This is a genomic window from Staphylococcus simiae, assembly GCF_017357005.1.
GTDB lineage: Bacteria > Bacillota > Bacilli > Staphylococcales > Staphylococcaceae > Staphylococcus > Staphylococcus simiae_A.
In genome coordinates, this window is the sequence record NZ_CP071589.1 from 807,402 (window position 1) to 1,038,087 (window position 230,686).

Annotated in this window: 208 protein-coding genes, 2 tRNA genes, 2 pseudogenes and 2 riboswitches (2 of these 214 only partly in view); of the genes and pseudogenes, 148 read left to right on the plus strand and 64 right to left on the minus strand. The window is 31.5% G+C overall.

All coding sequences use genetic code 11. The features are described from left to right. The 4 genes from J3R86_RS03670 to J3R86_RS03680 form a co-directional block, all read left to right on the plus strand. Positions 1–372, plus strand: partial view of an SDR family oxidoreductase gene (locus J3R86_RS03670; protein WP_207518099.1) — the end only. It extends 519 nt beyond the left edge of the window; 372 of the gene's 891 nt are visible here — the last part of the coding sequence; the start codon falls outside the window, past its left edge; the stop codon is at positions 370–372. Next, the gene (locus J3R86_RS03675; protein WP_207518100.1) at positions 347–736 is read left to right on the plus strand and encodes a MerR family transcriptional regulator; all 390 of its coding nucleotides are present in this window, start codon (positions 347–349) and stop codon (positions 734–736) included. Before J3R86_RS03670 ends, J3R86_RS03675 begins: the two co-directional genes overlap by 26 nt. A 277-nt stretch (positions 737–1,013) precedes the next feature. Then, complete coding sequence (locus tag J3R86_RS12220; protein WP_278249695.1) at positions 1,014–1,136, plus strand: hypothetical protein; 123 nt, start codon at positions 1,014–1,016, stop codon at positions 1,134–1,136. Between the two features lie 145 nt (positions 1,137–1,281). Next, complete coding sequence (locus tag J3R86_RS03680; RefSeq protein ID WP_002462412.1) at positions 1,282–1,476, plus strand: CsbD family protein; 195 nt, start codon at positions 1,282–1,284, stop codon at positions 1,474–1,476. Between the two features lie 7 nt (positions 1,477–1,483). On the opposite strand, the gene J3R86_RS03685 is transcribed toward J3R86_RS03680, so the two are convergent. Both J3R86_RS03685 and J3R86_RS03690 read right to left on the minus strand, forming a co-directional pair. Further along, positions 1,484–3,157 (minus strand): IS1182 family transposase, encoded by a 1,674-nt coding sequence (locus tag J3R86_RS03685; RefSeq protein ID WP_207518101.1) that lies wholly within the window; start codon positions 3,155–3,157, stop codon positions 1,484–1,486. 307 nt (positions 3,158–3,464) lie between these two features. Next, positions 3,465–4,319 carry a polyprenyl-phosphate transporter PopT gene (locus J3R86_RS03690; RefSeq protein WP_207518102.1) on the minus strand — a complete coding sequence of 285 codons (855 nt, stop codon included), beginning with the start codon at positions 4,317–4,319 and terminating at the stop codon, positions 3,465–3,467. Between the two features lie 324 nt (positions 4,320–4,643). Between J3R86_RS03690 and sufC the strand changes: the two genes are divergently transcribed. The 14 genes from sufC to J3R86_RS03760 all read left to right on the plus strand — a co-directional run bounded on the left by sufC (position 4,644) and on the right by J3R86_RS03760 (position 21,072). Continuing rightward, positions 4,644–5,405 (plus strand): Fe-S cluster assembly ATPase SufC, encoded by a 762-nt coding sequence (gene sufC / locus J3R86_RS03695; RefSeq protein ID WP_207518103.1) that lies wholly within the window; start codon positions 4,644–4,646, stop codon positions 5,403–5,405. A gap of 102 nt (positions 5,406–5,507) precedes the next feature. Further along, entirely contained in the window at positions 5,508–6,815 is a 1,308-nt protein-coding gene (gene sufD / locus J3R86_RS03700; RefSeq protein ID WP_207518104.1) for a Fe-S cluster assembly protein SufD, read from the plus strand. 106 nt (positions 6,816–6,921) lie between these two features. After that, positions 6,922–8,172, plus strand: a complete 1,251-nt coding sequence (locus J3R86_RS03705) for a cysteine desulfurase (protein ID WP_207518105.1) — start codon at positions 6,922–6,924, stop codon at positions 8,170–8,172. After that, complete coding sequence (sufU, locus tag J3R86_RS03710; protein ID WP_002462407.1) at positions 8,162–8,626, plus strand: Fe-S cluster assembly sulfur transfer protein SufU; 465 nt, start codon at positions 8,162–8,164, stop codon at positions 8,624–8,626. Before J3R86_RS03705 ends, sufU begins: the two co-directional genes overlap by 11 nt. 150 nt (positions 8,627–8,776) lie before the next feature. Continuing rightward, a complete protein-coding gene (gene sufB, locus J3R86_RS03715) occupies positions 8,777–10,174 on the plus strand; it encodes a Fe-S cluster assembly protein SufB (protein ID WP_002462405.1) in 1,398 nt (465 codons plus the stop codon). A gap of 583 nt (positions 10,175–10,757) precedes the next feature. Next, a complete protein-coding gene (gene ltrA, locus J3R86_RS03720) occupies positions 10,758–12,044 on the plus strand; it encodes a group II intron reverse transcriptase/maturase (protein WP_207518488.1) in 1,287 nt (428 codons plus the stop codon). Positions 12,045–12,406: 362 nt separating this feature from the next. Next, entirely contained in the window at positions 12,407–13,630 is a 1,224-nt protein-coding gene (locus tag J3R86_RS03725; RefSeq protein WP_207518106.1) for a Fic family protein, read from the plus strand. Positions 13,631–14,247: 617 nt separating this feature from the next. Beyond that, positions 14,248–15,273 carry a hemolysin family protein gene (locus J3R86_RS03730; RefSeq protein ID WP_207518107.1) on the plus strand — a complete coding sequence of 342 codons (1,026 nt, stop codon included), beginning with the start codon at positions 14,248–14,250 and terminating at the stop codon, positions 15,271–15,273. 28 nt (positions 15,274–15,301) lie between these two features. Continuing rightward, positions 15,302–16,375: an NAD(P)H-dependent flavin oxidoreductase gene (locus J3R86_RS03735; RefSeq protein WP_207518510.1), complete on the plus strand. Its 1,074-nt coding sequence runs from the start codon at positions 15,302–15,304 to the stop codon at positions 16,373–16,375. 163 nt (positions 16,376–16,538) lie between these two features. Continuing rightward, entirely contained in the window at positions 16,539–17,387 is an 849-nt protein-coding gene (locus tag J3R86_RS03740; protein ID WP_207518511.1) for a DUF72 domain-containing protein, read from the plus strand. A gap of 11 nt (positions 17,388–17,398) precedes the next feature. Then, positions 17,399–18,226: a sulfite exporter TauE/SafE family protein gene (locus tag J3R86_RS03745; protein WP_207518108.1), complete on the plus strand. Its 828-nt coding sequence runs from the start codon at positions 17,399–17,401 to the stop codon at positions 18,224–18,226. Positions 18,227–18,253: 27 nt separating this feature from the next. Then, the gene (locus tag J3R86_RS03750; RefSeq protein WP_207518109.1) at positions 18,254–19,573 is read left to right on the plus strand and encodes a bifunctional metallophosphatase/5'-nucleotidase; all 1,320 of its coding nucleotides are present in this window, start codon (positions 18,254–18,256) and stop codon (positions 19,571–19,573) included. 83 nt (positions 19,574–19,656) lie between these two features. Further along, complete coding sequence (gene lipA, locus J3R86_RS03755) at positions 19,657–20,574, plus strand: lipoyl synthase (RefSeq protein ID WP_002464388.1); 918 nt, start codon at positions 19,657–19,659, stop codon at positions 20,572–20,574. Positions 20,575–20,688: 114 nt separating this feature from the next. Next, the gene (locus J3R86_RS03760; protein ID WP_207518512.1) at positions 20,689–21,072 is read left to right on the plus strand and encodes a YutD family protein; all 384 of its coding nucleotides are present in this window, start codon (positions 20,689–20,691) and stop codon (positions 21,070–21,072) included. Between the two features lie 96 nt (positions 21,073–21,168). Here J3R86_RS03760 and J3R86_RS03765 read toward each other — a convergent pair whose 3' ends face one another. Then, entirely contained in the window at positions 21,169–21,435 is a 267-nt protein-coding gene (locus J3R86_RS03765) for a DUF3055 domain-containing protein (protein WP_207518110.1), read from the minus strand. A gap of 98 nt (positions 21,436–21,533) precedes the next feature. On the opposite strand from J3R86_RS03765, the gene J3R86_RS03770 reads away from it, so the two are divergent. From J3R86_RS03770 to dltD, 8 genes are all read left to right on the plus strand, one after another. Further along, positions 21,534–21,968: a DUF86 domain-containing protein gene (locus tag J3R86_RS03770; RefSeq protein ID WP_207518111.1), complete on the plus strand. Its 435-nt coding sequence runs from the start codon at positions 21,534–21,536 to the stop codon at positions 21,966–21,968. Beyond that, positions 21,968–22,750, plus strand: a complete 783-nt coding sequence (locus J3R86_RS03775) for a TIGR01457 family HAD-type hydrolase (RefSeq protein ID WP_207518112.1) — start codon at positions 21,968–21,970, stop codon at positions 22,748–22,750. Before J3R86_RS03770 ends, J3R86_RS03775 begins: the two co-directional genes overlap by 1 nt. Before the next feature lie 38 nt (positions 22,751–22,788). Beyond that, the gene (locus tag J3R86_RS03780; RefSeq protein WP_207518113.1) at positions 22,789–23,748 is read left to right on the plus strand and encodes a 2-hydroxyacid dehydrogenase; all 960 of its coding nucleotides are present in this window, start codon (positions 22,789–22,791) and stop codon (positions 23,746–23,748) included. A gap of 341 nt (positions 23,749–24,089) precedes the next feature. Continuing rightward, positions 24,090–24,242, plus strand: coding sequence for a teichoic acid D-Ala incorporation-associated protein DltX (locus J3R86_RS03785; RefSeq protein ID WP_000837751.1), 153 nt, complete (start codon positions 24,090–24,092; stop codon positions 24,240–24,242). 14 nt (positions 24,243–24,256) lie between these two features. Beyond that, positions 24,257–25,714, plus strand: a complete 1,458-nt coding sequence (gene dltA / locus J3R86_RS03790; RefSeq protein ID WP_207518114.1) for a D-alanine--poly(phosphoribitol) ligase subunit DltA — start codon at positions 24,257–24,259, stop codon at positions 25,712–25,714. Next, positions 25,711–26,925, plus strand: a complete 1,215-nt coding sequence (gene dltB / locus J3R86_RS03795; RefSeq protein ID WP_207518115.1) for a D-alanyl-lipoteichoic acid biosynthesis protein DltB — start codon at positions 25,711–25,713, stop codon at positions 26,923–26,925. Before dltA ends, dltB begins: the two co-directional genes overlap by 4 nt. Positions 26,926–26,942: 17 nt before the next feature. Next, complete coding sequence (gene dltC, locus J3R86_RS03800; RefSeq protein WP_000395692.1) at positions 26,943–27,179, plus strand: D-alanine--poly(phosphoribitol) ligase subunit 2; 237 nt, start codon at positions 26,943–26,945, stop codon at positions 27,177–27,179. Then, positions 27,176–28,345 carry a D-alanyl-lipoteichoic acid biosynthesis protein DltD gene (gene dltD / locus J3R86_RS03805; RefSeq protein ID WP_207518116.1) on the plus strand — a complete coding sequence of 390 codons (1,170 nt, stop codon included), beginning with the start codon at positions 27,176–27,178 and terminating at the stop codon, positions 28,343–28,345. The genes dltC and dltD overlap by 4 nt, the downstream gene beginning before the upstream one ends. Before the next feature lie 183 nt (positions 28,346–28,528). Here the strand turns inward: dltD and J3R86_RS03810 are convergent, their stop codons facing one another. After that, complete coding sequence (locus J3R86_RS03810; protein WP_002464399.1) at positions 28,529–28,771, minus strand: NifU family protein; 243 nt, start codon at positions 28,769–28,771, stop codon at positions 28,529–28,531. Positions 28,772–28,869: 98 nt separating this feature from the next. Here J3R86_RS03810 and J3R86_RS03815 point away from each other — a divergent pair, with 98 nt between their 5' ends. Beyond that, positions 28,870–29,187, plus strand: coding sequence for a YuzD family protein (locus J3R86_RS03815; RefSeq protein ID WP_207518117.1), 318 nt, complete (start codon positions 28,870–28,872; stop codon positions 29,185–29,187). Positions 29,188–29,257: 70 nt separating this feature from the next. On the opposite strand, the gene J3R86_RS03820 is transcribed toward J3R86_RS03815, so the two are convergent. After that, positions 29,258–30,322 carry an NAD(P)/FAD-dependent oxidoreductase gene (locus J3R86_RS03820; protein WP_207518118.1) on the minus strand — a complete coding sequence of 355 codons (1,065 nt, stop codon included), beginning with the start codon at positions 30,320–30,322 and terminating at the stop codon, positions 29,258–29,260. Positions 30,323–30,618: 296 nt separating this feature from the next. Here J3R86_RS03820 and J3R86_RS03825 point away from each other — a divergent pair, with 296 nt between their 5' ends. From J3R86_RS03825 to ltrA (J3R86_RS03855), 7 genes are all read left to right on the plus strand, one after another. Beyond that, positions 30,619–30,855 (plus strand): YuzB family protein, encoded by a 237-nt coding sequence (locus tag J3R86_RS03825; RefSeq protein ID WP_002463242.1) that lies wholly within the window; start codon positions 30,619–30,621, stop codon positions 30,853–30,855. A 12-nt stretch (positions 30,856–30,867) separates the two neighbouring features. Then, entirely contained in the window at positions 30,868–31,227 is a 360-nt protein-coding gene (locus J3R86_RS03830) for a HesB/IscA family protein (RefSeq protein ID WP_002463244.1), read from the plus strand. 398 nt (positions 31,228–31,625) lie between these two features. Beyond that, positions 31,626–32,834 (plus strand): NAD(P)/FAD-dependent oxidoreductase, encoded by a 1,209-nt coding sequence (locus J3R86_RS03835; RefSeq protein WP_207518119.1) that lies wholly within the window; start codon positions 31,626–31,628, stop codon positions 32,832–32,834. A 342-nt stretch (positions 32,835–33,176) separates the two neighbouring features. After that, positions 33,177–34,661: a leucyl aminopeptidase family protein gene (locus J3R86_RS03840; RefSeq protein ID WP_347563486.1), complete on the plus strand. Its 1,485-nt coding sequence runs from the start codon at positions 33,177–33,179 to the stop codon at positions 34,659–34,661. Positions 34,662–34,936: 275 nt separating this feature from the next. Further along, positions 34,937–36,253, plus strand: coding sequence for a Na+/H+ antiporter family protein (locus J3R86_RS03845; RefSeq protein ID WP_207518121.1), 1,317 nt, complete (start codon positions 34,937–34,939; stop codon positions 36,251–36,253). 21 nt (positions 36,254–36,274) lie between these two features. Continuing rightward, positions 36,275–36,649, plus strand: coding sequence for a PaaI family thioesterase (locus J3R86_RS03850; RefSeq protein ID WP_207518122.1), 375 nt, complete (start codon positions 36,275–36,277; stop codon positions 36,647–36,649). Positions 36,650–37,219: 570 nt separating this feature from the next. Further along, positions 37,220–38,506, plus strand: a complete 1,287-nt coding sequence (gene ltrA / locus J3R86_RS03855) for a group II intron reverse transcriptase/maturase (RefSeq protein WP_207518488.1) — start codon at positions 37,220–37,222, stop codon at positions 38,504–38,506. Between the two features lie 95 nt (positions 38,507–38,601). On the opposite strand, the pseudogene J3R86_RS03860 reads toward ltrA (J3R86_RS03855), so the two are convergent. The 9 genes and pseudogenes from J3R86_RS03860 to kapB all read right to left on the minus strand — a co-directional run bounded on the left by J3R86_RS03860 (position 38,602) and on the right by kapB (position 46,401). Then, positions 38,602–39,761, minus strand: a pseudogene (locus J3R86_RS03860) (FAD/NAD(P)-binding protein). 365 nt (positions 39,762–40,126) lie between these two features. Then, positions 40,127–40,483: a Na+/H+ antiporter subunit G1 gene (gene mnhG1, locus J3R86_RS03865; protein WP_207518123.1), complete on the minus strand. Its 357-nt coding sequence runs from the start codon at positions 40,481–40,483 to the stop codon at positions 40,127–40,129. Next, the gene (gene mnhF1, locus J3R86_RS03870; RefSeq protein ID WP_207518124.1) at positions 40,461–40,754 is read right to left on the minus strand and encodes a Na(+)/H(+) antiporter subunit F1; all 294 of its coding nucleotides are present in this window, start codon (positions 40,752–40,754) and stop codon (positions 40,461–40,463) included. Before mnhF1 ends, mnhG1 begins: the two co-directional genes overlap by 23 nt. Continuing rightward, a complete protein-coding gene (mnhE1, locus tag J3R86_RS03875) occupies positions 40,754–41,233 on the minus strand; it encodes a Na+/H+ antiporter subunit E (RefSeq protein WP_207518125.1) in 480 nt (159 codons plus the stop codon). The genes mnhF1 and mnhE1 overlap by 1 nt, the downstream gene beginning before the upstream one ends. A 1-nt stretch (position 41,234) precedes the next feature. Next, a complete protein-coding gene (gene mnhD1 / locus J3R86_RS03880; RefSeq protein ID WP_207518126.1) occupies positions 41,235–42,731 on the minus strand; it encodes a Na+/H+ antiporter subunit D in 1,497 nt (498 codons plus the stop codon). Then, on the minus strand, positions 42,724–43,065 hold the full coding sequence (gene mnhC1 / locus J3R86_RS03885) for a Na(+)/H(+) antiporter subunit C (protein ID WP_207518127.1): 342 nt from the start codon (positions 43,063–43,065) through the stop codon (positions 42,724–42,726). The genes mnhD1 and mnhC1 overlap by 8 nt, the downstream gene beginning before the upstream one ends. Next, positions 43,065–43,493: a Na(+)/H(+) antiporter subunit B gene (gene mnhB1 / locus J3R86_RS03890; protein WP_207518128.1), complete on the minus strand. Its 429-nt coding sequence runs from the start codon at positions 43,491–43,493 to the stop codon at positions 43,065–43,067. The genes mnhC1 and mnhB1 overlap by 1 nt, the downstream gene beginning before the upstream one ends. Beyond that, complete coding sequence (locus tag J3R86_RS03895; protein ID WP_207518129.1) at positions 43,486–45,888, minus strand: Na+/H+ antiporter subunit A; 2,403 nt, start codon at positions 45,886–45,888, stop codon at positions 43,486–43,488. The genes mnhB1 and J3R86_RS03895 overlap by 8 nt, the downstream gene beginning before the upstream one ends. A gap of 129 nt (positions 45,889–46,017) precedes the next feature. Beyond that, entirely contained in the window at positions 46,018–46,401 is a 384-nt protein-coding gene (gene kapB / locus J3R86_RS03900) for a sporulation phosphorelay system protein KapB (protein ID WP_207518130.1), read from the minus strand. Between the two features lie 63 nt (positions 46,402–46,464). Here kapB and J3R86_RS03905 point away from each other — a divergent pair, with 63 nt between their 5' ends. The 5 genes from J3R86_RS03905 (at position 46,465) to J3R86_RS03925 (ending at position 52,002) form a co-directional block, all read left to right on the plus strand. Continuing rightward, positions 46,465–47,058 (plus strand): peptidylprolyl isomerase, encoded by a 594-nt coding sequence (locus J3R86_RS03905; RefSeq protein ID WP_207518131.1) that lies wholly within the window; start codon positions 46,465–46,467, stop codon positions 47,056–47,058. 223 nt (positions 47,059–47,281) lie between these two features. After that, complete coding sequence (gene ygs, locus J3R86_RS03910; protein ID WP_207518132.1) at positions 47,282–47,659, plus strand: S1 domain-containing post-transcriptional regulator Ygs; 378 nt, start codon at positions 47,282–47,284, stop codon at positions 47,657–47,659. 367 nt (positions 47,660–48,026) lie between these two features. After that, on the plus strand, positions 48,027–49,154 hold the full coding sequence (locus J3R86_RS03915; RefSeq protein WP_207518133.1) for an NADH-dependent flavin oxidoreductase: 1,128 nt from the start codon (positions 48,027–48,029) through the stop codon (positions 49,152–49,154). Positions 49,155–49,458: 304 nt separating this feature from the next. After that, positions 49,459–50,649, plus strand: a complete 1,191-nt coding sequence (locus tag J3R86_RS03920; protein WP_207518134.1) for an ornithine--oxo-acid transaminase — start codon at positions 49,459–49,461, stop codon at positions 50,647–50,649. A 108-nt stretch (positions 50,650–50,757) separates the two neighbouring features. Continuing rightward, positions 50,758–52,002, plus strand: coding sequence for a Glu/Leu/Phe/Val family dehydrogenase (locus J3R86_RS03925; RefSeq protein WP_207518135.1), 1,245 nt, complete (start codon positions 50,758–50,760; stop codon positions 52,000–52,002). A 90-nt stretch (positions 52,003–52,092) separates the two neighbouring features. On the opposite strand, the gene argH is transcribed toward J3R86_RS03925, so the two are convergent. Next, a complete protein-coding gene (gene argH, locus J3R86_RS03930; RefSeq protein ID WP_207518136.1) occupies positions 52,093–53,472 on the minus strand; it encodes an argininosuccinate lyase in 1,380 nt (459 codons plus the stop codon). Then, on the minus strand, positions 53,462–54,667 hold the full coding sequence (locus J3R86_RS03935; protein ID WP_207518137.1) for an argininosuccinate synthase: 1,206 nt from the start codon (positions 54,665–54,667) through the stop codon (positions 53,462–53,464). The genes argH and J3R86_RS03935 overlap by 11 nt, the downstream gene beginning before the upstream one ends. 343 nt (positions 54,668–55,010) lie before the next feature. Here J3R86_RS03935 and J3R86_RS03940 point away from each other — a divergent pair, with 343 nt between their 5' ends. The 9 genes from J3R86_RS03940 to J3R86_RS03980 all read left to right on the plus strand — a co-directional run bounded on the left by J3R86_RS03940 (position 55,011) and on the right by J3R86_RS03980 (position 68,542). Continuing rightward, a complete protein-coding gene (locus J3R86_RS03940; protein WP_207518138.1) occupies positions 55,011–56,342 on the plus strand; it encodes a glucose-6-phosphate isomerase in 1,332 nt (443 codons plus the stop codon). Between the two features lie 294 nt (positions 56,343–56,636). After that, complete coding sequence (locus J3R86_RS03945) at positions 56,637–57,218, plus strand: TVP38/TMEM64 family protein (protein WP_207518139.1); 582 nt, start codon at positions 56,637–56,639, stop codon at positions 57,216–57,218. A 158-nt stretch (positions 57,219–57,376) separates the two neighbouring features. Next, complete coding sequence (locus J3R86_RS03950) at positions 57,377–57,952, plus strand: TVP38/TMEM64 family protein (protein WP_207518140.1); 576 nt, start codon at positions 57,377–57,379, stop codon at positions 57,950–57,952. 4 nt (positions 57,953–57,956) lie between these two features. Further along, on the plus strand, positions 57,957–58,475 hold the full coding sequence (lepB, locus tag J3R86_RS03955; RefSeq protein WP_207518141.1) for a signal peptidase I: 519 nt from the start codon (positions 57,957–57,959) through the stop codon (positions 58,473–58,475). 22 nt (positions 58,476–58,497) lie between these two features. After that, complete coding sequence (gene lepB, locus J3R86_RS03960) at positions 58,498–59,073, plus strand: signal peptidase I (protein WP_207518142.1); 576 nt, start codon at positions 58,498–58,500, stop codon at positions 59,071–59,073. A 718-nt stretch (positions 59,074–59,791) separates the two neighbouring features. Beyond that, positions 59,792–63,259, plus strand: coding sequence for a helicase-exonuclease AddAB subunit AddB (gene addB / locus J3R86_RS03965; RefSeq protein ID WP_207518143.1), 3,468 nt, complete (start codon positions 59,792–59,794; stop codon positions 63,257–63,259). Further along, positions 63,260–66,910 carry a helicase-exonuclease AddAB subunit AddA gene (addA, locus tag J3R86_RS03970; RefSeq protein WP_207518144.1) on the plus strand — a complete coding sequence of 1,217 codons (3,651 nt, stop codon included), beginning with the start codon at positions 63,260–63,262 and terminating at the stop codon, positions 66,908–66,910. 126 nt (positions 66,911–67,036) lie between these two features. Continuing rightward, positions 67,037–67,939: a fumarylacetoacetate hydrolase family protein gene (locus tag J3R86_RS03975; protein ID WP_207518145.1), complete on the plus strand. Its 903-nt coding sequence runs from the start codon at positions 67,037–67,039 to the stop codon at positions 67,937–67,939. A gap of 201 nt (positions 67,940–68,140) precedes the next feature. Further along, positions 68,141–68,542, plus strand: coding sequence for a YisL family protein (locus J3R86_RS03980; protein WP_207518146.1), 402 nt, complete (start codon positions 68,141–68,143; stop codon positions 68,540–68,542). 120 nt (positions 68,543–68,662) lie between these two features. On the opposite strand, the gene J3R86_RS03985 is transcribed toward J3R86_RS03980, so the two are convergent. Both J3R86_RS03985 and J3R86_RS03990 read right to left on the minus strand, forming a co-directional pair. Beyond that, positions 68,663–69,985, minus strand: a complete 1,323-nt coding sequence (locus J3R86_RS03985; protein WP_207518147.1) for a CoA-disulfide reductase — start codon at positions 69,983–69,985, stop codon at positions 68,663–68,665. A 40-nt stretch (positions 69,986–70,025) separates the two neighbouring features. After that, positions 70,026–70,850, minus strand: a complete 825-nt coding sequence (locus tag J3R86_RS03990; protein ID WP_207518148.1) for a Cof-type HAD-IIB family hydrolase — start codon at positions 70,848–70,850, stop codon at positions 70,026–70,028. Between the two features lie 111 nt (positions 70,851–70,961). On the opposite strand from J3R86_RS03990, the gene J3R86_RS03995 reads away from it, so the two are divergent. The 3 genes from J3R86_RS03995 (at position 70,962) to clpB (ending at position 76,537) form a co-directional block, all read left to right on the plus strand. Then, positions 70,962–71,270 carry a metal-sulfur cluster assembly factor gene (locus J3R86_RS03995; RefSeq protein ID WP_002465312.1) on the plus strand — a complete coding sequence of 103 codons (309 nt, stop codon included), beginning with the start codon at positions 70,962–70,964 and terminating at the stop codon, positions 71,268–71,270. A gap of 621 nt (positions 71,271–71,891) precedes the next feature. Further along, positions 71,892–73,718, plus strand: coding sequence for an acyltransferase family protein (locus J3R86_RS04000; protein ID WP_207518149.1), 1,827 nt, complete (start codon positions 71,892–71,894; stop codon positions 73,716–73,718). Positions 73,719–73,924: 206 nt separating this feature from the next. Continuing rightward, positions 73,925–76,537, plus strand: a complete 2,613-nt coding sequence (gene clpB / locus J3R86_RS04005; RefSeq protein ID WP_207518150.1) for an ATP-dependent chaperone ClpB — start codon at positions 73,925–73,927, stop codon at positions 76,535–76,537. Positions 76,538–76,904: 367 nt separating this feature from the next. On the opposite strand, the gene J3R86_RS04010 is transcribed toward clpB, so the two are convergent. Next, positions 76,905–77,090: a YjzD family protein gene (locus J3R86_RS04010; RefSeq protein ID WP_207518151.1), complete on the minus strand. Its 186-nt coding sequence runs from the start codon at positions 77,088–77,090 to the stop codon at positions 76,905–76,907. A 219-nt stretch (positions 77,091–77,309) separates the two neighbouring features. Here J3R86_RS04010 and J3R86_RS04015 point away from each other — a divergent pair, with 219 nt between their 5' ends. Together J3R86_RS04015 and fabF are read left to right on the plus strand one after the other, a co-directional pair. Next, the gene (locus tag J3R86_RS04015) at positions 77,310–78,251 is read left to right on the plus strand and encodes a beta-ketoacyl-ACP synthase III (protein WP_207518152.1); all 942 of its coding nucleotides are present in this window, start codon (positions 77,310–77,312) and stop codon (positions 78,249–78,251) included. A gap of 11 nt (positions 78,252–78,262) precedes the next feature. Beyond that, entirely contained in the window at positions 78,263–79,507 is a 1,245-nt protein-coding gene (gene fabF / locus J3R86_RS04020; RefSeq protein WP_207518153.1) for a beta-ketoacyl-ACP synthase II, read from the plus strand. Between the two features lie 50 nt (positions 79,508–79,557). Here the strand turns inward: fabF and J3R86_RS04025 are convergent, their stop codons facing one another. Then, positions 79,558–79,929, minus strand: coding sequence for a DUF3899 domain-containing protein (locus tag J3R86_RS04025; RefSeq protein WP_207518154.1), 372 nt, complete (start codon positions 79,927–79,929; stop codon positions 79,558–79,560). A gap of 241 nt (positions 79,930–80,170) precedes the next feature. On the opposite strand from J3R86_RS04025, the gene opp3b reads away from it, so the two are divergent. The 5 genes from opp3b to J3R86_RS04050 are packed head-to-tail and all read left to right on the plus strand — an operon-like array spanning position 80,171 to position 85,883. Beyond that, positions 80,171–81,097 (plus strand): oligopeptide ABC transporter permease, encoded by a 927-nt coding sequence (gene opp3b / locus J3R86_RS04030; protein ID WP_207518155.1) that lies wholly within the window; start codon positions 80,171–80,173, stop codon positions 81,095–81,097. Continuing rightward, on the plus strand, positions 81,097–82,167 hold the full coding sequence (gene opp3C, locus J3R86_RS04035; RefSeq protein ID WP_207518156.1) for an oligopeptide ABC transporter permease: 1,071 nt from the start codon (positions 81,097–81,099) through the stop codon (positions 82,165–82,167). Before opp3b ends, opp3C begins: the two co-directional genes overlap by 1 nt. A 16-nt stretch (positions 82,168–82,183) precedes the next feature. After that, positions 82,184–83,266: an ABC transporter ATP-binding protein gene (locus J3R86_RS04040; protein WP_207518157.1), complete on the plus strand. Its 1,083-nt coding sequence runs from the start codon at positions 82,184–82,186 to the stop codon at positions 83,264–83,266. Beyond that, positions 83,256–84,197, plus strand: coding sequence for an ABC transporter ATP-binding protein (locus J3R86_RS04045; protein WP_207518158.1), 942 nt, complete (start codon positions 83,256–83,258; stop codon positions 84,195–84,197). The genes J3R86_RS04040 and J3R86_RS04045 overlap by 11 nt, the downstream gene beginning before the upstream one ends. Positions 84,198–84,218: 21 nt before the next feature. Further along, a complete protein-coding gene (locus tag J3R86_RS04050; RefSeq protein ID WP_207518159.1) occupies positions 84,219–85,883 on the plus strand; it encodes a peptide ABC transporter substrate-binding protein in 1,665 nt (554 codons plus the stop codon). 212 nt (positions 85,884–86,095) lie between these two features. Here the strand turns inward: J3R86_RS04050 and trpS are convergent, their stop codons facing one another. Then, positions 86,096–87,088, minus strand: coding sequence for a tryptophan--tRNA ligase (trpS, locus tag J3R86_RS04055; protein ID WP_207518160.1), 993 nt, complete (start codon positions 87,086–87,088; stop codon positions 86,096–86,098). Between the two features lie 289 nt (positions 87,089–87,377). On the opposite strand from trpS, the gene spxA reads away from it, so the two are divergent. The 4 genes from spxA (at position 87,378) to pepF (ending at position 91,775) form a co-directional block, all read left to right on the plus strand. Continuing rightward, complete coding sequence (spxA, locus tag J3R86_RS04060; RefSeq protein WP_002464239.1) at positions 87,378–87,773, plus strand: transcriptional regulator SpxA; 396 nt, start codon at positions 87,378–87,380, stop codon at positions 87,771–87,773. A gap of 256 nt (positions 87,774–88,029) precedes the next feature. Continuing rightward, the gene (gene mecA / locus J3R86_RS04065) at positions 88,030–88,746 is read left to right on the plus strand and encodes an adaptor protein MecA (protein ID WP_207518161.1); all 717 of its coding nucleotides are present in this window, start codon (positions 88,030–88,032) and stop codon (positions 88,744–88,746) included. A 188-nt stretch (positions 88,747–88,934) separates the two neighbouring features. Next, positions 88,935–89,918 carry a competence protein CoiA gene (locus J3R86_RS04070; protein WP_207518162.1) on the plus strand — a complete coding sequence of 328 codons (984 nt, stop codon included), beginning with the start codon at positions 88,935–88,937 and terminating at the stop codon, positions 89,916–89,918. Positions 89,919–89,966: 48 nt separating this feature from the next. Beyond that, entirely contained in the window at positions 89,967–91,775 is a 1,809-nt protein-coding gene (pepF, locus tag J3R86_RS04075; RefSeq protein ID WP_207518163.1) for an oligoendopeptidase F, read from the plus strand. A 448-nt stretch (positions 91,776–92,223) separates the two neighbouring features. On the opposite strand, the gene yjbH is transcribed toward pepF, so the two are convergent. The 3 genes from yjbH to J3R86_RS04090 all read right to left on the minus strand — a co-directional run bounded on the left by yjbH (position 92,224) and on the right by J3R86_RS04090 (position 94,158). Beyond that, the gene (gene yjbH, locus J3R86_RS04080; RefSeq protein WP_207518164.1) at positions 92,224–93,036 is read right to left on the minus strand and encodes a DsbA family protein; all 813 of its coding nucleotides are present in this window, start codon (positions 93,034–93,036) and stop codon (positions 92,224–92,226) included. A 22-nt stretch (positions 93,037–93,058) separates the two neighbouring features. Further along, on the minus strand, positions 93,059–93,424 hold the full coding sequence (locus J3R86_RS04085) for a globin domain-containing protein (RefSeq protein ID WP_207518165.1): 366 nt from the start codon (positions 93,422–93,424) through the stop codon (positions 93,059–93,061). Between the two features lie 140 nt (positions 93,425–93,564). Beyond that, on the minus strand, positions 93,565–94,158 hold the full coding sequence (locus tag J3R86_RS04090; RefSeq protein ID WP_207518166.1) for a CYTH domain-containing protein: 594 nt from the start codon (positions 94,156–94,158) through the stop codon (positions 93,565–93,567). A gap of 179 nt (positions 94,159–94,337) precedes the next feature. Between J3R86_RS04090 and J3R86_RS04095 the strand changes: the two genes are divergently transcribed. From J3R86_RS04095 to fabI, 7 genes are all read left to right on the plus strand, one after another. Next, positions 94,338–94,685, plus strand: a complete 348-nt coding sequence (locus tag J3R86_RS04095) for a UPF0738 family protein (protein ID WP_207518167.1) — start codon at positions 94,338–94,340, stop codon at positions 94,683–94,685. 16 nt (positions 94,686–94,701) lie between these two features. After that, complete coding sequence (locus J3R86_RS04100; protein WP_002462505.1) at positions 94,702–95,337, plus strand: GTP diphosphokinase; 636 nt, start codon at positions 94,702–94,704, stop codon at positions 95,335–95,337. A 15-nt stretch (positions 95,338–95,352) separates the two neighbouring features. Next, positions 95,353–96,162 (plus strand): NAD kinase, encoded by an 810-nt coding sequence (locus tag J3R86_RS04105; protein ID WP_207518168.1) that lies wholly within the window; start codon positions 95,353–95,355, stop codon positions 96,160–96,162. Beyond that, positions 96,159–97,013 (plus strand): RluA family pseudouridine synthase, encoded by an 855-nt coding sequence (locus tag J3R86_RS04110; protein WP_207518169.1) that lies wholly within the window; start codon positions 96,159–96,161, stop codon positions 97,011–97,013. The genes J3R86_RS04105 and J3R86_RS04110 overlap by 4 nt, the downstream gene beginning before the upstream one ends. A gap of 19 nt (positions 97,014–97,032) precedes the next feature. After that, a complete protein-coding gene (mgtE, locus tag J3R86_RS04115; protein ID WP_207518170.1) occupies positions 97,033–98,418 on the plus strand; it encodes a magnesium transporter in 1,386 nt (461 codons plus the stop codon). 9 nt (positions 98,419–98,427) lie between these two features. After that, on the plus strand, positions 98,428–100,272 hold the full coding sequence (locus J3R86_RS04120) for a monovalent cation:proton antiporter family protein (protein WP_207518171.1): 1,845 nt from the start codon (positions 98,428–98,430) through the stop codon (positions 100,270–100,272). 786 nt (positions 100,273–101,058) lie between these two features. Continuing rightward, on the plus strand, positions 101,059–101,829 hold the full coding sequence (gene fabI, locus J3R86_RS04125; protein ID WP_207518172.1) for an enoyl-ACP reductase FabI: 771 nt from the start codon (positions 101,059–101,061) through the stop codon (positions 101,827–101,829). Between the two features lie 103 nt (positions 101,830–101,932). Here the strand turns inward: fabI and cozEa are convergent, their stop codons facing one another. After that, positions 101,933–103,018 (minus strand): lipoteichoic acid biosynthesis protein CozEa, encoded by a 1,086-nt coding sequence (cozEa, locus tag J3R86_RS04130; RefSeq protein WP_207518173.1) that lies wholly within the window; start codon positions 103,016–103,018, stop codon positions 101,933–101,935. Positions 103,019–103,230: 212 nt separating this feature from the next. Between cozEa and J3R86_RS04135 the strand changes: the two genes are divergently transcribed. From J3R86_RS04135 to J3R86_RS04145, 3 genes are all read left to right on the plus strand, one after another. After that, positions 103,231–104,811 (plus strand): alanine/glycine:cation symporter family protein, encoded by a 1,581-nt coding sequence (locus J3R86_RS04135; protein WP_207518174.1) that lies wholly within the window; start codon positions 103,231–103,233, stop codon positions 104,809–104,811. Between the two features lie 86 nt (positions 104,812–104,897). Continuing rightward, complete coding sequence (locus J3R86_RS04140) at positions 104,898–105,644, plus strand: esterase family protein (RefSeq protein ID WP_207518175.1); 747 nt, start codon at positions 104,898–104,900, stop codon at positions 105,642–105,644. A gap of 176 nt (positions 105,645–105,820) precedes the next feature. Next, positions 105,821–106,330 carry a YjcG family protein gene (locus J3R86_RS04145; protein ID WP_207518176.1) on the plus strand — a complete coding sequence of 170 codons (510 nt, stop codon included), beginning with the start codon at positions 105,821–105,823 and terminating at the stop codon, positions 106,328–106,330. A 200-nt stretch (positions 106,331–106,530) separates the two neighbouring features. On the opposite strand, the gene ltaA is transcribed toward J3R86_RS04145, so the two are convergent. Both ltaA and J3R86_RS04155 read right to left on the minus strand, forming a co-directional pair. Continuing rightward, the gene (gene ltaA, locus J3R86_RS04150) at positions 106,531–107,721 is read right to left on the minus strand and encodes a lipoteichoic acid biosynthesis MFS flippase LtaA (RefSeq protein ID WP_207518177.1); all 1,191 of its coding nucleotides are present in this window, start codon (positions 107,719–107,721) and stop codon (positions 106,531–106,533) included. Continuing rightward, positions 107,699–108,874, minus strand: coding sequence for a diglucosyl diacylglycerol synthase (locus J3R86_RS04155; RefSeq protein WP_207518178.1), 1,176 nt, complete (start codon positions 108,872–108,874; stop codon positions 107,699–107,701). The genes ltaA and J3R86_RS04155 overlap by 23 nt, the downstream gene beginning before the upstream one ends. Positions 108,875–109,511: 637 nt before the next feature. On the opposite strand from J3R86_RS04155, the gene J3R86_RS04160 reads away from it, so the two are divergent. From J3R86_RS04160 to J3R86_RS04190, 7 genes are all read left to right on the plus strand, one after another. Further along, entirely contained in the window at positions 109,512–110,996 is a 1,485-nt protein-coding gene (locus J3R86_RS04160) for a UDP-N-acetylmuramoyl-L-alanyl-D-glutamate--L-lysine ligase (protein ID WP_207518179.1), read from the plus strand. Further along, positions 110,986–111,240: a YueH family protein gene (locus J3R86_RS04165; RefSeq protein ID WP_207518180.1), complete on the plus strand. Its 255-nt coding sequence runs from the start codon at positions 110,986–110,988 to the stop codon at positions 111,238–111,240. The genes J3R86_RS04160 and J3R86_RS04165 overlap by 11 nt, the downstream gene beginning before the upstream one ends. Further along, entirely contained in the window at positions 111,237–112,799 is a 1,563-nt protein-coding gene (locus J3R86_RS04170) for a peptide chain release factor 3 (RefSeq protein WP_207518181.1), read from the plus strand. The genes J3R86_RS04165 and J3R86_RS04170 overlap by 4 nt, the downstream gene beginning before the upstream one ends. A 100-nt stretch (positions 112,800–112,899) precedes the next feature. Then, a riboswitch (yybP-ykoY riboswitch) is annotated at positions 112,900–113,007 on the plus strand. A gap of 165 nt (positions 113,008–113,172) precedes the next feature. Then, positions 113,173–113,973: a TerC family protein gene (locus J3R86_RS04175; RefSeq protein ID WP_207518182.1), complete on the plus strand. Its 801-nt coding sequence runs from the start codon at positions 113,173–113,175 to the stop codon at positions 113,971–113,973. Between the two features lie 213 nt (positions 113,974–114,186). Continuing rightward, a complete protein-coding gene (locus tag J3R86_RS04180; RefSeq protein WP_207518183.1) occupies positions 114,187–116,244 on the plus strand; it encodes a S1C family serine protease in 2,058 nt (685 codons plus the stop codon). 16 nt (positions 116,245–116,260) lie between these two features. Then, positions 116,261–117,619, plus strand: coding sequence for a TrkH family potassium uptake protein (locus J3R86_RS04185; RefSeq protein WP_207518184.1), 1,359 nt, complete (start codon positions 116,261–116,263; stop codon positions 117,617–117,619). Positions 117,620–117,816: 197 nt separating this feature from the next. Continuing rightward, a complete protein-coding gene (locus J3R86_RS04190) occupies positions 117,817–119,325 on the plus strand; it encodes a bifunctional metallophosphatase/5'-nucleotidase (RefSeq protein WP_207518185.1) in 1,509 nt (502 codons plus the stop codon). Positions 119,326–119,426: 101 nt separating this feature from the next. Here J3R86_RS04190 and J3R86_RS04195 read toward each other — a convergent pair whose 3' ends face one another. Beyond that, positions 119,427–120,029 carry a CPBP family glutamic-type intramembrane protease gene (locus J3R86_RS04195; protein ID WP_207518186.1) on the minus strand — a complete coding sequence of 201 codons (603 nt, stop codon included), beginning with the start codon at positions 120,027–120,029 and terminating at the stop codon, positions 119,427–119,429. 14 nt (positions 120,030–120,043) lie between these two features. Further along, a complete protein-coding gene (locus J3R86_RS04200; protein WP_002461909.1) occupies positions 120,044–120,220 on the minus strand; it encodes a YkvS family protein in 177 nt (58 codons plus the stop codon). A 198-nt stretch (positions 120,221–120,418) separates the two neighbouring features. On the opposite strand from J3R86_RS04200, the gene J3R86_RS04205 reads away from it, so the two are divergent. After that, positions 120,419–121,405 carry a lipoate--protein ligase gene (locus tag J3R86_RS04205; RefSeq protein ID WP_207518187.1) on the plus strand — a complete coding sequence of 329 codons (987 nt, stop codon included), beginning with the start codon at positions 120,419–120,421 and terminating at the stop codon, positions 121,403–121,405. Between the two features lie 80 nt (positions 121,406–121,485). Here the strand turns inward: J3R86_RS04205 and J3R86_RS04210 are convergent, their stop codons facing one another. Next, positions 121,486–121,704: an IDEAL domain-containing protein gene (locus tag J3R86_RS04210; protein ID WP_207518188.1), complete on the minus strand. Its 219-nt coding sequence runs from the start codon at positions 121,702–121,704 to the stop codon at positions 121,486–121,488. A gap of 207 nt (positions 121,705–121,911) precedes the next feature. Here J3R86_RS04210 and J3R86_RS04215 point away from each other — a divergent pair, with 207 nt between their 5' ends. The 3 genes from J3R86_RS04215 to J3R86_RS04225 all read left to right on the plus strand — a co-directional run bounded on the left by J3R86_RS04215 (position 121,912) and on the right by J3R86_RS04225 (position 122,790). Continuing rightward, positions 121,912–122,481, plus strand: a complete 570-nt coding sequence (locus tag J3R86_RS04215) for a competence protein ComK (protein WP_207518189.1) — start codon at positions 121,912–121,914, stop codon at positions 122,479–122,481. A gap of 143 nt (positions 122,482–122,624) precedes the next feature. Next, a tRNA-Asn gene (locus J3R86_RS04220) sits at positions 122,625–122,699 on the plus strand. 2 nt (positions 122,700–122,701) lie between these two features. Beyond that, positions 122,702–122,790, plus strand: a tRNA-Ser gene (locus tag J3R86_RS04225). 410 nt (positions 122,791–123,200) lie between these two features. Here J3R86_RS04225 and J3R86_RS12225 read toward each other — a convergent pair. Beyond that, entirely contained in the window at positions 123,201–123,296 is a 96-nt protein-coding gene (locus J3R86_RS12225; protein WP_278249700.1) for an SAR1012 family small protein, read from the minus strand. A gap of 64 nt (positions 123,297–123,360) precedes the next feature. Next, complete coding sequence (locus J3R86_RS04230; protein WP_002462662.1) at positions 123,361–123,588, minus strand: TM2 domain-containing protein; 228 nt, start codon at positions 123,586–123,588, stop codon at positions 123,361–123,363. Between the two features lie 142 nt (positions 123,589–123,730). On the opposite strand from J3R86_RS04230, the gene J3R86_RS04235 reads away from it, so the two are divergent. Next, positions 123,731–124,297, plus strand: a complete 567-nt coding sequence (locus tag J3R86_RS04235; RefSeq protein ID WP_207518190.1) for a GNAT family N-acetyltransferase — start codon at positions 123,731–123,733, stop codon at positions 124,295–124,297. Between the two features lie 62 nt (positions 124,298–124,359). Here J3R86_RS04235 and J3R86_RS04240 read toward each other — a convergent pair whose 3' ends face one another. Beyond that, complete coding sequence (locus tag J3R86_RS04240; RefSeq protein ID WP_207518513.1) at positions 124,360–125,298, minus strand: 1,4-dihydroxy-2-naphthoate polyprenyltransferase; 939 nt, start codon at positions 125,296–125,298, stop codon at positions 124,360–124,362. Positions 125,299–125,478: 180 nt separating this feature from the next. On the opposite strand from J3R86_RS04240, the gene J3R86_RS04245 reads away from it, so the two are divergent. The 4 genes from J3R86_RS04245 to menB are packed head-to-tail and all read left to right on the plus strand — an operon-like array spanning position 125,479 to position 130,104. After that, the gene (locus J3R86_RS04245; RefSeq protein ID WP_207518191.1) at positions 125,479–126,840 is read left to right on the plus strand and encodes an isochorismate synthase; all 1,362 of its coding nucleotides are present in this window, start codon (positions 125,479–125,481) and stop codon (positions 126,838–126,840) included. After that, positions 126,827–128,500: a 2-succinyl-5-enolpyruvyl-6-hydroxy-3-cyclohexene-1-carboxylic-acid synthase gene (gene menD / locus J3R86_RS04250; RefSeq protein ID WP_207518192.1), complete on the plus strand. Its 1,674-nt coding sequence runs from the start codon at positions 126,827–126,829 to the stop codon at positions 128,498–128,500. Before J3R86_RS04245 ends, menD begins: the two co-directional genes overlap by 14 nt. After that, entirely contained in the window at positions 128,487–129,293 is an 807-nt protein-coding gene (menH, locus tag J3R86_RS04255) for a 2-succinyl-6-hydroxy-2,4-cyclohexadiene-1-carboxylate synthase (RefSeq protein WP_207518193.1), read from the plus strand. The genes menD and menH overlap by 14 nt, the downstream gene beginning before the upstream one ends. Further along, positions 129,283–130,104 carry a 1,4-dihydroxy-2-naphthoyl-CoA synthase gene (menB, locus tag J3R86_RS04260; RefSeq protein ID WP_207518194.1) on the plus strand — a complete coding sequence of 274 codons (822 nt, stop codon included), beginning with the start codon at positions 129,283–129,285 and terminating at the stop codon, positions 130,102–130,104. Before menH ends, menB begins: the two co-directional genes overlap by 11 nt. Positions 130,105–130,190: 86 nt before the next feature. On the opposite strand, the gene J3R86_RS04265 is transcribed toward menB, so the two are convergent. After that, on the minus strand, positions 130,191–131,354 hold the full coding sequence (locus tag J3R86_RS04265; RefSeq protein ID WP_207518195.1) for an aminotransferase class I/II-fold pyridoxal phosphate-dependent enzyme: 1,164 nt from the start codon (positions 131,352–131,354) through the stop codon (positions 130,191–130,193). Between the two features lie 574 nt (positions 131,355–131,928). Continuing rightward, on the minus strand, positions 131,929–132,936 hold the full coding sequence (locus tag J3R86_RS04270; RefSeq protein WP_207518196.1) for an acyltransferase family protein: 1,008 nt from the start codon (positions 132,934–132,936) through the stop codon (positions 131,929–131,931). A gap of 151 nt (positions 132,937–133,087) precedes the next feature. Here J3R86_RS04270 and J3R86_RS04275 point away from each other — a divergent pair, with 151 nt between their 5' ends. Continuing rightward, on the plus strand, positions 133,088–133,507 hold the full coding sequence (locus J3R86_RS04275) for a MarR family transcriptional regulator (RefSeq protein WP_207518197.1): 420 nt from the start codon (positions 133,088–133,090) through the stop codon (positions 133,505–133,507). A 330-nt stretch (positions 133,508–133,837) separates the two neighbouring features. On the opposite strand, the gene J3R86_RS04280 is transcribed toward J3R86_RS04275, so the two are convergent. The 4 genes from J3R86_RS04280 to J3R86_RS04295 all read right to left on the minus strand — a co-directional run bounded on the left by J3R86_RS04280 (position 133,838) and on the right by J3R86_RS04295 (position 140,890). After that, positions 133,838–137,881: a glucosaminidase domain-containing protein gene (locus tag J3R86_RS04280; RefSeq protein WP_207518198.1), complete on the minus strand. Its 4,044-nt coding sequence runs from the start codon at positions 137,879–137,881 to the stop codon at positions 133,838–133,840. A gap of 237 nt (positions 137,882–138,118) precedes the next feature. Beyond that, positions 138,119–138,541: a GNAT family N-acetyltransferase gene (locus tag J3R86_RS04285; protein WP_207518199.1), complete on the minus strand. Its 423-nt coding sequence runs from the start codon at positions 138,539–138,541 to the stop codon at positions 138,119–138,121. A 635-nt stretch (positions 138,542–139,176) separates the two neighbouring features. Next, on the minus strand, positions 139,177–139,647 hold the full coding sequence (locus tag J3R86_RS04290) for a DUF2538 family protein (RefSeq protein WP_207518200.1): 471 nt from the start codon (positions 139,645–139,647) through the stop codon (positions 139,177–139,179). Positions 139,648–139,669: 22 nt separating this feature from the next. Then, positions 139,670–140,890: an LCP family protein gene (locus tag J3R86_RS04295; protein WP_207518201.1), complete on the minus strand. Its 1,221-nt coding sequence runs from the start codon at positions 140,888–140,890 to the stop codon at positions 139,670–139,672. Positions 140,891–141,407: 517 nt separating this feature from the next. On the opposite strand from J3R86_RS04295, the gene J3R86_RS04300 reads away from it, so the two are divergent. Beyond that, a complete protein-coding gene (locus J3R86_RS04300) occupies positions 141,408–142,601 on the plus strand; it encodes a serine hydrolase domain-containing protein (RefSeq protein WP_207518202.1) in 1,194 nt (397 codons plus the stop codon). 178 nt (positions 142,602–142,779) lie between these two features. Here the strand turns inward: J3R86_RS04300 and rihC are convergent, their stop codons facing one another. The 7 genes from rihC to folD form a co-directional block, all read right to left on the minus strand. Next, on the minus strand, positions 142,780–143,688 hold the full coding sequence (rihC, locus tag J3R86_RS04305) for a ribonucleoside hydrolase RihC (protein WP_207518203.1): 909 nt from the start codon (positions 143,686–143,688) through the stop codon (positions 142,780–142,782). Between the two features lie 138 nt (positions 143,689–143,826). Further along, entirely contained in the window at positions 143,827–144,105 is a 279-nt protein-coding gene (qoxD, locus tag J3R86_RS04310; RefSeq protein WP_197697109.1) for a cytochrome aa3 quinol oxidase subunit IV, read from the minus strand. A gap of 8 nt (positions 144,106–144,113) precedes the next feature. Beyond that, positions 144,114–144,719, minus strand: a complete 606-nt coding sequence (qoxC, locus tag J3R86_RS04315) for a cytochrome aa3 quinol oxidase subunit III (RefSeq protein ID WP_207518204.1) — start codon at positions 144,717–144,719, stop codon at positions 144,114–144,116. Beyond that, entirely contained in the window at positions 144,709–146,697 is a 1,989-nt protein-coding gene (qoxB, locus tag J3R86_RS04320; RefSeq protein WP_002462680.1) for a cytochrome aa3 quinol oxidase subunit I, read from the minus strand. Before qoxB ends, qoxC begins: the two co-directional genes overlap by 11 nt. After that, complete coding sequence (gene qoxA, locus J3R86_RS04325) at positions 146,697–147,797, minus strand: cytochrome aa3 quinol oxidase subunit II (RefSeq protein WP_207518205.1); 1,101 nt, start codon at positions 147,795–147,797, stop codon at positions 146,697–146,699. Before qoxA ends, qoxB begins: the two co-directional genes overlap by 1 nt. 284 nt (positions 147,798–148,081) lie before the next feature. Then, positions 148,082–148,399: a DUF5011 domain-containing protein gene (locus J3R86_RS04330; RefSeq protein ID WP_002462682.1), complete on the minus strand. Its 318-nt coding sequence runs from the start codon at positions 148,397–148,399 to the stop codon at positions 148,082–148,084. Positions 148,400–149,241: 842 nt separating this feature from the next. Continuing rightward, a complete protein-coding gene (gene folD, locus J3R86_RS04335; RefSeq protein WP_207518206.1) occupies positions 149,242–150,099 on the minus strand; it encodes a bifunctional methylenetetrahydrofolate dehydrogenase/methenyltetrahydrofolate cyclohydrolase FolD in 858 nt (285 codons plus the stop codon). A 201-nt stretch (positions 150,100–150,300) separates the two neighbouring features. Here folD and purE point away from each other — a divergent pair, with 201 nt between their 5' ends. Genes purE through purD form a run of 11 tightly spaced genes read left to right on the plus strand, consistent with a single transcriptional unit; the run spans position 150,301 to position 161,527 of the window. Next, a complete protein-coding gene (gene purE / locus J3R86_RS04340; RefSeq protein WP_207518207.1) occupies positions 150,301–150,783 on the plus strand; it encodes a 5-(carboxyamino)imidazole ribonucleotide mutase in 483 nt (160 codons plus the stop codon). Beyond that, positions 150,770–151,894, plus strand: coding sequence for a 5-(carboxyamino)imidazole ribonucleotide synthase (gene purK / locus J3R86_RS04345; RefSeq protein WP_207518208.1), 1,125 nt, complete (start codon positions 150,770–150,772; stop codon positions 151,892–151,894). Before purE ends, purK begins: the two co-directional genes overlap by 14 nt. Before the next feature lie 3 nt (positions 151,895–151,897). After that, positions 151,898–152,602: a phosphoribosylaminoimidazolesuccinocarboxamide synthase gene (gene purC / locus J3R86_RS04350; RefSeq protein ID WP_207518209.1), complete on the plus strand. Its 705-nt coding sequence runs from the start codon at positions 151,898–151,900 to the stop codon at positions 152,600–152,602. Next, positions 152,602–152,862 carry a phosphoribosylformylglycinamidine synthase subunit PurS gene (gene purS / locus J3R86_RS04355; protein ID WP_207518210.1) on the plus strand — a complete coding sequence of 87 codons (261 nt, stop codon included), beginning with the start codon at positions 152,602–152,604 and terminating at the stop codon, positions 152,860–152,862. The genes purC and purS overlap by 1 nt, the downstream gene beginning before the upstream one ends. A 1-nt stretch (position 152,863) precedes the next feature. Continuing rightward, positions 152,864–153,535 carry a phosphoribosylformylglycinamidine synthase subunit PurQ gene (gene purQ, locus J3R86_RS04360; RefSeq protein ID WP_207518211.1) on the plus strand — a complete coding sequence of 224 codons (672 nt, stop codon included), beginning with the start codon at positions 152,864–152,866 and terminating at the stop codon, positions 153,533–153,535. Beyond that, positions 153,528–155,717: a phosphoribosylformylglycinamidine synthase subunit PurL gene (gene purL, locus J3R86_RS04365; protein WP_207518212.1), complete on the plus strand. Its 2,190-nt coding sequence runs from the start codon at positions 153,528–153,530 to the stop codon at positions 155,715–155,717. The genes purQ and purL overlap by 8 nt, the downstream gene beginning before the upstream one ends. Continuing rightward, complete coding sequence (gene purF, locus J3R86_RS04370) at positions 155,696–157,180, plus strand: amidophosphoribosyltransferase (protein ID WP_207518213.1); 1,485 nt, start codon at positions 155,696–155,698, stop codon at positions 157,178–157,180. The genes purL and purF overlap by 22 nt, the downstream gene beginning before the upstream one ends. After that, entirely contained in the window at positions 157,173–158,201 is a 1,029-nt protein-coding gene (gene purM / locus J3R86_RS04375) for a phosphoribosylformylglycinamidine cyclo-ligase (protein WP_207518214.1), read from the plus strand. Before purF ends, purM begins: the two co-directional genes overlap by 8 nt. A gap of 2 nt (positions 158,202–158,203) precedes the next feature. Continuing rightward, complete coding sequence (gene purN / locus J3R86_RS04380; protein ID WP_207518215.1) at positions 158,204–158,770, plus strand: phosphoribosylglycinamide formyltransferase; 567 nt, start codon at positions 158,204–158,206, stop codon at positions 158,768–158,770. Between the two features lie 15 nt (positions 158,771–158,785). Next, positions 158,786–160,264: a bifunctional phosphoribosylaminoimidazolecarboxamide formyltransferase/IMP cyclohydrolase gene (gene purH / locus J3R86_RS04385; protein ID WP_207518216.1), complete on the plus strand. Its 1,479-nt coding sequence runs from the start codon at positions 158,786–158,788 to the stop codon at positions 160,262–160,264. Positions 160,265–160,285: 21 nt separating this feature from the next. Beyond that, positions 160,286–161,527, plus strand: coding sequence for a phosphoribosylamine--glycine ligase (purD, locus tag J3R86_RS04390; protein ID WP_207518514.1), 1,242 nt, complete (start codon positions 160,286–160,288; stop codon positions 161,525–161,527). Positions 161,528–161,691: 164 nt separating this feature from the next. On the opposite strand, the gene J3R86_RS04395 is transcribed toward purD, so the two are convergent. The 4 genes from J3R86_RS04395 to graF form a co-directional block, all read right to left on the minus strand. Next, the gene (locus J3R86_RS04395) at positions 161,692–162,498 is read right to left on the minus strand and encodes an energy-coupling factor transporter transmembrane component T family protein (protein WP_207518217.1); all 807 of its coding nucleotides are present in this window, start codon (positions 162,496–162,498) and stop codon (positions 161,692–161,694) included. Continuing rightward, positions 162,491–163,894, minus strand: coding sequence for an ABC transporter ATP-binding protein (locus J3R86_RS04400; protein ID WP_207518218.1), 1,404 nt, complete (start codon positions 163,892–163,894; stop codon positions 162,491–162,493). The genes J3R86_RS04395 and J3R86_RS04400 overlap by 8 nt, the downstream gene beginning before the upstream one ends. Positions 163,895–163,908: 14 nt before the next feature. After that, complete coding sequence (locus tag J3R86_RS04405) at positions 163,909–164,484, minus strand: ECF transporter S component (RefSeq protein ID WP_207518219.1); 576 nt, start codon at positions 164,482–164,484, stop codon at positions 163,909–163,911. 69 nt (positions 164,485–164,553) lie between these two features. After that, a riboswitch (TPP riboswitch) is annotated at positions 164,554–164,654 on the minus strand. 82 nt (positions 164,655–164,736) lie between these two features. Continuing rightward, a complete protein-coding gene (graF, locus tag J3R86_RS04410; protein ID WP_207518220.1) occupies positions 164,737–164,871 on the minus strand; it encodes a glycopeptide resistance-associated protein GraF in 135 nt (44 codons plus the stop codon). A 299-nt stretch (positions 164,872–165,170) separates the two neighbouring features. Here graF and auxA point away from each other — a divergent pair, with 299 nt between their 5' ends. The 5 genes from auxA (at position 165,171) to ptsP (ending at position 170,649) form a co-directional block, all read left to right on the plus strand. Next, positions 165,171–166,481, plus strand: a complete 1,311-nt coding sequence (gene auxA, locus J3R86_RS04415; RefSeq protein WP_207518221.1) for a lipoteichoic acid stability factor AuxA — start codon at positions 165,171–165,173, stop codon at positions 166,479–166,481. Positions 166,482–166,740: 259 nt separating this feature from the next. Then, positions 166,741–167,913: a class I SAM-dependent rRNA methyltransferase gene (locus J3R86_RS04420; RefSeq protein WP_207518222.1), complete on the plus strand. Its 1,173-nt coding sequence runs from the start codon at positions 166,741–166,743 to the stop codon at positions 167,911–167,913. 53 nt (positions 167,914–167,966) lie between these two features. Continuing rightward, the gene (locus J3R86_RS04425; protein WP_207518223.1) at positions 167,967–168,509 is read left to right on the plus strand and encodes a DUF697 domain-containing protein; all 543 of its coding nucleotides are present in this window, start codon (positions 167,967–167,969) and stop codon (positions 168,507–168,509) included. Between the two features lie 152 nt (positions 168,510–168,661). Beyond that, positions 168,662–168,928: a phosphocarrier protein HPr gene (locus J3R86_RS04430; protein ID WP_002465252.1), complete on the plus strand. Its 267-nt coding sequence runs from the start codon at positions 168,662–168,664 to the stop codon at positions 168,926–168,928. A gap of 2 nt (positions 168,929–168,930) precedes the next feature. Then, positions 168,931–170,649, plus strand: a complete 1,719-nt coding sequence (ptsP, locus tag J3R86_RS04435) for a phosphoenolpyruvate--protein phosphotransferase (RefSeq protein WP_207518224.1) — start codon at positions 168,931–168,933, stop codon at positions 170,647–170,649. A 196-nt stretch (positions 170,650–170,845) separates the two neighbouring features. Here ptsP and J3R86_RS04440 read toward each other — a convergent pair whose 3' ends face one another. Next, on the minus strand, positions 170,846–171,079 hold the full coding sequence (locus tag J3R86_RS04440; protein WP_207518225.1) for a glutaredoxin family protein: 234 nt from the start codon (positions 171,077–171,079) through the stop codon (positions 170,846–170,848). A gap of 198 nt (positions 171,080–171,277) precedes the next feature. Between J3R86_RS04440 and J3R86_RS04445 the strand changes: the two genes are divergently transcribed. The 4 genes from J3R86_RS04445 (at position 171,278) to J3R86_RS04460 (ending at position 176,435) form a co-directional block, all read left to right on the plus strand. Beyond that, complete coding sequence (locus J3R86_RS04445; RefSeq protein WP_207518226.1) at positions 171,278–172,633, plus strand: cytochrome ubiquinol oxidase subunit I; 1,356 nt, start codon at positions 171,278–171,280, stop codon at positions 172,631–172,633. Continuing rightward, a complete protein-coding gene (locus J3R86_RS04450) occupies positions 172,630–173,646 on the plus strand; it encodes a cytochrome d ubiquinol oxidase subunit II (RefSeq protein ID WP_207518227.1) in 1,017 nt (338 codons plus the stop codon). The genes J3R86_RS04445 and J3R86_RS04450 overlap by 4 nt, the downstream gene beginning before the upstream one ends. 115 nt (positions 173,647–173,761) lie before the next feature. After that, on the plus strand, positions 173,762–174,424 hold the full coding sequence (locus J3R86_RS04455; protein ID WP_095092643.1) for a potassium channel family protein: 663 nt from the start codon (positions 173,762–173,764) through the stop codon (positions 174,422–174,424). Positions 174,425–174,737: 313 nt separating this feature from the next. Beyond that, positions 174,738–176,435, plus strand: coding sequence for an IS1182 family transposase (locus tag J3R86_RS04460; RefSeq protein ID WP_207518228.1), 1,698 nt, complete (start codon positions 174,738–174,740; stop codon positions 176,433–176,435). On the opposite strand, the gene rnjA is transcribed toward J3R86_RS04460, so the two are convergent. From rnjA to def, 3 genes are all read right to left on the minus strand, one after another. Next, entirely contained in the window at positions 176,410–178,092 is a 1,683-nt protein-coding gene (gene rnjA / locus J3R86_RS04465) for a ribonuclease J1 (RefSeq protein ID WP_207518229.1), read from the minus strand. The two genes, J3R86_RS04460 and rnjA, sit on opposite strands and share 26 nt — an antisense overlap. Next, on the minus strand, positions 178,092–178,310 hold the full coding sequence (locus tag J3R86_RS04470) for a DNA-dependent RNA polymerase subunit epsilon (RefSeq protein ID WP_207518230.1): 219 nt from the start codon (positions 178,308–178,310) through the stop codon (positions 178,092–178,094). Before J3R86_RS04470 ends, rnjA begins: the two co-directional genes overlap by 1 nt. 748 nt (positions 178,311–179,058) lie before the next feature. Then, positions 179,059–179,610 (minus strand): peptide deformylase, encoded by a 552-nt coding sequence (def, locus tag J3R86_RS04475; protein WP_207518515.1) that lies wholly within the window; start codon positions 179,608–179,610, stop codon positions 179,059–179,061. A 355-nt stretch (positions 179,611–179,965) separates the two neighbouring features. Between def and J3R86_RS04480 the strand changes: the two genes are divergently transcribed. From J3R86_RS04480 to J3R86_RS04545, 14 genes are all read left to right on the plus strand, one after another. Further along, entirely contained in the window at positions 179,966–180,592 is a 627-nt protein-coding gene (locus J3R86_RS04480; protein ID WP_207518231.1) for a YkyA family protein, read from the plus strand. 173 nt (positions 180,593–180,765) lie between these two features. Next, a complete protein-coding gene (gene pdhA / locus J3R86_RS04485; RefSeq protein WP_207518232.1) occupies positions 180,766–181,878 on the plus strand; it encodes a pyruvate dehydrogenase (acetyl-transferring) E1 component subunit alpha in 1,113 nt (370 codons plus the stop codon). 3 nt (positions 181,879–181,881) lie between these two features. Continuing rightward, entirely contained in the window at positions 181,882–182,859 is a 978-nt protein-coding gene (locus J3R86_RS04490; RefSeq protein ID WP_002465241.1) for an alpha-ketoacid dehydrogenase subunit beta, read from the plus strand. 89 nt (positions 182,860–182,948) lie between these two features. Continuing rightward, complete coding sequence (locus tag J3R86_RS04495; RefSeq protein ID WP_207518233.1) at positions 182,949–184,238, plus strand: dihydrolipoamide acetyltransferase family protein; 1,290 nt, start codon at positions 182,949–182,951, stop codon at positions 184,236–184,238. 3 nt (positions 184,239–184,241) lie between these two features. Beyond that, the gene (lpdA, locus tag J3R86_RS04500) at positions 184,242–185,648 is read left to right on the plus strand and encodes a dihydrolipoyl dehydrogenase (protein ID WP_002465239.1); all 1,407 of its coding nucleotides are present in this window, start codon (positions 184,242–184,244) and stop codon (positions 185,646–185,648) included. A gap of 267 nt (positions 185,649–185,915) precedes the next feature. After that, positions 185,916–186,191 (plus strand): UPF0223 family protein, encoded by a 276-nt coding sequence (locus tag J3R86_RS04505; protein ID WP_207518234.1) that lies wholly within the window; start codon positions 185,916–185,918, stop codon positions 186,189–186,191. A 140-nt stretch (positions 186,192–186,331) separates the two neighbouring features. Beyond that, a complete protein-coding gene (locus J3R86_RS04510; RefSeq protein ID WP_207518235.1) occupies positions 186,332–186,871 on the plus strand; it encodes a helix-turn-helix domain-containing protein in 540 nt (179 codons plus the stop codon). 12 nt (positions 186,872–186,883) lie between these two features. Further along, the gene (locus J3R86_RS04515) at positions 186,884–187,978 is read left to right on the plus strand and encodes an ABC transporter ATP-binding protein (protein WP_207518236.1); all 1,095 of its coding nucleotides are present in this window, start codon (positions 186,884–186,886) and stop codon (positions 187,976–187,978) included. Then, positions 187,971–188,768, plus strand: coding sequence for an ABC transporter permease (locus tag J3R86_RS04520; RefSeq protein WP_207518237.1), 798 nt, complete (start codon positions 187,971–187,973; stop codon positions 188,766–188,768). Before J3R86_RS04515 ends, J3R86_RS04520 begins: the two co-directional genes overlap by 8 nt. 5 nt (positions 188,769–188,773) lie before the next feature. Continuing rightward, positions 188,774–189,583, plus strand: coding sequence for an ABC transporter permease (locus J3R86_RS04525; RefSeq protein ID WP_207518238.1), 810 nt, complete (start codon positions 188,774–188,776; stop codon positions 189,581–189,583). Continuing rightward, positions 189,583–190,656, plus strand: coding sequence for an ABC transporter substrate-binding protein (locus J3R86_RS04530; protein ID WP_207518239.1), 1,074 nt, complete (start codon positions 189,583–189,585; stop codon positions 190,654–190,656). Before J3R86_RS04525 ends, J3R86_RS04530 begins: the two co-directional genes overlap by 1 nt. 73 nt (positions 190,657–190,729) lie before the next feature. Next, positions 190,730–191,776: a lipoteichoic acid stability factor AuxB gene (gene auxB, locus J3R86_RS04535; RefSeq protein ID WP_207518240.1), complete on the plus strand. Its 1,047-nt coding sequence runs from the start codon at positions 190,730–190,732 to the stop codon at positions 191,774–191,776. A gap of 732 nt (positions 191,777–192,508) precedes the next feature. Beyond that, positions 192,509–193,795, plus strand: a complete 1,287-nt coding sequence (gene ltrA, locus J3R86_RS04540) for a group II intron reverse transcriptase/maturase (RefSeq protein ID WP_207518516.1) — start codon at positions 192,509–192,511, stop codon at positions 193,793–193,795. A 271-nt stretch (positions 193,796–194,066) separates the two neighbouring features. Next, complete coding sequence (locus tag J3R86_RS04545; RefSeq protein ID WP_207518241.1) at positions 194,067–194,489, plus strand: DUF4064 domain-containing protein; 423 nt, start codon at positions 194,067–194,069, stop codon at positions 194,487–194,489. A gap of 139 nt (positions 194,490–194,628) precedes the next feature. Here the strand turns inward: J3R86_RS04545 and J3R86_RS04550 are convergent, their stop codons facing one another. Further along, positions 194,629–195,978, minus strand: a complete 1,350-nt coding sequence (locus J3R86_RS04550; protein ID WP_207518242.1) for an Nramp family divalent metal transporter — start codon at positions 195,976–195,978, stop codon at positions 194,629–194,631. Between the two features lie 119 nt (positions 195,979–196,097). After that, positions 196,098–196,712, minus strand: a complete 615-nt coding sequence (locus J3R86_RS04555; protein WP_207518243.1) for a YktB family protein — start codon at positions 196,710–196,712, stop codon at positions 196,098–196,100. Positions 196,713–196,860: 148 nt separating this feature from the next. On the opposite strand from J3R86_RS04555, the gene J3R86_RS04560 reads away from it, so the two are divergent. After that, entirely contained in the window at positions 196,861–197,685 is an 825-nt protein-coding gene (locus J3R86_RS04560) for an inositol monophosphatase family protein (protein ID WP_207518244.1), read from the plus strand. 63 nt (positions 197,686–197,748) lie between these two features. Here the strand turns inward: J3R86_RS04560 and J3R86_RS04565 are convergent, their stop codons facing one another. Next, positions 197,749–197,940 carry a DUF5325 family protein gene (locus J3R86_RS04565; RefSeq protein ID WP_002462701.1) on the minus strand — a complete coding sequence of 64 codons (192 nt, stop codon included), beginning with the start codon at positions 197,938–197,940 and terminating at the stop codon, positions 197,749–197,751. A 101-nt stretch (positions 197,941–198,041) separates the two neighbouring features. Between J3R86_RS04565 and typA the strand changes: the two genes are divergently transcribed. After that, positions 198,042–199,889 (plus strand): translational GTPase TypA, encoded by a 1,848-nt coding sequence (typA, locus tag J3R86_RS04570; RefSeq protein ID WP_207518245.1) that lies wholly within the window; start codon positions 198,042–198,044, stop codon positions 199,887–199,889. Positions 199,890–199,938: 49 nt separating this feature from the next. Here typA and J3R86_RS04575 read toward each other — a convergent pair whose 3' ends face one another. Beyond that, entirely contained in the window at positions 199,939–200,106 is a 168-nt protein-coding gene (locus J3R86_RS04575) for a DUF2197 domain-containing protein (RefSeq protein ID WP_207518246.1), read from the minus strand. Position 200,107: 1 nt separating this feature from the next. Continuing rightward, on the minus strand, positions 200,108–200,590 hold the full coding sequence (locus J3R86_RS04580) for a hypothetical protein (protein ID WP_207518247.1): 483 nt from the start codon (positions 200,588–200,590) through the stop codon (positions 200,108–200,110). Between the two features lie 141 nt (positions 200,591–200,731). On the opposite strand from J3R86_RS04580, the gene J3R86_RS04585 reads away from it, so the two are divergent. The 3 genes from J3R86_RS04585 to J3R86_RS04595 all read left to right on the plus strand — a co-directional run bounded on the left by J3R86_RS04585 (position 200,732) and on the right by J3R86_RS04595 (position 206,485). Further along, the gene (locus tag J3R86_RS04585; RefSeq protein WP_207518248.1) at positions 200,732–201,007 is read left to right on the plus strand and encodes an Fpa/YlaN family protein; all 276 of its coding nucleotides are present in this window, start codon (positions 200,732–200,734) and stop codon (positions 201,005–201,007) included. A gap of 306 nt (positions 201,008–201,313) precedes the next feature. Continuing rightward, complete coding sequence (ftsW, locus tag J3R86_RS04590; RefSeq protein WP_207518249.1) at positions 201,314–202,540, plus strand: cell division peptidoglycan polymerase FtsW; 1,227 nt, start codon at positions 201,314–201,316, stop codon at positions 202,538–202,540. A gap of 498 nt (positions 202,541–203,038) precedes the next feature. Further along, entirely contained in the window at positions 203,039–206,485 is a 3,447-nt protein-coding gene (locus tag J3R86_RS04595) for a pyruvate carboxylase (RefSeq protein ID WP_207518250.1), read from the plus strand. A 174-nt stretch (positions 206,486–206,659) separates the two neighbouring features. Here J3R86_RS04595 and J3R86_RS04600 read toward each other — a convergent pair whose 3' ends face one another. Continuing rightward, complete coding sequence (locus J3R86_RS04600) at positions 206,660–207,577, minus strand: COX15/CtaA family protein (RefSeq protein WP_207518251.1); 918 nt, start codon at positions 207,575–207,577, stop codon at positions 206,660–206,662. 246 nt (positions 207,578–207,823) lie between these two features. Here J3R86_RS04600 and cyoE point away from each other — a divergent pair, with 246 nt between their 5' ends. From cyoE to J3R86_RS04620, 4 genes are all read left to right on the plus strand, one after another. Beyond that, on the plus strand, positions 207,824–208,735 hold the full coding sequence (gene cyoE / locus J3R86_RS04605) for a heme o synthase (RefSeq protein ID WP_207518252.1): 912 nt from the start codon (positions 207,824–207,826) through the stop codon (positions 208,733–208,735). A gap of 25 nt (positions 208,736–208,760) precedes the next feature. Continuing rightward, on the plus strand, positions 208,761–209,222 hold the full coding sequence (locus J3R86_RS04610) for a DUF420 domain-containing protein (protein ID WP_207518253.1): 462 nt from the start codon (positions 208,761–208,763) through the stop codon (positions 209,220–209,222). Positions 209,223–210,505: 1,283 nt separating this feature from the next. Then, positions 210,506–211,546, plus strand: coding sequence for a CAP-associated domain-containing protein (locus tag J3R86_RS04615; RefSeq protein WP_207518254.1), 1,041 nt, complete (start codon positions 210,506–210,508; stop codon positions 211,544–211,546). Positions 211,547–211,563: 17 nt separating this feature from the next. After that, on the plus strand, positions 211,564–211,998 hold the full coding sequence (locus J3R86_RS04620) for a YlbF/YmcA family competence regulator (protein ID WP_207518255.1): 435 nt from the start codon (positions 211,564–211,566) through the stop codon (positions 211,996–211,998). Positions 211,999–212,102: 104 nt separating this feature from the next. On the opposite strand, the gene J3R86_RS04625 is transcribed toward J3R86_RS04620, so the two are convergent. Further along, entirely contained in the window at positions 212,103–213,035 is a 933-nt protein-coding gene (locus J3R86_RS04625; RefSeq protein WP_207518256.1) for a lysophosphatidylglycerol phospholipase D, read from the minus strand. 224 nt (positions 213,036–213,259) lie between these two features. Here J3R86_RS04625 and J3R86_RS04630 point away from each other — a divergent pair, with 224 nt between their 5' ends. Further along, a complete protein-coding gene (locus J3R86_RS04630) occupies positions 213,260–213,511 on the plus strand; it encodes a YlbG family protein (RefSeq protein WP_207518257.1) in 252 nt (83 codons plus the stop codon). 4 nt (positions 213,512–213,515) lie between these two features. On the opposite strand, the gene J3R86_RS04635 is transcribed toward J3R86_RS04630, so the two are convergent. Then, the gene (locus J3R86_RS04635; RefSeq protein ID WP_207518258.1) at positions 213,516–213,905 is read right to left on the minus strand and encodes a DUF7147 family protein; all 390 of its coding nucleotides are present in this window, start codon (positions 213,903–213,905) and stop codon (positions 213,516–213,518) included. Between the two features lie 69 nt (positions 213,906–213,974). Here J3R86_RS04635 and rsmD point away from each other — a divergent pair, with 69 nt between their 5' ends. Together rsmD and coaD are read left to right on the plus strand one after the other, a co-directional pair. Next, entirely contained in the window at positions 213,975–214,517 is a 543-nt protein-coding gene (gene rsmD / locus J3R86_RS04640; RefSeq protein WP_207518259.1) for a 16S rRNA (guanine(966)-N(2))-methyltransferase RsmD, read from the plus strand. Position 214,518: 1 nt separating this feature from the next. Beyond that, the gene (gene coaD / locus J3R86_RS04645) at positions 214,519–215,001 is read left to right on the plus strand and encodes a pantetheine-phosphate adenylyltransferase (protein WP_002462477.1); all 483 of its coding nucleotides are present in this window, start codon (positions 214,519–214,521) and stop codon (positions 214,999–215,001) included. A gap of 64 nt (positions 215,002–215,065) precedes the next feature. On the opposite strand, the gene J3R86_RS04650 is transcribed toward coaD, so the two are convergent. Then, entirely contained in the window at positions 215,066–216,202 is a 1,137-nt protein-coding gene (locus J3R86_RS04650) for a nucleotidyltransferase (RefSeq protein WP_207518260.1), read from the minus strand. Between the two features lie 126 nt (positions 216,203–216,328). On the opposite strand from J3R86_RS04650, the gene J3R86_RS04655 reads away from it, so the two are divergent. The 6 genes from J3R86_RS04655 to J3R86_RS04680 all read left to right on the plus strand — a co-directional run bounded on the left by J3R86_RS04655 (position 216,329) and on the right by J3R86_RS04680 (position 223,671). Beyond that, on the plus strand, positions 216,329–216,880 hold the full coding sequence (locus J3R86_RS04655) for a YceD family protein (RefSeq protein WP_207518261.1): 552 nt from the start codon (positions 216,329–216,331) through the stop codon (positions 216,878–216,880). 79 nt (positions 216,881–216,959) lie between these two features. Next, entirely contained in the window at positions 216,960–217,133 is a 174-nt protein-coding gene (gene rpmF / locus J3R86_RS04660; RefSeq protein ID WP_002435373.1) for a 50S ribosomal protein L32, read from the plus strand. Between the two features lie 765 nt (positions 217,134–217,898). Next, the gene (locus J3R86_RS04665) at positions 217,899–218,639 is read left to right on the plus strand and encodes a TrmH family RNA methyltransferase (RefSeq protein ID WP_207518262.1); all 741 of its coding nucleotides are present in this window, start codon (positions 217,899–217,901) and stop codon (positions 218,637–218,639) included. A 369-nt stretch (positions 218,640–219,008) separates the two neighbouring features. Then, the gene (gene pheS, locus J3R86_RS04670) at positions 219,009–220,067 is read left to right on the plus strand and encodes a phenylalanine--tRNA ligase subunit alpha (protein WP_207518263.1); all 1,059 of its coding nucleotides are present in this window, start codon (positions 219,009–219,011) and stop codon (positions 220,065–220,067) included. After that, positions 220,067–222,469: a phenylalanine--tRNA ligase subunit beta gene (gene pheT / locus J3R86_RS04675; protein ID WP_207518264.1), complete on the plus strand. Its 2,403-nt coding sequence runs from the start codon at positions 220,067–220,069 to the stop codon at positions 222,467–222,469. The genes pheS and pheT overlap by 1 nt, the downstream gene beginning before the upstream one ends. Positions 222,470–222,771: 302 nt before the next feature. After that, entirely contained in the window at positions 222,772–223,671 is a 900-nt protein-coding gene (locus tag J3R86_RS04680; RefSeq protein ID WP_207518265.1) for a DUF5996 family protein, read from the plus strand. A 2-nt stretch (positions 223,672–223,673) separates the two neighbouring features. Here the strand turns inward: J3R86_RS04680 and rnhC are convergent, their stop codons facing one another. Beyond that, complete coding sequence (gene rnhC / locus J3R86_RS04685) at positions 223,674–224,612, minus strand: ribonuclease HIII (RefSeq protein WP_207518266.1); 939 nt, start codon at positions 224,610–224,612, stop codon at positions 223,674–223,676. Positions 224,613–224,879: 267 nt separating this feature from the next. On the opposite strand from rnhC, the pseudogene zapA reads away from it, so the two are divergent. From zapA to uvrC, 6 genes and pseudogenes are all read left to right on the plus strand, one after another. Beyond that, a pseudogene (zapA, locus tag J3R86_RS04690) lies at positions 224,880–225,139 on the plus strand (cell division protein ZapA). Between the two features lie 12 nt (positions 225,140–225,151). After that, positions 225,152–225,673: a CvpA family protein gene (locus J3R86_RS04695; RefSeq protein ID WP_207518267.1), complete on the plus strand. Its 522-nt coding sequence runs from the start codon at positions 225,152–225,154 to the stop codon at positions 225,671–225,673. A 74-nt stretch (positions 225,674–225,747) separates the two neighbouring features. Further along, a complete protein-coding gene (gene polX, locus J3R86_RS04700; RefSeq protein ID WP_207518268.1) occupies positions 225,748–227,460 on the plus strand; it encodes a DNA polymerase/3'-5' exonuclease PolX in 1,713 nt (570 codons plus the stop codon). Between the two features lie 9 nt (positions 227,461–227,469). Then, positions 227,470–229,818, plus strand: coding sequence for an endonuclease MutS2 (locus tag J3R86_RS04705; protein WP_207518269.1), 2,349 nt, complete (start codon positions 227,470–227,472; stop codon positions 229,816–229,818). A 284-nt stretch (positions 229,819–230,102) separates the two neighbouring features. Beyond that, entirely contained in the window at positions 230,103–230,417 is a 315-nt protein-coding gene (gene trxA, locus J3R86_RS04710) for a thioredoxin (RefSeq protein WP_002462022.1), read from the plus strand. Positions 230,418–230,497: 80 nt separating this feature from the next. Beyond that, positions 230,498–230,686, plus strand: the 5' end (the start) of a protein-coding gene (gene uvrC / locus J3R86_RS04715) for an excinuclease ABC subunit UvrC (RefSeq protein ID WP_207518270.1). 1,593 nt of this gene lie beyond the right edge of the window; only the first 189 of its 1,782 coding nucleotides appear in the window; its start codon is at positions 230,498–230,500; the stop codon falls past the right edge of the window.

Here is a 230,686-nt window from a genome sequence, read left to right on the forward strand (position 1 = left end):
GACATGCTTTCAAATATTGCGCTACAAACAAACGTTTCTGGATATTTAAATAATGGGCAAAATAAATGGTCTGCTGTTCATTATGAAGATGCTGCACAACTATTTAGATTGGTAGTTGAACAGCAACAGCCTGGCATTTATCATGCAGTTAAAGATGAAGGTATTGCATTAAAAGAAATCGCACAAATTATTGGTGATAAGTTAAATTTACCGGTATCACAAATTGCTGACAATGAAGCTGTAGAACACTTTGGTCCAACGATTCAAATGGTGTCATTAGATTGTCCAGCTAGTTGTCAATTGACACAACAACAAACAGGTTGGTTACCTAATAAACCATCATTAATTGAAGAACTATTGTCATCCAAGTAATAAAGGAGGGATTACTATTACTTACTATTCAACAAAAGAAGTTACTTCAAAAACTGGACTAACAAAAGATACGATTTTATATTATGAAAAAATGGGAATCATTGGTCCTATAATAAGAGACGATAATCAGTATCGCATGTATACTGATCAAGATGTTGAATGGCTTAATATCGCCAAAGTATTAAGAAGTATTGATATACTTATTAAAGAATTGATTAATATGCGAAGTACAACATTAGAAGAGAGAATAAGTCATTTGCAGCAGCATAAACATAAAATAGACACAAAAATTGCTGAGTTAGAAGAAATTGCCAACAAGATAAATACTAAGATTACATATATTAGTAAACAATTAGGTCAATAATATATAAGAATAAAGAATTTTATCAACATATAGTTCTTATTATTAGCCGTTTTCATATTGTTATAACAAACACTTGTATTAATTAGCTTGATGTGACACTTATATAAAGCAATGTGAAATATTTAAACAGTAAACAGTCGTTATATTTTAGAGTTATGATGTGAGTTACCAGATATAAAAATCCATAAAATATTAAAAATTTTATATTATTTATTGTTTTGCATCAATAGGTCATTTAAACTAAATTTGTAACTTACAATAAAATGAGGTGAAGTATATGACTCCGAAATTTAAAGTGGTAGTTATGATTAACATCATTATATTGTTAATCATGTTCATTGTATCGATGATTACTTCAAATTGGTTTTTTACAGGAATTGCAGCTGTTGTAGTATTTTAAATTTAGTGATAAATTATCAGCGTTTTCAAAAAGGTTCACAGTAAAAATAGCTAATTAAGAAAATAAAATTGTGTCATATCATGTTTAACTAATTTTCTTCTGGGTAAATATACATTACATCAAGTATAACAAGGAGGAATTTATTATGGCAGACGAAAGTAAATTTGAACAAGCAAAAGGTAATGTTAAAGAAACAGTAGGTAACGTTACTGATAATAAAAATTTAGAAAATGAAGGCAAAGAAGACAAAGCTTCAGGCAAAGCAAAAGAATTTGTTGAAAATGCCAAAGACAAAGCTAACGATTTAATCGACAAAGTTAAAGGCAATAAAGAAGATTAATAATAAATCAAAAGGAGCCTGGGACATTAAGTTCTTGGTGAAAGTAAAAAAAGACAATTTCTATTGAAAATTGATAGAAATTGTCTTTTTCATTATTAATTTTGAAATAAACAGCTCCTTGAGCTGCTAGCTTCCTTATGTTAACTGCCATTAATACAAATCCAAGTTCACGTTTAACCTTATCGAGTCCTCGAACTGACATTCGAGTGAATCCCAAAATAGCCTTCGTGAATCCAAAAACAGGTTCTACGTCAATTTTTCTTTGACTATAGATTTTTTTCGTTTCTGGCTCAGAAAGCTTTTGATTTACTTGAGATTTAAAATACTCCCAATTATAATTCTTCATTATTTTTTTATTTGTTTTTGACTTTGATTTCATACATTGATGTTTGAGTGGACAATCTGTACAATCATCACATTCATATAATTTAAAATCTCTTTTGAATCCATATTTATCATTACGATAAGCATATCGTTTAAATCCTAATCGTTTTTGATTTGGACAAATAAATTCATCGTTGATTTCATCATAATCCCAATTCTGAGTATTAAAAATGTCACTTTTAAATTTTTTAGTTTTATCTTTAATAAACATTCCATATGTAATCAATGGTGTTCTATTAAAATCATCGATAATAGCCATGTAATTTTGTTCACTACCATAACCAGCATCAGCGACAATATACTCAGGTAAATAACCGTAGGTTTCTTTAATTAAAGTTAAAAACGGTATTAAAGTTCTAGTATCTGTTGGATTTTGGTAAACATCATATGATAAAACAAATTGAGAATTTGTCGCTATTTGTAAATTGTATCCTGGTTTAAGTTGTCCATTTTTCATATGATCTTCTTTCATTCTCATAAAAGTAGCGTCATGGTCTGTTTTAGAATAACTATTACGGTCTTGAAGAATTGCTTTTTGTTCTTCGTACTTCGACTTTCGGTCAGAATAATCATCAAATTTCTTTTTAACTTTTTTTATTTTAGTTCTTTTTTGACGAATTTGCCTTCTTAGTTCTGGTTGTGTTTCATTATCAATTTGTTGATTTAAATCTTCGATTTCTTTATCCAAATGACTACCGATTAAATCAATATCTTCTTTTGATAAATCAGTATCTTTATCTTCTATAATCTCTGGTATAATTTTATCCTTTACTAATTCTTGATAGATTGTTTTTGAATTTTCGTTTATATCTGTTTCATAGTTTAAAATACTTTTCTTCCATACGAACGTATATCTATTGGCATCAGCTTCGACTTTGGTTCCATCGATAAAAATAGATTGGTCATCAATAAGATTTTGCTTTAGACACTGACTATGAAATTGGATAAATAAAGATTCAATTAAGGCATCTGTTTTAGGATTGACTCTGAATCGATTAATTGTTTTATATGAAGGTGTTTGATTTTGAGACAACCACATCATACGAAGACTATCATTGAGTAATCTTTCTATTTTTCTTCCAGAATATACAGATTGTGTGTAGGCATATAGAATAATTTTTAACATCATTTTTGGATGATATGAAGTCGCACCACGATAATGTTTGAATTCGTCGAATTCTCTATCTGGTATGCTTTCAACTATGTCATTAACGTATCTTGAAATATCATTTTGAGGAATTTTTACTGAAGTTTCCATTGGTAGTGTAAGTTGAGTCATGTTATAATCTTCATACATAAGACACCTCGTTAATTTGGTTTATTGGTATTTATTAAATTATACGAAAGTGTCTTATTTTTTTGAAGTATTTACATGTAAAATTACATAAAAAACGAAGTATTGTAGTGAAGACTCCTGAGGGAGCAGTGCTAGTCGAAGACTACAGGCTGAGACAGCACCCTAGGAACGCGAAACTACAATACGGAGTATTGAACATAAAGAAGCACAAAGACGATTTAACAATAAAATCATCTTTGTGCTATTATTTTTGGGATTTATGTCCCAGCCTCTTTTTTAGTCAGCAATTTTTATTTGCTTAATATAGTTACTCATTGTCATTATTACTCAATTTACCTAAAAGTAAACTAACGATTAAACCAATTAATAAAGTTAGTATTGATACTATCCAGCTTATTGTTGAAGCTGGTACACCAGGAAAAACGGCATATAATGAACCTACAACAAATCCGATAATAAGTGCTAAAGTCATGTACTTATGATGATGTAAAAAATATTGAATGACTTTGCTTGATAATAAAAATCCAGTTAATACTCCCAAACCTAATATAACTAAAATTGGTAAAGTATTAAAATTTAATTTTACAAGCTCTGAAATAGAGTACATTACTGTACCGTAAGCACCGAAAACAAGTAACATAAACGATCCTGAGATACCTGGCAATAACATTGCACTAGATGCACACATGCCAGCAAAAAAATATTTAATGATTAAACTCGTCGATAATGATAGCGTTGCATCTGCATGTTGATTACCATTATTTAAAAAAGCGATAATGATGAGTATAGTGACACCGAGACACATCATTGCATAGTGTCTGGCAGTAAAAGTTGTTTTAAAGTTTGATATTGCTAATAAGTAAGGAATAATACCTAAGATAAGACCAGTAAAAAAGAACATGGTCGGAATAGGGTGTTCGGATAATAAATAATTAAAAAGACTGCTTAAACTTCCAATGGCTAATAACATACCTAATACAATCGGTAATAAAAATTGAATACTAGTCCAAAAGCGTTTAGAAAATAGACCACTAATTGAAGAAATGAATTGATCATAAATACCAAGTAATAAAGCTATTGTACCTCCACTCACTCCAGGGACTAAATCACTAGTACCCATGGCAAATCCTTTTAAAATATTTTTCCATTTAAATCGCTGCATGTGATGCTCCTTTACAAATATTTATGGTAGTTAACGAGCATATTAACACAACTCAAAATATAAAGTGAAATAATAACATATTAATTTTAGGTAAAATTCATTGAGAAAGTTATCTCTGTCATTATCAGTTATAGTTAAAAGTTCTTCCAGATTAAAATTGGTACATTATAGTAATAAATCTAATAAAAAGGTTTAAGTAGTTTATATTAAGGAATAAGTAAGTTATAATTAAAGGAGTGAATAATTACAAAGGCTTTTTGACTACAAATTAAAATTATTATAAACTGGTCAGGAAATCTTTATATTTTACGGAGGGAATATAAAATGGCATCAACATTAGAAATCAAAGACTTACATGTGTCTATTGAGGATAAAGAAATTTTAAAAGGTGTTAATTTAACAATTAAGACTGATGAGATTCATGCAATTATGGGGCCAAATGGTACTGGTAAATCAACATTATCATCTGCAATTATGGGACACCCAAGTTATGAAGTAACACAAGGTGAAGTATTGTTAGATGGCGTTAATATCCTTGAACTAGAAGTGGATGAAAGAGCAAAAGCTGGACTGTTCTTAGCGATGCAATATCCATCTGAAATCACAGGTGTAACAAATGCTGATTTCATGCGTTCAGCAATTAATGCCAAACGTGAAGAAGGACAAGAGATTAACTTAATGCAATTTATTAAGAAATTAGATAAAAATATGGATTTCTTAGATATAGATAAAGACATGGCTCAACGTTATTTAAATGAAGGATTCTCAGGCGGAGAGAAAAAACGTAATGAAATCTTACAATTAATGATGCTAGAACCTAAATTTGCAATTTTGGATGAAATTGACTCTGGTTTAGATATCGATGCTTTAAAAGTAGTATCTAAAGGTATTAATCAAATGCGTGGAGAAAACTTTGGCGCATTAATGATTACTCACTACCAACGTCTCTTAAATTACATTACTCCAGATAAAGTACATGTAATGTATGGTGGTAAAGTAGTGAAATCTGGCGGTCCTGAATTAGCGAAACGTTTAGAAGAAGAAGGTTACGAATGGGTTAAAGAAGAATTCGGTGCGACTGAATAATCGGATTTAAATTATTCAAAATGACTGAGATGTTCATCTATATATGATGAAAATGAACATTAACTTTAACAATTTAATTTCATCAAGTAGGAGGAAGAAGTTATGACAACTGATATTTTGAACATTTCTGAAGAACAACTTGTTGATTATTCTAAAGCCCACAAAGAGCCTTCTTGGATGACAGAATTACGTAAAAAAGCTTTAAAATTAACAGAAACTTTAGAAATGCCAAAACCTGATAAAACAAAATTAAGAAAATGGGATTTTGATTCATTTAAGCAACATGAAGTAACAGGCAAAGCTTACGAATCACTTTCAGAGTTACCTGAATCAGTAAAAGAAATTATTGATATTGACAACTCAAAAAATTTAGTAATTCAACATAATAATTCATTAGCTTATACACAAGTATCTGAACAAGCATCTAGTAATGGTGTGATTGTAGAAGGTCTTGAAGAAGCTTTAATTAATCATAGCGATTTAGTACAAAAATACTATATGACAGAAGCGGTAACAGTAGATGAACACCGTTTGACTGCATTACACACTGCATTAGTTAATGGGGGATTATTTGTTTACGTTCCTAAAAATGTAGTTGTAGAAGATCCAATACAATATGTTGTCTTACATGATGATGAAGATGCGAGTATTTATAACCATGTCATTATTGTTACTGAAGAAAGTGCAGAAGTAACATATGTTGAGAACTATTTATCTAACGCTTCTGGTGAAGGCAATCAAATTAATATTGTGTCAGAAGTTATCGCTGGTGCTAACTCAAATGTGACGTATGGTTCAGTAGACTATTTAGATAAAGGATTTACTGGTCACATCATTCGTCGTGGTATGACTGAAAGAGATGCTTCAATTAATTGGGCACTTGGTTTAATGAATGAAGGTAGTCAAATTATTGATAATACTACAAACTTAATTGGAGACCGTTCAACAAGTTCATTAAAATCAGTAGTTGTCGGTACAGGCGACCAAAAAATTAATTTAACATCTAAAATTGTTCAATATGGTAAAGAAACAGATGGCTATATTCTAAAACATGGTGTTATGAAAGAACATGCATCATCTGTATTTAACGGTATTGGCTATATTAAACACGGTGGTACGAAATCAGAAGCAAATCAAGAATCACGTGTCTTAATGTTATCTGAACACGCACGTGGAGATGCTAACCCAATTTTATTAATTGATGAAGACGATGTTCAAGCTGGACATGCAGCTTCAGTAGGCCGAGTAGATCCACAACAACTGTATTATTTAATGAGCCGTGGTATTTCTCAACAAGAAGCTGAACGACTTGTTATTCATGGTTTCTTAGATCCAGTTGTACGTGAATTACCAATTGAAGATGTTAAACGTCAATTAAGACAAGTGATTGAGCGTAAAATCACTAAATAATATTTTGAAGATTATTTAAATATAATGAAGATGAAGTGATTAATGTGCAATTAACCATTAATTACTTCACTCTGTTTAAAGTATATATTTTAAATTAAGAAAGGTCGTGAACAACGTGACCGAACAATCATTTGATGTAAATGAAGTGATTAAAGACTTTCCGATATTGGACCAACAAGTCAATGGGAAACGTTTAGCTTATTTAGATTCAACTGCTACTAGTCAAACGCCTGTTCAGGTGTTAGATGTACTAGATGATTATTATAAACGCTATAATTCGAATGTACATCGTGGTGTTCATACGTTAGGTTCATTGGCAACAGATGCATATGAAGGTGCTCGCGAAACAGTGCGACGCTTCATCAATGCTAAATATTTTGAAGAAATCATTTTTACTAGAGGTACAACGGCTTCTATTAATATCGTGGCACGTAGTTATGGTGATGCTAATGTAAGTGAAGGTGACGAAATTGTAGTTACTGAAATGGAACATCATGCTAATATTGTTCCTTGGCAACAATTAGCAAAACGTAAAAATGCTACTTTGAAATTTATTCCAATGACTGCAGATGGTGAACTAAATATTGAAGATGTTAAAGCAACCATTAATGATAAAACAAAAATAGTTGCTATTGCTCATGTATCTAATGTTTTAGGAACAATAAATGATGTTAAAACTATTGCTGAAATTGCACATCAACATGGTGCTATTATCAGTGTCGATGGCGCACAAGCTGCTCCACATATGGCATTAGATATGCAAGATATTGATGCAGATTTTTATAGTTTTAGTGGTCATAAAATGTTAGGACCAACTGGTATTGGTGTTTTATTTGGGAAACGTCACTTATTGAAAGACATGGAACCAGTAGAATATGGTGGAGACATGATAGATTTTGTTAGTAAATATGACGCGACATGGGCAGATTTACCAACTAAATTTGAAGCAGGTACACCACTAATTGCTCAAGCAATTGGTCTAGGAGAAGCAATACGTTACCTTGATAAATTAGGTCTTGATGCGATTCATCAGCATGAACAACAATTGACAGAGTATGCGTACGAACAAATGTCAACTATTGAAGGTCTAGAAATTTATGGCCCTCCAAAAGATCGTCGTGCAGGTGTCATTACATTTAATTTACAAGATATTCATCCACATGATGTTGCAACAGCTGTTGATACTGAAGGTGTTGCTGTTCGTGCTGGACATCACTGTGCGCAACCATTAATGAAATGGTTAGACGTATCTTCTACAGCAAGAGCAAGCTTTTATATATACAACACAAAAGAAGACATTGATCAGTTAGTTAATGCCTTGAAACAAACGAAGGAGTTTTTCTCTTATGAATTTTAATAATTTAGATCAATTATATAGATCTGTAATTATGGATCATTACAAAAATCCTAGAAATAAAGGTATATTAGATAACGGATCTATGACAGTAGATATGAATAATCCAACTTGTGGTGACCGCATTCGACTTACATTTGATATTGAAGATGGAATCATTAAAGACGCTAAATTCGATGGTGAAGGTTGTTCAATATCAATGGCTAGTGCATCTATGATGACACAAGCTGTTAAAGGTCATTCACTAGGTGAAGCTATGCAAATGAGTCAAGAATTTACGAAGATGATGCTTGGAGATGACTATGTGATTACTGAAGACATGGGAGACATTGAAGCATTACAAGGTGTTTCTCAATTTCCTGCACGTATTAAATGTGCCACTTTAGCATGGAAAGCATTAGAAAAAGGTACAATTGAAAAAGAAGGTAAATCAGAAGGTACAACTGAAGAAGAATAATTAATGTTGTACCGTCATTATAATAAAATACGGCAATCTTATTCATTAAATGTAAATTTGAATGTCATAGTCAAATTGTTATAATGTGATTTACACCAAGAAATGAAAATTCACGTAAAACGTTGTAAATATATTTAAGGAGTGATTGAAATGGCTAAACAAGCACCTGATGTTGGGGATTATAAATATGGATTCCACGACGAAGATGTTTCCATTTTCAGATCAGAACGTGGTTTAACTGAAAATATCGTTAGAGAAATTTCAAATATGAAAAATGAGCCGGAATGGATGTTAAATTTCCGTCTTAAATCATTAAAATTATTTTATAAAATGCCTATGCCTCAATGGGGTGGCGATTTATCTGAATTAAACTTTGATGACATCACATATTATGTCAAACCTTCTGAACAAGCAGAACGTTCTTGGGATGAAGTACCTGAGGAAATCAAACGTACTTTTGATAAATTAGGTATTCCAGAAGCTGAACAAAAATACTTAGCTGGTGTATCAGCTCAATATGAATCAGAAGTTGTTTATCATAATATGGAAAAAGAACTTGAAGAAAAAGGTATTATTTTTAAAGATACTGATAGTGCTCTTCAAGAAAATGAAGATATATTCAAAGAATATTTTGCATCAGTTATTCCAGCAGCTGATAATAAATTTGCTGCTTTAAACTCAGCTGTATGGTCAGGTGGTTCATTCATCTATGTACCAAAAAATATTAAATTAGATACGCCATTACAAGCATATTTCAGAATCAACTCTGAAAATATGGGACAATTCGAGCGTACTTTAATTATCGCAGATGAAGGAGCGTCAGTACATTATGTAGAAGGTTGTACTGCTCCTGTGTACACTACTAGTTCACTTCACTCAGCAGTAGTTGAAATCATCGTGCATAAAGATGCTCACGTTCGATATACTACAATTCAAAACTGGGCAAATAATGTTTATAACTTAGTGACTAAACGAACATTTGTCCATGAAAATGGTAACATGGAATGGGTTGATGGTAATTTAGGTTCTAAGTTAACTATGAAATATCCAAACTGTGTGTTATTAGGTGAAGGTGCCAAAGGTAGTACATTATCTATTGCCTTTGCTGGTAAAGGACAAGTTCAAGATGCTGGTGCCAAAATGATTCATAAAGCACCAAATACATCTTCAACAATTGTTTCTAAATCTATCTCTAAAAATGGTGGTAAAGTAGTTTACCGTGGTATTGTTCATTTTGGACGTAATGCTAAAGGAGCACGTTCAAATATTGAATGTGATACGTTAATTTTAGATAATGAATCAACGTCAGATACAATTCCATATAATGAAGTATTTAATGATCAAATTTCATTAGAACACGAAGCGAAAGTTTCTAAAGTGTCAGAAGAACAATTATTCTATCTAATGAGTCGTGGTATTTCAGAAGAAGAAGCGACAGAAATGATCGTTATGGGATTCATTGAACCATTTACTAAAGAATTACCAATGGAATATGCTGTTGAAATGAACCGTTTAATCAAATTTGAAATGGAAGGATCTATCGGTTAGATCTAGACAATTTAAAAAATATGTATATCAAAATTACCGTTCAAAGTTTCTTACTAAAGTGACTTTGAACGGTTTTTATTGTGCGCCCGGCATGGGTAATTACTAGACGGTGAAAGTCCGTTACAGGCTTGGTAGTAGGAACTGTTAGCGAAAGACAAGGGTGTCCATTGTGAAATGGAATCTGAAGGAAGTCGGACGCAAACACTCGCACTGACGAACAGAAATATCATACAAGGCTATGTGGAATGGATGAATCTGCAATACAAGATAAAGTCCGATACTACCCGAGTTCTATATAGTAAATGATGCAGTGGAATGAGTGGAAAGTGGTTACTCTTACCCGGGGAGGTCTCATCAGCGATAAAAAAAATCGTAGTAATAACGAATGATGAGAAGTCAGCAGAGGTCATAGTAGGTAGAAATACTGAAGGACTGAACAATATTCATACAAAGTAAAGAATGGAGGTTAGAGATTTACAACGTACAGAATACAATTAATGATTGGCAACTCATAGAAAGATAAGTAGTGGAACGAAAAAGGATATATGAGTGCGTACAGTAAATCTTAGGTGAAATGAAAGAAATGTATCGTGAGTCTCCATCTATGATGGAGCTTGTTGTAAGAGAGAATAATATACAAAAAGCAATTAAGAAAGTGAAGAAAAACAACGGTGCACCTGGCATCGATGGCATGCGAGTAAGTGAATTAACATCACATTTCGCAAAATACTTTCCACAAATTAAACAAAAACTGCTTGATGGCACGTATAAGCCACAAGCAGTAAGAAAGGTTGAAATACCTAAATCAAATGGGAAAAAGCGCGTGCTTGGAATCCCTGTCGCAAGAGACAGAGTTATCCAACAAGCCATTAAACAAGTCATTGAACCTAGTATCGACCGTACTTTCTCAAAACACAGTCATGGCTTTAGACCGAATCGTAGTACAGGAACTGCACTTAAAGAATGTGCAACATACTATGAAGAAGGTTACTTAGTTGCAGTTGATTGTGATTTAAAACAGTGCTTTGATATGTTGAACCATGATAAATTAATGTATCTATTTGAACGACATGTTCAAGATAAAGCCATTTCTAAATTTATTCGTAGAAGCCTACAGGTTGGTGCAATCGACCTCAATGGTAATTATCGAAGTAGAGAAATAGGTGCACCGCAAGGTGGTGTTATTTCCCCGTTACTTTGTAATATTTATCTTCACGAATTAGATAATGAATTGGAGAAACGTGGTCATCGCTTTGTTCGTTATGCAGATGACTTCGTCATCTTTGTACGTACAAAACGAGCGGGTCAACGTGTCATGGAAAGTGTGACAAAGTTTATCGAAAAAGACCTTAAACTTATTGTAAATAGTGAAAAGAGCAAGGTAGGTTCTATCACACGTTTAAAGTTCTTGAGTTGTCTAATGACCAAAGTAAATGGCACTTATCGTTTCAGACCGACTATGGAAGCAAGAAGAAATTTAAAACGCACCTTAAGACGTCTAACGAAACGAAATAGACCAGGTACCTTTAAAGAGATTATATCAGAAATTAATCAAGTAACACGAGGGTGGATAAATTACTTTGGTAAAGGATTTATTACAGGTTTTGTAACGAAGTTACAATCATGGTTAAACCGACGCATTAGACAACTAATCCTCAAAAGATGGAAAAGAATAAAAACCAAATATAAGATGTTACGTAAGTATGGACTTGACCATAAGAGTGCAATGAAAATTGCCAATTCAAGAAAGAAATACTGGCGCTTATCATCAACGCATGAAGTTCATCGTGCACTTACAACAAAACGTCTCTACAAGTGGGGGTTAGAACCATTAACCCAACTCGCAGAGACGGCTTACGCAAGATATTGAACCGCCGAGTACGGAACCGTACGCTCGGTGGTGTGAGAGGACGGATAATCAAATAATGGTTATCCTCCTACTCGATTTGATATGGTTGTAACTAGGAATATTTAGGATACTTGCAAAATGAGTGGTAAAATATTTTAACTACTAAATGTGATCATAAATAATAAAGCAAACATTTTGGTTCAATAATATATATGTCAAAAACTTTAATAATTAATGACCAAATACAATAATGAATAATGAAGTCTTATCTTATTAATCTTCGGAGATTAACAGATTATATGTTATTAATTCAGTAATTTTGCTATAATTTTATCATAGTATAAACGTCATATATTGAAATATGATTAATAAGGAGTGGTTAAGTGGATTATAAATCTTTAAAAAAATTATTTCATATGTATGGTTCTGATTACGTAGAAACAGAATACAACTTAAGAAAAAATAGCCATTCTTCATACGTTACAAATTTAGTTATAAATCCTATTCAAGATGAAAAACAAAAGAGAGATATTAGTTATCCTTTATTTTTCGTATTAACAAAAGAACTTGTATTTAAATTAGAAAAGGTATTAAGTAATTCTGCGATAATAAGACATTTAGCTTCGCTACAACCTGGAATTGCCAATGAAGCTTACATTAAGCATTTACTTATTAATGAACTTCAAAGTACTAATGAAATTGAAAATATTAAAAGCACAAAAAAAGAGATAGCAGCTTCTATAAATAAAACTAAAGGCACAAATAAACGATTTGATGGTCTTGTTAACCAATACTTAATGATTCAACAAGGTAATGTTGAAATTAATAACCTTTTAGATATAAGAAAACTATTTGATATTATCGTTTCAGATGAAATTAGACAAAAAGATTTGCCAGATGGTAATTTATTTAGAAAACATGCTATAGGTGTTTTTGACAGTAGTAAAAATAAATGGGTACATAGAAATGAATTTGATGAAGCAGAAATTTATGAATTTTTAACTTTGATTATGGCGTTTCTAAAGGACTTCGAAGCACCTGAGTTATTTAAAATTATGGCAAGTCACTTTATGTTTGAATATTTACATCCCTTTTATGATGGTAATGGTAGGCTAGGGAGATATTTATTAGCCAAATTATTAAATGATAGTTTAGATTCATTTACTGCGTTAACTTTTTCATATGTAGTAAACAATAATAAAAGTAAATATTACAAAGCTTTTGAAAACACATCAGATTTTTTTAATAAAGGTGAATTAACCCTTTTTATAGGAGATATGTTACAAATATTAATAGAAGGTCAGGAAAGTATTATAGAGACGTTTGAAAATAACAATGAGGTAATCACTAAGTTAGAGTTAGCTTTAAAAAGCAGAAATCTCAATAAATATGAATTTAGTGTGTTATTTATATTATTACAAGATAAAGTTTTTGGAAGCAAATATTCAAGAATAAGTTTAAAAGAACTTAAAGAATTTGTGGGTTATTCTAGAAATAAAATTAATGAAGTGATTGGAATACATAAAGACAAATTAATAAAAATCAAAAGCAATCCAGTTATTTATGAAATAAAGGATGACTTTATTAAAGAATTATTAACAAATTAAAACTTTAAGGAATTAACACAAAACTAAAGGGTTACAATTGATATGAAAAAGGTTTAGGGAGTGGGACAGAAATAAATTTTATATAAAATTTATTTCGTAGATGCCCGTCTTGCACATTTAAAGCTACTTAGATTTTAATCTTTAGTAGCTCTTGCCCAACCTGCATTGTTTGTAGAAACTGTAAGTACAGTTTCTCTGTGTTGGGTCCCTATGCAATTGTTGCGTTAGCAACCAATTGTAATCCCTATATTTTTCTATGACGGGTCCCTTGCCCAACTTGCATTGTCTGAAAAAACTGACTAACCAGTTTTTTTGTGTTGGCTCCCTCCCACCCCGGCAAGACTGACTAGGTTTTCAAAATAGTGATTTATCAACGTTTTGAAAACCAGACAGTTACTGCCAAATGCTTAAATTTAAGTGTAAAATACATTTTGTCCCAGGCTCTATTAGATTTTCTAGCTATCAAGATAGCAGAAAATCTAACAATTATTGCTAGCTACTCCCTAATATTTGCTAAATATAAAAAGTGATTTTCAACTTTCTTTTTTGCGTTTATACATACATTTTGACGGGAATGAAATAGTAATATACAAGTCGAATTTTAAGGAGAAAAATTAGTGATTATTGCTATAATAATATTAATTTTTGTATCTTTTTTCTTTTCTGGAAGTGAAACAGCCTTAACAGCAGCGAATAAAACTAAATTTCAAACTGAAGCAGATAAAGGAGATAAAAAAGCACAACGTATTGTTAAATTATTAAGTAAACCGAGCGAATTTATTACAACAATTCTAATTGGTAATAATGTGGCTAATATACTATTACCTACACTTGTTACAATGTTAGCACTAAGATGGGGAATCAGTGTCGGCATAGCTTCTGGTGTCTTAACCATTGTTATTATTTTAATATCAGAAGTGATACCTAAATCAGTTGCTGCGTCATTTCCTGATAAAATAACTAGCATTGTCTATCCAATCATTAATATAGTCATTATTGTCTTAAAACCCATTACATTATTACTCAATAAATTGACAGATAGTATTAATAAAAAGTTATCAAAAGGTCATGATTTAGAACAACAAATGACAAAAGAAGAATTTAAAACAATGCTTGCTATCGCAGGAAATGATGGTGCGTTTAATGATATTGAAGCAAGTCGTTTGGAAGGTGTTTTAAACTTCGATAATTTAAAGGTGAAGGATATAGATACAACGCCAAGAGTTAAAGTTACTGCTTTTTCAACAACTGCAACGTATGAAGAAGCTTATGACACAGTAATGAACAACCCGTATACAAGATATCCTGTGTATGAAGGTGACATAGATAATGTTATAGGGATCTTTCATTCAAAATATTTATTATCATGGAGTAAAGACAAAGATAAAAATATTACTGATTTTAGTGCTCAGCCGTTATTTGTAAATGAGCATAATAAAGCTGAGTGGGTCTTACGTAAAATGACTATTAGCCGAAAACATTTAGCTATTGTCTTAGATGAATTTGGTGGTACGGATGCAATTGTTTCTCATGAAGATTTAATTGAAGAACTATTAGGTATGGAAATTGAAGATGAAATGGATAAACGGGAAAAAGAAAAATTATCACAACAACAACTGAAATATCCTAGACAACAATTGTAATATAAATAATGAAAGGATTTGTGAAATGATGTGGCATGACAATCAATTAACGCGAAAGTTAAATATACAATATCCAATCATTCAAGCTGGAATGGCGGGTAGCACAACGCCTCAACTGGTTGCTGCTGTTAGTGAAAGTGGTGGTTTAGGTTCAATTGGTGCTGGTTATTATACGTCACAGCAATTACTTGAAGACATCACTCAAGTGAGGCAATTAACAAAGAAGCCATTTGCAGTTAATATTTTTGTACCTAGTCAGCAGTCAGCTACAAACAATCAAATTGAACATATGAATGCTTGGTTAAAACCTTATAGAAGAGCATTTAAATTAGAAGAACCTGTCATTAATATAAACGAAAGTCAAACATTTGAACGTGCCATTGATATTATTATAGACCAACAAATTGATGTCTGTAGCTTTACATTTGGAATTCCTAATCCTAATACGATTAAACGTTTAAAAAGTGCTGGTATTACTGTAATAGGTACTGCAACATCTGTTGACGAAGCAATAGCTAATGAACGTGCTGGCATAGATATTATTATTGCTCAAGGAAGCGAAGCTGGAGGGCATCGTGGTTCGTTCTTAAAAATTGGACCTAAAGAACATGAAGCAATGGTCGGTACAATGTCATTAGTACCTCAAATTGTAGATGCTGTTACTGTACCAGTTATTGCAGCAGGTGGCATCATGGATGGACGAGGTGTATTGGCAAGTCTGGTTCTTGGTGCTTCAGGTGTTCAAATGGGCACCGCATTTTTAACTTCAAGCGATAGTAAAGCATCACCACTGTTAAGAGAATCGATTATCAATAGTAAAGAAACAGATACGGTTGTAACTAAAGCATTTAGTGGGAAATATGCTAGAGGCATAAATAATCAATTTATTGAAGATATGCAACAATATCAAGGTATTATTCCAGAATATCCAATTCAAAATCAATTAACTAATCTTATACGTAAAGAAGCGGCTAAACAAGGTAATAAAGAATTGACACATATGTGGAGTGGTCAAAGTCCTAGATTAGCTACTACATTAAACGCCTCAGCATTAATGTCTAAAATTGTTAATCAAATTAATACATTATTAAGTGGCGTATAAAGTTTAATATGATAATAATTAACGTAATATTTGTTATATCTAACGCTATTTGGATAAAGTAGTGAATATATAACTGATATTACGTTTTTATGATTTTAATCATAGAAGATTGCGTAAGTGAATATCATAAATAGTATATGGTATGATGATGATGGTGATTATAATGATAAATATTGGTTTAACAGGTTGGGGTGATCATGATTCACTTTATGAAGATTTGGCACGTCAATCAGATAAATTAACAACATACGCAAGTCATTTTCCAGTAGTTGAACTAGATGCATCATATTATGCCATTCAACCTGATAGAAATATACTAAAGTGGATTAAAGAAACACCTGATCGGTTTGAATTTGTAGTTAAAATACATCAAGCATTGACGTTACATGCTGATTATAAACAATTTGCAAATAGTCGACAGGAACTTTTTGATCAATTTAAAGTAATGCTTAAACCATTGCAAGAACATCGTAAGTTAGCAATGGTATTGGTTCAATTTCCACCTTGGTTCGATTGTAATGCTCAAAATATTAAATATATTTTGTATGTACGACAACAACTACAAGATTTTCCAATTTGTGTAGAGTTTAGACATCAATCTTGGTTTAACGATCATTTTAAAGAACAAACACTAGCATTTTTAACTGAAAATCAGATTATTCATGCTGTTGTAGATGAACCTCAAGTTAAAGAAGGCAGTATACCTTTGGTTAATAGAATTACCAATGAAACCGCATTTGTGAGATATCATGGTAGAAATCGACATGGTTGGACAAAAAAAGATATGACTGATCAAGAATGGCGAGACGTAAGATATTTGTATGATTACAATGAAGAAGAATTAACTGATTTAGCTCAAAAAGTAAAAATTTTAGAGCATAAAGCTAAAAAAATATATGTTATTTTCAATAATAATTCAGGTGGTCATGCAGCAAATAATGCTAAAAGTTATCAAAAATTATTAGATATTGATTATGAAGGTTTAGCACCGCAACAACTAAAATTATTTTAAGAGGCGACGATATGTTATTAACAATTACTTTATTAGTTTTAATAGGTGGATTATCGGCAATCATTGGATCAATTGTAGGTATTGGTGGAGGTATTATTATTGTGCCAACACTTGTATATTTAGGTGTTGAACATCACCTATTGCACGGTATTACGACTCAAATAGCAATAGGAACATCGTCATTAATTCTTATTGTTACAGGGCTATCCTCATCATTAGGTTATTTAAAAACAAAGCAAGTTGATATTAAAAACGGCGCAATCTTTTTATTTGGCTTGTTACCAGGTTCTCTATTTGGCTCATTTATTAGTCGATATTTAACGATTGAATCTTTCAATTTATATTTTGGTATTTTTCTAATATTTGTTGCAATATTACTCATGGTAAGACACAAAATTAAGCCATTTACTATTTTTGATAAACCTAAATACCAAAAAACTTATGTTGATGCTAGTGGGGACACATATCATTATAGTGTACCACCACTATTTGCATTTTTTGCTACTTTATTTATTGGTACATTAACAGGATTATTTGGTATTGGTGGCGGCGCATTAATGACACCATTAATGTTAATTGTTTTTAGATTTCCACCACATGTTGCTGTTGGTACAAGCATGATGATGATTTTCTTTTCAAGTGTGATGAGCTCAATTGGCCACGTAGCGCAAGGTCATGTTGCATGGGGATATTCTATTATTTTAATTATTTCAAGTTATATTGGTGCTAAAATAGGTGTAAAAGTTAACCAATCAATCAAGTCAGATACAGTAGTAACATTATTACGTACAGTGATGTTATTACTTGGCATATATTTAATTATTAAAGCGGTATTATAAATTAATAACATAGAAAGAGGGAGTATTATGCAATTAACGATTTATCATACGAATGACATACATAGTCATCTTCATGAATATGAACGTATCAAGGCATACATGGCGCAACAAAGACCACAACTTTCACATCCCTCACTATATGTAGATTTAGGTGATCATGTAGATTTATCGGCGCCAATAACACAAGCAACGTTAGGGCGCAAAAATATTGAACTATTAAATGAAGCACATTGTGACATTGCTACTATTGGTAATAATGAAGGAATGACTTTAGCACATGAGACACTTGAACACTTATATGACGAAGCTCAGTTCAAAGTGATTTGTGCTAATGTTATCGATGAAAAGGGCGAATTGCCTAATAATATTTTATCTTCGTATATACAAACTATAGAAGATACAAGAATTTTATTTGTAGCAGCGACTGCTCCATTTACTCCTTTTTATCGTGCATTAGATTGGATTGTAACAGATCCGCTAGAAGCGATTAAAGAGGAAATTGAGCGACATAAGGGAGATTACGATGTCCTTATTGTATTAAGTCATTGTGGTATCTTTTTTGATGAAAAATTATGCACAGAATTACCACAAATAGACGTTATATTTGGGAGCCACACGCATCATTATTTTGAACAAGGTGAAATGAAAAATGGCGTGTTAATGGTAGCTGCTGGAAAATATGGTCATTATCTTGGTGAAGTTAATTTAACAATAACGAACAGAACCGTAACTAACAAAACAGCTACTATTATACCTGTAGATAGTTTACCTCAAGTTTCAACTCATTTTGAACAGCAAGGAAAACATATGATGTCGACACCAGTAATTAATCATCCTGTGCGATTAACAAGACATTATAACGCAATAACAGAAACTGCATATATGTTAGCTGAAAGTGTTTGCGAATTTACACATGCCGATTGTGCTATTATAAATACTGGACTATTAGTTAATGATGTCATAAGCGATAAAGTGACTGCATATGATATTCATCGTCTACTACCACATCCAATTAATTTGGTTAGAGTAAAATTGACAGGTCAACAATTAAAAGATGTCATTATTAAAAGTCAAAAACAAGAATATATGTATGAACATGCTCAAGGTTTAGGTTTTAGAGGTGATATTTTTGGAGGCTATGTCTTATATAAACTAGGCTACATTGAATCTCAACAGCGTTATTTTATTGATGGTCAAGAAATTGATGATAATAAAATTTATATCCTAGGTACTGTAGATATGTATACTTTTGGTAGATATTTCCCTATGTTAAAAGAACTTCCTACCGAATACTTAATGCCAGAGTTTTTAAGAGATATTTTTAAAGAAAAGTTACTACAATATTAAAAATTAACATTATTGGATTTTCATTTTTAGGGAATTTCGATATAATGATGAAAGACATAAATTACAGGAGGGCATGTGTTGTTATGGCGACAAAAAATGAAGAAATATTACGTAAACCTGATTGGTTAAAGATAAAATTAAATACTAACGAGAACTACACAGGACTTAAAAAGATGATGAGAGAGAAGAATCTAAACACGGTATGTGAAGAAGCTAAATGTCCTAACATCCATGAGTGCTGGGGGGCTCGTCGTACAGCTACTTTTATGATTCTAGGTGCAGTATGTACAAGAGCTTGTCGTTTCTGTGCAGTTAAGACAGGTTTACCTAATGAACTTGATTTGAATGAACCAGAACGTGTTGCTGAATCTGTAGAATTAATGAATTTAAAACATGTAGTTATTACTGCTGTTGCGCGTGATGACTTGAGAGATGCTGGATCAAATGTTTATGCTGAAACAGTTCGTAAAGTAAGAGAAAGAAATCCATTTACAACTATAGAAATTTTACCATCAGACATGGGTGGAGATTACGAAGCGTTAGAAACATTGATGGCTTCAAGACCAGATATTTTAAATCATAATATTGAAACAGTTCGTCGCTTAACACCGAGGGTTCGTGCACGTGCAACATATGATAGAACATTAGAATTTTTACGCCGTTCAAAAGAACTACAACCAGATATCCCTACTAAATCAAGTATCATGGTTGGCTTAGGTGAGACAATAGAAGAATTATATGAAACTATGGATGATTTGCGTGCAAATGACGTAGATATTTTAACCATTGGTCAATATTTACAACCTTCTCGTAAACATTTAAAAGTTCAAAAATACTATACACCTTTAGAATTTGGTAAGTTAAGAAAAGTTGCAATGGATAAAGGATTTAAACATTGCCAAGCTGGACCATTAGTACGTAGTTCATATCATGCAGATGAGCAAGTAAATGAAGCTGCAAAAGAAAGACAACGTCAAGGTGAAGAACAGTTAAATAACTAATTAATCATATAAAGACTTATTTTATACAAATCAACATTTAAAGAGACATAGATACTTTTTAAATCTGTGAAGCGTATAAATTAAGTCTTTAAATTTAATAGATAGGTGAAGAACTTGATAAAAGTAGAGCAACATTACTTCGAGCTAATTGAAGATTATAGAGAATGTTTTGATGAAGAACATTTTATAGCAAGATATTCTGATATTTTGGATAAATACGATTATATTGTTGGGGATTTCGGTTACGATCAACTTAGATTAAAAGGATTTTATAAAGATACCAACAAAAAAGCTGAAATGAGTAAACGTTTTTCAAATATTCAAGATTACATTCTTGAGTACTGCAATTTTGGTTGTCCTTATTTTGTTGTGAGAAAGCTTTCTAAACAGGAAGTAAAAGAGTTAGTTGTAAAAGATGAAGACATAGATATTATTGATGAAGATAATAAATTACATGATGTTAAAATAAAACCGACGATTCAAGACATAGAACAATAAAGTGAATTGAAGATTTAATTTGATACTAATAATTAATAACCCTTAACTGAATGAGACATTACAAAATGTCCGTTGATGTTAAGGGTTTACTATTTGTTAAAAGATAACTTCTTTTAAGTATTCTATTATTTCATCGCCTTCCTCGGCAGAGACACCTAAAATATGTGCAATATAACCTTCTTCTTCAATATCATCTGTACCGATAATACCAAATTTATTCGTTTGCATATTGAGTACTAAAGTCTTACCGTAATGGCGATTTGTTTGAACAAGCATTAAGTCATAACGACTGTGTTCTCCAACGAAACCAACAAATTGAACTTGGCTATCTTCGCTATCATCATACAAATACATATCAATCATGATTCATGACTCCTTTTAAATAGTAATAACGATAGTATAACGACAAATGAATCACACTGCAAAATTATGATAATATAGTGATAAGAGGTGACAGAAAAATGTATTTTGTAGACAAAGATAAATTAACTCAAAAACTTATGTATTTACAAAAACTAACAGAGGATTACAATCCAAATAAAAATAATGTCTATGCATTTGAACGTATCGCACAAATGTTAATAGAATCATCAGTCGATATCGGTAATATGATTATTGATGCATTTATTTTAAGAGATCCAGGTAATTATAAAGATGTCATTGATATTTTAGAATTAGAAAATGTAATTTCAAAAGAAACACAACAATCTATAAATGAAACTGTAGATATTCGTAAGCAATTTGCACACGATTATATAGATTTAGATGTAACATCAGTGATGCCGTTATTTGATAGGGCGCTTCCTGCTTATCAAACATTCATTTCTGAAGTTACTCAATTTTTACAAAACGAAAATGTACCAATCACCGCTTTTGGCAAAGGAGAAAATCAATAATGAAGAATTACAAAGCATATTTAATAGACTTAGATGGCACGATGTACATGGGAACAGACGAAATTGATGGAGCTGCACAATTTATAGATTACTTAAATGAACAACAAATCCCACATTTATATGTGACAAATAACTCAACGAAAACACCTGAACAAGTAACTGAAAAATTACGTGAAATGAAAATTGATGCTAAACCTGAAGAGGTTGTTACATCTGCACTTGCCACTGCAGAATATATTGCGGATCAGCAAAGTCAAGCTTCGGTTTATATGCTTGGAGGTAATGGCTTAAAAACAGCGCTAACTGAGGCGGGTATAGAAATTAAAGATAATGAAGATGTTGATTATGTTGTTATTGGCTTGGATGAAGAAGTGACATATAACAAACTGGCTATAGCAACTTTAGGAGTTCGAAAAGGTGCCACTTTCCTATCAACCAATCCAGATGTTTCTATTCCAAAAGAAAGAGGATTGCTACCTGGAAACGGAGCTATTACCAGTGTTGTTAGTGTATCTACTGGCGTAAACCCTAAATTTATTGGTAAACCAGAACCAGTTATTATGATGAAAGCATTAGATATTTTAGGCTTGGATAAATCAGAAGTAGCAATGGTAGGTGATCTCTATGATACAGATATTATGTCAGGGATTAATGTAGGTATGGATACGATTCATGTTCAAACAGGAGTATCATCTTTAGAGGATGTTCAATCAAAAGAAATTCAACCAACATATTCATTTAAAGATTTGAACGAAGTTATAAGGGAATTGAAAAATTTATAATATAACTAATTAAGATATAAATGAAATGAGTGATCTTTATGGTGAAAATTTTAGTATCTAGAGCTATTCCAGAGCGTTTTTATCAACAACTTAACCAATTAGGTGAAGTTGAAATGTGGCCGGAAATACTTATTCCAATGTCTAGAGAACAATTTATCAAAGGTTTACAATCAGCAGATGCTTGTTTTATTACTTTAAGTGAACAAATTGATAAAAATGTCTTAGAGCAAGCACAGAATTTAAAAATCATTGCTAATATGGCAGTAGGTTACGATAATATCGATATTGAACAAGCAGCAAAATATGGTGTGATAGTAACAAATACACCTGATGTACTAACGGAAACAACAGCAGAATTAGGATTTACACTTATGTTAGCTGTTGCAAGAAGAATAGTAGAGTCAGAAAAATATATTGCAAATAATCAATGGCAAAGTTGGAGCCCCTATTTATTAGCAGGCAAAGATGTCTTTAATTCAACTGTAGGTATATTTGGAATGGGAGAAATTGGTCAGGCATTTGCAAGAAGGCTTCAAGGATTTAATACATCAATTATTTACCATAATCGTTCACGTAACATAGAAGCGGAACAACAATTAAATGCCACATACGTGTCATTTGAAGATTTATTAAAGCGAAGCGACTTTATTATATGTACGGCACCATTAACTAATGACACCAAGCATCGCTTCAATAGTCAAGCTTTTAAACAAATGAAGGATGATGCTATTTTTATAAATATTGGTAGAGGACCCATAGTAGATGAAGATGCACTTGTTTCTGCATTGCAAAATAATGAAATTTTAGGCTGTGGTCTAGATGTACTTACGCATGAACCAATTGATAACACACATCCATTAATGCATTTTGATAATGTTATTGTTACACCACATATTGGAAGTGCTTCACTTCAAACAAGGGACAACATGATTCAATTATGTATTGATAATATTAAAGCTGTCCTAGAGTTACAACCTGCAATTACACCAGTAAAATAATATTGTTAATTTAATATTCACTTATAAAATAAAGTTATCACATTAGTAACTTTTAAATGATTGTAAACCATCAATCGTATTTTATAAGTGAGTGTTTTGTTATATATAACAAAATTGTTATGTAGACTGTAATTGTCTTAATAATAATTAACCATTAGAATTAATATATGTCTTAATAGACAACCATATTTTATTTTAATAGATTGCAAGACAATGATAATGTAATTGAATTTTATTTGAGATATGGATATAATAAATTGTAAAAAACAAATTACAAAACGTATTTTATATTCAGTTAACTTTATAAAAACGTTTTTAATCAGAACGTTAAGAGGTGCAATATGAAGTCAAAAAGTAAACAACCGCCAAATAAATATGTTGAAGCATTCAAACCATATTTATTAACAATTTTATATTTAGCAATATTTATAACGCTATATTTAATATATGGTAGTGGCGATACACATAATAACTTCATTTATAATGAGTTTTAATGAGGGAGACGAATATGACAGACATAATTAATAAACTGCAAAATATCGCTCAAGTTAATCCGGAAAGCATAGCAGTAAGACATGCAACTGATGAAATAACTTATAAACAATTAATGGAAGAATCAAGCAAATTAGCACATCGTTTACAAGATAGTAAACAGCCAATGATTTTATTTGGTCATATGTCACCATATATGATTGTTGGTATGATAGGTGCTATTAAAGCTGGTTGTGGATATGTACCTATTGATACATCTATTCCTGAAGACCGTATTAAAATGATTATCGAAAAAGTGCAACCAGAATATATTTTTAATACGACTGACAATGAATTAAATAGTGAATATGGTCAAGAATTTAATATTGAAGAAATTAAACAATCACATTATCCAGTAATTTTTGATAGTCAAATTAAAGATAATGACATGGTATACACTATATTTACATCTGGTTCTACAGGTGAGCCAAAAGGTGTTCAAATTGAGTATGCAAGTTTAGTACAGTTTACTGAATGGATGGTTGATTTAAATCAATCTGGTAGTGAACAACAATGGCTTAACCAAGCACCATTCTCATTTGATTTATCTGTAATGGCAATTTATCCATGTTTAGCATCTGGTGGTACTTTAAATCTAGTAGATAAAAACATGATAAATAAACCTAAATTATTAAATGAAATGTTATCCAACACACCAATTAATGTATGGGTTTCTACTCCTTCATTTATGGAAATGTGTTTATTACTACCAAACTTAAATGAAGAACAATATAGTAGCTTAAATCAATTCTTCTTCTGTGGAGAAATATTACCGCATAGAACAGCACAAGCACTGGTTAGTCGCTTCCCGAATGCGACAATTTATAATACTTACGGTCCAACTGAAGCGACAGTTGCGGTAACAAGTATTCAAATAACTCAAGAAGTATTGGATCAATATCCAACTTTACCTGTTGGTGTTGAGCGACCAGGTGCTAGTTTATCAACAACAGACGAAGGTGAATTAGTTATTGAAGGACAAAGTGTGAGTATTGGTTATCTTAAGAATGATCAAAAAACATCTGAAGTATTTAATTTTGATGATGGTATTCGTACTTACCATACGGGTGACAAAGCTAAATTTGAAGATGGACAGTGGTTTATTCAAGGTAGAATTGATTTCCAAATCAAGTTAAATGGTTACCGCATGGAACTTGAAGAAATTGAAACGCAATTACGCCAGTCTGAATTTGTTAGAGAAGCAATTGTCGTACCTGTATATAAAAATGATAAAGTCATTCATTTAATCGGTGCAGTAGTACCAACAGCTGAAGTAACTAATGACTTAGAAATGACAAAAAATATTAAACATGATTTAAAATCTCTCTTACCAGAGTATATGATTCCACGTAAATTTGTTTGGATGGAACAATTACCATTAACGAATAATGGTAAATTAGATCGTAAAAAAATTGCAGAGGTAATTAACGGATGATTCCTTATGGTGATTTTACCTTCTTCTTAATTGCCTTTATTGCTTTAATACCAGTCATTATACTTGGATTTTTGGGTAAGCGAAGCTACATTTATAATGGCTTAGTAACGGCTTTCATGGTCGTATTAATATTCTCATCAAATAAACATAATTTATTTGATCAAAAATATTTAAGTGTTCAATTAATTAGCTTTTTAATATACATTGTTTGGCAAGTTGTATTAATTATGTATTACTTCCGTTCAAGAGCTAAAAAAAATACGTTTGCTAAATTTGCAATAGTAACATCATTATCTATATTACCTTTAGCAATTGTTAAAGTATTACAAAGTTCGTGGTTAGGTGGACATCAAATTCATTTCCACGAAAGTAAATTAATTGAATTTGTTGGATTTTTAGGAATTTCATATGTAACTTTCAAAAGTGTACAACTAATTATGGAAATCCGTGATGGTTCGATTAAAGAAATTAAAGTAGGTAAATTAATTCAATTTATCTCATTCTTTCCAACGATTTCATCAGGTCCAATCGATCGTTATAAACGTTTTGTTAAAGATGATAAAAAAGTACCAACGGGTAGTGAATATCGTGAATTAGTGTTAAAAGCAATTCATATGATTATGTTAGGCTTCTTATATAAATATATTATTGCCTACTTTATCAATGTATATGCTATTAACCCATTACAAATGAATCTGCATGGCTTCACACATATGTGGTTATATATGTATGCTTACAGTTTCTATTTATTCTTTGACTTTGCTGGTTACACTTTATTTGCAATTGCATTTAGTTATTTATTTGGTATTAAAACACCACCAAACTTTGATAAACCATTCCAGTCTAAGAATATTAAAGATTTCTGGAATAGATGGCATATGTCATTATCATTCTGGTTTAGAGATTGTATTTATATGAGATCGCTATTTTACATGTCTCGTAAAAAGTTATTGAAGAGTCAATTCGCAATGTCTAACATAGCATTCTTCTTAAACTTCTTCATCATGGGAGTTTGGCATGGATTAGAAATATTTTACATTGCGTATGGGTTATACCATGCGGCACTATTTATAGGTTATGGCTATTATGAGCGTTGGCGTAAGAAACACCCGCCACGTTTCCAAAATGGATTTACAACAGCTATTAGTATTTTAATAACTTTCCATTTTGTAGCATTTGGCTTTTTAATCTTCTCAGGTAAACTTATATAATAAAGGAGAATTTAATTATGGAATTTAGAGAACAAGTATTAAATTTATTAGCAGAAGTTGCAGAAAATGATATCGTAAAAGAAAATCCAGACGTAGAAATTTTTGAAGAAGGTATTATTGATTCATTCCAAACAGTTGGTTTGTTACTAGAAATTCAAAACAAACTTGATATTGAAGTATCTATCATGGACTTCGATAGAGATGAGTGGGCAACTCCAAATAAAATTGTTGAAGCTTTAGAAGAATTACGATGAAAATAAAACCTTTTTTACCAATTCTAATTAGTGGAGCTATATTTATTGTCTTTCTATTCATGCCTGCTAGATGGTTTACAGGACTAGTTACTGAACAAACTTTAGCAGATAATAGAATATCACTGACAGATCAAGTATTAAAAGGCACACTCATTCAAAATAAGTTATATCAATCTAACAAATATTATCCAATATATGGCTCTAGTGAATTAGGTAAAGATGATCCATTCAATCCAGCCATTGCTTTAAATAAGCATAATTCAAGTAAACAAACATTTTTACTTGGAACTGGAGGATCTACAGATTTAATTAATGCAGTGGAACTTGCGGCTCAATATGATCAACTGAAAGGTAAAAAATTAACTTTTATCATTTCACCACAGTGGTTTACGAACCACGGATTAACAAATGACAATTTTGATGCACGTATGTCTCAAATGCAAATCAACGAAATGTTTCAACAAAAGAAAATGCCTAATGATTTAAAACAACAATATGCAGAACGATTATTACAATTTCCACATGCTCATAATAAAGCGTACTTAAGAGAAATTGCTAAAGATCCACAACAATCATCATCTAAGAATTACATTTCTGCTTTTAGAGAAAATCAATTAATGAAAATTGAAGCAATTAAATCACTATTTTCTGTCACTAAACCTCCTTTATCTCATGTAAAGCCTGTAACTAGTGAAACGGCATCATGGTCAGAAATGAAAGATAAAGCAGTCGAAATTGGTAAGGATAACACAAAAACCAATAAATTTGATATTAGAGATCCGTATTGGAAACTAATCAAAGAAAATAAGCGTAAGATTAACCGTGATTATGAATTTAATGTCAATTCTCCAGAATTCCAAGATTTAGAATTACTCGTACAAACAATGAAAGAAGCAGGTGCTGATGTACAATATGTTAGTATTCCTTCTAACGGTGTATGGTATGATCATATTGGAATTAATAAAGAACGACGAAATGCAGTATACAAGAAAATCCATTCTACTGTAGTAGATAATGGCGGCAAAATTTATGATATGACTGATAAAGATTACGAAAAATATGTTATCAGTGACGCTGTTCATATAGGTTGGAAAGGTTGGGTTTATTTAGACCAACAAATAGCTAAACATATGGACGACAAACCACAACCAAAAGTGGATAAATAAAAATAATAAGTAACAAAAAAGAGCTGAGACTAATATTGTCTCGGCTCATTTTTGGGCTCTATAATAAATCGGACTGATAGAGGTTTATAGTTCTCAAATTTTAAGACAGATAAATAATAAAAATAAGCCAACAACAATTGAATTTAAATCAACTATTGTTAGCTTATGTTATATATTATTATATTAGAATACTTGTTCTACTTCGATAACTCCAGGAACTTCTTCGTGTAAAGCACGTTCAATTCCAGCTTTTAAAGTAATTGTAGAACTTGGGCATGTACCACATGCACCATGTAGTTGTAATTTAACAATACCATCTTCAACGTCTATTAGTGAACAGTCGCCACCATCACGTAATAAAAATGGACGAAGACGCTCAATCACTTCTGCTACTTGATCAAACATAGTTGCATTTTCAGTAGGCATCAGGCAAGTCTCCTTTCGACAGGTGTATTTAATAATCTTTATTAATATATTATAATGGATAGAACGATAAAAATCTATCAAACAAACGGGGGATTATTATGACAAATATCAGTGTCGTAGTTTATGGGGCAGATATTATATGCGCAAGTTGTGTCAATGCACCTACTTCAAAGGATATTTTTGAATGGATACAACCATTGTTAAAAAGAAAATATCCAGAATTTAATTTTAATTATACGTATATTGATATAAATAAAGATACAGAAAATTTAACAGACCATGACCAACAATTTATTGAAAGAATAGAACAAGATGAATTATTTTATCCTTTAATTACGATGAATGATGAGTATGTAGCTGATGGATATATTCAAACAAAGCAATTAACTAGATTTTTAGATAATCATTTTAGTTAATAATAAAGATGATGGACTATAGTAACACATTTTTATTGTGTACTATAGTCCATAACTTTTTGGTATTAAATTAACCGTTATGGTATTTATACATCCATAAGACTCCAGATTTCAATATAGAAGCTAGACGACCTGTTACTGTTCGATCCATAATATATGCAAAACCTTGTTTGTCTCCTAAAGAACCAACAACACCTTGAACTTTTAATTCAGGCATTTTCTCTGGCAAAGGTTCATTTTTCCATTGTCTCTTCAATACATCAGCTATTTGATCGCCTTGCACTTCAGCTAATTGAGCACTTGGTGCATGAGGCAAATCAGCACAATCACCGACGACATATACATTCGTATAAGTTGGAATTTGATGATATTGATTAATAATAACACGACCATTACTATTAATATCAATTGGTAAATTCCTAACAATCTCAACTGGTTGAATACCAGCAGTCCAAACAACTAAATCTAGATCAGTTGGTTCACCACAATTGTATATTCTACCAGGTTCGACTTTGTTAATATTAGAATTTGCTACGACAGTGACACGGTGTTTTTCAAACCATTTAGCAATATACTTACTTAATTTTTCAGGGAAAGTTCTTAAAATTCGTGGACCTCTATCATATAAAAATATGTCTAAGTCTGGGCGACTTTCACGTAATTCACTAGCAAGTTCAATGCCACTTAAACCGGCACCTACAATACCGACTTTAGCACCTTGATGTAACTCACTAATGCTATGAAATGTTTCTCTTGATTTAGAAAGTGTTTGAATACTATGTGTGTATTCCTCTGCACCAGGTACATTATGATATTTATCTTCACAACCTAAACCGATAATTAATTCATCATAGTCTATTTTAGAATTTCCAACTGTGACAATTTGTTCATCCAAATTAATATCGCTTATTTCTCCATATACAGTATTAATTTGAGGGTGTTCAGGAAAATGCATTCTAACATCTTTATCTGATTTAGTCCCAGCTGCTAAAGCATAAAATTCTGGTTTCAAACCATGAAATGGCATACGATCAATTAATGTCACATGATAGTTCTTTGGTAATGAATTAGGGAAAATACGTGACATGATACGCATATTTCCATAGCCCCCACCCAATAATACGATGTTCTTCATAATGAAATACCCCTTTATGTATTATTCGTTTACTTATTTGTCATTATAAAATAATTGCTAAGTTCTTAAAAATAAATAAAGTTATAACAATTATCTAATTATAATAAACCCCTTAATATTGTGAATTTTTAAATATATACTTATTATATATTTTTTTCAAATTGACTACAAATAAATATTGTGAAATCATTTTCTCGATTGTGAATATGCGATATAAAAAAATTTGAGCATGTTACATTAAATATGTAGTATTAAAATGCTATAATATTGAAACAAATGATATAAGAAGGTGAAGTATGAATCCGATTGTAGAATTTTGTATTTCAAACATGGCTAAAGGTGGCGACTACGTCTACGATCAACTAGAAAATGATCCCGATGTTGATGTGCTGGAATACGGTTGCTTAACAAATTGCGGTATTTGTTCAGCTGGGTTGTACGCTTTAGTAAATGGTGATATTGTTGAAGGAGATTCACCTGAAGAATTATTACAAAATATTTATTCACATATAAAAGAAACATGGATTTTTTAAGGAGGACATAATATGCCAACAGTAGTATTAACAGAAGCAGCAGCATATGAAGTGAAAGATATGCTTAAAGCTAACGACATGCCAGACGGTTATCTTAAAATTAAAGTTAATGGTGGAGGTTGTACAGGTTTAACATATGGTATGAGTGCTGAAGCTGAGCCAGGTGATAATGACGAAATATTGGAATTTTATGGTTTAAAAGTATTAGTAGATAAATATGATGCACCTGTACTTAACGGTACAACAGTAGATTTCAAACAATCATTAATGGGTGGTGGATTCCAAATAGATAATCCCAATGCTATTGCTTCATGTGGATGTGGAAGCTCATTTAGAACAGCAAAAGTAGCAGGAAACCCAGAAAATTGTTAATAAAATAAAGTTATTGTGATGATAGATTGAACAAATTGGTTATTTAGGTTGGGGTACTATTTTATAGCATCCCAACTTTTTTATTGCCTCTAAAAGTTAAATTATCAAATTAATTTGTATAAAAAAGTACAATTGTACTTTTAGACTAATAAAATAAATTAAATTTTTCACAAAGTAGCTTGAAGTAACTTGAAAATATCATTAAAAAGCTATAGAATTAGAACTGGATTGAAAGTTGTCTTTTTTGTGAACACCACGGGAATTTAAACATAAATTAAAAGACTTAAATTATGAAATGATGATAAACTTGTTGTCATTGTGGTATTACAAGTAATATCCATTTGATAATAACAATTATCACCATTTGGTAAAAAAATATGAAAGCTAAGGTGAATATAATGGCTCAAGATCGTAAAAAAGTACTTGTACTTGGTGCGGGGTATGCAGGTTTACAAGCAGTTACAAAAATGCAAAAATCAATTTCTGCAGAGGAAGCTGAGATTACATTAATTAACAAAAATGATTATCACTATGAAGCTACATGGTTACATGAAGCTTCTGCAGGTACAATTAATTATGAAGATTTATTATACCCTGTGGAAAGTGTCTTGAAGAAAGACAAAGTTAACTTCGTTAAAGCAGAAGTAACTAAAATTGATCGTAATGCTAAAAAAGTAGAAACTGATCAAGGAATCTATGATTTCGACATTTTAGTTGTAGCATTAGGTTTCGTAAGTGAAACATTTGGCATTGAAGGTATGAAAGATTATGCTTATCAAATCGAAAATGTTATCACTGCTCGTGAATTATCACGTCATATTGAAGATAAATTTGCTAACTATGCATCTTCAAAAGAAAAAGATGATAATGACTTATCTATCTTAGTTGGTGGAGCAGGATTTACTGGTGTTGAATTCTTAGGTGAATTAACAGACAGAATTCCAGAATTATGTAGCAAATATGGGGTAGACCAAAACAAAGTTAAAATTACTTGTGTTGAAGCTGCACCAAAAATGTTACCAATGTTCTCTGAAGAATTAGTTAACCACGCAGTTAGCTACTTAGAAGATCGTGGCGTAGAATTTAAAATTGCTACACCAATCGTAGCTTGTAACGAACAAGGTTTCGTTGTAGAAGTTAATGGTGAAAAACAACAATTACATGCTGGAACTTCAGTATGGGCAGCAGGTGTACGCGGAAGTCATTTAATGGAACAATCATTTGATGGTGTTAAACGTGGTCGTATTGTTACTGAGCAAGATTTAACTATTAAAGGTTATGATGATATCTTTGTTATTGGTGACGTTTCTGCATTTATTCCAGCTGGTGAAGAGCGCCCATTACCAACAACTGCACAAATTGCTATGCAACAAGGTGAACAAGTTGCTAAAAACATTAAACATATTTTAAATGGTGAACCAACAGAAGATTTCGAATACGTTGATCGTGGTACTGTATGTTCTTTAGGTTCTCATGATGGTGTAGGTTTAGTTTACGGTAAACCAATTACTGGTAAAAAAGCTGCATTTATGAAAAAAGTTATCGATACACGTGCTATATTCAAAATTGGCGGTATCGGCTTAGCATTCAAAAAAGGTAAATTCTAGGTTTATCAATAATTATCTAAATGATTGAATATGAAGTTAAGTTTTGAGAGGTTGAGACAATTGTCTTAGCCTCTTTTTTATGAGAAAGTCTAGGTTTGGAATTATAAGTGCTAATAAGGACATTTTAATATAAATTGGTTCTCATATTTTGGGGACTGTAAAATAAAAAGTAAATAATTGCGTATCAGTCAAACTTGAGACAGAACCTATACATTCCATTAAGTATTTAACTTTTAATAATAACTAAATGGTACTTTAATTTATGGATTTTATTGATAGTAGAATGAGATAATATATGTAACAATAAACATTAATCAAAGGTTAAAAGGAGTCTATATGGCAATAAATTTTAAAATAAATGAAACGAATACACATATTAACAATTTAGACACTGTTATTATTGGTGTGCCAGATCATTTTAATCAAATAGAGCCAATCATTTTTGAAAACGAAGATTTAACAGCAACATTAGAAATATTTAAACATCGACATATCATAGGAAGTACTTTAGGTAAAATATATTCAACAGCGCTAATGATTGATGGTAAATACAAACGATTAGTAACAATAGGCCTAGGTAATTTAAAAAATTTACAATATGCGGATATGCTAAATATTTGGGGCACCTTATTTCAATATATGAAAGACGAACATATTGTTAATAGTTTCTTAATATTAGATAGTCTGATTACTAAATATAATAAAAATAACGACATGTTATTTAGTTGTGGCTTACAAAGTGAGCGATCAATTTATCAATTTGATGATTATTCTTCAAATAAAAGAGCACCGTTTAATTTGGATATTTACTTACAAAGTAACAAAGATATTGATACTTCTATAATTCAACATGGACAAATAATTGGGCAAGCAATTAATTTAGTACGTTATATGAGTCAAGTTCCATCTAACATTTTAACGCCTCGAGATTTTACACATGATATTCAACAACGTTTTGAAAATTCTGCAGTTACTGTTGATGTTAAATCTGGAAATGATATTGTGACTGAAGGGTTTGGCTTAATTCAAGCAGTTGGACAAGGTAGTAGCAATCATTCAAGTTTAATTACGTTAACTTATAATGGTACTAATAAGACGAAACCTGTTATAGCATTTGTAGGTAAAGGTTTAACCTATCAAGTTAACAACGGATATAGTAGTAATAATCATTCAAAACAACTTATTAGTACAAATATGAATGAAGCAGCTACTATAGTAGCGATAGTTGAAGCTGTTAATAAATTAAAGTTGCCTATTAATATTGTTGCTATCATTGCTTGTGCAGATAATCGACAAAATGTGATAAAACTTAATGATATTTATACGGGAATCAGTGGTGAATCAATAGAAATTGCGAATAATGATGATATTGGCACCTTATTATTAGCAGATGCTGTTCAATATGCTAATCAGTTTCAACCTCAATTAATGATTGATATCGCTATTTTATCTCAAGAAATTATTGCAACATTAGGTAGTGATAAAGCGGCTGTTTTCCAACAACGGAGTGAGGATATGCTCCGACATATTCGAGAAGTTGCTGACTTATATGATGAAATGATTTATGAATTACCATTAACAAAAATTGAGCGACAATTAATTTTACAGAGTGACATTGCAGATTTAATTAACGATACAAATCAATGCCAACAAGGAAAAACACTATTTGATGCTAGTTTTATTTGTCATTTTGCTGGTAACACACCATACATTCATTTTGATATAACTGGTCCTGCAACCAATCATGTTGACACTTATAATGGACCAAAGGGAGCTAGTGGCTTCTTGATTACCACATTGATTCAATGGCTGTTAACATTAAAATAGCTAATATAGATGCTAAATATATGTTTTATAGATATTTTGTAATTTAGACAGTACTATCAAGTTCAACATAGTAAATACAGATAGTAGTTTGTACTAAACTACCCGAAATATAAGATTTAATGAACTGTTATAACTAATGGGGATATTTAATTTATAATTTGTATTTTTTAAAATTTCTAATAATTGACTATTTACTGTTGACAGGTGAATAAGCTACTGCTAAGATAAATTTTATAAACACTTTAGTTCGATAGAGTGATAAAGGATGATAAATTATGATAAATGCAGTGGTAATAGCAGTATTGTTAATGATTATATTGTGCTTATGCCGATTAAATGTAGTCATTAGCTTGTTTATAAGCGCACTTGTTGGGGGTACAATTTCTGGCATGAGCGTTGAAAAGGTGATTAATGTTTTTGGTAAGAACATTGTTGATGGTGCAGAGGTAGCACTAAGTTATGCTTTATTAGGTGGCTTTGCTGCACTAATTTCGTATAGTGGTATTACAGATTATTTGGTAGGTAAGATTATTGAGGCTATACATTCTGAAAATAGTCGTTGGTCTCGTATTAAAGTAAAAGTAGTGATACTAATTGCCTTATTAGCTATGAGTATTATGAGTCAAAACTTGATTCCCGTACATATTGCATTTATTCCTATTGTAATTCCACCATTATTAAGTTTATTCAATGATTTAAAAATTGATAGACGATTAATAGGGTTAGTTATTGGATTTGGACTTTGCTTCCCATATGTGTTATTACCATATGGATTCGGACAAATTTTCCAACAAATTATTCAAAGTGGTTTTGAAAAAGCAAACCATCCTATTGAATTTAATATGATTTGGAAAGCAATGTTAATTCCATCAATGGGTTATGTCGTAGGTTTAATTTTTGGTATGTTCGTTTATCGTAAACCGAGAGAATATGAAGATAGAAATATTTCAGAAGAAGAAATGATTCCACAATTAAAACCTTATATTCTAATAGTCACTGTAGTCGCTATATTGGCAACTTTCCTTGTTCAAACATTTACTAAATCAATGATTTTCGGTGCATTAGCAGGAGTCTTAGTATTTTTCTTATCTCGAGCATACAAATGGTATGAATTAGATGCTAAATTTGTTGAAGGTATAAAAATTATGGCTTATATTGGTGTAGTTATTTTAACAGCAAATGGCTTTGCAGGTGTTATGAACGCTACTGGAGATATTGGTGAATTAGTTAAAGTGTTAACACATGTCACTGGTGATAATAAATTAATTAGTATTATAGTCATGTATCTTATAGGTTTAATTGTCACATTAGGTATTGGTTCATCCTTTGCTACAATTCCTATTATTGCGTCACTGTTTATTCCATATGGTGTGTCTATAGGCTTAGATACTATGGCGTTAATTGCATTGATTGGTACTGCAAGTGCATTAGGTGATTCTGGTTCTCCGGCAAGTGATTCAACATTGGGTCCAACTGCTGGTTTAAATGTCGATGGCCAACATGACCACATTAGAGATACGTGTATACCTAACTTTCTATTCTATAATATACCGTTAATGATTTTTGGTATTATAGCTGCGATGGTATTATAAAGTAGAAGAGGTGATTAATAAATGACGAATTTATTAGAAACGTTTGAAATGACAGTCGACCATAAAGAAGATGGCTATATTGTGATGTCAATGCCCGTTACTGATAAGGTGAAGCAACCATTTGGCTACTTACATGGTGGTGCGACGATTGCTTTAGGAGAAACAGCATGCTCTTTAGGCTCAGCATACTTAGTTGATACTACCCAGTTTATCCCATTAGGTTTAGAAATGAATGCCAATCATATTCATTCTGCCCAAGATGGTCGTGTTACTGCTACTGCTAAAATAATTCATCAAGGTAATAGTACACATGTTTGGAATATAGAAATCACTAATGAACAAGGACAATTAATCAGTGTCATGAGAGGGACCATCGCTATCAAAGCATTAAAATAATAAATTTAAATAAGTATTATATATTATAAAAGAGCTTATCCATGTGAGGGAGAAGCTCTTTTTAATTGTGCGCCCGGCATGGGTAATTACTAGACGGTGAAAGTCCGTTACAGGCTTGGTAGTAGGAACTGTTAGCGAAAGACAAGGGTGTCCATTGTGAAATGGAATCTGAAGGAAGTCGGACGCAAACACTCGCACTGACGAACAGAAATATCATACAAGGCTATGTGGAATGGATGAATCTGCAATACAAGATAAAGTCCGATACTACCCGAGTTCTATATAGTAAATGATGCAGTGGAATGAGTGGAAAGTGGTTACTCTTACCCGGGGAGGTCTCATCAGCGATAAAAAAAATCGTAGTAATAACGAATGATGAGAAGTCAGCAGAGGTCATAGTAGGTAGAAATACTGAAGGACTGAACAATATTCATACAAAGTAAAGAATGGAGGTTAGAGATTTACAACGTACAGAATACAATTAATGATTGGCAACTCATAGAAAGATAAGTAGTGGAACGAAAAAGGATATATGAGTGCGTACAGTAAATCTTAGGTGAAATGAAAGAAATGTATCGTGAGTCTCCATCTATGATGGAGCTTGTTGTAAGAGAGAATAATATACAAAAAGCAATTAAGAAAGTGAAGAAAAACAACGGTGCACCTGGCATCGATGGCATGCGAGTAAGTGAATTAACATCACATTTCGCAAAATACTTTCCACAAATTAAACAAAAACTGCTTGATGGCACGTATAAGCCACAAGCAGTAAGAAAGGTTGAAATACCTAAATCAAATGGGAAAAAGCGCGTGCTTGGAATCCCTGTCGCAAGAGACAGAGTTATCCAACAAGCCATTAAACAAGTCATTGAACCTAGTATCGACCGTACTTTCTCAAAACACAGTCATGGCTTTAGACCGAATCGTAGTACAGGAACTGCACTTAAAGAATGTGCAACATACTATGAAGAAGGTTACTTAGTTGCAGTTGATTGTGATTTAAAACAGTGCTTTGATATGTTGAACCATGATAAATTAATGTATCTATTTGAACGACATGTTCAAGATAAAGCCATTTCTAAATTTATTCGTAGAAGCCTACAGGTTGGTGCAATCGACCTCAATGGTAATTATCGAAGTAGAGAAATAGGTGCACCGCAAGGTGGTGTTATTTCCCCGTTACTTTGTAATATTTATCTTCACGAATTAGATAATGAATTGGAGAAACGTGGTCATCGCTTTGTTCGTTATGCAGATGACTTCGTCATCTTTGTACGTACAAAACGAGCGGGTCAACGTGTCATGGAAAGTGTGACAAAGTTTATCGAAAAAGACCTTAAACTTATTGTAAATAGTGAAAAGAGCAAGGTAGGTTCTATCACACGTTTAAAGTTCTTGAGTTGTCTAATGACCAAAGTAAATGGCACTTATCGTTTCAGACCGACTATGGAAGCAAGAAGAAATTTAAAACGCACCTTAAGACGTCTAACGAAACGAAATAGACCAGGTACCTTTAAAGAGATTATATCAGAAATTAATCAAGTAACACGAGGGTGGATAAATTACTTTGGTAAAGGATTTATTACAGGTTTTGTAACGAAGTTACAATCATGGTTAAACCGACGCATTAGACAACTAATCCTCAAAAGATGGAAAAGAATAAAAACCAAATATAAGATGTTACGTAAGTATGGACTTGACCATAAGAGTGCAATGAAAATTGCCAATTCAAGAAAGAAATACTGGCGCTTATCATCAACGCATGAAGTTCATCGTGCACTTACAACAAAACGTCTCTACAAGTGGGGGTTAGAACCATTAACCCAACTCGCAGAGACGGCTTACGCAAGATATTGAACCGCCGAGTACGGAACCGTACGCTCGGTGGTGTGAGAGGACGGATAATCAAATAATGGTTATCCTCCTACTCGATTATGAAAATTCAGCTATTGTTAAGCACTATGTTGTTGCTTTTTATTAAATGCTTGTTCAAGGCGCTCAGCTGCTTTTCGACCACCCATAATATTTCTAGCAAAAGGACCTAATTCTAAATCTGCAAAACAGCCTGTTACGTATAAATTGGGTAACCATTCTAACTCGTGATTGAGACATGGATAATGGCAGTCATTTAAGGGAGCATGACAGTTGTTAACTAATTGCTTGATTAAAGGTTGAGTCATAAAATGACGATCAAAGCCTGTGGCAACAAGTATATGTTGATAATTAACTTTTTCATCGTCTGTTATAATCATTTGATTTATGGAATCAACACGTTTGATAGGTGCGCGATGAATGATAAGTGAACCATTATTAATATGTTTCTTAAGTCTTAAATATAATTCGTGAGGCATTGATCCTGGATGCTTTTCTTGCATTAAAATTTGATATCTATCTGCCATAGTTGTCATTTTTAAAAAGGGTGACATATTTTTGGGGCCTAACCAAGCAGGATCAGCATCAAAGTCATGAATTTCAAAATCTTTATTAAGCCACAAATGAATAGTTCTATTATGATGTTGCTGTAATAATTTTAAAGACAAGTGTGCTGCAGTAATGCCACTTCCAACTATTGATCGACACATGGATAAATATCATCATTTAGTTGATGATCAAAAATATGAGTAACATGTTTTTGGTTTAGGAGTACATCTGGAATATAGAGTGTATTAGTACTACCAATCGCTAATATCACACAATCTGTTATTAGTTGTTGCTGATTGCTTAATGTAAGATACCATTGATTTTGATGTTGAGATATCGCGTTGACAGTGGCCATGATATGACATTGTTTTAAATCAGCATTGCTAACAGATTGTTTAACATGATTGATGAACATATTTAATTCAGGTCGTTGATAAGGCCCATAAAAAGCATTAGTATAATGATTTATTTTCGCAAATTGTTTTAAATGAAAGGGTTGTGGATGTACGTGATGTACAATTGGTGATCTTAGATATGGCATTTCTATTCGATGAGCATAATCATCAAATCTTTGACAAAGTCTTTCGTGGGGATCAATGATAGATAATTTATGTATAGGTAAACCAAGAGATAATAATTTTAAAGCGATAGTAGTGCCTTGTATGCCACCGCCAATAATTGTCCAATGCATAATAGACCTTCTTTCTATGTTTTTTAAAACGTAATAATTACGATTTATAAAGTATCATAATATAAAGTGCCTAATTTCGCAAATAATTTTGTAAAATACTAGAAAAAGAAGGTGTGTATTTCTATTATATAGAAAGTTTTTTACAATTGATTTTTAACTAGGCTTGTACGGTTATAAACTTTTCAACCTTGTACACTAATCACTGTAATAATAAATATGTTGTGATCATTCAACTATAAAATATTTTTTCAAAATCATTAATAAATTGTAGTAGCTGTATATTACAAAGAGTCAACAAGAGAAAGATAAAAAAAACTGTCAATGAAGGGTAATTAACTTCATTGACAGTTAAGTAATAACTAATTTTATAATTTAGTATCTTTTAAGTCTTTTTCAATTTCATCTATTTTTGTCTTCTTTGTATAGGGTGTTTTAGTATTATATGCTGCTTTCATAATCATATGACTAGAAAGAGGTCCGGTAATTAAAACAAAGATAATCGCAATAATAATTTGCATATTTACTGTACCTTTAGTAGCTATGAAGTATAAAAATGCTCCGAAAAGTAGAGACATAGCACCAAGTGTAGCTGCTTTGCCAGCTGCATGGGCTCTTGAATAAATATCTTCTAAGCGTATTAAACCGATAGCTGCTACAACACTAATCAATGCACCTATAATAACAAAGATAAGTGAGATACTAATCATGATGTTGTTGATCATGTTCAATCACCTTACCTTTATCCATAAATTTAGAAAATACTGCAGTACCTAGGAATGCTAAGATTCCTATTAGCATAATAACAACAATCATATAGCTTATATCAAGAAGAATACTAAATAGAGCAATAACAGCCATTAATTGAAGACCAATAGCATCTAATGCAACGACTCGATCTGCAAGTGATGGGCCTAAGATAACCCTGATTAACATAAGTAACATTGATATTACTACAATGATTAAAGCAATGACTATAATTATTGTATGATCCATTATTCGTCGCCCACCTCTCTAACAATCTTCTCTAATGATGATTTAATACTAGCAATTTCTTCTTCAGTCGTTGAAAAGTCTATGGCATGTATATAAATTTTACTTCTATCATCACTAACTCCTAATACAACTGTTCCCGGTGTCAACGTTATTAAGTTAGACAATAGGACAATTTGCCAATCCGTTGTCAAATCGGTTGGATAGACAAAGAATCCAGGTTGATTATTAATTGTTGGTTTAATAATAATTTTTAAGACATCTAAATTAGCTTTAATTAATTCTATAAGAAACACTACAATTAATTTAATAATGCGATATAAAGTAATAATATAAAATCTACCTGGTAATACTCTGTGCAGGAGATAAACTAAAATTAAGCCGAAAATAAAGCCTAGTACAAAGTTGTTCATATTGTAACTATTTGTTACAAACAACCAAAAGATAGCAATGATTAAGTTAAGTACTAATTGAATTGCCATTTTATTTACCTCCTAAGACACTTTTGACATAAGTTGTTGGATTATAGAAAGTTTGTGCACCTTCTTTTATGATTGGATATAAATAATCTGCAGATAAGCCAAACAGCACAATAACAACAACAGAGATACAAGCGATAGACGTTAAATAAGTGACTTTAACTTTATTATTTACATCATAACCTTTAGCTTGACCGTAAAATCCTTGTAGGAAAATGCGGATAACTGAATATAAGACAACTAAACTAGAAAGTAAAACGATCATACCACTTAAATAAAATCCTTTTTCAAAAGTAGCTTGAACGATGTAAAATTTACCATAGAAACCGCTTAGTGGTGGGATGCCAGCTAAACTTAATGCTGCGATAAAGAAAGACCATCCAAGGACAGGATAACGTTTGATCAAACCTCCAAATTGTCTTAAATCAGCTGTGCCAGTAATTTTAATCATAACTCCAATTAATAAAAATAACGATAATTTCACTAACATATCATGTAAAGTATAGTAAATCGCACCAATCATACCAGCTTGTGTCATCATTGCAACACCAACAAGTATGACGCCGACAGCTATCATAATATTATAGAGAATGATTTTTTTAATATCATAGTATGCTATAGCGCCAACACAACCAAATATGATCGTCATTAAAGCTAAAAATAATATGACATAATGTGAAAAACTAACTGAATCACTAAAGAATAAACTTAAGGTTCTTGCTATAGCGTATACACCAACTTTTGTTAATAAAGCTCCGAAAAACGCGATGATAGGGATAGGTGGTGCATAGTAGGCGCTCGGTAGCCAGACAAACATTGGGAAGACCCCAGCTTTGGTAGCAAAAACAAAAATAAACATAATAAAAACAATGTTTACTAATCCACTGTCGTGAGAAGATAGATTTGTCAATTTATTACTAATATCAGCTAAATTTAATGTTCCAACAACAGAATATAGTATAGCTACACCCATAACAAAGAAGGATGAAGATACTACATTAACTAAGATATACTTAATCGTCTCTTGCAATTGGATTTTAGTCGAACCAATGACTAATAAGAAATAAGAAGACATTAAAAATACTTCAAAGAATACAAACATGTTAAAGATATCACCAGTAGTAAACGCACCAATAATACCAATTAACATAAACATCATTGAGAAATAGTAATAATACGTTTCACGTTCAATACCAATGGAACGGTATGAATATAAAATAATAAAAGTTGTAATGATAATACTAATTACAATGAGTAAAGCACTAAAAATATCTACTACAAAGACAATACTATATGGTGCTTTCCATGACCCTAATTCAACTTTTATTGGGCCTTGTTGTAAAACATAGCTTAAATTTACTATAGCTATAATTAATGTTAATAAGGTACCGCTTAAAGCAACATAACGTTTTACTAAAGGACGTTTGCCAATAAAGACGAGTAATATTGCTGTGATAAGTGGTATGACTAATGGTAAAACAAGCATATTACTTTCAATCATCTTGTGGCACTCCTTTCATATTTTCAACGTTATCTGTTCCTAATTTTTTATATGTTCTAAAAGCTAATACTAAGAAGAAGGCAGTTGTTGCAAATGCGATAACAATGGCAGTTAAAATTAAAGCTTGAGGTATAGGATCAACATAGCTTTGAATGCCTTTTTCATAAATAGGAACAGTACCATGTTTTAGTCCGCCCATTGTAATTAAAAATAAATTGGCTGCATGTGTTAGAAGGGTAGTACCCATAACAATTCGTATCAAACTTTTAGACAAAACGAGGTAGACACTAATTGCTGTGAGTATACCACTAACAAATATCATAATAATTTCCACTAGTCGTTCTCTCCAATCGAAATAATAATTGTCATGATAGTACCTACCACTGCGCATAAGACGCCAAAGTCAAAAAATACTGCTGTCGTCATATGCATAGGTTGTAATAAAGGTATTGGAATATCAAAAGTGACATGTGTAAAGAAATTTTTGTTCATAAACCAACTAGCAATTGGTGTGCCGACACAAAATGTTAAACCAATACCGATAAGTAATTTAAAATCTAACGGAAATACTTTACGCATTGTTTCTATATTGAATGCAATTGTGATAATAACCAACGCACTGGCAAATAATAAACCGCCAACAAAGCCTCCGCCAGGTGTATAATGCCCAGCTAAGAAAAGTGAAAAACCAAAAATCATAACCATGAAGAAGATAATAATTGCAGCAAATTGCAAGATAATATCATTTTGTTGTCTATTCATGATTTTTCACCTCACTTTGTTGTTTAGGCTTTTTTCTAAGTTTAATCATTGTATAAACTGCTAATCCTGCAATACCAAGTACGGAAGATTCAAATAAAGTATCCATACCACGGAAATCTACTAAAATGACGTTAACCATATTTTTACCGTGTGCTAAATCATATACATGATCTTGATAATATTTAGCTATTGAATCGTAATGTCTATTACCGTAAGCAATTAAACCAATGACGATGACGACCAAACCTACACCAGCAGATATAAGTGCATTAGTTATTTTGAAACTACGTTTTTCATTGTATCTATTTAAATTAGGTAAATGATAGAAACATAATAAGAATAATGCAGTTGAAATGGATTCGACTACAAATTGTGTTAAAGCTAAGTCAGGTGCTTTAAAGAATATAAAAAGTACTGAAACAGCATAGCCTACAGCGCTTAACATAATAATGCTAAATAATCTGGATTTAGCAAAGACAATTAAGAATGCTGCACTAAGTAATAAAACGACTATACCTAATTCAAAGAGTCTGATCGGACTTACATCTTTAAAGCTTACGTGAAATGGCACACTTAATAATGTTGTAACGGTTAGTAGTATTAATACACCAAAAATAATGACTAAATTATTACGTGAATAATCAGTAACATAGCTATCAGTCATGTTTTTAGAAATACTAGGCATATAGTCACCGCTACGGTTATACCAATAATTTAAAGTTAATTGAGTTGGTTGTTGTTGTAATAGGCGAATCCAATGGCTAAACGTTAATATGAGTATGATACCAGTAATATAAATAGCTAATGTTGAGATGAACGCTGGTGTAATACCATGGAATAAATGAAACTCAATATTATCAATTGTTGACTGATTAATTGCAACTGTTGCCGGTTGAATAATAGAGTTGGTTAATATTCCAGGGAATAAACCAAAGACAATAACTAATATTGCTAAAATAGCTGGTGAAATTAACATTAATAGCGAAACTTCATGTGCTTGTTTTGGTAGCTTTTCCGGTTGATAATGACCGAAGAAAATAGACATAATAAATTTAATAGAATAGACAAAGGTAAAGATACTACCAATAATAGCTACTATCGGGAATAATATACCTAACCCATTTAAGCTAAAGATATTAGCATGTGTAACATTAATCATAGCGTCTAAGAATGACTCTTTAGACAAGAAACCATTGAATGGTGGTATACCAGCCATACTTAAAGCTGTAATAACAGTGATAGTAAAGGAAATAGGCATGATTGTTAATAAACCGCCTAATTTTTTGATATCACGTGTACCAGTTGCATGGTCTACTGCACCAGTCACCATGAATAATGCACCTTTAAATGTTGCATGGTTAATTAAGTGAAATATTGCTGCTGTAAAAGCTGCTGCGTATATTTGACTATTAGCGCCTTGGAAATGATAACTCACCGCACCAATACCAAGCATTGACATAATCATACCTAATTGAGATACAGTAGAAAATGCAAGGATCCCTTTCAAATCTTGTTGCTTTGTAGCATTTAATGATGCCCAAAATAGAGTGATTAGTCCGACAACAGTAACAGTCCAAATCCAACCAGCAGATATAGCAAATATTGGTGTCATGCGAGCAATTAAATATAATCCAGCTTTAACCATTGTTGCTGAGTGCAGGTAAGCACTTACTGGTGTAGGTGCTTCCATTGCATCGGGTAACCAAATATAAAATGGAAATTGAGCTGATTTAGTAAATGCACCAAGCATGATTAAAATCATGGCAAAAATAAAGTATGGACTATTGTGAATGTCACTAATATGTTGAATCATATATTGAATGCTAAATGAATTAGTAGATAACGATAGTAAAATTAAGCCACCTAATAAAGATAATCCACCTAGTACTGTAATGATTAAGGATTTTTGCGCACCATAAATAGATGCTTGGCGTTCTCTCCAAAATGAAATTAATAAAAAGCTTGAAAAAGAAGTTAATTCCCAGAATAAATATAAAATAATGACATTATCTGATAGAACTACTCCTAACATAGCACCCATAAATAGTAATAAATAACAATAAAAATTACCAAGTTGTTCAGATTTACTTAAATAACCAATCGAATATAATACAACTAAACTTCCGATTCCTGTAATAAGCAAACTAAATAGTAAACTTAAGCCATCAAGATATAAATTAAAATTCATACCAAAATGAGGCATCCAATTTAAGGTTTTCATTACAGTATGACCTGACATCATCGTTTGAATTAAAGACAGTAAATAGATAAATATAACGATAGGTACAGGCAATACGAACCATCCTAAATGTATACGTTTAAAAAATCTATACAGGATAGGAATAATGAGTGCGAATATTAACGGTAAAATGACCGCAATATGTAACCAACTCATTAAGTTGTCCTCCTTTAAAAAATATTTATGCTACTCATTATACATGAATAGCATAGTTCTGAAAAACGTCTTAATTCCTTATAGATACTGAATTTCAGATATCTTTAAATAAGAAGAAACACGTCATTTTTAATTAAAATTTTCTTTATATTGGATTGAATAATCTTCTTTTAAACGTGCCAAACTTGCTAATGACATTTCAGCGTGGGTAGTTCCACTCTCTATAAGTTCATTCTCTAATTTAGTAATAGCTTGTTGTAGTGAATCTTCGTAACGCATCTCTTCAACATTAAAGTCTCTTAATTGTGAACGTTTTGCATAGCGCTTTTCAAAATGACTCAATGCTTTACGTTCATGAAAAAAGACACCTTCAGTATCATTTGGACTATGAAGATCTCCTTGTTTAGGGTGTTTAATCACTTGTTCAACTTGTACAAGTACTTCATCATCTTTATCTTCAACGATTGCTACGCCGTACACACCCGTTTTATGTGAAAATCTATATAGCTTCATGCTATTTTCCTCCCTTAAAAATATGTTAATATATATGTATCATAACATGAATGGAGAATAAAAATGGCTAACTATCCTCAGTTAAATAAAGAAGTTCAACAAGATGAAGTTAAAGTAGTAATGCATACTAATAAAGGTGACATGACTTTTAAATTGTTTCCAAAAATCGCACCAAAAACAGTAGAAAATTTCGTAACACATGCTAAAAATGGTTACTATGATGGAATTACTTTCCATCGTGTTATTAATGATTTCATGGTACAAAGTGGAGACCCAACTGCTACAGGTATGGGTGGAGAAAGTATCTACGGTGGCTCATTTGAAGATGAATTTTCTTTAGAAGCGTTTAACTTATATGGTGCTTTATCAATGGCAAATGCTGGTCCAAATACTAATGGTTCACAATTTTTCATTGTGCAAATGAAAGAAGTACCTCAAAATATGCTAAGTCAATTAGCAGATGGCGGATGGCCACAACCGATTGTTGAAGCATATGGCAAGAATGGTGGAACACCATGGTTAGATCAAAAACATACAGTATTTGGGCAATTAATTGAAGGTGAATCAACTTTAGAAGATATTGCTAATACTAAAGTCGGTCCACAAGATAAGCCTGTACATGATGTTGTTATTGAATCAATTGACGTAGAAGAATAAGTTATAATTTTTTTATATGTAAATATTATTAACACAAGGTGATTACACTTATCGTAATTATCTTGTGTTTTGTTGTATAAAATTTAAAGAACCAAATTAATACCACCTTGCTTACGTAAGTATTTTACAGAAAATTGTAATATTTTAATGTTTTAAATAGTCCCGAATTTCTATTTATGCTATGATAATAATGTTAAGTAAATCGAAATAAGGGGTTATTAAGTTGAATAACTACAAAATTGGCCAACATATCAAGGTACGTGTGACTGGTATTCAACCTTATGGTGCGTTTGTAGAAACCCCTAACCATACTGAAGGACTAATCCATATTTCTGAGATTATGGATGATTACGTGCATAATTTGAAAAAATTTTTATCAGAGGGTCAAATAGTTAAAGCTAAAATTTTGTCTATTGATGATGAAGGGAAACTAAATTTATCTTTAAAAGATAATGATTACTTTAAGAATTATGAACGTAAAAAAGAAAAACAATCAGTATTGGATGAAATAAAAGCAACAGAAAAATATGGGTTTCAAACACTTGAAGAACGTTTACCGGTCTGGATTAAGCAGTCAAAAAAAGCAATTAAAAATGACTGAATTGATAGATACGTGCCACAACATAACAGTACTATCCACAATAATTGGGTAGTACTGTTTTTTTGATTTGAATAAAAAGTATAAAATCATATACGCTAATCGCTGCAAAAAGATGACATGGACTTTAATATATTGATAGCTTGATGGAACAGTTCTTTATTTACCTTACAATGCCAGCAAAAGTAATTGTCGGATGATCATAACTCATGAATTATCAGGGAGTGGGAAAGAAATAATTGATTCAATATCAATTATTTATAAATTTTTTCTCAGACTTATCGTTTATAAATAGTATCAAACAGATTATTGGAGTTATAACAAGCTTGATGTTATAGTCATTACATTAATTTTAGGAGGCGTATGATCAATGAATAGTAAATATGAACCTTTATTTGAGTCGTTAACACTTCCCAATGGTGTTCAACTTAGAAATCGTTTTGTTTTAGCGCCCTTAACACATATATCATCTAATGATGATGGTACGATTTCAGAAGAGGAATTGCCTTATATTGAAAAACGTTCTAAAGATGTGGCGATTGCTATTAACGCAGCAAGTAATGTTAGTGATATTGGTCAAGCATTTCCAGGACAACCATCAGTTGCACATGATTCTGATATACCAGGTTTAAAAAGATTAGCAGCTGCAATGAAGAAAAATGGAGCTAAAGCACTTGTTCAAATACATCATGGTGGAGCTCAGGCACTTACAAATTTAACACCTGATGGTGATGCCGTCGCACCAAGTGCTATTTCATTAAAAAGTTTTGGACAACAACATGAGCATCATGCTAGAGAAATAACAGCTACAGAAATAGAACAAACAATTAAAGATTTTGGAGAAGCAACTCGACGTGTAGCTGAAGCAGGATTCGATGGTGTAGAAATCCATGGTGCAAATCATTACTTAATACATCAATTTGTGTCTCCGTATTATAATCGTCGAAATGATGTATGGGCAGATAATTATAAATTTGCATTAGCGGTAGTTGATGAAGTACTAAAAGCTAAAGAAAATTATGCCAACAATGATTTTATTGTAGGATATAGATTATCTCCGGAAGAAGCTGAATCTCCAGGCATTACAATGGATACTACAGAACAATTGGTTAATAAACTTTGCCATACCGCAATTGATTATATTCATGTCTCTATGATGGATACACATGCTAAAACACGAGAAGGTCAATACGAAGGGCAAGAACGTTTACCTTTAATCAAGCGTTTTGCGAATGGTCGCAAACCAATTATTGGAATAGGATCAGTATTTACAGCAGATGATGCCTTAGATGCAATTGAAAATGTTGGTGTCGACTTGGTAGCACTTGGTAGAGAAATATTATTAGATCCGCAATTCATTGACAAGATTAAACAAGGTCGTGAACAAGATATTGTGAATTATTTTGATCCACAAAGAGAAGATCTCCATCATTTAACACCAAAACTATGGGAACAATTTAATAAAGGTTTTTACCCTGTACCGCGAAAAGATAAATAATATAAAACCCTTGATACCACTGAATTTTGTAGCTATAAAAATTTAGTGGTTTTTTAGTTTTTTAAAAGAAAAAAATATAAAGAAATAATCAATTTGTTTTAGTGTAAAATTATCAAATATTTTACTTGTAAAAGAGACAAAGAGTATGTCATTATAAATGTAAGGGTTTTCAAAATAGACAAATTTATCTAGCTACCAATAATAAATATTTTATTGAGTGACATAACATCTGCTTTGAAAACTAATAATAAATTGAATAATATTTCATGTATAATAGTTATAAATGAAGTAAAGGGGAGATAAGATGACTAGATCAGAAGAAATTATTGAGTTAACAAATCATTATGGAGCGCACAACTACTTACCATTACCAATTGTCATTTCGGAAGCTGAAGGGGTATGGGTTAAAGATCCTGAAGGCAATAAGTATATGGATATGCTTTCTGCGTATTCAGCAGTTAACCAAGGTCATAGACATCCGAAAATTATTCAAGCATTAAAAGATCAAGCAGATAAAGTTACATTAGTTTCACGTGCATTTCACAGCGATAATTTAGGAGAATGGTACGAAAAAATTTGTAAATTATCTGGCAAAGAAAAAGCATTACCAATGAATACTGGCGCAGAAGCTGTAGAAACAGCACTAAAAGCTGCACGTCGTTGGGCATATGATGTTAAAGGGATTGAACCAAATAAAGCTGAAATCATTGCGTTAAATGGTAACTTCCATGGTCGTACAATGGCACCTGTGTCATTATCATCAGAAGCAGAGTATCAACGTGGCTATGGTCCATTATTAGATGGTTTTAGAAAAGTTGATTTTGGTAATATAGAGGCATTAAAAGAAGCGATTAATGATAATACAGCAGCTATACTTGTAGAACCTATTCAAGGTGAAGCAGGTATTAACATTCCACCTGAAGGCTACTTAAAAGCAATTAGAGAATTATGTGATGAACATAATGTTTTGTTTATTGCTGATGAAATTCAAGCAGGTTTAGGTCGTTCAGGTAAATTATTCGCAACAGATTGGGATAATGTCAAACCAGATATTTACATTTTAGGTAAAGCATTAGGTGGAGGTGTATTCCCAATTTCAGTTGTCTTAGCTGACAAAGAAATATTAGATGTCTTTACACCAGGTTCACATGGATCAACATTTGGTGGTAATCCATTAGCTTGTGCAGCTTCAATTGCTGCATTAGACATTATTGTGGATGAAGATTTACCAGGACGTTCATTAGAGTTAGGTAATTATTTCAAAGAACAATTACAACAAATTAAACATCCATCAATTAAAGAAGTACGTGGACGTGGATTGTTTATTGGTGTCGAACTTAATGAAAGTGCTAGTCCATACTGTGAAGCATTAAAAGAAGAAGGGCTATTATGTAAAGAGACACATGATACGGTCATTCGATTTGCTCCACCACTAGTCATCACTAAAGAAGAATTAGACTTGGCATTAGAAAAAATAAGACATGTATTTCAGTAAGATCAAAAAGTAGTAACAATCAATTTGTAAAGACTTTAAAAAGAAAAACGTTATGTTACAATATGTTTGAAAGCGAAATCATTAGTAAAAGAAGAGGCGAAAAGGATCATGACTGAGAACAATAATTTAGTAACTTCTACTCAAGAGATTATTAAAGAAGCATTGCATAAATTGGGATTCGATGAAGGTATGTATGATTTAATTAAAGAACCATTAAGAATGTTACAAGTACGTATACCAGTACGTATGGATGATGGTACTGTTAAAACATTTACAGGATATCGTGCACAACATAATGATGCTGTTGGACCTACTAAAGGTGGGGTACGATTCCATCCTGATGTTGATGAAGAAGAAGTTAAAGCATTATCAATGTGGATGACTTTAAAATGTGGCATTGTGAATTTACCATATGGCGGTGGTAAAGGTGGAATAGTTTGTGATCCACGTCAAATGAGTATACATGAAGTTGAGCGTTTATCTAGAGGGTATGTAAGAGCAATCTCTCAATTCGTTGGACCAAATAAAGATATTCCAGCGCCTGATGTGTTTACTAATTCACAAATCATGGCCTGGATGATGGATGAATATAGTGCACTTGATAAATTTAATTCACCTGGTTTTATTACAGGTAAACCGATTGTGTTAGGTGGTTCTCATGGCCGTGATAGATCTACTGCATTAGGTGTTGTTATTGCAATTGAACAAGCAGCGAAACGCCGTGGTATGAATATTGAAGGTGCTAAAGTTGTTATTCAAGGCTTTGGTAATGCCGGTAGCTTCTTAGCTAAGTTTTTATATGATTTAGGTGCTAAAATTGTTGGTATATCAGATGCTTATGGTGCATTACACGATCCAAATGGTTTAGATATTGATTATCTATTAGATCGTCGTGATAGCTTTGGAACTGTTACAAATTTATTTGAAGAAACAATTTCAAATAAAGAGTTATTTGAATTAGACTGTGATATCTTAGTTCCAGCAGCAATTTCTAACCAAATCACTGAAGATAATGCACATGATATTAAAGCTAGTATCGTAGTAGAAGCGGCTAACGGTCCGACTACTCCAGAAGCAACACGTATTTTAACTGAAAGAGACATTTTACTTGTACCAGATGTATTAGCTAGTGCAGGTGGAGTAACAGTTTCATACTTCGAATGGGTTCAAAATAATCAAGGCTATTATTGGACTGAAGAAGAAGTAAATGAAAAATTACGCGAAAAATTAGTGACTGCTTTTGATACGATCTACGAATTAGCTCAAAATAGAAAAATTGATATGCGTTTAGCGGCATATATCATTGGTATTAAACGTACTGCTGAAGCGGCAAGATACCGTGGTTGGGCTTAATATTTGAACAGTTGAGATAACAAACAGTAAAAGGCTATCTTATTTGATTGTAATCAAATAAGATAGCCTTTGTTGTTATTATTAAAACAATTATTGGTGTAATAATGTTTTGGCTACGTTTAATTGATGACGTACAGCATCTTGTCCAGTTGAACCGTAACTTTGTCTACGTTTTAAACAATTTTCAGGTTGTAAGTAATCATATACATCGTTTTCAATACTAGGATGATGCTTTTGGTAGTCATCTAAAGAAACATCTAATAAATAGTGTCCGTGTTGGATACAATCTAAGACGATTTTACCTACAATTTCGTGAGCAGTTCTAAATGGAATGTCTTTACCTACTAAATAATCAGCAAGTTCTGTCGCATTTGAAAAATCTTGTTTGACAGTTTGATTTAACCGCTCTGTATTAACCGTCATTGTATCAATCATACCTTCAAATATACGTAATGATCCTTTAATCGTATGAATAGCATCAAATAATCCTTCTTTATCTTCTTGCATATCTTTATTATATGCCAGTGGTAATCCTTTTAAAGTCATTAACATACTCATTAAATGACCCGTAGTTCTACCAACTTTACCACGAATAAGTTCTGCCATATCTGGATTTTTCTTTTGTGGCATGATAGATGAGCCAGTAGAAAATGCATCTGATAGTGTAATAAACTTTGCTTCATCCGTTGACCAAAAAATAATTTCTTCAGCAAATCTAGATAGGTGAACCATTGTCAAAGAAATATTATGCAATGTTTCTACTATATAATCTCTATCACTAACAGCATCCATACTATTTTCGTAGACAGCAGCAAAATCTAATAACTTTGTAGTTTCGTGCCTATCAATAGGGTAGGTTGTACCACTTAATGCTGCGGCACCTAATGGGTTAATATCAATACGTTTTAAACTATCATTGAAACGCTGACGATCACGTTGTAACATCCAAAAATAAGTCATGATGTGATGAGCAAATGATACAGGTTGTGCACGTTGTAAATGCGTATAACCAGGCATAATCGTATTAATATGTTTGGCAGCAATCGTATAGATAGATTGTTGTAAAGATTGTATTAAAGCAATGATGTCATTTACCTGTTCTTTAGTATAAAGATGCATATCAGTTGCAACTTGATCATTTCTACTTCGACCAGTATGCAATTTACCTCCTGCATCTCCAACACGTTTAATCAATTCATGTTCGATATTTAAATGAATATCTTCAAGTGAGGTACTGAACTGAATATGTCCATGATGATAATCTTGTTGTATTGATTTTAGACCAGTGATAATAGCATCTTTATCAACTTCACTGATAATATGTTGATTTGCGAGCATGGTAGCATGAGCGATACTGCCTTCAATATCTTGATCAATTAAAGTTTGATCAAAATGGATAGATGCATTAAAGTCATCTACCCATTCCTCAGGTTGTGCTTGAAATCTGCCTCCCCAAGCTTTATTGCTCATTACTATATCCTCCATGTAAAATTGCATTGACTTGAGTAGGTAAACCATAAATATCAATAAATCCAACAGCAGCATCTTGATTGAAGGCATCTTCTTTTGTATACGTTGCTAATTTTTCATCATAAAGTGTGTATGGTGATTTTCTACCATTAACTATTGTATTACCTTTAAATAGTTTTACTCTAACATCACCAGTTACATATTGCTGTGTACTATCGATAAATAATTTTAAACTGTCAGTTAAAGGTGAGAACCATAAACCATTATATAATTGTTCGGCAAATTGTTTTTCAATTACTGGTTTAAAATGTGCAACATCTTTCGTTAAAGTAATTGTTTCTAATGCTTTATGAGCGGTTAAAATTACTTCAGCAGCAGGTGTTTCATAAATTTCTCTTGATTTGATACCTACTAATCTATTTTCAACATGGTCAATTCTTCCAATACCATGTTTTCCAGCTAAAGTATTTAAAGTCAATATTAAATCATCTAAGTCATAATCTTTGCCATCAATTTGAACAGGAATACCTTTATCAAATGTCATAATAATTTCATCGGCTACATCAGGTGTTTCTTCTAAGGCATTTGTTAAATCAAAAGCATCTTCTGGTGGTTCAGCATATGGATCTTCTAAAATACCACACTCATTTGCTCTACCCCATAAATTTTGATCTATAGAATAAGGTGAATCGTGATTAATTGATACTGGAATATTATGTTTAATGGCATAATCGATTTCTTCTTCACGGCTCCATGCCCATTCACGAACAGGTGCAAAAGCTTTAAGATTTGGATTTAATGCTTTGATAGCAACTTCGAAACGTACTTGGTCATTACCTTTACCAGTACAACCATGAGCAATACCAACAGAGTTTGTTTTCTCAGCAATTTCTACTAACTTTTTAGCAATAAGTGGTCTTGATAAAGCGGACACTAAGGGATATGCATTTTCATACATCAAGTTTCCTTTAATTGCGTAACTGACATAATCTTCGCTGAATTCTTTCGTAGCATCGATAATATGGCATTCAACAGCACCCATATCTAATGCTTTTTGATAAACGATGTCTAAATCTTTACCTTCTCCAACATCTAAACAACATGCCACCACATCATAGCCTTTATCTATTAACCACTGAACTGCAACACTTGTGTCTAGTCCTCCTGAATATGCTAAAACAATTTTCTCTTTCATAAAATTCACCTCTTAATAATTATCAGAATATTTAGTATGAACACATCATAACAGACTTTTTATGAAAATAAAACCATTTTTATACATATTTATTCATAATATAAATATGAGAACAATGTAAAATTATCTATAAATACTGATATTAAAGGATTTGTTAAAATGAGAAAATTATGTAATTTGTATAAAGAAAATTATTATTAATGGTTTTTGAGGTGTTTTAAAGTGAAAAAATCAATTTTTGTCACATAAATATCAATTTTGTTGCTAATCTACAATCATGTGAATTGAATAGATAACACAAACTTAGTAGAATTAAAGTAATAAATTAACAGGAGGCTTTTTAATGACTCATATTCAATTGGACTTTAGTAAGACATTAGAATTTTTCGGTGAACATGAATTACAGCAACAACAAGATATTGTTAAGACAATTCATAACACAATTCATAAAGGTACTGGCGCAGGTAGTGACTTTTTAGGATGGGTTGATTTACCAGTTGATTACGATAAAAAAGAATTTTCTCGAATTGTTGAAGCTTCAAAACGAATTAAAGAAAATTCAGATGTCTTAGTTGTTATTGGTATCGGTGGATCTTATCTTGGAGCTCGTGCTGCTATCGAAATGTTAACGTCATCATTTAGAAACAGTGATGAATATCCTGAAATTGTATTTGTAGGTAATCATTTATCTTCAACTTATACTAAAGAATTAATTGATTATTTAGCAGATAAAGATTTCTCAGTAAATGTTATTTCTAAATCTGGTACAACAACTGAACCTGCAGTTGCATTTAGACTATTCAAGCAATTAGTAGAAGATAAATATGGTAAAGAAGAAGCGAAGAAACGTATTTTTGCTACTACTGATAAAGCTAAAGGTGCATTAAAAGAACTAGCTACTAATGAAGGTTACGAAACATTTGTTGTTCCTGACGATGTTGGGGGTAGATACTCAGTATTAACAGCTGTAGGTTTATTACCAATTGCAACAGCAGGAATTAACATTGAAGCTATGATGTTAGGTGCTGCAAAAGCTCGCAAAGAATTGTCATCAGATAAATTAGAAGATAATATTGCATATCAATATGCAACCATTCGTAATATTCTTTATGCTAAAGGATATACTACTGAAATGTTAATTAACTATGAACCTTCAATGCAATACTTTAATGAATGGTGGAAACAATTATTTGGTGAATCAGAAGGTAAAGATTATAAAGGTGTTTATCCATCAAGTGCTAATTACACAACTGATTTACATTCTTTAGGACAATATGTACAAGAAGGTCGTCGTTTCTTATTTGAAACAGTTGTTAAAGTAAATCATCCGAAGTATGATATTACAATTGAACAAGATCAAGATGATTTAGATGGCTTAAATTACCTTGCTGGTAAAACCATTGATGAAGTGAATACTAAAGCTTTTGAAGGTACTTTATTAGCGCATACTGATGGTGGCGTTCCAAATATGGTTGTTAATATTCCGCAATTAGATGAAGAAACATTTGGCTATTTAGTATATTTCTTCGAACTAGCTTGTGCAATGAGCGGCTATCAATTGGGTGTGAATCCATTTAACCAACCAGGTGTAGAAGCATATAAACAAAACATGTTTGCATTATTAGGTAAACCTGGATTTGAAGATATGAAAAAAGAATTAGAAGAACGTCTATAATTTTTATTAATGCTATTTTAAGAAGAGTTTCGTTAATATAAAATTAAAATAATCGTCCGTGTCTTTAAGCAAATATGTTTAAAGATGCGGGCTTTTTATATGTTTATATATCAATACATTATGCTGTAATATTAAGTGATATATCATTAACAACTGTATTGCAATCATTATGTTATGGCAAATTGTGCTGAATATAAAAAATTGCAATTTACAAAACAAAATTTTTGTGTTTATTTTCACATATAAAAAATATATAATAAAGAGACATTTCGAAATGTGAAAGGGGGATTAAATATGACATTACAGCATTTAGAACAATGGTTTGAAGTTCTTAAACATTTAGGCTATTTTGGAGGCTTTCTTTTATTATTTTTTAGAGCTGTTATTCCAGTATTCCCCTTAGTGTTATATATTATTGTTGTCATGCATGAATATGGTGATTTCGTCGGTGTTATAATAAGTTGGCTAGCTTTAGTTGCAGGTTCATTTACAGTTTATTTAATTTGTAAAACGCTAGTTAATTCTAAAGTGATGATAGAAATTAAAAGAAAGAAAGCTACTAAAAAAATTATAAATATCATTGATAATCAAGGATTAGTACCATTATTTGTATTATTATGTATTCCTTTTTCACCTACATCATTAATTAATATCGTTGCAAGTTTTTCTAATATTAATAGTAAACATTATTTTATTGTGTTATCCACGTCTACATTAATATTTACTGTAATTTTAGGATATATGGGAACAGATGTGACAACAATTTTGACAGATCCAAAGAAAAGTTTGACAATGATTATTGGTATTGTTGTGTTATGGATTGTTGGTAAAAAAATAGAAAAGCATTATATGAAACCAACAAAGAAATTGAAATAATTAAAGTTGATTTAGATAATATGGCGATTTGGATAGCTAAATAAAGTTGAATCATTGATACAACTTGAGACGGATTTATTAAATATTGTATTTCCATAACAGAATTTTAACTTTATAATGAAATGTAGTTATCTTCAACCAAGAAAGGGATTGATGATTTGTCGTTTCATCAAATTGAAGAATGGTTTGAAGTATTACGACAATTTGGTTATATACCTGGTTTTGTCTTGTTGTATTTACGAGCCATCGTTCCAGTTTTTCCTTTAGCGTTGTATATCTTAATTAATATACATACGTATGGGACAATTGTCGGTATTTTGATAAGTTGGCTAGGGCTTATTTCAGGAACTTTTACCGTATATTTAATATGTAAAAAATTAGTTAATACAACTAGAATGCAACGTATAAAACAAAGAACATCTGTACAAAGATTGATAAGTTTTATAGATAGACAAGGTTTAATACCATTGTTTATACTACTTTGTTTTCCGTTTACCCCAAATACAGTGATAAATTTTGTTGCTAGTTTATCACACATCAAAGCAAAATATTATTTCATTGTATTAGTGATATCTAAATTAATTTCGACAATTATTTTAGGATTACTGGGTAAAGAGGTCGCTACTATATTAAGCCATCCATTACGAGGTATTTTAATGCTTGTTGGTTTGGTTATTTTTTGGTTTATTGGCAGGAAAATTGAACAACATTTTATGGGGTCCCGCAAGGAGTGACAAAGTGAAAAAGGTAGTTAAATATTTGATTTCCTTGATTGTTGCCATTATCATTGTACTGTTCATTCAATCCTTTATCATTGTTGGTGCTGTTATGCATAACGATAGTATGAGCACTACATTGAATAAAGGTGATAGAGTCATAGTTAACAAAATTAAAGTAACATTTAATAAATTGTCAAATGGCGATGTTGTCCAATATAGACATGGTGGAAAAGTTTATACGAGTAGAATTATTGCTAAACCTGGCGAATCGATGGCTATTCGACATGGTCAAATATATCGAGATGATAGACCAGTGAGTGCACAATATGCAATAAATAGAAATATTAAAGATTTTAGTTTAAGAGATTTAAAAGGACTTGATGGCGATATTATTCCACCTAATCAATATATAGTCATCAATGACCAGGATCAAAATACTCAGGATTCAAGACAATTTGGATTAATTAATAAACAAGATATAATAGGTAATATAAGTTTACGCTATTATCCATTTGATAAATGGTCGATAGAGTTCTAACTATAAAAAGAGGTGTCAAACGTTGAAAAAAGAAGTAATTGAATGGATTGTAGCAATTGGTGTCGCATTATTAATTGTAGGTATAATTGGGAAGTTTATAGTTACACCTTATACGATTAAAGGTGAATCGATGGATCCAACTTTAAAAGACGGTGAACGTGTTGCTGTTAATATTATTGGATTTAAGACTGGCGGTTTGGAAAAAGGTAATGTCATTGTCTTCCATGCCAACCAAAATGATGATTATGTTAAACGTGTCATTGGTGTGCCAGGAGATAGCGTTGAATATAAAAATGATAAACTTTATATCAATGGTAAGAAACAAGATGAGCCATACTTAGGCTATAATACTAGACATAAACAAGGCGATTATATTACTGGAACATTCCAAGTTAAAAATTTAGCAAATGCTAATCCTGAGTCTAATGTCATACCTAAAGGTAAATATTTAGTGCTTGGTGATAATAGAGAAGTAAGTAAAGATAGTCGTTCATTTGGCTTAATTGATAAAGACCAAATCGTAGGTAAAGTTTCCTTTAGATTCTGGCCGTTTAGTGAATTTAAATCAAACTTTAATCCAGACAACACTAAAAACTAATCAGCAAGTAGTTAAATAGATAAAGAATAAAATGCGTGTTCTATTTATAGAGACCTAGAATTTTGATACACAAAGGAATTTATATTCAATATAATTAGCATTATCTGTTTGAATTTTAAAATGGGAGTGGGACAGAAATAAATTTTATTTCGTATATGCCCGTCTTGCACATTTAGAGCTAGTTATTTACTAGCTCTTATGCAGTTGCACTAATAGTGCCAACTGTAATCCTTTAAATTTTTCTATGACGGGTCCCTCCCACCCCGGCAAGACTGACTAGGTTTGCAAAACGTTGATACATCAACATTTTACAAACCAGACAGTTACTGCCAAATACTTGAATTTAACTGTGAAATGTTTTTGTTCCAGGCTCTTAGATAGTCTTACCTGGATGAGTCCCATCATTAAAGAATCTTGTGTGTATGTTATATTAGCATGCAAGGTGGATATCTATGAAATAATTTCGAAAAATTATTTCTATCCTGATTACAAAAAAGACATTTTAATATCTTGAACTCACATTCATTATTAAGTTGAATGTGAGTTTTTTAATTATTTTTAGTAGGAAATTTAAGTCAATAGTATTATTTACTAGTGAAATCATGATTAACAGTATGCCAAAGGACAATATATGACGCTTTGACATCATTCAAATAAAATTTGGTTTCTGTAGTAATCACTGTGTTAAAATATGAATCAAAGAAAGTGAGGGGTAAAGATGGCGATGAAAGCATATCTTGGTCGAGCCGGTACGGGCAAATCGACACAAATGTTAACTGAAATTAAAGAAAAAATGCAACAACAACCACTAGGTGATCCAATCATATTAATTGCACCTACACAAAGTACATTTCAATTAGAACAAGCCTTTGTTAATGATAAACAATTAAACGGAAGTTTAAGAACAGAAGTATTACACTTTGAACGTTTAAGCCATCGAATTTTTCAAGAAGTAGGAAGCTATACTGAACAAAAATTGTCTAAAGCAGCTACTGAAATGATGATTTACAATATTGTTCAGGAACAACAGCAACAGTTGAAATTATATCGCTCACAAGCTGGTTATTATGGATTTAGTGAAAAGTTAGCTGAACAAATTCAAGATTTTAAAAAATATGCTGTCACTCCCGATCATTTACAACAATTTTTAGATCATCATTCAGTGCAAACACGTACGAAACATAAAATTCAAGATATTGAATTAATTTATCGCAAATTTGAAGAGCAATTAGCTAACAACTATATTACTGGTGAAGATGCCTTACAATTATTTATTGCTAAAATAGCTGATTCACAGTGGATCACAAAAGCAGACATATATATAGATGGGTTTCATAACTTTTCAACGATTGAATATCAAATCATCAAAGAATTAGTAAAGCATGCACGTAATGTCACTGTTTTACTTACAACAGATGGAAATGAAGATCAATTTAGTTTATTTAGAAAACCGTCTGAAGTATTACGCCATTTAGAAGAAATTGCTAATGATTTACATATAACATTAGAAAAAAGATACTTTAATGAGGTGTATCGCTTTAACAATAATGATTTAAGACATCTTGAACAACAATTTGATGCCTTACAAATCAATCCTGCTAAACTACAGGGTCATATCCAAATTTTAGAATCATCTACTATGAGAGAAGAAATTAATGAAATTGCACGTCGCATTATCGCAGATGTAAGGGATAATCACATTAGATTTCAAGATATTGCAATTTTATATCGTGATAACAGTTATGCTTATTTATTTGAATCCATTTTACCGTTATATGATATTCCATTTAACATTGATACTAAACGATCAATGACACATCATCCTGTTATGGAAATGATTCGTTCATTGATTGAAGTGATAGAGTCTAAATGGCATATTAACCCAATGTTACGTTTATTTAAAACAGATGTATTAACGTCAAAAGTTAAAAATAGTAGCTATTTGATTGATTTACTCGAAAATTTTGTACTTGAACGAGGCATCTATGGTCAGCGTTGGCTTGATGAAGATCTATTTCATGTAGAGCAATTTAGAAAAATGGGACGCAAAGAACATCAATTAACTGATGAGGAGAGGCAACAATTTGAACAAGTCGTTAAATTAAAAAATGATGTTATCGATAAAATCATGTATTTTGAACAACAAATGTCTCAAGCAACAACAGTTCGTGATTTTGCAACTGCTTTTTATGAAAGTATGGAATATTTTGAACTACCCAATCAACTCATGACTGAACGAGATGAATTAGATGCGAGCGGTAAACATGAAGCAGCTGAAGAAATCGATCAAATTTGGAATGGACTTTTGGGAATATTAGATGATTTAGTTACTGTATTTGATACAGAGGAAATGACGTTACAAAGGTTTTTAGAGGTATTTGATATTGGTTTAGAACAATTGGAATTTGTAATGATTCCTCAAACGCTGGATCAAGTTAGTATTGGAACTATGGATTTAGCTAAAGTAGACAACAAACAGCATGTCTATTTAGTAGGTATGAATGATGGTATTATGCCACAACCTATATCTGCATCAAGTTTAATTACTGATGATGAAAAGAAAATGTTTGAACAACAAGCACAAGTTGAATTGAGTCCAACATCAGATATATTACAAATGGACGAAGCTTTTGTATGTTATATTGCGATGACTCGAGCAAGACAACAAGTGACATTTTCATATAGTTTAATGGGTAATAGCGGAGATGATAAGGAAATTAGTCCATTTTTAGAACAAATTAAATCATTATTTAGTGACTTTAAGATTATTAATATTCATCAATTGCATGAAGTTGCTCCGTTATCATTAATGCAACATACGAAACAAACGAAGATTACGTTATTTGAATCCTTAAGAGCGTGGCTCGACGAAGAAATAGTGGCAGATAGTTGGTTAGATGCTTATCAAGTTATACGTGATAACCACCATTTAAGCAGCGGTTTAAATTATTTAATGTCGGCACTAACCTTTGAAAATGAAACAGTACAATTAGGACAAAGACTATCTGAAGATTTATATGGTAAAACAATAAACGCCAGCGTATCACGCTTTGAAGGATATATGCAATGTCCATTTAAACATTATGCTTCACATGGTTTACGTCTTAATGAGCGTACAAAATATGAATTACAAAATTTTGATTTGGGGGATATTTTCCATTCAGTATTGAAGTATATTTCAGAACGTATTAATGGGGATTTTAAGCATTTGGATATGCGTAAGATTAGGCAATTAACAACTGAAGCACTTGAAGAAATTCTACCTAAAGTACAATTTAATTTATTAAACTCTTCAGCATATTATCGCTATTTGTCACGTAGAATAGGGGCAATTGTCGAAACAACACTTAGCGCGTTGAAGTATCAAGGAACTTATTCAAAATTTACGCCCCAATATTTCGAGACAAGCTTTAGACGTCAACCAAGATCGGATGAAGAATTAGTAGCACAAACTTTAACAACAACTCAAGGTATTCCTATCAATATAAGAGGCCAAATTGATCGTATTGATACGTATACTAAAAATGATAAAAGTTTTGTTAATATTATCGATTATAAATCATCTGCTGGAAGTGCAACATTAGACTTAACTAAAGTTTACTATGGTCTTCAAATGCAAATGATGACTTATATGGACATTGTGCTACAAAATCACAAACGTTTAGGTTTGACTGAAGAAGTGAAACCTGGGGGGTTACTATACTTCCATGTACACGAGCCTCGCATAAAATTTAAATCATGGGCAGACATTGATGAAGAAACACTTGAACAACAATTAATTAAAAACTTTAAGTTAAGTGGTTTAGTTAATAGTGATAGAGAAGTCATCGATGCTTTAGACACGAGATTAGAACCGAAATTCACTTCTGATATTGTTCCAGTAGGACTTACTAAAGATGGATCCATTACTAAAAAAGGTAGTCAAGTGGCTGATGAACAAACAATATATAAATTTATTCAGCATAACAAAGATAACTTTATAGACACAGCTTCTAATATTATGGATGGCCATACAGAAGTGGCACCTTTAAAATACAAACAAACATTACCATGTCAATTTTGTAGTTATCAATCAGTTTGTCATGTCGACGGTATGATTGATAGTAAACGCTACCGAACAGTTGATGAATCAATTAATCCAATAGAGGCTATACAAGATATTGAATTAGATGGAGGTGACAATTAAATGATTCCACAAAAACCGCAAGATGTAATATGGACAGATGCACAATGGCAAAGCATCTATGCCTCTGGTCAAGATATTTTAGTTGCAGCAGCAGCTGGATCAGGTAAGACAGCAGTTCTTGTAGAGCGTATTATTCAAAAGATATTGCGTGACGGTATTGATGTTGACCGCTTACTTGTCGTTACATTTACGAATTTAAGTGCAAGAGAAATGAAACATAGGGTAGATCAACGAATTAAAGAAGCATCGTTAGCAGATCCGCACAATGAACATTTAAAGAACCAACGTATTAAAATACATCAAGCACAAATATCAACTTTACATAGTTTTTGTTTAACATTAATTCAGCAACACTATGATGTCTTAGATATTGATCCGAATTTTAGAACAAGTAGTGAAGCAGAAAATATTTTATTGCTAGAACAAACTATAGATGAAGTTATTGAAAGTCATTATGATAGGTTAGATCCTGCATTTATTGATTTAACAGAACAGTTATCTTCAGATAGAAGTGATGAACAATTTAGAAATATTATTAAACAACTGTATTTCTTTAGTATTGCTAACCCAGATCCTGAAGCATGGTTAAATCAATTATCTCAACCTTATACTGATGATGATAAACAACAACAATTGTTGCAATTATTAATAGATTTATCACAAGTTTTCTTAACAGCTGCTAATGAATCTTTAAATAAAGCATATGATTTATTTAGTTTGGCAGAAGGTGTAGAGAAACATTTAGCGGTTATTGCAGATGAACGTCAATTAATAACTCATGTCTTAGAAGGTGGACTAGTCAACACTGACTTTTTAATTGGACATGAATTTGGACAACGTTTGCCTAATGTTACTGCAAAAATTAAAGAAGCAAATGATATGATGATAGAAGCTTTAGAGGATGCAAAGGAACATTATAAAAAATATAAGTCATTAATTGATAAAGTTAAAAATGACTATTTTTCACGAAGTACTGAAGATTTGCAAAATGATATGCATCTGTTAGCACCTAGAGTCGATTATTTAGCGACAATTGTAAAAGATGTGATGAATGAGTTTAATCTAAAAAAACGTAGCAAAAATATTTTGGATTTCTCAGATTATGAACATTTTGCTTTGCAAATTTTAACTAATAGTGACGGAACGCCTTCAGAAATTGCTGAATCATATCGCCAACAGTTTAATGAAATTTTAGTCGATGAATATCAAGATACCAACCGAGTACAAGAAAAAATATTATCATGTATTAAAACAGGTGAAGAAAATAATGGTAATTTGTTTATGGTTGGTGATGTTAAACAATCTATTTATAAATTTAGACAAGCTGACCCAAGTTTATTCATTGAAAAGTATAACCGCTTTACTTTAGACGGCGCTCATAGTGGTATGCGAATTGATTTATCACAAAATTTTAGATCACGTTCCGAAGTATTAACAACAACTAATTACTTATTTAAACATATGATGGATGAGCAAGTTGGAGAAGTTACTTATGATGAAGCGGCTCAACTTTATTATGGCGCACCATTTGATGATGTTTCAAACCCAGTTAATTTAAATGTGTTAGTTGAAGCAAGTGCAGAAGATAGTGAATTGACCGGAACTGAACAAGAAGCACAATATATTGTTGAACAAGTTAAAGATATTTTAAATCACTATAAAGTGTACGATATTAAAGCAGACAGTTATAGAAATGCAACGTACAAAGATATCGTTATTTTAGAACGCAGTTTCGGACAAGCTAGAAATTTACAACAAGCATTTAAAAATGAAGACATACCATTTCATGTAAATAGTAGAGAAGGTTATTTTGAGCAAACAGAAGTCCGTTTAGTATTGTCATTTTTAAGAACGATTGATAATCCGTTACAAGATATATATTTAGTTGGATTAATGCGTTCAGTCATTTATCAATTTACAGAAGATGAACTTGCTCAAATTAGAATTATTAGTACAAATGATGATTATTTCTATCAATCAATTATGAATTATATGACAAGTGAAGAAGCTAACACACAACTTGTAGATAAATTACAGCATTTTATTAAAGATATTCAATATTATCAACAATATAGTCAAGATCATCCCGTCTATCAACTCATTGATAAATTTTATAACGATCATTATGTTATTCAATATTTTAGTGGTTTATTCGGAGGAAGAGGTAGACGTGCTAATCTATATGGTCTATTTAATAAAGCAATAGAATTTGAAAATTCTAGTTTTAGAGGATTATATCAATTTATTCGTTTTATTGATGAATTAATAAGTAGAGGTAAAGATTTTGGTGAAGAGAACATAGTTGGTCCCAATGATAATGTTGTCAGAATGATGACAATTCATAGTAGTAAAGGACTAGAATTCCCATTCGTTATTTATTCTGGTTTGTCGAAGCAATTTAATAAACAAGATTTAAAAAGACCAGTTATTTTAAATCAACAATATGGTTTGGGAATGGATTATTTTGACGTAGAAAAAGATATGGCTTTCCCATCACTAGCTTCTGTAGCGTATAAAGCAATTACTGAAAAAGAAATGATTTCAGAAGAGATGCGACTCATATATGTAGCACTAACAAGAGCTAAAGAAAAACTCTTCCTTATTGGGCGTGTTAAAGATGACAAGGTTTTACAATCATTGGAACAACTTTCTGTATCTAAAGGCTTGATAGCAGTTAATGAACGCTTAACAGCAGCCAATCCATTTTCTTTAATTTATAGTATTTTAGCAAAACATCAATCAATGAATATTCCTGATGATTTAAAATTTGAAAAAGATATCGTCGACCTTGATGAAAGTATACAACCTAAAGTAAATATTAATATTGATTACTTTGAAGATGTTTCAACAGAAGTAACAGATAATGATGATGACTATAGAACTGTGAGTTATTTACAATCAATGACACAAGGTAATGAAGATGTTAAAGCGAAGATAGCATATCAACTTGATTTTCAATACCCATATGTTAAAGATACACTCAAACCATCAAAACAATCGGTCTCTGAATTAAAAAGACAATTAGAAACTGAAGAAAGTGGCACAAGCTATGAACGTGTCAGACAATATCGTATTGGTTATGCATCTTACGAACGTCCTAAATTTTTAAGTGAACAAGGCAAAAGAAAAGCGAATGAAATAGGTACATTGATGCATACAGTGATGCAACATTTGCCTTTTAGAGAACAACGATTAACTGATAAAGAACTAAATGATTATATTGATAGTTTAATTAGTAATAATATTATTGATGATAGTGCAAAACAAGATATTAGAATAACTGAAATACAAACGTTTATTAATAGTGATTTATATTTAAAAATTGCTCAAGCAGATCAAGTATTTCGAGAATTACCATTTGTAGTGAATCAAGCAATGGTCGATAATATGCCTGAAGAAGATGAAGATGTTTCAATCATTCAAGGGATGATTGATTTAATTTTCGTTAAAGACGGCCATTATTATTTTGTCGATTACAAAACAGATGCCTTTAACCGTCGTCGTGGTATGACAGATGAAGAATTAGGACAGCAGTTAAAAGAAAAGTATCGTATTCAAATGAATTATTATCGTAATACGTTACAAACTATTTTAAATACTACTGTTCATGGTTATTTATATTTCTTCAAATTCGGCACATTGGAATTATAATATTCTAAGTATGTACGAATGTAGATTTTTAGACTACTGTCAAAATTTTCTTACTTATTTATTTGTTATTTGATAACGAAAAAAGTTATAATGTGAATTAAGATATAGATGAGGAGTTGAGTATGAATGAAATTCTTATCATTCAAGTATAATGACAGAACTTCATATGGCGTTAAAGTTAAACGTGAAGATGCTGTTTGGGATTTAACATTAGTTTTTGCTGATTTTGCTGAAGGCAATTTCCATCCAAAAACATTGTTAGAAGGGTTACAACAAAATCAAACTTTAGATTTTCAAGAGCAAGTTCGTAAAGCAGTTGTTGCAGCAAAAGATAGTGGTAAAGCAGAAGACTACAAAATTTCTTTCAATGATATTGAATTTTTACCACCAGTGACACCACCAAATAATGTAATTGCTTTTGGTAGAAATTATAAAGACCATGCTAGTGAATTAAATCATGAAGTTGAACGTTTGTATGTCTTTACTAAAGCAGCATCATCATTAACAGGTGATAATGCAACAATTCCTAATCATAAAGATATTACAGATCAATTAGACTATGAAGGTGAGTTAGGAATCGTTATCGGTAAATCTGGTGAAAAGATTCCTAAAGCATTAGCTCTAGACTATGTTTATGGTTATACAATTATCAATGATATTACAGATAGAAAAGCACAATCTGAACAAGATCAAGCATTCTTATCTAAAAGTTTAACAGGTGGCTGCCCAATGGGACCATACATTGTAACTAAAGATGAACTACCTTTACCGGAAAATGTTAATATTGTTACAAAAGTAAATAATGATATTAGACAAGATGGTAATACTGGTGAAATGATCTTGAAAATTGATGAATTAATAGAAGAAATTTCTAAATATGTAGCATTACATCCTGGAGATATTATTGCTACTGGTACTCCAGCAGGCGTTGGTGCAGGATTACAACCTCCACAATTCCTACAACCAGGAGATGAAGTTAAAGTAACTATCGATAATATCGGTACATTAACTACTTATATTTCAAAATAATAGTAATTTAAAGGCACTCTGTTGAGATTAATTTCATGGAGTGCTTTTTCTTTTGAATAACTGTCATTTTATTAAATTACATAGTATGGTAAAATGTACATTCATGTATGTAAAATAAGTATATATTTTATAGTGAAATAGTTTTGTTATTGTTGCAATCTATTATCATAATGAAACAATATTAATAAGCGGGGGAATATTATGATACATTTACATATTTTAAGTTGGGTTTTAGCAATTATTTTATTTGTTGCTAGTTATCTCAATTATTCTAAAGCACAAGGTGCAACGCCTTATTTTAAACCATTACATATGGCTTTAAGATTGTTTATGCTACTAACATTAATTTCAGGTTTTTGGGCATTAATCGAGGAATTTATGGCTGCTAGTCATGGAGGCGGAGGTAACCACATGTTACTTACGTTAAAAATGTTATGTGGCATCGGAGTCATTGCATTAATGGAAATTACAATGGCGAAAAGAAAGAAACAACAGCCAAGTCATACTTTATTTTGGTCGACAATTGGCTTAATTATAGTGACGATGGCTATTGGCGTCATCTTGCCTTGGGGACCAATCTCTAAAATGTTCGGTTTAGGTTAAGAACAATTTAGCTAATGAAAAATAAGTAAAATAAAACACCACTTCTCATACAGCTGGGAAGTGGTGTTTAGTCGTTTAATATAACAATGATTAGTAAATTATGAAAACTACAGAATATCCTTAATTGGATTGTGATTTATAACCAATCATATTGATGAGATCTTTAGGATGACTATATGGAGGTGCATAAGCTACTTCAAATTCAGTTAAATCATCCACAGTTAAGTTATTCATCATTGCCATTGATAAGACATCAATACGTTTATCAGCACCTTCTTTTCCTACAGCTGCAGCACGAATAATTTGTCTTGATGCAGTATCAAAGTACACTCTTAAGTGTAAAGGGGAATTTCCTGGGTAATAATTCGCATGTGCACCTTGATTCACTTCAACCATTTGATAATCAAATTGCGATAATTCACTAGGTTTAATACCAACACTTGCAAAAGTATAATCAAAAAATTTCACAATATTACTACCAAGGAAACCTTTAAATTCAATTAATGAATCTCCAGCAATCTGTTCAGCAATAATACTTGCAGCTCTGTGAGCACCCCACGCTAAAGGCACATTTGTTGTTAAATCAACATGTTTATAATGTGATGTTATGACATCTCCTAAAGCATAAATATGCGGTATGTTAGTCTCAAACTTGTCATTCACAGGGATAAATCCTTTATTATCTAACGTAATATTGGAACTTTCAATAAACTTGGAGTTTGGATGCGTGCCAATACCTTCGATAACCATGTCATAGTTTTCTGTTTTACCAGATTTAAATGTAATTTCATTTCCATTAATATTAGTAATTTCTTCATTTAGGCGATAAGAAATTTGTCGACGTTCTAGTTCATCTATAATAGGCTGATTCATGTCGCTATCCATTAATTTATTAATTTGTTCAGATCGATGTATTAACGTTGGTTGTAATCCTCGCTCATAAAGGTTTTCTAAAACTTCAAGAGAAATATAGCCTGCACCTACAACTAACACACGTTGAACTTTATTATGTTTAATAAAGTGGTCAATTGCATCAGTGTCCTCAAGATTACGAAGTGTAAATGTTATATCGCTGTCGAAATTAAGTCTATTTGCACTGGCACCTGGACTTAAAATTAAATAATCAAAGTGTTCGTCGAATTGTTCATTTGTATGATGGTTTAAAACAGTAACTGTTTGTTTGTCATCATTAATCGAAATGACTTCATGATATGTTTTTACAGTGATTGCTTTTTTATCATAAAATTTTTCTGGATTATAAGGTAAAACTAAATCGCGATCATTAACTACATTGCCAATAACATAAGGTAATGCACAATTGGCAAAACTCATATCTCTATCTTTTTCAAAAATGATAATGTCACTATCTTTATCTAATCGTCTTATTTGACTAGCACAAGTAGCTCCTCCGGCAACTGCGCCAACTACAACTATTTTTGACATACTGAATGCCTCCTTTGGTTAAATGGTGAAGTGTCTAAGCTTAAGAATAATATCTCATATTTAAATTAAAGAAATCATTTAAATATCTCCCGATACCATCTTCATTATTGCTATAAGTGACATTATTCGCTACTTCTTTTAATTCTGTTAGGCCGTTATCCATGGCAACGCCATAACGAGCATATTCAATCATTTCTGTATCGTTATCTTCATCACCGAAAGCTATGATATTTTCAGTATCAACGTTTAAAAATTGTCTAGCTTGTTCAATGCCACGTGCTTTATTAATACCACGTTTGACTATTTCTATAACTGGGAAAGGTGCACCCCAACGTCGATGTTCTATATGATTAGCATAAATATGTGTAAGCATTTCTTTAATTTCAGGAATCTTGTCTTCTTCAGCTTCAATTAAAATTGAAGTCGGTGATTCATTAAGATGTGTAAGTAAATTACCTGTTTGAATACGAGGGTTCCCCATTGAAAAACCTTCAAATAATCTAGGATCATGATTATTAATAAAGACATAATCTTTAACCTCAGCGATAATATTTGAAACTTGGTATTGTTGTAACCCTTGTATAATATTACGTGCAACATTTAAATCTAATATTTCATGAACAGTGTTAAACGCTTTATCTTTTGGATGATGAACATAAGCACCATTGAAATTAACAATTGGTGTTGTTAAATTAAGTTCGTGATAATATATTTGACTGGCACGATAAGGACGACCAGTGGCAATCATTATATAATGACCACGTTGCTGTAGTTCATTAAGTACTTGTTTTGTATAATTTGAGATTTCTTTATTATCATTTAATAGTGTTCCGTCTAAGTCTAGACAAATCAAATGTGGTTGCATATATTTCTCCTTATAGTACTGATTTCATATAAATACATGATAGCATTTTATTGGCGTTTTGTCGGATATTTGATATATTAGGACTAAGATATAAATGAAGAGGTGATAAGTATGGAAGAGGCATTAAAAGATAGCATTTTAGGTGCACTTGAAATGGTAATTGACCCTGAATTAGGTATTGATATTGTTAATTTAGGATTAGTATACAAAGTTAATGTAGATGATGATGGCTTATGTACAGTCGAAATGACATTGACTTCAATGGGCTGCCCATTAGGACCGCAAATTGTTGAGCAAATTAAAAGTGTCTTAGCTGAAATTCCAGAGATACAAGATACAGAAGTCAATATCGTTTGGAATCCACCTTGGACTAAAGATATGATGTCTAGATACGCAAAAATTGCTCTAGGTGTTAGCTAATTATCTAGCTATCAATTTATTATTGAACGCTATTGAGAGATATTATTTTAATAAATATAAATAGCAGTGATGAATTAAAAACGGTGATGTTTTTAATTCATCTTTTTTTATACAAATAGATTTGAGACTGTTTAAACATACTTGAATTATATAAAAAAATAATATGATATGAATTGAAAATATATTACAGATATATTACAATACATAATACTTGTTATCATAGATAAGCTTATTTTTTTAGTATCAACAATAGAACTTATAACTATGAAAGCAACTAACATAGAAAGGCATAAGACTGATAAATTTTTTACAAGAAATATGTCGTAGCAGCCTATCTTGTATTTTAATGTAAAATAAATACGTAGATTTTTGATGACGGGTCCCACCATAATGACAAGATTAATTAGGATGATAAAACGTTGATTTATTAATATTTTACAATCTAAATAGTTATTGCCATTTATTTTAATACTAAGTAAAGAATGTTTGTTGTTTTAGTACCTTGTTAAATTAATCTAAAATAATGATGCATTTTATTATTGTTGGATACTTTTATAAGCCAAATAAGCAGCGACGACGAAGACATCTTAGAAGTTTAGCTTTTAAAAGGGAAGAATGTAAATGAATAAAAAATTAACAAAGGACGATATTAAACATTATCCATCACGATACATGCCAGGTCTTGATGGGTTAAGAGCAATTGCAGTCATTGCAATTATTATTTACCACCTTAACAAACAATGGTTAACTGGTGGCTTTCTAGGCGTAGACACATTTTTTGTCATATCGGGCTATTTAATTACAAGCTTATTACTGAAAGAATATGAAGAAACTGGCATTATACGTTTAAAACGCTTTTGGATTAGACGTATTAAACGTTTGTTACCAGCTTTAATGGTCGTATTAATGACGGTTGGAACTTTAACATTATGGTTAAGACCTAATGAAATTATTAGAGTTAAACATGATATTTATGCAGCGCTACTATACGTTTCTAACTGGTGGTATATTGCTAGAGATGTAGACTATTTTGAACAATTTTCATTTGTACCACTAAAGCATTTATGGTCTCTTGCAATTGAAGAACAATTTTATTTGTTCTTTCCATTTATATTAATCATGTTGTTATTACTTATTAAAAAAAAGTACATCGTTGGTATCATTTGCTTTGTAATTTCTTTATTATCACTTGGTTTGATGTTGTATTATAACGAGATTCACATTAGTCAGTCTCGTATATACTTTGGAACTGATACAAGATTACAAACATTATTATTAGGTGTGGTGTTAGCTTTTTTATGGCCACCATTTAAATTGAAACAGCATCCACCGACGATCATTAAGTATACTATTGATATATTTGGATTTATCGGTTTTTCATTCTTAGTGTTTCTGTTTTTTGTCATACATGATGATAGTCATCGCTTATATGATGGCGGTTTTTATATTGTGTCTGCTATGACACTGTTAGTCATTGCAAGCTCCGTACACCCTTCAACACTATTGGCCAAAATTTTGTCTAATCCAGTACTCGTATATATTGGACATCGTTCGTATAGTCTATACTTATGGCATTATCCAGTAATAAGTTTTGTCCATAGTTATTTTATAGATGGTCAAATGCCCAAATATGTCTATATTATTGATGTTATTGCAACGTTCATTTTAGCTGAAATATCATATCGATGTATAGAAACACCTTTTAGAACAAATGGCTTAAAAGCTGTTAGTTGGAGAAGCACTAACGTCATACCTTTTATTAGAGGTTTAGTGATAATCTTATTAGTCATTCCTTTTATATTCTTAATTTGTGGTTCCTTTGATAAATATGGTAAAGATGATATCAATACTAAAGCACATAGTTTTAATACAGATTTAGAAGATAAATATTTAGTAGAGTTATTACCTTTAAATAAAATTAGGATTGATGGTATAGAAGACAATACAACTGAAAAGACATCAAATGATCAATATAAAAATTTAGCACCATTATTAATTGGTGATTCAGTAATGGTAGATATCGGTGAATCATTCAAATCAACTGTACCTAAGGCTAAAATTGATGGTAAAGTAGGTAGACAGTTATATCAAACACTACCTTTAGTGAAAAGTAATTATGGTAACTATAAAAAAGCAAATCAACAAGTGATATTAGAATTAGGGACTAACGGTGATTTTACTGTACAACAATTAGACCAACTACTAAATCAATTTGGTAAAGCGCAAGTTTATCTAGTAAATACTAGAGTTCCTCGCTTTTATGAGGCACATGTTAATAAATTATTAGCTAATGCTGCTAAGAAACGTAAAAACGTTACGCTTATTGATTGGTACAAAAAATCAAGGGGACATAGTGAGTATTTTGCACCAGATGGTATTCATTTAGAACAAAAAGGTGTCAAAGCATTAAAAGATGAAATAATAACAGCGATTAAAAATAAAAATTAAAAAATTAAAAGAGGTTGAGACGTTTGTACAGTTTCAATCTCTTTTATCATTTAATAGTAAAAATAGAGCTAAAAAAATTTGAAAAATTGAGCTTTAATTGTTGATTAATTAAAAAAGAGGGTCTATAATATAATTAAGGTCAAAGAAAGTCAAAGTCAAATTAACGGAATTTGACCAACTCTAATTTAGTAGAGGTGAAGAATTTAATGGATATTAATCAAATGACTTATGCTGTTCAAGGTGCGTTACAACAAGCAGTTGAACAGAGTCAACAACATAAATTACAAAATATAGAAATCGAAGCAATATTAATTGCTGCATTAAATGAAAGTGACAGTTTATATAAAAGTGTCTTAGAAAGAGCGAATATTGATATAGATGCTTTAAATGAAGCATACAATAAAAAACTATCTTCATATGCATCAGTTGAAGGGGATAATATTCAGTATGGCCAATATATCAGTCAGCAAGCTAATCAATTATTAACTAAGGCTGAGACATACATGAATGACTATCAAGATGAATTTATATCAATGGAGCATTTATTATTAGCCGCAATTGATATTGATCAAACTACAAAGCAATTTGTAAATAACAAATCTCAAGTAATTCAAGAAATCATTAATAAAATTAGAGGGGGAAATCATGTGACATCACAAAATCCTGAAGCAAATTATGAAGCATTAGAAAAATATGGACGTGACTTAGTTGAAGAAGTACGTCAAGGTAAAATGGATCCAGTCATTGGTAGAGATGAAGAAATACGTAATACAATTAGAATTTTAAGTCGTAAAACAAAAAACAATCCAGTTTTAATTGGGGAACCTGGTGTAGGTAAAACTGCTATCGTGGAAGGTTTGGCACAACGTATTGTCAAAAAAGACGTACCAGAATCCTTATTAGATAAAACGATCTTCGAGTTGGATTTAAGTGCATTAGTTGCAGGTGCTAAATTCAGAGGTGAATTCGAAGAACGTTTGAAAGCTGTACTTAAAGAAGTAAAAGATTCTGACGGTAGAATTATTTTATTTATAGATGAAATTCATATGCTTGTTGGGGCTGGTAAAACTGATGGTGCTATGGACGCAGGTAACATGCTTAAACCAATGTTAGCACGTGGTGAACTGCATTGTATCGGTGCAACAACATTAAATGAATACCGTGAATATATCGAAAAAGATTCAGCATTAGAACGTCGTTTCCAAAAAGTTGCAGTTAGTGAACCTGATGTTGAAGATACAATTTCTATCTTACGTGGTTTGAAAGAACGTTATGAAGTATATCATGGTGTACGTATTCAAGATAGAGCATTAGTAGCAGCTGCAGAACTTTCAGATAGATATATTACTGATCGTTTCTTACCAGATAAAGCGATTGATTTAGTTGACCAAGCATGTGCAACAATTCGTACAGAAATGGGTTCAAATCCTACTGAACTTGATCAAGTGAACCGCCGAGTAATGCAATTGGAAATTGAAGAAAGTGCATTAAAAAATGAAGCAGATAATGCAAGTAAACAACGTTTAGAAGAATTACAACAAGAATTAGCTAATGAAAAAGAAAAACAATCTTCATTACAATCAAGAGTTGAACATGAGAAAGAAAAAATAGGTAAATTACAACAAAAACGTGCTCAATTAGACGAAAGTAGACAAGCGTTAGAAGATGCCCAAACTAATAATAATTTAGAAAAAGCAGCTGAGCTACAATATGGTACAATTCCTCAATTAGAAAAAGAATTAAGAGAATTAGAAGATCAGTTCCAAGATGAACAAGGTGAAGATTCTGAACGTATGATAAGAGAAATTGTCACTGATGAAGAAATTGGTGATATCGTTAGTCAATGGACAGGTATTCCTGTATCTAAATTAGTTGAAACTGAAAGAGATAAATTATTACACTTAAGTGACATCTTGCATAAACGCGTTGTTGGTCAAGATAAAGCAGTTGATCTAGTTTCAGACGCTGTAGTAAGAGCTAGAGCTGGAATTAAAGATCCAAATAGACCAATAGGAAGTTTCTTATTCCTTGGTCCAACTGGTGTCGGTAAAACTGAATTAGCTAAATCATTAGCATCCTCATTATTTGATTCTGAAAAACATATGATACGAATTGATATGAGTGAATATATGGAAAAACATGCAGTGTCTCGTTTAATTGGTGCGCCTCCAGGCTACGTAGGTCATGATGAAGGTGGACAATTAACAGAAGCTGTTCGTCGTAATCCGTATTCTGTCATATTATTAGATGAAGTTGAAAAAGCGCATAGTGATGTTTTCAACGTCTTGTTACAAATATTAGATGAAGGTCGTTTGACAGATTCTAAAGGACGTAGTGTTGACTTTAAAAATACAATTATCATTATGACTAGTAATATTGGTTCACAAATTTTATTAGAAAATGTCAAAGAAACTGGCGAAATTACCGAATCAACTGAAAAAGCGGTGATGAATAGTCTAAACGCTTATTTCAAACCAGAAATATTAAACCGTATGGATGATATTGTATTGTTCCGTCCATTATCAATTAATGATATGAGTATGATTGTTGATAAAATATTAACTCAATTAAATATTAGATTATTAGAACAACGTATTTCTATTGAAGTATCTGATCAAGCAAAAGAATGGTTAGGTAAAGAAGCATACGAACCACAATTTGGCGCAAGACCTTTAAAACGCTTTGTACAACGACAAATTGAAACACCGTTAGCACGTATGATGATTAAAGAAGGATTCCCTGAAGGAACTACAATAAAAGTTGATATCGATAATAATAATGAATTAACTTTTGACGTAGAAAAATCACAACTTGCATAAATATAAAAGCACGCATTGCTATCAATGATAGTAGTGTGTGCTTTTTCTTTAGTAAAATTCGCATCACATTATGACAACAGATATTTTGAGCCTGAGACAAAAAATATTTTACACTTAAAATTATGCATTTGACAGTAATTGTCTGATTTTCAAAATGCTGATAAATCAACACTTTGAAAACATAGTCAGAATTTCCGGGATGGGATTAAGAAATAAATATTATAGTAAGTTTATTACTGTTCCACTCAAATAAAAATATTATTAATGACATCAATAAGTTAAACAGAAAAGCCACTGAATATGGTGATTCAGTGGCCTGTTATCTGTATGTAGTTATTACTATGGAACATAATAATAAAACAAGAAATTAATAGTCTGTGTCTTTAGACGGTTTAATAACAGCTGCAAAGATAGCTGTTGTAATAGTAAAGATTACAGCCATAATAAGAGGAGTTACAACATTTAAACTTTCTCCACCATTAAGACTATTCAATACGAAGTTAACCATTTGGAACAGTAAAATTGCCCAAAATAATGTTACGAGGTGTTTCATTTCACTCTACCTCCACTTTAAATATCTATACTTTTATTTTAAGTGAAATAACTCATTTTGTATAGTAAGTTATCATAAATATTGTGATCATAAGACGAAAGACAGCTTTTAATCAATAGAAATTTAATTAATTAACATGATGTCTTACTTGTGTTCAAAAAGGCCTTTATGTTAAATTAATACCTGGTATTAAAAATTTTAGTAAGAAGGTGTACAACCATGAATGTGGGTATTAAAGGTTTCGGTGCGTACGCTCCGGAAAATATAATAGACAATGCCTATTTTGAACAATTTTTAGAAACATCAGATGAATGGATTTCTAAAATGACTGGAATTAAAGAAAGACATTGGGCAGACGAAGATCAAGATACTTCAGATTTAGCTTATAATGCTAGTGTTAAAGCAATTGAAGATGCAGGAATTAAACCTGAAGATATAGACATGATAATTGTAGCAACTGCAACAGGAGATATGCCATTCCCATCAGTTGCTAATATTTTACAAGAACGCCTTGGAACAGGCAAAGTAGCATCAATGGATCAACTTGCTGCATGTTCTGGATTCATGTATTCCATGATAACTGCTAAACAATATATTCAATCAGGTGATTATCATAATATTTTAGTAGTTGGTGCAGATAAACTTTCTAAAATTACTGACTTAACAGATCGTTCAACTGCAGTACTTTTTGGAGATGGTGCAGGAGCAGTAATCATTGGTGAAGTTTCTGAAGGACGAGGCATCATTAGCTATGAAATGGGTTCTGATGGAAGCGGTGGAAAATATTTATATCTCGATAAAGAAACAGGTAAATTAAAAATGAATGGTCGTGAAGTATTTAAATTTGCTGTTAGAATTATGGGTGATGCTTCAACACGTGTGGTTGAAAAAGCTAACTTAACTTCTGATGATATTGATTTATTTATACCACATCAAGCTAATATTCGTATTATGGAATCTGCAAGAGAACGTTTAGGTATCTCAAAAGATAAAATGAGTGTTTCTGTAGATAAATATGGTAATACTTCTGCAGCATCAATTCCTTTGAGTATTAATCAAGAGTTACAAAATGGTAAACTAAAAGATGATGATACCATTGTACTTGTTGGTTTCGGTGGCGGCCTAACTTGGAGCGCAATGACAATAAAATGGGGAAAATAGGAGGATAACGAATGAGTGAAAATAAAAGAGTAGTTATTACTGGTATGGGAGCCCTTTCTCCAATTGGTAATGATGTTAAAACAACATGGGAGAATGCCTTAAAAGGTGTCAATGGTATTGATAGTATTACAAGAGTCAATACAGATGACTACAATGTACACTTAGCAGGTGAACTTAAAGACTTTAATATTGAAGACTATATAGATAAAAAAGAAGCACGCCGTATGGATAGATTTACTCAGTATGCTGTTGTAGCTGCTAGAGAAGCTGTTAAAGATGCCAAATTAGACATTAATGATGATACAGCTGATCGCATTGGTGTATGGATTGGTTCTGGTATTGGTGGTATGGAAACATTCGAAATTGCACATACTCAATTAATGGAAAGAGGACCTAGACGTGTTAGTCCGTTTTTCGTGCCAATGTTAATCCCAGATATGGCTACAGGACAAGTGTCAATTGATCTAGGAGCTAAAGGACCTAATGGTGCAACAGTAACTGCCTGTGCCACAGGTACTAATTCTATTGGTGAAGCATTTAAAATTATTCAACGCGGCGATGCTGATGCGATGATTACAGGTGGAACAGAAGCACCTATCACACATATGGCAATTGCAGGATTTAGTGCAAGTCGTGCATTATCAACAAACGATGATAAAGAAACAGCATGTAGACCTTTCCAAGAAGGTCGTGACGGTTTTGTTATGGGTGAAGGCGCTGGTATATTAGTTATTGAATCTTTAGAATCAGCACAAGCCCGTGGCGCACAAATTTATGCTGAAATTGTTGGCTATGGCACTACTGGAGATGCATATCATATTACAGCTCCTGCACCTGAAGGCGAAGGTGGTTCAAGAGCGATGCAAGCAGCTATGGACGATGCTGGTATTAAACCACAAGAAGTCCAATATTTAAATGCTCATGGTACAAGTACACCAGTAGGTGACTTAAATGAGATTAAAGCCATTAAAAATACTTTTGGTGAAGCAGCTAAGCAATTAAAAGTTAGCTCAACAAAATCCATGACTGGACATTTATTAGGGGCAACTGGTGGTTTAGAAGCTATATTCTCTGCACTTTCAATCAGAGATAAAAAAATAGCACCAACAATTCATGCAGTTACACCAGATCCAGAATGCGATTTAGATATTGTACCTAATGAAGCGCAAGATTTAGACATTACTCATGCAATGAGCAATAGTTTAGGTTTTGGTGGACATAACGCAGTACTAGTATTCAAAAAATTCGAAGCATAAAATAATAACCTTCAGTGATCAACTACCAATCACTGAAGGTATTATTATTGTTATTTACTTAATACTACCGACACTAAAATAGAAATAACAAAATAACTAAAGTTAATAATGATTAGAGCATATATCCACGAAGAAACGATATAGTGCTCTTTTTTGATATGTCTTGGATTAAAAAAATCATCATCTGCTAGAGCTTTTTTCTTTTTTGTTGAAGACATTTGATATTTTAAGCGCCTAAAGCCATAACTTGTTGCATCGAATATGCCTTCTTGAACTATTAAAATAACGAAAGAGACAATGAACATAAGCAATGATACATAAAATAATATATTAATAAATGAGATTAATTCGTGTTGACCAAATAGCCAAATAATTACGCTAATAATTGGTGTGAACAAGATAAAAATTAAATTCTTAAACATTTAAGACACTCCACTTTGACAAAGATAATTATATTAAGTTTACAATAATAAATTTTTTTGACAATAGAATTAATAAAATAAAGACTAAATTAAGTGCTTGCAGCAAGTTAACTTCAGTCATTTAAAGCGAAAAACTGTTGTAAAATTGTGAATATTATAGATATAATAGGCATAAGATTTCAGAATATTGTGAAGGGAATATAAATTTAGAAATCTATGTACTAATAGAGGAGGGGATTGAATGGGTAAATATGTATTAAAGAGACTTGGATATATGGTAGTTTCTTTATTCATCATTATTACAATTACGTTTTTCTTAATGAAATTAATGCCTGGTTCTCCATTTAATGATGCAAAGTTAAGTGCTGAACAAAAGGAAATACTTAGCGAAAAATATGGTTTGAATGATCCAGTTGCAGTCCAGTATCTACATTATTTGAAAAATGTTGTTACTGGTGACTTTGGATATTCATTCCAATATCATAATCAACCAGTTTGGGATTTAATTAAACCAAGACTAATTCCATCAATGGAAATGGGATTAACTGCTATGGTCATTGGTGTTCTATTAGGTTTGATATTAGGAGTTGCAGCAGCGACGAAACAAAATACATGGGTCGATTATACGACAACTGTCATCTCAGTTATCGCAGTTTCAGTACCTTCATTTGTACTGGCTGTTTTATTACAATATGTCTTCGCAGTTAGATTAAGATGGTTCCCAGTTGCAGGTTGGGAAGGATTTTCAACTGCAGTATTACCATCATTAGCGTTATCAGCAGCAGTACTTGCGACTGTCGCCAGATACATAAGAGCAGAAATGATTGAAGTATTAAGTTCAGATTATATATTATTGGCAAGAGCAAAAGGGAATTCAACAATGAGAGTATTATTTGGACATGCATTAAGAAATGCTTTGATTCCTATTGTTACTATTATTGTTCCAATGTTAGCGGGGATATTAACTGGTACGTTAACAATCGAAAATATCTTTGGTGTACCTGGTTTAGGGGATCAATTTGTGCGTTCAATAACAACAAATGACTTCTCAGTAATTATGGCTATTACACTATTATTTAGTACATTATTTATTGTATCGATTTTCGTTGTGGACATTTTATATGGTGTGATTGATCCAAGAATACGTGTGACAGGAGGTAAGAAATAATGGCTGAAGACAAACGACAAACACCTTTAAATGGTGATCATTCAAATGCAATTATGACGCATACCTCTGAAGGTATCGCCTCAACAGATTTTGTCATGCGTGATTTAAATTTAGATCAAGAACCAGAGATTCAACGTGAAAGTAAAAGCTTCTGGCAAGATGCCTGGACACAATTAAGAAGAAATAAATTAGCAGTTATCGGTATGATTGGTTTAATTTTAATCGTTATTTTAGCTTTTGTAGGTCCTTTGATGAACAAACATGATTATGCAGAACAAAATGTTGAGCATCGTAACTTACCAGCTAAAATACCTGTTCTTGATAAAGTGCCATTTTTACCATTTGATGGTATGGGCTCTGATGGACAAGATGCTTACAAAAAAGCACATGCTCATGAAAATTATTGGTTTGGAACAGACCAACTCGGTCGTGATTTATGGACAAGAACATGGAAAGGTGCTCAAATTTCACTATTTATCGGTGTAGTAGCTGCTATTCTTGATATCTTTATTGGTGTAGTATATGGTGCTATTTCTGGATTCTTCGGTGGCACGATAGATAATATTATGCAACGTGTTTTAGAAATAATCGCTTCTATACCGAACTTAATCGTAGTTATCTTATTCGTCTTAATTTTTGAACCATCTATATGGACAATTATTTTAGCTATGTCAATCACTGGTTGGTTAGGTATGAGTAGGGTAGTACGTGGAGAATTTTTGAAATTAAAAACGCAGGAGTTTGTCTTAGCGTCTAAAACGTTAGGTGCTTCGAAATGGAAATTAATATTCAAACATATTTTACCAAATACTCTTGGAGCAATTGTTGTAACATCAATGTTTACAGTTCCAAGTGCCATATTCTTTGAAGCATTTTTAAGCTTTATCGGTATTGGTGTTCCAGCACCACAAACATCACTAGGTTCATTAGTGAATGATGGACGAGCAATGTTGTTAATACATCCACATGAACTATTTATACCAGCAACAGTATTAAGTTTATTAATTTTATTCTTCTACTTATTTAGTGATGGATTACGAGATGCATTTGATCCGAAAATGCGTAAATAAAAAGGAGGCATAGCATATGACTGAAAGAGTATTAGAAGTAAATGATTTGCATGTTTCCTTTGACATTACAGCAGGGGAAGTGCAAGCAGTTAGAGGTGTTGATTTTTACTTGAATAAAGGGGAGACATTAGCCATCGTTGGTGAGTCAGGTTCAGGTAAATCAGTAACGACTAAAGCCATTACGAAATTATTCCAAGGGGATTCTGGCAGAATTAAACAGGGAGAAATTTTATTTTTAGGTCAAGATTTAGCTAAAAAACCTGAAAGTGAATTAATTAAATTGCGTGGGAAAGAGATATCAATGATTTTCCAAGATCCTATGACATCGTTAAATCCAACAATGCAAATAGGTAAACAAGTTATGGAACCATTGATGAAACATAAAAATTATAATAAGGCTGATGCTAAACAGAGAGCATTAGAAATTTTAAATTTAGTAGGTTTACCTAATGCTGAAAAACGATTTAAAGCATACCCACATCAATTCTCAGGTGGTCAAAGACAAAGAATTGTTATTGCTACTGCACTAGCATGTGAACCTAAAGTTTTAATTGCTGATGAACCAACAACAGCATTAGATGTAACAATGCAAGCACAAATATTAGACTTAATGAAAGAGTTACAGCATAAAATTGATACATCAATTATATTTATTACACATGATTTAGGTGTTGTAGCTAATATTGCTGACAGAGTAGCTGTGATGTATGGCGGTCAAATGGTTGAAACTGGAGATGTAAATGAAATATTTTATGATCCTAAGCATCCATATACATGGGGACTACTGTCTTCAATGCCAGATTTATCAACAACGAATGACACAGAGTTGTTAGCTATTCCAGGAACACCACCTGATTTATTACATCCTCCAATAGGGGATGCATTTGCAAGACGTAGTAAGTATGCTTTGGATATTGACTTTAAACAAGATCCTCCTTGGTTTAAAGTGTCACCAACACATTTTGTGAAATCTTGGTTATTAGATGAACGTTCACCTAAAGTTGAGTTGCCAGAGATGGTTAAACAAAGAGTGAGACCGATGCCTAATAATTTCGATAAACCACAAAAAGTAGAAAGGGTGTCGTTCGATGAAGAGTGAAGAAGTACTACTAGAAATTAAAAATTTAAAGCAATATTTTAATGAAGGTAAAAAGAATGAAGTACGCGCTGTAGAAAATATTTCATTTGATATATACAAAGGGGAAACATTAGGTTTAGTTGGTGAATCAGGTTGTGGTAAATCTACTACTGGTAAATCCATTATTAAATTAAATGACATCACAAGTGGAGAAATTTTGTACGAAGGTGTAGATATACAAAAGATAAAGAAACGCAAAGATTTATTGAAATTTAATAAGAAGATTCAAATGATTTTCCAAGATCCATATGCTTCTTTAAATCCGAGATTAAAAGTCATGGATATTGTTGCTGAAGGTATTGATATTCATCATTTGGCGAGTGATAAACGTGATCGTAAAAAACGTGTCTACGATTTATTAGAAACGGTTGGTTTAAGTAAAGAACATGCTAACCGCTACCCTCATGAATTTTCAGGTGGACAAAGACAACGTATTGGCATTGCGCGTGCCTTAGCAGTGGAACCTGAGTTCATTATTGCTGATGAACCTATTTCAGCTTTAGACGTATCAATTCAAGCACAAGTAGTTAACTTATTATTGAAATTACAACGTGAAAGAGGTATTACATTCTTATTTATTGCTCATGATTTATCAATGGTTAAATACATTTCAGATCGTATTGCAGTGATGCATTTTGGTAAAATTGTTGAATTAGGACCGGCAGATGATTTATATAATCATCCATTACACGATTACACAAAATCTTTATTATCAGCGATTCCTCAACCAGATCCAGACACAGAACGTACACGTCAGAGATTATCTTATGAAGATGATGAAGCAAATAATCATTTAAGACAATTGCATGAAATTAGACCACAACATTATGTATTTGTCACAGATGAAGAAGCTGAAAAATTAAGACAATCTGAAATGACTGGATCATTATGATAAGGAAGGGGGATAAAAGATATGGCAAAGATTAAAATAATTACAATATTATTAACATTATCATTGTTATTAACTGCATGTGGTGGTGCTTCAGGAAAAAGTTTATATGATGATTCTGGACAAACTTATAGAGTAGCTACACCCGCTGATATGAATACACTTGACACTGCTTTAGCTACAGATAACGTTTCATTTACAATATATAATCAAGTATTTGAGGGACTATATACATTAGATAAAGATGATAAAGCCATTCCGGGTGTGGCTAAAGAAGCTCCTAAGAAAACTAATGGTGATAAAACTTGGACAATTAAATTGAGAAAAGATGCCAAATGGAGTAATGGAGATCCTGTTACGGCACATGATTTCGTTTATGCATGGCAAAAAGCTGTAGACCCATCTACAGCTTCAGAATATGCATATATTATGTATGATATAAAAAACGCACAAGATATCAATTTAAATAAAAAAGGTAAAAAACCTAAAGACTTAGGTGTTAAGGCATTAGATGACTATACACTTAGAATTGAATTAACTAAACCAATACCATATTTCCAAGAAATGTTAGCATTTGGAACGTTTATGCCACAAAATGAAAAAGTTGTTAAAAAGTATGGTAAATCATATGGTACTTCAGCTGAAAAAGTAGTATTTAATGGTCCATTTAAATTAGATGAATGGAAAGTAGAAGATAAAATTAAATTAGTAAAAAATAATGATTATTGGGATAAAAAGAAAGTTAGATTGGATAAAGTTAATTATAAAATTTTAAAAGATCAACAAGCAGGTGCTTCATTGTATGATACAGGATCTATTGATTCTGCAGGAATTACAGCAGAACAGGTGCAAAAATATAAAGATAGTCCAGCTATTTTTAAAAGATTACTGAGTTCTACATTTTTCTTAAAGTTAAATGAAAAAGAGCAACCAGAATTTAAAAATAAAGATATGAGATTAGCTGTTGCTAAATCTATTAATAAGAAAGCATATGTTGATAAAGTTTTAGATACGGGAGCGAAACCGTTTGATGGTTTTACAGCGAGAGGTGTAGCCGACACTCCTGACGGTAAGGATTTTGCAAGTACAATCGATTCACCTTTGAAATTTAATGTTAAAGATGCAAGAAAACATTTAGCTAAAGCTAAAAAAGAACTTGGTAAAAATAAATTTACTTTTACTCTTAATACAGAAGATACACCTGATTCTAAAATATCAGCGGAGTTCATTAAATCTCAAATTGAAAATAATTTACCTGGTGTTACTGTAAAAATTAAGCAACTTCCATTTAAACAAAGGGTAGAAGCAGAATTATCTATGAATTATTCTATGTCTTTATCCGGATGGGGGCCTGATTATCCAGATCCACTGACATTCTTAGATACAATGAGAAAAGGAGGATCTCAAAATGGTACCGGATGGGGTAATAAAGAATATGATCAATTATTAGATGATGCCAACGGTAAATTATTACGTAAACCTGAAGAAAGATTTGATGCTATGAGAAAAGCAGAGTATATCTTGTTAGACGATGCGGCTGTTGCTCCAATTTACCAAAAAGGTACAACATCATTGAAAAATCCTCAGGTTAAAAATATTGTTTATCATCAAATGGGTGGAGATTATTCTTTAAAAGAAGCATACATCGATAAATCAATTGATAGAGAAACAGGCAAGAAGAAAAAATAACATGGTAAGTATGCATTTGAAGGCTGGAGCAACAAGACTCCAGTCTTTTTGCTGTGAATTTAAATTTATAAGTTGTGAGGGTTATAGATAAATTCAAGACTCAAATTTGCCAATAAAAAAGTGTAGTTAAACTTATATTTGAAATAAACGCAAAAAAACTGGTAGCTAAAAGATTTGTTTAAATCATTTAGCTACCAGTTTCATATTATTAATTACTTTCTTACTCGACCTAGTCCCATTGCTTTTTCCATTTTTTTCAATGTTTTGAATGAAGCTTTTTGAGCTTTGTCGCGACCTTGATCTAATATCGTATCAAGGTCATCAGATTCGTAAAATTCATTATATTTATTTTGGAAATCAACTAAAAATGCTTTAACAATGTCTGCTAAATCACCTTTAAATTTACCATAACCTTCGTTAGTATATTTTGATTCAATGTCTTGAATTGTTTCACTAGTTAATCCAGCATAAATAGAAATTAAATTACTAATACCAGGTTTATTATCGCGATCAAATTTAATAATGCCATCTGAATCAGTGACAGCACTTTTAATTTTTTTAGCTGCAACATTTGGTTCATCAAGTAAAGAGATAAAATTTTTCGTATTATCATCACTTTTACTCATTTTACGAGTAGGGTCTTGTAAACTCATTACACGTCCACCAATTTTAGGCATACGGCCTTCTGGTTTAACTAATATATCATTATAACGACTATTAAAACGATCAACTAAATTTCTAGTCAATTCGATATGTTGTTTTTGATCTTCACCAACTGGAACAATATTGGTATTATAAAGTACAATATCTGCAGCCATTAATGGAGGATAAGTTAACAAACCAGCTGGAATGCCTTCCATAGCTTTTTGGGCTTTATCTTTGTATTGTGTCATTCGTTCTAACTCGCCAACTGAAGATATTGTTGTTAACATCCAACCAGCTTGTGCATGTGCTGGTACTTCAGATTGGATAAATAATGTTGCTTTTTCTGGATCAATACCTGAAGCTAAATAAATAGCAGCTAATTGTCTAATTTGCTTACGTAATTTTAAGCGATCTTGAGGCATCGTTATCGCATGTTGGTCTACAATACAAAAATAACAATCATAGTCGTTTTGAACATCGACAAATTGTTTTAAAGCTCCGATGTAGTTCCCAATGGTAGGGATGCCACTTGGTTGAATTCCTGAAAATAATGTCTCCATGTAAATTCCTACCTTCTAAATAATTTAATAATTATCATTATAACAGTATTTCTTAAAAATGTAAGATATGTTAAAATGTATCTATACCATGTAACTAATTAATAGTTTTATGAGAGCAAATAAATTTTAATATTTATTTGAAAAATTAGGATTTTCTCATTTAATTTTAATGTTAGACGGTTATAATAAATAGTAACGATTAAGAATTTTAGAAAAAAATGTTTTTTTCTTGATCTATAACTAAATTTTAATCAATGAATTTTATTCATTCAATAGGAGAGTGAGATGTATGGTAACATTATTTACTTCACCAAGTTGCACATCTTGCCGTAAAGCGAAAGCATGGTTACAAGAACATGACATTCCGTATACGGAGCGTAATATTTTTTCTGAACATTTAACAATTGACGAAATTAAACAAATATTAAAAATGACTGAAGATGGTACTGATGAAATTATTTCTACACGTTCTAAAACGTACCAAAAATTAAATGTAGATATTGATTCATTACCTTTACAAGATTTGTATTCAATCATTCAAGATAATCCTGGATTGTTACGTCGTCCAATTATTTTAGACGATAAACGTTTACAAGTTGGATATAACGAGGACGAAATTAGACGTTTCTTACCAAGAAAAGTTCGTACGTTCCAATTACAAGAAGCACAACGTATGGTTGACTAATAACCATATAACTATGTGTATTACTTTACTAAAAGATATGTTAAGCAACGCTATATAATACTATAGTGTTGCTTTTTTACAGTTTTTAAATAAAGTAATACTAGTAAGTAATCATTAAAATAGTTTAAGGTCCTGTTATGTGTTATGATGATTATCAAATATTTTAGTTAAATTTAATCAAACAAAAAAATTGTATTTTGCTGATGAGTTTAATACAATATGGTTACTATTCATCGACTGTAAGGAGTGAGATGATATGAGAATAGAACGTGTTGATGACACAACTGTAAAATTATTTATAACATATAGTGATATCGAAGCACGCGGATATAGTCGAGAAGATTTATGGACTAATCGTCAGCGTGGTGAAGAATTCTTTTGGTCAGTGATGGATGAAGTTAACGAAGAAGAAGATTTTGTTGTTGAAGGTCCATTATGGATACAAGTACATGCCTTTGAAAAAGGTGTCGAAGTTGTAATTTCTAAATCTAAAAATGATGATGTGATGAGTATGACTGATGATGGTAATGACCAATTCGATAACCAAGTTCAAGAGTTATTAGCCAAATCTTTAGAAGATGACGATCAAATAGAAGAGTTATTTGAGCAACGTCATAAAGATAAAAAAGAGCAAGCTTCTCAGCGTCAAAAAGCACGTAGACAAGCTAATGCTCGAACAGTGATTGTTAAATTTAATGACTTAGAAGACGTCATTGATTTTGCATACCATAGTAACCCAGTTACAGATGATTTCGAAGATTTACTATATATGATTGATTCAACTTATTATTATGCAGTACATTTTGATGATAGTGTAAATCAATTTGTTATTAATGATAGTTATAGTCAGTTGCTAGAATATGCATTCCCAACTGATAAAACTGAAGTTTACTTGAATGACTATGCAAAAATTATTATGAGTCATAATGTTGCATCACAAGTTAGACGTTATTTCCCTGATACCATAGAATAAAGATATCAAGTTAATTATAAAATATGGACAAGGCATACTTTAATTAAGTGTGTCTTGTTTTTGTATTGCCTAAGTTTAGTAAATCATCTTAGTTAATATCTTATTCAATGTAATCAAATGAGCATTTTATTTTATAAATATAAAGTAAAACGATGTCATACTTCGTGAAATAAAGTAGAGGTGACATAATGATAATAGCATTGAATAACGATAGACGACGTACACTAGCTATGCATGCTTCTAAACAAGAAAGATACATTTGTCCTGTTTGTCTTAAACCAGTCATTTTAAAAAAGGGGTTAAAGTATAGTGCGCATTTCGCACATCAAAGTAATCAATCTAAGCACTGTTATGCTAATGAATCAGTTAATCATTATTATGCGAAACTATTACTCGCACAATATTTTAGTCGCTTGGGATATGACGTAGAAATTGAGCCACATTTAAAGGTTATTAGACAAGTGCCTGATTTAATTATTAACAAAACAAATGTGATTGAATTGCAATTATCGACGATATCATTTACGGATATCATAACTAGAACTAGAGGATTAGAACGATTAGGTTATAAAGTAACATGGATAGTAAAAGATACGGATGTCATTAATGACAAGGTTAAATTAAGTCGATTTTTAACATCATTTATTCAACCACATGTAAGAGCGATGTTCACTTATAATAGTAATAAAAGAACATTTTATTTATTATCGAATTTGCAACATATAGGCGGGCAAGTTTTTTACTGTCAAAAGCAAAGTATACGACCTCATGCGATTCTACAAAATATGACAACTTCAACAGCAGTTCCTTATAAATTATCATCAAAATATATATTCAATTATCTTCGTCGTTGTCGACAACAAAATTCAGTATTGCAGCCAACATTAAGTGCTATGTATCAACTAAGGTTAAATGACAATGATATTGTTGAAAGATTTGGCTATATTTTCCCACAGCAACTTTATATTGAAACTCACCCTATAGAATGGCAATTAAATTGGCACTTACTAGCTAATAAGCAACTGCTTACTAATAAAGATGTATTGCCAATATTTAAATTTAGAAAATTTATTTATCATAATTATTGTAAAAATGACATTATAGATCAATGTCAGCAAAGTTACTTAGATATTATTAATCAAAGGTGTAAAAACGTGCAAATTCTGCACTAAAATGAGAAAATTGAAGCAATTAGATTATTATTAGGAGGTTTACTTTAAATGAGTCAACAATTAACTAGAGAAGAACAGGAACGTAAATATCCTGAATATACTTGGGACTTATCAACAATATTTGAAGATGATCAAGCGTATGAACAAGCGTTCAAGGAAGTTGAAAATGAATTAGGTAAAGAACAACAATTTAAAGGTCACTTGGGCGATGATGCTGAGACATTATATCAAGCATTAAAATTAGAAGATGAAATTGGTACTAAACTAGAGAAAGTTTATGTATACGCACATCTCAAACAAGATCAAGACACTACCAATGATAAATATATTGGCATGGAGTCAAATGCACATCAACTCATTATAAAATTTAGTTCAGCATGGAGCTTCTTAGTACCTGAAATATTACAAATAGATGAAGCTAAAATTCAAGAATTTATACAATCAAATGAACAGTTACAACAATATGCTTTTGATTTGAAATTAATTAATGAAAAAAGACCGCATATATTAGATGCTGATACTGAAAAGCTATTAACAGAGGCTCAAGATGCATTGTCTACACCTTCAAATGTATATGGCATGTTTAGTAATGCTGATTTAGAATTTGAAGATGCCATTGACAATGATGGTCATGCACATCCATTAACGCAGGGCACATTTATTAAATATTTAGAATCAGATGATAGAGTATTAAGAGAAAGTGCTTTTAGAAATGTATATAAAGCATACGGTGCGCACAATAATACGTTAGGTGCTACTTTAGCTGGTGAGGTTAAGAAAAATGTCTTTAATGCGCGTACACATAACTATAAAAGTGCTAGACAACGTGCTTTAAGTAATAATCATATTCCAGAAGAAGTTTATGATAATTTAGTGTCAACAGTTCATAAATATCTGCCATTACTACATCGTTACACTGAATTACGTAAAGAACTTTTAGGTATTGATGATTTAAAAATGTATGATCTCTATACACCATTAGTAAAAGACATTCAATTTAATATGCCGTATGAAGAAGCAAAAGAATGGATGTTAAAAGCTTTAGAACCAATGGGAGAAGAATATTTAGAAGTCGTCAAAGAAGGTTTGGATAATCGTTGGGTCGACGTTTATGAAAATAAAGGTAAACGTTCAGGTGGCTATTCTTCAGGTGCTCATTTAACTAATCCATTCATTCTACTGAATTGGTCTAATACAATTTCAGATTTATATACATTAGTTCATGAATTTGGACATTCAGCTCATAGTTACTTCAGCAGAAAGTTCCAACCGTCAAATCTAAGTGATTATACAATATTTGTTGCGGAAGTGGCTTCAACATGTAATGAAGCTTTGCTTAGTGATTATATGGATAAACATTTAGATGATGATAAACGATTATTACTATTAAATCAGGAATTAGAACGTTTTAGAGCTACATTATTCCGTCAAACGATGTTTGCAGAATTTGAACATAAAATTCATCAAATTGAAGAAAACGGCGAACCATTAACGCCAACTCGTATGAATGATGAATATGCAAAATTAAATAAACTATACTTTGGCGATGCAGTTGATACTGACGAGGAAATCAGCAAAGAATGGTCACGTATTCCACATTTTTATATGAATTATTATGTATATCAATACGCTACTGGTTATAGTGCTGCACAAAGCTTAAGTCATCAAATTTTGACAGAAGGTAAGCCAGCAGTTGAAAGATATATTAATGAATTCTTGAAAAAAGGTAGTTCAAATTATCCTATTGAAATACTAAAAAATGCTGGAGTAGATATGACAACACCAGAACCAATTGAACAAGCATGTGAAGTATTTGAGCAGAAATTAGATGCATTTGAAAAATTAATGAAAGCTTAACATAATTGAATTCGCTTACAATTTGAACAGTTTGTGACAATTTGTAATTATTATATTTAAAAGGTTGAAAAGGGGCTAATAGCGTGTTATATTATGAACATGAAATTAATCACATAACAAACATACCCCTTTGTTTGAAGTGAGAAAATTTCTCCCATCCCCTTTGTTTAGCGTCGTGTAATCAGACACGGCGTTTTTTTTGTACCCATTAGAATGAAGGTCTAGATTATACATTTTTTATACATTTTATTATTCAAAAACAATTGTGCTCCATTAATATAAAATAAACCACAAAAAGATTTATGAGCACTGATTGATTTCTTTATAAAACAATGAAATTAAATAATAAGAAGCCCACGATACTGAAGTGAACCCCAAAAGTTAGATTTTAGGTCTAACTTTTGGGGTTCACTTCATACAACTAAGTACCGTGGGCTTTATTCAATATTTAAAAACATTTTGTATTAATTTTAGGCATTTTTGATTTCCAAAAATCTCCATCTGGATATTTTAATTTTTCGATTTTTTGTTGCAATACTAATTTTTTAAGTTCTTTATTGAGTAATTTCTCCGGCCACTCATAAATAGTCAATAATTCTTCCATAGTAACTAATTGTTGTTGTTGAATATATGTTTCTAATTTTGGTGGCAATTTCTTTTCGATAGGAGAACCCATTAATTCATTAATAATATACGTATATATATGATAAGGGTACAAACCTTCAACTTTTAATCCTTCTTCATGAACATCCTCACTAAAAAATACTAAAGATGGTGCTTGTTCAATTTCCATTTCACGTGCAATATGCAAATCTATTTTGAGACTCTCAGTTAATTTACTCTTTTGTAAATCTTCATTAAAAACGTTTATATCGATACCAGCATTTTTAATACAGTCACATATCATATTTTCAGTTATTATGTCACGTTTAGGAATAATTTCATTTTGCATTAAATGAATGAAACGCTCAGCTTTTAAACGCCCTTGAAGTTCAGCTGCTTTATATGCTAGGGCAATATTATCAAAATCTGAAGTGCTTTGTGCTTGGCATTTTGTTAATACCTTTATTGAAGGATTCAATATATGTCTAATACGAATATATTGATTATATTCAATTCTTAGCTTTGATAAGATTGCAGATAATTTAAAACAGTCTGGGCTAAAAGGATCAAAAAATGAATAAATTTCAATTTTACTTACAGGTGATAGATCAACATCTTCACGACTCTTATTTTCCATTATTCTTAATTCTTCAGTCATGCCTTTTCACCTACAATTAATTTTAGGAATTTACCATATGATTTGCTGTTAATCTTAATCTTTCGAATAGATAATCTCCCACGCCTAAAGGGAAATTAGCTTCAGTTATTGCTTGATGCATATTTTCTAACCATGCATCACGTTCATATTCGGTAATTATAAATTCCATGTGTCTTTTTTTTAGCATCGGATGGCCGTGCTCTGCTGTATACAATTTTGGTCCACCTAAAAATTGGGTCAAAAATTGCTTTTGCTTGCGACTTGTTTCCGCAAAATCGCCTGGGAATAAATGATTTATTCTATCATCTTGTTCAACCAGTCTATAAAAATGGTCGATCATCTTATATAATGCATCTTTACCAATAATGTCATATGGTGTTTCTGTCATAAACTCACCTAATTTATCATTAATTCTTGTTAACGGAGACTAAACAATCTACCGTATATAGACTTACTTTTAAGTCATTAAATATATATCTAATATAACATGAATTTATACTTTTGAAAGAAATATGCATATTTGTCTATTTACAATATATTGTTTGAAAGTTTTTCTTTTTGCATAAAAAATCGTTGTACTTTATTTAATGGCGGTTGATGTTGAATATCAAATTGATGTAATAATTTTTGAAATTTAACTAGTCCAGTATCATAGTCACTAACTTCAAATTCAAGCTCATAGTCAGTCATTCCTAAATATTCACTTTTGTCTAAGACAAGTAAGTCACCATCATAAGCTACTTCCATTCGATAAGTTGTTAATGCACCTAAGATAATAAGTGAGTCATTATTAATACCAAATGTTTCGGTAATAATTTGGTAAATATCTGTTGGTAATTCGTTCAATTTAATTTCTTTATCAAGCTCTGGTTCGATAGTTACTTTATGATTATATTCGGTTAAACCAGTAGATGCGGGTACTTTTAAAGTCATTTCGTAACATTGATCTTTCACCCTTATACGTAATGCTGAGCGATGTGATTTCAGTTTAAAGTCAGGTGTATCAATATAATAATTAACTTGTTTGAATAAGTGAGCATTACTAAAAAAATGTTGTTTTATTTGTGAATAAAGTTGCTGAGTCAAAATTTGTTTGAATTCAATTTCGTGATTGATTGCCATATCGTACATACACCTCAAATATTAAATGAATAATTAACCATATTATGAATGACATTTGGAAAATTTAAAAGTAATAACAGTTAAAGAAAATACCTATTTTTCGATAATGAAAATAGGGTCTCAAAGTGTTTTGTAGAATTGAATTATGTTAAAATATTATGGAATAAGGAGGAACAAGCATGCGTATTTATATCAATGAAATTAAAGTAAAAGAAGATGGACTTTATTGTTATTCAGAAGACTCAATCACAGGTCTGAAAGAAGTAGGGCAAATGCTTGTTGATAGTGATAATTATGCTTTTGCATATACATTAGATGACGGCAAAGCATATTCATACCTAATTTTTGTTCAAGAAACCTGGACCATGCTTCATGAAAACATGACGAAGAAAATAATGATTAATGATGAATTGGAATTAACAGAATTTCATCATGAATTAAATTATATTTTAGATAATATTAAAGGTAATAATAATTACGGTAAAGAATTTGTTGCTACTGTTGAAGATATCTTCAACATTGAATGAAGTGGGGTGAATCACTATGAATCAATGGGATCAATTCCTAACACCGTATAAACAAGCGGTAAATGAATTGAAAATTAAACTTAAAGGTTTACGTAAACAATATGAAATAGGCGAATATGCATCTCCAATTGAGTTTGTCACAGGTCGTGTTAAACCTATTTCAAGTATTATCGATAAGGCGAATAAACGACAAATACCTTTTGATCGTTTACGTGAAGAAATGTATGACATAGCAGGTTTAAGAATTATGTGTCAATTTGTAGAAGATATTGATGTGGTTGTTAATATTTTGAAACAACGTAAAGATTTCAAAGTAGTGGAAGAACGTGACTATATTAGAAATACGAAACAAAGTGGTTATCGTTCATATCATGTCATCATTGAATATCCGATTGAAACTTTAAATGGTCAAAAAGTAATATTAGCAGAAATTCAAATTCGTACCCTAGCGATGAATTTTTGGGCTACGATTGAACATACACTACGTTATAAATATGATGGTGATTATCCTGATGAAATTCAGCATCGTTTGGAACGTGCAGCCGAAGCTGCATACTTATTAGATGAAGAAATGTCAGAAATCAAAGATGAAATTCAAGAAGCACAAAAATATTACAGTCAAAAACGTGCTAAAAAACACGAAAATGATTAATGAGGTGTAAAAATCATGCGCTATACAATTTTAACTAAAGGTGATTCTAAATCTAATGCCTTAAAGCATAAAATGATTAATTATATGAAAGACTTCCGCATGATTGAAGACAGTGAAAATCCAGAAATTGTCATTTCGGTTGGTGGAGATGGCACATTACTTCAAGCCTTTCATCAATATAGTCATATGTTATCAAGTGTAGCTTTTGTAGGTGTACATACTGGTCATTTAGGATTTTATGCTGATTGGCTGCCGCATGAAGTTGAAAAATTAATCATTGAAATTAATAATTCGGAATTTCAAGTGATTGAATATCCATTATTAGAAATAATAGTACGCTATAATGATAATGGCTATGAAACAAGATACTTGGCTCTAAATGAAGCTACAATGAAAACTGAAAATGGCTCTACATTAGTAGTTGATGTTAATTTAAGAGGTAAACATTTTGAACGCTTTAGAGGAGATGGTCTATGTATTTCTACACCATCTGGTTCAACTGCTTATAATAAAGCCTTGGGTGGTGCTTTAATTCATCCTTCGCTAGAGGCAATGCAAATTACTGAAATTGCCTCTATTAATAATCGTGTCTTTAGAACAGTTGGATCACCTTTAGTTTTACCTAAACATCATACATGTTTAATATCACCAGTCAATCACGATACTATTAGAATGACGATTGATCATGTAAGTATCAAACATAAAAATGTTAACTCAATACAATATCGTGTAGCTAATGAAAAAGTTAGATTTGCACGTTTTAAACCATTCCCATTCTGGAAAAGAGTACATGATTCATTCATTTCAAGTGATGATGATAGATGATTTTCACACATGAAATAACACACCCAGAACTGTTAAAAGAATGGTTAAAAAGACATCAATTTTCTAAAAAGACTGTGAGCGCCATCAAACAAAATGGCGCTTTAATTATTAATGGACAACCAGTTACTGTTAGAAAAATGCTTTGTCCTCAAGATATTTTACAAATTCATTTGCCTAAAGAACAGCCAAGTAGTAATTTACAACCTTATAATAAGCAATTAGATATCTGTTATGAAGATCCGTACGTATTAGTTGTTAGAAAATATCAACAACAAAACTGTACGCCCTCAAGAGAACACCCACATTATAGTTTGATAGAACAAGTACTGAGTTATTGTCGCAACAAAGGTGAAGATATTAATCCACATATTGTTACACGTTTAGATAGAGATACAGAAGGATTAGTCATATTTGCTAAATATGGTCATATTCATCACTTATTTTCTACAGTGACATTACAAAAGACTTATATTGCGTTAGTTAACGGTCAAACTGATAGTAGTGGCGTAATAGAAGCAAATATCAAACGCTCTCCAAATAGTATTATTACGAGAGAAGTAGCCCAAGAAGGTAAATACGCAAAGACATCTTATAAGACATTAGCACACAATCATCATTACAGTATTTGTCAAATTCACCTACATACTGGACGAACACATCAAATTAGAGTGCATTTTAAACATATAGGTCATCCAATTGTTGGAGATGATTTATATGGAGGTACGCATCCAACAATACAAGGACAGACGTTACAATGTTCTGGAATTTTATTTGATCATCCTATTGAAAAAAAACAAATTTCGATTACTATTGACTATAAGCAAATTTTAAAGTTGTTTAGAAATATATAATAATTATGGAGGTGTAAGCATGCCTATTGACACAGAAAATAGAGAAAGTAGTCAAGAGGAACTATATAACAAAACGTTATTAGACCAAGAGTTAGACAATAATAATATTGATGAATTTCGTGAAGAATTTTTATCTATGCATACTTATGAACAAAGTGAGTATTTTGAAGATACCACTGAGGAAAATAGACAAAAAATATTTCACTTCTTATCACCAGAAGAAGTAGCAGACTTTTTCGATCAATTAGATATCGATGATGAAGAATATGAGCAGTTATTTGATAAAATGAATGCTACATATGCTAGTCATATTTTAGAAGCAATGTCATACGATAATGCAGTAGATATTTTAAATGAGTTATCTAAATCTAAAGTAGCTAGTTTATTGACATTGATGAATAAAGATGACGCTAATGAAATTAAAGCATTATTACATTATGATGAAGATACTGCCGGCGGTATTATGACTACCGAATATTTATCTTTAAAAGCACATACACCTGTCAAAGAAGCTTTGATACATGTTAAAGAACAGGCGCCTGATGCTGAAACGATTTATGTTATTTATGTTATTAATGATGAAGATAAATTAGTAGGCGTATTATCATTAAGAGATTTAATTGTTGCTGAAAATGATGCTTATATTGAAGATATCATGAGTGAAAGAGTTATCAGTGTTAATGTTGCTGAAGACCAAGAAAATGTTGCTCAAACAATTAGAGATTATGATTTTATGGCCGTACCAGTTGTTGATTATCAAGATCATTTATTAGGTATTATTACAATTGATGACATTTTAGATGTTATGGATGAAGAGGCTAGTGAAGACTACTCTCGTTTAGCCGGTGTATCAGATATCGACTCTACGAATGATTCAGTAGTTAAAACAGCAGCCAAACGTTTACCTTGGTTAATTATTTTAACGTTCTTAGGTATGATAACTGCTACTATTTTAGGTAGTTTTGAAGCAACTTTAGAAAAAGTAGCATTATTAGCGGCATTTATACCAATTATCAGTGGTATGTCTGGTAACTCAGGAACACAATCACTAGCTGTATCAGTTCGTAATATTACTACTGGTGAAATTAATGAACAAAGTAAATTTAAGATTGCCTTACGTGAAGCGGGCAGTGGAATTTTATCAGGACTCGTATGTGCTACTATATTATTCACTATTATCGTTGCCATATATCATCAACCATTATTAGCACTTATTGTTGGTGGTAGTTTAACTTGTGCCATGACAGTTGGTACATTAGTTGGTTCTATGATTCCATTATTAATGAACAAATTAAAAATTGACCCAGCAGTAGCAAGCGGACCATTTATTACAACAATTAATGACATTATTAGTATGTTGATTTACTTCGGTTTAGCAACTTCATTTATGGCTTATTTAACTTAAGGAGGAATTATGGAGTTTGTATCTTTAGTTATCGTCGTTGTAGCAGCATTCTTAACTCCAATCATTGTTAATCGATTAAATATTAACTTTTTACCAGTTGTAGTTGCCGAAATATTAATGGGGATTATTATCGGTAATTCGTTTCTCAATTTAGTCGAAAGAGATTCTATTTTAAATATCCTTTCCACATTAGGTTTTATCTTTTTAATGTTTTTAAGTGGTTTGGAAATTGATTTTAAAGCATTTAAGAAGGATAAAAGAGCAAGACAAGGTCAAGATAGTGATGAGAAAGAGATGCCAGGTCATTTAACTTTGGCCTTGACTGTCTTTTCCCTGATTATGATTGTTTCTATATTCTTAGCGTATATATTTAAATGGTTAGGTTTAGTAGATGATGTTTTATTAATGGTCATTATTATTTCTACGATTTCATTAGGGGTTGTTGTACCAACGTTAAAAGAAATGAACATTATGCGTACAACGATTGGTCAATTTATTTTACTCGTAGCAGTATTGGCCGATTTAATCACGATGGTCTTACTAACTGTTTATGGCGCAATTAATGGCCAAGGTGGTAGTACGATTTGGTTGATTGGCATATTAGTTGTTTTTACAGCGATTTCCTATATATTAGGTGTTCGATTTAAGCAAATGTCATTTTTACAAAAGTTAATGGATGGTACAACTCAAATAGGTATTCGTGCTGTATTTGCATTAATTATCCTGTTAGTTGCTTTAGCTGAAGGTGTCGGTGCTGAAAATATTTTAGGCGCATTTTTAGCAGGTGTAGTAGTATCATTATTAAACCCAGATGAAGAGATGGTAGAGAAGTTGGATTCATTTGGCTATGGTTTCTTTATACCTATATTCTTTATTATGGTCGGTGTAGATTTGAATATCCCATCATTAATAAAAGAGCCGTCATTATTAATCATCATTCCAATATTAATAATAGCGTTTATTATTTCTAAGCTCATACCAGTATTATTTATTAGACGATGGTTTGATATGAAGACTACGATTGCTTCAGCTTTTCTATTAACATCAACCTTGTCTTTAGTTATCGCAGCTGCAAAAATTTCAGAGCGTCTTAATACAATTTCAGCAGAAACTTCAGGAATATTAATTTTGAGTGCAGTGATTACTTGTGTTTTTGTACCCATTATCTTCAAAAAAATGTTCCCGATTCCTGACGAATTTAATCGTAAAATTGAAGTTAGCTTAATCGGTAAAAATCAGCTAACTATACCAATCGCTCAAAATTTAACATCTCAACTGTATGATATTTCTTTATATTATCGTAAAGATTTAAGCGATAATAGACAGCTATCGAATGATATAACAATGATTGAAATCGCTGATTATGAATACGATATTTTAGACCGTTTAGGTTTATTTAAACGTGATATCGTAGTTTGTGCTACCAATGACGATGATATTAATCGTAAGGTTGCTAAATTAGCCAAAGAACATCAAGTAGCTCGTGTCATTTGTCGTTTAGAAAGTACAAGTGATGACAGTGAATTGAAACAATTAGGTGTTGAAATATTTAGTAGTTATCAAAGTAATAAGATATTACTAAAAGGTTTGATTGAAACACCAAATATGCTTAACTTATTAAGTAATGTAGAAACATCACTTTATGAAATACAAATGCTTAATTATAAATATGAAAATATGCAATTACGTAACTTCCCATTTGGTGGAGATATTATATTTGTTCGTATTATACGCAATAATGAATCTATAGTGCCACACGGTGATACACAATTAAGATATAGAGACAGATTAATTGTTACAGGTGCAAAAGAATATGTAGATGAATTAAAACAAGAATTAGAATTCTATTATTAATCAGTGATGACACATTTAATTAAAAATATTTTATAACTATTAAATCAATGATATTGAAGCATCATAGATTGTAAATATGTCCTTAGTTAAATGGCTCTCTTCCAAATTGGACTGATACATAATTATTTTTTTAAGCCTCACACCCCAGCTTGCACATTATAGTAAAAATTTTATTTTTAAAATTTTTCTATGACGGGTCCCTGCATTGCATGTTAGAGTTTCTGCTATCTTGATAGCTAGAAAATCTTATGCAGTTTATTATGAATTAATAAACTGTAAACCTATTTCAGATAACCAGTTTTTCTGTGTTGGGTCCCTTCCTAGGGTGCTGTCTCAGCCTACCCCAACTTGCACTGTTTGTATAAACTGATTAATCAGTTTATTTGTGTTGGGGCCCCGGTCTTCGACTAGCACTGTTGCCCAACTTGCATTGCTTGTAGAAACTGTTTCACAGTTTCTCTATGTTGGGTCCCTACCTCAGGAGTCTCGGCTTCAAATTAATTTTCGTTTTAAATTATTCATTTTTTATTTATCAGTCCTAAAAAATGGAGAACCTAAATAGTACAAGTACTGTAAAGGAGTCCTAGTCATAGGGCTCTTTTTATTGTTTGTGAAAGTCTAAATGCTTTATGTTAATTGAATGTTATTAGTTTACTATAATATATAGGTAAAATAACTTTATTAAAATCGATTTTTAATGTTAAAATATAATGACGACAAAAGTAAGAACTAAAATGGATTAACTACAAATTCATAAATACTTAAAGATTATAAGGAGTTATAAATATGTTAAATCTTGAAAACAAAACATTTGTTATTATGGGTATTGCAAACAAACGTAGTATTGGTTTTGGTGTTGCTAAAGTATTAGATACTTTAGGTGCCAAATTAGTATTTACATATCGCAAAGAACGTAGCCGTAAAGAATTAGAGAAATTATTAGAACAACTTAATCAAAGTGAACAACGTTTATACCAAATTGACGTTCAAAGTGACGAAGAAGTGATTAATGGCTTTGCTAAAATCGGTCAAGAAGTTGGAAATATTGATGGTGTATACCATTCAATCGCTTTTGCTAATATGGAAGATTTACGCGGACGTTTTTCTGAAACATCTCGTGAAGGTTTCTTGTTAGCACAAGATATTAGTTCATATTCTTTAACTATCGTGGCACATGAAGCTAAAAAATTGATGCCTGAAGGTGGTACCATTGTTGCAACTACTTACTTAGGCGGAGAATTTGCAGTTCAAAATTATAACGTCATGGGCGTTGCTAAAGCTAGTTTAGAAGCTAATGTGAAATATTTAGCATTAGATTTAGGACCTGATAATATTAGAGTAAATGCTATTTCAGCTGGTCCTATTCGTACGCTTAGTGCTAAAGGTGTTGGAGGATTTAACACAATTTTAAAAGAAATCGAAGAACGAGCACCATTAAAACGTAATGTTGATCAAGAAGAAGTTGGTAAGACAGCAGCATACTTATTAAGTGATTTATCAAGTGGTGTTACTGGTGAAAATATACATGTAGACAGTGGTTTCCACGCTATAAAATAATAAAAAAATAAAACGAGATTGCACAATTGTGTTTAATCTCGTTTTATTTTGTAATGAACGTTAAAAGAGTTGAAGCATCAGTGCTTCAACTCTTTTTTGATTATTAGTCTTTAACATCACTATTAGCTTTATCAATAATACGTTGTCGGTATTTAAAGATATTACTGACAACTGTTTTAAGAACAGCATATAATGGTACAGCAATTAGAATTAATGTAAAGCCACCTAAATCACCAGCTGCTAATATAACAACGATAATTGTAAGGGGATGGATATTTAAAGATTTACCCATAACATTAGGTGTAATGACATTACCTTCAAGTTGATGTGCAATTAAAGTAATGACACATACCCAAATAAAAGTAGTAGGGCTATCAATAATACCTAAAATTGCAGCGGGTGCAAAGGATAACCAAGAACCTAAAAATGGAATTAAGTTTGCCACACCTGCAAATAGTACAAGTAGTGGAATATAAGGTAAGTGAATAATTGAATAACCTAAGTATAAGAAAATGCCTAAAATAACACTGACAGTAACTTGGCCTTGAATGTATGATTTTAAAGTGAAGTTAACATCAGTTAACATATCAACAAAAAATACTTTACGTTCACCTTTGAAAAATTTGGCAATTGCTGGAATAAATTTTTCATGATCTTTTAACATATAAATTAAAAAGAACGGCACCATGATTAATAAGAAGATAGTAGAAACTAATGAAGTTATATATTGTAATGAATTAGATAATATATTTGTAACTCCATCTCCAATAGAATTAACCATATTAGTGATTCTACTTGTTACATCGCTAGGTAATTTATCCATTTGAGCTAAAGCAAAATTGATAATCTGTTCTGCTTCTTTTTGTAATGCTGGTGTTTGACTAATTAAATTATTAATATTTGATACAATAATTGGTGCGATAAAAGCGATAATAATACCAATAATTGCAAATAACGCTAGCATAATTGTCGTAATACTTGCCCAACGAGGGAAACCTACTTTTTCTAGTAGCTGTTGAAAAGGTAAGCAAATATAAAATAGAAAACCACTAATTAAAAATGGAAGAAATACAGAGCCGATAATTGTGGCGATTGGTTCAAATACTTCATGCACTTCCATAAATAGTTTGATGATTATGAACAACATAATTAATGCTATGCCAGTCCGGAACCAAACTTTGTTCAACATAAATGACGCTCCTCCTAAAATTTAAAATACAGTTATCTATAAGTATATCTCAAAATATACATGTAAAAAAGAATTATATTAGTTAGACGAAAAATAGATTGCTACATTGATAATTTATTACAATAATTTAATAGAATATTCTGAAAAATGTGTTGAAGTGTGTAAATATACATCGTATAATATTTTAAATTAAATTAAAAAGGGGGAGTCATATGATAGAAAGATTAGTAGGTTTCTTAAATGATATTGTTTGGAGTAAACCTTTGGTATATGGCTTATTATTGACAGGTTTGTTTTTTACTTTGCGTATGAGATTTTTTCAAGTCAGGTACTTTAAAGAAATGATAAGACTCATGTTTCAGGGAGAGCGTTCTCCAAATGGTGTATCCAGTTTTCAAGCTATTGCAATGTCATTAGCTGGGAGAGTGGGGACAGGTAATATTGTAGGTGTATCAACGGCTATATTTATTGGTGGTCCTGGAGCAGTCTTTTGGATGTGGATAAGTGCATTTTTAGGAGCAAGTAGTGCTTTTATTGAATCAACATTAGGCCAAATTTTTAAACGTGTTGAAAATAATGAATATCGAGGTGGGCCTGCTTATTATATTGAATATGGTATAGGTGGAAAGTTTGGTAAAATTTATGGTGCTTTATTTGCCATTGTTACTATTATTTCAGTAGGATTGTTATTACCAGGTGTTCAATCTAATGCTATTGCAAGTTCAATGCATAATGCCATTCAAATTCCTCAATGGTTAATGGGAATTGCCGTAGTGATAGTCTTAGGTTTGATTATTTTTGGTGGGCTACGCAGTATTGCTAACGTTGCAACGGCTGTTGTACCGTTTATGGCAATTATATACATATTGATGGCAGTAGTGATTATTTGTCTTAATTTACAAGCAATACCAGCTTTATTTGCTGTTATATTCAAGTCAGCATTTGGTATACAATCAGCTTTTGGTGGTATTGTTGGTGCAATGATTGAAATTGGAGTTAAAAGAGGGTTATATTCTAATGAAGCTGGACAAGGTACTGGACCTCATGCAGCTTCTGCTGCTGAAGTGTCACATCCAAGTAAACAAGGTTTAGTTCAAGCATTTTCTGTATATATTGACACTTTATTTGTTTGTACAGCTACTGCATTAATTATATTAATTTCTGGTACTTACAATGTTACTGATGGAACGATGAATGCAAATGGTACACCACATTTAATCAAAGATGGTGGTATTTTTGTAGACTCTGATACGGGTAAAGATTATTCAGGAACAGCTATGTATGTTCAAGCTGGTATAGATAAGGCTTTCCAAGGAGATCACTACCATTTTGATCCATCATTTTCAGGAGTGGGTTCTTATTTTGTTGCTTTTGCTTTATTCTTTTTTGCCTTCACTACAATCTTATCTTATTATTACATAACTGAAACAAATGTTGCTTATTTAACGCGTCATTATAATAATCACATATCTAATATATATATTAATATTGCGCGAATTATTTTATTATTTGCAACCTTTTATGGTGCTATTAAAACTGCCGATGTAGCATGGGCACTTGGTGACCTTGGGGTTGGGTTAATGGCTTGGTTAAATATTATTGCTATTTGGATACTACATAAGCCTGCAGTAAATGCACTTAAAGATTATGAAATACAGCGTAAGAAATTAGGAAATGGTTATCATGCAATTTATAAACCAGATGCTAACAAACTACCAAATGCAGTATTTTGGTTAAAGACATATCCTCAAAGATTGAACAGGGAAAAAGTAAAACAACATTCCAAATCGTAGGTTATATTTGTAATAAGTTAATACAATTTTAAAAATAGAGTGTCTCTTGGTACAATAATAATACAACTACTAGGGGGCACTTTGTTATGTCAGAATATAAAAATGGTAAGATAAATAAACATGTTTATTTTAGTGAAATTTTAAATAGAGAAGTAACATTGAGTATCTATTTACCTGAACAATATAGTCATTTATTTAAATATAGAGTTATTTTATGTTTTGATGGTTTAGACTTCTTAAGATTTGGTCGTATTCAACGGTCATTAGAATCTTTATCTGAGCAAGAACACATAGAGAATGCTATTATTGTAGGATTTCATTATGAAGACGTTGATAAAAGACGTGAAGAGTTTCATCCACAAGGTTCAAGATCTCACTTAACAATTAAAGCTGTTGGGCAAGAAATTTTGCCATTTATAGAATCACAATTTTCAACATATAAAGTTGGTAATGCTAGATTATTAATGGGAGATAGCTTAGCAGGGAGTATCGCATTATTAACAGCACTTACATATCCTACGATTTTTAGTCAAGTTGCAATGTTAAGCCCACAATATGATGAAACTGTAAAAGAAAAGATTGAAACATGTAACAATATTGATCAATTAACAATTTGGCATGCTGTTGGACTTGATGAAGAGGATTTTGAACTACCAACTAATGGTAAACGCGCTAATTTTTTAACACCTAATCGTGAATTATATCACTTATTATCACAATATAATATGACTTATCATTATGAAGAATTTGACGGTGGTCATCAGTGGAAATCATGGAAACCGTTATTACCACAAATTTTAACTTATTTTTTACATGAGAAAATCCAAGATTAATAATTAAGCCATGATTAAAACACAGTAATAAAAGATCGTTATAAGTATGATATTAAAAAGTTATTTAATTAAAAAATTGTCTATTTTGTAAAAAATATGTAATTGTTAATTTTAAAGTAACGGTTTTCATAAAATTTTGATATAATAACATTAGGTTAAACAAAGGAGGAATTTAGATGATTTTAGGGTTAGCATTAATTCCATCAAAGTCATTTCAAGAAACGGTAGATTCATATCGTAAACGTTATGATAAGCAATATGCACGTATTAAACCACATATCACAATTAAAGCTCCGTTTGAAATTGACGATCAAGATTTAGATTCAGTGGTTAGTCAAGTTAGAGCTAGAATCAAAGGTGTTCCAGCTGTTAATGTACATGCAACAAAAGCATCTAGTTTTAAGCCAACGAATAATGTTATTTATTTTAAAGTTGCTAAGACAGATGAACTAGAAACATTGTTTGATCGTTTTAATGATAGTGATTTCTATGGTGAAGCAGAGCATGTTTTTGTGCCACATTTTACAATTGCACAAGGACTTTCAAGTCAAGAATTTGAAGATATTTTTGGACAAGTTGCTCTTGCAGGGGTAGACCATGAAGAAGTTATAGAAGATTTAACATTATTAAGATTTGATGAAGAAGAAGACAAATGGAAAGAATTAGAAACATTTAAATTAGCATGATTATAAAAATAATGGGTAAAAGGTGAATTCGCCTACCCATAGATTTTTAGTATATAAAAAGTGAGTATATACCTATTTATTAGACAAATAGATAAATACTCACTTTTTGTTTTATGAAAGCTATTACTTGATACAATTAACTTACTTTAAAATCGTATATGTTGTTATATTCTATATCTAAACAATACCTTGTAAAATATTTAATGTTTTCTTTGTCTATGGCTAATAAAATACGTACCGTAAAATATAGCTAATACTAGGAAGACTAATGATGAAAAGTAAAATGTATTATTTAAATTATTCGTAAATTGAGTAATTAATCCTCCGAATAATGGTCCAATCATTGAACCGAAACCTTGAATACTATTAAAAACTCCCCAAGTCTCTTCTTGTTCATCGCTTTTAATAAAGCATGCCATAAAGGTATTCCAAGCAGGAAGTAATATCCCGTACATTAAACCGATTGCTAAGGCTATAATCCAAACTATATAAATGTTAAATATCATAGATAAGATAAATATTAAAATCATATATAAGAGAAAGCCAGTTAAAATAACACCATACATAAAATTTCGACTTCTATGGTCAATTAATTTTGATAAAAATAACATCGAGAACGCACAACCTAAACCACCTATAATGATGGCAACTGTGTATTCAATAGTGCTTACTTTGACAACTTTTGTTGCATAAGTAGGTAAGATAGGTACTAAGGCAGAGATTGCGGCACCTTGTAATAAAATACCTGGAAATAACAATAAATGTCTTTTTGTAACGTCAACAATTTGACCTAATTGTTCTTTTACAGGTCGTGTATTATAGTTAGTCAATGTTACATTAACAAAATAATATAATACCCAAGCTATTAACACGACTAAAGACATCATAAATGTAAATTTAGTTGGATGCAGTTTAACTAAAAAGTTCATCACAACCCAACCAACTAAAAGCCCAAGTAACCATGCAAAATAAACATAGCCCATTTGTTTACCACGTTTATCTTCCTCAACACTTGATAACATGATAACCCAAATAGGACTAACTGCAATACCTAGCATAATTGCACTTAGAATAATAACAACTGGTGATGCTGGAAACCAAATAACTAAAAATAAACTTAAAAAAGCTAAGATAAACCCAGAAGTTAAAACAGTACGAGCACCAAATTTTTTAAGTAAGAAACCTATAACGAAATTAGTAGTGGCATCCGCAATGAAATGTATTGAAAAAGCTAAAGAGGTAATGGCAACAGCAATCGATGTTACTGTTGGCAAATAATTAATATAACTTAGTATATACATACCTCTAGCAAATTCCATTAAAAAGAGAATGACCAACATTAAAACAAAGTTTCTTTTGTTAGCGTAATTACTTGACAAAGAATCTTGCATATAAAGGAACCTTTCCATAAATATCTTGTGGTTGTGAAGAATGACCTAACATATTTAATAAGTCTCTACATATTTTTTCAGTTGAGTGGTTTATATTGTTGTTCTTCATTTGATCAGTCATGGCTAATAATTGATCTTCGTTGGTTGTTAATTCAGCTACTATATTAACTGCATCTTCAGGTGTATTCGCAATTTTACCAAACCCTTGTTGTTCAAAAAATAAAGCATTTTCTAATTCTTGTCCTGGAGCAGGATTTAAAAAGATCATAGGAATATGTCGAGATAAGCCTTCAGATATTGTAATACCACCGGGCTTAGTAATCATTAATTGACTTGAAGCCATCCATTCATTCATATGTTTAGTGTATCCTAAAATTAAGACATTTGAATTAGATTTAAACTGCTGTTGTAGTGAACGTTTTAAATCTTTACTATTACCGCATATCATCACTACTTGCGTATTTGGACTTTGTGATAATATATCAGTTATCATTGTATTAAAGCCACTAGAAACGCCGAACGCACCTGCAGACATTAAAATAATATGTTTATTAGGGTCTAAATTATGGTTTTCAAGCCATTGATTACGATTAATATGTTCTTCAAATTTATTGGCAATTGGAATTCCAGTTACTTTAACATTGTCAGCGGGTATACCAACTTCAATAAAATCTTGTTTAGTCTCTTCAGTAGCTACATAATAACGTTCAGAATGTGGTGTTACCCAGTTTTTATGTAAACGATAATCTGTTAAGACTGTTGCGATTGGAATATTAATATTAAATTGTTCAGTTAACACTGACATTACTGGAGTAGGAAATGTCATTAAAATTAAGTCAGGTTTTTCTTTAATTAACAAATTGATTAATTTATTTAATCCATAATATTTATAGAAGCATTTATCTAACTTATCTGGGCGGCTGTAATAAAACCCTTTATACATATTTCTAAAGTATTTAAAGCTATTGATATACCACTTTTTACAAATGGAAGTTAAAATAGGATGCGCCTCCATAAAAAGGTCGTGTTCAATAACGCTTAAATGATCTAAATTCATATCATTTAATTGGTTAACGATACTTTGAGTAACTTGCATATGACCGTTACCGAAAGACCCAGTAATAATCAATATCTTTTTATTTTGAGTAACCATTAATAGCCACCCTCCGTTAATCTAAAAATTTAGTTTAAGTGTAACTTATTTTTCATTATTATAAAAGAAATAAAGCTAATTTAATGATGAAGTTGAGGTTGAGTCAAAAAGTAGTGAACCTGGGACAAAAAGCAATTTTCACTATATTTTAAGTGTTTGGCAGTAACTGTCTGATTTTTAAAATGTTGATAAATCAACGCTTTAAAAACCTAGTCTGTTCCACTCCCAACATTGACTGTTGAATTATTAAGTATTATTAAACCAAAAACTTATCATTCTAGTCAGACTCAGCAAGGTAGTATGACGAATTGTATTGGAATCAACAATTGTAGATAAAATAAAATAATAACAATTTTAACTAATGTTAATAGAAATCAACATAATAGTTATGTTAAAGAAATTTATTATTCAAAAAATATACAGTAGTTAATTATAGCATAATTTTTAGTTACTGTTAGTTATAATAATTAAGTTATAACTCAGATTAAAAAATATATTATATGAAGAAATACGAATTAAATTGGAAATAGACAATCATTATCATAGTTAATCATAGCTTATTAAAAATAATTATAAATTTATAAACACAGTTAAAACGTGTATAATAGAACTATTGTAAAAAAAGGAGCGGTTCAGTTTGAATGCGAATACGTTGTTTGAAAAAATTAAAGTAAAACGTGTTATAGGTACTTTAAATAGAGAAATTGAAGATATCACTACTGACTCACGTACTGCTAAAGCAGGTAGTATTTTTGTAGCTTCAGTAGGGTATACAGTTGATAGTCATAAATTTTGTCAAAATGTAGTAAATCAAGGATGTAATGTTATTGTAGTCAATAAAGAACAACTATTGACTGGAGATGTTACACAAGTTATCGTGCCAGATACCTTAAGAGTTGCGAGTATATTAGCACATACATTATTTAATTATCCAAGTCATCAACTTATAACTTATGGTGTTACTGGGACAAATGGTAAAACATCGATTGCAACAATGATTCATTTGATTAATAGAAAATTAAATAAAAATAGTGCTTATTTGGGTACAAATGGTTTCCAAATTAATGAAACTAAAACAAAAGGTGCCAATACAACACCAGAAACGGTGTCATTAACTAAGAAAATTAAAGAAGCAGTTGATGCTGGTGCTGAATCTATGACGTTAGAAGTATCAAGTCATGGTTTAGTACTAGGACGTTTAAGAGGTGTTGAATTTGATGTTGCTATTTTCTCAAATTTAACGCAGGATCATTTAGATTTTCATGGCACAATGGAAGCATATGGACATGCTAAATCATTATTATTTAGTCAACTAGGTGAAGATTTAGCGAAAGAAAAATATGCTATTGTCAATAATGATGATGACTTTTCACATTATTTAACGACTGTCACACCTTATGAGGTATTTACTTACGGTATTGATAATGATGCGCAATTCATGGCTACAAATATACATGAGTCGTTGCAAGGCGTAACTTTTGATTTTGAAACACCATTTGGTAGTTACGCAGTAAAATCTCCATATGTAGGTAAATTTAATATTTCTAATATTATGGCAGCAATGATTGCAGTATGGAGTAAAGGCGTATCATTTGAAGATATTATTAAAGCAGTTGAACATCTTGAACCTGTAGAGGGTAGATTAGAAGTATTAGATCCATCATTACCGATAGATTTGATTATTGATTATGCTCATACTGCCGATGGTATGAATAAATTGATTGATGCTGTTAAACCATTCGTTAAACAAAAATTAATCTTTTTAGTTGGTATGGCTGGAGAACGTGATTTAACGAAGACACCAGAAATGGGTAGTGTCGCATGTAGAGCTGATTATGTCATCTTTACACCAGATAATCCTGCTAATGACGACCCGAAAATGTTAACAGCAGAGTTAGCTAAAGGTGCAACACATGACAATTACATTGAGTTTGATGATCGTGCAGCAGGTATTAAACATGCTATAGACGTTGCAGAACCAGGTGATACAGTAGTCTTAGCTTCAAAGGGTCGTGAACCATATCAAATCATGCCAGGTCATGTTAAAGTACCACATCGAGATGACTTAATAGGTTTAGAAGCGGCATATAAAAAATTTGGTGGTGGGCCAATTGATCATTAAACAGTTGGTTGATAATAATCTAAAGATAAATGTTTATATTGAAATACTAGCTAATCAAATGTTATTAATAGCTATTCCAGAGTGGTTTTGGTCTGTAGAACTACCACGTACAACCAATAAAGACGATTGCTATGAAGAATTATTAATGCAGTTATTTGTATTTAAAGAAGAAAATGAAGCACAACTTATCGCGCAACAATTAACGCATTGGATTGACACATATAAAAAGGAGCATGATTCATGAATTTAAAGCAAGAAGTAGAGTCTAGAAAGACATTTGCAATTATTTCCCATCCAGATGCTGGGAAAACAACATTAACAGAAAAATTACTATATTTTAGTGGTGCCATACGTGAAGCAGGTACAGTTAAAGGTAAGAAAACTGGTAAATTTGCTACAAGCGACTGGATGAAAGTAGAACAAGAACGTGGGATTTCAGTAACATCTTCAGTGATGCAATTTGATTATGATGATTATAAAATTAACATTTTAGATACACCAGGACATGAAGACTTTTCAGAAGATACTTATAGAACATTAATGGCAGTTGATAGTGCAGTAATGGTTATTGACTGTGCTAAAGGGATTGAACCTCAAACTTTGAAATTATTTAAAGTCTGTAAAATGCGTGGTATCCCAATATTTACTTTTATCAATAAATTAGACCGAGTTGGTAAAGAACCATTTGAATTATTGGATGAAATTGAAGAAACATTAAATATCGAAACATATCCTATGAATTGGCCGATTGGTATGGGTCAAAATTTCTTTGGTATAATTGATAGAAAAACTAAAACAATCGAACCATTTAGAGATGAAGAAAATCTACTTCACTTAAACGACGATTTCGAATTACAAGAGACACATGCGATTGCTAATGACAGTGCATTTGAACAAGCGATTGAAGAAATGATGTTAGTCGAAGAAGCTGGAGAAACATTCGATGATGAAGCGTTGCAAAATGGTGATTTAACTCCAGTATTCTTTGGTTCTGCGTTAGCGAATTTCGGCGTGCAAAATTTCTTGAATGCTTATGTAGATTTTGCCCCTATGCCACATGCTAGACAAACTAAGGAAGATATAGAAGTGAGTCCATATGAAGATGATTTCTCAGGATTCATCTTTAAAATTCAAGCCAATATGGATCCTAAACACCGTGATAGAATCGCATTTATGAGAGTTGTCAGTGGTGCATTCGAACGTGGAATGGATGTAACATTGCAACGTACTAATAAAAAACAAAAAATTACACGTTCAACTTCATTTATGGCTGATGATAAAGAAACAGTTAATCATGCTGTTGCTGGAGATATTATTGGATTATATGATACAGGTAATTATCAAATTGGAGATACAATAGTTGGAGGTAAACAACATTATAGTTTCCAAGACTTACCACAATTTACACCTGAAATTTTTATGAAAGTATCACCTAAAAATGTTATGAAACAAAAACATTTCCATAAAGGTATAGAGCAATTAGTTCAAGAAGGTGCTATCCAGTACTATAAAACCTTGCATACGAATCAAATTATTTTAGGTGCCGTTGGTCAACTACAATTTGAAGTCTTTGAGCATCGTATGAATAATGAATATAACGTAGATGTTGTAATGGAACCAGTCGGTCGTAAAATTGCCCGATGGATTGAAAACGAAGACGAGGTAAGTGATAAAATGAATACTTCAAGATCAATATTAGTGAAAGATAGATATGATCAATTAGTATTCTTATTTGAAAATGATTTTGCAACAAGATGGTTTGAAGAGAAATTCCCTGAAGTAAAATTATATAGTCTATTATAAGATTCAATAAGTAGTAAAAATTGTAATATTATAAGAAAAATAAATTGTATTCATAAAGAGAACTATGTATACTATATTGTAACAAATAAATTACCTATGACATGTTGTCAGAGGGGAGTAACTTAAGAATTATACAGTAGATATAATTCGACACTTTATCGTCATTACGGAGTCGAACTTCCGGTAAAGTGAGCAACTCATATTGCTTAGTGAGACCTTTGCTAAATTTTTAGCATGGGTCTTTTTATTTGAAAAAGATCTATGTTTTGTATTTTGAGCTATGTTGATAAAGACCGTATCTTTAACAATTCAATGTAACAATATCATTATACAAAATATAGGTAAGTTATATATTAAAAGGAGTTGTACAGAGATGGATCCAAGTTTGATTCTGCCTTATTTATGGGTGCTCGTTGTTTTAGTATTTTTAGAAGGTTTATTAGCAGCAGATAATGCGATTGTTATGGCTGTTATGGTAAAACATTTACCTCCGGAACAACGAAAAAAAGCGTTGTTTTATGGTTTACTAGGTGCATTTGTCTTTAGATTTATCGCACTATTTTTAATAAGTATTATTGCAAATTTTTGGTTTATACAGGCCGCTGGAGCAATATATCTTATTTATATGTCTATCAAAAATCTGTATCAATTCTTTAATCATTCCAAAAGTGGTGAAGAGCATCAAATTGGGGATGACCATCATTATGATGAGTCGGGCGTAGAAATTAAAGCGAGCAACCAGTCATTCTGGGGTACGGTAATTAAAGTTGAATTTGCTGATATCGCTTTTGCAATAGATTCTATGTTGGCAGCATTAGCAATTGCTGTTACGCTACCGAAATTAGGTATTCATTTTGGTGGTATGGATCTTGGTCAATTTAGTGTGATGTTCTTAGGTGGTATGATAGGTGTTATCATAATGAGATTTGCTGCAACTTGGTTTGTTGAATTATTAAATAAATATCCAGGTTTAGAAGGTGCAGCCTTTGCCATTGTTGGATGGGTAGGTATTAAATTAGTCATTATGGTATTAGCACATCCCGATATTAGAATTTTACCTGAATCATTTCCACATACAGTATTATGGCAATCTATTTTCTGGTCAGTATTACTATTATTAGTTGCCATTGGATGGTTTGCTTCAGTTGTTAATAACAAAAAGACTAATAAATAATATTTAGACAGAACTTGTATTTTTGTGTAAGGAACTTTTTTGACTTATGGTCAAGGGTTCCTTATTTTTTATGTCATTTAAAGCATTGATGTTGAAAATGTTAGTGCGAAGTATTGTATAGTGAAATTTTATAGAAAAGTCATAGATTTCTAAGCAATAAGTACGTTAATATGGCATAATAAGTAGTGATTTAATTGAATGGAGTGGACATAAGTGGATAAGGGTCAAAAGCATGTAATACCAAAAAGCCAATATCGACGTAAGAAACGTAAATTTTTCGATGAAGAAGAGTTAAAAGACAACAAACAACTTAGTAATCAAGATGAACAACTTACATCATCTGAAGATGAAGAAACACAATCACTTAGAGATGTACAAACACAATCACCTAATGAAACAAATGATATAAATGAAGATAGTCATCCTAATGCATTACGTCATTATGACAATAGTGACAAGACAAACATAGAAGATGCTCATGAATCAGATGGCGAACTAACTACTGATCAACAAATTGACGACAATCAACCATCTGCATCTGATTCTTTAACAAAGCAAACTAATTCAAATGTCACAGATCAATTGGATAATTCAACAAGTAATAGTGATGATGACAAGTTATCAGATAAACAAGATCAAACTAATAGTCATAAATCACTGACATTACCTGAAGAACAACAATTAAAACGACAACAACTTGATCAAGACAAAGTATTAATTAGTAAACAGGATTCACAACAAGATCGTCATGACAATTTTGACAAAACTGACGACGAAGAATTAAGAGATAACCAAGAAGATATATTACATAATGACAATCATAAAAACGCTCAAATATCAGATGTCGTACAGACCAAAGATGCTACTGTTAAATCACAACAATTTAATAGTGATGAAAAAAAAACACGTAAGCAAGAAGAACAACATCATAAACCATTAAATGAAGATAAAGATGAAAAGGTTATCGAGCAAAGTAAAGAAACAATAGCGAAATTAGATTCGGATTCTCAAACAAAGCAACAACATAACACGAATACCAAGAAATCTACAGCTACAACGACAGCACAACAAAGAAAAGATAGACAATCTACAGAAACATCAACGAAAAAATTTGGCTCTGATAGTAAAGATATGTCGCAATATAGTGAAATTATTAAACGTTTTTGGCAAATGTATTGGCCTAAAATTGTTATTTTAGTTGGTATTATCATCTTAATCTTAATTTTAAATGCCATTTTTAATCATGTTAATGACAACGATAAAGGTATGGATAATAGTGAACAAAGTAAAGATTCTTATACGACAACAATGAAGAATGCTAATAATACTGTTAAATCTGTTGTATCAGTTGAAAATAATACTGACAAAGACACTTCTATTCCTAAAGATAAAAATGCTTCTGAAGATGAAATTGGTTCAGGTGTTATTTATAAAAAAACTGGTGACACAGTATATATAGTGACGAATGCGCATGTTGTTGGTAAAAAAGATCAACAAAAAATAACTTTTGCTAATAGTAAAAGTGTGATTGGCAAAGTATTGGGTAAAGATAAATGGTCAGACTTAGCAGTTATTAAAGCAACGTCAAAAGATCCAACTGCCAAAGAAATCACTTTTGGTGATTCTAATCACATTGTTTTAGGAGAACCTATTATAGTTGTAGGAAATCCACTTGGTGTTGATTTTAAAAGTACAGTTACTGAAGGCATTATTTCTGGATTAAATAGAAACGTACCTATTGATTTTGATAAAGATAACAAATACGATATGCTAATGAAAGCATTCCAAATTGATGCTTCTGTTAACCCAGGTAATTCAGGCGGAGCTGTAGTAAATAGAGAAGGTAAATTAATTGGTATTATTTCGTTAAAAATAGATATGCCGAATGTTGAAGGTATGTCATTTGCATTACCTGTGAACGAGGTTCAAAAAATCATACATGATTTAGAAACTAAAGGTAAAATAAAATACCCTGACGTAGGTATTACAATGACTAATGTCGCAGATTTATCGTCTTATGAACGACAATCTATTAAATTACCACAAAGTATTAATAATGGTGTTGTAATTAAGGATGTTGATTCTAAGTCATTAGCTCAAAAAGCAGGACTGAAAAAAGATGATGTTATTGTCGAATTAGACGAAAAATTGATAGAAGATGATTTACGTTTTAAACAAGTTTTATTTAGTCATAAGTATAATTTGAAACCACTCACTGTAAAAATATATAGAGATGGTAATGAAAAGGAAATCACTCTAAAATTGAAATAATGTTGAGGTGAATGTAGTGTCCATATTTAGCCAGTTTTTAAAAAAATCGAGTCCTCAACAAGGTATTGTAATGTACTATTTGGTAGCGATTGTAGTGGCATTTTTACTATTGAATTTACCTTATGTTCATAAGCCTGGTGTTGAAGTTAATCCGATAGACACATTGTTTGTCGCTGTATCTGGTATTAGCGTGACAGGTTTATCGCCCGTTAGTATTGTTGACACGTACTCCGTATTTGGTCAACTTATTATATTAGTTATATTAAATATTGGCGGTATTGGAGTCATGGCTATTGGTACCATGCTCTGGGTAGTACTTGGCAAACACATTGGTATTAGAGAACGACAATTAATCATGCTTGATAATAATAAAAATACGATGAGCGGAACTGTCAAACTAATTATTGATATTGTTAAATCAATATTTGTTATCGAACTTGTTGGTGCATTATTATTAGCGTTTTATTTTTATCGGGATACACCAGACTTAAAATATGCATTAATGCAGGGCATATTTGTATCGATATCTGCTACAACGAATGGTGGTTTAGATATTACTGGTAAATCACTCATTCCGTATGCTCATGATTATTTTGTTCAAGCGATTGTGATATTTTTAATCGTCTTAGGTTCAATAGGCTTTCCAGTATTACTTGAATTAAAAGCATATATTCAAAATAGAGTAACTAATTTTAGATTTTCGTTATTTACTAAAATTACAACATCTACATATTTGTTTCTATTCATTGTAGGTGTGTTAACGATACTATTATTTGAGCATAATCATGCTTTTAAAGGGCTAAGTTGGCACCAATCACTATTTTATTCTTTATTTCAATCAGCTACGACGAGAAGTGCAGGTTTACAAACTTTAGATGTCACTCAATTAAGTGATCCAACAAATATTATTATGGGGTTATTAATGTTTATCGGTTCATCACCAAGTTCTGTGGGTGGTGGAATTAGAACAACAACATTTGCTATTGTTATATTATTTTTAATTAATTTTAGTAATAATGCTGATAAAACTTCTATTAAAGTATTTAACAGAGAAGTACATATCATGGATATTCAGCGTTCATTTGCAGTATTTACAATGGCATCTATTTTGACATTTGTTAGTATGATCATAATTTCTGCTACTGAAAATGGTAAATTAACATTCCTACAAGTATTTTTTGAGGTGATGTCAGCTTTTGGAACATGTGGATTATCTCTAGGTGTTACTAGTGATATTAGTGATGTGTCTAAAATAGTATTAATGGTACTTATGTTTATCGGACGTGTTGGATTGATTTCGTTTATTATTATGATTGCTGGTAGACGTGAACCAGATAAATATCATTATCCAAAAGAACGGATACAAATTGGTTAATACAATAGTTTGAAAATATTAAGTAAATGATGACAAGGTTAGGACAGATTTAATATATTCCTTTCAAAGTAGCCATAGAAACGGAACTTTGTAGTATATATTAATCTATAGTCCTAACCTTTTTATTATTTGATAGTAGTTATCTAACAAATATCATTTTTATCATGTTAAACTAGTGACATTGAGAGGTGTAAAATATGGAGAAGAATGAAAATATTAACGTTGAAATAATAGCCACGTCAGATATGCATAGTCATTTTTTAAATGGTGATTATGGTTCTAATATATATAGAGCAGGAACATATGTTGATAAAATAAGAGATTATAATAGTAATGTGATTTTACTTGATAGTGGAGGTAGCTTAGCTGGCTCATTAGCTGCTTATTACTATGCTATAGTTGCACCTTATAAACGTCATCCCATGATTAAATTGATGAATCGTATGCGATATGATGCAAGTGGTGTTAGTCCAAGTGATTTTAAATTTGGTTTATCTTTTTTAACTCGCTCAATTGCTTTAGCTAGGTTTCCATGGTTATCGGCTAATATTGAATATAACGTAACTAAAGAACCATATTTTTCAACACCTTATACTATTAAACAATTTAATGATTTGAGAATAGCAATTGTGGGCGTAACTGCTGATGGCTTAATGGAAAATGAATATGCTGAAATGGAACAAGATGTTACGATTGAAAAGGCTTTATTAGCATCGAAACGTTGGATTAGGTACATTCATGAAGCAGAAGAACCTGACTATTTAATTGTAATCTATCATGGTGGTTTAGATAAGATTAGCGACAATACGACGACTAAAAAGTCTAATTCTAATGAAGCGGAAAAATTAATGGAAGAAATTGGTGTTATTGATTTAATGATCACAGCCCATCAACATCAAACTATCATTGGAGAAAATGATGATACAGTTTATGTTCAAGCAGGACAAGATGCTAAAGAATTAGTACATTTGTCACTTTGTTTTAATAAGCGCACGACGACATATGAAGTAGAGTGCGTAGAGTCGCAAGTCATCGATTTAGATCGTTATGATGAAAGCGAACAATTATTAGAGTTAACCTTCTATGATCGTAAAGCAGTTGAATATTGGTCTCAAGAGGTTATTAGTAGTGATAATTTGAAGTTAGCTGTTAATGGACTTCAAGATTTAGTAAGTAAACCGCATCGATTTTCACAATTATTACATGATGCCATCAAATTAGCCTATGATAATAAAATTACCTGTGTACATGTTCCAAAAAATGGGGAACGTGGATTAGTTGGTCAAATACGTAATAAAGATTTATACGAAGCGTATCCGTATCCAGATAAACCGATTGATTTAACTATCACGGGTCAAAATATTAAAGATATTTTAGAATATAGTTATGCACATTTAGAATTTAATCAACAAACACTGTCGTTAACTATTATTGATGAAACATTGTGCACGATTTGGCAAGGCTTTAATTATACAATTGACATGGATAGACAACCATTTGATAGAGTGAAGTTGTATAATATAGATTTAGCTAAAAGTTATAGAATAACGATGACTGATTATTGTTACAGAAATTATAAAAATTATCTTACAGGTGCAATCTTTCATCATTCTACAAGTGACACTATGAGTAGTTTGATTGCAAAATTAATAAATGATCAAGCGTACCAAGTCGTAGTTAATGATAATTTTAATATCAAAAATTAGACCATAGGTTTGCGACAAATATTCTTCGTTATGACGATTAATAGATTATTTCTAATGATAAAATAAAAAACTTTTCTTAGCCCTCAGACTAAGAAAAGTTTTTAACCGTTAAATATTAATAAAAGAATAATAGCCGCAATTTGTGCTATAGAAGTTGTTGCGATACGTCTTGTATATTCATAACTAATAGATAAGATAATTTGAGCGATAAAAATAAAGAAGACTATCCACCAATTATCTAAATATATAAATAATGAACTAGAACAAAGTGCTGTGACAATAATACTTACCCATGATGGTAAATGATATTGTTCTAAACATTTTTGTAATACCGTACGCATATAAAGTTCATGACAAGGTATAACAATTAATAATGTTACTAGCATTTGCCATTTCCAGTTAACGCCTGTACGCGATAATTCTTTAATTAAAGAAGCATAGCTTAAATCAGAAATCAGTAATGAACACAATAGTTGTATCGCAATCAGTAATATTGCGGTCAAGATACCTACACCAATGGAAGTTAATAACCGCTTGGATTCTATATCTCTTTGATAAAAGACGTAGCTAATTCCAGCAATTAACATAATTCCGGTATATAGATACCAGTATTCTTGATGTTCTCCCCACATAATAAATAAAATAATGTGGAATATTATGAAACTTATAATAAACCAAATTAAAGACTTTGAAATCTTATTCATTATTATTAACCTTCTTATTCAACGATTTTATATCGCTTATGATTGATAACAGTTTTTTCAGGTAAGTCAAGATCGTTAAAGTTTTCCATAATTGTTAAATCTACAATAACAGAGTTGTCGTTAATTTTTTCAACGCGTCCTTTTAAACCATCCATAAATTCAACAATATTACCTACTTCTGCAATAGTCATTTTAAGTCCTCCTAAAATCATAACTAAATTATATTGTACTAAAATTCACTAAACAAATAAACTATTAACATATAAAAATAATTAAGTAACTTTTCACTGCTAAATAACATCAAAACTGAGTAAATGATTGGCAATTTTTTTCAGAATAAGGCATAAATAAGGTGAGTGTTAAATAAAGATCAATAAGGAGAGAATATTATGAAATTTATAAGTAACAACAATATTACTGATCCCACTTTAAACTTAGCCATGGAAGAATATGTGTTAAAAAATTTACCAAGTGAAGAAAGTTATTTTTTATTCTATATTAATCGTCCATCTATTATTGTAGGAAAGAACCAGAATACGATTGAAGAAGTGAATAAAGAATACATAGATAAGCATAATATTGATGTAGTTAGAAGAATATCTGGTGGAGGAGCTGTTTATCATGATACAGGTAATTTGAACTTTAGCTTTATTACAGATGATGATGGTAATAGTTTCCATAATTTCAAAAAATTTACTCAGCCTATCGTACAAGCATTACAGACTCTAGGTGTAAATGCAGAATTAACAGGACGTAATGATATTCAAGTTGGACAAGCTAAAATCTCTGGTAATGCTATGGTTAAAGTAAAGAATAGAATGTTTAGTCATGGTACATTAATGTTAAATAGTGAACTTGATGAGGTACAGAATGCCTTAAAAGTAAATCCAGCTAAAATAAAATCAAAAGGGATAAAGTCAGTACGTAAACGAGTAGCAAATATTGAAGAATTTTTAGCAGAACCATTAGATATTGAAGAGTTTAAAACGATTATTTTAAAAACAATCTTTGGTGAAAATGAAGTCGAAGAGTATATTTTGACTGATGAAGATTGGGCTAATATAGAAGCTTTAAGTAATGAAAAATATAGAACTTGGGATTGGAATTATGGTAGAAATCCAAAATATAACTTTGAACGTGAAGAAAAATTTGACAAAGGATTTGTGCAAATTAAATTTGATGTTAAAAGGGGTAAAATTGAACACGCTAAAATATTTGGCGATTTCTTTGGGGTAGGAGATGTTACTGATTTAGAGAATGCATTAGTTGGATGTTTGCATGATTTCGAACATATTGATGAAGCCCTAGCAGAATATGATTTATATCATTATTTTGGAGATATTGATCGTCACGAATTAATTAGATTAATGTCATAACAATAAATAAGGACTATTCTTACATGTTATATGAAGTAAGAGTAGTCCTTTAAATATTAATAATGGAATAACATATTTTATTACTCACTTGTAAAAGCCTCCAGGTTGTTATATTCTGTAACATACATTTGAAATGCTTCTTCATTCTTGTTAACGAGAGCTTGATCAATCAGATCTTCAAGTTGTTGTTTTCTAACTTCTCTCAAGGCTTCATCGATGATTAATTCAATACCTAAATCATTAACAGTAGTCACAAATTGTTCGAGCGTTGTGTGCTTAACATGTGTATTGTATTTCATTTAAATCACTACCTTTCTCTAATTTATAGTTAGTATACATTTTTTTAATTTTGAAATCAATGAATATTCTGACTATTTTAATAATATTAATGTAAAATTATACTAAAGGAATAACTTGACATTAGATAATATTATTATAAAATATTTTATATTATCAGTTGTTTAGATAATTGATAATGAATAATTTAATAAAGTGAGGTAATGCCTATGCATTCACAAAGTGTTTATGTTATTCATAAAGGAGATATGGTTATTCGTCCAGCTACAGATGAATATGATCAACCTAATGGCAGTGAAATTATTCGCTTCGATCAAACTAGGATACATAGTCCATTTAAAGTTCAAAAAATAATCGAGCGCTCTTGTAAATTTTATGGCAATACATATTTAGGTAAAAAAGCTGAAACAAATCGTATTACTTCCATTTCAAGTAAACCACCAATTTTATTGACGCCACTTTTCCCAACTTACTTTTTCCCTACACATTCTGATAGACAACGAGAAAATATTTGGATTAATATGCATTACATTGAAGAAATTAAAGAATTAAAAAACCGCAAATGTCGTATTACTTTTATTAATAACGAAAGTATCATCCTACATGTTTCATACCACAGTTTATGGCACCAATATACTAATGCTATTTTATACTACTATCTTGTTGATAAACAATCCCGCATGATATCAAGAAACCCGGATCAACCAATTGACTATAATAAAGCAACACTCAATATTTTTGAAGCATTAACGCGATATTCTTTATTTGAAGATAAATAAATTGTTTATAATTAAAATATGCGGAATGTTTTATAACTATAGTGTAAATGTTCTGCATATTTTTTTGTACTTTCTCTTGCAAATTGAGTTAATCTTGTTATAATAATATTTGTGCTTGATATTGATAACACTTTAATAATTATTCCACAGTAGCTCAGTGGTAGAGCTATCGGCTGTTAACCGATCGGTCGTAGGTTCGAGTCCTACCTGTGGAGCCATTGGAAACGTACTCAAGTTGGCTGAAGAGGCGCCCCTGCTAAGGGTGTAGGTCGCGAGAGCGGCGCGAGGGTTCGAATCCCTCCGTTTCCGTTATTTAGTAAAAGTTAGTGTGGATGTGATTCATACTATTGCGAAGAACGTTGTTAACTCAGCGTTCTTTTTTATTTTGTTAAAATCTATTAAAGTTTGTTATGAAAATTGGTTCTCTGTCAAATTGGACTGATGCATAATTATTTTTTCAAGCCTCGCGTTCCTAGGTTGCTGTCTCAGCCTGTAGTCTTCGACTAGCACTGCTCCCTCAGGAGTCTCGGCTTCAAAATAATTTATATTTTAAACTATAAAATTTTTATTTATCAGTCCTAAAAAATAGAGAACCTAAATATATTATGATTAAAGTCAATTCAACCTTTACTATAAGTGTTGGGTTGATTTTTTGTTGTTAATAAAAAACAGATTTTAGATAAAATTATAATTCATCTAAAATCTGTTGAATATTTATGTTATTGATTTTTATTACTAGACATTTTATTACGAATAAATTTAACTACATACCCTACAATAAGAATTCTTGCAATTCGTTTAATAATATTTTTCATTTTTTCAACCCCTGTCATTAGTGATAGAGTTTATATACCCTTATTAATTAATTGTATGTGTATATTATGTTGTTTTTTCTTTTTTAGGAAAGACAATATAACCATCTTTATCAGCTTTTTTAGTGAATATAACTATAATAGCATTGATAATGGCAACAACACTTGGTATGCCTGTCCAGAAAAAGAGTAAGTGTAATAATCCTTGACCGAATTGATCAGCATAAAACTTATGAACACCTACGCCTCCAAGAAATATTGCTACTAATACATAAATCGTTTTATTAACCTTCATAATATTCAACTCCTTTTATTAATACGTAACAATTCGTCGTGTCATTTCAACTTAATATCATCATATCATTTTCAAGCTAATTATTTTAACAAAATCAAATATTTACTATAATAAAGTGATAAAGGAAGAAGGACTGATAGTTATGATTCGACAAGCAACTATATCTGATTGCCCAACAATTGCACAATTAATTTATATCGTCTGGCAAGATATGGAATTAGATCTAGTAAAAGAAGCGCCTAAAGCACAAGTCATTGATGCTATTATCAAAAGTTGTACTGAGGTGACGTATAGAACGTATTACCAACATATTTGGGTCTATGAAGTAGCTGGAGAAATAGCAGGTTGTATTATAGCTTATAATGCGAATAAAGAACTAACGTATGAACAACAATGGAACGCACTTGATTTACCATTACATATAAAGAAATATGGCTCTCCGTTACCTGTTAAAGAAGCAAAAGATAACGAGTATTATATTGAAACTGTTGCAGTCTTTGACCGATTTAGAAGACAAGGTATCGCTACGAAATTATTAACGTATCTGCTTCAACAACAGCCAACATTACTTTGGAGCTTAAATTGCGACAAATATAATGATCAAGCATTTAAGTTATATCAAAAAGTAGGATTTATATATGAAGATGACATTACATTATATGATCATGACTATTATCATATGGTTTATCAAACTTTAATTGATAAGTAAATACAAAACACTCGTTAAAACGATTGGAATCGTCTTAACGAGTGTTATAAGGTTAATACTATTTAAATACCTGCTAAAACAGCACTGATATAAATTCCTAAAGCATATAATAAGCCGAAGAAGGTATTAGTTTTACCTGCTGCTGCCATCGCTGGCATCATTGTTTGAGGTGTATCATTCTTTTTGAATCGTCTAATCACTTTAATTGGCATTGGGAAAGAGAATAAGACGAGTAAGTAAAATAGTGAACCACCAGGTTTAATAAATATAGTTACAATTACAAATAAATAAGCAATGATATACATAATAGCCATGAAAGTGATTGAAGCTTTTTTGCCTAACAGAATTGGTAATGTTCTTCTACCACTGGCTTTATCTTTAACGCGATCACGGATATTATTTGCCATATTGATTAATCCAATAGTAATAACAATTGGTATACTTAGCCAAACCGCATAGCTTTGAATATTACCAGTTTGAATAAAGAATGAAATGAGTATGATGATCATGCCCATAAAGACACCAGAAAATAATTCGCCAAATGGTGTCCATGAAATTGGGTAAGGTCCGCCTGTATACAAATAACCTACGGCCATACATACTAATCCAACAGGTAAAATCCAAAATGAACTATAAAATGCTAAGAAAATCCCTAAAATAGCAGCAATAATATAAAAAGCGATAGCTAAACGCATAACTAATTGCGGACTCATTCCATTACGTACAATTGCGCCACCAATTCCAACTGATTCATGATCATCAAGACCTTTTTTATAATCATAATATTCATTAAACATATTTGTAGCTGCTTGAATTAACAAACATGCTAATAACATAGCTAGAAAGATTATAATTTTAATGTGGTCTTCACTACCAAGAAAGTAAAGTTTTGAAGCGGCAGTACCAACTAAAACTGGTACCACAGCAGCAGTTAATGTATGAGGACGCATCAATTGCCAATATTTGTTAACAGTAGAATATTGTTGATATTGATTTGCCATTGATTTCATAACCTCTTTAAAATTTATTTTAATAACAAAATTAGTGTAATAGAAAGTAGCATAAAGGTCAATGAACGTATAAAATTGCTCAATTGTTTTAAGCAATTCTAGTAACACATTTATTTAAAAATGATACAATATAATAATGAGTGAAAAAAGACTAGGAAAGAAGTGAAATGAATGACTATGGGCATAGATAAGGACTATATTATAAATGAAATATATGAATGCTCTAAAGAATGGGTTTCTGTTGAAGTTAAATTAACACAACAATTAGATCCGATTACATTATTTCAACTCACTGATAAGCACAGAGGAGATCGTTTTTATATGCGTTTGAATGATAATCAAACGTCATATTTTGGTTATTCAGCAATTAAAATTTTTAAAAATAATTTTAAAAATAAGCAGTCTATCTTTAGAGAATGGGAAAAAGTAAAAGAAGACGTTGCTTTAATACATTCAAATGAAACGAAACATCATTTAAGAATAGTAGGAGGATTCCAATTTTCGAGTCATAAGTCTGATGATGAATGGCGTGAATTTGGTTTGAATCATTTTGTATTACCACAAGTACTTATTTCGATAGATCACAATGATTGCTATTTAACTTATACAGTAAGACGCAATGACTTTGATATTGAGCACTTTAGTGAATTAGTGAATCATTTCAATGGACTTGAAAAGATGTCACTTGATAAAACGATTGGTAATATTACGCGATTAGAAGATATCTATAAAGATGATTGGCGTCAGTTAGTAAGTGAAGCTATTGACGCAATGAATAAAGATGAAAAAATTGTTTTGGCAAGAAGACGTTTGATTAAATATGATCGAGATATCAGTATTCCATATATACTTAATCAAGCTTTATCAAAGGAAAAAAACAGTTATATCTTTTTATTAGAGTCTGATGATTCTATATTCTTCTCGCAAACACCAGAACAGTTGCTAAAGATTAATGATCAAGTATTATCTACAAAAGCAGTTGCTGGGACAATTAAAAGGACACATGATGAGGAAGAAGACCAACAACATATTGCAGCATTCTTAAAAGATAATAAAAATTTAAATGAACATCAATTTGTTGTAGATAGCATTTTACATGATATCGAGCCGTATGTCACAGATATCACCTATGATAAATCACCTAAAATTTTGAAAAATGATCATTTATATCATTTGTTTACGGAAATAAAAGCACCTTTAAAACAAGCGTCTTATAGTGGACTAATTGACAATTTACATCCAACCCCTGCATTAGGTGGATATCCTAAAGAACAAGCTTTGGATTTTATTGAACAAAAAGAGTTTGGTACGAGAGGTCTTTATGGTGCACCAGTTGGCTTTATAGACGTGTATAATGATTGTGAATTTATTGTGGCAATACGTTCTATGTTAATTAAGCAAAATCAGGCTACGTTATTTGCTGGCTGCGGTATTGTTAAAGATTCTAATGCTGATAGTGAAGTAGAAGAAACGAATTTGAAGTTTTCACCAATGATGAAAGCTTTAGGAGTTGATATGAGTGACAAATCATAACGAAGCATTAACTACGCAAGTTTATACATTTGCTTCAGAACTATATGCATATGGTGTAAGAGAAGTTGTAATTAGTCCTGGATCTAGGTCAACGCCTCTGGCAATTGCTTTTGAAGCACATCCAAAGATAACGACATGGATACATCCAGATGAACGTAGTGCAGCATTTTTTGCTTTGGGTTTAATTAAAGGTAGTGATAAGCCTGTAGCGATATTATGTACTTCAGGAACAGCAGCAGCTAATTATACGCCAGCAATTGCTGAAAGTCAGATAAGTCGTTTACCATTAATTGTCTTAACGAGTGATCGACCACATGAATTAAGAAGCGTTGGCGCACCGCAAGCGATTAATCAAGTTAATATGTTTAATAATTATGTTAATTATGAGTTTGATATGCCAATTGCTGATAATAGTAAAGAATGTTTGGCTACAATTCAGTATCAATTACAAATTGCTAGTCAATATTTATATGGCCCACATAAGGGACCGATACATTTTAATTTACCGTTTAGAGATCCATTGACACCAGATTTAACAGCAACTCATCTGTTAACATCGCATCATAAATTAATACCACGTTATCAAAAGACGATTGATATTACTGATATTAAAGAAGTATTAGCACGTCCAAAAGGTATGATTATTGTTGGTGATATGCAGCATCAAGAAATTGATCAGTTATTGACATATTCAACTATATTTGATTTGCCAATTTTAGCAGATCCATTAAGTAAAATTCGGAAATATCAACATCCTAATGTCATTACAACATATGATTTACTGTTTCGTGCAGGTTTAAAACCACATGTTGATTTTGTTATTAGAGTAGGGAAACCGGTCATTTCAAAACTGACGAATCAATGGTTAAAAGCTTCTGATGCTTTTCAAATTATTGTTCAAAATAATGATAAAATGGATGTGTTTCCAAATGAACCCAACGTGGCATATGATATGTCCGCCAATGACTTTTTCAGATCATTAATGAATGAAGATAGTGTTAATAGAAAATCATGGTTAACGTATTGGCATGACTTAGAACATCATGCTAGAGTTGAAATTCAACATTATATAGCGTCAGCAAACGATGAAAGTGGATTTGTTGCACAAGTATTAGATAAAATACCTGATCATCATGCACTATTTGTTAGTAATAGTATGCCAATTAGAGATATTGATAATTTGTTTGTAAATCAAAATATAGATATTTATGCAAACCGTGGTGCTAATGGTATTGATGGCGTTACGTCAACAGCATTAGGTATGGCAGTACATAAAGATATTACACTATTAATTGGTGATTTATCATTTTATCATGATATGAACGGCTTATTGATGTCTAAATTGAATGATATTCATATGAACATCATACTGTTAAATAATGATGGTGGCGGTATTTTTTCATATTTACCTCAAAAAGACAGTGCATCTGATTATTTTGAACGTTTATTTGGTACACCAACAGGATTGAATTTCGAACATGCAGCTTTAATGTACGACTTTAATTTCGTCAGATTGGATAATATTAGTGATTTTGCTCAGCTATCATTATCTACTATAAGTTCGACAATTTATGAGCTGCAAACAAATCGTCAAAACAATTATCAGCAACACCAAAAATTATATAAGAAATTGAGTGAGATTGTTCATGCTAAATCATAATTTTTATAAGTCACCGCATCATACATCACAGCTCATCGTTTTATTGCATGGCTTTATTAGTGATAGTCGTACTTTTGATAATCATATACAACATTTATTAATGCAAAGTCATGTTCTAACAATTGATTTACCTGGACATGGTCAAGATACGTCATCTTATAATGAAGTATGGCACTTCGACTTTATTACTAAAGCATTAGACGAAGTATTGTCGAATTATCATGATTATCAAATTTATTTATGTGGTTATTCAATGGGTGGTCGAGTTGCGCTTTATTATGCTGCAAATAGAGAGACGCTATTATCTGGACTAATATTAGAAAGTACGACAGCTGGGATTGAAGATGAAGTGATGCGACAAGAGCGCGTTCAAGTTGATCATGCACGTGCTAATGTGTTAGACATTGCTGGTATTGAAGTATTTGTTAATGATTGGGAACAATTACCATTATTTATGTCACAACAGCAATTATCAAAAGAACTACAGCAACAGATTAGACAACAACGTTTATCTCAAAATGCTGCTAATTTAGCTAAAGCATTGAGAGATTATGGTACTGGACATATGCCTAATTTATGGCCATTACTTCCGTCAATTAAAATACCAACGTTAATTTTAGCTGGTGAATACGATGAAAAATTTGTGTCGATTGCACAAAAAATGACAAATTTGATGCCAAAGAGTAAATGTAACATTATTTCTGGTGTCGGACATACAATTCACGTGGAAGATAGAGCGGAATTTGATACAATAATATTAGGATTTTTAAAGGAGGAGCAAAATGACTACTAGACAATGGGAAACATTAAGAGAATATGATGAAATAAAATATGAATTCTTCGAAGGGATTGCGAAAGTTACTATTAATCGCCCAGAAGTAAGAAATGCTTTTACACCTAAGACGGTAGCTGAAATGATAGATGCATTTTCACGTGCTCGTGATGATCAAAATGTATCAGTCATTGTATTAACTGGTGAAGGAGATTTAGCATTCTGTTCTGGTGGAGATCAGAAAAAACGTGGACATGGTGGATATGTAGGCGAAGACCAAATCCCTCGCTTAAATGTATTAGACTTACAACGTTTAATCCGTATTATTCCTAAACCTGTTATAGCAATGGTTAAAGGGTATGCAGTTGGTGGCGGTAACGTTCTTAACGTTGTTTGTGACTTAACAATTGCGGCTGATAATGCTATCTTTGGACAAACTGGTCCAAAAGTAGGATCATTTGATGCTGGTTACGGTTCAGGTTATTTAGCTCGTATCGTTGGACATAAAAAAGCTCGTGAAATTTGGTACTTGTGTCGTCAATATAATGCTCAAGAAGCATTGGATATGGGACTAGTTAATACTGTTGTACCATTAGAACAAGTGGAAGACGAAACTATTCAATGGTGTCGTGAAATTATGAAACATTCTCCAACTGCACTACGTTTCTTAAAAGCTGCAATGAATGCAGATACAGATGGTCTTGCTGGTTTACAACAAATGGCTGGAGATGCAACATTGCTTTATTATACAACTGATGAAGCTAAAGAAGGTCGCGATGCATTTAAAGAAAAACGTGATCCAGATTTTGATCAATTTCCAAAATTCCCATAAGTTAGAAGCTTTCGGGATAACAATTAAATATTTGACAATGAATAAACCACTCATAAGCATGTTAAATGTTATGAGTGGTTTATTTGTTATTCAGCACTATATGTTTGTAGGAAATTTCTAAGACGTTTAATACCTTCTTGTAATACTGACATATCATAGGCATAAGAAATTCTAACATAGCTTTTTCCTGCGCTAGTGAAAGCTGAACCAGGAACGATTGCAACATGTGCTTGTTCAAGTAGAGATACACAAAATTCAAAATCATTATCAGTTAAATGCTTAATACTTGGGAAAATATAAAAAGCACCTTCAGGCTGTGCTGGAATTTCAAAACCAAGTTGTGTTAACTGTTCAACTAAATAATCTCGACGTTCTATATAAGCTTGATTCATATAGGTCGGAGCATCTAAGCCTTCGTTGAGTGCTGCAATACAGGCTTTTTGGGCAGGCACATTAGCACAAATGCAATTATAGGCATGCATAAAAGTTAACTTATCAATTAAATATTGTGGCCCAAGCAAGAATCCAATTCGGATACCTGTAGCTGAATGTGATTTACTTAAACCACCAATTAATAACAATTGATCACGGATTGCATCATATTGTGCAAATGACGTATGAGTATCAGTGAAAGTATTTTCAGCATAAATCTCATCACTAATAATAAAGATATCATGTTGTTTTAAGACATCAACAATGGCTGATACTTCATGCTGTTTTAATATTGCACCTGTTGGGTTAGTAGGATAATTAAGCAAGATTGCTTTTGTGTTGTTCGTAATATGATTTTCAAGAGCTTCAGGCGTAATTTTAAAATGACTCGTTGATGTATCTATATAAATCGGATTACCGCCTAGAACTTCAATTAACGGTATATAACCAGCATAAATCGGGCCAGGAATAAGTATGTCATCTCCAGGTTCAATAATACAACGTAATGCAGTATCGATGGCTTCACTAGCACCATTAGTTATAATGATTTCTTCTGGATCATAGCAAAAATGATATTTATTATCAAAATAGTTGCTAACTGCCTGTCGAGTCTCAAGTAATCCTTTATTATGAGAATAAGTCGTGTCATTATTCTCTATTGCTTTAATATAGGCATTTTTAACTACATCAGGCATTGGAAAATCAGGTTGACCAATCGTTAAGTTAATACAATCATCAATATCTTTCATACGATTTGAAAATTGTCTAATACTAGGAGCCCTTAAAAATTTAGAATTTGTATTTAATGAAAGTTCCATTGTTACACCTCATATATTATAGCGAATAATTATTATCTAAAAATTTAGAAATTATTATTATCATAACATACTTTAGGGAAGTAGCATTAGAATTATATGAGAAAAAATGAATACTGATAGGGGATTTAATTATAAAGATAGCTAATTGTTAAGTTTATTAACATAAATTTATATATGTCGATGTAGAGGAACCAAATAAAAGTAGATAATTTAAAATAAGATATTACTAGAGTGAGATATGAATATTACTCTAGTAAGTTGATTTAAAATATAAAAAAAGAGTGAATAGGGGAATGGGATGGAAATAAATTTTATTTCATAATCCCACTCCGGCAAGACTGACAGATATTATAAAACGCGGATGTATCAACATTTTATAATACAGACAATTACTGACAATCGTAAAAATTTATTATAGAAATTTTTTGTCTCAGGCTCACGTTATCCCCCTAGCAAAATTGACTAGAATTAAAAATGCTGATGAATTTTAGTTTTTAATTTAAACTGGTTCTAATAAACGTATTTCATAGCGCAATAATTTCGTTTATGTGCAATGCGTAGCGATAAATTCAAATTAACTTTTAAATTGTGAAGGTTTTTTTAAATTTATTATAGGATTCGTCCATTTACAAACAATATTAGATGACAATATAAGTACAATAAAGGTTGAAATGACAACTAAAAAAATATAAATCATTATTGAATGCGTTCCTTTGAAAGGATACCAACCTAGTCCTCTAACTATGCCAATGACTAAACCATGTAACAAGTATATATACATCGTTCTTTGACCAATATATGTATACAGTTGTTTGTCTTTTGGTACTAAATTTAAAAAAGCACCCATCGCAATTAATATCACCATATACAATAATAAACGTTTGAATGGACTCAATATATTTGATCCTTCATGTTCTAAGGAAGTATATGGAGAAGCACCCAACAACCAATCAGCATTAATCGGATGAATAATGTAAATGATATAGTAGGCTAAGAAAATCATAATTGATGCTGGTATCCATTTCTTTTGTCTAAATATCATTGTTCGATCTTTGGTGAATAGGTATCCGATATAAAAGATTGGGAAAAAGACAATTGTTCTTGAAATACTCAAATAACTATCAATATTTACTGAAAAACCAGCTATCACTGAAAAAATAATTGACACAATTAATACTTTAGTAGGATTAAACCTGCGTACTATTATTAAAATAACGTGAAAGAAAAAGAGTGTCATTAAAAACCACAGTGCAAATACTGGATTAAATGGATCTAATTGTAAGTCATCGCTTTTACCAGTCAAAAAATAATAGATAGAGAAAAACATAAAGAAAATCATATAAGGTATTAATAATCTTTTAGCAATTTTTTCTAGATAGAATGGCTGATCTATATTTTTAGCAAAATAACCTGATATAAATAAAAATGTTGGCATATGAAAACTATAAATGACTAAATAGAGAGCAGATAAATATTTGTCTCCACTAGTATAAGGTTGTAACATATGTCCAAATACAACTAAAAAGATAAGTATTGCGCGCGCGTTATCAAAGAAGTAATCTCTATCTTTTAATGTAGTCATTGTTTGTCTCCTTTATTTCTTAAGACTGTTACTAATTTATTATATTTAGAACTAGTTATGCAACAATTTTGTCTAAACTGTCGAATAGTGTTGTCTATTTAATAAAAAAATAATATAATATTATAAATAAAATGTAGTGGAGTAGAACAACATGTACAAACAACTAGAAAAGCTAATTACACTGACAAACAATGATTTGAACTTAGTAAACAGACGATTTGGCCAACGAAGTGATATTACGAGTGATCAACTTGAATTATTACGTATACTTTATAATTTTGATCGACTATCACAATATGATTTAACGATGAAGATTAGTAGAGAACAGTCAATAGTATCACGCTGGATAAAAAAATTAGTACAAAAAGGATATATTACAAGTCAACAATCGAGTGAGGATTTAAGATGTAAAGAGTTGATATTAACCGACAAGGCAAGAGCACTAATAACGCAAATTAATAATGCTAGATGTGAGTTAATTGAAGCAAGATGCCACTGTTTATCTTCCGATGAATTACAGCAATTAAATCAATTACTAGATAAATTAAACCAAAGACGTATTATGTTGTAATAGCAGAACGATATCATGATAAATAAATGTATAAATATATATAATGAATAATCGCTAATATATGATTGACCGACTTTTATAGTGCATACATATATTAGCGATTTTTTATAAGTAATGTTGTAACTAACTGTGTTTAAATGATTATAATAAGATTATCTTTTTGGGACTGATTGATTAAATTAATATCATTAAATAGCGGTCTAATTTGACAGAGAACATTAAAATACCCCACATACTGATGTTATTCAGCATGTAGGGTTCAATTTTTAATAGCTAAGTTAATGTTAAACTTATAGCTACGTAGTAATTTTGGAAGTAATGAAACTCCAATTAATTATATTTAGGAATTTCGAAGTATTTACCAACTTCGCCAATCTTATCATATAAACCTTTGATAATTTGTGCATTAATATTAGCCCAATCAATATCAGTAGCATATTGATGTGTACCAGGGTGGTTTGGATTCCATCTCATTTTATAAAGTGTGTTTTGACCAGCTTTAATATAAGATTGACCGATAAATTTAGCACCACCAACAATTGCTTTAGATACAGAATTCCAACCTGCATTTTTAGCGTAATTTATAGCACCATATAATGGATTGTTATCAAATGCTGCGATTCCAAATACGTTATGGTATTTAGTTGTTGTATTAGTTACAACACGACCATTAACAATATTTGCACCTTTAGCTAATTGTGATTTACCATTACCTGTTTCAAGTAAGGCGTGAGAAATTAAATAGACTTCGTTAATACCATATTTCTTAGCTGCTTCGCTAAACGCAGCACCTTGGTTTTCTAATACGCCTTTACCTTTTAAGAATTTATTGATTTTATCAACTGAAATATTCTGTGGTTGATCAAGACGTAAGAATTGATATCTAAGTGCTGAGTCTTTAGCTAAGCGATTTGTATCCATAGCATATTTAATTTCACTATAGTTAGCATTTGTCCATGAACCAGCTACACGTTGTACTTGTGGACGGTCATATAAATGAGCTTGGATACTAGCAGCTTGATTTAATGTTTGACCTGTTTTTGTATATTTAATTAATTCTTTTGCGACGTCACTTTCTTTAATCCAAACTAATTTACCGTTTGATAATTTACCGTATAACCATTTTTGACCATTAATAACTTGCTCTTTAATAACAGCAAATGGTTGTTCATGATAAGATTTTAAAGAATATTTATTAGCTGCATTAGGTGAAACATAATAATAACCGTTGTCATTTTTAATAACATATGTGTAGTTAACGTCTTTAGCATTAGTTACAGTTGCAGGTTTAGAATTACCTGTTAAGTCTTTAGCATTAACCCAACCAGTACGATTGTTAACAGTACCATATAGATAGACATCTTTGCCAACTGCCACTTGCTTAATAGCGTTAAATGCTTTATTAGCAATTTGATTACCTGTTAAGATTATTTGATTCTTAGTTCCCCAAGGAATCATAGTTAAACCACTATTTGTTGCTTTCACTTTATATTGTTCTGTTGTTTTAACATCTTTTCCTAAATTTTGTAAATTTAAGTCTTTAACATTAAACCAACCAATAGGTGTGTTTTGACTTGAATTATTTAATAATACATAAGTGTCATTTCCGTGTGTACGTTGTTTTGTAACAACAAATGTACGGTCGGCATATTTTGAACCACTCTTAGCTGTTTTATCATAAACTGAAGCACGCACGCCACTATTTTTAGCATTTACTTGAGCAATTTTACTAACAGTTTGAGTTGTATTTGTTGTAGGTACAGATTTAGCTGATGATTTAACAGCTGTAGCTGGTTTAACTGATGTCTTAGTTGCTACTGGTGCAGTTAAGTAATATTTACTAATCCAACCACTTTGTCCATTAACTGTACCATATAGATAAATCGCTTTATCAATTTGTTGTTGTTTAGTAGCTTTAAATGTTTGGTTACCATTTCCTGAGACTTTACCAGCCACTTGTTTATAAGTACCCCAAGGTACTGTATATAAGCTAGAACCTGATTTAACAGTGTATGTTTCGTTTACTTTAATAGGTGACTTAGCAGTGTTATAAGTTACATCACCTTCTTTAACCCATCCTAAAGCTTTACCACTATTATAGTCTTGAACTAAATAGAATTTTTGGTTATTTAAAGTCGCTGTTTTTGAAACCGCAAATGTTTTTTGAATTTCTTTTGTTGCTTTACCAGTTTTATCATAAACAGTAGTGAACAAACCATTATTTGCTGATTTGATTTGAGCTACGCCGTTATTAGCAGTAACTGTTAAATTGTTTGCTGCAGGTTTAGTAGCAGGTTTAGATGGTGTTGATGGTTTTGGTGTATTACTTGCTAATTCTGATAAGTAATATTTGCTTACCCAACCAGTAATACCATTGACTGAGCCATATAAGTAAATTGCTTTGTCAATTTGTTGTTGTTTAGTAGCTTTGAATGTTTGATTTTTTGAACCAGAAACTTTACCAGCTACTTGTTTAGATGTACCCCAAGGTACTGTGTAAATATTTGTTGTAGGTTTAATACTGTAAGAATGGTTTACAGTAGTAGGGGACTTGGCAGTGTTATATACTACATCACCTTGCTTAACCCAACCTAATTTTTTACCACTATTATAATCTTGAACTAAATAGAATTTTTGATTGTTTAAGGTAGCAGTTTTAGATACTGCTAATGTTTTTTGAGTTTCTTTTGTCGCTTTACCAGATTTATCATAAACGGTAGTATAGAGACCATTATTTGATGGTTTAATTTGAGCTACGCCGTTATTAGCAGCAACAGTTAAATTATTTGCTGCAGGTTTAGACGGTGTTGACGGCTTAGGTGTTGATGGTTTAGATGTTGATCCACCAGTTGTTCCAGATGATGGAGCTCCCCAAGCAGCAACTTTACCCATTTTAATTAAGTATTTTTCATTAATTAAATCATATAATTCATTATAACTATAGTTATGGCTAGCTAAGTAACCGTGTGGGTCTGCATGATCAGTTCCACCTAAGAAATGACTAATTGCATAGTGAGTCCATACAGTACCGCGACCATCTTTTTCAGCACTATCAGGAACTAATCCATAGTATTGTAATTGTGTAGCAGCATAATCTGCATAGTTGTTCATTGAACGCGCAAATGATGCATAATCATGTGTATGTACAATTTCAACGTTGATGAAACGATTGTTAGCGTTTGGACCTGCACCCCAAGATAAGTAATCTGTAGGATGTGTTTCAATAATTCTATTACCATCTACAAATGCGTGTACGAAAGCATTATTATAATTATTTTTCATATAATTAATTTCACCAGTAATAGTAGAATTATTATTTGCAGTATCATGCACAACGATACCTTCAGGTTTACCTACACCATGTCTGTAACCGTATTTAGGGAAGTAAGATGTATAATCTTCTTCAATTTTTGGTGCTTGAAGTTTATTTCTACGAATATAATCATTAATTGATGAATTCACTTGTGGTTTATACTTCGGTAAACTTTTAGTAGTTGTTGAAGTTTTGGCAAGTAACATTCTTGGTTTAGCGAAAGAACTAAATGTTGTTGCACGTGGTGTAACGTCATTAGTTGATTCGTTTGCTGTTGCTACTTTATTATTTGTTTGAGTTGTTGCAGGTTGCGCTAAAGATTTTAATGTTTGTGGATTGATTTCAGAATGACTTGTATTTTCTGTTGCATCGTCGTCTTCATCATCATCAAAGCGATAGCCAGAACTGTTTGTATTGTTATCTAAAGTTTGAATGACTTTATGCTCATCTTGTTTTTTAACGTCTTGTTTATCGTTTGCTTGAGTAGTTGTTTGTTGAGCTGTTCCAGTCTGAGCTTTAGCTTGCTTTTGTTGTTGATTTTCATCTACTGTAGTAACTTCTTTATTTGTGTGGCTAGCTTGTTGTTCGTTAATAACTTGAGCATCAGAATGTTGTTCATTGTTCGTTTGTTGTTGAACTACTGATGATGCATTGTCTTCATTAACTGTTTGATCTGCTACATGATCATCAGAGATTGCAGATTTAGTATCGTCTGTAGTTATGTTATCAGTACGTTGATCTGCTGATTTATCAGTACTATTAGCTACGTTAGTATTGTTTTCTAATGTTGCATCGTGTGTTTTTGTTGTGTCAGCAGTTTTTGGTTGAACAATTGATGGATCTTGATAAACTTGTGTGCCTGAGATATTTTGCGTTGGATTTGAAACCTCAGATTTAGCTTGGTTAGTTTTATTTAATGTTTTGTTACTATCTAAGACGTTTTTATTAGATGTTTGATCCTGAGTTGTTTCAGCAGCTTGTGCATGATGTGCAGTAAATGCTGTACCAACTAAAGTTAAAGCTACCATTGAAGGTACTTTATAATTGAACTTTTTCACCATTATATATATTACTCCTAACATCTATTAATTTATTAACATTATAGTATTTGCTGGAATTTCTGTATGGTATTTAATCAATTTGTAATATACTCTTAATTTAAAATAAGTCATAATTTGGCACAATAAAGTTAAACTAAACCAATAGGGACGTGTAAAAATGAATAAAATTGCCGTCAACTTAACTTAAGTATTATTACAAATATTTTAAAAGGAATCACACTTTGTTGTAATATTTAGTCATACCTTTTTCACCATTTTAATGTGTTTGATTCCTTCTTCTAAAAAGACTTTCCCTTGTATGTCATAATTTAAACTTTTATAGAATTCTTGTGCCTGAATTTGAGCATTTAAAATTAATGTCTTGTAGTTTAATTGTTGAGCAATGTTTTCCATAGCGATCATTAGCGCTTGACCTTGACCTTGTCCGCGATAAGGCTTTAACACAGCAACGCGTTCAATCTTTGCGGTTTGTTCATCTATAGGGCGTAGTCTCAAAGTAGCAAATGGTTTATCATTATCATAACCAATTAAATGGATAGAATTATCTTCGTAGTTATCTATTTCATGCTCTAATGGAACCCCTTGTTCATGTACAAATACTTCTTCTCTAATTTTAAAACAATCTTGTAACATTTCATCATTAATTACTTGATTAAACATTAAATACCTCCTTATTAATTTAATTTAACAATAATAGCATAAAATTAAGAAAATTTGAGTTATCTATTAAATATCTATATAAAAAGGTTCTCTAATAAATCGGACTGATACATAATTAAATTTTCAAGCCTCGCACCCCAGCTTGCATATTTAGAGCTAGTTAGATTTACAATCTTTACTAGCTCTTATGCAATTGTTGCGCTAGCAACCAATTGTAATCCTTTAGTTAGATTTACAATCTTTACTAGTTCTTGCCCAACCTTCATTGCCTGTAGAATTTCTTGGTGAAATTCTCTGTGTTGGGTCCCAATGCAGTTGCACTAATAGTGTCAACTGTAATCCTTTATAAAATTTTTCTATGACGGGTCCCTGCATTGTCCGTAGAATTTCTTGGTGAAATTCTCTATGTTGGGTCCCTTGTCCAGATTGCACATTATTGTAAAAATTCTGTTGACATAATTTTTCTTTGCTGGGTCCCAACCTCAGGAGCCTCGACTTCAAATTAATTTTCATTTTAAATTATTCATTTTTTATTTATCAGTCCTAAAAATAGAGGAGCATAAAAAAACTGTAATATACACGTCATTTTATAGTACATATTACAGTTTAACTTAATATTATTATATTGATTTAATTTATAGAGCTTCTTTTCTAATAATAGCAGTATATTGCCAAAATATTCGCATTTGAGCAATGTTCCAATTATTCATTCCCATAGTAAATCCAGATGGCTTAAATAAATTAACATCCGTTACTTCTAGTGCTGCAGCAATTAAGTATTGCAATGGGACGCTAATTGTTTTCATTGTTTCTGTAATACCTTGTTCATCATATACCCATGAAAAAGGTAGCTCTGATTCAAAAACATCTACTTTATCAAAGATTTCTGGAAGTGCAACAATGTAACAAGCACCATCAACTATTGGATTATCAATTATATTTTTATAGTAAATTAATAGTGCTTCGTAATTTTCACGATGTTCATGATTAACATAGAAAAATTCATTTCGAAAATGTGCCATATCTTTACTGTGCACAATTTGTTGTTCAAGTATATTAAACATGCCGTTAATGTTTGCAATCTTTTCGTATGTTTTGCGACTCATTTTATGAATACCTCCATTTGATTTAATAGATAGGTTGATTATAATCAGAAGATCCCATTTGATTATTATTCATTTGCTGGTTCTGATTTGGAACAACTTGTTGTTGGTTATTTGTTGGTACTTGATTATTATTTTGTGGTAGTTGTTGTTCATTATTATTTTCTTGATTGTCTTTATCTTTATCTGTTGTATCTCGTTGAGCTTTTCTTAATAAGCTATCGTCAAGTTCCGTTAATGGTATTAAAGATCCATATTTATCTATAACACGTTGATCAAGGAAGTCTTTTTTATTGGTAATTTCAGGTAAATCTAAATCCCTACGTAATAAGTTAGAATATTTTTGAATACTATCTACACTTGGATGATAGTAATAAATATTATTTAAAAAGTCATCTTTACCTTTTAATTGAGCTGTCTTGATATCTACATCACTTGTCAAATACATTTTAGCTAATGATTTAATTTCTGAATTAGTTAAATTATGTTTAGCATTTTTTCCTACAATTTGTATTACATCATCTAATTTATCAACTGAATCAACATTTTGAGCTTTTTTGAATAAGATTTTGATTAATTCCATTTGACGCTGTCCACGTTTTAAGTCTGAATCATGATGTCTCGTTCTAGCTACGGCTAAAGCCTGATCACCATTTAATTTTTGATAACCTTTTTTTATTTTGATTTTACCTGTATCATCTGTGTTTGGTTCATTTAAGTTATATGGTACATCGTAATAAATACCACCGAGTTCATCCACAGCTTCAACAAATGCTTTCATATTAACACGTACATAGTAATCAACAGGTACATTCATCGTAGCTTCAACAGAATCCATTGCAGCAATTGGGCCACCATAGGCATGTGCATGTGTGATTTTATCGTAATATCCTACTTTTGGAATATAACTAATAGTATCTCTAGGTATACTTAACATTCTAATTTGATGTTTATCTTGGTTGAATGTACTTAAAATCATAGCATCTGAACGAGAATGTTCATCTGTTTGACCATTTTTACGTCTACCTTCATTATCATCAATACCTAGAAATAAAATTGAGATGGGTTGCTTTGCAGGGTTTACTTTACCATCTCTTAAATTTGATTGTCTATTAGCATTTTTACTATCTTGTGATGAGTTAAAAGCCTCTTCGGAAGTCTTGAACAATATAGTTGCAAAGACAACAGGAATAACAAGGAGAACTAATGCTAGAAGAATCAGAAAGTATTTTAAAAATTTATTCATTATTGATACTCCTATATTTATTTTTTAGTGTAATTATTATATTAATCATCTTCGGATTTATATAGTTCTTAGACAGTTAATTAATTTATATTTACAAATACATTATAGCCCTAAATTGTAGTACTTTATAGCCTAAATTACAAATGATTAGCTAATACTACAAATAGGGAGTACGACATTAATAAGTATTGCAAAAATTATTTATAGTACGACCCGTTATGACAGACTATAATAAAAACAATTTATTGCCATTGGATTCACACTAAGTATAGGTGATTTTTAATTCGGAGTATTTAAAACGTATTTATATAGTACTAAAGTATGATGTAGGGGTTATATTTTAAGCGTATTATTAAATTCAAGTGATTTATTATAATCATTAATGTATAATTAATTTTGGTAAATTAATCAAATAAGTACATTTTAATGTACTATTAAACAAAGCATGATTGTATGAAAGAACAATTGATAAAGTGAAAAGATTTTAAAAATTTAATAATGTGAGGCAACTAAAGACATGAAAGTAAATAAACTAAAATTAGTTTTGCATCTTTGTATTTTAATATTTATTATTGCTAGTTTCGCTATAATTTTTCATAAGTGGGAGACTAATCCAAAAGCAGTTCCCACACTTCATAAAGAAACAAAAATTGCTGACAATGGAAAATATTTAAAAGAAAGAGACAAAGATATTAAAGAACCTAAAAAGTTGAAAACTATTTTTAATAAAAAGGACGTTAAGTATAAAGAAATTGACCAATATTTAAAAAACTCTTTATTTAATGGAACTGTTGCTGTATATGAAAATGGAAAATTAAAAATGAATAAAGGTTACGGTTACCAAGATTTTGAAAATAACATTAAAAATACACCAAGTACGATGTATTTAATTGGGTCAGCTCAAAAATTTTCAACTGGACTAATGTTAAAACAATTGGAAGAGGAACATAAAATAAACATTAATGATTCCGTGACTAAATATATTCCTTGGTTTAAAACTTCTAAGAAAATTACGCTAAAAGATTTAATGTTACATAGAAGTGGCTTATATAAATATAAAGCATCAAAAGATTATAAAAATTTAGATCAAGCTGTAAGTGCAATTCAACAAAAAGGCATTAATGAAAAGAAATATCACAAGCACCAATATAATGATGGTAATTATTTAGTATTAGCAAAAGTGATTGAAGTAGTTACTAAGAAAACATATGCCGAAAATTATTATAATCGATTAGCTGATCCGTTAAATTTAAATCATTCAGCGTTTTATGATGAAAAACCATTTAAGAAATATATGGCGAAAGGATACAAGTATAACAATACAAATTTATCTTTCTTGAAACCTAATATTTTAGATCAATACTATGGAGCAGGTAATTTATATATGACAACAGCTGATATGGGTAAACTCATTTTAGGTTTACAGCATGATAAAGTTGTCAATCCTAATATAACTAATGCATTAACACATGAATATGGTACTAAACAATATCCAGAACAATATCGCTATGGTTTCTATGTTGGTCCGTTTAACAATAGAGTAAACGGCGTATTCTTCGGACAAACGTTTACAGCATATTTTAATGATAAATACATTGTTGTGCTATCAACAAACATTAAAAGTCAAAATGAAATTAAAATCAAACATATATTTAGTAACATATTACATCAGACAGAATTATATAATCAACAAGGTGTAATAGTTAAATAAGGTTCTTTCTTTATTAGTACTGATAACTAAAAAGTGAATAATTATGTATCAGTCCAAGTTGAGAATGAACCTTAAATAAATACTTTATTACGTTAAATAACATGCCCTACAAACTAGACGGTTATCATTGTCTTGATTTGTAGGGCGTTTTTTAATTGCTATTAGCTTAAAATTTTGATTAAATACATTGTTCCAAAGATTGAATGAACAACTCTTTATATAAAGATGCAATAGGGGATTGCACAACAATGCAATTAGCTTGTTTACTTTCAAAGTCTACAACAGTAGCCCCTCTAGTGAAAGTGCCAGTTAACTCAACTTTAACTAGAGCCTCGTAAGATTTAAAATATGATGGTTTAAGTAAATATAAAATGGTAAAGACATCGTAAATATTAACTTGAGTTTCGAAATCTTCACTTCTATAGTGCTTAAATAAATGGTATAACATATCGCTAGTTTTATTAAGATGTTTGAAATTTTCTATAAATGAATGGTCAAATGATGCTTCGCGGGCTAAATCCAATCCAATCATTGTAAGTTTTAATTCGGAGTTAAAAACGATATTTGCAGCTTCAGGATCGCAGTAAATATTAAATTCAGCTAGTGGCGTTATATTACCTCGACTAGCACTACCACCCATTAAAATTATCTCTTTGATAAGCGGTTTAACTTCAGGATAAGTTGTTAATAGGAGAGCGATATTTGTAAGTGGACCAATAGCCACAATTGTAACAGGTTCTATTGAATTTTCTAAAGTAGATTTTATAGCTGTAATCGCATGTTGGTTTGAAATAACATTATTATCTACGTTTGGGAAATCATAACCTGCTAATCCTGATTCACCATGAACTTCACTAGCATCAACAATGTTATTAACTAAAGGCTGACTCGCTCCTCGATAGACAGGTGTATTTGTATTGAAAAACTCGACTAATTTTAATGCATTTGTAGTTGTCTTATCGATATTAACATTACCATTTACTGTAGAAATCATTTTTACTTCGAAATCATTTAAACTTAAAGCTAAACTTATGGCTGCAGCGTCATCAATTCCTGGATCAGTATCAATTATAATAGGTATTGACATAATAATTCTCCTAACATAGTTTATTATATCAATAGAGTAACATGCTAGTTTCCATATAGGCAAAACAGTTTAAAAGACATAAAAAAAACCAGCTAACTATAAGTTAGCTGGTTAAACTTTACATTATTTGAATGTAGTTTATAAGTGAGCTGAGTGACCGCCTTGCATAACCCAATAAGTTCCGACTACGAAAGCAAGAGTGATAACAAGTGCAAAGATAACTTTGGCTGTTTGAATACGTCCATCTTTACCTTCAGTTAAATGCATGAACATTAATAATTGAAGGAAAGCTTGAATGAAAGCAAATCCAAAGATTATTGTCACTTTAGCATGGAATGACATTGATGTGTATAGTGTTACGTAAACTGCTAAAAGCGTTAATACGATAGATGCGATAAATCCGACAGTATGTTTCATTATTGTACTCATCCGCTATACACCATCCCTATCATATATACGGCAGTAAAGATGAAGACCCAAACAACATCTAAGAAGTGCCAGTATAAACTTACTATAAATAATTTTGGAGCATTATATTTATCTAAGCCACGACGTTGAATTTGTATTAATAGGCAAGCTGCCCACACAATACCTAACGATACGTGACAACCATGTGTTCCGAGTAAGATAAAGAAACTAGACCAGAAAGAACCGATTGTTGGGTTAACTCCTTCTGATGCATAATGAGCAAACTCATAAATTTCAAATCCTACAAAGACTAAACCTAATAGTAGGGTAATAATCATCCAGAACATCATTAATTTTTGTTTTTCTTGACGCATGTAGTAAATTGCAATACCACAAGTGTAAGAACTAAATAATAATGCAAATGTCATTATTAATACAAGAGGCAATTCAAATAACTCTGTAGTCATTTTACCTGCGTAATCGCCACCATGTTGCAACGTTAGAAGTGTTGCGAATAGGGTACCAAATAACGCAAATTCGGCTGTAATGAAAATCCAAAAGCCAAGCTTATTTAATTCGCCTTCATGTGTGCGTGAATCAATAGTGTTTGTATCATGACTCATGACTTACAGCCTCCCTTTCTTTAATACGTGCTTCTCTTAATTTCGCTTCATTTTCAGCAACTTCAGAAGCAGGGATATGATATCCGTGATCAACTTGGAAACTGCGGTACATCATAGTACCAAATATACCAATTAAACCAAGAATTGCTGGAATAATTGTTTCAAAAATTAAGAAGAAACCAGCGATTGTCATAAAGATACCAATCCATAAACCAACAGCAGTGTTGTTAGGCATATGAATATCTTTATAGTTATGATTATCTAGATAATGACGGCCGTGTTCTTTCATATCAACGAAAGTATCATAATCATTCCAGTCTGGAGTGATTGCAAAGTTGTATTTAGGTGGAATAGCAGAAGCTGTAGTCCATTCTAAAGTACGACCAAGACCATCCCAGTTATCTCCAGTTGCTTCACGAGGAGATTTGAAATGACTATATACGATACTAACAACTAGGAATAAGAATCCTACTGCCATTAGTAATGCACCGATAGTTGAAATTAAGTTTAATGCAAACCAACCATCAGAAGGCATGTAAGTGTATAAACGACGTGGCATACCATCTAATCCAAGAATGAATTGTGGTAAGAAACAAACGTTAAATCCGATCATGAAGAACCAGAAACACCATTTGTTTAACGTTTCGTTTAACTTGTAACCCATCATCTTAGGATACCAGAAGATTAACGCTGCTAAGCAGGCAAATACAACACCAGTAACCAATGTATAGTGGAAATGGGCTACTAAGAAGTACGTATTGTGATATTGATAGTCAGCAGATGCCATCGCTAACATTACACCTGTTACACCACCTAATAGGAAGTTAGGTATAAATGCTAATGAGAATAACATAGGTGACTCAAACGTAATACGACCTTTATACAATGTTAATAACCAGTTGAATAATTTAACACCGGTTGGAATACCGATTAACATTGTTGAAATTGAGAAGAATGAATTAATTAGAGCACCATTACCCATTGTGAAGAAATGGTGAACCCAAACTAAGAAACTTAAAAATGCGATACCGGCAGTTGCCCATACCATACTTTGATGTCCGAATAGACGCTTACGTGCGAATGTCGGAATAATTTCTGAGTAGATACCAAATGCTGGTAAGATAACGATATATACTTCGGGGTGCCCCCAAACCCAGAAGAAGTTAGCCCATAACATTGGCATACCACCGTTTGCAACAGTGAAGAATGCAGTGTCAAATATTCTATCAGTTGTCATTAATGCTAACGCCACTGTTAAAGGAGGGAAAGCAAGAATCACGATTAAAGTAGTAACAAATGTTGTCACTGTAAACATTGGCATTTGCATAAACTTCATTGTTGGTGTTTTACATCTTAATATTGTAACAAAGAAGTTGATACCTGTAGCTAAGGTACCAAGCCCTGAAATTTGTATTGCTACTAAGTAATAGTTAACACCTGGGCCAGGACTAAATTCACCTGCAAGTGGTGCGTAGTTTGTCCAACCAGCTGCTGGTGAACCACCAATAATAAATGACAGATTGAATAAAATCATACCTGAGAAGAATAGCCAGAAACTAACGCTGTTCAATACAGGGAATGCAACATCACGTGCACCAATTTGTAAAGGAACAACAATATTCCATAAACCAAAGATAAATGGCATCGCCATGAAGATAATCATGATTACACCATGTGTACTAAAGATTTCGTTATAGTGGTTTGATTCTAAGAATTTATTATCTGGTATTGCTAATTGCGTACGAATAAGTAGCGCATCAATACCACCACGGACGAACATTAATACGGCACAGATTAAATACATGACACCGATTTTCTTATGGTCTACAGATGTGAACCATTCTTTGTAAAGATATTTCCATAATTTAAAATAAGAAATTACTGCGATTAAACCGATAACTAAGAATGGGGCACCAATTTGTGCCATTGTAATCATCCAGTTACCTTTAACTAGTAATTGATCCCATGGAAAATTCATTAATGTCCACCTCCATGATCATCATTGTCTTGATCTTGCACATCTTTAGAAAGCTTTTTCATTTCTTTAGAGTTTTTATGTTCTTTCTTTTTGAACTCATTGTCGTATTTCTCATCATTACCTAATAGAACCATTTTCATACCATGACGTTTATAGTTCGCATTAGTAATTTGAGGCTTACGAGCTGGTTTCAATGGTTTGTCTGAAACATCTTTATACATTTCTTCCTCACTGTTAAAGTTTGGATCTTTTGGAACGTAGTTATAACGTTTATATGCATAGAAGATATATTCAGGATCAGCTGCTGGATCAACAAACGCCATATGAGTACCATTGAATTCTAATGCTTTGTTAGGTGTATTTGGTAATAACTGTTTATCAAAAGTATCTTGATCAATTGTTTTCTTACCTTTAACTTCTTTCACCCATTTGTCATAATCTTTCTGACTTACAGCATGTACATCAAATGTTTGACGTGAGAATCCTTCACCATTGAAGTTAGAGTTACGTCCTCTAAATGTACCTGTTTGACTAGCTTCTAAAGTCCAGTCCATTGTCATGCCAGTCATGGCATATTTTTGACCACCTAATTGTGGAATCCAGAAACTTGTCATTGTATCCATAGCTTGAAGTTTGAATACAACTGGACGATCTTTAGGGATTGTTAAAGTATTAACAGTCTCTATATGTTCCTCAGGATAAGCAAAGAACCACTTGAATCCGCCACTAACAGCGTAAATCACCATTGGATCCTTTTCACTTTTTGGTGGTGCTTCATAATCGTATAAAGTTTTAACTGTTGGAATAGCTAAAGCTGTAACGATTAAAATTGGTATCACAAACCAAATTGTTTCAATTATGGCATTGTGATGCATCTTACCAGATTCGTCATTTTTATTGTAACTATATTTAAATAGAAAAATGGCGAACATGCCAAGAACAACGACAACAATAACAAGCATGAAGACAATTGAATAAAGAATCAAGAACTTCTGACTACTTGCTACTGGCCCTTTTGCGTTAAAGATTTCTATATTTGAACAACCACTAAGTAAAATTAGTGTGCCAAATAATAGAAACAAAGACTTTAATTTTGACACTTTTTTGACCTCCTAATACTACAAATGTAGGGCTTACCACTAATTTTAAGTTATTACACAATATTTACAAGTACTTATAGGAAAAAAATTAAGAAAAATGTGGGTGAAAGCCAGAAGAATCAAGGTATGACGGGGGTTCACAGATTTGTTAAAATTATGTGTACATTTTGTGACTTTAATGAATTTTAAATAAATTGCTTCATATTTAATTAGGTTAGTGAGAAGACTTATCAATTAAGGGCTATTTGTGTGAAAATAAAAAAAGTTGAGAATAGTCTCAACTTTTATTTGACCTCTATATATCTTGTAGAAATATCTTCAGCACCATCTGAATCTTTAACATGATAAACTAAACGATATTTACCAGATTTTGTAGTGTCAATATTGCCATCAACTTTTATTTTATGAGTTAAATCGCCATCTTCTTTATCATAAGCAGAAATACCATTTAAGACATTATATTCTTGCCCTTTTTCTATAACGATATCATTAGCACCTTTAATTTGAGGTGTAGTGTTTGAAGTTGCTTCCGCATTTAAATGAGGTGTTACTAATGTGGCTGATACGCCAAGAGCCGATAATGACTGTATTAATTTGTTCATATTATGTAACCTCCAAATGAAAAGTCATCTCTCTGTTATCAATACTATACCTTAACTTGTTTTATTCATGCATCATACTATAGTCCTAATATTACCGTATTAAAAGTAAAATTTAAATATTTATTTTAATTATTATCTGCAAAAAAATAATAATTTGTAAATTATGTGACTTTTATTAAAATGCCAATATGTTAAAATGCACTATCATTTGTTAAATATTGTTAGTTTTTATATTTGGTAATAATAAGTAAATATTGCAAGTTATAAACAATTAGTTTATTAATAATAAGCTTTTCAATATTAATAATGACATTACTATTATCATTTTATATAGAAAAGATTGATAAAAAGAAGGTGAGCATATAAATATATAATATTGAAGAAATAGTTCGTTTTAAAGATCAAAGTAGGTGGGCCACGTCTTCAAAATTTTATATCTAAATTTTATTTTATTATGTGAGATGGTCATTTATTAATAAGTTAAAAATATTGCTATCTAGTCTAATATAAACAAACTTTAATAACCGATTTTAATCATTAAATGGATGAGGGACAAACATAATTTTTATATTAAAATTATGTTGAAATCCGACCACGGCAATACTTACTAGGTATGTAAAAAATTTGAAATATCAACATTTTACAAACCAGACGGATACTGCCAAAAGCTTAAATTTAAGTGTGGAATGCTTTTGTTCCAGTATTTAAGAGTTATTAATTTATCTCTCAACGCAAAGATAAAAAATAGCTTAATTAGACCTAAAAAAGCTCAATAACATTTATCATACATTGCTAAACGTTATTGAACTTCATCATTATTAACTTAATTTTGTTTTAACGTATTACTTAATGCCGCGACGCATTTTTTCTGCAAGTAAAGTATTATTAAGTACCATAGTAATTGTTAAAGGTCCAACACCTCCAGGAACAGGCGTAATTGCTCCTGCGATTTCTTTTACATCTTCATATTCTACATCGCCTTTTAATTTTCCGTTTTCATCCGGAGTATTACCGACATCTATAATAACAGCTCCATCTTTAACATCTTCTTTTGTAACAAGTCCTGGTTTACCAACGGCACTAACAATAATATCAGCATTTTTTAAATGAGATTTCATATCTACGGAACGAGAATGTAAAATTGTTACTGTTGCATTTTGCTGTAATAATAATTTAGATACTGGTTGACCAACAATATGACTTCTACCAATAACAACTGCATTTTTACCTGATAAATCTATATCAGCATGTTTTAATATTTCCATAATACCTAAAGGTGTACATGGTACAAAAGTTTGTTCATCAATATATAATTTCCCAATATTAGTAGGATGGAAGCCATCTACATCTTTATCTGGATTAATTGTTTCTAGCACTTTCTGTTCACTAACCTGTTTTGGTAGTGGAACTTGTACTAATATTCCACTTACAGAATCATCATTATTTAATCGATTTAATTCATTTAACACTTCTTCTTCACTTGTATTTTCATCTAAATGTACAATTTCAGAAATCATACCTATTTTTTCAGCAGCTTTCTTTTTGGATCTCACATAACTTTGACTAGCCCCATCATTGCCAACAAGAATAACAGATAATTTTGGAGTATATCCTTGTGCTTTAAGTGCTTCAACTTGTTCTTGTAAACCTTGTCTGTATTCTTTGGCAATTTGTTTTCCGTCTAAAATTTTAGCAACCATAAAAATTTCTCCTCCTATTGTTTCATAACCTAACGTTACTAGTGTTTGGCACAACTTTTTATAGCAAAAGACGTAAATTCAATCAAAAATTTAAATTAAAGTTCGATTTTTGATTGAAAAAGCATAAATTGCTTGTTATGCTATATCTATAATATACAACTAAAGTTAATCACAATTCAAACTTTTGAAAGGGTGTACAATGTGAAAGTAGCAGTCATTATGGGTAGTTCATCCGATTGGGATATCATGCAAGAAGCCTGTACCATGTTAGATTATTTCGCAATTCCGTACGAAAAAAAGGTTGTATCAGCTCATCGTACGCCACATTTGATGGTGCAATTCGCTAGTGAAGCAAGGCAAAAGGGTATCGACGTAGTTATAGCAGGTGCTGGTGGAGCAGCACATTTACCTGGTATGGTAGCATCAATGACGACTTTGCCAGTAATTGGCGTACCAATAGAATCTAAAAGCTTAAAAGGATTAGACTCTTTGTTATCAATTGTTCAGATGCCAGGTGGTATACCGGTTGCAACAACAGCTATAGGGAAAGCAGGCGCTAAAAATGCTGGAATACTGGCAGCAAGAATGCTAAGTATTAACGATCAATTATTAGCAGAAAAATTGGAAAATTATGAAAAAAATTTAGTCCAAAAAGTGGAGGAAATGCAAAATGATCTTCAATAAACTTAGCTTTGGATCAACTATTGGAATCATTGGTGGTGGACAACTTGGAAAGATGATGGCTCAATCTGCACAAAAGATGGGCTATAAGGTTATCGTATTAGATCCAAGTGAAGATTGTCCATGTCGATATGTTGCTCATCAATTCATTCATGCCAATTATGATAACGAACAAGCACTTAATCAACTAGGTGAACAATCAGATGTTATCACTTATGAGTTTGAAAATATTTCAGCTGAACAGTTACAACGATTAACAAAAAAATATCATATTCCTCAAGGGTATCAAGCGATTCAATTATTGCAAGATAGACTCACTGAAAAACAAACATTATTACAAGCAGGTACCCAAATCGTTCCTTTTATAGAAGTAAAAGATTCAAAAGATATAGAAGAAGTCAAAACAAAATTAGGTTTTCCATTTATTATTAAAACTCGGTTCGGTGGTTATGATGGTAAAGGACAAATTTTAGTAAATGGTGAAGATCAATTAGCTGATGTATATGAATTAATTGCTAAGCAAGAATGTGTTGCCGAAAAATATCTATCTATATCTAAAGAAGTTTCGCTTACTGTATCAATTGGTAGTCATCAACAAATTACTTATTTCCCATTACAAGAAAATGAACATCGAAATCAAATATTATTTAAAACCATTGTACCAGCTAGGACAGATAAAGAATTAGCAGCAAGAGATGAAGTGGATAAAATTATTAAAGCAATTCATTTTGTTGGCACATTCACAGTCGAATTTTTCATTGATAGTGAAGATAATTTGTATGTTAACGAAATAGCACCTAGACCGCATAACTCTGGACATTATTCAATTGAAGCTTGTGATTATTCGCAATTTGATACACACATTTTAGCAGTAACTGGACAATCGCTACCACGTAAAGTAGACATACTTAAGCCAGCGGTAATGATGAACTTGCTTGGTAAAGATTTAGACTTATTAGAACACGAATTTGGAGACCACCCAGAATGGCATGTTCATATTTATGGTAAGTCAGAACGAAAAGCTAATCGTAAAATGGGGCATATGACAATTTTGACTGATAATGTTAATGAAACTGAACAACTGATGTATGACAAGTTCAAAGGGAGAGACTAATTAATGACGTTATTATATGAAGGTAAAGCTAAAAGGATTTATGCTACAGACGTTAATAATGAATTACTAGTGGAATATAAAGATGAAGTAACAGCTGGCAATGGTGCTAAAAAAGATGCTATGGCAGGTAAAGGACAATTAAATAATCAAATTACTTCCATTATATTTGATTATTTAAAAGACAAAGGAATTAAAAGTCATTTTATTAAACAATTATCTAACACAGAACAATTAGTTGAAAAAGTTGAAATTATTCCGTTAGAAGTTGTAGTTAGAAATATTGCATGTGGTTCAATAACTCAACGACTTGGCTTTACTAAAGGTGATGAATTTAAACAACCTTTAGTTGAATTTTTCTATAAAAATGATGATTTAAACGACCCACTAATCACTGATGACCATATTAAATTATTAAATATTGCTAACGATCAAGAGATTCAAACTTTAAAAGAAATGGCTTTAAAGATTAATGATGTACTCATTAATTTAATGGCAGAAATGGAATTAAGACTAGTAGATTTTAAAATAGAATTCGGTAGAACTGCTGATGGTAGTATTTTATTAGCAGATGAAATTTCCCCAGACACATGCCGTATTTGGGATAAATATTCAGATACAAATTTTGATAAAGATGTATATAGAAATGATACAGGTTCTTTAATAGAAACATACCAAACTTTTTTAACTAAATTGGAGGATTTAAAATAATGAAAACAATTGAATTACATATCACACTACAACCACAAGTATTAGATACACAAGGGCAAGCATTAAATAGAGCAGTTCATGATTTAGGTTATTCTCAAGTAAATGATATTCGTGTCGGTAAAGTATTGTATATGACAGTTGATGAAGCTAGTGACGACAAAGTTCATAACATTATTACAACATTAAGTGAAAAATTATTTGCGAATACAGTGATAGAAGAATATAGCTACAAAGTGGTTGAAGAAAAGGAGAATGCATAATATGAAATTTGCAGTTCTTGTTTTTCCGGGATCTAATTGTGACAGAGATATGTTAAATGCTGCACTAAAAACAGGTGTTGAAGCGGAATATGTAGATTATCGTGAAACATCATTACAAGGATTTGATGGTGTACTTATTCCAGGTGGCTTTTCATTTGGAGATTATTTAAGATCGGGAGCTATGGCTAGCGTAGCGCCTATTATAAATGAAGTGAAACGTTTGGCAGCAGAAGGTAAACCAGTACTAGGTGTATGTAATGGATTCCAAATTTTAACAGAGATTGGCTTATTACCAGGAGCGTTATTACATAATGATTCTCATTTATTTATAAGTCGTAACCAAGAACTTGAAGTAGTTAATAATGAGACTGCCTTTACTAACTTATATCAACAAAACGAAAAAGTCGTTTATCCAATAGCACACGGAGAAGGACATTATTATTGTACTGAAGATATGTATCATAGTCTTAAAGAGAATAATCAAATTATTCTTAAATATGTGAATAATCCAAATGGTTCATATGATGATATTGCTGGAATTGTGAATAAAGAAGGCAACGTCTGTGGAATGATGCCACATCCAGAACGTGCGTTGGAAAAATTATTAGGTACCGATGATGGTGTTAAATTATTTGAAGCGATGGTTAAAAGTTGGAGGGAACAACATGTCTAAATTTATTGAGCCAAGTGTAGAAGAGATTAAAGTTGAAAAGCTATATCAAGATATGGGATTAAGTGATGCTGAATATAATAAAGTATGTGACATTCTTGGTAGAGAACCAAACTTTACAGAAGTTGGGATCTTCTCAGTTATGTGGAGTGAACATTGTTCATATAAACATTCAAAACCATTTTTAAAACAATTTCCAACAACTGGAGAACATGTATTAATGGGGCCTGGTGAAGGTGCTGGAGTAGTTGATATTGGAGATAATCAAGCAGTCGTATTCAAAGTTGAATCACACAATCATCCTTCTGCCATTGAACCTTATCAAGGTGCAGCTACTGGAGTTGGCGGAATTATTAGAGATATTGTATCAATTGGTGCAAGACCTATTAACTTATTAAATAGTTTGAGATTTGGTGAATTAGATGTTAAACAAAACCAACGATTATTAAAAGGTGTTGTTAGTGGTATCGGAGGTTATGGCAACTGTATTGGTATTCCTACAACTGCTGGAGAAATTGAATTTGATGAACGTTATGATGGTAACCCATTAGTAAATGCGATGTGTGTCGGAGTAATTGATCACGATATGATTCAAAAAGGTACTGCTAAAGGTATAGGTAATTCCGTTATTTATGTAGGTTTAAAGACAGGACGAGATGGTATACATGGTGCAACTTTTGCCTCAGAAGAATTAACTGAAGAGAGTGAAAGTAAACGACCATCAGTTCAAATTGGGGATCCCTTTGTTGGCAAGAAATTAATGGAAGCAACACTTGAAGCAATTACATATGATGAATTGGTTGGAATTCAAGATATGGGTGCAGCAGGATTAACTTCATCTTCATCTGAAATGGCAGCAAAAGGTGGTAGTGGTTTAATTTTACGTTTAGATCAAGTGCCAACAAGAGAGCCAGGTATATCTCCTTATGAAATGATGCTCTCAGAAACACAAGAAAGAATGTTATTAGTAGTAGAAAAAGGAACAGAACAAAAGTTTCTAGACCTTTTTGATAAGCATGAATTAGATAGTGCAGTAATTGGAGAAGTAACTGATACTAACCGTTTTGTTTTAACATATGATGACGAAGTTTATGCTGATATACCAGTTGAACCATTAGCTGATGAAGCACCTGTATATGTTTTGGAAGGACAACAAAAAGAATATAATACGTCTAAAAATGATTATAGCGATGTTAATGTCAAAGAAGTGTTCTTTAAATTATTACAACACCCAACAATTGCATCTAAACATCATTTGTATGATCAGTATGATCAACAAGTTGGTGCTAACACAATCATTAAGCCAGGATTACAATCATCTGTTGTTAGAGTGGAAGGAACTAATAAAGCTATTGCTTCAACAATTGATGGAGAAGCTAGATATGTTTTTAATAATCCATATGAAGGTGGCAAGATGGTTGTCGCTGAAGCATACAGAAATTTAATTGCGGTAGGTGCAACACCACTTGCAATGACTGATTGTTTGAATTACGGTTCACCTGAAAAAAAAGAAATATATCAACAATTAATCGATTCAACTAAAGGTATGTCAGAAGCATGCGAAATATTAAAAACACCAGTAGTATCTGGAAATGTTTCTCTATATAACGAAACAAAAGGTACATCAATATTCCCAACACCAGTTGTTGGAATGGTGGGATTAATTGAAGACATTTCATTCTTGGAAGACTTTGAACCACAAGTAGGCGATAAAGTATTTATCGTTGGTGATACTCGAAATGATTTTGGCGGTAGTCAATTAGAAAAATTACTTTATCAACAAGTGAACCATGAATTTGAAGCACTTGATTTAAGTGACGAAGTTGCACGCGGAGAAGCGGTCAAACATGCAATAAGACAAGGTCAAGCATCTCATGTGCAAACAGTTGGTAAAGGTGGATTATTAATAGCTCTTGCTAAAATTAGTGCTCATTATGGTATTGGCCTAAATGTCAACGTTGACCTTTCAGATGCACAATTATTTAGTGAAACTCAAGGTCGTTACATTGTCATAGTAAAAGGTGATCAAACGTTAAATATTGAGCATGCACTTGAAATAGGTAAGCTTACAGATAGCGATCATTTTAAAGTAACAACACCTCATACAACGATTAGTGAATCAGTGTCTGATATTAAAATGCTTTGGGAAGGAGCAATTACTAAATGCTTAACTACTCAGGATTAAACGAAGAATGTGGCGTATTTGGTATATGGAATCATTCCGAAGCAGCACAACTTACGTACATGGGATTGCATAGTTTGCAACATCGTGGGCAAGAAGGTGCTGGTATAGTTGTTTCAGATCATAATACTTTAAAAGGTGAACGTGGATTAGGTTTATTAACTGAGGCAATTAAAGACCAGCAAATGGAACAATTAAAAGGCTATCAGCATGCAATTGGACATGTACGATATGCCACTTCAGGTAACAAAGGTATAGAGAATATTCAACCGTTTTTATATCACTTTTATGATATGAGTGTTGGTATTTGCCATAATGGAAACTTAATTAATGCCCAATCATTACGTCAAAATTTAGAAAAGCAAGGAGCAATATTTCATTCATCCTCGGATACAGAAGTCATTATGCATTTAATTAGAAGAAGTAAAGCACCTACTTTTGAAGAAGCTTTAAAAGAAAGTTTACGTATTGTTAAAGGTGGATTTACATTTGCAATTTTAACTAAAGATGCACTATATGGTGCTGTAGATCCTAATGCGATTAGACCACTTGTAGTTGGCAAAATGAAAGATAATACGTATATTATTGCCAGTGAAACTTGCGCAATTGACGTTCTTGGTGCTGAGTATGTTCAAGATATTCATGCAGGAGAATATGTAGTAATTAATGATGAAGGGATTAGAGTTCAATCCTACACACATCATACAACAACTGCAATTTCAGCTATGGAATACATTTACTTTGCGCGTCCGGATTCAACTATTGCTGGGAAAAATGTTCATGCTGTACGTAAGGCATCTGGTAAAAAACTAGCTGAAGAGAGTCCTGTGGATGCTGATATGGTTATAGGAGTTCCAAATTCATCATTGTCAGCAGCTAGTGGTTATGCCGAACAACTTGGTTTACCTTATGAAATGGGATTAGTGAAAAATCAATATGTTGCTCGAACATTTATCCAACCCACACAAGAATTAAGGGAACAAGGTGTAAGAGTTAAATTATCTGCAGTGAGAGATATAGTAGATGGTCAAAATATTATTTTAGTTGATGATTCAATTGTTAGAGGTACAACAATTAAGAGAATTGTCAAAATGTTAAAAGATTCTGGTGCGAATCAAGTACATGTCAGAATAGCTTCTCCAGAATTTATGTTTCCAAGTTTTTATGGTATTGATGTATCAACAACTGCAGAATTAATCTCTGCTAGTAAATCACCAGAAGAGATTAAAGATTATATTGGCGCAGATTCTTTAGCTTATTTAAGTGTTGATGGGCTTATTGAATCTATAGGACTTGATTATGATGCGCCATATAATGGTTTATGTGTTGAAAGTTTCACTGGTGATTATCCTGCAGGATTGTACGATTATGAAAATAATTATAAAAAGCATTTAAGTGAACGACAACAGCAATATATTGCTAATAATAAACATTATTTCGATAGCGAGGGAAATTTAAATGTCTAAAGCATATGAACAATCAGGTGTAAATATACATGCAGGATACGAAGCGGTTGAAAGAATGTCAAGCCATGTTAAACGTACTATGAGAAAAGAAGTTATTGGTGGATTAGGTGGCTTTGGTGCAACTTTTGATTTATCGCAATTAAATATGACTGCGCCCGTTTTAGTATCTGGTACAGATGGTGTAGGTACTAAACTGAAATTAGCAATTGATAATGATAAACATGACACAATTGGAATTGATGCAGTTGCGATGTGTGTGAATGATATTTTAACTACGGGTGCAGAACCACTTTATTTCTTAGATTATATTGCTACTCATAAAGTTGTTCCTGAAATTATAGAGCAAATTGTTAAAGGTGTAAGTGATGGTTGTGAACAAACTAATACTGCCTTAATCGGTGGAGAAACTGCAGAGATGGGAGACATGTATCATGAAGGGGAATATGACGTTGCTGGATTTGCAGTTGGTGCTGTGGAGAAAGACCAGTATATTGATGGCTCTAAAGTAAAAGTTGGACAAGCAATTATCGGTTTAGCGTCTAGTGGTATCCATTCGAATGGTTTCAGTTTAGTTAGAAAGATAATCAAAGACTCTAATATAGATTTGAATTCTGATTTTGAAGGTAAATCATTATTAGATGTAGTACTTGAACCTACAAGATTATATGTTAAACCAATTTTAGCTTTAAAAAAACATATAGACATTAAAGCAATGACTCATATCACTGGTGGTGGATTTTATGAAAATATACCAAGAGCATTACCAGAAAATGTCACAGCTGAAATTGATGTAACAAGCTTTCCAACACCTAAAATATTTGAATGGTTACAACAACAAGGCAATATAGAAACGAATGAAATGTATAACGTGTTTAATATGGGCATTGGTTACACAGTTATTGTTGATCAACAAGATGTTAATCAAACACTAAATATTTTAAAGGAACAAGATATTGATGCCTATCATATTGGACAAGTTACTGCCCAAGATGACGAATCTATACGCTTAATGGGGGTCTAACAATGGTAAAGATTGCCATATTTGCTTCAGGTTCGGGAAGTAATTTTGAAAATATTGTTGAACATGTTGAACAAGGAAAATTAAAAGATATAACCATTACTGCATTATATGTAGATAAGGCTAATGCTTATGCTGTTCATAGAGCAGAAAAACATCACATACCAGTACATATTAATGAACCGAAAGATTTCGAGTCAAAAATCCATTATGAACAGAAACTTGTTGATTTATTGCACCAAGAGCAAGTTGAATGGATTATTCTAGCTGGTTATATGAGACTAATCGGTGATACATTATTAAATGCTTTTGAAGGTAAAATTTTGAATATTCATCCTTCGCTATTGCCGAAATATAAGGGGATTGACGCAATAGGTCAAGCATTTAATAGTGGAGATAACATAACCGGTTCAACAGTTCATTATGTTGATAGTGGTATGGATACGGGAGAAATTATTGCACAACAACAATGTGATATTAGTACGGACGATACGATAGAAACTTTAGAGGACAAAGTTAAGCAACTAGAATATAACTTATATCCAAAAGTTATAGCTAAAATTGTAAAATAGAGGAGTTTTAAAGTAATGAAAAAAGCCATTTTAAGTGTATCAAATAAAGCAGGAATTGTTGAATTTGCTAAATCTTTAATTTCTTTAGATTATGAACTTTATTCAACTGGTGGTACTAAACGTGTTTTAGATGAAGCTAACATAGAAGTACATTCTGTATCAGAGCTTACACATTTTCCTGAAATAATGGATGGTCGTGTTAAGACACTTCATCCTGCTGTACATGGAGGAATATTAGCTGATCGTAATAAACCTCAACATTTAGAACAATTAAATGAACAACAGATAGACTTAATCGATATGGTTGTAGTTAATTTATATCCATTTCAACAAACAGTAGCAAATCCAGATGTTACAACAGAAGATGCCATTGAAAATATAGATATTGGCGGTCCTACAATGTTACGAGCTGCTGCGAAAAATTATAAACATGTGACAACTATTGTACATCCAGCTGATTATAATGAAGTAATTAAACGTCTACAAAATGATAATTTAAATGAAGAATTTAGACAATCATTAATGGTTAAAGTATTTGAACACACAGCAGAATATGATGCAGCCATTGTACGTTTCTTTAAAGGGGATAAAGAAACGTTAAGATATGGTGAAAACCCTCAACAATCAGCATATTTTGTAAGAACAACTGATGCGAAACATACCCTTGCCGGCGCTAAACAATTACATGGTAAACAACTAAGCTATAACAATATTAAGGATGCAGATGCTGCACTGTCATTAGTTAAAAAATTTGAAACTCCAGCAGCAGTAGCAGTTAAACATATGAATCCTTGTGGTGTAGGAATTGGTGACAATATAAAACAAGCTTTTCAACATGCTTATGAAGCTGATAATCAATCTATTTTTGGAGGAATTGTGGCTCTAAATAGACCGGTTGATACTGAGCTAGCACAACAATTGCATAGTATTTTCTTAGAAGTAGTGATTGCACCACAATTTTCAACAGAGGCTTTGAACATTTTAACTCAAAAGAAAAATATACGATTATTAGAAATTGACATGACTTTAGATAGTAATGAAGAAGAATTTGTTTCTGTATCTGGTGGTTATTTGGTTCAAGATAAAGATAATGGCTTAGTAACTAAAGAGGATATGACTGTTGTTACTGATAAGCAACCGACGAAAGCACAATGGGAAGCAATGTTATTAGGTTGGAAAGTTGTACCATCAGTAAAAAGCAATGCTATTATTTTGAGTAATAATAAACAAACTGTTGGTATTGGAGCTGGACAAATGAATCGTGTAGGAGCCGCAAAAATTGCTTTAGACCGAGCAATTGAAATTAATGATGATGTTGCATTAGTTTCCGATGGCTTTTTCCCAATGGGTGATACTGTTGAATTAGCTGCACAACATGGCATTAAAGCGATTATTCAGCCTGGGGGGTCAATTAAAGACCAGGAATCCATTGATATGGCTAATAAATATGGAATTACGATGGTAATGACTGGTATGCGTCATTTCAAGCATTAATTAAAAAGGGGATTTAATATGATGAAAGTACTTGTAATTGGAGCTGGTGGTCGTGAACATGCACTAGCATATAAATTAAATGAGTCTAAAATAGTTGAGCAAGTTTATGTCATACCTGGTAATGCTGCAATGGAACCTGTCGCTGAAATTCATACAGAAATTGCTGAATCAGACCATGATCGTATTATACAATTTGTTTTAGAACATCAAATTGAATGGGTAATTATAGGACCGGAACAACCACTCATTGATGGTTTAACTGACAAACTACAAAATAAAGGTATCAAAGTCTTTGGTCCTAATCAACAAGCTGCTCAAATTGAAGGGTCAAAATTATTTGCTAAAAAGTTAATGGAAAAATATGATATTCCAACTGCAGATTATAAAGAAGTTCATAATAAAGCTGATGCTAAAAATTATGTTAAGGCTTGTGAATTACCTGTCGTTATAAAGAAAGATGGACTAGCTGCAGGTAAAGGTGTTATTATCGCTGATACTCGCGAAGCTGCTTTAAGTGCAATTGAACAGATGTATGATCCTGATGAAGAAGGTATGATTGTCTTTGAAAGTTTTTTAGAAGGTGAAGAATTTTCATTAATGACATTTGTTAATGATGACTATGCAGTACCATTTGATTGTATAGCTCAAGATCATAAACGTGCTTATGACAATGATGAGGGCCCTAATACTGGTGGGATGGGTGCCTATTGTCCAGTATCACATATCAGTGAAGATGTACTGAAACGTACAAATAAAGAAATAGCTCAACCAATTGCTAAAGCTATGTATGAAGAAGGATATCACTTCTTCGGTTTACTATACATTGGTGCTATATTAACAACTGATGGTCCTAAAGTTATTGAATTTAATGCCCGTTTTGGAGATCCAGAAGCACAAGTATTATTAAGTCGTATGGATAGTGACTTAATGCAACATATCATTGATTTAGAACAAAAAGCGTCAATTCAATTTGAATGGAAACCACAAACGTTTGTTGGCGTTATGTTAGCATCCAAAGGGTATCCAGATGCATATGAAAAGGGTCATGAAGTAACAGGGCTTGAATTAAATAACAATTTCTTTGTTAGTGGTTTAACAATAGAAAACGATACATTTGTTACTAGTGGTGGTAGAGTAATCTTAGCCATGGGTAATGGTAATACTGTTGAAGAAGCACAACAACAAGCCTACAAAAACGTAGAAAAAATTAATAGTGATAATTTATTTTATCGACATGACATTGCTAATAAAGCTTTAAAATAATAAGTAAATAGCCAGTTAATATTAAATTTTTTTGGGAATTTAATATTGACTGGCTATTATTTTTGTTAGTTAGATCATTAACTTGATGTTGATTTTTAGCTAGTTAGTAATTTAATTTGACAGAAGATTAACGAACGATATGAACGAAGAACTAATAAATAAAATTAGCCTATTCGTCCTAATCTAACATCTCCGATACTTGTAATAGGCATATATTGCGCAGCAACATATGCTAGTAAAATAATACTTATAGTTAGTGCAATAAAAAGAATATCTTTATATGAAAACGGAGCATAATAATAGTAAGTTCGTGGACCATCTTCAAATCCTTTTGACTCCATTGCAACTGATAATTGATGTGCTTTTCTAATATTCTGGCTTAATAAAGGGATGATAATATGTTTTATTCTTTTGAATCCTCTGTAATTAGAGCGATCAATCATTTGATAGCGAATTCTTAATGAACGACGAAGTTGAATTAGTGAACTAACCATAATTGGCACCATTCTGATAGCAGCCATAAAGGCATAAGCTATTTTAGGTTTGACTTTTAGATGTTGCATTAAACTATAAAAGATCATCACAACTTGTGATGTTAAAGCAATTAAAATACCATAAAAAGAAATCGTGATTGTTCTCAGTGCGACATGTAATCCTCGAATTAAACTTTCAGTTGTAATGTTAATAAAACCAATATGTAATAATATATGACTTCCCTTACCATATAAAATCATAAATAAAGACGATAGAATGGCAAATGACATACTTAGTGTAATGAATAGCATAGTAATCTTATATTGGGTTCCATTAAATAATAGTAAATAGACTAACATCAAGATTGCGATATATAACATAAAATCAAAATTATGTACAAAAATAATGAAGAAAAATAATACAATACCTAAGAATAGTTTAGTTATAATATTAACGTCATCAATAAAATGATATTGTTTTTTCCATTGTTCAAACATTATGCTCACCATCACTATCTATTAAATTACCTTTGTCGATATTTAATTTTCGAGTAGGATAACGTGCAATGATATTGGGATCATGTGTCACCATTACTATGGTTTGACCTTTATTCACACGTTGTTGAAATAGTTTAATTAGTTGAAATGTATTATGACTATCTAAGCCAAAAGTTGGTTCGTCAAGAAAGATAATGTCTGCATTAGAGCTTAAAGCAGTTGCGACACTGAGACGTCTTTTTTGACCCATTGATAATTCAAAAGGGTGTTGGTCGGCGACACTTTCTAACTTTAATAACTGCAATAATTGAGTTGTTTTGGCATCACTTTCTTCAGCGTTTAAATGATTGTGTTGGATATTTATTTCTTCATAAACTGAATTAGTTATAAACTGTAATTCTGGGTTTTGATAGACTAGATACATATGTTGTGCTGCATCTTTAATAGCTTGAAGCGTTTGATTATTGAATGTCATTTTACCTTTGTATTTAATTAAATGCATGATTGATTCTAATAAAGACGTTTTACCACTACCATTTTGTCCAGTAATCGCAATCCATTCATGCGTATAGATAGGTAGGTGCTCGATTTGAAACAATGTTTTTTTACCTCTTATCACTTGTCCATGGGTGAAATTAAACAGTTTAGTCTTCTGGATTGGTGTCTTTAAAGTGTTAATAGGGGCATCATGCCATGCATTTGGATGCCATACACCAAATTGGGAAAGCAAATGTTCATAATGCTGTAAAATAATGTGTGGTTGATCATCAGCAATAATGCTACCATCATAATCCATTAACAACACACGATCAACGACATCCCAGATATATTCCACTTTATGCTCAACTATAATAACGGTTTGATCTTGCCATAAGTCAATTAATTTTTGCCATAATTCTTGAGTTGCTTGGTCATCTAACATAGCAGTAGGTTCATCCAAGAATAAAGTTTCAGCTTGTTGTAAGATCGTTTCTGCGATAGCTAATTTTTGTTTCATACCACCACTTAAATCTTTAATATATGTGTGAGGTGTGACATTCAAATTAACCATAGATAATGCTCGTTCTATTTGTTCAGTCATTTCATATCGTGGTACTTGCTTATTTTCCAAAACAAAGGCTAGCTCTTCATATACTTTGGGCATACAAAATTGGCTATCAGGATCTTGAAAAATAATGCCATTAGATGAAGTAATTTCTAATTCATCATATTTTAATGGTAATTCAACTAAATTTGGAACAATACCGCATAAAACATTTAACAAAGTACTTTTACCTGAGCCAGAAGGGCCTAAAAGTAATACTTTTTCTTTGTCTTTAATTGTAAGATTTAAATGGTCAAAAATTTTCTTCTGACCATTAGGATATTTTAATCGTAAATTACTAACTTTTAACACTTTAAGGACTCCTCTTATAAGTTGTCATAATCTTGTTTAGATGCCGGTCTAAATAATTTGGTAACACCAGTTTGATCTAAAGCTTTTACTATTAAATAAGATAATAGTCCAGCTACGAAAATACCACTTATTAATCTAAATACGATAAATAAAATTAAATTCCAACCTGCGACTTCATTTAAATAACCATAATAATAATCAATTGGGAATGCTGCTAGGGCAGTACAAAAACCTGCTAACATCGCAACCATAACTGAACGTGATTTATATTTGAAAATGAAAAAGATAAGTTCACAAGCAAGACCTTGTATGAGTGCATATATAATAGTAGGGATATCAAATCTTCCCATAACAATTGTTTCCCCAGCACCAGCTGCAAACTCTGCTAATAAAGCAATACCGGGTTTAGGAATAATTAAATAACATACAATAGCTGCCATAAACCATACACCATTGGTCAATTGTTCTATATGTAAGCCAGCAACTTGAATGCCATTATAGACAAACCACCATAAGTTATAAATAATTGCAAATACTACTGAAATCATAACCGTGACTAAAATTTCAGATAGTTTTAAACCTTTTGACATAATCATTTCCTCCTAAAAAAACGCACAACCCTCCATAGGAAAGTTGTGCGTGACAATATATGCGTATAATATATTATATTAACACTTTCCTACGCTAGTTCAAGCTAGATCAGGTTCGAAGGGTTTGAGGAATAACCTCATCTCAGTTAAAAACACCCCTAGTGCGTTCAATTATTTATTTAATTCTACTCTAAGTTGTTTGTTAAATAATGTCAATACGCTAAATAGTATATTATTGATTTAAAATGTTAATTAATTTAAAGTATCTTGAATATCTTGTTTTGTTTGATCTATGTCATCTGATTTTTTCTCTTTTTGTTCTTTTAAATCTTGTTCTACTTCTTTAGCTTTTTCAGCTGCTTTTTTTGCTTGTTCTTCTTTTGACATAATAAATACCTCCAATAGTATATAAATTGTTTACATTTAAATATTACCCAGTTATGCTATTTATAAACTTTTTTAGAGCCTGGGACAAAAACATTTCAGACTTGAATTTAAGCATTTGGCAGTAATTCACTAGTTTGTAAAATGTTGATAAATCAACGTTTTACAAACTAATCAGTCTTGCCGAGGGGGATTACGACATAAATTTTATATTAAATTTATTTCCGTCCCGCTTCCTTTTATACATTTATTTAAAGACAACAACAATAGATTAATATATAATAATTTTTGAGGTGAACATAATGTCTTTTCTTAGGAAACACGCCGAAATTATATTTAGCTATTTAATCGGTATCGTTTCACTCTTCACTGGTCTCATTATTTTAATAAACTTACCTTTGATTAAACAGTTAAATGGTGGTAAGAAAGTAAACACACATGTACATAATGTATGGGAATTTCTAAATGCATTTTTTAGTGAAATTATAAAAGTAATGAGTCGTTTTATAGGGAATTTTCCTATAGTTAGTGCAATTGTGATAATTATATTCGGTATTGTAGTTATGTTAATTGGACATACTTTATATAGAACAATCAAGTATGATTACGACATATCAATATTCTTTTTAATTATTGGAATAATGTACTTTATTATTACTTTAATTTTAATGACGCAAGTATACGGTGTATTTGCTTTAATTTTCTTAGTCCCTTTTACTATCCATATAGGTTACATTGTTTATAAAGATGAACTTAATAGCAATAATATAAAGAGCCATTATATGTGGATTATAGTAAGTTATGGAATAAGTTATTTAATTACTCAAATTGCTTTGTACGGCAGAATAGATGCTAATGAAATTGAATCTATAGATATTCTTAGTGTTAATACTTTCTTTATTATTATGTGGCTACTTGGTCAAATGGCAATATGGAACTTTTTATTCTTACGTCGTGCGTTACCGTTGACGAAACAAGAATTAGGTGAAGAAGAACCTGAGTTATCTAGAACAAGTAAAGGTAATGTGACAAATCAAACGAAAATTCATTTGAAACAACTCCAAGATAAGACAACAGAATATGCTCGTAAGACGAGAAGAAGTGTCGATTTAGATAAAATCAGAGCTAAACGTGATAAGTTTAAACAAAAAGTTAAAAATGTTGTAGATATTCAAGAGGATGATATTCCAAACTGGATGAGAAAACCTAAATGGGTTAAACCATTATATGTTCAATTAATTTGTGGAGTAGTTTTATTCTTATTCACATTTTTAGAATTTAATAATAGAAATTCATTGTTCTTGTCTGGTGACTGGGAATTATCGCAAACACAATATGTGATTGAATGGGTAACGTTATTACTGTTAATTTTTATTATTATTGCATATATTGCTACAACGTTAACATACAATTTAAAAGGTAAACTATATTATCTTCAATTATTCATGGGTAGTATTTTATTCTTTAAATTGTTAACTGAATTCATTAATATTATGATTCATGGATTATTGTTATCTGTCTTTATTACACCAACATTATTTATTATGTTATTAGCAATAATCATTTCATACTCTTTACAATTAAGAGAGAAACCTAAAAACACTAAATATTAATTTAATTGGTACTATTACTCAATGTATTAAATTGGGAATAGTACCTTTTTATTTTTCAGTTTAAAAGTGACGAATAATTATGGAATAAAAAGTAAATCATAGTTATGTCATATCAATTAGTTTAGTAGTTTGTTAAAATCGACTATGAATCATTAAAAGTTAGTCGATTATAAAACGAATGATAATACAAATAGTAAGTTGAATTTAGTGCATACTATGTGATAAACAATATTAAGAGAACAAGAAAGGTTGTTATCGAATGAAATTAGCAACATTAAATAAAGGTAAAGAAACAAAATATTTAAATGGTTACCCATTAATTGAAGAAGACGATATTTATAAGCATGATCATTTAAAGGAAGGAGATTTATTCCATTTAATCACAGAAAGAGAACAATATATTGCTACAGCATATGTTGGTAGACAGCATAAAGGTTTAGGATGGGTATTATCTTATGACAAACAACAGCAAGTTGATATTAAATTTTTCGAAAAATTATTTAAAGATGCTTTAGATGAAAGACAATATTATTACAATATAGATGGTACAAATGCATTTAGATTATTTAATGCTGAAGGTGATGGTGTAGGCGGTTTGACTATTGACAACTATAATGGTCATTTATTAATCCAATGGTATTCAAAAGGCATTTATAAATTTAAATACATGATACTTGAAGCTATTAGAGCCATTTTCACCTTTGATTCTATTTATGAAAAAATTAGATTTAAAGATAGTGACTACAGTGGAGGATTTGTTGAAGGACATGCGCCAGATTTTCCAATTGTCATTGAAGAGAACTTCACATTTTATAATGTTGATTTAGAAGATGGGTTAATGACTGGTATCTTTTTAGATCAAAAAGAAGTTAGGAAAAAGTTAAGAGATCAATACACTGAAGGTAAAAATGTTTTAAATTTATTTAGTTATACTGGAGCATTTTCAGTTATTGCAGCACAAAACGCACGTTCAACAACAAGTGTTGATTTAGCAAATAGATCTCGTGGCTTAACAGAGGAAAATTTTGGTTTAAATGGTATTGATCCGAAAACACAGTATATCTTTGTTATGGACACTTTTGACTTCTTTAAATATGCTGCGCGACATCATCATTCATATGACACAATAGTCATTGATCCACCAAGTTTTGCTCGCAGTAAGAAACGTACATTTTCAGTACAAAAAGATTATGACAAGTTAATCAATGGTGCATTAAGTATTTTATCTTTTAAAGGAACATTACTACTTTGTACCAATTCAAGTGTTTTGCCGTTAAAGCAATTTAAAAATACTATCAAAAAAACATTAGAAGATGCTGGTGTTGAATATCAAATATCTGAAGTTATGGGGCTACCAAAAGACTTCAAAACAAACCCACATTACAAACCTTCAAAATATTTAAAAGCTGTTTTTGTCGATGTTAAGCTTTAAAAGTCTATAATTGGGGTATAACATCTTACTGATAAAAGAAAGGTGATTAGAACATGGGCTTTAAAAATTCAATAGCAACAAATTTTACTAATAAATTAGGCAATTCAGTTTTAAATATAGAAGAAATTAATGAAAAAAATAGTATGCCAGTTACGTCAGAAGAATTACAACAACGTCGTAACAGAGCAGAAGCTCTAGTTAAGAAAAAATCACTACTATCATCTGGGATGAGTATTGTACCCATACCAGGTTTAGATTTTGGTGTAGATTTAAAATTGATGAAAGATATTATAGAAGATGTAAACAAAATTTATGGTTTAGATCATAAACAAGTCAATAAGTTAAGTGATGATGTTAAAGAAAGAATTATGTCGGCAGCAGCGATTCAAGGTAGCCAATTTATAGGTAAAAGAATATCAAGTGCGATATTGAAAGTTGTTATTAGAGACGTTGCTAAACGTACTGCAGCTAAACAAACGAAGTGGTTTCCAATTGTCGGACAGGCTGTATCAGCTTCAATTAGTTATTATTTTATGAACAAAATTGGAAAAGATCACATTCAAAAGTGCGAAAATGTTATTAAAAATGTCATGTAGGTGCTATAATAGTTTTGCGATTTATAAATTTTATTGAAACCGGTTTTAAACGAATTGAATTTGAGACTTGGTTTTGGTAAAGTTAAAGTATAAAATAAGTTAGTATTGTAATAATATTGAAGATTCTAACTATACGAAGGAGAAATGTAATTATGGAACAAAATTCATATGTAATTATTGACGAAACTGGTATTCATGCAAGACCAGCAACAATGTTAGTTCAAACAGCTTCAAAATTTGATTCAGATATTCAATTAGAATATAACGGTAAAAAAGTTAACTTAAAATCAATCATGGGTGTTATGAGTCTTGGTGTAGGTAAAGACGCTGAAATTACAATTTACGCTGACGGAAGTGATGAAGCTGATGCAATTCAAGCTATCAGTGACGTCTTATCAAAAGAAGGATTGACTAAATAATCATGTCTAAATTAATTAAAGGTATTGCTGCATCAGATGGTGTTGCAATTGCTAAAGCTTATTTATTAGTTGAGCCAGACTTAACTTTTGATAAGAACGAAAAAGTCACTGATGTAGAAAGTGAAGTTGCTAAATTTAATAAGGCGATCGAGGCTTCTAAAGTTGAGTTAACTAAGATTAGAAATAATGCAGAGGTTCAACTAGGTGCTGATAAAGCTGCTATATTTGATGCACATTTATTAGTTTTAGATGACCCTGAATTAATTCAACCAATCCAAGATAAAATTAAAAATGAAAATGTTAATGCAGCATCTGCATTAACAGATGTTACTACACAATTTGTAACAATATTCGAATCAATGGATAACGAATATATGAAAGAACGTGCTGCGGATATTCGTGACGTTTCTAAACGTGTTTTAGCGCATATCTTAGGCGTGGAACTTCCAAATCCAAGTATGATTGATGAAAGTGTTGTTATTGTAGGTAATGACTTAACACCTTCTGATACTGCGCAATTAAATAAAGAATTCGTACAAGGGTTTGCTACAAATATTGGTGGTAGAACAAGTCACTCAGCAATTATGAGTCGTTCTTTAGAAATTCCTGCAATTGTTGGTACTAAATCAATTACTCATGAAGTACAACAAGGTGATATGATTATCGTTGATGGATTAGAAGGTGATGTTATCATCAATCCAACAGAAGACGAATTAATTGCATACCAAGATAAACGTGAACGTTTCTTTGCAGATAAAAAAGAACTTCAAAAATTGCGTGATGCTGATACAGTGACTGTTGACGGTGTACATGCAGAACTTGCAGCTAATATTGGTACGCCTAATGACTTACCAGGTGTTATTGAAAATGGTGCACAAGGTATTGGTTTATATAGAACTGAGTTCTTATATATGGGTAGAGACCAAATGCCAACTGAAGAGGAACAATTCGAAGCCTATAAAGAAGTACTAGAAGCAATGAACGGTAAACGTGTTGTAGTGCGTACTTTAGATATTGGTGGAGATAAAGAATTATCTTATTTAAATTTACCAGAGGAAATGAATCCATTCTTAGGTTATAGAGCGATTCGTTTATGTCTTGCGCAACAAGATATCTTCAGACCACAATTACGTGCGTTATTACGTGCTTCAGTTTATGGTAAATTAAATATTATGTTCCCAATGGTAGCGACAATTAATGAATTCCGTCAAGCTAAAGCAATATTATTAGAAGAAAAGGAAAACCTTAAAAATGAAGGTTATGATGTATCTGATGATATTGAATTAGGTATTATGGTTGAAATTCCATCAACAGCTGCATTAGCAGATATATTTGCTAAAGAGGTAGATTTCTTCAGTATTGGTACTAATGATTTAATTCAATATACTATGGCTGCAGACCGTATGTCTGAACGTGTTTCTTATTTGTATCAACCATACAATCCATCAATTTTACGCTTAGTTAAGCAAGTAATTGAAGCTTCGCATAAAGAAGGTAAATGGACTGGTATGTGTGGTGAAATGGCTGGAGATTCAACAGCTATTCCATTATTACTTGGTTTAGGATTAGATGAGTTCTCTATGAGTGCAACATCAATCTTAAAAGCAAGAAGACAAATTAATAGTTTAAGTAAAAATGAAATGACTGAACTTGCAGATCGTGCAATTAACTGCGCTACTCAAGAAGAAGTTATTGAATTAGTTAATAATTATGCTAAATAATTATTTTAAAGACGCTCTAGTTTTTTAGAGCGTCTTTTTTGTATATCCTGAATTCTAATTGTTTCGGTTCTTTCGATTCTTTCCCAAATTGGACTGATACATAATTGTTTTTAAGTTTCGCACACTGGCTTTTGCCCAACTATGCCCGACATCAGTTAAAAAAATTTCTAATTGTGGTACTAATTATTCGTGTATATTAATTGTCTATATTTAATATACTATTTAGTTCATCTAAATCTACTTGATACATTGGTTTACCTTTTAATAAGATGAAAGGTGTTGAGAAAGCATCATAATCCATCATTTCAAGGCGATATTGATTATTGCTAATATTTCTTTCTTCAAATACAATTTTGTGCTCTGTTAAATAGTTTTTCACAAAAGTACATGGTGGGCAGTCATTTTGCGTATAAATAATAACGTCATCCAAAATTCATCTCTCCTTTAATTTATCTCTATTTATTGTAATACAATTTAACTTTTAACAAAAATTAAATATGGCTAAAATGTGAAATCAGTTAAAATTATATTTAATTTCATAGCACTTAATGTTTTAATCTCTAAGTTATAACTATTATAATTAACTTCATTGTGTTGCCAAAATAAATAGAAATAGGTGATTTAATAAATGGATACCGTTGAAATAAGTAGGTTTTTAACAGGCATGACATTAGCAGTACACATTATTTTTGCGACGATAGGTGTCGGTATGCCTTTAATGTTTGCAATAGCAGAATTTTTAGGTATTCGCAAAAATGATTTATCATATATTGCATTAGCTAAAAGATGGTCTAAAGCATATACCATCACAGTAGCAGTAGGTGTTGTAACAGGTACAATTATCGGGTTACAGTTATCATTAGTATGGCCAACATTTATGGAAATGGGTGGTCATGTAATAGCTTTACCATTATTTATGGAAACCTTTGCTTTTTTCTTTGAAGCTATTTTTCTAAGTATTTATTTATATACTTGGGACAGATTTAAAGGTAAATGGACTCACTTTATTATAAGTATACCAGTTATTATCGGTGGTTCATTTTCAGCATTTTTCATTACTTCAGTTAACTCATTTATGAATACACCTGCTGGTTTTGAAATGGAAAAAGGCAAAATGGTTAATGTCCAACCGTTTGAAGCAATGTTCAATCCATCGTTTATTGTAAGATCATTCCATGTAATTACAACTGCAGGAATGACAATGGCATTTGTACTAGCTTCTGTAGCAGCTTTCAAACTACTACGCAATAAAGTACCAGAAGATAGAAGTTATCATAGTAAAGCACTGAAAATGACTATGATTGTTGGCTTTTTATCAACATTGTTATCGATGTTAGCTGGTGATTTATCTGCTAAGTTCTTACATCAAGTACAACCAGAGAAATTAGCAGCATACGAATGGCATTTTGATACGTCTTCTCATGCAAATTTAGTGTTATTTGGAGTACTAAATGAAAAAACACAAGAAGTAAGTGGAGCAATTGAAATACCAGGTGTATTAAGTTTCTTAGCTGATAATAGTTTTAAAACGACAGTTAAAGGATTAAATGAGTTCCCTAAAAACGACTTACCACCAATGATTGTTCATTATTTCTTCGATTTAATGGTAAGTATGGGTATTTTATGCTTTGTTATATCAGGACTGTATGTTCTAACATTAATTTTTAAAAAATTACGTAAGTACACAACACATAAATGGATGCTTTATGGTATTTTGCTTACAGGTCCAGCTTCTATGTTAGCTATTGAATTTGGTTGGTTCTTAACAGAAATGGGAAGACAACCTTGGATTGTTAGAGGTTATATGCGCGTGTCGCAAGCAGCTACACAAGCTGGTGGAATTACTCTAGTGACAATATTGTTTGGTATTCTATACTTTATATTAATGTTCACAAGTGCGTATGTACTTATTAGAATGTTTAAGAATAAGCCAGCTTATAAAGACGTTAATCAGTTAATGACTTCTAAAGGAGGGGTAAAATGATATATGCATATATAGGTATAACAGTACTATGGTTATTTTTATTTTGTTATGTCATTATTGCCTCTATTGATTTTGGAGCAGGCTTCTTTGCATTACATTCTAAAATAACAGGTAATGACAAAAAAACGAATCATTTGATTTCACGTTACTTAAATCCCGTTTGGGAAGTAACGAATGTGTTCTTTGTATTTTTCTTTGTAGGATTTGTAGGGTTTTTCCCTGAATCAGTTAAGTATTTAGGAACAGTCTTACTTGTGCCAGGTTCCATTGCACTTATCATGATTTCATTACGTAATAGTTTTTATGCATTTGAAAATTATGGACAAGACACTAAACTATCTTGGATGGTTATGTATGGTGTTACTGGTTTATTGATTCCAGCGTCATTAGCTACTGCGTTAACAATTACAGAAGGTGGTTATATTTCAGAAAATCATGGACATGTTGATTTAGAGTGGTTACAACTCATTTTAAGTCCATTTGCATGGTCAGTCGTATTTCTAGCCATTATTTCTGTATTGTATATTTCTTCAGGATTTTTAACGTTTTATGCTCATAAAGCTGAAGATAAACCAGCTTATGAATTAACGAGAATGTGGCATATTTTCTGGGGACTTCCAATGATCATTATTTCTTTATTTGTCTTTCTGTCATTAAGAATACAAAATTCAGAACATTTTTATACTGCAATTTTTGATTATTGGTGGATGTTTGTTTTAAGTTTTATCTTTTTCTGTATAGCACTATTGTTAACAATCTTAAAAAGAAATCATGGCTTAGCATTTATTCTGATCATTTTACAAATGTTAATGGCATTTTTCGGATATGGTATGAGTAAATTACCTTATTTACTTTATCCATTTGTTAAAATTACTGATGCTCATGTGAATCCTGAAATGGGATGGGCATTAGTGATTGCCTTTATTTTAGGTTTACTTTTATTAGTACCATCGTTAATATTATTATTAAGACTATTTGTTTTTGATAAAGATTACGTAGAAGGAAAGAAATAGCAGTAATTTACCCCAACTGTAATTGAACTCTTATTGTCAATCGATAGTTGGGGTTGTTATTGTATTGATTATCCTAACTATTAACAATCAATTTTATTAATGATGGAGGATATCTATGGGTAAAGAATATGTAGTAATAGGTTTAGGTCGTTTTGGTGGAAGTATTGTAAGAGAATTAAATGCATTAGATATGGATGTAATGGCGATAGATTATGATGAAAATAGAGTGAATGAGTATAGCGATATTGCAACACATGCGGTGGTTGCAGATACCACAGATGAAGCAGTGATGAAAAGTTTAGGTATTAGAAATTTTGATCATGTCATTGTTGCTATAGGTGAAAATATCCAATCTAGTACTTTAACAACATTGATATTAAAAGAACTAGGTGTAAAAAAAGTTACTGCAAAAGCACAAAATGACTATCATGCTAAAATATTAAATAAAATAGGTGCAGATACTGTTGTACATCCAGAGCGTGATATGGGTCGTAGAATTGCACATAATGTTGCAAGTGCGAGTGTACTTGATTATTTAGAATTAGCAGATGAACATTCAATTGTTGAATTAAAAGCTACTGAAAAAATGGCAGGGCAATCAATTATTGAATTGGATATTAGAGCGCAATATGGCATAAATATTATTGCTATAAAAAGAGGAAAAGATTTTATAATTTCACCTAATCCTAACTTGAATTTAGAAATAGGGGATATTCTTATAATGATTGGTCATGATAACGATTTAAGTCGTTTTGAAAAAAACATAGCTACAAAATAAAGATTTAATACTAAGTCCAACTATATAACAACCAAAAATAAGAGGCTGGGACATAAATCCCAAAAATAATAGCACAAAGATGATTTTATTGTTAAATCGTCTTTGTGCTTCTTTATGTTCAATACTCCGTATTGTAGTTTCGCGTTCCTAGGGTGCTGTCTCAGCCTGTAGTCTTCGACTAGCACTGCTCCCTCAGGAGTCTTCACTACAATACTTCGTTTTTTATGTAATTTTACATGTAAATACTTCAAAAAAATAAGACACTTTCGTATAATTTAATAAATACCAATAAACCAAATTAACGAGGTGTCTTATGTATAAAGATTATAACATGACTCAACTTACACTACCAATGGAAACTTCAGTAAAAATTCCTCAAAATGATATTTCAAGATACGTTAATGACATAGTTGAAAGCATACCAGATAGAGAATTCGACGAATTCAAACATTATCGTGGTGCGACTTCATATCATCCAAAAATGATGTTAAAAATTATTCTATATGCCTACACACAATCTGTATATTCTGGAAGAAAAATAGAAAGATTACTCAATGATAGTCTTCGTATGATGTGGTTGTCTCAAAATCAAACACCTTCATATAAAACAATTAATCGATTCAGAGTCAATCCTAAAACAGATGCCTTAATTGAATCTTTATTTATCCAATTTCATAGTCAGTGTCTAAAGCAAAATCTTATTGATGACCAAGCTATTTTTATCGATGGAACCAAAGTCGAAGCTGATGCCAATAGATATACGTTCGTATGGAAGAAAAGTATTTTAAATTATGAAACAGATATAAACGAAAATTCAAAAACAATCTATCAAGAATTAGTAAAGGATAAAATTATACCAGAGATTATAGAAGATAAAGATACTGATTTATCAAAAGAAGATATTGATTTAATCGGTAGTCACTTGGATAAAGAAATCGAAGATTTAAATCAACAAATTGATAATGAAACACAACCAGAACTAAGAAAGCAAACTCGTCAAAAAAGAACTAAAATAAAAAAAGTTAAAAAGAAATTTGATGATTATTCTGACCGAAAGTCGAAGTACGAAGAACAAAAAGCAATTCTTCAAGACCGTAATAGTTATTCTAAAACAGACCATGACGCTACTTTTATGAGAATGAAAGAAGATCATATGAAAAATGGACAACTTAAACCAGGATACAATTTACAAATAGCGACAAATTCGCAATTTGTTTTATCATATAATGTCTACCAAAATCCAACAGATACTAGAACTTTAATACCATTTTTAACTTTAATTAAAGAAACCTACGGTTATTTACCTGAGTATATTGTCGCTGATGCTGGTTATGGTAGTGAACAAAATTACATGGCTATTATCGATGATTTTAATAGAACACCATTGATTACATATGGAATGTTTATTAAAGATAAAACTAAAAAATTTAAAAGTGACATTTTTAATACTCAGAACTGGGATTATGATGAAATCAACGATGAATTTATTTGTCCAAATCAAAAACGATTAGGATTTAAACGATATGCTTATCGTAATGATAAATATGGATTCAAAAGAGATTTTAAATTATATGAATGTGATGATTGTACAGATTGTCCACTCAAACATCAATGTATGAAATCAAAGTCAAAAACAAATAAAAAAATAATGAAGAATTATAATTGGGAGTATTTTAAATCTCAAGTAAATCAAAAGCTTTCTGAGCCAGAAACGAAAAAAATCTATAGTCAAAGAAAAATTGACGTAGAACCTGTTTTTGGATTCACGAAGGCTATTTTGGGGTTCACTCGAATGTCAGTTCGAGGACTCGATAAGGTTAAACGTGAACTTGGATTTGTATTAATGGCAGTTAACATAAGGAAGCTAGCAGCTCAAGGAGCTGTTTATTTCAAAATTAATAATGAAAAAGACAATTTCTATCAATTTTCAATAGAAATTGTCTTTTTTACTTTCACCAAGAACTTAATGTCCCAGGCTCTTATTTTTATTTGTCTTCATTTACTTTCATAATAACTGGTAGAATCATTGGTTTTCTAGCAGTTTTCTCGAATAAATAAGGTTGTAGAGTTTCGATAATAGAAGACTTAATTTGATGCCATTGAATATCTTTGTTTTGATTTAACTTAGCAATAACATCAGTTTTAATTTTACGTTGAGCATCGTAAATGAGTTGACCAGATTCTCTCATGTAAACAAAACCGCGAGAGATTATATCTGGACCAGATAATAATTTGTTAGTCTTGAAATCAATACTAACTACAACAATAACAAGTCCCTCTTCTGATAATAGTTTACGATCTCTGATAACTACATTACCGATATCTCCGATGCCACTACCATCAACTAAAACATTGCCAGATGGGATACGTCCAGCTTTACGTGCAGAATTATGAGTTAAAGCTAAAACATCACCAATATCAAAAATAAAGACATTATCTTCATCAACACCACATTGAACACCAGTTTCACCGTGTGCTTTCAACATACGATACTCACCATGAATTGGTAAGAAGTATTTAGGTTTAATTAATCTAAGCATTAATTGTTGATCACCTTGAGAACCGTGACCAGATGTATGAATATTAGAAATCTTACTATGAATCACATCTGCGCCAGCTTTATATAAAGCATTGATTGTTCTATTTATACTTTTAGTATTACCAGGTATTGGTGAGGAACTAAATACTACCGTATCTTCAGGTATAATTTTAATTTGTTTGTGTGTACCATTAGCAATTCTTGATAATGCAGCCATAGGTTCACCTTGAGAACCAGTACAAAGAATTAATAATTCATGTTTAGGTACTGTATTAATTTTATTGGGTTCAATAAAAGTTTCAGGCGGTGCTTTAATATAACCAAGTTCCATACCGATTTTGATATTGTTTTCCATTGAACGACCAAATGTTACAATTTTACGGTTATGTTTGACTGCTGCTTCAACAGCTTGTTGTACTCTATAAATGTTAGAAGCAAATGTTGCGAAAATGATACGACCTTTACAGTTACGGAATATCTTATCAACATTTTGACCTACTTCACGTTCACTTAAAGTAAAGTCTGGAACTAAAGCATTCGTAGAATCAGAAAGTAAACAAAGCACACCTTCTTCTCCTAATTGAGCCATTTTAGCTATATTTGCAGGTTCGCCAACTGGTGTAAAATCAAATTTAAAATCACCAGTATGAACAATTTTACCTTCAGGTGTATCAACAATAACACCATAAGCTTCAGGAATACTATGTGTTGTTAAATAGAATGAAATATTAAAGGATTTAGACTTAATTTCACTATCTTCATTGATTTCATGTAACTCAGCAGTTCTTAATAAATTATGTTCTTCTAATTTATTTCTAATTAAACCTAGAGCTAAAGGTCCACCATAAATAGGAACATTAATTTGTTTTAATAGGAAGGGCACTCCACCTATATGATCTTCATGGCCATGTGTTATTACTAATGCCACGATTTTGTCTTGGTTTTGTTCAAGATAAGTATAATCAGGAATGACATAGTCAATACCTAACAAATTGTCATCAGGGAATTTAATACCTGCATCAATGATCACAATTTCATCTTTATATTCGATAGCGTAGGTATTTTTACCGACTTCTCCTAAACCACCAAGAGCATATACACCTACTTCATTTTGATGTAGTTGCTTCATTATTCAGCATTCTCCACATTAAAATGATCTGAGTTTTCTTTTTCGTAATCTAAATGTGTGCCCTCTAATTTAGTTATAAATTCAATATTGAAATTACGATCTTTTAAGTAACGTCGTACTTGTTCTTCTGTTTGTGCTTCAACATAAAGCGATTGAGTGTTTTCACGTACAATTACTTCATCTCTATTATGTTGATAAAAAACTTTAAATACTGCCATGTTAAAATTCCTCCTAAGAATATCTGTTTATTTATAGTTAATCCTAGTAAATATGGATGTACCTTTAAATTCTATGCTATAACTTTTAGCTGTTTGAAATTCTTTAATTTAAAGAGTAATCGTCATTTCACTTCATGTTACTAGGGTAATCTTGTCGTTCAATTTTGAAAATTAGACAAAATATCTAAAATTTCAGTTACGTATTATTTTACATGATGAAACGCAATAAATAAAGCAGTTTATCTTATTGATAGACTAGGATTAAAGAATTTGAACAACAATAAATCATCTAGTAAATTTTATTATTAACAGTAAAAATAATAAACATTAGTTCAACATTTATATATAAGCGAGATATTTTTTAAAGATATAGTAACAAATATAATGTTAAATTTTAGACTGAAAATTTTTAGCATCATAGATATGAAGTAAAGAATTGCTAATATAATATATAGAACTTCAACATCAATAACACTGTAACAACATACTCGGTTAACATAGAGACTATGTTAACAATTATTTTATTAATAGAATGAACAAGCAGTAACTATTATTATTCAAGGAGTCGGTGAGATTCATTATCAAACATGCACTAGTGTGGATTTAACATTAATAAACAAGACGAACACCTACGATATTATTTGTTACTTTTTCTTAATTAGAAGGAAATTTTAGAGTGCAAAAAAGCTTGGAGCGTTTATAATCAACTCCAAGCTAAAAATTTCTATTCCTAAATAACTAATTATCTTTATACTTCGACAGCGTCTGGATGTGGTTGCAATGGGTGGTCTTTATCAATATGATCATAGAACATAACACCATTTAAATGGTCGATTTCATGTTGAAAGACAATCGCAGGATATCCTTTTAAACGAAGATTAATATCATTGCCGTCAATATCTTTGGCTTTAATTGTAACTCTATGATGACGATGTACTAATCCAGGAATATTTTCATCAACACTTAAGCAACCTTCACCTGTAGGTAAGTAAGCTTCTTGAATACTGTGACTCATAATTTTAGGATTCACTAACATATAATCATATGATTTGCCATTACCATCATCAGGAAGATAAACTGCAATCATTCTTTTGGCAACATTAATTTGTGGCGCAGCTAGGCCTACACCAGATCGAAGACCGTAGCGTTTGGAGATTTCATCATCTTGACTATTAATCAAGAATTCTCTCATTGCTTTTAAAGTTTCTTTATCTTCATTAGAAATAGGGAGCGTTACTTCATCTGCTTTTAAACGAAGTGTTGGATGTCCATCTCTAATAATATCTTTCATAGTTAACAAACTAAACACCTTCCTTTTCATCATTATAATCATTTGTTTTCTTATGATCATTCATTTTTATAGTTTTTAAGATTTGTGTTATATTAACCACTTAAATGTCTAGTGACTAACATATGAATTTCTAAGGACCTACTATTTTAATTGTATCGCCTTTAGAATTAGCGTATGCTTGAACCATAATTGATATAATAAATATTAATCTAACTTAAAAAGTATAGTATAGAGAATAGCAGTGTCAATAGTTATGTTTTTAGTTATCTTAAATTAATAATGATTGTATGACATTTAATTCTGAATTGATTTTTATGATTAAATTATTTATGATTGATTTTATATAGTAAGTGGAGGTACCATAATGAAATTTGGAAAAATATTAGGAGCAGTTCTTGCATCAAGTATATTACTTGCAGGATGTACAACAGATAAGAAAGAAATTAAAGCATACTCAGATCAAGTTCAAAAAGCATTTGATGATGAAAAACCTATTAATTCTATTAGTAAAAAAATAAATTCCTTAGAAGAGAAAAAGAAAAAATTATCCACTAAAGTTAATAGTCAAGATCCACAAGTTAGAGAAAAAACGGCAACAGAATTAGTAGATAATGCAGATAAACGTTTAAAAGAGTTTAAAAAAGAAGAAGATAAAATAGATGAATCTCAAAAAGATTTTAAAAAAGCTGAAAAATATATAGATAATATTAAAAATGATACTAAGAAAAAAGAAGTAGAAGAATTAGATAATGCCTTAAAAGATAAATATAAAGCACATGAAGAATATGCATCAGCATATAAAAACGGTATTAAAGCTGAAAAAGCATTATTTAAATATCTTAATCAAGATAATGCAACTCAATCTGGTGTAGATGAGAAATCTAAGGATGTTGAAAAGGCATTCAAAAAAATGAACGAGAAATTTAATAAGTATGCTAAAGCAATGAACAAAGTTACAAAAGAAAAGCAAGATGTGGATCAATTAAAATAATAAATTAGACTGATACAGATATGGTGAAACAACTAACACAGTTGCTCATATCTGTATCTTTTATATTAAAACAGAACTTTTTCAAATAGTTTAACAGTATTAATTTTTTATGGTACAATTAACAAGGATAAAATGAATTTCTATACAATTATGGGAAAGGTATGGTGAATTGAATGGCTCCTAAGTTACAAGCCCAATTCGATGCAGTAAAAGTTTTAAATGATACTCAATCGAAATTTGAAATGATTCAAATTTTAGATGAGAATGGTAACGTCGTAAATGAAGACTTAGTACCTGATCTAACAGATGAACAATTAGTTGAATTAATGGAAAGAATGGTTTGGACACGTATTCTAGATCAACGTTCTATTTCATTAAACAGACAAGGACGTTTAGGTTTCTATGCACCAACTGCTGGTCAAGAAGCATCTCAACTTGCGTCTCAATATGCATTAGAAAAAGAAGATTATATTTTACCGGGATACAGAGATGTACCACAAATTATTTGGCATGGTTTACCATTAACAGAGGCATTCTTATTCTCAAGAGGTCACTTCAAAGGAAATCAATTCCCTGAAGGCGTTAATGCGTTAAGTCCACAAATCATTATTGGTGCACAATATATCCAAACAGCTGGTATTGCATTTGCACTTAAAAAACGTGGTAAAAAAGCAGTAGCTATCACTTATACTGGTGACGGTGGTTCTTCACAAGGTGATTTCTATGAAGGTATCAACTTTGCATCAGCATACAAAGCACCTGCTATTTTCGTAATTCAAAACAACAACTATGCTATTTCTACACCAAGAAGTAAACAAACTGCAGCTGAAACATTAGCTCAAAAAGCAATTGCTGTAGGTATTCCTGGTATTCAAGTTGATGGCATGGATGCACTAGCTGTATATCAAGCAACTAAAGAAGCACGTGATCGCGCAGTAGCTGGTGAAGGTCCAACATTAATCGAAACAATGACATATCGTTATGGTCCACATACAATGGCTGGTGACGATCCTACTCGTTACAGAACTTCAGATGAAGATGCTGAATGGGAGAAAAAAGACCCATTAGTACGTTTCCGTAAGTTCCTTGAAAATAAAGGTTTATGGAATGAAGAAAAAGAAAATGAAGTAATCGAACGTGCTAAAGCAGATATTAAAGCAGCTATTAAAGAGGCAGATAACACTGAAAAACAAACTGTTACTTCTCTAATGGAAATTATGTATGAAGATATGCCTCAAAATTTAGCAGAACAATATGAAATTTACAAAGAGAAGGAGTCGAAGTAAGCCATGGCACAAATGACAATGGTTCAAGCGATTAATGATGCGCTTAAAACTGAACTTAAAAATGACCAAGATGTATTAGTTTTTGGTGAAGACGTTGGTGTTAACGGCGGTGTTTTCCGTGTTACTGAAGGATTACAAAAAGAATTTGGTGAAGATAGAGTTTTTGATACACCATTAGCTGAGTCAGGTATCGGTGGTTTAGCATTAGGACTAGCAGTAGAAGGCTTCCGCCCAGTAATGGAAGTTCAATTCTTAGGCTTCGTATTCGAAGTATTTGATGCAATTGCTGGTCAAATCGCACGTACTCGTTTCCGTTCTGGTGGTACAAAAACTGCACCAGTAACTATCCGTAGCCCATTTGGTGGTGGCGTTCATACACCTGAGTTACACGCTGATAACTTAGAAGGTATCTTAGCACAATCACCTGGTCTTAAAGTTGTTATTCCTTCTGGTCCATATGACGCTAAAGGTTTATTAATTTCTTCAATTAGAAGTAATGATCCAGTTGTATACTTAGAACATATGAAATTATATCGTTCATTCCGTGAAGAAGTTCCTGAAGAAGAATATACAATTGATATCGGTAAAGCTAGTGTGAAAAAAGAAGGTAACGATATTTCATTAATTACTTATGGCGCAATGGTTCAAGAATCAATGAAAGCTGCAGAAGAACTTGAAAAAGAAGGATATTCAGTAGAAGTTATCGATTTACGTACTGTGCAACCAATCGATATTGAAACTTTAGTTGCTTCAGTTGAAAAAACTGGCCGTGCTGTAGTAATCCAAGAAGCACAACGTCAAGCTGGTGTTGGAGCACAAGTAGTAGCAGAATTAAGTGAACGTGTCATCTTATCATTAGATGCACCAATCGGACGAGTTGCTGCAGCTGATACAGTTTATCCATTCACTCAAGCTGAAAATGTTTGGTTACCAAATAAAAATGACATCGTAGAAAAAGCTAAAGAAACTTTAGAATTTTAATATAATAACTAAAAATGATAACGTATGTTAAATCGTATTTAACTAAACGTAAAAATGATAAATTTACGAAATTTTAGGAGGGCAAAAACGTGGCATTTGAATTTAGATTACCCGATATCGGGGAAGGTATCCACGAAGGTGAAATTGTAAAATGGTTTGTTAAAGCTGGAGATACTATCGAAGAAGATGATGTGTTAGCAGAAGTTCAAAACGACAAATCAGTTGTAGAAATTCCTTCACCAGTGTCAGGTACTGTTGAAGAAATATTAGTTGAAGAAGGAACTGTAGCAGTAGTAGGAGATATTATTGTAAAAATTGATGCTCCTGATGCTGAAGAAATGCAATTTAAAGGACATGACTCAGACGATTCAGCTAAAGAAGAAGTAGCACAAGAGGAAGCGCCAGCACAAGCAACTCAAGCAGCTACTCAAACTGAAGAAGTTGATGAAAGTAAAACAGTTAAAGCAATGCCTTCTGTACGTAAGTATGCACGTGAAAAAGGTGTTAACATTAAAGCTGTTTCAGGTTCAGGTAAAAATGGTCGTATTATAAAAGAAGATGTAGATGCCTACTTAAATGGTGGTGCACCAGCAGCTTCTAATGAATCTGCGGCATCAAGTAATGAATCTGCAACTGAAACAACATCAGCACCAGCAGCTGTGTCAACAGAGGGTGAATTCCCAGAAACAACTGAAAAAATCCCTGCAATGCGTAAAGCAATTGCTAAAGCGATGGTTAATTCTAAACATACGGCACCTCACGTTACATTAATGGATGAAATTGATGTTCAAGAGCTTTGGGATCACCGTAAGAAATTTAAAGAAATTGCTGCTGAACAAGGTACTAAACTAACATTCTTACCTTACGTTGTTAAAGCACTTGTTTCTGCATTGAAAAAATATCCAGCACTTAATACTTCATTCAATGAAGAATCTGGTGAAATCGTGCATAAACATTACTGGAATATCGGTATTGCAGCTGATACTGAAAGAGGTTTATTAGTACCAGTTGTTAAACATGCAGACCGTAAATCTATGTTCCAAATTTCAGATGAAATCAATGAATTAGCTGTTAAAGCTCGCGATGGTAAATTAACTGCTGATGAAATGAAAGGTGCTACATGCACAATCAGTAATATCGGTTCAGCTGGTGGACAATGGTTCACTCCAGTTATCAATCACCCAGAAGTAGCAATCTTAGGAATCGGCCGTATTGCTCAAAAACCAATCGTTAAAGATGGTGAAATCGTTGCAGCACCAGTATTATCATTGTCTCTAAGTTTCGACCACAGACAAATTGATGGTGCAACAGGTCAAAATGCAATGAACCACATTAAACGTTTATTAAATAATCCAGAATTATTATTAATGGAGGGGTAAAACATGGTAGTTGGAGATTTCCCAATTGAAACAGATACTATTGTAATCGGAGCAGGTCCTGGTGGATATGTAGCAGCAATTCGTGCAGCGCAATTAGGACAAAAAGTAACAATCGTTGAGAAAGGTAATTTAGGTGGTGTATGCTTAAATGTTGGTTGTATACCTTCAAAAGCATTACTACATGCATCTCATCGTTTCGTTGAAGCGCAACATTCAGAAAACTTAGGTGTTATTGCTGAAAGTGTTTCTTTAAAATTTGACAAAGTTCAAGAATTTAAATCATCTGTAGTTAATAAATTAACTGGTGGTGTTGAAGGTTTACTTAAAGGTAACAAAGTTGATATCGTTAAAGGTGAAGCTTACTTTGTTGACAGTAACAGCTTAAGAGTTATGGATGAAAAAAGTGCTCAAACTTATAACTTCAAAAATGCAATCATTGCAACAGGTTCAAGACCGATTGAAATTCCTAATTTCAAATTTGGTCAACGTGTTATTGATTCAACTGGTGCCTTAAATTTACAAGAAGTTCCTGGTAAACTTGTTGTAGTTGGTGGCGGTTATATCGGTTCAGAACTTGGTACTGCTTTTGCTAACTTTGGTTCAGAAGTTACTATTTTAGAAGGCGCTAAAGATATCTTGGGTGGTTTCGAAAAACAAATGACTCAACCTGTTAAAAAAGGTATGAAAGAAAAAGGCGTTGAAATCGTTACTGAAGCTATGGCTAAATCAGCTGAAGAAACAGATAACGGTGTTAAAGTAACATATGAAGCTAAAGGTGAAGAACATACAATTGAAGCTGACTATGTATTAGTTACAGTTGGACGTCGTCCAAATACTGATGAACTTGGTTTAGAAGAATTAGGTCTTAAATTCGCTGATCGCGGTTTATTAGAAGTAGATAAACAAAGCCGTACTTCAATTAGCAATATTTATGCTATTGGTGATATCGTTCCAGGTTTACCACTTGCTCATAAAGCAAGCTATGAAGCTAAAGTTGCTGCTGAAGCAATTGATGGTCAAGCTGCTGAAGTGGATTATATTGGTATGCCAGCGGTATGTTTCACTGAACCAGAATTAGCTACTGTTGGTTATTCTGAAGCACAAGCTAAAGAAGAAGGCTTAGCTATTAAAGCTTCTAAATTCCCATATGCAGCTAATGGTCGTGCTTTATCATTAGACGATACTAATGGTTTCGTTAAGTTAATCACACTAAAAGAAGATAATACATTAATCGGAGCGCAAGTCGTAGGTACTGGTGCATCTGATATGATTTCTGAATTAGGATTAGCTATTGAAGCTGGTATGAATGCTGAAGATATCGCTTTAACTGTACATGCTCACCCAACATTAGGTGAAATGTCAATGGAAGCTGCTGAAAAAGCAATTGGATATCCAATTCACACTATGTAATTAGCTTTTCATTAATATAAACATTGATTTTTTAAGAGTTGCAGTTGTTACTGCAACTCTTTTTTTAGCATGTTATAATACAAAATTGAAGTGTTTCTATATATCATTTCTATGTATGGTTTTGTAATAATATGCGAAAATCATATAAAGTAAATCACTATGTTACTGACTATAGAAAGTTAGTCATTTAATCAAATATGCACAAATCATTTTACAACAACTCCAAGGATTCACTATAAACTATATAACATTAAAGAGGTGATTATAATGGAATACCAATATCCAATAGATTTAGATTGGTCAAATGATGAAATGATGACAGTTATTAATTTTTTCAATAAAGTTGAGCAATACTATGAAAGTCAAGTTAGAGGTCAGGAATTAATGGACGCATATAAGCAGTTTAAAAAGATAGTACCTGGTAAAGCTCAAGAAAAACAAATATTTAATGAATTTGGACAAGCTAGTGGTTATAGTAGTTATCACGCTGTAAAAGATGTCAAAAATCATCCAGAACAAACAATGTTTAAAAAGAAAGTATAAAGTGTAAATTATGCCAGTAAAATTTAATTAATTAAATAAAAACTATTGCTAATAAAGCTATAGTTTGGTAACTTTATCAAGTGTTAAACAAAAAGTTTGATAAAAGTAAACCTTACTATAGCTTTTTTGGTGGTGAATAAATGAAGATTGGTAATAAAATTAAAAATTTAAGACGCATAAAGAATTTAACTCAAGAAGAGTTAGCCGAAAGAACAGATTTATCAAAAGGCTATATTTCACAAATAGAAAGCGAACACGCTTCTCCTAGTATGGAGAGTTTTTTAAATATAATTGAAGTACTTGGTACCACACCAAGTGAATTCTTTAAAGAAGAAGAAAGACAAAAAATTCTTTATAAAAAATGTGATCAAGTAACGTATGATGAATATGATGAAGGTTATATTTTAAAATGGTTAGTATCAAAATCGAATGAATATGACATGGAACCACTTATATTAACCATACGACCTGGTTGTTCATATAAAAGCTTTAATCCTTCTAACTCAGATACATTTATATATTGTTTACAAGGAGAGATTACTTTAAACATTGGGGATCAAGTATACAAAGCATATGAAGAAGATGTATTATATTTTAAAGCATTGGATAAACATCGCTTATCTAATGAATCAACTGAGGAAACTCAAATATTAATTGTAGCGACAGCTTCATATTTGTAGGGAGGATCTTAAATGGAACCATTATTATCATTTAAATCTGTTAGTAAAAGTTATGATGATTTAAATATTTTAGATGAAATTGATATAGATATAGAATCGGGCCATTTTTATACACTTTTAGGTCCTTCAGGCTGTGGAAAAACAACTATTTTAAAGTTAATTGCAGGTTTTGAATATCCTGATAGTGGAGAAGTTATTTATCAAAATAAAGCTATCGGAAAATTACCGCCTAATAAACGAAAAGTAAATACTGTATTCCAAGATTATGCACTTTTTCCACATTTAAATGTCTATGATAATATAGCGTTTGGATTAAAACTCAAAAAATTACCAACAAAAGAAATAGATAAAAAGGTTACAGAAGCATTAAAATTAGTTAAATTATCTGGTTATGAACAACGTAACATCAATGGGATGAGTGGTGGTCAAAAACAACGTGTTGCCATTGCACGCGCCATTGTAAATGAACCTGAGATTTTATTGCTAGACGAGTCATTATCAGCATTAGATTTAAAATTACGTACTGAAATGCAATATGAATTAAGAGAACTACAATCGCGACTTGGCATTACTTTCATTTTTGTAACCCATGATCAAGAAGAAGCACTTGCGCTTAGTGATTATATCTTTGTTATGAAAGATGGCAAAGTTCAACAATTTGGTACACCTACTGACATCTATGATGAGCCAGTAAATCGTTTTGTTGCTAACTTTATCGGTGAGTCTAATATCGTCGAAGGGCATATGGTCAAAGATTATGTTGTTAATATTTATGGTCAAGACTTTGAATGTGTTGATATGGGAATACCGACTAATAAAAAAGTAGAAGTAGTCATTAGACCAGAAGATATTTCATTAATTGAAGCTTCAAAAGGTTTATTTAAAGCTACGGTTGACTCTATGCTATTTAGAGGTGTGCATTATGAAATTTGCTGCATAGACAAAAAAGGTTACGAATGGGTGATTCAGACTACTAAAAAGGCTGAAGTTGGAAGTGAAGTAGGTTTATACTTTGATCCTGAAGCCATTCACATCATGGTACCTGGTGAAACAGAAGAAGAATTTGATAAACGTATTGAAAGTTATGAGGAAGTCGATCATGCGTAATACTAATAAATTATTATTAATTCCTTATTTATTATGGATGATTTTGTTTATTATTATTCCTGTTATGCTATTAGTCTATTTTTCTTTTATTGATGTAAATGGGCATTTTAGTTTCACCAATTACCAGCAAATTTTCACTCTAAAATATTTGAAAATGTTTGCTTACTCAATCTTGTATGCGGCATTAATCACTATAATCACTTTGGCTATAAGTTATCCAGCAGCATATTATATTACACGTTCAAAATTTCAAAATATTTTATTGATGATTATGATTATTCCTACATGGATTAATTTATTGTTAAAAACATATGCTTTTATTGGTTTATTAAGTCACGATGGTATTATTAATCAAGTATTTACTACTGTTCACTTACCAGCATTTAATATGTTATTTACTACTGGTGCATTTTTAGTGGTAGCAAGTTATATTTATATTCCATTTATGATTTTACCAATATTTAATAGCATGAAAGCAATTCCTCACAATTTATTACAAGCTTCGAGTGACTTAGGTGCCAATCCCTTTTATACTTTTAGAAAAGTGATTATGCCATTAACTAAAGAAGGCGTTATGACAGGTATACAAGTTACCTTTATACCATCTTTATCATTATTTATGATTACTAGATTAATTGCAGGTAATAAAGTAATTAATATTGGTACGTCTATAGAAGAACAATTTTTAACAATTCAAAATTACGGCATGGGTTCAACAATAGCTATTATTTTAATTGTCTTTATGGCATTTGTTTTAATTGTTACTAGAACATCAAATAGAAAGGAGTAAAACAAATGAAATGGTATGGAAAATTATACATTGGACTTCTTATTGCAATTTTATATGTACCAATATTCTTTTTAATGTTTTACTCCTTTAATTCTGCCGGTAATATGATACATTTTGAACATTTTACTTTAGAACATTATCAATCTTTATTTCAAAATGACCACTTAATGTCTGTCATATTTAATACTGTTGCTGTAGCATTGCTAGCAGCCTCAATTTCGACTATCATTGGTACATTTGGAGCTATAGCTATTTATTATTTAAGAAATATAAAATTTAAAGTAAGTTTATTAACTTTAAATAATGTTTTAATGGTGTCATCTGATGTTGTTATTGGTGCATCATTTCTAATTATGTTTACTGCTATTGGGCATTTTACGGGACTTGGTTTAGGTTTTTCAACAGTATTAGCATCGCATATCGCATTTTGTATTCCGATTGTTGTGATTATTGTCTTGCCACAATTATATGAGATGAATAGTAATATGATTGACGCAGCTAGAGATTTAGGAGCAACAGAAACACAATTATTATCTAATGTAATAATACCTAATATTTTACCGTCAATTATCGGCGGCTTCTTTATGGCCTTAACGTACTCTTTAGATGATTTTACCGTAAGTTTCTTTGTTACTGGTAATGGTTTTAGTGTATTATCTGTTGAAGTTTATGCAATGGCACGTAAAGGTATAAGTATGGAAATTAATGCTATATCTACTATATTATTTGCAGTCATCGTTATTGGTATTGTTGGCTATTATGTTATTCAATATCTACTCAACAATAAAAAACGTTTGAAACGAGGTGTAAAATAATGAAAAGATTTTTACAACTCATTATAGGTGCACTTATAGCAGGTATCTTATGTTTAACGATTAGTCATTGGTTTAAATCGAAAGAACAAGTACATACTAACCAGAAAATATACGTCTACAACTGGGGAGAATACATTGATCCTGCTTTAATTAAAAAATTCGAGAAACAAACAGGTATACAAGTTGTCTATGAAACATTTGATTCAAATGAAGCGATGGAAGCTAAAATTAGGAACGGTGGAACACATTATGATGTAGCATTTCCAAGTGAATATACTGTTCAAAAATTAAAACGTTCTAATTTATTATTACCAATTGATCATAAAAAAGTACCAAATATTAAAAATATGGATCCTGATTACATGAATATGTCATATGATCCACATAATAAATATTCTTTACCTTATTTTTTTGGTACAGTAGGTATTTTATATAATAAAGAGAAATATCCACATGACACGTTTGACAGCTGGAAATCATTATATAATCCTAAATTTAGTAATGATATTTTATTAGTTGATGGTGCTAGAGAAATAATAGGAATGAGCTTAAACAAACTTGGGTATAGTTTAAATGATAGCAACCCACAGCATATTAAAGCAGCAGAAAAAGATTTAAATCATCTTGTACCTCAAGTGAGAGGGGTTGTAGGTGATGAAATTACAATGATGATGGAACAAAATGAAGGTAATATTGCTGTCGTTTGGAGTGGCGTTGCTGCACCTCTTGTGCAACATAGCGATAAATACAATTACGTCATTCCTAAGGAAGGTTCGAATTTGTGGTTTGATAACATGGTCATCCCTAAAACAGCTCAAAATAAAGAAGGTGCCTATAAGTTTATGAATTTTTTACTAGATGCTCAAAATAGTAAACAAAACACAGAATGGGTAGGATATGCAACCCCTAACAAAGCTGGCAGAGCGTTATTACCTAAAGAAATAAAAGACGATCATCGATTTTATCCATCAAACAAAGAACAGCACAGACTTGAAGTTTATAAAGATTTAGGGCAACATGTATTAAGTGAGTACAATGAAAGCTTTTTAAACTTTAAAATGTCCTTGAAATAAAATGATTATTAGTAGTTATTTTTCTATTTATTAGTTATAATTACGGGATAAGTACTATAAGGAGTTGTAACGGATGTCTGGAGAGCAATATACTCAAATTAAACGTCCAGTAAGCCGACTAACTGAAAAAGTATTAGGTTGGTTAAGTTGGGTAATGCTATTGGTACTAACAATTATTACAATGTTTATCGCTTTAGTTTCTTTTAGTAATAATACATCAATAGCTAACTTAGAGAATGCATTAAATAATAATGAAATCGCACAACAATTGTTAGCAAATAATGGCTATAACACAACTCAATTTGTTATTTGGTTACAAAATGGTGTATGGGCTATTATTGTTTTCTTTATCGTATGTTTATTAATATCGTTCTTAGCATTAATATCAATGAATATACGCATTTTATCTGGTTTCTTATTCTTGATATCAGCAATCATTACTATACCATTAGTGTTATTAGTCGTAACTTTGATTATTCCAATTTTATTTTTCATCATAGCAATTATGATGTTTGTTAGAAAAGATAAAATTGAAACAATTCCTCAAGCATATTATGAACCATATGGACAACCTTATTATGATGAACGTGACAATGATTTTGTAACACATGGTTATGAACAGGGTCCATATCCTAATCAACAGCCAGAGTACCAATCAACAACTCATAATTATGAAGAAGCTAATCAAGTATACGAAGATGATGTAAATAAATATGATCAATTTCCTAAACGTGCAGTAGAAAGCGAGTACGCTACTGAACAGATATCATCTGAAGAACCAGCAGTATTATCAAGACAAGCTAAATATAATCAGAAGAGTAACGAAGAATTAGGAATTGACGATAGTCAAGATTATTATAACGAACCACAAATTGATCCTAAGGAGTTAAAAGCTCAACGAAAACAAGAAAAAGCAGAAATAAAAGCTAAGAAAAAAGAAAAGCGTAAAGCTTATAATCAACGCATGAAAGAACGACGAAAAAATCAACCTAGTGCCGTTAGTCAACGACGTATGAATTTTGAAGAACGTCGTCAAATATTTAGTCATGATACAAATCATCAACAAGATAATCATGTTGACGGTAATGATATAAAGACTGACGACCAAAATAAAAATTAATAGAATAACTAGAGGATTAGTAGTGTTATGATTTAACGCTACTAATCCTCTTTTTTTAGGAATGGCATAGTATTAATTATTGGCTCTTTTTTTATGGGAGTGGGACAGAAAGAATTGCTTCAAAGCAAATTATTTCGTTGAATCCAGCGTTACATATATAGAGCTACTTAGATTGTTAATCTTTAGTAGCTCTTATGCAATTGTTGCGCAGCAACCAATTGTAATCATTGTGCGCCCGGCATGGGTAATTACTAGACGGTGAAAGTCCGTTACAGGCTTGGTAGTAGGAACTGTTAGCGAAAGACAAGGGTGTCCATTGTGAAGTGGAATCTGAAGGAAGTCGGACGCAAACACTCGCACTGACGAACAGAAATATCATACAAGGCTATGTGGAATGGATGAATCTGCAATACAAGATAAAGTCCGATACTACCCGAGTTCTATATAGTAAATGATGCAGTGGAATGAGTGGAAAGTGGTTACTCTTACCCGGGGAGGTCTCATCAGCGATAAAAAAAATCGTAGTAATAACGAATGATGAGAAGTCAGCAGAGGTCATAGTAGGTAGAAATACTGAAGGACTGAACAATATTCATACAAAGTAAAGAATGGAGGTTAGAGATTTACAACGTACAGAATACAATTAATGATTGGCAACTCATAGAAAGATAAGTAGTGGAACGAAAAAGGATATATGAGTACGTACAGTAAATCTTAGGTGAAATGAAAGAAATGTATCGTGAGTCTCCATCTATGATGGAGCTTGTTGTAAGAGAGAATAATATACAAAAAGCAATTAAGAAAGTGAAGAAAAACAACGGTGCACCTGGCATCGATGGCATGCGAGTAAGTGAATTAACATCACATTTCACAAAATACTTTCCACAAATTAAACAAAAACTGCTTGATGGCACGTATAAGCCACAAGCAGTAAGAAAGGTTGAAATACCTAAATCAAATGGGAAAAAGCGCGTGCTTGGAATCCCTGTCGCAAGAGACAGAGTTATCCAACAAGCCATTAAACAAGTCATTGAACCTAGTATCGACCGTACTTTCTCAAAACACAGTCATGGCTTTAGACCGAATCGTAGTACAGGAACTGCACTTAAAGAATGTGCAACATACTATGAAGAAGGTTACTTAGTTGCAGTTGATTGTGATTTAAAACAGTGCTTTGATATGTTGAACCATGATAAATTAATGTATCTATTTGAACGACATGTTCAAGATAAAGCCATTTCTAAATTTATTCGTAGAAGCCTACAGGTTGGTGCAATCGACCTCAATGGTAATTATCGAAGTAGAGAAATAGGTGCACCGCAAGGTGGTGTTATTTCCCCGTTACTTTGTAATATTTATCTTCACGAATTAGATAATGAATTGGAGAAACGTGGTCATCGCTTTGTTCGTTATGCAGATGACTTCGTCATCTTTGTACGTACAAAACGAGCGGGTCAACGTGTCATGGAAAGTGTGACAAAGTTTATCGAAAAAGACCTTAAACTTATTGTAAATAGTGAAAAGAGCAAGGTAGGTTCTATCACACGTTTAAAGTTCTTGAGTTGTCTAATGACCAAAGTAAATGGCACTTATCGTTTCAGACCGACTATGGAAGCAAGAAGAAATTTAAAACGCACCTTAAGACGTCTAACGAAACGAAATAGACCAGGTACCTTTAAAGAGATTATATCAGAAATTAATCAAGTAACACGAGGGTGGATAAATTACTTTGGTAAAGGATTTATTACAGGTTTTGTAACGAAGTTACAATCATGGTTAAACCGACGCATTAGACAACTAATCCTCAAAAGATGGAAAAGAATAAAAACCAAATATAAGATGTTACGTAAGTATGGACTTGACCATAAGAGTGCAATGAAAATTGCCAATTCAAGAAAGAAATACTGGCGCTTATCATCAACGCATGAAGTTCATCGTGCACTTACAACAAAACGTCTCTACAAGTGGGGGTTAGAACCATTAACCCAACTCGCAGAGACGGCTTACGCAAGATATTGAACCGCCGAGTACGGAACCGTACGCTCGGTGGTGTGAGAGGACGGATAATCAAATAATGGTTATCCTCCTACTCGATTATGTTAGATTGTTAATCTTTAGTAGCTCTTATGCAGTTGTACTAATAGTATCAATTGTAATCCTTAAAAATATGTAGCAGATTTTCATCAAACTTATCCGTATAATTATTTTATATGTTAAGATGATTAATAATAAAGTATTAATGTTTCATCATTTTAAAATTAACTAATGATAAATAAAAGGAGCCATATAAATGAATAGAAAAACAGAAAAAATAATAACATGGATAGCGAATAGCTTAAGTTTGCTTTATTTTCTAATGATGCTAGTTTCATTTATTGCCCTGCGAAATAATCAATCTTCTGTATATAGCACGATTACTAAAGAACTAAACCAAACAAAAAATAGTATGTCACCAGAAATGTTAAGTGCTACTATAGGTATCTATGCTTTTTTAATATTATTTGCCTCAATCTATGCTTGTTTTAGTATTGTCTGTTTTAAAGAGCGTAAGATATTGGCAATAATATTATTAGCTATTGCATCAATGATTGGCTTAGTATCTTTTAACTTGGTTGCAGCAGTACTATGGTTAATCGTATTATTTATGTTAGCTTTCAAACAAGATAAAAAAACGACGCAATCGGTTAATGACGAATACATTTATACAAAATAATAAAGCATAACAAATACTATATATTTAAATGTAAACTATGATTAATATATTAACTAAAACACAAGAAAACCAACCGAGCTAATTTAATATCGGTTGGTTTTCTTTACTTAAATAATAATGAATTTTGCGTAGTAAAACTTTATAATTCTTGGAACGTTTGAATGATTAAATATACGTTTAAAATACTTAGTATAATGATTAAACTCCAAGAAATAATATTAACCCATGTTTTATTTATAAATGGTCCCATTAAATTTTTATTACTTGTAGCTAATTGTAAGGGTATTAAAGAAAATGGTAATGCAATACTTAAAAATACTTGGGAAAATACAAGTAATTGTTCAATTTTTTCAGCATTACCTTTAAAAATAATCAGACATATAATAACAGGTGTTACTGCAATTGCACGTGTAATTAGTCTTCTTAACCAATTTGGAATGTGTAAATTTATAAAACCTTCCATAACAATTTGACCAGATAACGTACCAGTGATAGTAGAATTTTGACCAGAGGCCAATAAAGCTACTGCAAATAAAGTACTCATCACAGCACCCATAGTTGCACCTAACACAGGTTCAGTTTTTAAAGCGTGATATAAGTCGTAAAAACCACCTAAGTCATCAGTTTTAGAACCAAAGAATAATGAAGCACCTAAAACTAATAACAAACAGTTAACAACAAAGGCAATTGACAATTGAATATTTGAATCAATTGTAGCAAATTTTATTGCTTGAGCTTTTTCTTTATTGCTATGTCTAGAATAAGTTCTAGATTGTACAATTGAAGAATGTAAATATAGATTGTGTGGCATGATTGTCGCACCAATAATGCCTAAAGCAATGTACAATATACCATTATTAGTTACAATTTCTTTATGTGGTATAAAACCATTTAATACTTCAGTTAATTGTGGTGAAGAAATATAAACTTCAAATATAAAGATGAAAAGCACTGTAAAGATTAAAGTACCAACAATAGCTTCAATTTTACGGAAGCCATACTTCATAATAAATAGTAATAAGAACACATCAAATACAGTAATTAATGCACCAACAATAAGTGGTATATCGAAAAGTAAATTTAATGCGATCGCACTACCAATAACTTCGGCAATATCAGTAGCAATAATTGCTAGTTCTGCAATAATCCAAAATATAACTGCAACAGGTTTAGATAGATAATGGCGTGTCATTTGTGCTAAATCAAAACCAGTTGCAATTCCTAATCTAACCGTCATACTTTGTAGTAACATGGCAGATAAACTAGATATAAGAATAACAAACAGTAAGGTATAGCCGTATTGAGCACCACCAGACATTGATGTAATCCAATTACCAGGATCCATATAACCTACAGCAACCAATAGTCCTGGACCTAAAAATGATAAAAACTTCTGTTTATTAGAACTCTGATAATCGAATTCAACAGTATTGTTTATTTCATCTAAACTAAGTTGTTCTTTATTGTTTAAATTTTTATTAACTTTCATTATGATTCACCTCAATTACTTATGAAAAATATATTAACCTAATAAAATGTTTAGGTCAACCTAAAATTTATATAATATAATTAAAGACCTGAAACAAATGAAGCTTCAGGTCAACAAAATTAAGCAGTATAAAATTTTAAGAAATGATTAAATGTGTCATCTAAGAAAGCTAAAAAAGCTTTATCACTTTTTAAATGTTCATCTTTGGGAGTAATATAACGTGCAACAAAGAACTCACCTTTTTTAACATTAATGGCACGTTGAATAGCTTCATTTAATTGTTCATCTGATAAATCTTTAATCAATGGCTTATCAGGTTTCATATGATCTAAACAAATACTATAATCCTCTGGTAATTGTTTAATATCATCAAAATGTTTTTCGAAAATTTTGGCTTGTTGTGCTTTATCTTTTGCTTCATGCATAATACCAAACATGACAAATAAATGATCTCTAAACAAACCAATTTGAAAGTGTGGTAACATTTTATAACCACGTTTATTAGGAGCGAAAGCAACCCAAGTATCTTTAGGAGGATTGACACTTCTACGTGCATGTTTGGCAACATGTGGATAAAATGTTTCTCCTGTTTGGCTTGTGAAAAAATCGCTATAATAATCGCCAAGTTGATTTAATTGAGGTCTAATATATTCATTTAATGCTTCCATTCTAGCATCAAGACCTTCAACATCAAAGGCTTTAAAATCTTTAGGTGAAAATGTATATTTTGTCATAATTTACCTCCAAGTCAATGTTTAAAAATATTGTAGCATATGATAATAACTATAGAAGATTAATACGCTTAACTTTTTATGAAATAATTCAAATATGTTAATTTTTAAAAAACTTGATGTATAATGTGTATGAATAGGAGATGATATCATGGCATTATACGAATTCGCTCATGTCTTAATATTGGAAGCGGGTATTAAAATAAGACAATTAATGGAGCAAGAACTAACTATCGACACGAAATCAAATCCCAATGATTTAGTTACGAATGTGGATAAAGCTACTGAAGTCTTTATAAATGATATGATTAAGAATACTTATCCAGATCACCAAGTGATAGGTGAAGAAGGGCATGGCCATGATATTAATAGTTATAAAGGTGTAGTATGGGTTGTTGACCCAATTGATGGAACATTGAATTTTGTTCACCAGCAACAAAATTTTGCAATTTCTATTGGTATATTTGTTGATGGACAAGCATATGCTGGTTTCGTTTATGATGTAATGAAAGATGAGTTGTACCATGCAAAAGTTGGTGAAGGTGCTTATTGCCAACATCAAAAATTAAAAAAATTAGAAAATACAGTCCTCAAAACAAGCATTATCGGTATTAATCCTAATTGGTTAACTAAACCTGTTTTAGGACCGATATTTAAAGAAATAGTTAATGATTCACGAAGTGCTAGAGCATATGGGAGTGCTGCCCTAGAAATTATTGCTGTTGCAACTGGTCAATTAGCAGCCTATATCACACCTAGATTACAGCCATGGGATTTTGCAGGGGGAATTATTATCTTGCAAGAAGTGCAAGGTACAGCAACTAATCTTTTGGGTGAACCATTATTAATTAGTTCACCTAATTCAGTGCTAATTGCTAATCCTAATGTTCACCAAGAAATATTAAATGATTATTTATACCCACACTTTAGTACACTAAAATCATTACATGAACATCGCTTTAACAATAAAAAATAAATTTTTAAAAGGGTATCAATACTATTTTAAAATAGCATCGATACCCTTTTAACTTGAAATGTTTTATAGCCAATCGTTTTTACGATATTTCTTTTTTAAAGAAAATCCAGCTCCAAATGTTGCAACAAGCAATACAAATGTTAAAATCATCATTGGGACATTTGCTGCACCAAGAGCAAAACTAAATAGTAATAAAAAAGTTACACCTAATATAGAAAATAGCCAAAAAATCTTTTTAGATTTTTTTTGTTCCATCCAATCCCCACCTTTTGCTTATCATTTCTCAATTATATGATATAATAAAAAAGTTGTAATTAAAAGTGGGATTTTACTTAAGAAAGAAGGAAATTAATTTTATGACTAATAAAAGAGAAGACGTACGTAATATAGCAATTATTGCGCACGTTGACCATGGTAAAACAACTCTAGTAGATGAGTTGTTAAAACAATCTGGTATATTTAGAGAGAACGAACATGTAGACGAAAGAGCAATGGACTCTAACGATATAGAAAGAGAACGCGGTATTACTATTCTTGCCAAAAATACTGCGGTTGAATATAAAGGAACACGTATTAATATTTTAGATACACCAGGACATGCTGACTTCGGTGGCGAAGTAGAACGTATTATGAAAATGGTAGACGGTGTTGTTCTAGTTGTCGATGCTTATGAAGGTACAATGCCTCAAACGCGTTTTGTACTTAAAAAGGCTTTAGAACAAAATTTAAAACCCGTGGTAGTAGTAAATAAAATAGATAAACCGTCTGCACGTCCAGAAGGCGTCGTTGATGAAGTGTTAGACTTATTTATCGAACTTGAAGCTAATGATGAACAATTAGAATTTCCAGTAGTTTATGCGTCAGCTGTTAATGGTACTGCGAGCTTAGATGCAGATAAACAAGATGAAAATATGCAATCTTTATATGAAACAATTATCGATTATGTACCTGCACCTGTTGATAACAGTGATGAACCATTACAATTCCAAGTTGCTCTATTAGACTATAATGACTATGTTGGTCGTATTGGTATTGGTCGTGTCTTCAGAGGTAAAATGCGTGTTGGTGATAACGTATCATTAATTAAATTAGACGGTTCCGTTAAGAACTTCCGTGTTACAAAAATGTTTGGTTACTTCGGTCTTAAACGATTAGAAATTGAAGAAGCGCAAGCAGGTGATTTAATTGCGGTATCAGGAATGGAAGATATTAACGTTGGTGAAACAGTTACACCACATGACCATCAAGAAGCATTACCAGTGTTACGTATTGATGAGCCAACGTTAGAAATGACATTTAAAGTTAATAATTCACCATTTGCAGGTCGTGAAGGTGATTTTGTTACAGCTCGTCAAATTCAAGAACGTTTAGATCAACAATTAGAAACAGATGTTTCATTAAAAGTTAAACCAACTGATTCACCAGATACATGGATAGTAGCTGGTCGTGGTGAATTACATTTATCAATTTTAATTGAAAATATGCGTCGTGAAGGATTTGAATTACAAGTTTCTAAACCACAAGTTATCTTGAAAGAAATTGATGGTGTAATGTGCGAACCATTTGAACGTGTACAATGTGAAGTTCCTCAAGAGAATTCAGGAGCAGTTATAGAGTCATTAGGTGCACGTAAAGGTGAAATGGTTGATATGACTACAACTGATAATGGATTAACACGTTTAATCTTTATGGTACCAGCTCGTGGTATGATTGGTTACACGACTGAATTTATGTCTATGACAAGAGGTTATGGTATTATTAACCATACTTTTGAAGAATTTAGACCACGTATTAAAGCTCAAATCGGTGGACGTCGTAACGGTGCTTTAATTTCAATGGATCAAGGTTCAGCTAGTACTTACGCGATACTAGGTTTAGAAGACAGAGGGGTAAACTTCATGGAACCTGGTACTGAAGTATATGAAGGTATGATTGTTGGTGAACATAATCGTGAAAATGACTTAACTGTTAATATCACTAAAACAAAACATCAAACCAACGTTCGTTCTGCTACTAAAGACCAAACTCAAACAATGAATCGTCCTCGTATTTTAACTTTAGAAGAAGCATTACAATTTATTAATGATGACGAACTTGTAGAAGTTACGCCACAAAGTATTCGTTTAAGAAAAACAATCTTAAATAAGAGTGTTCGTGAAAAAGAATCAAAACGTATTAAACAAATGCTACAAGATAACGAATAAGATAATTAAAAACGGAGCTAATCTATTAACGTAGGTTAGCTCCGGTTTTTTAATCTATGTGATTGTATTGTGGACGTTGCTTAGGTGTGTCTAGACGACTCTTACAATCATCACACATAAAAGTTCTTATTGGATTATTTTTAAGACGCTTAGCTTCAACAGTTTGTTCATCTATGTATACTTTAGTATCACAAATGATGCATTGAACTTGTCTCAATTTAAATCACCTCTATGTGAGTAACGTATTTAAATTGATTTGAATAACCGTCCTCTTGGTTATAAATAAAACTATCAACAGCATTATCGCTATATAAGCGTTTACCATCTTTAGCAAATTGGAAAAATAAATATGGTAGCAAATCAATTGGAATATCAATATGCGCTTTTTCATTAGATAGACGAATAATTTTAGCATCAATATGAGGTTCTGAATGTGTAAAAAATGGTGACATATTGATGACAAATGAATCTTCTAACACAGAACGTTTTCTATACTTAATTTCTGAGTTTAGAGTTGGTGGATTTGTTTGACCTTCTAAAATCGCTCGATTCCATTCGTGGTTATTATCGAAATCAACTGGTTTAGAACCATCAAAAACACCTTTTTCAAGGTCTTCGATGCGAACTTTTCTATCATCAAATATCCAAGTTGTACTATCTAAAGTGATAGGGAACTTTACAGCTCCTTTTATTTGTATCATTATCCCACTCCCTAAAATTTAATCTATGCTTATTTTAACATAAAATAGTCATGTCTCATTTTAAATCTACTTGCTTTTTAATATTTAGTAAGATAGAATTTTAGTTGAGACAAGAGATAATGATTAGAGGGGGAGCGTGTCATGACGAAACAATCTACGATGAATAATGCAGCATTAGATCAATTAACAAATGATGCAAATGAAATTTTGCATTTAATTAAAGTTCAAATGGATAATTTAACTTTACCTTCATGTCCTTTGTATGAAGAAGTTTTAGATACACAAATGTTTGGCCTTCAAAAAGAAGTTGATTTTGCAGTGAAATTAGGCTTGGTTGACAGAGAAGATGGTAAAAAAATTATGTTACGCCTAGAAAAAGAACTTTCAAAATTACACGAAGCATTTACAAATGTTTAATGTCTTTTATAATGAATGATTTAATAACGACGACATACATATTACGGCTTAATAACAATTAATGTCGTTGAAATAATATCTACTAGTTAAAAAAGTGACTGCGATATCATATATTAATGATATAACAGTCACTTTTATTAGGTTAAGATACATTGTTATGACATGGTATAAATAAAAAAGTGATGATATTTATCATATTATATTTGTGATAACAGCAGGTAAATGTATATAATTAATAGCAGAGATTTTTTACATATTTTAAAATGACAACATTATCTTACAAATTGTAGAATTGGATGACTTTATATGAAGAATTTAAGAGGAATTTTAAGGTATATTGGTAAAACATCAAAATTTATCGATTACCCATTGCTAGTTACATATATTGTTTTATGCTTAATAGGCTTAGTCATGGTGTATAGTGCGAGTATGGTACCAGCAACAAAAGGGACATTAACTGGTGGTGTCGAAGTAGCAGGAACATACTTTTATAATCGACAACTAGCCTATGTCATTATTAGTTTTATTATCGTCTTTTTTATGGCATTTTTAATGAACGTTAAGTTATTGAGCAATGTCAATGTTCAGAAATGGATGATGCTAGGCATTATTGCGTTGTTATTAGCTACTTTAATTGTAGGTAAGGATATTAACGGTTCTAAAAGTTGGATTAATTTAGGCTTTATGAACTTACAAGCGTCAGAACTATTAAAAATTGCTATCATTTTATACTTACCATTTATGATTAATAAGAAAATGCCTAGAGTTCAAAATAATTTCAAATTAATACTTAGACCGTTTCTATTAATTATGATGTGTACTTTCTTAGTACTCTTACAAAAAGACGTAGGTCAAACGTTACTGATTTTAATTATTTTATTCGCTATTATTTTGTATTCAGGAATAGGTGTTTCTAAAGTATTAAGATATGGCATTCCGACAATTTTAGCGTTTTTAGTAGTATTTATTATTGCGTTACTAGGTGGTTTCTTACCAACATATTTAACAGCTCGTTTTAGTACTTTAACGAACCCATTCCAGTATGAATCTGGTACAGGTTATCATATCTCTAACTCTTTATTAGCCATTGGTAACGGTGGAATTTTTGGTAGAGGACTAGGCAACAGCATTTTAAAATTAGGTTATTTGCCTGAACCTCATACCGACTTTATTTTCGCTGTTATTTGTGAAGAATTAGGTTTAATTGGTGGTTTATTAGTGATATGTTTAGAATTCTTTATTGTTTATCGAGCATTTCAATTTGCTACTAAAACAACTTCATATTTTTATAAATTAGTTTGTGTAGGTATAGCTGCATATATTGGTAGTCAAACGTTCGTCAATTTAGGTGGTATATCAGCAACAATACCATTAACAGGTGTACCATTACCATTTATTAGTTATGGTGGTTCGTCAATTATTAGTTTAAGTATCGCATTAGGGCTATTACTAATTGTTGGTAAACAAATTAAAATTGATCAACATAGAAAGAAACAACAAAAGAAAGTAGATATAAAACGACGATTTAATTAAATAACTAAGTCAAAGTTAAAACTTACTCCCTTCAAAGTAAACATTGTAACATGTCTGCTAGAAGGGAGTTATATTTTTATTAATAGAATTAAAGTGATTGTGGTATAGACATTTTGGTATTAAATCTTTGAGTACCTTTATCACAATAATTAAGTTTGCTGTCAAGATTATGATAGCTCGTTGTATTATTTTTCAATATTAGTTTTTACTTTGCTAACAATATTACAGTTACTTAATATATTACTATGATTTAATAACTAAATATTATTACTAAAATAAACGTAGATACTAGAAAAGTTTATACACTGATGATAAGATAAAGTTATTGTTATTGATAACTTTATATGATTTTTTATGGTATTTTTTAAATTTTAATTTATCATTAAAATAGCTTAATTGATAAATTTAGTATATCTATAGCAAAATATTGAACATTAGGATAAAATTTTATTATCTAATTAGTTAGAAAATTCTAATAGTTTAAGGAGTGTATCGCTATTGAAACATATAAAAAAGTTGCTTGTTGCTAACCGTGGAGAAATTGCAATTCGAATTTTTAGAGCAGCAGCAGAGTTAGACATTAATACGGTTGCAATTTATTCAAATGAAGATAAAAGTTCATTACACAGATATAAAGCTGATGAATCTTATTTAGTAGGCAGTGATTTAGGACCAGCTGAAAGTTATTTAAATATTGAACGTATTATAGATGTAGCAAAACGAGCTCATGTAGATGCGATTCATCCTGGCTATGGTTTTTTAAGTGAAAATGAACAGTTTGCACGTCGATGTCAAGAAGAGGGAATAAAATTTATAGGACCTCATCTAGAACATTTAGATATGTTTGGAGATAAAGTTAAAGCCCGTACCACTGCAATCAAAGCAGATTTACCAGTTATACCTGGAACGGATGGTCCAATTAGTTCATATGAATCAGCTAAAGAATTTGCAGATGAGGCAGGATATCCATTAATGATTAAAGCCACTAGTGGTGGTGGCGGTAAAGGTATGAGAATTGTACGCCAAGCTAGCGAATTAGAAGATGCTTTCCATCGTGCTAAATCTGAAGCTGAAAAGTCATTTGGTAACAGTGAAGTATATATAGAAAGATACATCGATAACCCTAAACATATTGAAGTTCAAGTTATTGGTGATGAATTTGGTAATATTGTACATTTATACGAACGTGATTGTTCAGTACAACGTAGACATCAAAAAGTTGTGGAAGTGGCACCTTCTGTTGGATTAACAGAAGATTTGAGACAACGTATTTGTAATGCTGCACTACAATTAATGGAAAATATAAAATATGTTAATGCAGGAACAGTTGAATTTTTAGTTTCTGGTAATGAATTCTTCTTTATTGAAGTAAACCCAAGAGTTCAAGTTGAGCATACCATTACAGAAATGGTAACAGGTATTGATATAGTAAAAACTCAAATTTTAGTGGCTGATGGCGCAAGTTTATTTGGAGATATGATAAACATGCCACAACAACAAGATATTCAAACGTTAGGTTATGCTATTCAATGTCGTATTACTACAGAAGATCCTCTAAATGATTTTATGCCAGATACGGGAACAATTATTGCTTATCGTTCTAGTGGTGGATTTGGCGTACGTTTGGATGCAGGTGATGGTTTCCAAGGTGCAGAAATATCACCGTATTATGATTCATTGTTGGTTAAATTGTCTACCCATGCAATTTCATTTAAACAAGCTGAAGAAAAAATGGTACGTTCATTAAGAGAAATGAGAATTCGTGGGGTTAAAACGAACATTCCATTTTTGATTAATGTTATGAAGAATAACAAATTCACTAGTGGAGATTATACTACTAAATTTATTGAAGAGACGCCGGAACTATTTGATATTAAGCCCACATTAGATAGAGGTACTAAGACTTTAGAGTATATCGGAAATGTCACAATTAATGGTTTTCCAAATGTTCAACAAAGACCTAAACCAGAGTACGAGTCAACAACAATTCCTAAAGTATCACATAACAGAATAGCCTCTCTGTCAGGTACTAAGCAATTATTAGATCAAGTAGGACCGAAAGGTGTTGCAGATTGGGTTAAACAACAAGATGATGTATTGATTACAGATACGACATTTAGAGATGCACATCAATCTTTATTAGCAACCCGAGTAAGAACTAAAGATATGATGAATATTGCTTCAGAAACTGCTGAAGTATTTAGAGATGGTTTTTCACTTGAAATGTGGGGTGGTGCGACATTTGATGTTGCTTATAACTTCCTTAAAGAAAATCCATGGGAACGTTTAGAACGCTTACATAAAGCAATACCAAATGTATTGTTCCAAATGTTACTAAGAGCGTCCAATGCTGTTGGTTATAAAAATTATCCAGATAATGTAATTCATAAATTTGTTGCAGAAAGCGCGAAAGCGGGAATTGATGTCTTTAGAATATTTGATTCATTAAACTGGGTAGATCAAATGAAAGTAGCAAATGAAGCAGTACAACATGCAGGAAAGATTTCTGAAGGAGCTATTTGTTATACAGGTGACATTTTAAACCCACAACGTTCTAACGTATATACATTAGAATACTATGTGAAGTTAGCCAAAGAATTAGAAAGAGAAGGTTTCCATATTTTAGCAATTAAAGATATGGCAGGACTATTAAAACCTAAAGCAGCTTATGAATTAATAGGCGAATTAAAAGAAGCTGTCGATTTACCAATTCATTTGCATACACATGATACGAGTGGTAATGGCTTGTTAACTTACAAACAAGCAATAGACGCTGGTGTCGATATTATTGATACTGCAGTAGCTTCAATGAGTGGTTTGACTAGTCAACCTAGTGCGAACTCTTTATATTATGCATTAAATGGTTTCTCACGTAACTTGAGAACAGATATTGAAGGACTAGAAACATTGAGTCAATATTGGTCAACTGTACGTTCATATTATTCTGATTTTGAAAGTGATATCAAATCGCCTAATACTTCTATTTATCAACATGAAATGCCTGGTGGACAATATTCTAATCTAAGTCAACAAGCGAAAAGTTTAGGACTTGGAGAACGCTTTGATGAAGTTAAAGATATGTATCGTCGAGTTAATTTCTTGTTTGGTGATCTTGTAAAAGTTACGCCATCATCCAAAGTTGTTGGAGATATGGCATTATATATGGTTCAAAACGATTTAGATGAACAATCGGTTATTGCTAATGGTTATAAATTAGATTTCCCTGAGTCAGTAGTGTCGTTCTTTAAAGGTGAGATTGGACAACCTGTTAATGGTTTTAATAAAGAATTGCAAGATGTCATTTTAAAAGGACAAAGTGCTTTAACCGAAAGACCAGGTGAATATTTAGAACCTGTTAATTTTGATGAAGTTAGAAATCAATTGGCACAACAACAAGATGAAGTTACTGAACAAGATGTCATTAGTTATGTGTTATATCCAAAAGTATATGAACAATATATTCAAACTAAAGAACAATATGGAGATTTATCGTTACTCGACACACCAACATTCTTCTTTGGTATGAGAAATGGTGAAACAGTTGAAATTGAAATTGATACTGGTAAGCGTTTAATAATTAAATTAGAAACAATTAGCGAGCCTGATGAAAATGGTAATAGAACGATTTACTATGCTATGAATGGTCAAGCGCGTAGAATTTATATTAAAGATGACAATGTGCAAACCAACGCACATGTTAAGCCAAAAGCAGATAAGTCAAATCCAAATCATATTGGTGCTCAAATGCCTGGATCAGTAACTGAAGTTAAAGTTGCTGTAGGTGACGAAGTTAAAGCTAATCAACCATTGTTAATTACTGAAGCGATGAAAATGGAAACAACGGTTCAAGCACCATTCGATGGTGTCATTAAACAAATAACAGTAGTTAATGGAGATGCTATTGCTACTGGAGATTTACTAATTGAAATAGAATCACAACAATAATGAAGCATCACGAATAATGTATACAAATAAGCACCCTAACAATGATGTAACCCAATCATTGTTAGGGTGCTTATTATAATGTTATTAATTCTGGTTCTCTATTTTTAGGACTGATAAATAAAAAGTGAATAAGTTAAAAAATAATTATGTATCAGTCGAATATGGGAGAGAACTTTAATTTTTAGCTTTTAATGCACGTTTAGTACGTAATATTAACATAATAAAGTATGCCATCATACCGAATAAATAAGTTATAAATAAGGCGTGGAATAAGGCAACTATTAAATTTACACCAGTCATGATAGATAGAGCACCAGTAACTGCTTGTAATATGACTAAAATCAATGCTGCAGTATAACCATATCTAACGGTACGATTATTTGGATAATTCTTAATTGCATGAATGTAAGTAATTAAAATGATTATAAAGACAATTAAAGCCATAGCTCTATGAGCTAATTGAACCCAATCTTGTTCAGAATGCGGCAATAAATCACTAAATGGTAAAGGAAATCCTCCATAAGCTAAACTAGCATGTGCATGTCTTACTAAAGCACCTGTATAAACGCCACAATACGTTATAATTGCCATAATCCAAGTTAAACGACGTAGCGGTTTTTTGATAATTAATACGTCAGCTTCATATTTTTGATCCACAGAGAAAATAATTAAAGTAATTAAGAACACTGATGAAAAACTAATTAAAGAAATACCAAAATGAAGCGCAAGAACGTAACTATTTTGTTGCCAAATTACAGCTGCAGCTCCTACTAATGCTTGAATTAATAAAAAGCCAACACTAATGATAGATAATGGTTTAATTTCTTTTATATATCCTATATTTTTCCAAGCAGTTATAACTAGCCAAAGTACAATAATTAATGATAAGCCCGATACAGCCCTGTGACTTAATTCAATTATTGTAGAAATAGGCATGAAGTCTGGAACTAGCGCACCATGACACAATGGCCAAGATGACCCACAACCATCTTCTGAGCCAGTTTTGGTAACTAAAGCGCCACCTAGTTGCACGAACGTCATCATTAATGTGGCTAGGACGCCAAGCCATTTTAAATTCTTTTTACTAAACACTTTTATACACCCCACAATAAAAAACGCATCTGAAAATATGACATACATATTTTTACACGGATGCATCATTTTAAATATTTATTTTCTAACACATACAGTATAACAATTATTTAAGTCATAATTGTGTCACAAAATTGACATTTTATAATGTCGTAAAGATGTCACAATTTAATTTTATTAAACCTGTTAATTTTATGCAAATTGATATATCATATTATTATATGAACAAATTTAAGGAGGGGGAAAATGAGTAAAGAGCACACTTTGTCACAAGATGAAAGCAGAGTAAACTTCAAAGAATTACAACAAATTATTAAAATGGGACTTGTTCAAGGTAACTTGATTCCAGCATTTGCAGGTGCATGGCTTGCGGTTGTAATGACAGGTCATTCCTTCCTATCATCGATACCTCAAATTATACTGATGCTTATAGGCTCTACATTAATTATGGGTGGTGCTTGTGCGTTAAATAATTATTATGATCAAGATATTGATCAAATTATGCCAAGTAAGCAAAATAGACCTACAGTTAATGATAGAATTTCAAATAAAAATTTATTATTATTAAGTTTCGGAATGATGTTAGTAGGTGAAATGAGTTTATTCCTATTAAATATTCCAACAGGTGTATTAGGACTTGCAGGCATAGTAGGATATGTCTCTTTTTATTCTATTTGGTCTAAAAGACATACAACTTGGAACACTGTTGTAGGTAGTTTTCCTGGTGCTGTACCTCCATTAATTGGTTGGGTAGCTATTGAAGGATCTATGAGTATAGAAGCAATTGCTTTATTTTTAGTTATATTTTGTTGGCAACCCATTCATTTTTATGCTTTAGCAATTAAACGTAAAGATGAATATTCATTAGCAAATATTCCAATGTTACCATCTGTTAAAGGATTTAAACGTACACGTGTCAGTATGTTTATTTGGCTAATTATTTTATTACCATTGCCACTAATGTTATCTAGCTTAGGAACAACTTTTGTTGTGTTAGCTACATTATTAAATCTTGGATGGCTTGCATTGGGTTTAACTACATTCAAAAAAGATTCAATTCAAGAGAAATGGGCAACAAAAATGTTTATATATTCACTAAATTATTTAGTAGTATTTTTCGTTTTAGTTGTTATCGTTTCACTAATTAATATGATTTAGATTAAATTAAGTTAGGATGAAAAATATGGGCGTTCCAATTTTACCAACAATTAGTACTTCATGTATCGTGATAAGTGCCATTTTAATTGCGATTGGTTGGAGATTGATTTGGAAAGGGGATATCGAAAAGCATAAAAAAGTGATGTTAGCAGCTGCAATATTTGCTACAACATTTTTTGTTATTTATATGAGTAGAACTATTTTTATAGGTAATACTGCTTTTGGTGGACCTGAAAGTATTAAAAAATATTATACGTTTTTCTTAATTTTCCATATTAATTTAGCAACAATAGGCGGAATATTAGGTATTATACAAATTGTTACTGCATTTAAAGATAAATTTAATATTCATCGTAAAGTTGGACCATTCGCTTCAATCATTTGGTTTTTAACAGCTATTACTGGTGTAACAGTTTATACATTATTATATGTACTATACCCAGGTGGAGAAACAACTTCTTTATTAAAAGCAACATTTGGTCATTAATTTAATAAGTGAATGAAATAAGAGACTGGTAGAACATAATATGTTTTATCAGTTTTTTTGAATTAGAAGAGCCTGGGACAAAATGTATTTTACACTTAAATTTGAGCATTTGGCAGTAACTGTCTGATTTTCAAAGCGTTGATAAATCACCATTTTGAAAACCTAGTCAGTCTTGCCGGGGTGGGACTACGAAATAAATTTTATATAAAATTCATTTCTGTCCCACTCCCATCACAAGTTAATCTCATATACTTTTATATTTTATAAAAAAGATTTATATAAAATGTAAATTACAGAAATTTTGTATATAGCTCCTAGAAAGAAAGGTTCTCTCCCAAATTGGACTGATATATAATTATTTTTTTAGCCTCGCTATGCCCAACCTGCATTGCATGAAAAAACTGGATAACCAGTTTTTCTGTGTTGGGTCCCCGGTCTTCGACTAGCACTGCTCCCTCAGGAGTCTCGGCTTCAAAATAATTTGTGCTTTAAATTATTCTTTTTTTATTTATCAGTCCTAAAAAAAATAGAGAACCGAAAGAAATAGTTATATATTATATGTTAATTTAAGTTGCAATATAATGTAAACGATGACTCAATGGATAACAGTCTATAAAACTAGTAAGATGTTATATAATACTGACTAGTAATTTCATTAATAAATTATTTAAAGCATAGTATCAAAGTAAAGAGATGCTTTAGTTATTGTTGTATTGAAATGAGCCTGGGACAAAACGTATTTTACACTTAAATTTAAGCATTTGGCAGTAACTGTCTGGTTTTCAAAGCGTTGATAAATCACCATTTTGAAAACCTAGTCAGTCTTGCCGGGGTGGGAGGGACCCGTCATAGAAAATTTTATAAAGGATTACAGTTGACACTATTAGTGCAACTGCATAGGGACCCAACAAAGAGAATTTCATCAAGAAATTCTACGGACAATGCAGGGACCCGTCATAGAAAAATTTTATAATTAAAATTTTTACTTTAATGTGCAAGACGGGCAAGGTTGGGCAAGAACTAGTAAAGATTGTAAATCTAACTAGTTCTAAATGTGCAAGACGGGCATCTACGAAATAAATTTTATATAAAATTCATTTCTGTCCCACTCCCAAGTATGATTGTTAGTATTTTAACTTGAAATTCTCTATACTATAATCTAATTCAATCAACAATTTGTAATGAGACTGAATGTGATGAAGTCTATATAGAATGACTCGAGTGGTTGCTTATTTTTGTATTGTTTTTTACAATAGTAATAATTATTTTTAGGTGGTTGGCTGATGAAAAAATTAGTAATTAGAGTTATTGGTGTGTTCTTTTTAATAGGCTTTTTAGTATATTTATTTTATTCGCCAAAGCTGAAATTTGATGTTTTAGAGAATCCTAATAAAAATACTAAAATAACAAAAAGTGATAAATACAAAATGAATAACCATGCAGAAAATCCGAAACCTAAAAAGGGTGTTGGCACATGGGTAGGTAAAAACATTAATATATTAACTGAAAAATTTGGACAAGCAGAACGTATTTATCCATATAAAGAAAAATATAAAAATTATGTTTTTAAAGATAAGAATAAATATTATATCGTCACAACTAAAGATAAAAAAATTGAGTCAGTATATGCAACTGGCAAATCTGTTAACGTAAGTCCACTGAAAATCGGTGAACATGTAGGTAAAATATTTAATAATACGAGTATTAATCCTGAACCAACATTTACAGTTAATGGAAAAAAATATGAATTTGAATTATCAGATGAAGACATAAAAACACAAATGTTAATCAAATATGGTGATATTTATGCACAAGTTTATACAGACCAACAGTCAAAAGAAATATTAAGTGTTAGATTTCTAACTAAAGAGATGTTAGCAGAAATTCAACCATATCAACTAAATAATAACTCATCGGATAGTGATGATGAAAAAGTTGAACAGCCAGTTGGACAAAGTTCTAATCAACTCATTTCATTGTATGAAGTAACCAATGAAATGAGAAAACTTAAAGGATTACACCCTTTAAAAGTAAATAGTGATTTAGCGCATATAGCTTCAAATAACTTATACGAAGCAACTTCGAGTGGTAATGATGGTGTAGAATTTACGGAAGATGCTTTAAAAGGTCAATTTGAAAAAAATAGTATAAGTTATAAGTCCACTGCTCAAAATGTGGGCTATGACTTTAATGACGTACCGACATTAATTCATAGTTGGATGAATTCAGATATTCATCGTTCACGACTTTTAAATTCTAAATATGATGAAATGGGAGGAGAAGTAATGAGAGATTACTATTCATTAATCTTTTTACAAAAATAATAAAATGAGGGATATATATGATAACTAGTGCATCATTGGACATTTTAGATGATATAGACGAACTAGCAGATATGATCGTCCAATCCGAGACGTATTTTCAATTTAAACAAGCTGAGCAGCAATTGGCGAATGATGATGAAGCACATTTATTATATCAAGCTTTTTTGAAATCTAAGGAAAAATACGATGAAGTACAAAGGTTTGGGAAGTATCATCCAGATTACAGACAAGTTATGATGGAAACAAGGCAACGTAAGCGAGCATATGAAATGCTTGAAGTGGTAATGTATCATAAATCAAAAGAAGTAGAGTTACAACAACTTATTGATGAGGTAGTTTTTAAAATTGCAGTAGCAGTTTCCGAAAACGTAAAAATAGAAGCGGGCAATCCATTTTTTCAAACTACACATCATGGCTGTGCGACTGGTGGTTCATGTAATTGTTCATTGTAATAGATATACAAATGATAAAAGAGGTCATCCGTTAATTTGGATGACCTCTTTTTGTAATGACGATATATAGTAACTTTAATTATTAAAATTCTAAGTAAGATAAATTATTTCTGTTTTACACCTAGCGTTGATTTAAATTGTTGAGCTAAATCTGGACGATCAGTAACTAAGGTATGTACACCTTTATGATATAAGTCTTTCATTAAATCAACACTATTCACACCGTAAAATCCTGGTACAATGTTTAAGTCATTTAACCAATTAATAAAGCGTCTAGAAGTTAAATTGATACCATTAAATGATGTTGGCATTTGGAAAGTATTTGCTTGAGGAAGGTATGACTTCCCAAGGAATAAATGGAATTTTAAAAATGCTTCAGTAACTTCTTGTTGGCTTGCACCTATAGCAATATGACCATTTGCAATTTTATTGAAACGTGCTATTTGCTGTCGATAAAAACTCGTTACTAGAACACGGTCTTCTGCATGATTGCTTGTGATAATGTCAAACATGATTTGTGGTGCAATACTACCTTCAAATGAATCTGGAGCATCTTTTAAGTCTACATTGATATACATATTAGGGTACATTTGTAGTAATTCATCAAAAGTTAAAATAGATGTATCTTTATGCGCTCTGTATGGCGTTGCACCATTAATATCTTTGAAGTGATATCCTGCATCTAATTTTTTTAATTCAGCTAATGTATGCTCGCTCACTTTACCAGAACCATTAGTTGTTCTATCTACAGTTGCATCATGAAAGACAATTAATTGTTGATCTTTTGTTAATCTAACATCCGTTTCGAACCCATCAACACCAAACTTTACAGCATTATCAAATGCTAACTTTGTTTGTTCAGGTTTTAAAGCCATACCACCACGATGAGCGAAAATATATGGAGCTTGACCATTGAAAAATGCTGGAATTGTTTGTTTATGTTGTGTTGTTTGACGTTGCATTACAACTAATAAAGAACTTAATAATCCAGCAGTAAGTATTGATGTATTTAGTACAAATCTATTTAATTTTTTCATATAATGTTCCTCCTTAATTTGAATTATTAGCTTAACAAACATCGTGAAATTTAAACAATGATATGGGATTAAAGTACTAACAATTCAAAACAGTAATATTACAACAAAGTACTTACTCGCTCGAAATATATTATTATCATTATTGACATTGCATTAGCTAAATATTTTAAAATTGATAAAGTCGTGATATGATTAATCCTGAATAATAGTGGAGTGATAAAATTATGAATTTAGTTCCAAGAACAAGTATTATTATATATTTAAAACATATGAAACACGAAAGACAAATTCGTAAATATGGACATATTGTCCATTCAAATAAAGAGCGAAAATTTGTTGTAATGTATGTTAATGAAGAAGATGTTGATTACATTGTCAATAAATTAATGCAATTAAAATATGTAAAGCATATTGATGGTTCTCCATATAAATATTTAAAGAAAAATTATGATAAAGAAAAACACGAAGTTTTATAATGTATTATTGAAGTTCAGGAATCCATTTTTGTAGTCTTAAGACACTAGTCAAATAGTTATAATATAATTGCAAATCATGAAATGCTTCTGGTGGTTGAACATCGATACCAAAGACTGGAATATCATATTGTGCGGCAGTTTTATTTATCATGTCGAATTTTTGATTACTTTGTGGATATGGATATTTAAGTGCATTAATCATCGTATAAAATGCTTGGAAATGATTGGCAGAAGTGGGTTGCATAATGATTGATACGGATGATAATGCTTTTGATGATTGTGGCGAATGGAAGTAGACAATTTTATCAATTCGTTGATGGTTATATTCAATTAAGGTCATAAATTCGAATAAATCAGTTAGTCCTTCTCCAAGTGTAATAAATGTTTGTTTCATAGTTATATCAATCTCCTTTTTCTCAATAAATTATATAAAATTAGTAAATGAATTGGAAGTGTTAATCATATGAGAGTGATTGCAGGTAAACATAAAAGTAAAGCTTTGGAAAGTCTTGAAGGTCGTAATACTAGACCAACAATGGACAAAGTAAAAGAAGGTATCTTTAATAGCTTGTTTGAAATTGATGGATTAGGATTAGATCTCTTTGCTGGTAGTGGTGCATTAGGTATTGAAGCTTTATCTCGCGGTATGGATAAGGTTATCTTTGTTGATCAAAACTTTAAGGCTGTACAAGTGATTAAAGCAAATTTAAAGCAACTCGACTTAATGTCACAAGCAGAAGTTTATAAAAATAACGCAGATAGAGCATTAAAAGCGTTAGCAAAAAGAGAAATTCAGTTTGATATTATTTTTCTAGACCCACCATACAATAAAGGACTAATTGATAAAGCATTAGAACAAATTTCACAGTTTAATTTATTAAAAGAAAATGGTATCATCGTTTGTGAATTTAGTAATCATGAAGATATTAAATATCAACCGTTTAAGTTAATTAAAAGGTACCATTATGGATTGACAGATACTTTGTTACTAGAAAAAGGAGAATAGTATGAAACATACAATTGCGGTCATACCAGGAAGTTTTGACCCTATTACATATGGTCATTTAGACATTATCGAAAGAAGTACAGATCGTTTTGATGAAATTCATGTTTGTGTTTTAAAAAATAGTAAAAAAGAAGGTACTTTCAGCTTAGAAGAACGTATGGATTTAATTGCTCAATCTGTATCACATTTGCCAAATGTTCAAGTCCATCAATTTAGTGGTTTATTAGTAGATTATTGTGAACAAGTAGGGGCAAAAACGATTATTCGTGGCTTAAGAGCTGTAAGTGATTTTGAATATGAATTACGTTTAACGTCAATGAATAAAAAGTTAAATAATGAAATAGAAACGATGTATATGATGACAAGTACTAATTACTCATTTATAAGTTCAAGTATTGTTAAAGAAGTGGCTGCATATCGTGCAGACATTTCAGAGTTTGTACCACCAAATGTTGAAAAAGCTTTAAAAGAAAAATTTAAATAATTAAAAACCTAATGTCTTGGTGAATCATTCATGACATTAGGTTTTATAATGTAATAGAAAAATATTAAAACTTTTGAATAACAGGTGTATTGAAATCATGTTGTGTTTGACCACTGATTAAGTTATAAATTGTTGTACTTTTTATTTCATTTTTAAATAAATGACGGTTACTTTTATTGATGTTTGTAGCAAATACTCTTTCAGGAAATTTTGATTTTAATAATTTTAAATAGGCTCTACCTTGTTCGTTCATTGCTAAAATTCTAACACCATTAATGTGAGTTGACACATCTTGTTGTTTTATATTTAGAAGCACATTCATCAGTAATCGTTGGATATGAGTATAGGTATAGCGCTTTGTTTTTAACAATTCAACAAAATGTTTCAAATTTGTAGCGTCTTTTATTTTAGATTTTAAGCGGTTTTCAAAACCTTCAGACATAGTATAAATAGGTGTTAAATCACTTTGCTCACTAGCTTCAATTTGATATTGTAAATATTCGAAAACATGATTAATATGCATATGTGGTTGTTGATATAATTTTTGTATTGTTGTGGGCACTACATTTTTCCATTCATCATTATTGTTAAATAATGATTTCCTAATGGATGTTCCACTAGCAAAATGATTGTGATGTATATTAGTGTCATGGTGAGAGCTTTGTTGACGTGACACAGTTTGTGCTTCAATATGTGGTGCCAATTGATTGATTGCTTTAAGATAACTTAAACCTAACATATTGTTTGGTGATTGTAGGGCTTGATGATGATTCAATAGTTCACTAATGATGCGAGGGTAACTTTTACCTTGTTTTAATTTAGTGTTAAATTCGTCTGATTGCTCAATCATGCTAAGTTGTTGAGATAATTTTTTTAATAATTCAATATTGCCACTTTCACTACCGAAAACGATGCAATCAATATCTAAGTAGTCAGCTACTTTTACTGCAAGTTGTGCGAAATAATCACTTGAAGAAAGACTTGCAATTAGTGGTAATTCAACGACTAAATCTACACTTGATAGAGCCATAGTTGCGCGTGTGAATTTGTTATAGATAGCAGGTTCACCACGCATAACAAAATTACCGCTCATGATAGCAACCGTAACGTCAGCTTGTGAAATTTTTTTAGATTGAATGATATGATGTTGATGCCCATTATGAAAGGGATTATATTCTGTAATTAAACCAACGCTTTTCATTTGCATTTCTTCCTTTCAGTATTCATTATTAATATTGTAACAGATGAACATATGTTAAGAAAAAATCTTGACAACTTGTGATTAGAAAGTTAAAATAAATTTTGTGCTTGTTAGAGGTGAAGCCATATGAAATGGTCAATTACGCAATTAAGAAAATATCAAGGTAAGCCTTTTGAATTTAATCAAACGGTAAGTTTTGACAATTTAAAAGAATCACTTGGATTAATTGATTTATCTCCAATTACTGTTCAAGGTCAGTTAACAATTAAATCGACTGAAGTTATTGCAGATATGCATATTACTGGTACCTATACGATGCCTTGTGCACGTACGTTAGTACCTGTTGAAGTACCATTAGATGTTAATACAACAGAAGTATTTGATTTAGAAGGTTATAATCAATACATTGATGAAGATGATGTTGATGAACATTATCATGAGGTCACAAATGGTACAGTTGATTTGAAAGATATTGTTGAGGATATTGTCATTATTGAGAAACCAATGAGAGCTTATTCTGAACAAAGCAATCAAATGTTGACAGAAGGTAATGGTTGGGAAGTCATCGAAGAAGATCAATTAGCACAACTTGCTAAAGAGCAAGAAGAGAGTGATTCAACAGAACAAGTTGATCCAAGGCTTCAGAAATTACAACAATTATATGATAAAGAGCAATAAGTAGTTTAGTTAATGATATAATGTTGTTAATTAAACAAACATTAATTATTATTCGTTTATAATTTAAGGAGGATATATCATGGCAGTACCAAAAAGAAGAACTTCTAAAACTAGAAAAAACAAACGTCGTACGCATTTCAAAATTTCAGTTCCAGGTATGACTGAATGCCCAAGCTGTGGCGAATACAAATTATCTCACCGCGTATGTAAAAACTGTGGTTCTTACAATGGTGAAGAAGTAGTTTCTAAATAATTAGATACTCATATATAAACCCTGATTGAAATTATAATTTCAATCAGGGTTTTTTAGGTTCACTATCAAATTGGACTGATGTATAAAAGGTTCTATTGTTAATCGAACTGATAGAAAATTTAAACTCTAAATGTACAAGTTCTATTAGCTTCGTACCCCCAACTTGTACATATAGAGCTAGTTAGCTTTACAATCTATACTAGCTCTTGCCAACATTTCCCGTCTTTCACATTTAATGCTAGTTAGATATTGAATCTTTAGTAGTTTATGCTCTGTTTGTCTAATAATCAAAAATTCAATATGTGATTTTATATAACGACTCTCGTCCACTCAGATCAAACTAACTAGAATAATTAAACGTTAGTTTACCATTGCTTTACATTTTAGATATATACTATGAAACCCTTATATGACATATAGAATGTATTTTGACTTAGTCTCATGTTGAGTACTTGTATATTTTGACATTAATTGAAAAGTTTCTTAGTGTTAAGTGATAAACTATTAAATATCGAAAACCATTTTGTTGAAATACTATCTTAAGCTAATATAGAAGAAATATTAAAACCCTACATATGAAGTCATTCTATTTTAAATATCACATACCTATGTATTCGCACTAGTGAGTAAGAAGGTGTTTATTGTATACTTGACAATAGTTACTCATTTATAGATTTATGTTATTAATAATTAAGTAATGATTACAGTATGAAAATTTAGACTGATAATAAAAATGAATTATCAATATAAAGCGAGGTATCCCTTTTGGAACAAATCACTTCAGCACAAAATGCTAAAATTAAACAAGCAAATAAGCTAAAAAAGAAGCGTGAAAGAGATAAAACAGGTCTTGCACTAATCGAAGGTATACATTTAGTAGAAGAAGCAGTTAAAAGTGACATTAACATCAAGCAATTATTTGCTATTGAACCATCACGTTTAGACCAGCAAATGATTGATTATGCTCAAGAAACATATGAAATAAACATGAAAGTTGCTGAATCTTTATCAGGTACGGTTACACCACAAGGCTTTTTTGCCATTATAGAAAAGCCACAATATGACGTTACTCAAGCTAAGCAAGTACTTTTAATCGATCGTATACAAGATCCGGGTAATTTAGGTACATTAATTAGAACAGCTGATGCTGCTGGTATAGATGCTGTAATCATGGAAAAAGGCACAACAGACCCATATCAAGATAAAGTTTTAAGAGCTAGTCAAGGTAGTGTGTTTCATGTACCTGTCATTATTGATGAATTGTCTAGTTTTATACAACAGTTCAATGGACCAGTATATGGAACTGCTTTAGAACAGTCGATACCTTTTAAAGAAGTTCAGTCTAGTGAGTCATTTGCATTATTACTTGGCAATGAAGGTGAAGGTGTTAATCCAGATTTATTGCAACAAACAACCCAAAATTTGATTATTCCAATTTATGGTCAAGCTGAAAGTTTAAATGTAGCCATTGCAGGTAGTATTTTATTGTATCATTTGAAAGGTTGACCCTTAGTATCTGAATCAGATATAATTATAGATAATTGTTTAACAACGACTACAAATTTTTCAAGATATACAAATTAATAATGACCTATAAAAAGACATGGATTAAATATAATAATTGTTCAGGGAGAATAATCATGACTGCAAATTATTCCAATTATTATTAATCTTTTCACCTTTTTGGTTACTTAAAGAGATTTAAGTCGGAATGATGATCCGTTATCAACATAGTACAAGTGTATGCGTATGCATAAATTTGGGTGGTACCACGGAAAGGCTTTCGTCCCATATCTAGGGATGAAAGTCTTTTTATTTTTTCAAACGTTAAACAACAATTAACAAATACGATATAGGACAAGGGAGGACGATTTAATGTCTGAACAACAAACAATGTCAGATTTAAAACAACAAGCACTCGTTGATATTAACGAAGCAAATGATGAACGTGCACTACAAGACGTCAAAGTTAAATATTTAGGTAAAAAAGGTTCAGTTAGTGGATTAATGAAATTGATGAAAGATTTACCTAATGAGGATAAACCAGCATTTGGGCAACAAGTTAATGAATTACGTCAAACGATTCAAAATGAGTTAGATGAACGTCAACATATGTTGGCTAATGAAAAGTTAAACAAACAATTGGCTGAAGAAACAATAGACGTAACTTTACCTAGTCGTCACATAGAGATTGGTTCTAAACATCCATTAACACGTACGATTGAAGAAATAGAAGATTTATTCTTAGGATTAGGTTATGAAATTGTAACTGGTTATGAAGTAGAACAAGATCACTATAATTTTGAGATGTTAAATTTACCTAAATCCCATCCAGCACGTGACATGCAAGATTCTTTTTACATTACTGATGAGATTTTATTACGTACACATACATCACCAGTTCAAGCACGTACTATGGAACAACGTCATGGACAAGGTCCAGTGAAAATTATTTGTCCAGGGAAAGTATATCGTCGCGATTCAGATGATGCGACACATAGTCATCAATTTACACAAATTGAGGGATTAGTCGTCGATAAAAATATTAAGATGAGTGATTTAAAAGGTACTTTAGAGTTATTAGCTAAAAAATTATTTGGTGCTGATCGTGAAATTAGACTACGTCCAAGTTATTTTCCATTTACAGAACCTTCTGTTGAAGTTGATGTGTCATGTTTTAAATGTAAAGGTAAAGGATGTAATGTTTGTAAACATACTGGCTGGATTGAGATATTAGGAGCTGGTATGGTGCATCCAAATGTACTTGAAATGGCTGGATTTGATTCCCAAGAATACTCTGGCTTTGCTTTTGGTATGGGACCAGATCGTATTGCAATGTTGAAATATGGCATTGAAGACATACGTCATTTCTATACTAATGACGTAAGATTTTTAGATCAGTTTAAAGCAGTTGAAGATAGAGGTGATTTGTAATGTTGATATCTAATGAATGGTTAAAAGATTATGTAGTAGTAAATGATTCAGTTACTGATTTAGCTGAGAGAATTACGCGAACAGGTATTGAAGTTGACGATATTATTGATTACGCCAAAGATATTAAAAATTTAGTTGTAGGTTATGTGATATCAAAAGAACAACATCCTAATGCAGATAAATTAAACATTTGTCAAGTTGATATTGGGGAAGAAGAACCAGTACAAATCGTTTGTGGTGCACCTAATGTTAATGCTGGACAATATGTTATTGTTGCAAAAGTAGGTGGTCGTTTACCTGGTGGTATTAAAATTAAAAAAGCTAAATTACGTGGTGAAGCGTCATCAGGTATGATTTGCTCCTTACAAGAAATTGGAATTTCAAGTCATTTAGTACCAAAAGAGTATGAAACTGGTATTTATGTATTTAATGACACAATGATACCTGGTACTGATGCATTACAAGCATTGTATCTTGATGATCAAGTAATGGAATTTGATTTAACACCAAACCGTGCAGATGCATTGAGCATGATTGGAACTGCTTATGAAGTTTCAGCGTTATATGATACAACTATAACTAAACCAACAACTGAGACACAAAATATTGCTACATTTGCTGCCGATGAATTGTCAGTAACAATCGAAAATGAAGATAAAGTTCCATATTATAGTGCTCGTGTAGTGCATAACGTAACCATTAAGCCATCACCAATTTGGATGCAAGCACGTTTAATTAAAGCCGGTATTCGTCCAATCAATAACGTCGTAGATATTTCTAATTATGTGTTATTAGAATATGGACAACCACTGCATATGTTTGATCAAGATGCTATAGGTTCTCAACACATTATTGTACGACAAGCACATGATGGAGAAGAGATGACTACATTAGATAACCAACAACGTCAATTACAAGCAAATGATATTGTCATTACTAATGGTCAAAGTCCTATTGCTCTTGCAGGTGTGATGGGTGGAGATTTCTCTGAAGTCAAAAATCAAACAACTAATATTGTTGTTGAAGGTGCAATATTTGATCCAGTTTCTATACGACATACTTCACGAAGACTTAATCTACGTAGTGAAGCATCTAGTCGTTTTGAAAAAGGTATTGCCACAGAATTTGTTGATGAGGCAGTCGATCGTGCATGTTATTTATTACAAACCTATGCTGATGGTGAGGTATTACAAGATAGGGTAGCAGCAGGTGACTTAGGTTCATTGATGACACCAATTGATATTACAGCAGAAAAAGTAAATCGTACAATTGGTTTTGATTTATCACAATCACAAATCATTAATATTTTTAAACAATTAGGTTTTGAAACGACAGTAACTAATGAAGTTATTACTGTACAAGTACCATCTAGACGTAAAGACATTACTATTAAAGAAGATTTAATTGAAGAAGTCGCAAGGATTTATGGTTATGATAATATTCCATCAACATTACCAATTTTTGAAAAAGTAACTAGTGGTGGTTTAACTGATCGTCAATATAAAACAAGAACAGTTAAAGAAACACTAGAAGGTGCTGGTTTAGACCAAGCCATTACGTATTCTTTAGTATCAAAAGAACAAAGTACAAATTTTGCTATGGAAGAGCGTGAAACAATTGATTTATTAATGCCAATGAGTGAGGCACATGCGACTTTACGTCAAAGTTTATTACCTCATTTAATTGAAGCGGCAGCATATAATGTGGCACGTAAAAATAAAGATGTAAAATTATTCGAATTAGGTAATGTCTTTTTCGGAAATGGACCAGGTCAGTTACCAGATGAAGTTGAATATTTAAGTGGTATTTTAACTGGGGACTATGTAGTTAATCAATGGCAAGCTAAAAAGGAAAGTATTGATTTCTATTTAACTAAAGGTATTGTTGATCGCATAGCTGAAAAGTTAAACATCCAATTTGATTATCGTAGCGCAACAATTGAAGGATTACATCCTGGTCGTACAGCTGAAATCTTATTGCAAGATAAAGTGATTGGCTTTATTGGAGAATTACATCCTTCATTAGCAGCTGATAATGATTTAAAACGTACGTATGTATTTGAATTAAATTATGATGACATCATGAATGTTTCAGTTGGCTATATCAATTATCAACCAATACCAAGATATCCAGGTATGACTAGAGATATTGCCTTAGAAGTCGATCAAGACGTTCCAGCAAGAGATTTATTAGCAACAATTCATCAGTACGGTGGAAAATTATTACAAGATACGCTAGTATTTGATGTTTATCAAGGTGAGCATTTAGAACAAGGTAAAAAATCAATTGCTATTCGTTTAAATTATTTAGACACTGAAAATACGTTGACTGATGAAAAAGTATCAGCGGTACATGATAGCATAGAAGCTGCACTTGTTGAACAAGGTGCAGTCATTAGATAATTTTTAAAATTGGCGGTTTATTGTTAACAATCTTAATGTTAATGATAAATCGCTTTTTTGATGATTTTATACGTTTCACTTTAACATTATCATGATGAAATCAAAAGGTTATAGATAGTATGTGTTCAAAACGTTTCTGATGGAAGTATATGTCAACCAAATGTAATGGACATATGATAGATAATATAAAAATAGTTGTTACAAACTATACTATTGTACCTAAATATTATAAATATTGACGAGAGTATATCTATTGATTAAGGGTATATAAATATGAAATATGAGTAAATAGGAGTGGTTATATGTTAATTGAGCAATGGCAACAAGAGAAAGATACGTTACACCATTTAGCACAAATCTTGGGGAAATATACATTAGTGGCTGCTTATCAAGAACCTCAATGGGAACATGTCATGTTAGATATTAATGTTCAGGGTTTTTCCACAGGATTATTACATGATAAGTCACATGATTTTAGTATTGCTGTGAATTTAATGAATCATCGTATTGAAATTATTGTCGACAATAACTATCATGAAATTTTATTACAAAATGGACAATCTATTAAATTCTATTATGAGCACATAACACAAATACTTAGTGACAATGGTGTCGATTTAGTAATTAATACAACGCCACAAGAAGTGACAGATCATACGCCATTTGAAAAAAATGACCATTTGCATCATTATAACGAAGCAATAGCTAAGGAAGTATTATCTATCATGAAATTTGCTTATAATGCAGAATCAAGTTTTATTAATCCTTTAAGAACTCGTAAAATCAAACCTGGACTATTTTGGGGAACATTTGATATTTCATGTGTCATTGTTTCTGATATTTATCAACCATTTGGTGATAAAACGATGCCAATTGAAGAAGCCGCATTTGATGAACAAATGATTGAATTTGGTTTTTGGTTTGGCGATGATCATTTTAAAGGACCAACATTTTTTGTATTACCATATCCATTTTCGAATCAAACATTTGAATGTCATCAAGATTTTCCTTCGGGTAGTCATTATAATGAACAGCTTGGAGAATTTATTTTGGAGACACAAGACTTTAGTAAGGATAATATAAAAAATATTGAACGTTTCTTTGAAGAATCATTCAATATTTTTAAAACATATTTAAAATGGAAAGATTGCAGTCATTATTTTATCCCTTTGAATATGCGTCATAATCATTTGAAATACTAAGTTTACTGCTGTTTTTTATTGATTAAGGCTAATGCTTTATCTCTATTTTTGAAATGTTTTTTAGAAATATGATCTAAACGGTTAAGACCATATTTATTAATAATTTTAGCTGCGGTTAAATCAACTTTGTTACTAGCACCTTTAGGAATTTCCATGTGTATTTGTTGTGATATTTGATCCATATATTTAACGAAGGCGTATCTAGAGATGATGCTTGCTGCTGCAATAGCTAATGATTTAGATTCGCCTTTCGTTTCAAATTGCGTTTTGTCAGGGAATGGTGTTTCAGAAAGCGCATAGTGATTATATACTTCACGTTTAGCAAATTGGTCTATAACAATATAATCTAATGTTGTATCATTAATTTTTGCTAGCACATTTTTGATTGCTTCATTATGTAACACAGCTTTCATTTTAACTTGAGTCCAACCTTTAGCTTGTTGGATATTATATTTATCATTGTGTAAAGTTAATAACGAATGAGGAATGAAAGTAATAAGTTGTTCAGCTAACTCTACAATGGTTTTATCGGTTAATTTTTTTGAATCATCGACACCTAAAGTTTTTAAGATGGCAATATTTTCTTTTGATACATAAGCAGCACATACAGTGAGAGGACCAAAATAATCTCCACTACCAGCTTCATCGCTTCCAATACAATTGAATTGATTATATTTTATAGTGTTATGTTGCGCTGTTTTCTTGTCAGAGCCTGTAGATAGATTGTTTTGATTACTATGTTGTGGTAAAAGTTGGTGTGCAACTTTATCAGCTTGATTACCTTGAAACATCACTTTGCCTGAATGATAAATATTAATGGTTGTTTGTTGGTATTTCGTACGTGCCTTCATACCTTGAGGTAGGTTAGTCGTTTCAAAGTCTAATTGTGCCATCAATATAGACACTTCTTTGGTAGATAATTTATGTACAATATTGGTCATTGAGAGAAATCCTTTCTTATTATCTTATCTAATTACGTCAGTTAGCAAAAATTATCATAACATAAATTGATTGACAACTAAATTTATAGCTTGAAGTCAAACTTTCTATAGTGCTACTTACAAAATAGGTATTGGTCATGTATAATGTTTATGAAAAAGTTAACGACGTATGATCTATCCATTTAACAATGCAAAGTTAATATTAAAAAGTAAAAATTATTTGATTAGCAATAAAATGATTAATTAAAAGGTCAGGAGAAATTTTAAATGTCACATTTTAAAAATAGAGTAAACGTGTCTATTAATGATCAACTTTTTACAATTGTAGGAGAAGATAATCCGGAACATATTCGTTATGTAGCACATCTAGTGGATGAAAAAATTCGTGAATTAGGATATAAATCAGCAGGTTTGGATACGTCACGTAAAGCTATTTTAACTGCTGTTAATATTATGCATGAAAAAGTCTTATTAGAAGAAGAAAATAGACGTTTGAAACAACATATCCAACAATTAGAACAGCGTGAGCATTAAATTTTATGATTATCGATTTATTTATTATAATTATATTCATTTATTGTTTCGTCGTTGGTTTTAGAAGAGGATGTTGGTTATCGATAATGCACTTTGGTGCTACATTATTCTCGATTTTTGTTGCTTCTAAGTTTTATCAACCTATATTAGAGCGTTTAGTTGTCTTTATACCTTACCCTAAGACGACGGCTTTTGATACGTCATTTGCATATCATTTTTCACATCTGCAACATCTTTTTGAAGCAATTATAGCAATATTAATATTAGCGATGATATCGAAGTTCATTTTATATCTAATTATCGTGACGTTTGATAAAATAGTAGCATATCAAAAGATTCATATTTTTAGTCGAGCCTTAGGAATGATTATTGGTGTATTTGTAGCAATTGTTATGCTTCATTTTATATTATATGTATTAGCATTATATCCAAATGATTGGATACAGCAACAGTTAAGCACTTCGATTGCTAGCAAATCATTAATCTTTGATGTACCGCTATTATCGACATTTACATTAAACTTATAACTAAATTATATGAGGTCAGGACAATGATATAAATCAACAATGATGTCCTGGTCTTATTTTTATGGAGTGTTAATATGACCAAAAAAGATGTTATTAGATTATTAGAACAAATTGCGACATATATGGAGCTTAATGGAGAAAATACTTTCAAAGTATCTGCATATCGCAAGGCAGCACAAAGTTTGGAAATTGATGAAAGACCTTTAGATGAAATCAAAGATGTAACAGAATTAAAAGGAATTGGTAAAGGTGTAGGAGAAGTTATTGATGAATATAGACAAACTGGTGAGTCTTCCACACTAAATGAACTAAAAAAACAAGTACCTGAAGGTTTAGTACCGTTATTAAAAATTCAAGGATTAGGTAGTAAGAAAATTGCTAAGTTATATAAAGAATTAAATATTACTGATAAAGAAAGTTTACAGCAAGCGTGTGAGCAGGGTAAAGTCAGTGAACTTAGTGGCTTTGCTAAAAAAACAGAACAAAATATTTTAGAAGCAGTTAAACAATTAGGTGCCAAAAAAGATAGCTATCCAATTGATCAAATGCGTGGTTTAAACAAAGAAATTATTGATTATATTGCTACATTAGAAGATGTGATTCAATATTCATCAGCAGGTAGCTTTAGAAGATATAAAGAGATGAGTAAAGATTTAGACTTTATTATTAGTACTAATAAACCTGACCATGTACAACAACAGTTATTAAAGATACCTAACAAAGTAAAAGAAGTTGCAGTTGGACAGACTAAAGTATCATTAGAACTATCATATGATGATGAAACAATTGGCGTAGATTTTCGCTTGATTGAACCACAAGCGTTCTATCACACGTTGCAACACTTTACAGGTTCAAAAGATCATAATATTAGAATTCGTCAACTGGCTAAGGAACGTAATGAAAAAGTTAGTGAATATGGTATTGAACAAGCAAATGGTTCGTTACTTCAATATGATAGTGAAGAAGCAATATATGACCATTTTGGTGTTCCTTTTATAGTGCCAGCAATGCGTGAGGATGGTAGTGAATTTGATCGGGATTTAAGTCATATTGTTACACTCAATGATATTAATGGAGATATTCATATGCATACGACGTATAGTGATGGTGCTTTTTCAATTAGAGAAATGGTTGAAGCAAATATTGCTAAAGGCTATGAATTTATGGTCATCACTGATCATTCAGCCAGTTTAAAAGTAGCTAATGGCCTGCAAGTTGAACGATTATTACGTCAAAATGAAGAAATTAAAGCATTGAATAAAGAATACAATGACATAGATATTTACTCAGGTACAGAAATGGATATCTTGCCAGATGGGTCGCTAGATTATGATGATGAAATTCTTGCACAGCTAGATTATGTTATTGCAGCAATACATCAAAGTTTTAATCAATCAGAAGAACAAATAATGGAGCGTTTAGCTAACGCGTGCCACAATCCATACGTACGTCATATTGCACATCCTACTGGACGAATTATTGGTAAACGTGATGGTTATAACCCTAATATTGAGCAATTAATAAAATTAGCTGAAGAAACTAAGACGATATTAGAAATTAACGCTAATCCTAAACGACTTGATTTAAATGCTGATATTGTAAGAAAATATCCTAATGTTAAATTAACGATTAATACAGATGCTCATCATACTGATCATTTAGACTTTATGAAATATGGTGTAGCTACTGCTCAAAAAGGATTTGTTACAAAAGATAGAGTCATTAATACAATGACACGTGAAGCGTTTAAATCCTTTATAGAAAATAATATTAAACTTGAGAAATAGAGGGATTTGATGAGACAAAAAACACTAGATGTTTTAGAATTTGACAAGATACGTACACTTGTAGCCAATGAAACTGTAAGTGATTTAGGTTTTGACAAAGTTAATCAAATGGCTCCAGCAATTGATTATGAAACAGTAGTCTTTCAAATGGAAGAAACTGATGAAATATCTCAAATTTATAATAAACATCGTTTACCCAGTTTAAGTGGGTTAACTAAAGTATCACCTCTGGTTCATAGAGCTGCTATCGGGGGTGTGCTAAATGTCAGTGAACTTAATCAAATAAAGAGATTAATTCAAGTACAGAATCAATTCAAAACATTTTATAACCAACTAGTTGAAGAAGACGAAGGTGTTAAATATGAGATTCTAGATAGTAGAATGTCGCAATTACCAGTATTAACAGACCTTTTTCAACACATAAACGAAACATGTGATACGTATGATCTATATGATAATGCAAGCTATGAATTACAAAGTATTAGAAGTAAAATTTCTACTACCAATCAACGTATTAGACAAAATTTAGATCGTATCGTTAAAAGTCAAGCTAATCAAAAGAAATTATCAGATGCTATTGTAACTGTTAGGAATGAACGTAATGTTATCCCTGTTAAAGCTGAATATAGACAAGACTTTAATGGTATCGTTCATGATCAATCAGCTTCTGGTCAAACATTATATATTGAGCCATCATCTGTAGTTGAAATGAATAATCAAATCAGTCGATTACGTAATGATGAGGCTGTAGAAAAAGAACGTATTTTGAGTCAATTAACAGGATATGTGGCTACTGAGAAGGATGCATTACTAGTCGCTGAAAATGTTATGGGTCAACTTGATTTTCTTATTGCTAAAGCTAGATATGGCAGAACAATTAAAGGAACAAAACCAAAATTTCAACAGCAACGTACAGTTTATTTACCGAAAGCCTATCACCCATTACTCAATAGAGATACTGTTGTGGCAAATACAATTGAATTTATGGAAGATATTGAGACTGTTATCATTACTGGACCTAATACTGGTGGTAAGACGGTTACGCTTAAAACGCTTGGTCTAATTATAGTTATGGCTCAATCTGGATTGTTAGTTCCTACACTTGATGGAAGCCAGTTAAGTGTGTTTAAAAATGTCTATTGTGACATTGGTGATGAGCAATCCATAGAACAATCTTTATCAACATTTTCTTCACATATGACAAATATTGTAGAAATATTGCAACAAGCTGATAAACATAGTTTAGTATTATTTGACGAATTAGGTGCAGGCACGGACCCAAGTGAAGGTGCAGCACTTGCTATGAGTATCTTAGATTATGTTAGAAGTATAGGTGCTCTAGTGATGGCTACAACACATTACCCAGAGTTGAAAGCATATAGTTACAATAGACAAGGCGTTATGAATGCTAGTGTTGAATTTGATGTTAATTCACTGAGCCCAACCTATAAATTACTTATGGGTGTACCTGGACGTTCTAATGCTTTTGATATCTCTAAAAAACTTGGACTTAGTCTTGCTATTATTAATAAAGCGAAGACAATGATTGGCACCGATGAAAAAGAAATAAATGCGATGATTGAATCGTTAGAAACTAATTCTAAACGTGTAGAGGATCAACGTGTTGAATTAGATCGTTTAGTCAAAGAAGCGGAACAAGTTCATGATGACTTAGAACGTCAATATCAGCAGTATCAAAATTATGAACGTACGTTGATGGATGAAGCAAAAGAAAAAGCCAATCAACGTATTAAAGCAGCTACGCAAGAAGCTGACGACATCATTAAAGATTTGAGACAACTACGAGATAAAAAAGGTGCTGACGTCAAAGAACATGAATTAATTGATAAAAAGAAACACCTTGATGACCAATATGAAGCGAAATCTATCAAACAACATGTTCAAAAACAAAAATATGATAAAATTGAAGCTGGTGACGAAGTTAAAGTGTTATCATATGGACAAAAAGGTGAAGTTTTAGAGCTTGTCAATGATGAAGAAGCTGTTGTACAAATGGGTATTATTAAAATGAAATTACCAATAGCTGACTTAGAGAAAAAGAAAAAAGAAAAAGTAAAACCTACAAAAATGGTTACACGACAAAATAGACAGACGATTAAAACAGAATTGGATTTAAGAGGCTATCGTTATGAAGAAGCGTTAGTTGAGTTAGATCAATATTTAGACCAAGCAGTGTTAAGTAATTATGAGCAAGTATATATTATTCATGGTAAAGGAACTGGCGCTTTACAAAAAGGTGTACAACAACATTTGAAAAAGCATAAAAGTGTTAATTCATTTAGAGGTGGTATGCCCAGTGAAGGTGGCTTTGGTGTAACAGTTGCTGAATTGAAATAATAGATTAAATGTAAATTGAAAATGTGATATTTTATAATTTTAGAATTAATGAAATATAACAAGCTTTGTAACAAATATAGTTAATTGATTATATAGAATAACTATGAAAAAGATGTATTATTTGATATATTGAGTTTCTACAGTTAGAATCTAGCCATACGTTAGTTGATTTTAGTCTTTGAATATGGCAATTAAATTTAAAAAGTGAGCAAAAAGTAATACATGATTCATTTTATCTGATATAATTTGCTCATCATAACAATAATTAAGGAGGATTGGCATTTATGGCAATCGTAAAAGTAACTGATGCAGATTTTGATTCAAAAGTTGAATCTGGTGTTAAATTAGTAGATTTTTGGGCAACTTGGTGTGGACCATGTAAAATGATCGCTCCAGTTTTAGAAGAATTAGCAACTGATTATGAAGGTAAAGCTGATATTTTAAAATTAGACGTTGATGAAAATCCATCAACAGCAGCTAAATTTGAAGTAATGAGTATTCCAACTCTAATCGTTTTTAAAGACGGACAACCTGTAGACAAAGTAGTTGGTTTCCAACCAAAAGAAAACTTAGCTGAAGTATTAGATAAACACTTATAAGTTGAAGCATAAAGCGCTGGAGCATTCTTTATTGAATTGCTCCAGTTTTTATTGTCAAAAAGGATGGAAAGGAGGATATCATGGAAGACTACCAAAAAGAAATTAAGAATAAGTTAAATGTTGTACCAATGGAACCTGGATGCTATTTAATGAAAGATCGTAATGATCAAATTATATATGTTGGTAAGGCGAAGAAACTTCGTAATCGTTTGCGCTCTTATTTTACAGGTGCACATGACGCTAAAACAACAAGACTTGTCGGAGAAATT

Coding starts and splice junctions, on each gene's coding strand:
- J3R86_RS03915 (WP_207518133.1), top strand. CDS start 48,027: ATGAATAGTAAATATGAACCTTTATTTGAGTCGTTAACACTTCCCAAT.
- J3R86_RS04520 (WP_207518237.1), top strand. CDS start 187,971: ATGCGTAATACTAATAAATTATTATTAATTCCTTATTTATTATGGATG.
- J3R86_RS04245 (WP_207518191.1), top strand. CDS start 125,479: ATGACTATGGGCATAGATAAGGACTATATTATAAATGAAATATATGAA.
- J3R86_RS04140 (WP_207518175.1), top strand. CDS start 104,898: ATGTCAGAATATAAAAATGGTAAGATAAATAAACATGTTTATTTTAGT.
- J3R86_RS04040 (WP_207518157.1), top strand. CDS start 82,184: ATGACTGAAAGAGTATTAGAAGTAAATGATTTGCATGTTTCCTTTGAC.
- yjbH (WP_207518164.1), bottom strand. CDS start 93,036: ATGACTGAAGAATTAAGAATAATGGAAAATAAGAGTCGTGAAGATGTT.
- auxB (WP_207518240.1), top strand. CDS start 190,730: ATGTCTGGAGAGCAATATACTCAAATTAAACGTCCAGTAAGCCGACTA.
- sufU (WP_002462407.1), top strand. CDS start 8,162: ATGAATTTTAATAATTTAGATCAATTATATAGATCTGTAATTATGGAT.
- kapB (WP_207518130.1), bottom strand. CDS start 46,401: ATGAAGCTATATAGATTTTCACATAAAACGGGTGTGTACGGCGTAGCA.
- J3R86_RS04515 (WP_207518236.1), top strand. CDS start 186,884: ATGGAACCATTATTATCATTTAAATCTGTTAGTAAAAGTTATGATGAT.
- ltaA (WP_207518177.1), bottom strand. CDS start 107,721: ATGCAAGATTCTTTGTCAAGTAATTACGCTAACAAAAGAAACTTTGTT.
- J3R86_RS04470 (WP_207518230.1), bottom strand. CDS start 178,310: ATGGCAGTATTTAAAGTTTTTTATCAACATAATAGAGATGAAGTAATT.
- J3R86_RS04680 (WP_207518265.1), top strand. CDS start 222,772: ATGTTAATTGAGCAATGGCAACAAGAGAAAGATACGTTACACCATTTA.
- trpS (WP_207518160.1), bottom strand. CDS start 87,088: ATGGAGACATTATTTTCAGGAATTCAACCAAGTGGCATCCCTACCATT.
- J3R86_RS03820 (WP_207518118.1), bottom strand. CDS start 30,322: ATGAAGAACATCGTATTATTGGGTGGGGGCTATGGAAATATGCGTATC.
- menH (WP_207518193.1), top strand. CDS start 128,487: ATGCTAAATCATAATTTTTATAAGTCACCGCATCATACATCACAGCTC.
- J3R86_RS04610 (WP_207518253.1), top strand. CDS start 208,761: ATGGGCGTTCCAATTTTACCAACAATTAGTACTTCATGTATCGTGATA.
- J3R86_RS03945 (WP_207518139.1), top strand. CDS start 56,637: ATGACATTACAGCATTTAGAACAATGGTTTGAAGTTCTTAAACATTTA.
- J3R86_RS03985 (WP_207518147.1), bottom strand. CDS start 69,985: ATGTCAAAAATAGTTGTAGTTGGCGCAGTTGCCGGAGGAGCTACTTGT.
- J3R86_RS03745 (WP_207518108.1), top strand. CDS start 17,399: ATGTTATTAACAATTACTTTATTAGTTTTAATAGGTGGATTATCGGCA.
- cyoE (WP_207518252.1), top strand. CDS start 207,824: ATGAGTAAAGAGCACACTTTGTCACAAGATGAAAGCAGAGTAAACTTC.
- purC (WP_207518209.1), top strand. CDS start 151,898: ATGACGTTATTATATGAAGGTAAAGCTAAAAGGATTTATGCTACAGAC.
- J3R86_RS04510 (WP_207518235.1), top strand. CDS start 186,332: ATGAAGATTGGTAATAAAATTAAAAATTTAAGACGCATAAAGAATTTA.
- J3R86_RS04210 (WP_207518188.1), bottom strand. CDS start 121,704: ATGAAATACAATACACATGTTAAGCACACAACGCTCGAACAATTTGTG.
- purL (WP_207518212.1), top strand. CDS start 153,528: ATGTCTAAATTTATTGAGCCAAGTGTAGAAGAGATTAAAGTTGAAAAG.
- J3R86_RS04135 (WP_207518174.1), top strand. CDS start 103,231: ATGATAGAAAGATTAGTAGGTTTCTTAAATGATATTGTTTGGAGTAAA.
- mecA (WP_207518161.1), top strand. CDS start 88,030: ATGAGAATAGAACGTGTTGATGACACAACTGTAAAATTATTTATAACA.
- J3R86_RS04285 (WP_207518199.1), bottom strand. CDS start 138,541: ATGTTTAATCAAGTAATTAATGATGAAATGTTACAAGATTGTTTTAAA.
- J3R86_RS04175 (WP_207518182.1), top strand. CDS start 113,173: ATGGATCCAAGTTTGATTCTGCCTTATTTATGGGTGCTCGTTGTTTTA.
- J3R86_RS04280 (WP_207518198.1), bottom strand. CDS start 137,881: ATGGTGAAAAAGTTCAATTATAAAGTACCTTCAATGGTAGCTTTAACT.
- trxA (WP_002462022.1), top strand. CDS start 230,103: ATGGCAATCGTAAAAGTAACTGATGCAGATTTTGATTCAAAAGTTGAA.
- purQ (WP_207518211.1), top strand. CDS start 152,864: ATGAAATTTGCAGTTCTTGTTTTTCCGGGATCTAATTGTGACAGAGAT.
- ptsP (WP_207518224.1), top strand. CDS start 168,931: ATGTCTAAATTAATTAAAGGTATTGCTGCATCAGATGGTGTTGCAATT.
- J3R86_RS03845 (WP_207518121.1), top strand. CDS start 34,937: ATGATAAATGCAGTGGTAATAGCAGTATTGTTAATGATTATATTGTGC.
- ltrA (WP_207518488.1), top strand. CDS start 37,220: ATGTATCGTGAGTCTCCATCTATGATGGAGCTTGTTGTAAGAGAGAAT.
- J3R86_RS04270 (WP_207518196.1), bottom strand. CDS start 132,936: ATGACTACATTAAAAGATAGAGATTACTTCTTTGATAACGCGCGCGCA.
- qoxB (WP_002462680.1), bottom strand. CDS start 146,697: ATGAATTTTCCATGGGATCAATTACTAGTTAAAGGTAACTGGATGATT.
- J3R86_RS03850 (WP_207518122.1), top strand. CDS start 36,275: ATGACGAATTTATTAGAAACGTTTGAAATGACAGTCGACCATAAAGAA.
- J3R86_RS03815 (WP_207518117.1), top strand. CDS start 28,870: ATGACAAATATCAGTGTCGTAGTTTATGGGGCAGATATTATATGCGCA.
- J3R86_RS03740 (WP_207518511.1), top strand. CDS start 16,539: ATGATAAATATTGGTTTAACAGGTTGGGGTGATCATGATTCACTTTAT.
- purK (WP_207518208.1), top strand. CDS start 150,770: ATGATCTTCAATAAACTTAGCTTTGGATCAACTATTGGAATCATTGGT.
- J3R86_RS04190 (WP_207518185.1), top strand. CDS start 117,817: ATGGAGAAGAATGAAAATATTAACGTTGAAATAATAGCCACGTCAGAT.
- J3R86_RS04085 (WP_207518165.1), bottom strand. CDS start 93,424: ATGACAGAAACACCATATGACATTATTGGTAAAGATGCATTATATAAG.
- J3R86_RS04705 (WP_207518269.1), top strand. CDS start 227,470: ATGAGACAAAAAACACTAGATGTTTTAGAATTTGACAAGATACGTACA.
- J3R86_RS03780 (WP_207518113.1), top strand. CDS start 22,789: ATGGTGAAAATTTTAGTATCTAGAGCTATTCCAGAGCGTTTTTATCAA.
- coaD (WP_002462477.1), top strand. CDS start 214,519: ATGAAACATACAATTGCGGTCATACCAGGAAGTTTTGACCCTATTACA.
- spxA (WP_002464239.1), top strand. CDS start 87,378: ATGGTAACATTATTTACTTCACCAAGTTGCACATCTTGCCGTAAAGCG.
- purF (WP_207518213.1), top strand. CDS start 155,696: ATGCTTAACTACTCAGGATTAAACGAAGAATGTGGCGTATTTGGTATA.
- J3R86_RS12225 (WP_278249700.1), bottom strand. CDS start 123,296: ATGAAAAATATTATTAAACGAATTGCAAGAATTCTTATTGTAGGGTAT.
- purD (WP_207518514.1), top strand. CDS start 160,286: ATGAAAGTACTTGTAATTGGAGCTGGTGGTCGTGAACATGCACTAGCA.
- opp3b (WP_207518155.1), top strand. CDS start 80,171: ATGGGTAAATATGTATTAAAGAGACTTGGATATATGGTAGTTTCTTTA.
- J3R86_RS04200 (WP_002461909.1), bottom strand. CDS start 120,220: ATGACTATTGCAGAAGTAGGTAATATTGTTGAATTTATGGATGGTTTA.
- J3R86_RS03810 (WP_002464399.1), bottom strand. CDS start 28,771: ATGCCTACTGAAAATGCAACTATGTTTGATCAAGTAGCAGAAGTGATT.
- cozEa (WP_207518173.1), bottom strand. CDS start 103,018: ATGTTGAACAAAGTTTGGTTCCGGACTGGCATAGCATTAATTATGTTG.
- mnhF1 (WP_207518124.1), bottom strand. CDS start 40,754: ATGGATCATACAATAATTATAGTCATTGCTTTAATCATTGTAGTAATA.
- J3R86_RS04420 (WP_207518222.1), top strand. CDS start 166,741: ATGAAATTAGCAACATTAAATAAAGGTAAAGAAACAAAATATTTAAAT.
- J3R86_RS04240 (WP_207518513.1), bottom strand. CDS start 125,298: ATGGCAAATCAATATCAACAATATTCTACTGTTAACAAATATTGGCAA.
- J3R86_RS04615 (WP_207518254.1), top strand. CDS start 210,506: ATGAAAAAATTAGTAATTAGAGTTATTGGTGTGTTCTTTTTAATAGGC.
- J3R86_RS03750 (WP_207518109.1), top strand. CDS start 18,254: ATGCAATTAACGATTTATCATACGAATGACATACATAGTCATCTTCAT.
- J3R86_RS04395 (WP_207518217.1), bottom strand. CDS start 162,498: ATGTTTGAACAATGGAAAAAACAATATCATTTTATTGATGACGTTAAT.
- rihC (WP_207518203.1), bottom strand. CDS start 143,688: ATGTCAATACCTATTATAATTGATACTGATCCAGGAATTGATGACGCT.
- J3R86_RS04480 (WP_207518231.1), top strand. CDS start 179,966: ATGAAATTTGGAAAAATATTAGGAGCAGTTCTTGCATCAAGTATATTA.
- J3R86_RS04265 (WP_207518195.1), bottom strand. CDS start 131,354: ATGGAACTTTCATTAAATACAAATTCTAAATTTTTAAGGGCTCCTAGT.
- J3R86_RS04580 (WP_207518247.1), bottom strand. CDS start 200,590: ATGATACAAATAAAAGGAGCTGTAAAGTTCCCTATCACTTTAGATAGT.
- fabI (WP_207518172.1), top strand. CDS start 101,059: ATGTTAAATCTTGAAAACAAAACATTTGTTATTATGGGTATTGCAAAC.
- mnhE1 (WP_207518125.1), bottom strand. CDS start 41,233: ATGGCAATTCAATTAGTACTTAACTTAATCATTGCTATCTTTTGGTTG.
- J3R86_RS04230 (WP_002462662.1), bottom strand. CDS start 123,588: ATGAAGGTTAATAAAACGATTTATGTATTAGTAGCAATATTTCTTGGA.
- J3R86_RS04170 (WP_207518181.1), top strand. CDS start 111,237: ATGAATTTAAAGCAAGAAGTAGAGTCTAGAAAGACATTTGCAATTATT.
- J3R86_RS03680 (WP_002462412.1), top strand. CDS start 1,282: ATGGCAGACGAAAGTAAATTTGAACAAGCAAAAGGTAATGTTAAAGAA.
- J3R86_RS04155 (WP_207518178.1), bottom strand. CDS start 108,874: ATGGTTACTCAAAATAAAAAGATATTGATTATTACTGGGTCTTTCGGT.
- J3R86_RS04100 (WP_002462505.1), top strand. CDS start 94,702: ATGAATCAATGGGATCAATTCCTAACACCGTATAAACAAGCGGTAAAT.
- sufC (WP_207518103.1), top strand. CDS start 4,644: ATGGCATCAACATTAGAAATCAAAGACTTACATGTGTCTATTGAGGAT.
- J3R86_RS04010 (WP_207518151.1), bottom strand. CDS start 77,090: ATGAAACACCTCGTAACATTATTTTGGGCAATTTTACTGTTCCAAATG.
- qoxD (WP_197697109.1), bottom strand. CDS start 144,105: ATGAAACATACTGTCGGATTTATCGCATCTATCGTATTAACGCTTTTA.
- J3R86_RS04110 (WP_207518169.1), top strand. CDS start 96,159: ATGATTTTCACACATGAAATAACACACCCAGAACTGTTAAAAGAATGG.
- pdhA (WP_207518232.1), top strand. CDS start 180,766: ATGGCTCCTAAGTTACAAGCCCAATTCGATGCAGTAAAAGTTTTAAAT.
- J3R86_RS04070 (WP_207518162.1), top strand. CDS start 88,935: ATGATAATAGCATTGAATAACGATAGACGACGTACACTAGCTATGCAT.
- J3R86_RS04430 (WP_002465252.1), top strand. CDS start 168,662: ATGGAACAAAATTCATATGTAATTATTGACGAAACTGGTATTCATGCA.
- lpdA (WP_002465239.1), top strand. CDS start 184,242: ATGGTAGTTGGAGATTTCCCAATTGAAACAGATACTATTGTAATCGGA.
- J3R86_RS03685 (WP_207518101.1), bottom strand. CDS start 3,157: ATGTATGAAGATTATAACATGACTCAACTTACACTACCAATGGAAACT.
- typA (WP_207518245.1), top strand. CDS start 198,042: ATGACTAATAAAAGAGAAGACGTACGTAATATAGCAATTATTGCGCAC.
- J3R86_RS04460 (WP_207518228.1), top strand. CDS start 174,738: ATGTATAAAGATTATAACATGACTCAACTTACACTACCAATGGAAACT.
- J3R86_RS04635 (WP_207518258.1), bottom strand. CDS start 213,905: ATGAAACAAACATTTATTACACTTGGAGAAGGACTAACTGATTTATTC.
- J3R86_RS03735 (WP_207518510.1), top strand. CDS start 15,302: ATGTGGCATGACAATCAATTAACGCGAAAGTTAAATATACAATATCCA.
- mgtE (WP_207518170.1), top strand. CDS start 97,033: ATGCCTATTGACACAGAAAATAGAGAAAGTAGTCAAGAGGAACTATAT.
- J3R86_RS03835 (WP_207518119.1), top strand. CDS start 31,626: ATGGCTCAAGATCGTAAAAAAGTACTTGTACTTGGTGCGGGGTATGCA.
- J3R86_RS04025 (WP_207518154.1), bottom strand. CDS start 79,929: ATGTTTAAGAATTTAATTTTTATCTTGTTCACACCAATTATTAGCGTA.
- J3R86_RS03940 (WP_207518138.1), top strand. CDS start 55,011: ATGACTCATATTCAATTGGACTTTAGTAAGACATTAGAATTTTTCGGT.
- J3R86_RS04425 (WP_207518223.1), top strand. CDS start 167,967: ATGGGCTTTAAAAATTCAATAGCAACAAATTTTACTAATAAATTAGGC.
- purM (WP_207518214.1), top strand. CDS start 157,173: ATGTCTAAAGCATATGAACAATCAGGTGTAAATATACATGCAGGATAC.
- J3R86_RS04195 (WP_207518186.1), bottom strand. CDS start 120,029: ATGAATAAGATTTCAAAGTCTTTAATTTGGTTTATTATAAGTTTCATA.
- dltA (WP_207518114.1), top strand. CDS start 24,257: ATGACAGACATAATTAATAAACTGCAAAATATCGCTCAAGTTAATCCG.
- pepF (WP_207518163.1), top strand. CDS start 89,967: ATGAGTCAACAATTAACTAGAGAAGAACAGGAACGTAAATATCCTGAA.
- J3R86_RS04565 (WP_002462701.1), bottom strand. CDS start 197,940: ATGGAACAAAAAAAATCTAAAAAGATTTTTTGGCTATTTTCTATATTA.
- qoxC (WP_207518204.1), bottom strand. CDS start 144,719: ATGAGTCATGATACAAACACTATTGATTCACGCACACATGAAGGCGAA.
- J3R86_RS04560 (WP_207518244.1), top strand. CDS start 196,861: ATGGCATTATACGAATTCGCTCATGTCTTAATATTGGAAGCGGGTATT.
- mnhB1 (WP_207518128.1), bottom strand. CDS start 43,493: ATGAATAGACAACAAAATGATATTATCTTGCAATTTGCTGCAATTATT.
- addA (WP_207518144.1), top strand. CDS start 63,260: ATGATTCCACAAAAACCGCAAGATGTAATATGGACAGATGCACAATGG.
- J3R86_RS04450 (WP_207518227.1), top strand. CDS start 172,630: ATGATATATGCATATATAGGTATAACAGTACTATGGTTATTTTTATTT.
- J3R86_RS04525 (WP_207518238.1), top strand. CDS start 188,774: ATGAAATGGTATGGAAAATTATACATTGGACTTCTTATTGCAATTTTA.
- J3R86_RS03775 (WP_207518112.1), top strand. CDS start 21,968: ATGAAGAATTACAAAGCATATTTAATAGACTTAGATGGCACGATGTAC.
- J3R86_RS04205 (WP_207518187.1), top strand. CDS start 120,419: ATGAAATTTATAAGTAACAACAATATTACTGATCCCACTTTAAACTTA.
- J3R86_RS03980 (WP_207518146.1), top strand. CDS start 68,141: ATGATACATTTACATATTTTAAGTTGGGTTTTAGCAATTATTTTATTT.
- polX (WP_207518268.1), top strand. CDS start 225,748: ATGACCAAAAAAGATGTTATTAGATTATTAGAACAAATTGCGACATAT.
- J3R86_RS04105 (WP_207518168.1), top strand. CDS start 95,353: ATGCGCTATACAATTTTAACTAAAGGTGATTCTAAATCTAATGCCTTA.
- J3R86_RS04050 (WP_207518159.1), top strand. CDS start 84,219: ATGGCAAAGATTAAAATAATTACAATATTATTAACATTATCATTGTTA.
- J3R86_RS04650 (WP_207518260.1), bottom strand. CDS start 216,202: ATGAAAAGCGTTGGTTTAATTACAGAATATAATCCCTTTCATAATGGG.
- dltB (WP_207518115.1), top strand. CDS start 25,711: ATGATTCCTTATGGTGATTTTACCTTCTTCTTAATTGCCTTTATTGCT.
- pheS (WP_207518263.1), top strand. CDS start 219,009: ATGTCTGAACAACAAACAATGTCAGATTTAAAACAACAAGCACTCGTT.
- auxA (WP_207518221.1), top strand. CDS start 165,171: ATGTCTTTTCTTAGGAAACACGCCGAAATTATATTTAGCTATTTAATC.
- J3R86_RS04555 (WP_207518243.1), bottom strand. CDS start 196,712: ATGACAAAATATACATTTTCACCTAAAGATTTTAAAGCCTTTGATGTT.
- J3R86_RS03925 (WP_207518135.1), top strand. CDS start 50,758: ATGACTGAGAACAATAATTTAGTAACTTCTACTCAAGAGATTATTAAA.
- J3R86_RS03905 (WP_207518131.1), top strand. CDS start 46,465: ATGGCTAACTATCCTCAGTTAAATAAAGAAGTTCAACAAGATGAAGTT.
- sufD (WP_207518104.1), top strand. CDS start 5,508: ATGACAACTGATATTTTGAACATTTCTGAAGAACAACTTGTTGATTAT.
- J3R86_RS04630 (WP_207518257.1), top strand. CDS start 213,260: ATGAATTTAGTTCCAAGAACAAGTATTATTATATATTTAAAACATATG.
- folD (WP_207518206.1), bottom strand. CDS start 150,099: ATGGTTGCTAAAATTTTAGACGGAAAACAAATTGCCAAAGAATACAGA.
- J3R86_RS03825 (WP_002463242.1), top strand. CDS start 30,619: ATGAATCCGATTGTAGAATTTTGTATTTCAAACATGGCTAAAGGTGGC.
- J3R86_RS04695 (WP_207518267.1), top strand. CDS start 225,152: ATGATTATCGATTTATTTATTATAATTATATTCATTTATTGTTTCGTC.
- J3R86_RS04620 (WP_207518255.1), top strand. CDS start 211,564: ATGATAACTAGTGCATCATTGGACATTTTAGATGATATAGACGAACTA.
- J3R86_RS03785 (WP_000837751.1), top strand. CDS start 24,090: ATGAAGTCAAAAAGTAAACAACCGCCAAATAAATATGTTGAAGCATTC.
- J3R86_RS04145 (WP_207518176.1), top strand. CDS start 105,821: ATGATTTTAGGGTTAGCATTAATTCCATCAAAGTCATTTCAAGAAACG.
- J3R86_RS03995 (WP_002465312.1), top strand. CDS start 70,962: ATGGAAGAGGCATTAAAAGATAGCATTTTAGGTGCACTTGAAATGGTA.
- J3R86_RS04000 (WP_207518149.1), top strand. CDS start 71,892: ATGAATAAAAAATTAACAAAGGACGATATTAAACATTATCCATCACGA.
- J3R86_RS03895 (WP_207518129.1), bottom strand. CDS start 45,888: ATGAGTTGGTTACATATTGCGGTCATTTTACCGTTAATATTCGCACTC.
- J3R86_RS04585 (WP_207518248.1), top strand. CDS start 200,732: ATGACGAAACAATCTACGATGAATAATGCAGCATTAGATCAATTAACA.
- J3R86_RS03830 (WP_002463244.1), top strand. CDS start 30,868: ATGCCAACAGTAGTATTAACAGAAGCAGCAGCATATGAAGTGAAAGAT.
- J3R86_RS03690 (WP_207518102.1), bottom strand. CDS start 4,319: ATGCAGCGATTTAAATGGAAAAATATTTTAAAAGGATTTGCCATGGGT.
- J3R86_RS04120 (WP_207518171.1), top strand. CDS start 98,428: ATGGAGTTTGTATCTTTAGTTATCGTCGTTGTAGCAGCATTCTTAACT.
- rnhC (WP_207518266.1), bottom strand. CDS start 224,612: ATGACCAATATTGTACATAAATTATCTACCAAAGAAGTGTCTATATTG.
- J3R86_RS04445 (WP_207518226.1), top strand. CDS start 171,278: ATGGATACCGTTGAAATAAGTAGGTTTTTAACAGGCATGACATTAGCA.
- J3R86_RS03770 (WP_207518111.1), top strand. CDS start 21,534: ATGTATTTTGTAGACAAAGATAAATTAACTCAAAAACTTATGTATTTA.
- dltD (WP_207518116.1), top strand. CDS start 27,176: ATGAAAATAAAACCTTTTTTACCAATTCTAATTAGTGGAGCTATATTT.
- clpB (WP_207518150.1), top strand. CDS start 73,925: ATGGATATTAATCAAATGACTTATGCTGTTCAAGGTGCGTTACAACAA.
- sufB (WP_002462405.1), top strand. CDS start 8,777: ATGGCTAAACAAGCACCTGATGTTGGGGATTATAAATATGGATTCCAC.
- J3R86_RS03935 (WP_207518137.1), bottom strand. CDS start 54,667: ATGAAAGAGAAAATTGTTTTAGCATATTCAGGAGGACTAGACACAAGT.
- purH (WP_207518216.1), top strand. CDS start 158,786: ATGAAAAAAGCCATTTTAAGTGTATCAAATAAAGCAGGAATTGTTGAA.
- argH (WP_207518136.1), bottom strand. CDS start 53,472: ATGAGCAATAAAGCTTGGGGAGGCAGATTTCAAGCACAACCTGAGGAA.
- ltrA (WP_207518516.1), top strand. CDS start 192,509: ATGTATCGTGAGTCTCCATCTATGATGGAGCTTGTTGTAAGAGAGAAT.
- menB (WP_207518194.1), top strand. CDS start 129,283: ATGACTACTAGACAATGGGAAACATTAAGAGAATATGATGAAATAAAA.
- ltrA (WP_207518488.1), top strand. CDS start 10,758: ATGTATCGTGAGTCTCCATCTATGATGGAGCTTGTTGTAAGAGAGAAT.
- J3R86_RS04290 (WP_207518200.1), bottom strand. CDS start 139,647: ATGAGTCGCAAAACATACGAAAAGATTGCAAACATTAACGGCATGTTT.
- J3R86_RS04295 (WP_207518201.1), bottom strand. CDS start 140,890: ATGAATAAATTTTTAAAATACTTTCTGATTCTTCTAGCATTAGTTCTC.
- J3R86_RS04405 (WP_207518219.1), bottom strand. CDS start 164,484: ATGTCAAAAGGTTTAAAACTATCTGAAATTTTAGTCACGGTTATGATT.
- J3R86_RS04655 (WP_207518261.1), top strand. CDS start 216,329: ATGAAATGGTCAATTACGCAATTAAGAAAATATCAAGGTAAGCCTTTT.
- J3R86_RS04090 (WP_207518166.1), bottom strand. CDS start 94,158: ATGGCAATCAATCACGAAATTGAATTCAAACAAATTTTGACTCAGCAA.
- J3R86_RS04015 (WP_207518152.1), top strand. CDS start 77,310: ATGAATGTGGGTATTAAAGGTTTCGGTGCGTACGCTCCGGAAAATATA.
- J3R86_RS04550 (WP_207518242.1), bottom strand. CDS start 195,978: ATGAAAGTTAATAAAAATTTAAACAATAAAGAACAACTTAGTTTAGAT.
- J3R86_RS04625 (WP_207518256.1), bottom strand. CDS start 213,035: ATGAAAAAATTAAATAGATTTGTACTAAATACATCAATACTTACTGCT.
- J3R86_RS12220 (WP_278249695.1), top strand. CDS start 1,014: ATGACTCCGAAATTTAAAGTGGTAGTTATGATTAACATCATTATATTG.
- dltC (WP_000395692.1), top strand. CDS start 26,943: ATGGAATTTAGAGAACAAGTATTAAATTTATTAGCAGAAGTTGCAGAA.
- J3R86_RS03765 (WP_207518110.1), bottom strand. CDS start 21,435: ATGATTGATATGTATTTGTATGATGATAGCGAAGATAGCCAAGTTCAA.
- J3R86_RS03975 (WP_207518145.1), top strand. CDS start 67,037: ATGAAATTCTTATCATTCAAGTATAATGACAGAACTTCATATGGCGTT.
- J3R86_RS04095 (WP_207518167.1), top strand. CDS start 94,338: ATGCGTATTTATATCAATGAAATTAAAGTAAAAGAAGATGGACTTTAT.
- J3R86_RS04235 (WP_207518190.1), top strand. CDS start 123,731: ATGATTCGACAAGCAACTATATCTGATTGCCCAACAATTGCACAATTA.
- J3R86_RS04545 (WP_207518241.1), top strand. CDS start 194,067: ATGAATAGAAAAACAGAAAAAATAATAACATGGATAGCGAATAGCTTA.
- pheT (WP_207518264.1), top strand. CDS start 220,067: ATGTTGATATCTAATGAATGGTTAAAAGATTATGTAGTAGTAAATGAT.
- J3R86_RS04045 (WP_207518158.1), top strand. CDS start 83,256: ATGAAGAGTGAAGAAGTACTACTAGAAATTAAAAATTTAAAGCAATAT.
- purN (WP_207518215.1), top strand. CDS start 158,204: ATGGTAAAGATTGCCATATTTGCTTCAGGTTCGGGAAGTAATTTTGAA.
- J3R86_RS03920 (WP_207518134.1), top strand. CDS start 49,459: ATGACTAGATCAGAAGAAATTATTGAGTTAACAAATCATTATGGAGCG.
- J3R86_RS04300 (WP_207518202.1), top strand. CDS start 141,408: ATGAAAGTAAATAAACTAAAATTAGTTTTGCATCTTTGTATTTTAATA.
- J3R86_RS03990 (WP_207518148.1), bottom strand. CDS start 70,850: ATGCAACCACATTTGATTTGTCTAGACTTAGACGGAACACTATTAAAT.
- opp3C (WP_207518156.1), top strand. CDS start 81,097: ATGGCTGAAGACAAACGACAAACACCTTTAAATGGTGATCATTCAAAT.
- J3R86_RS04275 (WP_207518197.1), top strand. CDS start 133,088: ATGTACAAACAACTAGAAAAGCTAATTACACTGACAAACAATGATTTG.
- purS (WP_207518210.1), top strand. CDS start 152,602: ATGAAAACAATTGAATTACATATCACACTACAACCACAAGTATTAGAT.
- rpmF (WP_002435373.1), top strand. CDS start 216,960: ATGGCAGTACCAAAAAGAAGAACTTCTAAAACTAGAAAAAACAAACGT.
- mnhG1 (WP_207518123.1), bottom strand. CDS start 40,483: ATGATCAACAACATCATGATTAGTATCTCACTTATCTTTGTTATTATA.
- addB (WP_207518143.1), top strand. CDS start 59,792: ATGGCGATGAAAGCATATCTTGGTCGAGCCGGTACGGGCAAATCGACA.
- J3R86_RS04330 (WP_002462682.1), bottom strand. CDS start 148,399: ATGAACAAATTAATACAGTCATTATCGGCTCTTGGCGTATCAGCCACA.
- graF (WP_207518220.1), bottom strand. CDS start 164,871: ATGTCAAAAGAAGAACAAGCAAAAAAAGCAGCTGAAAAAGCTAAAGAA.
- J3R86_RS04215 (WP_207518189.1), top strand. CDS start 121,912: ATGCATTCACAAAGTGTTTATGTTATTCATAAAGGAGATATGGTTATT.
- J3R86_RS04455 (WP_095092643.1), top strand. CDS start 173,762: ATGGGTAAAGAATATGTAGTAATAGGTTTAGGTCGTTTTGGTGGAAGT.
- J3R86_RS04505 (WP_207518234.1), top strand. CDS start 185,916: ATGGAATACCAATATCCAATAGATTTAGATTGGTCAAATGATGAAATG.
- J3R86_RS04530 (WP_207518239.1), top strand. CDS start 189,583: ATGAAAAGATTTTTACAACTCATTATAGGTGCACTTATAGCAGGTATC.
- ftsW (WP_207518249.1), top strand. CDS start 201,314: ATGAAGAATTTAAGAGGAATTTTAAGGTATATTGGTAAAACATCAAAA.
- mnhD1 (WP_207518126.1), bottom strand. CDS start 42,731: ATGATTGAAAGTAATATGCTTGTTTTACCATTAGTCATACCACTTATC.
- lipA (WP_002464388.1), top strand. CDS start 19,657: ATGGCGACAAAAAATGAAGAAATATTACGTAAACCTGATTGGTTAAAG.
- J3R86_RS04490 (WP_002465241.1), top strand. CDS start 181,882: ATGGCACAAATGACAATGGTTCAAGCGATTAATGATGCGCTTAAAACT.
- rsmD (WP_207518259.1), top strand. CDS start 213,975: ATGAGAGTGATTGCAGGTAAACATAAAAGTAAAGCTTTGGAAAGTCTT.
- rnjA (WP_207518229.1), bottom strand. CDS start 178,092: ATGAAGCAACTACATCAAAATGAAGTAGGTGTATATGCTCTTGGTGGT.
- fabF (WP_207518153.1), top strand. CDS start 78,263: ATGAGTGAAAATAAAAGAGTAGTTATTACTGGTATGGGAGCCCTTTCT.